This window comes from Aromatoleum diolicum (assembly GCF_012910955.1).
Classification (GTDB): domain Bacteria; phylum Pseudomonadota; class Gammaproteobacteria; order Burkholderiales; family Rhodocyclaceae; genus Aromatoleum; species Aromatoleum diolicum.
On record NZ_WTVQ01000006.1, the window covers coordinates 1 to 169,803 of the forward strand.

Annotated in this window: 140 protein-coding genes and 2 pseudogenes; 60 read left to right on the forward strand and 82 right to left on the reverse strand. The window is 61.0% G+C overall.

Going from position 1 to position 169,803, the window contains the following annotated elements; all coding sequences use genetic code 11:
* Positions 1 to 128, reverse strand: a pseudogene (locus GPA25_RS04995) (electron transfer flavoprotein subunit beta/FixA family protein); the annotation flags it as partial.
* A 168-nt stretch (positions 129 to 296) separates the two neighbouring features.
* Between GPA25_RS04995 and GPA25_RS05000 the strand changes: the two are divergent.
* Complete coding sequence (locus GPA25_RS05000; RefSeq protein WP_169259264.1) at positions 297 to 905, forward strand: TetR/AcrR family transcriptional regulator; 609 nt, start codon at positions 297 to 299, stop codon at positions 903 to 905.
* A gap of 133 nt (positions 906 to 1,038) precedes the next feature.
* On the opposite strand, the gene GPA25_RS05005 is transcribed toward GPA25_RS05000, so the two are convergent.
* The 7 genes from GPA25_RS05005 to ppx form a co-directional block, all read right to left on the reverse strand.
* The gene (locus tag GPA25_RS05005; protein WP_169259265.1) at positions 1,039 to 1,803 is read right to left on the reverse strand and encodes a TatD family hydrolase; all 765 of its coding nucleotides are present in this window, start codon (positions 1,801 to 1,803) and stop codon (positions 1,039 to 1,041) included.
* A 45-nt stretch (positions 1,804 to 1,848) separates the two neighbouring features.
* A complete protein-coding gene (locus tag GPA25_RS05010) occupies positions 1,849 to 2,643 on the reverse strand; it encodes an enoyl-CoA hydratase (protein WP_169259266.1) in 795 nt (264 codons plus the stop codon).
* A 128-nt stretch (positions 2,644 to 2,771) separates the two neighbouring features.
* Positions 2,772 to 3,422 (reverse strand): ABC-type transport auxiliary lipoprotein family protein, encoded by a 651-nt coding sequence (locus GPA25_RS05015; protein ID WP_169259267.1) that lies wholly within the window; start codon positions 3,420 to 3,422, stop codon positions 2,772 to 2,774.
* Between the two features lie 27 nt (positions 3,423 to 3,449).
* Positions 3,450 to 4,412: an MlaD family protein gene (locus tag GPA25_RS05020; RefSeq protein ID WP_169259268.1), complete on the reverse strand. Its 963-nt coding sequence runs from the start codon at positions 4,410 to 4,412 to the stop codon at positions 3,450 to 3,452.
* Positions 4,412 to 5,191 carry an ABC transporter ATP-binding protein gene (locus tag GPA25_RS05025; RefSeq protein ID WP_169259269.1) on the reverse strand — a complete coding sequence of 260 codons (780 nt, stop codon included), beginning with the start codon at positions 5,189 to 5,191 and terminating at the stop codon, positions 4,412 to 4,414. Before GPA25_RS05025 ends, GPA25_RS05020 begins: the two co-directional genes overlap by 1 nt.
* Positions 5,188 to 6,312 carry an MlaE family ABC transporter permease gene (locus GPA25_RS05030; protein WP_169259270.1) on the reverse strand — a complete coding sequence of 375 codons (1,125 nt, stop codon included), beginning with the start codon at positions 6,310 to 6,312 and terminating at the stop codon, positions 5,188 to 5,190. Before GPA25_RS05030 ends, GPA25_RS05025 begins: the two co-directional genes overlap by 4 nt.
* 8 nt (positions 6,313 to 6,320) lie before the next feature.
* Positions 6,321 to 7,838, reverse strand: coding sequence for an exopolyphosphatase (gene ppx / locus GPA25_RS05035; RefSeq protein WP_169259271.1), 1,518 nt, complete (start codon positions 7,836 to 7,838; stop codon positions 6,321 to 6,323).
* A 194-nt stretch (positions 7,839 to 8,032) separates the two neighbouring features.
* Here ppx and ppk1 point away from each other — a divergent pair, with 194 nt between their 5' ends.
* Positions 8,033 to 10,114 carry a polyphosphate kinase 1 gene (gene ppk1 / locus GPA25_RS05040; protein ID WP_169259272.1) on the forward strand — a complete coding sequence of 694 codons (2,082 nt, stop codon included), beginning with the start codon at positions 8,033 to 8,035 and terminating at the stop codon, positions 10,112 to 10,114.
* A gap of 108 nt (positions 10,115 to 10,222) precedes the next feature.
* Here ppk1 and GPA25_RS05045 read toward each other — a convergent pair whose 3' ends face one another.
* Complete coding sequence (locus tag GPA25_RS05045; RefSeq protein WP_169259273.1) at positions 10,223 to 13,402, reverse strand: EAL domain-containing protein; 3,180 nt, start codon at positions 13,400 to 13,402, stop codon at positions 10,223 to 10,225.
* A gap of 70 nt (positions 13,403 to 13,472) precedes the next feature.
* A complete protein-coding gene (locus GPA25_RS05050) occupies positions 13,473 to 15,674 on the reverse strand; it encodes a RelA/SpoT family protein (protein WP_169259274.1) in 2,202 nt (733 codons plus the stop codon).
* A 93-nt stretch (positions 15,675 to 15,767) separates the two neighbouring features.
* On the opposite strand from GPA25_RS05050, the gene GPA25_RS05055 reads away from it, so the two are divergent.
* The 4 genes from GPA25_RS05055 to GPA25_RS05070 all read left to right on the forward strand — a co-directional run bounded on the left by GPA25_RS05055 (position 15,768) and on the right by GPA25_RS05070 (position 18,653).
* Complete coding sequence (locus tag GPA25_RS05055) at positions 15,768 to 16,661, forward strand: DMT family transporter (protein ID WP_169259275.1); 894 nt, start codon at positions 15,768 to 15,770, stop codon at positions 16,659 to 16,661.
* Positions 16,662 to 16,683: 22 nt separating this feature from the next.
* The gene (locus tag GPA25_RS05060) at positions 16,684 to 17,523 is read left to right on the forward strand and encodes a M90 family metallopeptidase (protein ID WP_169259276.1); all 840 of its coding nucleotides are present in this window, start codon (positions 16,684 to 16,686) and stop codon (positions 17,521 to 17,523) included.
* A complete protein-coding gene (locus tag GPA25_RS05065; protein WP_169259277.1) occupies positions 17,520 to 17,984 on the forward strand; it encodes a flavodoxin family protein in 465 nt (154 codons plus the stop codon). The genes GPA25_RS05060 and GPA25_RS05065 overlap by 4 nt, the downstream gene beginning before the upstream one ends.
* Positions 17,985 to 18,212: 228 nt before the next feature.
* Positions 18,213 to 18,653, forward strand: a complete 441-nt coding sequence (locus GPA25_RS05070) for a host attachment protein (protein WP_169259278.1) — start codon at positions 18,213 to 18,215, stop codon at positions 18,651 to 18,653.
* A gap of 123 nt (positions 18,654 to 18,776) precedes the next feature.
* Here GPA25_RS05070 and GPA25_RS05075 read toward each other — a convergent pair whose 3' ends face one another.
* From GPA25_RS05075 to ipdC, 5 genes are all read right to left on the reverse strand, one after another.
* Entirely contained in the window at positions 18,777 to 19,262 is a 486-nt protein-coding gene (locus tag GPA25_RS05075) for an aminoacyl-tRNA deacylase (RefSeq protein ID WP_169259279.1), read from the reverse strand.
* A gap of 170 nt (positions 19,263 to 19,432) precedes the next feature.
* Entirely contained in the window at positions 19,433 to 20,002 is a 570-nt protein-coding gene (gene thpR, locus GPA25_RS05080) for an RNA 2',3'-cyclic phosphodiesterase (RefSeq protein WP_169259280.1), read from the reverse strand.
* Positions 19,986 to 20,483, reverse strand: coding sequence for a 2-C-methyl-D-erythritol 2,4-cyclodiphosphate synthase (ispF, locus tag GPA25_RS05085; protein ID WP_169259281.1), 498 nt, complete (start codon positions 20,481 to 20,483; stop codon positions 19,986 to 19,988). The genes thpR and ispF overlap by 17 nt, the downstream gene beginning before the upstream one ends.
* A gap of 1 nt (position 20,484) precedes the next feature.
* A complete protein-coding gene (ispD, locus tag GPA25_RS05090) occupies positions 20,485 to 21,186 on the reverse strand; it encodes a 2-C-methyl-D-erythritol 4-phosphate cytidylyltransferase (RefSeq protein ID WP_211162958.1) in 702 nt (233 codons plus the stop codon).
* A 67-nt stretch (positions 21,187 to 21,253) separates the two neighbouring features.
* Positions 21,254 to 22,873, reverse strand: a complete 1,620-nt coding sequence (gene ipdC / locus GPA25_RS05095) for an indolepyruvate/phenylpyruvate decarboxylase (protein WP_169259282.1) — start codon at positions 22,871 to 22,873, stop codon at positions 21,254 to 21,256.
* A 189-nt stretch (positions 22,874 to 23,062) separates the two neighbouring features.
* On the opposite strand from ipdC, the gene GPA25_RS05100 reads away from it, so the two are divergent.
* The 9 genes from GPA25_RS05100 (at position 23,063) to GPA25_RS05140 (ending at position 34,993) form a co-directional block, all read left to right on the forward strand.
* A complete protein-coding gene (locus GPA25_RS05100; RefSeq protein ID WP_169259283.1) occupies positions 23,063 to 24,334 on the forward strand; it encodes an MgtC/SapB family protein in 1,272 nt (423 codons plus the stop codon).
* Between the two features lie 57 nt (positions 24,335 to 24,391).
* Complete coding sequence (amrB, locus tag GPA25_RS05105) at positions 24,392 to 25,219, forward strand: AmmeMemoRadiSam system protein B (protein ID WP_169259284.1); 828 nt, start codon at positions 24,392 to 24,394, stop codon at positions 25,217 to 25,219.
* Positions 25,197 to 25,754, forward strand: a complete 558-nt coding sequence (gene amrA / locus GPA25_RS05110; RefSeq protein ID WP_169259285.1) for an AmmeMemoRadiSam system protein A — start codon at positions 25,197 to 25,199, stop codon at positions 25,752 to 25,754. The genes amrB and amrA overlap by 23 nt, the downstream gene beginning before the upstream one ends.
* 1 nt (position 25,755) lies before the next feature.
* Complete coding sequence (gene amrS, locus GPA25_RS05115; protein ID WP_169259286.1) at positions 25,756 to 26,871, forward strand: AmmeMemoRadiSam system radical SAM enzyme; 1,116 nt, start codon at positions 25,756 to 25,758, stop codon at positions 26,869 to 26,871.
* The gene (locus GPA25_RS05120; RefSeq protein WP_169259287.1) at positions 26,868 to 27,605 is read left to right on the forward strand and encodes an alpha/beta fold hydrolase; all 738 of its coding nucleotides are present in this window, start codon (positions 26,868 to 26,870) and stop codon (positions 27,603 to 27,605) included. The genes amrS and GPA25_RS05120 overlap by 4 nt, the downstream gene beginning before the upstream one ends.
* Before the next feature lie 45 nt (positions 27,606 to 27,650).
* Positions 27,651 to 31,130 carry a transcription-repair coupling factor gene (gene mfd, locus GPA25_RS05125; protein ID WP_169259288.1) on the forward strand — a complete coding sequence of 1,160 codons (3,480 nt, stop codon included), beginning with the start codon at positions 27,651 to 27,653 and terminating at the stop codon, positions 31,128 to 31,130.
* A gap of 312 nt (positions 31,131 to 31,442) precedes the next feature.
* Positions 31,443 to 33,104, forward strand: coding sequence for an ExeA family protein (locus GPA25_RS05130; protein ID WP_169259289.1), 1,662 nt, complete (start codon positions 31,443 to 31,445; stop codon positions 33,102 to 33,104).
* 1 nt (position 33,105) lies between these two features.
* Positions 33,106 to 34,044 carry a general secretion pathway protein GspB gene (locus GPA25_RS05135; protein ID WP_169259290.1) on the forward strand — a complete coding sequence of 313 codons (939 nt, stop codon included), beginning with the start codon at positions 33,106 to 33,108 and terminating at the stop codon, positions 34,042 to 34,044.
* Between the two features lie 19 nt (positions 34,045 to 34,063).
* Positions 34,064 to 34,993, forward strand: coding sequence for a sodium:calcium antiporter (locus GPA25_RS05140; RefSeq protein WP_169259291.1), 930 nt, complete (start codon positions 34,064 to 34,066; stop codon positions 34,991 to 34,993).
* A gap of 213 nt (positions 34,994 to 35,206) precedes the next feature.
* Here GPA25_RS05140 and GPA25_RS05145 read toward each other — a convergent pair whose 3' ends face one another.
* The 4 genes from GPA25_RS05145 to GPA25_RS05160 all read right to left on the reverse strand — a co-directional run bounded on the left by GPA25_RS05145 (position 35,207) and on the right by GPA25_RS05160 (position 39,142).
* Positions 35,207 to 36,274 carry a sulfate/molybdate ABC transporter ATP-binding protein gene (locus GPA25_RS05145; protein ID WP_169259292.1) on the reverse strand — a complete coding sequence of 356 codons (1,068 nt, stop codon included), beginning with the start codon at positions 36,272 to 36,274 and terminating at the stop codon, positions 35,207 to 35,209.
* Positions 36,271 to 37,167, reverse strand: coding sequence for a sulfate ABC transporter permease subunit CysW (gene cysW, locus GPA25_RS05150; protein ID WP_169259293.1), 897 nt, complete (start codon positions 37,165 to 37,167; stop codon positions 36,271 to 36,273). The genes GPA25_RS05145 and cysW overlap by 4 nt, the downstream gene beginning before the upstream one ends.
* Positions 37,164 to 38,063 (reverse strand): sulfate ABC transporter permease subunit CysT, encoded by a 900-nt coding sequence (cysT, locus tag GPA25_RS05155; protein WP_169259294.1) that lies wholly within the window; start codon positions 38,061 to 38,063, stop codon positions 37,164 to 37,166. The genes cysW and cysT overlap by 4 nt, the downstream gene beginning before the upstream one ends.
* A gap of 83 nt (positions 38,064 to 38,146) precedes the next feature.
* Complete coding sequence (locus GPA25_RS05160; RefSeq protein ID WP_169259295.1) at positions 38,147 to 39,142, reverse strand: sulfate ABC transporter substrate-binding protein; 996 nt, start codon at positions 39,140 to 39,142, stop codon at positions 38,147 to 38,149.
* A gap of 250 nt (positions 39,143 to 39,392) precedes the next feature.
* On the opposite strand from GPA25_RS05160, the gene GPA25_RS05165 reads away from it, so the two are divergent.
* The 3 genes from GPA25_RS05165 to GPA25_RS05175 are packed head-to-tail and all read left to right on the forward strand — an operon-like array spanning position 39,393 to position 40,804.
* Complete coding sequence (locus tag GPA25_RS05165; protein WP_169259296.1) at positions 39,393 to 39,689, forward strand: DUF1330 domain-containing protein; 297 nt, start codon at positions 39,393 to 39,395, stop codon at positions 39,687 to 39,689.
* Between the two features lie 27 nt (positions 39,690 to 39,716).
* The gene (locus tag GPA25_RS05170; protein ID WP_169259297.1) at positions 39,717 to 40,157 is read left to right on the forward strand and encodes a disulfide bond formation protein B; all 441 of its coding nucleotides are present in this window, start codon (positions 39,717 to 39,719) and stop codon (positions 40,155 to 40,157) included.
* Positions 40,154 to 40,804 carry a DsbA family protein gene (locus GPA25_RS05175; protein ID WP_169259298.1) on the forward strand — a complete coding sequence of 217 codons (651 nt, stop codon included), beginning with the start codon at positions 40,154 to 40,156 and terminating at the stop codon, positions 40,802 to 40,804. Before GPA25_RS05170 ends, GPA25_RS05175 begins: the two co-directional genes overlap by 4 nt.
* Positions 40,805 to 40,896: 92 nt before the next feature.
* Here the strand turns inward: GPA25_RS05175 and GPA25_RS05180 are convergent, their stop codons facing one another.
* The 4 genes from GPA25_RS05180 to GPA25_RS05195 form a co-directional block, all read right to left on the reverse strand.
* Positions 40,897 to 41,574, reverse strand: a complete 678-nt coding sequence (locus GPA25_RS05180; protein ID WP_169259299.1) for a YceI family protein — start codon at positions 41,572 to 41,574, stop codon at positions 40,897 to 40,899.
* Positions 41,575 to 41,643: 69 nt separating this feature from the next.
* Positions 41,644 to 42,507: an MCP four helix bundle domain-containing protein gene (locus GPA25_RS05185; protein ID WP_169259300.1), complete on the reverse strand. Its 864-nt coding sequence runs from the start codon at positions 42,505 to 42,507 to the stop codon at positions 41,644 to 41,646.
* Positions 42,508 to 42,516: 9 nt separating this feature from the next.
* Complete coding sequence (locus GPA25_RS05190; protein WP_169259301.1) at positions 42,517 to 42,759, reverse strand: DUF8082 domain-containing protein; 243 nt, start codon at positions 42,757 to 42,759, stop codon at positions 42,517 to 42,519.
* 875 nt (positions 42,760 to 43,634) lie between these two features.
* Positions 43,635 to 44,555 carry a LysR family transcriptional regulator gene (locus GPA25_RS05195; RefSeq protein WP_169259302.1) on the reverse strand — a complete coding sequence of 307 codons (921 nt, stop codon included), beginning with the start codon at positions 44,553 to 44,555 and terminating at the stop codon, positions 43,635 to 43,637.
* A 103-nt stretch (positions 44,556 to 44,658) separates the two neighbouring features.
* Between GPA25_RS05195 and GPA25_RS05200 the strand changes: the two genes are divergently transcribed.
* Both GPA25_RS05200 and GPA25_RS05205 read left to right on the forward strand, forming a co-directional pair.
* A complete protein-coding gene (locus GPA25_RS05200) occupies positions 44,659 to 45,285 on the forward strand; it encodes an NADPH-dependent F420 reductase (protein WP_211162959.1) in 627 nt (208 codons plus the stop codon).
* Between the two features lie 335 nt (positions 45,286 to 45,620).
* Positions 45,621 to 45,806: a tautomerase family protein gene (locus GPA25_RS05205; RefSeq protein ID WP_169259303.1), complete on the forward strand. Its 186-nt coding sequence runs from the start codon at positions 45,621 to 45,623 to the stop codon at positions 45,804 to 45,806.
* Positions 45,807 to 45,983: 177 nt separating this feature from the next.
* On the opposite strand, the gene GPA25_RS05210 is transcribed toward GPA25_RS05205, so the two are convergent.
* The gene (locus GPA25_RS05210; protein WP_169259304.1) at positions 45,984 to 46,913 is read right to left on the reverse strand and encodes a LysR family transcriptional regulator; all 930 of its coding nucleotides are present in this window, start codon (positions 46,911 to 46,913) and stop codon (positions 45,984 to 45,986) included.
* A 115-nt stretch (positions 46,914 to 47,028) separates the two neighbouring features.
* Between GPA25_RS05210 and GPA25_RS05215 the strand changes: the two genes are divergently transcribed.
* From GPA25_RS05215 to GPA25_RS05280, 14 genes are all read left to right on the forward strand, one after another.
* On the forward strand, positions 47,029 to 48,015 hold the full coding sequence (locus GPA25_RS05215) for a 2Fe-2S iron-sulfur cluster-binding protein (protein WP_169259305.1): 987 nt from the start codon (positions 47,029 to 47,031) through the stop codon (positions 48,013 to 48,015).
* Between the two features lie 76 nt (positions 48,016 to 48,091).
* Positions 48,092 to 49,354, forward strand: a complete 1,263-nt coding sequence (locus GPA25_RS05220; RefSeq protein ID WP_169259306.1) for an aromatic ring-hydroxylating dioxygenase subunit alpha — start codon at positions 48,092 to 48,094, stop codon at positions 49,352 to 49,354.
* Positions 49,355 to 49,356: 2 nt separating this feature from the next.
* Entirely contained in the window at positions 49,357 to 49,845 is a 489-nt protein-coding gene (locus GPA25_RS05225) for an aromatic-ring-hydroxylating dioxygenase subunit beta (protein ID WP_169259307.1), read from the forward strand.
* Between the two features lie 11 nt (positions 49,846 to 49,856).
* Positions 49,857 to 50,171 carry a non-heme iron oxygenase ferredoxin subunit gene (locus GPA25_RS05230; RefSeq protein WP_169259308.1) on the forward strand — a complete coding sequence of 105 codons (315 nt, stop codon included), beginning with the start codon at positions 49,857 to 49,859 and terminating at the stop codon, positions 50,169 to 50,171.
* Positions 50,172 to 50,220: 49 nt separating this feature from the next.
* Positions 50,221 to 51,390 carry an ABC transporter substrate-binding protein gene (locus GPA25_RS05235; protein WP_169259309.1) on the forward strand — a complete coding sequence of 390 codons (1,170 nt, stop codon included), beginning with the start codon at positions 50,221 to 50,223 and terminating at the stop codon, positions 51,388 to 51,390.
* 5 nt (positions 51,391 to 51,395) lie between these two features.
* On the forward strand, positions 51,396 to 52,316 hold the full coding sequence (locus GPA25_RS05240; protein WP_169259310.1) for a branched-chain amino acid ABC transporter permease: 921 nt from the start codon (positions 51,396 to 51,398) through the stop codon (positions 52,314 to 52,316).
* 3 nt (positions 52,317 to 52,319) lie between these two features.
* Complete coding sequence (locus tag GPA25_RS05245; RefSeq protein ID WP_169259311.1) at positions 52,320 to 53,324, forward strand: branched-chain amino acid ABC transporter permease; 1,005 nt, start codon at positions 52,320 to 52,322, stop codon at positions 53,322 to 53,324.
* Positions 53,321 to 54,076: an ABC transporter ATP-binding protein gene (locus GPA25_RS05250; protein ID WP_169259312.1), complete on the forward strand. Its 756-nt coding sequence runs from the start codon at positions 53,321 to 53,323 to the stop codon at positions 54,074 to 54,076. Before GPA25_RS05245 ends, GPA25_RS05250 begins: the two co-directional genes overlap by 4 nt.
* Positions 54,073 to 54,786, forward strand: coding sequence for an ABC transporter ATP-binding protein (locus GPA25_RS05255; protein WP_169259313.1), 714 nt, complete (start codon positions 54,073 to 54,075; stop codon positions 54,784 to 54,786). The genes GPA25_RS05250 and GPA25_RS05255 overlap by 4 nt, the downstream gene beginning before the upstream one ends.
* A 125-nt stretch (positions 54,787 to 54,911) precedes the next feature.
* Positions 54,912 to 55,511, forward strand: coding sequence for a hemerythrin domain-containing protein (locus GPA25_RS05260; protein WP_169259314.1), 600 nt, complete (start codon positions 54,912 to 54,914; stop codon positions 55,509 to 55,511).
* Between the two features lie 61 nt (positions 55,512 to 55,572).
* Positions 55,573 to 56,613, forward strand: a complete 1,041-nt coding sequence (locus GPA25_RS05265; protein WP_169259315.1) for a cupin domain-containing protein — start codon at positions 55,573 to 55,575, stop codon at positions 56,611 to 56,613.
* 43 nt (positions 56,614 to 56,656) lie between these two features.
* On the forward strand, positions 56,657 to 57,367 hold the full coding sequence (locus GPA25_RS05270) for a fumarylacetoacetate hydrolase family protein (RefSeq protein WP_169259316.1): 711 nt from the start codon (positions 56,657 to 56,659) through the stop codon (positions 57,365 to 57,367).
* A 67-nt stretch (positions 57,368 to 57,434) separates the two neighbouring features.
* Complete coding sequence (maiA, locus tag GPA25_RS05275) at positions 57,435 to 58,070, forward strand: maleylacetoacetate isomerase (RefSeq protein WP_169259317.1); 636 nt, start codon at positions 57,435 to 57,437, stop codon at positions 58,068 to 58,070.
* A gap of 127 nt (positions 58,071 to 58,197) precedes the next feature.
* Positions 58,198 to 59,367 carry an MBL fold metallo-hydrolase gene (locus GPA25_RS05280; RefSeq protein WP_169259318.1) on the forward strand — a complete coding sequence of 390 codons (1,170 nt, stop codon included), beginning with the start codon at positions 58,198 to 58,200 and terminating at the stop codon, positions 59,365 to 59,367.
* 752 nt (positions 59,368 to 60,119) lie between these two features.
* Here the strand turns inward: GPA25_RS05280 and GPA25_RS05285 are convergent.
* A complete protein-coding gene (locus tag GPA25_RS05285; RefSeq protein ID WP_169259319.1) occupies positions 60,120 to 61,070 on the reverse strand; it encodes a LysR substrate-binding domain-containing protein in 951 nt (316 codons plus the stop codon).
* A gap of 98 nt (positions 61,071 to 61,168) precedes the next feature.
* Here GPA25_RS05285 and GPA25_RS05290 point away from each other — a divergent pair, with 98 nt between their 5' ends.
* Complete coding sequence (locus GPA25_RS05290) at positions 61,169 to 61,717, forward strand: antibiotic biosynthesis monooxygenase (RefSeq protein ID WP_246265393.1); 549 nt, start codon at positions 61,169 to 61,171, stop codon at positions 61,715 to 61,717.
* A gap of 203 nt (positions 61,718 to 61,920) precedes the next feature.
* On the opposite strand, the gene GPA25_RS05295 is transcribed toward GPA25_RS05290, so the two are convergent.
* The 3 genes from GPA25_RS05295 to GPA25_RS05305 form a co-directional block, all read right to left on the reverse strand.
* On the reverse strand, positions 61,921 to 63,297 hold the full coding sequence (locus GPA25_RS05295) for an MFS transporter (RefSeq protein WP_169259321.1): 1,377 nt from the start codon (positions 63,295 to 63,297) through the stop codon (positions 61,921 to 61,923).
* A 177-nt stretch (positions 63,298 to 63,474) separates the two neighbouring features.
* The gene (locus GPA25_RS05300; RefSeq protein ID WP_169259322.1) at positions 63,475 to 65,133 is read right to left on the reverse strand and encodes a (2,3-dihydroxybenzoyl)adenylate synthase; all 1,659 of its coding nucleotides are present in this window, start codon (positions 65,131 to 65,133) and stop codon (positions 63,475 to 63,477) included.
* A gap of 140 nt (positions 65,134 to 65,273) precedes the next feature.
* Positions 65,274 to 66,185 carry a LysR family transcriptional regulator gene (locus GPA25_RS05305; protein ID WP_343034841.1) on the reverse strand — a complete coding sequence of 304 codons (912 nt, stop codon included), beginning with the start codon at positions 66,183 to 66,185 and terminating at the stop codon, positions 65,274 to 65,276.
* Between the two features lie 252 nt (positions 66,186 to 66,437).
* On the opposite strand from GPA25_RS05305, the gene had (GPA25_RS05310) reads away from it, so the two are divergent.
* The 9 genes from had (GPA25_RS05310) (at position 66,438) to GPA25_RS24365 (ending at position 75,117) form a co-directional block, all read left to right on the forward strand.
* Positions 66,438 to 67,475 carry a 6-hydroxycyclohex-1-ene-1-carbonyl-CoA dehydrogenase gene (gene had / locus GPA25_RS05310; protein ID WP_246265364.1) on the forward strand — a complete coding sequence of 346 codons (1,038 nt, stop codon included), beginning with the start codon at positions 66,438 to 66,440 and terminating at the stop codon, positions 67,473 to 67,475.
* Positions 67,476 to 67,485: 10 nt separating this feature from the next.
* Positions 67,486 to 69,453: an NAD(P)/FAD-dependent oxidoreductase gene (locus GPA25_RS05315; protein WP_169259324.1), complete on the forward strand. Its 1,968-nt coding sequence runs from the start codon at positions 67,486 to 67,488 to the stop codon at positions 69,451 to 69,453.
* On the forward strand, positions 69,450 to 69,857 hold the full coding sequence (locus tag GPA25_RS05320; RefSeq protein WP_169259325.1) for a hypothetical protein: 408 nt from the start codon (positions 69,450 to 69,452) through the stop codon (positions 69,855 to 69,857). Before GPA25_RS05315 ends, GPA25_RS05320 begins: the two co-directional genes overlap by 4 nt.
* Before the next feature lie 233 nt (positions 69,858 to 70,090).
* Positions 70,091 to 71,221 (forward strand): 6-oxocyclohex-1-ene-1-carbonyl-CoA hydratase, encoded by a 1,131-nt coding sequence (gene oah / locus GPA25_RS05325; RefSeq protein WP_169259326.1) that lies wholly within the window; start codon positions 70,091 to 70,093, stop codon positions 71,219 to 71,221.
* Between the two features lie 26 nt (positions 71,222 to 71,247).
* The gene (had, locus tag GPA25_RS05330) at positions 71,248 to 72,315 is read left to right on the forward strand and encodes a 6-hydroxycyclohex-1-ene-1-carbonyl-CoA dehydrogenase (RefSeq protein WP_169259327.1); all 1,068 of its coding nucleotides are present in this window, start codon (positions 71,248 to 71,250) and stop codon (positions 72,313 to 72,315) included.
* Between the two features lie 94 nt (positions 72,316 to 72,409).
* Positions 72,410 to 72,802, forward strand: coding sequence for a RidA family protein (locus GPA25_RS05335; RefSeq protein ID WP_169259328.1), 393 nt, complete (start codon positions 72,410 to 72,412; stop codon positions 72,800 to 72,802).
* Positions 72,803 to 72,837: 35 nt separating this feature from the next.
* On the forward strand, positions 72,838 to 73,224 hold the full coding sequence (locus tag GPA25_RS05340; RefSeq protein ID WP_169259329.1) for a hypothetical protein: 387 nt from the start codon (positions 72,838 to 72,840) through the stop codon (positions 73,222 to 73,224).
* 141 nt (positions 73,225 to 73,365) lie between these two features.
* Entirely contained in the window at positions 73,366 to 74,661 is a 1,296-nt protein-coding gene (locus GPA25_RS05345) for a porin (protein ID WP_169259330.1), read from the forward strand.
* A 237-nt stretch (positions 74,662 to 74,898) separates the two neighbouring features.
* Positions 74,899 to 75,117 (forward strand): helix-turn-helix domain-containing protein, encoded by a 219-nt coding sequence (locus tag GPA25_RS24365; RefSeq protein WP_169259331.1) that lies wholly within the window; start codon positions 74,899 to 74,901, stop codon positions 75,115 to 75,117.
* A gap of 70 nt (positions 75,118 to 75,187) precedes the next feature.
* On the opposite strand, the gene GPA25_RS05355 is transcribed toward GPA25_RS24365, so the two are convergent.
* From GPA25_RS05355 to GPA25_RS05480, 26 genes are all read right to left on the reverse strand, one after another.
* Complete coding sequence (locus GPA25_RS05355) at positions 75,188 to 75,997, reverse strand: ABC transporter permease (protein ID WP_169259332.1); 810 nt, start codon at positions 75,995 to 75,997, stop codon at positions 75,188 to 75,190.
* Positions 75,998 to 76,018: 21 nt separating this feature from the next.
* Complete coding sequence (locus GPA25_RS05360) at positions 76,019 to 77,188, reverse strand: ABC transporter substrate-binding protein (protein WP_169259394.1); 1,170 nt, start codon at positions 77,186 to 77,188, stop codon at positions 76,019 to 76,021.
* A gap of 45 nt (positions 77,189 to 77,233) precedes the next feature.
* Entirely contained in the window at positions 77,234 to 78,211 is a 978-nt protein-coding gene (locus GPA25_RS05365) for a PQQ-dependent catabolism-associated beta-propeller protein (protein WP_169259333.1), read from the reverse strand.
* A gap of 38 nt (positions 78,212 to 78,249) precedes the next feature.
* Complete coding sequence (locus tag GPA25_RS05370) at positions 78,250 to 79,065, reverse strand: ABC transporter ATP-binding protein (protein WP_169259334.1); 816 nt, start codon at positions 79,063 to 79,065, stop codon at positions 78,250 to 78,252.
* A 4-nt stretch (positions 79,066 to 79,069) separates the two neighbouring features.
* The gene (locus tag GPA25_RS05375; protein ID WP_169259335.1) at positions 79,070 to 79,831 is read right to left on the reverse strand and encodes an ABC transporter ATP-binding protein; all 762 of its coding nucleotides are present in this window, start codon (positions 79,829 to 79,831) and stop codon (positions 79,070 to 79,072) included.
* A gap of 3 nt (positions 79,832 to 79,834) precedes the next feature.
* A complete protein-coding gene (locus GPA25_RS05380) occupies positions 79,835 to 80,620 on the reverse strand; it encodes an ABC transporter permease (protein ID WP_246265366.1) in 786 nt (261 codons plus the stop codon).
* A 35-nt stretch (positions 80,621 to 80,655) separates the two neighbouring features.
* Positions 80,656 to 81,639, reverse strand: a complete 984-nt coding sequence (locus GPA25_RS05385) for an ABC transporter substrate-binding protein (RefSeq protein ID WP_169259337.1) — start codon at positions 81,637 to 81,639, stop codon at positions 80,656 to 80,658.
* A 258-nt stretch (positions 81,640 to 81,897) separates the two neighbouring features.
* A complete protein-coding gene (locus GPA25_RS05390) occupies positions 81,898 to 83,004 on the reverse strand; it encodes a porin (protein WP_169259338.1) in 1,107 nt (368 codons plus the stop codon).
* 743 nt (positions 83,005 to 83,747) lie between these two features.
* A complete protein-coding gene (locus tag GPA25_RS05395; protein ID WP_169259339.1) occupies positions 83,748 to 84,527 on the reverse strand; it encodes a thiazole synthase in 780 nt (259 codons plus the stop codon).
* A gap of 17 nt (positions 84,528 to 84,544) precedes the next feature.
* On the reverse strand, positions 84,545 to 84,778 hold the full coding sequence (gene thiS, locus GPA25_RS05400) for a sulfur carrier protein ThiS (protein ID WP_343034842.1): 234 nt from the start codon (positions 84,776 to 84,778) through the stop codon (positions 84,545 to 84,547).
* A 12-nt stretch (positions 84,779 to 84,790) separates the two neighbouring features.
* Positions 84,791 to 86,707, reverse strand: a complete 1,917-nt coding sequence (gene thiC, locus GPA25_RS05405; protein WP_169259340.1) for a phosphomethylpyrimidine synthase ThiC — start codon at positions 86,705 to 86,707, stop codon at positions 84,791 to 84,793.
* Positions 86,708 to 87,002: 295 nt separating this feature from the next.
* Positions 87,003 to 88,439: an NAD-dependent succinate-semialdehyde dehydrogenase gene (locus GPA25_RS05410; RefSeq protein ID WP_169259341.1), complete on the reverse strand. Its 1,437-nt coding sequence runs from the start codon at positions 88,437 to 88,439 to the stop codon at positions 87,003 to 87,005.
* 199 nt (positions 88,440 to 88,638) lie between these two features.
* On the reverse strand, positions 88,639 to 90,219 hold the full coding sequence (locus tag GPA25_RS05415) for a GMC family oxidoreductase (RefSeq protein WP_169259342.1): 1,581 nt from the start codon (positions 90,217 to 90,219) through the stop codon (positions 88,639 to 88,641).
* A gap of 49 nt (positions 90,220 to 90,268) precedes the next feature.
* The gene (locus GPA25_RS05420) at positions 90,269 to 90,856 is read right to left on the reverse strand and encodes a gluconate 2-dehydrogenase subunit 3 family protein (RefSeq protein WP_246265370.1); all 588 of its coding nucleotides are present in this window, start codon (positions 90,854 to 90,856) and stop codon (positions 90,269 to 90,271) included.
* 301 nt (positions 90,857 to 91,157) lie between these two features.
* Entirely contained in the window at positions 91,158 to 92,927 is a 1,770-nt protein-coding gene (locus tag GPA25_RS05425; RefSeq protein WP_169259343.1) for a thiamine pyrophosphate-binding protein, read from the reverse strand.
* A 285-nt stretch (positions 92,928 to 93,212) separates the two neighbouring features.
* Positions 93,213 to 94,442: a bifunctional 3,4-dihydroxy-2-butanone-4-phosphate synthase/GTP cyclohydrolase II gene (gene ribBA, locus GPA25_RS05430; protein ID WP_169259344.1), complete on the reverse strand. Its 1,230-nt coding sequence runs from the start codon at positions 94,440 to 94,442 to the stop codon at positions 93,213 to 93,215.
* Positions 94,420 to 95,121 (reverse strand): GTP cyclohydrolase II, encoded by a 702-nt coding sequence (gene ribA / locus GPA25_RS05435; RefSeq protein ID WP_343034843.1) that lies wholly within the window; start codon positions 95,119 to 95,121, stop codon positions 94,420 to 94,422. The genes ribBA and ribA overlap by 23 nt, the downstream gene beginning before the upstream one ends.
* Positions 95,122 to 95,203: 82 nt before the next feature.
* Complete coding sequence (locus tag GPA25_RS05440; RefSeq protein WP_169259345.1) at positions 95,204 to 96,847, reverse strand: electron transfer flavoprotein-ubiquinone oxidoreductase; 1,644 nt, start codon at positions 96,845 to 96,847, stop codon at positions 95,204 to 95,206.
* A gap of 54 nt (positions 96,848 to 96,901) precedes the next feature.
* The gene (locus tag GPA25_RS05445; protein ID WP_169259346.1) at positions 96,902 to 97,846 is read right to left on the reverse strand and encodes an electron transfer flavoprotein subunit alpha/FixB family protein; all 945 of its coding nucleotides are present in this window, start codon (positions 97,844 to 97,846) and stop codon (positions 96,902 to 96,904) included.
* A complete protein-coding gene (locus GPA25_RS05450) occupies positions 97,846 to 98,595 on the reverse strand; it encodes an electron transfer flavoprotein subunit beta/FixA family protein (protein ID WP_169259347.1) in 750 nt (249 codons plus the stop codon). The genes GPA25_RS05445 and GPA25_RS05450 overlap by 1 nt, the downstream gene beginning before the upstream one ends.
* Before the next feature lie 32 nt (positions 98,596 to 98,627).
* Complete coding sequence (locus tag GPA25_RS05455; RefSeq protein ID WP_169259348.1) at positions 98,628 to 99,854, reverse strand: CaiB/BaiF CoA transferase family protein; 1,227 nt, start codon at positions 99,852 to 99,854, stop codon at positions 98,628 to 98,630.
* An 83-nt stretch (positions 99,855 to 99,937) separates the two neighbouring features.
* Complete coding sequence (locus tag GPA25_RS05460; protein ID WP_246265388.1) at positions 99,938 to 100,501, reverse strand: YbhB/YbcL family Raf kinase inhibitor-like protein; 564 nt, start codon at positions 100,499 to 100,501, stop codon at positions 99,938 to 99,940.
* Positions 100,502 to 100,795: 294 nt separating this feature from the next.
* Positions 100,796 to 101,407: a glutathione S-transferase gene (locus GPA25_RS05465; RefSeq protein ID WP_169259349.1), complete on the reverse strand. Its 612-nt coding sequence runs from the start codon at positions 101,405 to 101,407 to the stop codon at positions 100,796 to 100,798.
* Between the two features lie 123 nt (positions 101,408 to 101,530).
* A complete protein-coding gene (locus tag GPA25_RS05470) occupies positions 101,531 to 101,830 on the reverse strand; it encodes an antibiotic biosynthesis monooxygenase family protein (protein WP_169259350.1) in 300 nt (99 codons plus the stop codon).
* A 190-nt stretch (positions 101,831 to 102,020) separates the two neighbouring features.
* A complete protein-coding gene (locus tag GPA25_RS05475; protein WP_169259351.1) occupies positions 102,021 to 103,598 on the reverse strand; it encodes a GMC family oxidoreductase in 1,578 nt (525 codons plus the stop codon).
* A 38-nt stretch (positions 103,599 to 103,636) separates the two neighbouring features.
* Entirely contained in the window at positions 103,637 to 104,212 is a 576-nt protein-coding gene (locus GPA25_RS05480) for a gluconate 2-dehydrogenase subunit 3 family protein (protein ID WP_169259352.1), read from the reverse strand.
* Between the two features lie 733 nt (positions 104,213 to 104,945).
* On the opposite strand from GPA25_RS05480, the gene GPA25_RS05485 reads away from it, so the two are divergent.
* The 5 genes from GPA25_RS05485 to GPA25_RS05505 all read left to right on the forward strand — a co-directional run bounded on the left by GPA25_RS05485 (position 104,946) and on the right by GPA25_RS05505 (position 111,219).
* Positions 104,946 to 105,866, forward strand: a complete 921-nt coding sequence (locus GPA25_RS05485; RefSeq protein ID WP_169259353.1) for a helix-turn-helix transcriptional regulator — start codon at positions 104,946 to 104,948, stop codon at positions 105,864 to 105,866.
* A 239-nt stretch (positions 105,867 to 106,105) separates the two neighbouring features.
* Positions 106,106 to 107,446 carry a sensor histidine kinase gene (locus tag GPA25_RS05490; protein WP_169259354.1) on the forward strand — a complete coding sequence of 447 codons (1,341 nt, stop codon included), beginning with the start codon at positions 106,106 to 106,108 and terminating at the stop codon, positions 107,444 to 107,446.
* Positions 107,443 to 108,105: a response regulator gene (locus GPA25_RS05495; RefSeq protein WP_169259355.1), complete on the forward strand. Its 663-nt coding sequence runs from the start codon at positions 107,443 to 107,445 to the stop codon at positions 108,103 to 108,105. Before GPA25_RS05490 ends, GPA25_RS05495 begins: the two co-directional genes overlap by 4 nt.
* Before the next feature lie 199 nt (positions 108,106 to 108,304).
* On the forward strand, positions 108,305 to 108,910 hold the full coding sequence (locus tag GPA25_RS05500; RefSeq protein ID WP_169259356.1) for an EAL and HDOD domain-containing protein: 606 nt from the start codon (positions 108,305 to 108,307) through the stop codon (positions 108,908 to 108,910).
* Positions 108,911 to 108,924: 14 nt separating this feature from the next.
* Positions 108,925 to 111,219: a 4Fe-4S binding protein gene (locus GPA25_RS05505; RefSeq protein WP_169259357.1), complete on the forward strand. Its 2,295-nt coding sequence runs from the start codon at positions 108,925 to 108,927 to the stop codon at positions 111,217 to 111,219.
* Here GPA25_RS05505 and GPA25_RS05510 read toward each other — a convergent pair.
* From GPA25_RS05510 to GPA25_RS05520, 3 genes are all read right to left on the reverse strand, one after another.
* Positions 111,168 to 113,162, reverse strand: coding sequence for a sigma-54-dependent Fis family transcriptional regulator (locus GPA25_RS05510; protein WP_211162961.1), 1,995 nt, complete (start codon positions 113,160 to 113,162; stop codon positions 111,168 to 111,170). The genes GPA25_RS05505 and GPA25_RS05510 overlap by 52 nt on opposite strands.
* A gap of 165 nt (positions 113,163 to 113,327) precedes the next feature.
* Entirely contained in the window at positions 113,328 to 114,494 is a 1,167-nt protein-coding gene (locus tag GPA25_RS05515; protein ID WP_246265389.1) for an acyl-CoA dehydrogenase family protein, read from the reverse strand.
* 12 nt (positions 114,495 to 114,506) lie between these two features.
* Complete coding sequence (locus GPA25_RS05520) at positions 114,507 to 115,319, reverse strand: IclR family transcriptional regulator (protein WP_343034844.1); 813 nt, start codon at positions 115,317 to 115,319, stop codon at positions 114,507 to 114,509.
* Between the two features lie 280 nt (positions 115,320 to 115,599).
* On the opposite strand from GPA25_RS05520, the gene GPA25_RS05525 reads away from it, so the two are divergent.
* The 4 genes from GPA25_RS05525 (at position 115,600) to GPA25_RS05540 (ending at position 120,453) form a co-directional block, all read left to right on the forward strand.
* On the forward strand, positions 115,600 to 116,382 hold the full coding sequence (locus GPA25_RS05525) for an enoyl-CoA hydratase (protein ID WP_169259359.1): 783 nt from the start codon (positions 115,600 to 115,602) through the stop codon (positions 116,380 to 116,382).
* A gap of 2 nt (positions 116,383 to 116,384) precedes the next feature.
* Positions 116,385 to 117,905: a 3-hydroxyacyl-CoA dehydrogenase gene (locus GPA25_RS05530; protein WP_169259360.1), complete on the forward strand. Its 1,521-nt coding sequence runs from the start codon at positions 116,385 to 116,387 to the stop codon at positions 117,903 to 117,905.
* Between the two features lie 18 nt (positions 117,906 to 117,923).
* Positions 117,924 to 119,126 carry a 3-oxoadipyl-CoA thiolase gene (locus GPA25_RS05535; RefSeq protein WP_169259361.1) on the forward strand — a complete coding sequence of 401 codons (1,203 nt, stop codon included), beginning with the start codon at positions 117,924 to 117,926 and terminating at the stop codon, positions 119,124 to 119,126.
* Between the two features lie 229 nt (positions 119,127 to 119,355).
* Positions 119,356 to 120,453 (forward strand): alkene reductase, encoded by a 1,098-nt coding sequence (locus GPA25_RS05540; protein WP_169259362.1) that lies wholly within the window; start codon positions 119,356 to 119,358, stop codon positions 120,451 to 120,453.
* 52 nt (positions 120,454 to 120,505) lie between these two features.
* On the opposite strand, the gene GPA25_RS24370 is transcribed toward GPA25_RS05540, so the two are convergent.
* From GPA25_RS24370 to GPA25_RS05570, 5 genes and pseudogenes are all read right to left on the reverse strand, one after another.
* Positions 120,506 to 120,598 carry a hypothetical protein gene (locus GPA25_RS24370; protein WP_169259401.1) on the reverse strand — a complete coding sequence of 31 codons (93 nt, stop codon included), beginning with the start codon at positions 120,596 to 120,598 and terminating at the stop codon, positions 120,506 to 120,508.
* 172 nt (positions 120,599 to 120,770) lie between these two features.
* Positions 120,771 to 121,289, reverse strand: a pseudogene (locus GPA25_RS23945) (DUF1097 domain-containing protein).
* 53 nt (positions 121,290 to 121,342) lie between these two features.
* Entirely contained in the window at positions 121,343 to 122,653 is a 1,311-nt protein-coding gene (locus GPA25_RS05560) for a transporter substrate-binding domain-containing protein (RefSeq protein WP_169259365.1), read from the reverse strand.
* A gap of 42 nt (positions 122,654 to 122,695) precedes the next feature.
* Complete coding sequence (locus tag GPA25_RS05565) at positions 122,696 to 124,408, reverse strand: PQQ-dependent dehydrogenase, methanol/ethanol family (RefSeq protein ID WP_169259366.1); 1,713 nt, start codon at positions 124,406 to 124,408, stop codon at positions 122,696 to 122,698.
* A gap of 176 nt (positions 124,409 to 124,584) precedes the next feature.
* Positions 124,585 to 126,339 carry an aldehyde ferredoxin oxidoreductase N-terminal domain-containing protein gene (locus GPA25_RS05570; protein ID WP_246265391.1) on the reverse strand — a complete coding sequence of 585 codons (1,755 nt, stop codon included), beginning with the start codon at positions 126,337 to 126,339 and terminating at the stop codon, positions 124,585 to 124,587.
* Positions 126,340 to 126,642: 303 nt separating this feature from the next.
* On the opposite strand from GPA25_RS05570, the gene GPA25_RS05575 reads away from it, so the two are divergent.
* On the forward strand, positions 126,643 to 127,014 hold the full coding sequence (locus tag GPA25_RS05575; protein ID WP_169259368.1) for an integration host factor subunit alpha: 372 nt from the start codon (positions 126,643 to 126,645) through the stop codon (positions 127,012 to 127,014).
* Between the two features lie 1,020 nt (positions 127,015 to 128,034).
* Complete coding sequence (locus GPA25_RS05580) at positions 128,035 to 129,834, forward strand: putative bifunctional diguanylate cyclase/phosphodiesterase (RefSeq protein WP_169259369.1); 1,800 nt, start codon at positions 128,035 to 128,037, stop codon at positions 129,832 to 129,834.
* 133 nt (positions 129,835 to 129,967) lie between these two features.
* On the opposite strand, the gene GPA25_RS05585 is transcribed toward GPA25_RS05580, so the two are convergent.
* The 18 genes from GPA25_RS05585 to GPA25_RS05670 form a co-directional block, all read right to left on the reverse strand.
* Positions 129,968 to 131,491 carry an NYN domain-containing protein gene (locus tag GPA25_RS05585; protein ID WP_169259370.1) on the reverse strand — a complete coding sequence of 508 codons (1,524 nt, stop codon included), beginning with the start codon at positions 131,489 to 131,491 and terminating at the stop codon, positions 129,968 to 129,970.
* Positions 131,492 to 131,635: 144 nt separating this feature from the next.
* Positions 131,636 to 133,696, reverse strand: a complete 2,061-nt coding sequence (locus tag GPA25_RS05590) for a DEAD/DEAH box helicase (protein WP_343034845.1) — start codon at positions 133,694 to 133,696, stop codon at positions 131,636 to 131,638.
* 27 nt (positions 133,697 to 133,723) lie between these two features.
* Positions 133,724 to 135,034, reverse strand: coding sequence for a BREX system ATP-binding protein BrxD (brxD, locus tag GPA25_RS05595; protein WP_169259371.1), 1,311 nt, complete (start codon positions 135,032 to 135,034; stop codon positions 133,724 to 133,726).
* 138 nt (positions 135,035 to 135,172) lie between these two features.
* Entirely contained in the window at positions 135,173 to 136,825 is a 1,653-nt protein-coding gene (locus tag GPA25_RS05600; RefSeq protein WP_169259372.1) for a hypothetical protein, read from the reverse strand.
* 4 nt (positions 136,826 to 136,829) lie between these two features.
* Positions 136,830 to 137,318 carry a hypothetical protein gene (locus GPA25_RS05605; protein ID WP_169259373.1) on the reverse strand — a complete coding sequence of 163 codons (489 nt, stop codon included), beginning with the start codon at positions 137,316 to 137,318 and terminating at the stop codon, positions 136,830 to 136,832.
* The gene (locus GPA25_RS05610; RefSeq protein ID WP_169259374.1) at positions 137,311 to 137,802 is read right to left on the reverse strand and encodes a hypothetical protein; all 492 of its coding nucleotides are present in this window, start codon (positions 137,800 to 137,802) and stop codon (positions 137,311 to 137,313) included. The genes GPA25_RS05605 and GPA25_RS05610 overlap by 8 nt, the downstream gene beginning before the upstream one ends.
* 120 nt (positions 137,803 to 137,922) lie before the next feature.
* On the reverse strand, positions 137,923 to 140,634 hold the full coding sequence (gene pglZ, locus GPA25_RS05615; protein WP_211162962.1) for a BREX-2 system phosphatase PglZ: 2,712 nt from the start codon (positions 140,632 to 140,634) through the stop codon (positions 137,923 to 137,925).
* Positions 140,631 to 144,329: a BREX-2 system ATPase PglY family protein gene (locus GPA25_RS05620; RefSeq protein ID WP_169259375.1), complete on the reverse strand. Its 3,699-nt coding sequence runs from the start codon at positions 144,327 to 144,329 to the stop codon at positions 140,631 to 140,633. Before GPA25_RS05620 ends, pglZ begins: the two co-directional genes overlap by 4 nt.
* Positions 144,330 to 144,378: 49 nt before the next feature.
* On the reverse strand, positions 144,379 to 148,005 hold the full coding sequence (gene pglX / locus GPA25_RS05625; RefSeq protein ID WP_169259376.1) for a BREX-2 system adenine-specific DNA-methyltransferase PglX: 3,627 nt from the start codon (positions 148,003 to 148,005) through the stop codon (positions 144,379 to 144,381).
* A gap of 32 nt (positions 148,006 to 148,037) precedes the next feature.
* Positions 148,038 to 152,261, reverse strand: a complete 4,224-nt coding sequence (gene pglW / locus GPA25_RS05630; protein ID WP_169259377.1) for a BREX system serine/threonine kinase PglW — start codon at positions 152,259 to 152,261, stop codon at positions 148,038 to 148,040.
* The gene (locus GPA25_RS05635; RefSeq protein ID WP_343034846.1) at positions 152,262 to 152,507 is read right to left on the reverse strand and encodes a helix-turn-helix domain-containing protein; all 246 of its coding nucleotides are present in this window, start codon (positions 152,505 to 152,507) and stop codon (positions 152,262 to 152,264) included.
* A 387-nt stretch (positions 152,508 to 152,894) separates the two neighbouring features.
* Positions 152,895 to 155,183, reverse strand: a complete 2,289-nt coding sequence (locus tag GPA25_RS05640; RefSeq protein ID WP_169259378.1) for an SNF2-related protein — start codon at positions 155,181 to 155,183, stop codon at positions 152,895 to 152,897.
* Positions 155,184 to 155,294: 111 nt separating this feature from the next.
* Positions 155,295 to 156,260, reverse strand: coding sequence for a hypothetical protein (locus GPA25_RS23825; protein ID WP_211162963.1), 966 nt, complete (start codon positions 156,258 to 156,260; stop codon positions 155,295 to 155,297).
* A gap of 258 nt (positions 156,261 to 156,518) precedes the next feature.
* Positions 156,519 to 156,854: a hypothetical protein gene (locus GPA25_RS05650; protein ID WP_169259379.1), complete on the reverse strand. Its 336-nt coding sequence runs from the start codon at positions 156,852 to 156,854 to the stop codon at positions 156,519 to 156,521.
* A 101-nt stretch (positions 156,855 to 156,955) separates the two neighbouring features.
* A complete protein-coding gene (locus GPA25_RS05655; RefSeq protein ID WP_169259380.1) occupies positions 156,956 to 157,594 on the reverse strand; it encodes a hypothetical protein in 639 nt (212 codons plus the stop codon).
* A gap of 190 nt (positions 157,595 to 157,784) precedes the next feature.
* Positions 157,785 to 158,888 (reverse strand): DUF6094 domain-containing protein, encoded by a 1,104-nt coding sequence (locus GPA25_RS05660; RefSeq protein WP_169259381.1) that lies wholly within the window; start codon positions 158,886 to 158,888, stop codon positions 157,785 to 157,787.
* A gap of 502 nt (positions 158,889 to 159,390) precedes the next feature.
* Complete coding sequence (locus GPA25_RS05665; protein WP_169259382.1) at positions 159,391 to 160,050, reverse strand: DUF3275 family protein; 660 nt, start codon at positions 160,048 to 160,050, stop codon at positions 159,391 to 159,393.
* Between the two features lie 329 nt (positions 160,051 to 160,379).
* Positions 160,380 to 160,859 carry a DUF3577 domain-containing protein gene (locus GPA25_RS05670; RefSeq protein ID WP_169259383.1) on the reverse strand — a complete coding sequence of 160 codons (480 nt, stop codon included), beginning with the start codon at positions 160,857 to 160,859 and terminating at the stop codon, positions 160,380 to 160,382.
* A gap of 1,299 nt (positions 160,860 to 162,158) precedes the next feature.
* Here GPA25_RS05670 and GPA25_RS05675 point away from each other — a divergent pair.
* From GPA25_RS05675 to GPA25_RS05690, 4 genes are all read left to right on the forward strand, one after another.
* Positions 162,159 to 162,995 carry a replication protein RepA gene (locus GPA25_RS05675; RefSeq protein ID WP_169259384.1) on the forward strand — a complete coding sequence of 279 codons (837 nt, stop codon included), beginning with the start codon at positions 162,159 to 162,161 and terminating at the stop codon, positions 162,993 to 162,995.
* An 839-nt stretch (positions 162,996 to 163,834) separates the two neighbouring features.
* On the forward strand, positions 163,835 to 164,233 hold the full coding sequence (locus GPA25_RS05680; RefSeq protein WP_169259385.1) for a hypothetical protein: 399 nt from the start codon (positions 163,835 to 163,837) through the stop codon (positions 164,231 to 164,233).
* Positions 164,234 to 164,343: 110 nt separating this feature from the next.
* Positions 164,344 to 165,246, forward strand: a complete 903-nt coding sequence (locus GPA25_RS05685; protein WP_169259386.1) for a DUF72 domain-containing protein — start codon at positions 164,344 to 164,346, stop codon at positions 165,244 to 165,246.
* 133 nt (positions 165,247 to 165,379) lie between these two features.
* Positions 165,380 to 165,853: an H-NS histone family protein gene (locus GPA25_RS05690; RefSeq protein WP_169259387.1), complete on the forward strand. Its 474-nt coding sequence runs from the start codon at positions 165,380 to 165,382 to the stop codon at positions 165,851 to 165,853.
* A 170-nt stretch (positions 165,854 to 166,023) separates the two neighbouring features.
* Here GPA25_RS05690 and GPA25_RS05695 read toward each other — a convergent pair whose 3' ends face one another.
* Positions 166,024 to 166,926, reverse strand: coding sequence for a LysR substrate-binding domain-containing protein (locus GPA25_RS05695; protein WP_169259388.1), 903 nt, complete (start codon positions 166,924 to 166,926; stop codon positions 166,024 to 166,026).
* Between the two features lie 103 nt (positions 166,927 to 167,029).
* On the opposite strand from GPA25_RS05695, the gene GPA25_RS05700 reads away from it, so the two are divergent.
* Entirely contained in the window at positions 167,030 to 167,905 is an 876-nt protein-coding gene (locus GPA25_RS05700) for a DMT family transporter (RefSeq protein WP_169259389.1), read from the forward strand.
* A 243-nt stretch (positions 167,906 to 168,148) separates the two neighbouring features.
* Here GPA25_RS05700 and ltrA read toward each other — a convergent pair whose 3' ends face one another.
* Entirely contained in the window at positions 168,149 to 169,474 is a 1,326-nt protein-coding gene (ltrA, locus tag GPA25_RS05705; RefSeq protein ID WP_169259390.1) for a group II intron reverse transcriptase/maturase, read from the reverse strand.
* Positions 169,475 to 169,803: the final 329 nt, after the last annotated feature.

The following is a 169,803-nucleotide window of genomic DNA, read 5'->3' on the forward strand; positions in this document are numbered from 1 at the left end:
ACTGCAATCTCGTCGAAGGGGTTCATCGACATCTTCACGTTCGCAATATCAACGCCCGTGCCGTCGCCCTTCACTCGCACCTTGACGTTGTAATCGACTACGCGTTTGACGGGTACCAGGATCTTCAATGCCGCGCTCCTTTGTATGTATGGTCGTTGGTCGTTTTGGAATCGGGATTATGTCACCGCCACAAAACGAATGACACCTTGACCGCCGACCGAAAAAGTCGTTCCATACGCTCCGGTATGGGTGACATACGGTAGCGTATGGCCCTTCTTTAGTCAATACTGCACCGTATGGAAACTACCTCGATAAAACCACGGGTTCAACTCGACCGCAATGCCTGGGTGGCTGCCGCAACAGACGTGCTCGCGGAAGACGGCATTGCCGGTCTGCGCGTCGAAGTGCTGGCAAAGCGTCTCAAGGTCACGAAGGGCAGTTTTTACTGGCACTTTCAGGACCGCCGCGACCTGTTGATGGCAGTCCTGCAGGTATGGAAGGACGGGCGCATTCGGGACATTGTCAAACAAACGCGCGCCCAGCCCGGTCATGAGCTTGAGCAGATCTATCACGTGATCGACGTCTACAGCACCAGCCGCAGCCGCCGCGGCGCGCAGATCGAACTGGCGGTGCGGGACTGGGCTCGGCGGGACGCCGATGCTGCCGCGATCGTCGCGGAAGTCGATGACATACGCTTGCGTTCGGCACGAGAACTGTTCCTGGCCTGCGGTGTGCCGATGGAAGAAGCGTCGAGCCGCTGCATGTTGCTCTACGCGTACGTGTTCGGCATCTCGTTGATGATTTATGACAAGTTCGACAGCGACGTGGCGCGCCTGAAGCGGGATATCGCGGACCTGATCGCACACTCGGCAAGTATGGCGCCTCGGCAGGCACGCAAAGCCTAGCGTCCGTCGCTGAAATAAGCGAGAAACGCTGCGGCAGTGCCGTGTGTGGCGCCGTTCGTGATCTCGTCGCCTTGATTTGTCTCGGTCGTGCGGCGCCGCGGTGTCCAGCGCTGCAGTTTCCTCATGAGTTCCGCTAGTGGTGGGTGCCCAGCACGCTGTTCGCGTTGTCTCCGGTTGCCGCGACGACTTCCACCAGCGAGATTCCGCGAAGCTCGGCGAGAATCTCGGCAAAGCGGGCCAGATTCTCAGGTTCATTGCGTCCGCGCTGCGCCCACGCGGGAGGAATGTCCGGGGCATCCGTTTCGAGGACAATCGCTGCGAGTGGCAAGGTGGCGGCAAGTTCGCGGATGCGTCGCGAACCGTCGAAGGTCATCGCCCCGCCGAAGCCAAGTTTGAAGCCGAGGGCGATGAAGGTTTCCGCTTGCTGGCGGCTGCCGTTGAACGCGTGGGCGATCCCGCCGGGGACTTCGATGCGGCGCAGGTGCTTGAGGATGGTGTCGACCGCACGGCGGACGTGGAGGATCACCGGAAGGTTGAAACGGCGCGCGAGCTTGAGTTGTGCGACGAAAAACGCCTCCTGGCGTGCGGCGTCGGCGTCGGGAACGAAGAAGTCGAGACCGATTTCGCCAACAGCGATGGCGTCACCATTGGCGAGCCGGTCTTCGAGGATCCCGAGGTCGTCCGGCGCCGCGTTGGCGACGTACAGCGGATGAATCCCGTAGGCGTGGCGGATGTCGGGGTGGGCAACCGCGAGAGCTGCGACGCGGTCGAAATTGGCGACTTCGACCGCGGGGACGACGAAGCACCCTACCCCGGCGGCGCGCGCTGCGGCGAGCACAGCCTCACGGTCGGCATCAAATTCCGCGGCGTCGAGGTGGATATGGGTGTCGACGAGCATGCCCGAGATGCGCCAGTGTTTGTCAGGCGTCCTGATTGTCTTGCGTCAGCGTCCGCGCCATTCCGGTTTGCGCTTGGTAATGAACGCGTCGATGCCTTCGGCGGCATCTTCGCTCATCATGTTGCAGGCCATGGTCTCCGCAGCCATCTGGTAGGCGGCGTCCATCCCCATCTCGAGCTGCCGGTAGAACATCTGCTTGCCCATCTGGACGGCGAGCGGCGATTTGGCACAGATCGAAGCAGCAAGTCTGGCGATTTCGGCATCGAGGTTTTCGAGCGCAACGACGCGATTCACCAGGCCACGGCGCTGCGCCTCGGTTGCGTCGATGAAATCGCCGGTGACGAGCATCTCGAAAGCTTCCTTGCGCCCCATGTTGCGCGAAAGTCCGACGCTGGGAGTGGCACAGAACAGGCCCACATTGATGCCGGATACCGCAAAGCGGGCGACATCGGATGCGACCGCGAGATCGCACATCGACACGAGTTGGCAGCCCGCGGCGGTGGCGATGCCGTGGACGCGCGCGATGACCGGCTGAGGCAATTCGGTGAGTTTCATCATGAACTTGCCGCACAGGCGGAACAGATCCTGCTGAAACTGCAGCGTGTGGTTGCCACGCATCTCCTTGAGATCGTGGCCGGCGCAGAACGCCTTGCCCTCGCCCGCCAGCACTACGACACGCACGCTGGTGTCCTTCGCGATCGCGTCGATTTCGGCGATCAGGGATTCGAGCATCGCGCGCGACAGGGAATTGAATTGCGACGGGCGGTTGAGCGTCAGGTAAGCGACGCCGGTTTCATCACGCCGCAGCAGCATCGGGGCGTTGTCGGGTAATGCGCTCATTGTCCTGCCTCCAATTTGATTTTATTGGAACGAATATTCGCGATTGTGCACGATCGGCCGAACGTCACTTCGAGCGTGGCATTCACCGATGTACTTGCGGTCAGCGTTCGGAACGGGCTTTGCATCAGTCATCGTATGCACGTCCGGGCAACGCTGGGGTTTTGTCGGAGTGCGGGCTCGAGACTCGTGAGCCATACCGCGAGTTCGTGCGCGAGTCGAACACTTGCGCGTTGGTGCGCACTAACGCCGCCCTTTGCGTCAAGGCTGCTTGCCGTTTCGCGGATCGAAAGTAGCTGTCGTGCGACGGCTGAATCACCACGCGCCGGCAGCAGCTCGACGCGTGCGACGATGCTGGCGTAACTGGATTGTGGCGTGTCGAATACTTGCGTGAACTCATCGAGTTCGACGCGCAAACGACACCCATTGCCCGGTGTGATGGCACCCGTGGTCGGTGCGGCAAGTGTTGTGGTGAAGGCGCGACGGAGGCTGCGTTCGAGCATTTCCGCCGGTGGTGACGCCCAGCGGCTTTCGGCAAATGCCTGACGTTGCGCCGGTTGCTGATAATCGATGCGATACTGCATCGCGGAGTTCGATAGCCAGGATGGAGCGCGCACTTCGATGCTGGTGGGCAGAATTGCCGGCGTCCCGGTCACGGGTTCGCTGATACCCAGATCGTACAGCGCGGGGCTGACGTCGCCTTTAACGCCAAGATTGCCGCAGGCGCCGAGCGTGACCGCCATGCCTGCGCACAGAAGCCAGTTCCAGCGTTTGTGGTTCATGCAATGTTCTCCGAGTACAGCATCCGCTTACGGCCGTGGTGCGTCAAAACCGGACTCACCGGGACCCGGTGGTGTTGGGGTGCGACCGAGCAGCAACATTTGCGGCGAAGCGTCAACCTCGTCGATGAGGTGTCCCATGCGTTGCGAGGTCGTCGTGAGCTCCTTCAGCAGACCATTCAATTGTGGCAGGGTATCGTCGAGCACGCGGTCGCCAGCAGCTGTCGTGGTCGTATCGAGGCGCTCGGCGATGCCGTGCAAGCGTGTCATCAGGCTGCGGAGTTCGGTAACAGCTGGAGCGGCATCGGCGCTGGCGTGTTCAAGGTTGGCGAGAGTTTCGGAAAAGCGTTTGAGGTTTTCGGGAGCCAGTACGGCACGAATGGACGCGAGCGTCGCAGGCGCATCCGCGAAGGTCCTGTCGGCGCCCGCTGCCGCCGATTCCAGCCGTTGCAGGGTGTTCGACAAGCGTTGAATGTTTTCGTCGTTGAAGAAGCCGGTGATGCGGTCGGAGACGAGTTTTAGCCGTCGCATGGTATCGAGGGTGGTGTCGGTGAGTTGCTCCATCAATCCGGGCTGGAGCGTCAGGCGCGGCAAATCGCCGCCCTCGCCGCCCTCGCCGCCGTCGCTCGCCAGTGGCTCGGGGTTCTCGCCACGATCGTCGAGTTGCACGTAGGCAAGGCCAGTCACGCCTTGATAGGCAAGGGTCGCGCGCGTGCCGCGTGTGAGGGGAATGTCGCTGCGCATGCGAATCTGGACGAGGACCTTGCGCGGATCTGCCGGGTCGATGCGGATGTCCGAAACCTTGCCTGCCGGGATGCCGCGATAGCGCACTTGGGCTTCGATGTTCAGTCCCGTAACGCTGCCGTGGGATTCGAGCAGGTAGCTGCGCTGCGCCTCGCGTCCGTCCGAAAACCACCACAGCGAGCCGAGCAGCATGGCGCCGAGGATCAGTGCGAACAGACCGGCCGCCAGCGCGTGAGCGCGATTTTCCATCAGTGGTCTCCTCCGCTGCGCGCAAGCGCCCGACGGCCATGAGGGCCACGGAAAAAGCGGTCGATGAACGGGTGGTCGACTTCCATCGTTTCCTCCAGCGAGGCGTAACTGACGATGCGCCGGTCAGCGAGCACGGCGATCTTGGTCGCGAGTGCGGCGAGGGTGTCGACATCGTGCGTTACCAGCACAACCGTGAGCCCCAGCTGATTCTGCAGCGAGCGCACCAATTCGACGAAGGCCGCGCTGCGGTCGGGGTCGAGCCCTGCGGTAGGCTCGTCGAGCAACAGCAACTCGGGTTCCAGGGCGAGTGCCCGGGCGAGCGCCACGCGCTTGATCATGCCCCCCGACAATTCTGCCGGCATCAGCAGTGCAGTAGCGGGCTCCAGTTCAACCATTGCGAGTTTGAGCGCGACCAGGTTGTGGATCTCGTCCTTGCTTGCGATACGCAATTCTCGCAGCGGAAAGCCGATATTTTCCGCGACATTCAGGGCCGAAAACAGCGCACCGTGCTGAAAAAGTACACCGAAGCGCCGACGTCGCGTGCGTTGCTCATTGATGCTGCCGGAAAACAGCGGTGCGCCAAAGATCGACACATCTCCGGCGGCCGGACGTGTGAGGCCGATGATGTGGCGCAACAGCGTGGTCTTGCCGGTTCCCGACCCTCCGACCAGCGCAACGACTTCTCCGCGTGTAACCGAAAGATCGATGCCGTCGTGTACGACGTTGGCGCCAAAACGGGTGACGATGCCTCGCATATCGATCACCGGCCTACCGTTCATCGCGGCACTCCAATCGAACGTGTGGCGATCGCAAAGACGGCATCCACGAGAATCACGATGGTGATGGACGATACGACAGAGGCAGTAGTGTTGGCCGACAGACTCTCCGTATTGGGGCGCACACGCAGTCCGAAGTGGCTGGCGACCAGTGCGATCAACAAACCGAATACCGCGCCTTTTGCGAAACCGATGTACAGGTTGCTGACTGGGACGACTTGCGGCAGGCGGTCGATGAAAAAGGCCATGCCGAGGTCGAGTTGCATCCACGCAGACACCATCCCGCCGAGCAGCGCCACACCGGACGTCCACAGCACCAACAGGGGCATCGCCAGTGTCAGGGCGATGACCTTGGGCAGCACCAGGCGTAGCGTGCGCGAAATGCCCATCGCCGAGAGCGCGTCGAGTTCTTCCGTCACGCGCATGACACCGAGCTGGGCGGTCATCGCCGAGCCGGAGCGCCCCGCCACCAGCACCGAAACGAGCACCGGGCCGAGTTCGCGCACGATGCCGAGCCCGAGAATATTGACGATGTAGATGTCTGCCCCGAACGCCCTGAGCTGCAGCGCCGAAAGGTAGGACAGTACGATGCCGATCAGAAAGCCGACCAGCGCAGCAACCGGTGTTGCCTTGAGACCCACCTTGTACACATTGGCGGAAATCTCCTTGAGCGGCCAGTCGCGAGGGTGCTGCAGCAGATACGCGACGTCGAGGCACAATTGACCCATGAGCCGGATGAAATCGAGTGCATGGTCGCGAAAGGAAAGCATGGCGCGACCCAGCACGATGATCGCGTCGACTGCGGTAAATGGGGGCGCTGCTGGCAGCGGTTCGACTGCACTGTCGGCGACGCGAGCGATGATCTGACGCAGTTCGTCCGCGACACTTATCGCCGCCGGCCAGCGCTGGCCCCACGCATGCCACAGCAATGTGGCGCCAAAACTGTCGAGGCGGGCAACGTCGTCAAGCAGCCAGCGTGCATCGGTCGGGGCGCCCCCCAATTCCGCTCTCAGGGTGGCCAGGCGCGGCGCGAGCGCCCGCAGTGTCCAGTCGCCCTGCAGCCGAAAGGAATGCGACGCGCCGGGTTCGGTTGCAATTTCCGTCTTGATTGCCGGGCTGCGCATCGCGTGACTTAGGCGACCAGCGCGCGACCCGCGTGTGTATGCAACACCAGGCTACGGCCGACCGAAAGCCATTGACGCTGTTCCTCTTCAATTGCCGCTGCGGTAAGCGGGAGCTTTTGCAGCCAGCCGTCGCGCGCAGTCACGACGAAGCCGCGTCCATTGCGGCCGATGTCGATTGGAGGAACACCTCGCCCGTCGCGCGCCCGGTGAATGATCACGGCCAGACGCAGGCACACAATCAACAACCAGTCGGGGTTATCCGGGTCGAGTGCCGAAACGCGGTCCAGTTTGCCGCGGTGAGCCAGCACGATGCGCGCTAGCCGCCCCTGATCCATGCGCGAGAAGCCCGGCATGTCAGCGTTGCCAAGGATGTAGGCGCTGTGTTTGTGATAACTCGAGTGCGCGACTGAAATGCCGATTTCGTGCAGCATCGCCGCCCAGCGCAAAAAACGGAGGTCCGGATGCAGCGGCGTACCCGTGGTGACTTGAGCGCTTTCTGGAACGAGGCCGGCAAACAGATGAGCAGCAGTGTTCGCGACTTCACCGGCTTGTTTGTAATCGACACCGTAACGGCTGACGAAGGCCGACACGGTGGCGTCGCGCAGGTCGTGATGGTGGTAGCGCCCCAAAAGGTCGTAGAGCACCCCCAGTCGCAATGCCCCTTCGGAAAACACCATGCGTTCAAGTCCGAATTCCTTGAACACGGCGGACATGATCGCGAAGCCTCCAAGAAGGACCGGCAGGCGATCGCCCTTGAGACCCGCCAGGTCCACGCGATCGAGACTGCCCGCGCGCAGCAGGATGCCCTTGAGGCGCTCGAGGCCGTCGCGGGTGATGCCGCCGTCGGAGAGCCCGTTCTGTTCGAGGATTTCCACCATTGCCTTGGCGGACCCGCTCGAGCCAACGGCAACTTCCCAGCCCGCCTCGCGGTAGGAGTGGGCGATGGCCTGCAACTCGCGACAGGCGGCCATTTCGGCCTCCTTGAGACCGCGCTTGTCGATGCGGCCGTCGGGAAAGTACTGCAGGCTGTAACTGACACAACCCATGTAGAGCGATTCAAGCAGGATCGGCTCGAAGCTCTTGCCGATGATGAATTCGGTCGAGCCGCCACCGATATCCACCACCAGTTGCTGGCGATGGGGGTCGGGCAAGGTGTGGGCAACGCCCACATAGATCAGGCGCGCTTCTTCGCGGCCGGCGATGACTTCGATCGGCACCCCGAGCGCAGCTTCTGCGCGCACAAGGAATTCTGCGGAGTTCTTGGCGACCCGCAGGGTATTGGTTGCCACGGCCCGTACGGAATCCCCTTCGAAACCGCGCAAACGCTCGTTGAATCGCTGCAGTGCGATGAGGCCGCGTTGCTGGGCGGCGACGTCGAGCATCTTGTTTGCCGACAGGCCGGCGGCGAGCCGCACGGCTTCCTTCAGTCCGTCGAGCGGATAGATCTGGTCGTTGACGATCCTGCCCACCTGAAGCCGGAAACTATTGGAACCAAGATCGATCGCAGCGATGAGCTCTTGCATCATGGTGTCGGCGCCGCGCTTGCGGAGATCAATGTGGAGTGCATTCTACCACCCGACCCGGATGGCCGAAGAGCCAGCAAAAATTTTGCCCAAATATTGCACCTGCAAAGTGAGTGCGGCGCCTATCCATGTCATCCATTCACAACACAAATGTCACATAATCTCGCCAGACAACCCTGCTGCCAGACCAATATCCGATGAACAGGCTTTCCCGTCACCAGCAGTTTCCCACCGATCATTTCATAAACCGCGAATTGTCGCTGTTGCAGTTTCAGCGCCGGGTTCTCGCCCAGGCAGCTGACAGGAATGTGCCGTTGCTGGAGCGTCTGCGCTTTTTGTGCATTGTCTCCAGCAATCTAGACGAGTTTTTCGAGATCCGTGTTTCCGGGATCAAGGAGCAGATTCGCCTTGGCAGCCGCAGTGCCGGCAATGACGGCCTGAAGCCGATCGAACTGCTCGATCGCGTCAGCCTCGAAGTGCACACGCTGATTGCGGAACAATATGAGCTGCTGAACGAAGACATCCTGCCGGCACTGGAGGCCGAGGGTATCGCGTTTCTGCGCCGTAGCTTATGGAGCGATGCGCAGCGCGCGTGGGTGCGCGACTACTTCATGCGCGAGGTAATGCCGGTGTTGACGCCGATCGGTCTGGATCAGGCGCATCCGTTTCCGCGCGTGCTCAACAAGAGCCTCAATTTTGCAGTGGAACTGGACGGCCTGGATGCGTTCGGGCGTGACTCGGGCGCGGCCATCGTGCAGGCGCCGCGCGCCCTGCCCCGCGTAATCCGTCTGCCGGCCGAGATCTGCGAGCGCGAATACAGCTTCGTGTTTCTGTCGTCGATCCTCCACGCCCACGTCGGCGAATTGTTCTCCGGCATGCATGTGCTTGGCTGTTACCAGTTCCGCGTGACGCGCAATTCGGATTTGTTCGTCGACGAGGAAGAGGTCAAGGATCTGCGCGCGTCACTCAAGGGCGAGTTGCAGCACCGTCATTTTGGCGACGCGGTGCGCCTGGAAGTTGCGGACAACTGCTCGGAAGACATGGCGAATTTCCTGCTGCAGCATTTCCGCCTTAGCCAGAAGGATCTCTATCGCACGCCCGGCATCGTCAATCTGGTGCGCCTGATGCAGGTGCCGGATTGGGTGGTGCGTCCCGACCTCAATTACCCGCCGTTTCTGCCCGGCTTGCCCAAGACACTCGAAAAGCGCGTCGAGATCTTCGATGCGATCCGCAGGCAGGACATCCTGCTGCACCATCCGTTCCAGAGCTTCAGCCCGGTAATCGACCTGCTGCGCGCTGCCGCGGATGACCCGCAGGTTCTGGCGATCAAGATGACCGTCTATCGCACCGGCACCGACTCTGTGCTGATGGAGCATCTCGCACGTGCTGCCCAGAAGGGCAAGGAAGTAACTGTCGTGCTGGAACTGATGGCGCGCTTCGACGAGGAAGCGAACATCAGTTGGGCCAACAAGCTGGAAGATGTCGGTGCGCATGTTGTTTATGGCGTTTTCGGATACAAGACGCATGCCAAGCTGCTGATGCTGGTGCGGCGAGAGGAAGGGGGACTGCGTCGCTACGTGCACATGGGCACCGGCAACTACCATCCGCGCACCACGCGCTTCTATACTGATTTCGGTCTGCTCACGTGCGATGAGGATGTCGGCCAGGACGTGGCCGAGGTATTCAAGCAGCTCACGGGGCTCGGCCAGGCGAGCACGCTCAAGCATCTGTGGCAGGCGCCATTTTCATTGCAGCCAAATGTAGTGGCCGCGATCAATCGGGAAGCCGAAATCGCACGCACCGGCGGACGCGGGCAGATCATGGCAAAGATGAATGCGCTGCTCGAACCTGAAACGATCGAGGCGCTGTATGCCGCATCGCAGGCCGGCGTGGAGATCGAGCTCATCGTGCGCGGACCGTGCGCGCTTCGCCCCGGAGTGCCGGGTCTGTCGGAAAACATCCGGGTACGTTCGGTGATTGGACGCTTTCTGGAGCACCACCGCATTTTCTACTTCCGTGCCAACGGCGAGGACAACGTTTACCTGTCGAGCGCCGACTGGATGGATCGCAATTTCTTCGGGCGCATCGAGATCGCCTTTCCGGTCCTCGACCAGCGGCTGAAACGGCGCGTCATCAAGGAAGGCCTGCGCGCCTACCTCGGTGATAACTGCCAAGCGTGGGAGATGCTGGAAGACGGACGCTATCGTCGCAAGTCGCCGCGTGGTGTGCATCGTTCGGCGCAGACGATCCTGCTTGCCGAGTTGGCGGCCGGCCGTTGATCGAGTCCTGGCGGGCTGGGAAACCGGCAGCGCTGTGCCGGCCACGCCGTTCGCCACGCACATTCCTGTCAGCGCGTTCGTGACCGAAACCGCCTCTGCTGAAACCGTTCAGACGCTCAGAGCGCTGATCGTTATCCAGCGGGCAATCCAGTCCTCCGCAGGCTCGGGGCGACCAAACAGATAGCCCTGATGGATGACCTCGCCACGACTGTTCAGGAAGGCTGCCTGCTCTTCGGTTTCCACCCCCTCCGCGACCACTTTGAGTTGCAGGTGTCGCGCCACCGCGAGGATGGTCTCGATCAGCGCGGCATCACTGGGGTCATGGGGCGCGTCCTGAACGAAGGTCTTGTCGATCTTGAGTTCATCAATGGGTAGACGCTTGAGGTAGGCGAGCGACGAATAACCCGTACCGAAGTCATCGATAGAGAAATGAACGCCGATCTTCGACAATTCGTTCATTTTGGCAACAATGTCGCTGACGTTGTCGATGATCAGCCCTTCGGTAATCTCCAGCGTCAGCTGCGATGGCGGTGTCCCGCTCTTGTCCAGCAGATCCCGCAGCCAAGCGACGAAATTTTTCTGGCGGAAATGACGGGGACTGAGGTTCACCGACAATGTGAGCGGGAGCCCGGCGCAGGTCGCTGCGGCAATCAGCCTGCACGCCTCCGTCATCACCCAGACACCGAGCTCGACGATCAGGTCCGATTCCTCGGCGACGGGAATGAAGGCGCCCGGCGGTATCAGGCCACGGGCCGGATGTTGCCAGCGCACCAGAGCTTCGGCTCCGACCCGTTCGCCCAGGGCATTGAACTGCGGTTGCAAGTACAGGCGCAACTCGTGATTTTGCACCGCGACCCGTAGTTCGCGCTCGATGCGGAAACTCTCCGCCGCGGAGTCGCCCATGCTTGCCTCGAAGAAGGCCGGCTGGTTCCCGCCGCCGTCTTTGGCACGGTGGAGTGCGGTGTTTGCTCGCCGCAAAATTTCGCTTGGCGTGTCGTCATCACCCTCGGGAAACAGCGCAATACCGATGCTCGCGGTGACGCGGATGGTTTCCCCTTCTGTCTGGAACGGGGCGTTCAGTGCTGTCTGGATTTTTTCGGCGACATGCAGGGCGTGTCGGCTCGCCGCCTCCGGGGTGCGGTCGACAACGGACAGCAAGATGGCAAATTCGTCCGCCGCCATTCGCGCAACGGTGTCGCCATCGCGAACCAATTCCTGCAAGCGTGCGCCAACCGCCTTGAGCAATTGATCGCCGACCAGACTGCCTTGTGCGTCATTAACGACCTTGAAGCGATCGATATTGAACAGCAGCAGGGCGTCGCGATAGCCGTGATGTTGCCGCGACGCGAGAACCTGTGACAGACGGTCGATCAGCAGGCTGCGATTGGGGAGGTCGGTCAGGGCATCATAAAAGGCAAGATGATGAATGCGCGCGGCGGCTTGCTTGCGTTCGGTGATGTCCTGCTGGATCGCGAGGAAGTGGCTAATGGTTCCGTCGGCCTCGCGCACCGGAGCAATCGTCGAATATTCCACCAAATCGCTGCCATCCTTGCGCCGATTAACGATTTCTCCTTGCCAGATTTCCCCCTTGCGTAGCGTGCTCCACATGTCCCGGAAGGTAGATGCTGCCGTTTTTCCCGACTTGAAGAGGCTCGGGTCGCGCCCGAGAACCTCTTCACGTGCATAGCCGGTGTTACGTACCAGAGATGCGTTCGCGTACTCGATGCGACCCTGTGTATCGGTGATGAAGATGCTTTCGGGACTTTGTTCGACGGCGAGCGTGAGTTTACGCACCTCTTCTTCCGCCAGCTTGCGTGCGGTGACATCCTGAACAGTGCCGATCGCCGCGAGCGGCTTGCCATCCTGACCAAAGCTAAGATCGGCGCGCTCCTGCAGCCAAATGATCTTGCCACCGGTCAGGATTCGGTGCGTGATGTTGTAGGCCGCGCCTTGCTCCGCTGCTTGCCACGCCTTCTCGACCGAGGGACGGTCGTCGGGATGAACGAGCGCGAGGAAATCCCCGAGTTCGAGCCGTGTCCCTGGCGGCACCCCGAACAGCCGGTAGGTTTCATCTGACCATGTCAGACTGCCATTCACCATGTTCAGGTGCCAGCTGCCGATTTGTGCCACGGATTGTGCCCGCGCGAGATTCGCCGCGAGTTGCTCGCTTTCCCGCTGCGCAAGTGAAAGCCGGCGGTTGGTAATCGCCAGGCGGATGGCGGAGTACACGACGACAGCGAAACCTGCAACGAGCAGCGCGATGGCGAAATGCTTCCAGCGCTCCCAGACGTCGTGAAGCGTGAAATCAGGGGGCTTGTCGTACGGGGGCAGGCGCTGCTGGCGCAGCAGTTCGTCGATGGGGCGGTAATCGCCCGGGATGGTGAAGCCGGATATACCGAGGGCGGTGGCGATTTCACCATCGTGCGGCAGGGCAAGCAGTGCTGCGGTCACGCGACGGGCCAGATCGTGCGGCACATGCGGCATTGCGGCGACCGGCCACTCCGGGTAAAGCCGGGTGCTGACGGGAAAGGGAAAACCTGGCTGCGTTTTGGCTCCGATCAGTTTGACTTGTGAGGCATCCAGTTTTTCCTGCCTGATCAGGGCTTCGATCACGCCGGAACGCACGAAACCGACGTCCGCACGGCCGTCCAGCACCGCAGCCACCGCAAGGTCCTGCGGCTGACCGGTTTCCAGAATCCTGGCATCACCGGGCAAGTCGATTCCTGCCTGCGAGAGTTCGAATGCCTGCATCTGATAAGCGCCGAGGGCACTTCGGCTGGCGGTCGCAATCAGCGTATCGCGCAGGTCACGAACAGTGTTGAGGTCCTTGCGTTCGCTTCTGGTAAAGATCACTCCGCCGAATGCACCGACCGCCACGCCCTCCTCCTTGTTCACAAGCGTGGCCAGCGGCGAGGAAAGACCGTGCCCGTAGGTCATCTGAACATAATGGGCCGGATTGGTAAGAACGAAATCGACTTCCCCCCGCTCAAGTGCTGCGCTGAGCCCGTCCGTGTGGTGCACCTGCAGTTCGAAGCTGGCCCCATCTACCGCATGATTGAGGTAATCGATTAACGTGTTCCAGCGCTCCCGGGTTTCCTGGAGCGCGCGAAAGGAAAGTACCGCAAGCTGCGTCGGCTTGTCCGCGGACGGATCGCTGATGCGCGTGGGTTGCCGGCTTTCCGCATGCGCAATGCCGGAAGCAGACGCGAGCATGCAGGCCATGATGACGAGCAATACCCACGCGTGCAGTGCGCGCCAGATTGCGCGCACCCCGGTATCGATCGGCATTGCGTATCGCGTCATCGTCTGGTTGGGCGACAAGGCTGGCAAAGACTCGCCGCTTGCTCGGTCTCCCTCACTACTTGCGCTGGACGTCGATGACGTCGCTTACCTCACGGATCAGCGTGATGGCACGCTGCACCTGCGCGACGCCACCGACCTCCATCGTGAAGCGCATGAAGGCCGTGCCCTTTTTCGTGAGCGTATTGACTGCAATGACATTGAGCTTTTCGCGCGACAGGACCTCCGATATGTCGCGCAACAAACCCTGTCTGTCGATCGCCTGCACCGCGATATCTACCGGAAAGACCGATTCGCGGTTGTTGTAGGCCTTCTCGCCCCATTCGGCCTGGATCACGCGTTCGGGGTGGCTTTTTACCAGTCGCTGGAAATCCGGACAGTCGACGCGGTGGATAGACACACCGCGGCCGCGCGTGACGAAACCTTCGATCGCATCCGGGGGGGCCGGTTTGCAGCAGCGCCCGAGCGAGGTCATCAACTTGCCGACGCCGACGATCAGTACCTTGTCGTTGGACTGGCCCGCATGGGCACGCCCGACGACGAACTCGGGTTCAGCAGCGGGAGCCTCCGGGGTGTCCGCCTCGCGCAGCACCATTTGCACGGCGCGCGAGCCGACTTCGCCGCGCCCGGCCGCGAGGAACATGGACTCCGCATTCTTGAAACCGAGTTTGGCAGCCAGTTCTTCGATGTTCGCGCGTGAATGGCCTTCGCGCTGCATCTCGCGGGTGACGACGCTGCGTCCGCGCGCCAGCAGTTCTTCTTCTTCGCGCTGGCTGAAGTACTGCTTGATCTTGTTGCGCGCGCGGCTAGTGGCGACGTAGCCCTGAATCGGGTTGAGCCAGTCGCGCGAAGGGCCGCCCTCTTTCGCCGCGGTGATCTCGACGGTTTGTCCGTTTTCCAGTTGCGTGTTGAGCGGAACGAGATGACCGTCGACTTTTGCCCCGCGGCAGTGGTGACCGACGTCGGTGTGCAGGCGGTAGGCGAAATCGATCGGTGTCGCGCCGCGCGGCAAATCGACCACCTTGCCCTGCGGTGTGAGCACGTAGATGGCGTCGTCGAGCGAGGCACGCTTGAACTTTTCCACCCAGTCGGCCGAATCAGCGACTTCGTCACGCCAGGATAGCAGGCTGCGCAGCAGTGCGATCTTCTCGTCGTAGTCGCCGCCGTGGCCCTTGCCTTCCTTGTAACGCCAGTGCGCCGCGACACCGAGTTCGGCATGCTTGTGCATGTCGTGCGTACGGATCTGCACTTCGAGTGCACGGCCGTCGCCGGCCAGTACCGCGGTATGCAAGGACTGATAATTGTTGCCCTTGGGATTGCTGATGTAGTCGTCGAATTCCTGCCCGATGGGCTGCCACATCTGATTCACGATGCCCAGCACCGTGTAGCAATCACGTACTTCGCCGACCAACACGCGCAGCGCACGGATGTCGTACACCTGCGAGAAATCCAGCCGCTTGGCGCGCATCTTGTTGTAGATGCTGTAGATGTGTTTGGGCCGGCCGTAGACCTCGGCCTTGATGCCGACCGCGGCGATCTCGCGCTGCAGGCGTTCGATTGCCGACTGGATGAATTCCTCGCGCTCGACGCGGCGTTCGTCGAGCATCTTGGCGATGCGCTTGTAGGTCTCGGGTTCGAGGAAGCGGAAGGAGAGGTCTTCCAGTTCCCACTTGAGCTGCCATACGCCGAGCCGGTTGGCGAGCGGTGCGTAAATGTCGAGACTTTCCCGCGCGACATCGACACGCACGTCGACCTTGTGTTCGGTGAAGTAGCGCAGGGTCTGGGTGCGCGAGGCGAGTCGCAGCAGCACGACGCGGATATCCTCGACCATCGCCAGCAGCATCTTGCGCAGCACTTCGGTCTGGGCGCGGATCTCGGGAGCGGTGGCCTTGGCCGTCATGCGCGTGAGCAGACGCAGGCCATTGAGTCTGCGCAGGCCATCGACCAGTCGCGCGACCGGTTCGCCGAAGCTCGCCGTGACCTTGTCGATCGCGTCCTCGACGTATTCGCCGACGGCGAACAGGATCGCGGCCACACGCGTTTCGGCATCCAGGCGCAAGGACGCGGCGATCAGCGCCATGCCGATTGCGTGCGTCCAGACGGATTCGCCGGTACCCAGCACGTGACCTTCGTAGATGCCCTCGGCCAGTTCGACGGCGTTCTTGATTAGCGCGCGCTCGTCCTCGCCCAGCCCATCGGCGAGCAATTCGATCGGAGCCGCGGCGTCCTTTTGGGAGATGGCATGCGTAACGGAGACCATGTTTGCATTATCCCATATCGCGTGCGATCCACCCCGGCTGCGTACGATCCTTCCTTGTGCGATCATCCCCGGCCCGACAGCTTGTGCCCGGCAATGAAAAAAACCTTTGCAAATCCCTACGTGTTGCTCACCCTGACGGTGTTGTTCTGGTCGGGCAACATGGTCATCGGGCGCGGCCTGCGCGAGGCCGTCCCCCCGATGGCGCTGGCGTTCTGGCGCTGGATGATTGCATTCCTGCTAGTGCTGCCGTTCGCCCTGCCCCATCTGCGGAGTCAATGGCCGCTGCTCAAGAAGAACTGGGTGGCCATGGTGGCACTGGGGATACTCGGAGTCGGCTGCTACAACACCTTCGCGTATATCGCGCTGCAATACACTACGGCGACGAGCGCAACGCTGCTCAATTCCTTTACGCCGATTGCGACGATCGCGCTCGCCGTGGCGTTTCTTGGAAAGCGCCTCGGGAGACTGGAGTCGATCGGTATCGCGCTGTCCCTCGTCGGCGTCGTGACGATCGTCAGTCAGGGCAGTCTTTCGACACTGCTTGGGCTGACTCTCAACCACGGAGACTTGTGGATGTTGCTCGCCATCCTCAGCTGGGGTCTGTACACCGTCGGCTTGCAGTGGCGGCCGCAAGGTGTCGATCCGATGCTGATGCTGGCGGCGTTTACGCTTATCGGCCTGATGCCCCTGATACCCGCCTATATTTGGGAGATCGGCAGCGGCCGAAGCATCGACCTGACGCCGACTTCATTCCTTGCGATCATTTATACGGGCGTATTTCCCGGATTTCTCGGCTATGTCTTCTACAATGCCGCGGTGGCGACGGTGGGGCCGAGCCGGGGATCGCAGTTCATTCATCTGATGCCGGTGTTCACGACGATCCTGGCGGTAATCTTTCTTGGCGAGCGGCCGCAGTGGTATCACTTCGCCGGTATCGCGCTGGTATTCGCCGGCATCGTACTGGCGACGCGCAAGCCCGGACACTAGACCGACGCATTGAGCGCGTGACATGTTCGAGTTTCTCCGAAAATGGCGACACACCCGCCGCCTTGCCGCAGTGCAGGTGCCGGAAGCCATGTGGGTGCGAGTCGAAGCGCGGCTGCGGTTTCTTGATTACCTGACGACGGCACACCGGGCGCAGCTGCGCGAGTTGGCGCGGGCATTCATCGCGGAGAAACAGTTCCATGGCGCGCAGGGCTTGGTACTGAACGACCAAATCATCCTTGCGATCGCACTGCAGGCTTGCCTGCCGGTGCTGCGAGTCGGGCTCGGCGCATACCGGGGTTGGGTCGGCGTAGTGGTTTATCCGGGAGACTTCGTCATCCCGCGGCAAGAGATGGATGCTGCCGGAGTCGTACATGAATACGACGACGAAGTGCTTGGTGAGGCCTGGGAGGGCGGACCGGTGCTGGTTTCGTGGTACGGCCAAGGCGACGCGCCGGACGGGGTTAACGTGGTGATCCACGAGTTCGCGCACAAGCTGGACATGCTGAACGGGACCGTCGACGGACTGCCGATTCTCCCCGCCGACATGTCTCGCAAGGTTTGGGCAGAGGCTTTTTCCGACGCGTACGAGCGCTTCTGTGACCAGGTCGATTCTGGTCGGGACACCGCGCTTGATCCCTATGCGGCGGAACATCCGGGGGAATTCTTCGCGGTCGCCTCGGAAGCCTTTTTCGAGACCCCCTGCATGCTGCAGCGCGAGTTTCCTGCGATCTACGAACAGTTGAGCATGTTCTACCGTGCCGATCCGGCTACGGGTGAGCGCCGCTTGCGCAATAGGTGCCCCGGTAGTGGCAACGTCGATACAGCTGCGGGCCAACAAGGCTCCGCGGCGGAATCGCCATGAGTGAACGTAGGCGCCTGCTCGTGGTGTATCACACCCAGTCGGGCAATACGGGGCAACTGGCCGAGGCGGTCGTGCGCGGCGCGCGCCGGGTCGACGAAACCGAAACTGTCGTCAAGCGCGCTTTTGATGCCGGCGTTGAGGATCTGCTCGCTTGCGATGCGCTGCTGCTCGGAACTCCGGAAAACTTCGGATATATGTCTGGTGCGCTGAAGGACTTCTTCGACCGTACCTACTACCCTTGCGAAGGCAAGCTGATCGCCCTGCCCTACGCCGTTTTCGTCAGCGCGGGCAACGACGGGACCGGCGCGGTGCGCGAAATTGGCCGCATTGCCTTGGGCTATGGCTGGAAAGAGGTGGCCGAGCCGTTGATCGTGCGAAAGGCCATCACCGGGGAAGCGCTCGAGCAATGCGAGGAACTGGGCGAGGCGATGGCCAGCGGCGTGGCACTAAGAATTTTCTGATCTGACCGTCCCGCCCCGGATTACCGGATGGAAATTCCATCGGGGTTTTCAGGCGTATGCCGAGTGGGGTGTTTTCCCACTGAATTCGCAGCCTGAAAGGTTCTCGTGGGAGCGGTGAAAAGTCGCGGGAGGAATTCGATTGCGATTCCGGAAGGCAGGGTCTAAGCTGGGATGGCTGCCCCATTTCGCGCGTGCAGCTCGTTCGACTCACTTCCCGGAGGACGATTCATGGCAATTACCTGGATTCTGGTTGCTAATGCCAGCCTGGCCAAGCTCTACGCAAATCTCGGCCCGAACAAGGGACTGACGCTGGTGAAGGAACTGATCCACCCCGAAAGTCGACAAAAGAATTCCGAACTCGTCACCGACCGTGCCGGTAGCATGGCCTCGGCAGGCAACGGATCCGGATCGAAACAGTCTCAAACCGAGCCGAAAGTCCACGAAGCGAAGGTGTTTGCCCAGGAGATCGCGCAAGAGTTGTATCACGGGCGTGCCACCAATGCGTTCGGGCGGGCAATCGTGTTTGCACCGCCCGCGTTCATGGGCATGCTCAATTCGGTGCTGGACAACCCAACCGCCCAGTTGATTACCGACCGCTTTGAAAAGGACTATACGAAGGAACCCGAGCCGGTGCTGCGAGAGCGCCTGGCGTCGTGCCTGTTTGTCTGAGTTTTTCTGATTTTTCAAGCGTCTCTCTTCAGGAGACGATGGGACCGCAGAGCGCGGCCCCGAAGAGCCGCGGGGCGCTTGGCGCCCCGCTTTTTTTCTGCAGCCTGAAGATCAAAACCACCCTCAATGCCGCCAATAGTGCTCGCTGAAGTGCATCTGGCGAGCGCTTTCCATCTCCATCATCGTCATGAAGTCCGCGCGGCTCATCTGGATCAGCTTCTCGTGGTCGCCAGCCTCGAAATAAATTTCTTCCTGATCGACAAGACTGTCGTCCACCACCATGCGCAAGCCGTATGCAGCGCCAATCGGCGGCACCGCTCCGGGTTCACAATCTGCGAACAAGCCGGCGAGTTCATCTTCGGTCGCAAGACGCAGGCTGCGATTCATCGCCTTGCTGAGCCAGCCGAGTTGCACGTGCTGGGTTGACGGCAGGACTGCCATCAGGAAACCGTCGTCGTCTTCCAGCACGACCGATTTCGCGAGGCAATTGGCGGGTACGCGCGCAAGATGCGCGGTCTCCATGCTGTTGTGGGAGTGTGGGTGGGTGAGCACGTCATAGCGCAGACCATGCTCGGTCATGTATTCCTGGACTCTGGACGCGATTGCCATAGTAGTTCTCCTAGGATTCAGGATCCGGGCAATTGGACTTGTTGTCGCCCTAGAACGGGATTCATCTGATCCCACCAGCTCCCTGCAGCGCCCCTCGTTATCGCTGACATTTCATTCTAGAACGTTGCGCCCCCCCTTGCCGGCAGCGCGCGTTACGACCGACGTCCCGGTCAGTCCTTGAGTGGGGAGTCGGCCGTCCAGACCTTGAGCAACTTGTAATGGGCGCCGTCTTCGCGCCGGTCCGACTCGACCAGGGCAAACCCGCCGACCTGCCAGTCAATGGGCGGATCGATTTCGTCGGACGCCAAGTCGGCTCGCGCGTTTCGCAGCAGAGTCACATGCGCTGCAAACTTTCGCTGCTCCACTGGAAAACCCGCTTCGACCAGCACGACGTTCAGCCGCGCAACCAGATCGGCAAGCGCCTCGGGAACCTCCCGGGCTCCGGCCCAGACGATCCGGTTGTGGCGCCAGGTCGCGATGCGATCCATCTTGAGCACGAACGCCGCGGCGGGAATCCGGTCACCGGCCGTAATCAGATCCACCACCCGCTCGCGCGGAATATCACCGATGAAAGCCAGCGTCAGATGAAAGGTATCGCGGCGCATGCGCCGTCCGTTGCAGCTTGCGTGCGTATGGGCCGCGAGATCATCGAGGCGGCGTGCAGTTCCGGCATCGGGCCACAGCGCGAAGAACACTCGCGCGGGCTTCGTGCGGTCCGGCGTGTCAGTCGCTGTCCGCATCGCGCACGAGCAGCGCCACCACCTGCGCCGCGATGCCTTCGCCACGGCCGGTGAAGCCGAGCTTCTCGGTCGTCTTGCCCTTGATGTTGATCGCGGACGCGTCCACTCCCAGGTCGGCAGCGATGTTCGCGACCATCGCCGGGGCATGCGGCAGGATCTTCGGTGCGCGACAGATCACCGTCGCATCGACGTTCACGACTGCGAATCCGGCAGCGCGCACCGCTGCGAAAGCCACGCGCAACAGCTCCCGGCTGTCGGCGCCGGCGTGCTGCGGATCCGTGTCGGGAAACAGGCGGCCGATGTCACCCAGCCCTGCCGCGCCGAGCAGCGCGTCGGTCAATGCGTGCAGCAGCACATCGGCGTCGGAATGGCCTAGCAATCCACGCTCGTGCGGGATCGTCACGCCGCCGATGATCAGCGGTCGGCCGGGCACCAAGGCGTGCACATCGAAACCCTGGCCGATGCGAAACGGAACTTTCATGTCAGCTTTCCCTGTTGTTGAGGATCCATTCGGCCAGATGCAGGTCCAGCGGATACGTGACTTTGAGGTTGGTGGCGTCGCCCTCGATCAGCCGGGGACGGAGTCCGGCGGCCTCGATGGCGCTGGCTTCGTCGGTGACGTCGGTGGCGGCTTCCAGCGCGCGCCGCAGCATCACGTAGCGAAACATCTGCGGCGTCTGCGCCTGCCACAGACTGTCGCGCGGCACGGTCGCCACCACGTGATGATGGGCGTCGGCCCGCTTCAGGGTGTCCGCGACGGGCACCGCGAGCAGGCCGCCGACTTCGTCATGGGCGAGGCCGCGGATCAGCTTTTCGATGTGCCAGCGCGCCAGGCACGGGCGCGCCGCATCGTGCACCAGCACCCAGTCGGACTGTTCGGCCTCGTTGGCGATTGCACGCAACCCGCCGAGCACACTGTCGGCCCGCGTCGCCCCGCCGCAGAACAACGGCACCAGCTTCGGACCGAGCGCGGACCAGTCGTGGCGCTTCCATTCGGCGTCGCCAACGGAGAGTACGACGAAGACCTTGTCGATTTCCGGGGTCGCGCACAGCACTTCGAGCGAGTGCCGGATCAGGGGTGCGCCGAGCAGCGGGAGGTATTGTTTCGGCTGAACAGCGCCCATGCGGCTGCCGCTGCCGGCGGCCGGGACGATGGCGAAATGGCGGGGATGGAAGTTCTGCATGGCGCGGATTCTAACCGCGCCATGCAGTTTTCGGAGCCGTCGCGGTGTGGGCCAGTCGCGGCGCGGACTACTTCTGCGACAGACGTTTGACGCCGGCAACGAAGCGCGACAGGGTGTCGGACAGCACGCCGCGCGGAATCATGGCTTCAATCAGCTGAAAATGGCCGCGCGTTGCCACCGCGGTTTCGAGTGCGTTTTTCAGCTCCGCACGGGTGCGCACGCGCACGCCCTCGCCTCCCATGCCCTGTGCCATTGTTGCGAAACCCCAGTCGTCCAGATTATTGAAGGCAGACTCGGGCTGGAAGGTGCGCAGCATCTCCCACGACGCATTGTTGAACAGGATCACGATCGGATCCCAGCCATTGCGACGGCAGTTGCCAAGCTCCCAGCCGGTCATCTGGAAGGCTCCGTCGCCCACCAGAATCAGCGGCCGCCGACCCGACGCGGCTTGCAGGCCGAGCCCCGCGGGCACGCCAAAGCCCATTGTCGCGTAGTAGCCGGGCGCGACCAGTTCTGTTTGCTCGATGTCCATTGCGGTAAACAGGCAGTCGCCCATATCCGCCGCGATCGGCATGCGTCCGTGCGTGTCCATCAAATCGTTGATCGCAAGCGCAATGTCGTTGGGGGTGATCGGCTGCTCGTCGGCCTGCAGGCCGCGTGCGTAGTGCGGGCGCTCGAACTGCACCGCGGGCGCGGTGTCGTGCAGTCGCGCGAGCAAGGCATCGACCAGCGCCTCGAGCGGAATGTCGGGGTACGTGTGATGACCCAGCGTGACGCGCTGATCCAGAGCCTGGATGGTCTTGCGCAGATCGATCTGCTGCGACGATACGCCGAAATTGGTGTCGGAAATGATGACGCCGAGCAGCAGCAGTGCGTCCGAACGCTCGACCAGGTCCGTGACTTCCGGACGCCCGGCAACCCCGAGATAGGTGCCGACCAGCGGCGCGTCGGTGCCCGACATCAGACCGCGCCCCAGCAGGCTCGTCACAACTGGGGTTCCGAGACGTTTCGCGAGTTCGGCGATGCGCGCTTCGAGCCCGAAGCGGCGCACTTCCACGCCGACCATCAGTACCGGCTCACTGGCCCCGCGGATGCGTGCGAGCACTTCGTCGGCGCAAGCCTCGAGCGCTTCATGATCGGTCGGCGCGGAACGCTGTGCGACCACCGCTTCGCAGGGCACGTTCACCATGTCGCGCGGCAGTTCGATGTACACGGGGCGCGACTCGCGCAGACAGCTTGCGAGCACGCGGGCAATCTCTGCCGGGGCGCTACGCGCATCGGTCAGTCGTGCCTGATCGCAAGTGATCTCGCGGTAGATGGCGAATTGCGAATCCAGCGTCTTGGCCTGATGGTGCAGCAGCAGGCCCGAACGCGATTCACCGGCGCCGGGGGCTCCGGAGATGACCACGACCGGCGATTTTTCCGCAAATGCGCCGGCAATCGGATTGACCATGTTGAGGGCCCCGGCACCATAAGTGACCACCGCCACCCCGAGCGCGCTCCGGAAACGCGCTGCGGCGTCAGCTGCGAAACCGACCGCGGGTTCATGGCTCAGGGTATGCAGTGGCAGGATCGCCGATTCCTCGATGACCTTGAAGAAAGGCAGCGCAAAATCGCCGGGAATGCCGAAAATTTCGCGTGCCCCATGGTCGCGCAGCGCAGTGAGCAGAACTTGGGAGAGGTTCATGGCAACTTGCTCCGGATGGCGATTGAGATCAAAAGAATACGCGCTCGGAAATGGCGGATGCGATCGATTTTGATCCGCTTCCGGAAAATTCATGCCATTCCGGGGGTGATCCGCTAGGGATTTGCGCGAATCCGATGTCCCCCTGTCCCGGAGATGGAATAGAGTGCGAAACAGGAGGAGCCACGAAACATGCCCTTCGCAAAACCCTTCGATGCTGCACAAATAGAGGCTTTTCTGATCGCCATCGGCATCGGCCTGCTGATAGGGCTGGAGCGCGAACGGGTCGCCTCGGCACGTGCCGGGGTGCGTACCTTCGGGCTGGTGGCGTTGCTCGGGGCGATTGCAGGAATGCTCGGCGAGCATTTCGCCAGCGTTGTGCCGTTTGCGCTCGGCATGGCGATTGTCGGCGCGATGATCATCGCCGCCTATCTCCGCCACCCCGACCCAGTGGATCCGGGCACCACCTCCGTCGCTGCCCTACTCGTGTGTTACTGCCTGGGCGTCGCGGTATGGCTCGGCCATGCAATGATCGCCGTAATGCTGAGCGTCGCCACGACGATCCTGCTCTACTTCAAGACGGAGCTGCGCGGCATCGCCACTCGGCTCGAGGCGAAGGAATGGGTATCGATTTTCCAGTTCAGCATCCTCTCGCTGGTCATCCTGCCGATCCTGCCGGACGAGACTTTCGACCCGTACGACGCGCTCAATCCACGCCAGGTGTGGTGGATGGTGGTGCTGATTTCAGGTTTGAGTCTCACTGGCTACGCCACGTTGAGACTCGTCGGCACGCGTTACGGCGCAGCCTTTGTCGGTATCGCCGGCGGCCTGGCGTCGAGCACTGCAACGACGCTGATCTATGCGCGCAGCAGCCGGCTCAATCCGCACCCTGCGCCGATGGCGGCGCTGGTGATCGTACTCGCGAATCTGGTAATGATCGTGCGCGTTGCAGTGATTGCTGCGGTGGTAGCTCCGGGCCTGCTCCCCGACCTGCTGATCGTGATCGTCCCTGCCCTGCTGGTGGGCGTCGCCAGTCTGCTGTGGTACTGGCGAGCACAGACGGTAAGCGACACCCTGCTCCCGGAGACGCGCAACCCCACCGAGCTGCGCGCGGCGATCGGCTTCGGCATCGCTTATGCGGCGGTGCTGTTCATATCCGCGTGGCTGTCCGAGATCGCCGGAACGCAAGGCATCTATGTGCTCGCCCTGGTGTCCGGCCTGACCGACGTGGACGCCATTGCCGTGTCGAGCATGCGGCTGTTCTCGCTGGGAAAACTCCCGCTCGACGGGGCAGTGATTGCAGTCGGTCTGGCGATGATCGCAAATCTCGCGTTCAAGACCAGTGTCGCCGTGGTGGTCGGAGGCCGTCCCCTCGGGGTCCGGATTTTAGGCGGAATGGTTGCGGTTGCGGGCGGACTCGCATGCGGTATCGGTTGGCACGCACTGTCCGCCGGAAGCCTATAATCGAAATGCCGGACGCGGGCCGTTCGGTGCTCCGCCACCATATTCGAAAGGGATTCCATGGCTACTGCTTCGATTCGCCCGGCGGCGGTCGCCGGGTATTTCTACCCCGACGACGCCCGGGTGCTTCAGGCCCAGATCGGTGAGATGCTTTCGACGGCCGTTCCGTTGGAAGCGGTGTCCTTGCCGAAGGCACTGATCGTACCGCATGCCGGTTACGTTTATTCCGGACCGGTCGCCGCTTCGGCCTACGCCACTGCATCCGGGTTGCGCGACGTCGTGCGTCGGGTTGTACTGCTCGGGCCGGCGCACCGGATGCACGTCGAGGCATTTGCACTGCCTGCGGCACAATTTTTCTCCACCCCCCTTGGCTCGATTCCGATCAGCCGCAAGGACTGGCTTGCCCTGCAGGCTCGCGCCGACGTTGTCGTGGACGATCGGCCGCATGCCCTCGAACACAGTCTTGAAGTACAGCTGCCGTTCCTGCAGACCATTCTCGACGCATTCGAACTCGTGCCCTTACTGGTTGGCGACGCCAGCCCTGCCCAGGTCGCGGAAGTCCTTGACCAGCTGTGGGGGGGACCGGAAACGCTTATCGTCATCAGCTCCGACCTGTCGCATTACCACCCCTATGCGCAGGCCTGCTGCACCGACCGCAGTTCGGTTGAACAGATACTCAAGCTGCGCCCCGGTCTGGATCACGAGCAGGCCTGCGGTGCGACGCCGATCAATGGACTGATCCGCACGGCCACCCAACACGGGCTCGAGCCGCACTTGCTCGACCTGCGCAATTCCGGCGACACCGCGGGCGACCGCTCGCGCGTCGTCGGCTACACCAGCATTGCGTTCTGCGAGTCCGCGCGACATGCCGCTACCGCCCGACACTGAACTCGGCGACATCCTGCTCTCCCGCGCGCGTCAGGCGATCGCGCACGAACTTGGCGCCGAGAGTGGCGCTCCGGGTGACGATCCGCGACTGAGCGAGCGCGGGGCGACCTTCGTCACACTCAAGCGCGATGGCGAGTTGCGTGGCTGTATCGGGAGCGTGCGTGCGCAACGAACGCTGGGCGAAGATGTCCTATTAAATGCGGTGGCTGCGGCGACCCGCGATCCGCGTTTTCCGCCACTCACGCGTGACGAACTTGGCAAGGTAAGCGTCGAGGTCTCTCTCTTGTCGACGCCCGAATTTCTCGAGTTCGCCGGCGAAGACGAGTTGCTACGCCAGTTGCGCCCCGGCATTGACGGTTTGCTACTGTTCGCCGGTTGCCGCAATGCCACCTTTCTGCCCCAGGTGTGGGACCAATTGCCCGAGCCGCGGAAGTTTCTCGCTGCGCTCAAGCAGAAGGCCGGACTTGCGCCCGACCGCCCGGCCAGCAACCTGATGGTGGCAACATATACCGTGCGCAAGTGGAAGGAGCCGTAACATGAACTACCCTGCGCGCTACTGGCACACGCTCGACGACGGTCGCATCCAGTGCGACCTGTGCCCTCGCTACTGCCGGCTGCACCCCGAGCAGCGCGGCGCGTGCTTCGTGCGTATGCGCGAAGGCGACGGCATGGTGCTTACCACTTATGGACGCAGTTCCGGGTTCTGCATCGATCCCATCGAGAAGAAACCGCTCAACCATTTCTACCCGGGTACCAGCGTTTTCTCGTTCGGCACTGCCGGCTGCAATCTTGCGTGCAAATTCTGCCAGAACTGGGACATCTCCAAGTCACGGGACATGGACAGCCTGATGGATGCGGCCACGCCCGACGAGATCGTTCGCACGGCGGCCGAGTGGGGCTGCACGAGCATCGCCTTCACCTACAATGATCCGGTGATCTTCGCTGAGTACGCCATAGACGTCGCGAAGGCGGCACACCAGCAGGGGCTCAAGACCGTTGCGGTGACCGCCGGCTACATCACGGAACTCGCACGCGGCGAATTCTACGAGCACATGGATGCCGCCAACGTCGACCTGAAAGGCTTCACCGACGACTTCTACGTGCATCAGTGCGGCGCACATCTGCAACCGGTGCTCGACACGCTAAGCTGGCTGGTGCACAAGACGAACGTCTGGGTGGAGATCACTACCCTGCTGATTCCCGGACTCAACGACTCCGAGGAGGAGTTGCGCTCCCTATCCACGTGGGTTGCGAAGGAACTGGGCACTGAGGTACCGCTCCATTTCAGCGCGTTCCACCCGGATTTCAAGCTGATGGACATTCCCCCGACGCCCCCCACGACCCTTTCGCGCGCGCGTGGGATTGCACTGGCTGAAGGGCTCAAATACGTGTACACGGGCAACGTGCACGATACCGACGGCGGTTCCACACGCTGCAGCGGTTGCGGCAAAGTCGTCATCAAGCGTGACTGGTACGAGATTCTCGATTACACACTGGACGACAATGGCGCCTGTCTAGCGTGCGGCACCCGGCTCGCCGGACGGTTCGGGCATTTCGATTCGCCGTTCGGTTCGCGCCGCATTCCGGTGGCAATTCACCGTCAGTCGCCATCCCATAAGAAAACCGCCGCGATCAGGCCAGACCAATCGTGAAATTGCGCACGACCGACATCAGCATACCCTACGAACACATCTGGCTTGCGGGCGAGCTGGTGCATGCACCGGACGTGCGCGGGCTGGCCGTGATCCTGCGCCCGGCAGGCGGCGCCTTCACGCAGTCGCGCGAACTGCGCGTGGCGGGCATACTCCATGAGGCAGGGTTCGCAACTCTGCTGATCAATCTGCTGACGACCTACGAAGAGTCGCGTGACCCTGATGCGCGCTTCAATGTGCCACAAATGGCCAACCGCGTGCTTGCCATCGCAGAATGGGTCAGCCATCAGCCGCCACTTACGGGCCTCGGCGTCGGCCTGATCGCGTCAGATACTGCCAGCGGCGCGGCAGTACGTGCGGCATGGAAGGCTCCCGAGCGCTTCGCCGCCATCGTCTGCCGCGCCGGTCGACCAGATCTTGCTGGCCTGACCCCGCTCAACGCGCTAGCGACGCCGATCCGCATGATTGTCGGCGAAGACGATCCGCAGGCCGGCATGATCCTGCAGGCCTACGAACACATTCGCAGCACGCGCGACTGGCACACCCTCGCTGGCGTTGGCAGCATGTTCAGCGAGCCGGGCCAGCTCGAGCGCTTTGCCCAACTTGCCAGCGACTGGCTCGTGGAGAAACTGCCGCCCGCAACGCCGATCGAGTTTCGCCTGCCGGGGGCCGCGATGCCCACCGCCAACCCCGAACTCGCGCCAGACCAACCGGCCGAGCCTCATCCCCTATAATCGGCCCCTCCCCATTCGCCTGTTAGCGGCCGAGCCGCCTGCCCGATGTCCCGACCGCAAGACACCCAGCTGTCCGCCTTATTGCCCGAGCTCGCCGCGCTCGCCATCCCGAAGCCCGGGGTGCGGCTCGATCTCCCGCCCCTTTCCGGGTCGTCCGACGCCCTGGCTGTCGCACAGTTCGCGTCGCGTGGCCGCTGTCTGCTGCTGGTCACCGCGAACCCGCTCGACGCGCAGCGCCTGCAGGACGAGATCGCGTGGCTCGCGCCGAACCTCCGCACGCACCTGCTGCCGGATTGGGAAACCCTGCCCTACGAAAGCTTTTCGCCGCACCAGGACCTCATCTCCGAACGCTTGTCGACGCTCTATGCCGTCAGCCGCGGCGAAGCCGACGTGGTGCTGGTCCCAGCCTCTACCGCGCTGTACCGCATGGCGCCGCCGGCCTTCCTCGCCGCCTACACCTTCTTCCTGAAACAGGGTGCGAAGCTCGACGTCGACCAGCTGCGCAAGCAAATGGCGGTGGCCGGTTACACGCACGTCACACAGGTCGTCAGCCCCGGCGAATTCTCGGTGCGCGGCGGCCTCGTCGATCTGTATCCGATGGGCGCCGCGCTGCCCTACCGCATCGACCTCTTCGACGATGAAGTCGAAAGCATCAAGACCTTCGACCCGGATACCCAGCGCACCGTTTACCCGGTACCCGAGATCCGCATGCTGCCGGCACGCGAATTTCCGATGGACGACGCCGGCCGCACGCGCTTTCGCAGCCGCTTCCGTGAGACCTTCGAAGGCGACCCCTCGCGCGTGTCGCTATACAAGGATGTCTCCAACGGCATCGCCCCGGCGGGCATCGAGTACTTCCTGCCGCTGTTCTTCGACGACACCGCGACGCTGTTCGACTACCTCCCGTCCGACGCCGCCGTCGTGCTGCATCGCGACGTACCCGCCGCGATCGAAGAATTCTGGCGCGACACGCGCTCGCGCCATGATTTCCTCAAAGGCGACTGCACGCGTCCGGTGCTGCCGCCCGAGGTGCTCTTTCTCGGCCAGGAAAACTTCTTCAGCGCGCTGAAGAATCGCCCGCGCATCGAGATTGCGGTTCCCGCCGCCGGCTCAGCCCCGGACGCGCCGCGTGCCGCCTTGCCACTACCCGACGTTTCGGTCGAGCGCAAAGCCACCGACCCGCTGCACCGCCTCAAGGCGTTCCTCGACAGCGACTGGGCACGCGCCGGCGGGCGCGTACTGGTACTCGCCGATGCGCCCGGCCGGCGTGAAACGATGTCCGAATTTTTCGCCGAATATGGCCTCAAGCCTGCGGCGAGTGCCGATTTTGCCGCTTTCCTCGCTTCGGGCGAAACGCTCGCACTCGGTGTCGGCCCGATCATCAGCGGCTTCCTGCTGCCGGACGCGAAGGTCGCGATCGTCACCGAATCCGAGCTCTATGCCGCCACCGCCCGTACCCGCGGCCGCCGCGATACACGCAAGGCGGCGACGATGGAGGGCTGGCTGCGCGACCTGTCCGAGCTCAAGCCTGGCGATCCCGTCGTGCACGTGTCGCACGGCATCGGCCGCTACCTCGGCCTGATCCATATGGATCTCGGCGAAGGTGCGACCGAATTCCTGCACCTCGAATACGCCAATGGCGACAAGCTCTATGTGCCCGTCGCCCAGTTGCACGTCATCACGCGCTACGCCGGTGCCGACCCGGACGCGGTCGAGCTGCACCGGCTCGGCTCGGGCCAGTGGGAAAAGGCCAAGAAGAAGGCGGCGATGCAGGTGCGCGACACGGCCGCCGAACTCCTCGCGCTGTATGCGCAACGCGCTGCCCGCCCCGGCCATCGCTTCGACTTCAAGCAGCACGACCTCGATGCCTTCGCCGAAGGCTTCGGATTCGAAACCACGCCCGACCAGCAGGGCGCGATCGACGCGGTCATTGCCGACATGCAATCCGGCCGCCCGATGGACAGGCTGGTGTGCGGCGATGTCGGTTTCGGCAAGACGGAGGTCGCATTGCGCGCCGCCTTCGTCGCCGTCGCCGACGGCAAACAGGTTGTCGTGCTCACCCCGACGACGCTCCTCGCCGAACAGCATTACCAGACCTTCGCCGACCGTTTCGCCGATTTCCCCATCCGCATCGCCGAACTGTCACGCTTCAAGAGCGCCAAGGAGCAGACGGAAGCGCTGAAACAGCTCGCCGAAGGCAAGGTGGACATCATCATCGGCACGCACCGCCTGTTGCAGAAAGACGTGGAGTTCAAGCGCCTCGGGCTCGTCATCATCGACGAGGAGCACCGTTTCGGCGTGCGCCAGAAAGAGATGCTGAAGCAGTTGCGCAGCGAGATCGACATCCTGACCCTGACCGCGACACCGATTCCGCGCACGCTCGGCCTCGCGCTCGAAGGCCTGCGCGAATTTTCGGTGATCGCCACCGCGCCGCAGAAGCGCCTCGCGATCAAGACCTTCGTGCACCGCCACAGCAAGGGCATCATCCGCGAGGCGGTGCTGCGCGAATTCAAGCGCGGCGGGCAGGTGTACTTCCTGCACAACGAGGTCGACACGATCGAGAACGTGCGCGACGAGCTCGCCGAACTGCTGCCCGAAGCGCGCACCGTCATCGGCCACGGCCAGCTTCCGGAACGCGAACTCGAACGCGTGATGCGCGACTTCACCCATCAGCGCGCCAACCTGCTGCTGTGCACCACGATCATCGAAACCGGCATCGACATCCCGACTGCCAACACCATCATCATCAACCGCGCCGACCGCTTCGGCCTCGCCCAGCTGCACCAGCTGCGTGGCCGCGTCGGCCGCAGCCACCACCAGGCGTACGCCTACCTGCTCACCGACGCGCACGCGAAGCCGACCGCGCTGGCACAGAAGCGCCTCGAAGCGATCACGATGATGGAAGACCTCGGCTCCGGCTTCTACCTCGCAATGCACGACCTGGAGATCCGCGGCGCCGGCGAAGTGCTCGGTGAAAACCAGTCGGGCGAAATCCAGCAGGTCGGCTTCAGCCTATATACCGAAATGCTCAAGCGTGCGGTGCGCGACTTGCAGGCCGGCAAGGAACCCGACCTCACCCAGCCGCTGGAAGTCGTCTCCGAAATCAACCTGCACACACCCGCGCTGCTCCCCAACGACTACTGCCCCGACGTGCAGGAACGCCTGACCCTCTACAAGCGCCTCGCCAACTGTGAATCCGACGACGAACTGCGCAGCCTTCAGGAAGAACTCATCGACCGCTTCGGCGAACTCCCGGCCCAGACCCAGGCCCTGATCGAATCCCACCGCCTGCGCCTGCTCGTCAAACCCTACGGCGTCGCCAAGCTTGATGCCAGCGACGCGCAGATCAGCGTCCAGTTCGGCCCCAATGCGCCGATCGACCCGGTCAAGGTGATCTTCCTGATGCAGAAGGACCGCAATACCAAGATGTCCGGTCCCGACCGACTGATCCGTAAGGCGAGCCTGCCGAATCTGAAACAGCGCGTGCAAGGGGTGAAGGAGCTGCTGGAGGCGGTGAGGGCCTGAGCCGCGGCCCGGCAGATGTTCAGTTGGCGGTCCGGATTCCAGCCGCTGCCCGGGTGGCTCGCGAGCGGATGAGCTTTCACAGTCGTCATCATCACCTCGTCAGACGGAGGGTCCCTATGCAGTCAGGCTCCGAAGAACAAGAATCTCGCGATCCCCGCTGGGGCCCCCGCGCACGGCTATCCGAAGCAAGCGCCAACGGGTTTGCGAATCGGCGGGGGGAATGTGACACTAGCGTAGCGCGCCGCGCCAGTGGGCGCGCCCGGGATCTCCTGCAATCACGCCCGGCCGGTCAGACACCGACGAGACGCATGCATGTATAACGAGTATTTCGGGTTTTCGGAAGCGCCCTTCTCGATAGCGCCCGATCCGCGCTATCTCTTCATGAGCGAACGTCATCGCGAAGCGCTCGCTCACCTGCTCTACGGGCTCAGGGTCGACGGCGGCTTCGTGCTCCTCACCGGAGAGGTCGGGACCGGCAAGACGACCATTTGCCGCTGCTTGCTGGAACAGGTGCCGGACGACTGTGACATCGCCTTCATCCTCAATCCCAAGCTCGACACGGTGGAACTCCTCGCGACGCTGTGCGACGAGCTGCACGTGCCGGTGCCCTTTGGCGAGCGCTCGATCAAGGTCCTGGTCGACCTGATCAACCGACATCTCCTCGCCGCCAACGCGCGCGGGCGCAAGACCGTGCTCATCGTGGACGAGGCGCAGAACCTGTCCAACGAGGTACTCGAGCAGTTGCGCCTGCTGACCAATCTCGAGACCAACCAGCGCAAGCTGTTACAGATCATTCTGCTCGGTCAGCCGGAACTGCGCGAGCGACTCGCACAGCCCGCGATGCGTCAGCTTGCCCAACGCATCGTCGCCCGCTATCACCTGGAACCGCTGTCGCGGCCGGATGTTGCGGCCTACATCAACCACCGCCTGTCAGTGGCGGGTGCTCGCCAGCCGCTCTTCCCGGGCCCGGTGATCGAGCGCGTATACCGTCTGAGCGGAGGAACGCCGCGCCTCATCAACGTGATCTGCGACCGCGCCTTGCTCGGGGCCTATGCTGAAGGAAAAGCGGCGGTCGCCCCCGCCATCTTGAACAAGGCGGCACACGAGGTGCTCGGCGCCCCGGCTGGCTCACCGGCGCAGCGGACCGCTGCACGTCGTGTCATTTCCGCCTGCGCGCTTGCCGTAATCCTGGCCGGAGGCGGCGCAGCGGCCTGGCGACAGCACCTTGCCGCTCCCGCCGAGGCGCCCGTCCCCCAGGTCGCGATTGCGGCTGTTCCGGTGGCGAGCGCCGCCACCGAGGCCGTGCAGCGCGTTGCCAGGGAGCCGGCGGAGTTGCCGGTCGCACCGGAAGACGAAATTCTCCGGCCCGAAGCAAGCGAGTACTGGCTGCACGAGATGGTGGCGGTGCGCGCCCTCTTTGCGCGCTGGAGTCTCGACGTGCCACCGGTGGGAATCGACGGGGCATGCCGCCTCGCCGCCGACCACAACCTGGCCTGCCTGCGCCGGGTGGGGAATCTGGAGGCGCTGCGGGCCATGAACGCACCTGCAATCCTCGACATGCGCCAACCCGGCGGGCCGGATTTCTTCGCGACGCTCGTCGCGCTCGATTCCGATCGGGCGCGTCTCGTCTTTGCGGGCCGGACGCGCGACGTTTCGCTCGAAAATCTGCAACGGCAGTGGCGTGGCAACTACACCCTGTTGTGGCGCGTGCCTCACGGCTGGTATCGCACGGTAGGTCCAGGTGCGCGGGGCAAGGACGTGGCCTGGGTGGTGCGCCAACTCGGCCACTGGGAGGGACTCGCGGCTTCCGAGCCGGCGGGCAACACCTACAACGCCGATGTCGAACAGCGCGTGCGCGCCTTTCAGCGCAGCAACGGGCTGCCCGAGGACGGCGTGCTCGGCCCCATGACCCTGGTGCGCCTCGCGGCCCTGGCCGACAGCGAGGCGCCCGTTCTGGCGCCGCAGGCGAAATAACATGTCATATATCCTCGAAGCGCTGCAGAAATCCGAACACGCCCGGCAACAGGGCAAGGTGCCGGACCTGAGCACCGTTCCCGTGACCACGATGGGCATGCACGGTGAGACGACTTCCGGGCGCCTGCGCTATGTGCTGGCGGCCTTTGCCATTACTCTCATTGCCGCGATACTCGGCTGGTGGCGTCCGTGGCAGGAGCGTCCAGCCCCGCAATCGGGCTTTGCGCAACAGGCGACGGCGGTCCAACGACCCGCAACGGCAGACCAAGCGCCCGTTGCGCAAGACCAGATGGCGGCGCCCTTGCCGCCGGCACTGCAGCCCGGCGAGCCACCGCAACCGGCCCGGGCCGCGGTGCAACCAGCGGCCCCCGCGCCTGTGAGCATCGAACCGATCGTCCCATCGTCTCCGCCGGCCAATCCGGGACCTCCGCGTGTAACCCGCGCGACACAGACGCTCGCTCCGGATGCGCCCGCCAGTCCGGCTGCTCACCCGCCCGCGTCGGTGACGCCCGCGCCTGTCGTTGCCGAGAATCCGCGTCCCGCTGCGTCCCCCGGCGCCCCCATGCGCACGGTGCAAACTCCGGCGGAGCCGCGCCGCGCGGCGAACCCGCAAAGGGCACCCGATGCCAGGTCGGTACCCGCGGCGCCGTCCATCCCCACCGCGGCAGCGCCTGCGAAGCCGACCTCGGCGCCGGTGCCCACGCGGGCGCCGACAGAGCGCATTCTGAGCGTCCACGAATTGCCGGCTGCGGTCCGCAGTGGCCTGCCGCGGCTCAGCGTATCGGGATATTCGTATTCGGACGAACCGGGCAAGCGGATTGCCGTCATCAACGATCGCCTGCTACAGGAAGGCGAAGAGGCCGAACCCGGCGTGACGCTGACGGCGATCGCCGGTGACGGCGTGGTGCTCGAATTCCACGGCTACCGCTTCCGGCCGTAGTTTGTCGAGCGGTCGCGCGGTGAACGATTACCTGAGTCTGCTCCTCGGAATAGCCTCCGCTGGCGTCGGTGGCGAGCTGTTTGTGCGGGGTGCGGTTGGACTCGCTCACTGGGCGCGGATTTCACCCGGCATCATCGGCGCAACGGTAGCCGCCTTTGCGACATCGAGCCCGGAACTGTCCGTGTCGGTCAATTCGGCACTGGTCGGGAGTCCCAAGATCGCCCTCGGGGACGCCCTCGGCAGCAACGTTGTGAATATTGCGCTGATCCTTGCGCTCGCGCTGGTCATTTCCGGCATTCAGAGCCCGCGAGACAGCATCAAGCGGGATTTTCCAGTTGCCTTGCTGGTGCCAGTGGTCACGGGTGTGCTGTTTCTGGATGGCATACTCTCGAGTGCCGACGGAGCCTTAATGCTGAGCCTGTTCCTCGCATGGCTCGCGGCAGCAGTAGTCGAGGCACGAAAACAGCGAAGCTCCGCCGAGAACGTCCTCGGTGTGCGTCATCATTGGGTGGCGCTGATGTCCGGTGTTGTCGGTCTCGTTTTCCTTGTCGCGGCAGGAGATCTGATCGTCGCGGGAGCAAGGGGGATTGCGATCTCGTTCGGGATCGACGAATTCATCATTGGCGCAACGATCGTCGCAGTTGGTACGTCCGCTCCGGAGCTTGCGACGACCGTCATCGCGAAGCTTCGCGGGCACGACGAAGTCGCTCTGGGCACCATCCTCGGCAGCAATATCTTCAATGGTCTGCTCATCATCGGGATCGCAGCCACGATTCACCCAATCGTGGTCAGTTGGCGCGAGGTTACGGTGACGCTCGTGTTCGGGCTGCTGGCCCTTGCGGTCAGCTGGCCCCCTCGCAGCGGATTCATCGAGCGGCGGCGTGGCATATTGCTGCTGGCACTCTATGCCGTCTATCTTGCCTCGATCCTCCAGGGGCAAGCAGCCTAACGCCGTGCGGAAAGGATTTCGCCATGGATCAGGACGAGAAAGTGATTTTTGCTGAACTCGATCGGGAGAGTTTTCCGGCCATTCGTCGCGACGCTCACGGCCCGGTTCGACGGCATCCAATATGGTTCGCAGTGCGACGACTGGATCTGGACCGAATGCGGCGGGATGAAGATCGAGATCTACTCGAGTCCGACATCGACGAGAAGGACGTGATCAGAACAGAAAGGGCTGCTTGTCGGCCGGTTTTGCGGTGTCTGCCGCAAAGATTTTCGCCTGGCGCGGCTTGATCCAGACCGTCTTGCCAAGCGGCAGATCGAGGGTCGTGGCGCGTTCGCGGGTCAGTTCGACTTCGATCATCTCCGCCTCGTGTTCCAGTTCGACGCGAACCAGCGGACCGATGCGATGCACGTGGCGGACGACGGCGGTCATGCCGCCGGGCAGCGGCGCGAGATCGAGCTCGATGTCGTGCGGGCGGACGAAGGCGATCGAGCCTGCTTCGGTATTCTCCCCTTCCCGCTCCACCTCGGCCCAGCTGCCATGCACGCGGCTGTGGAAGACGTTCACATTGCCGAGGAACTGGTACACGAAGGGCGAAGCCGGGCTCGAGTAGACCTCGTCAGGCGAGCCGATCTGTTCGATGTGGCCACGGTTCATCACGACGACGCGGTCGGCGACTTCCAGCGCCTCTTCCTGGTCGTGCGTGACGAACACCGACGAGATGTGCATCTCGTCGTGAAGCCGCCGCAGCCAGCGGCGCAGTTCCTTGCGCACCTTGGTGTCGAGCGCACCGAAGGGCTCGTCGAGCAGCAGCACCTTGGGCTCGACCGCGAGCGCGCGCGCGAGTGCGATGCGCTGGCGCTGGCCGCCGGATAGCTGTGACGGGTAGCGCTGTGCGAGCCAGTCGAGCTGCACCAGTTTCAGTAGTCCCATGACGCGCTCGCGGATCTCGGCCTCGCTCGGACGCTCCTTTCGGGGACGCACGCGCAGGCCGAAGGCGACGTTCTCGAACACCGACATGTGGCGGAACAGTGCGTAGTGCTGAAACACGAAGCCGACCTGGCGCTCGCGCGCATGCACATGGGTCGCCTCCTCGCCACCGAACAGCACGTTGCCGGCGTCCGGCGTTTCCATGCCGGCGATGATACGCAGCAGCGTGGTCTTGCCGCAGCCGGACGGTCCAAGCAGCGCGACCAGCTCGCCGGTCGGAATGTCGAGGGACAGATTGTCGAGCGCGACGAAGTTGCCGAAGCGCTTGCTGATGTTGCGGATTTCGATGCTCATGGGCGTTCCGTGGCGACAGACGGGGGCAATTCGGTTTTTTCGGGGGGCAGATCGGCCGTCAGCATTTCGGTTTCCTTGCGCATGCGCCATTCGACGATGGTCTTGACGACGAGCGTGACGAGGCCAAGCAGCGCAAGGACGGTCGCGGCCGCAAAGGCGCCGATCTGGTTGTATTCGTTGTAGAGGATCTCGACGTGCAGCGGCAGCGTGTTCGTTTCGCCGCGAATGTGGCCCGACACGACGCTGACCGCGCCGAATTCGCCCATTGCGCGCGCGTTCGCGAGGATCAGGCCATACATCAGGCCCCACTTGATGTTCGGCAGGGTGACGCGGAAGAACATCTGCCAGCCCGATGCGCCGAGCGACACCGCGGCCTCCTCCTCGTCGCGGCCCTGCGCCTGCATCAGCGGGATCAATTCACGCGCGACGAAAGGGAAAGTCACGAATAGCGTCGCGAGCACCATGCCTGGCAGCGCGAAGATGATCTTGATGTCGTTCGCGACCAGCCACTGACCGAAGAAGCCCTGTGCACCGAACAGGATGATGAAGATCAGGCCGGCGACGACCGGTGAGACCGCGAACGGCAGGTCGATCAGCGTCGTCAGCAGGCTCTTGCCGCGAAATTCGAACTTCGCGATCGCCCAGGCGGCGGCAACCCCGAACGCGATGTTGAACGGCAGCACCACGGCGGCAATCGTCAGGGTCAACAACATCGCGGAGTGCGCCTCGCCGTCCTGCAGCGCTTCCCAGTAAGCCTGTGCACCGTGGGCGAAGGCTTCCCAGAACACTGCGATCAGCGGCAGGACGAGGAACAGGAACAGAAAGCCGAGTGCGACGCCGGTCAGCAACAGGCGGACCCAGCGCGGCTCGGCTGTGGCGCGACGCGTGTTCATGGCCGGGCCTCCGCGAGGGCGCCGGGCGCGAGCGCTTCGGCCGGCGCGTCGCCCTCACTGCTCTTAGAATGCCGGTTCGCCGCCCACCACTGCAGCAGGTTGATCACCAGCAGCATCACGAAAGAGATCAGCAGCATGACGACTGCGAGCGCCGTCGCGCCGAGGATGTCGTACTGCTCGAGCTTGGAGATGATCAGCAAAGGCGTGATTTCCGAAATTAGCGGCATGTTGCCAGCGATGAAGATCACCGAGCCGAATTCGCCGATCGCACGCGAGAACGCCAGCGTGAAACCGGTGAGCCAAGCGGGAAAAATGCCCGGCAGCAGCACGCGCGTGAAGGTCTGCCAGCGGGTCGCGCCAAGGGATGCAGCGGCCTCCTCGACTTCCGCCTCGATGTCCTCGATGACGGGCTGCAGTGTGCGCACGACGAAGGGCAGCGTGACGAAGATCAGCGCGACGACGATACCCAGCGGCGTGAAGGCGACCTTGATGCCGAATTTCGCCAGATGCTGGCCGATCCAGCCGTTTTCCGCGTAGAGCGTGGCGAGCGTGATGCCGGCGACCGCCGTGGGCAATGCAAAGGGCAGGTCGACCAGCGCATCGACGAAGCGCTTGCCCGGGAACGGATAGCGCACCAGCACCCACGCGACGATCAAGCCGAACAGGGCATTCACGGCCGCCGCAGCAAGGGACGCACCGAAGGTCACGCGGTACGACGCCAGCGCCCGCTCGGCGGTCGCGATACCCCAGAAGTCACTCCACGACAGCTTGCCGGTCATCAGGATCATCCCGCCCAGCGGGATCAAGACCAGCAGGGTCAGGTAGGTCAGCGTATAGCCCAGTCCGAGACGGAAGCCGGGCAGCACTCCGTCGCGCTTGGCAGGGGCAGGAAACATGTCGGGAGATCAGCCGTAAAACGGAAAAGTCGAAAAGCGAACGGCCCGCGAGGCGGGCCGCTTCAGCCTAAAAGTCGCGTATTTTACTTCTGAACGTAGATCTGGTCGAAACTGCCGCCGTCCTTGAAGTGTGCCGCCGAGGCCTTGCTCCAGCCGCCAAACACTTCATCAACGGTGAAGGTCTTGATCGGGGGGAACTGCGCGGCGTATTTCTTCAGGACTTCGGCATTGCGCGGACGCAGGTAATTGGCCGCTGCATTCTCCTGCCCTTCCTTCGACCACAGGTATTCCAGATAGGCCTGCGCGACCTTGCGCGTGCCCTTCTTGTCGACAACCTTCTCCACTACGGCGACCGGGAATTCGGCGAGAATCGACAGGCTCGGGTAGACCACTTCGAACTCGCCACGTCCGAATTCCTTGGCGATCAGCTCGGCTTCCGACTCGAAAGTGACGAGCACGTCGCCGATCTTGCGCTGCATGAAGGTCGTCGTCGCATCGCGCCCGCCGGAACCGAACAGTGGCGCGTTCTTCAAAAGCTGGCCGACGAATTCCTGCGCCGTCTTGTCGTTGCCGCCGGGCTGCTTGAGCGCATAGCCCCACGCAGCGAGATACGAGTAGCGGCCGTTGCCGGTGTTCTTCGGATGCGGGATGATCAATTGCACGCCGGGCTTGGCGATATCGTTCCAGTCCTTGATTGCCTTCGGATTGCCCTTGCGCACGATGAACACCATCGTCGAGGTGTAGGGCGAGGCGCTGTCCGGGAAGCGCTTGGTGTAGTCAGTCGCGACGAGGCCTTTCTCGGCGAGGAAGTCGACGTCGGTGGCCTGGTTCATGGTCACCACATCCGCTTCGAGGCCGTCCGCCACCGCCCGCGCCTGCTTCGACGAACCGCCATGCGACTGACGGAGCTCCACGGTCTCGCCGGTCTTTTCCTTCCAGTGCTTCTGGAACAGCGGGTTGAAGTCCTTGTAAACGTCGCGCGCGACGTCATAAGAAACGTTGAGCAGATTCGACTGCGCGTGCCCGCTCGTCGCAAAAGCGAGTCCGGCGGCAAGCAACAGACTGGTGAGTTTGTTCATGGCGGCGCTCCGATAGCGGACTGTTAATTGAGAGGGGCTCGACGATAGCCGATGTCGGTTTCCCGGACAACGTACAAGAGTTAATTTCCATATAACGAAACATGCGAACCACACTCCCTACCCCAACCGGCCCCTATGACTCGGATATAATCGCGCGCTCTTGCGCAACTGGACGGCCTCGGTATCTGTGTCACTGTGGCTCTGTTCCCTATCGGCTTTGCAACGAAACACTCTCCCGACCAGGACATCGATGACGCCGAAAAATCCTGCCTACGCCATTGGCCATATCACCATCAAGGATGCCGAAAAGTGGGCCGAATACTGCTTGCGCGTACCCGGTACGCTCAGTGGATGGGGCGGGGAGCTGGTATTTCGCGGTAGCCGTGTCGCCGTACTGGGTGGCGAGCACGCGCACACGGACACCGTGGTGGTGCGTTTCCCCGATGTCGATGCGGTGAACGGCTGGTTCAACTCGGCAGAGTACCAGGCACTGATCCCGTTACGCGAACAGGCGGCTGATGTGGTCCTGATTGCTTATGAGAGCTGATTTACGCCAGATCGGAGCCCGGACGGCATGAGCACGCAGGCGAACCCCTTGCCCACAGCCGGCTGGACGCCGGTTTTTCTGTGCTGGCTGATTGCCGCCGGTTCGATGCTGGGAGCCCTGTTCCTTGGCGAAGTCATGGGCCTGCCGCCCTGCGTGCTGTGCTGGTGGCAGCGCATTGCGATGTTCCCATTGGTGCTGATCTTGCCCGCAGGCATGTTTCCGCTGGACCGTAAGGTCCTGCGCTATGCCCTGCCCTTGGCGCTTGTCGGCTGGTTGGTCGCACTCTTCCATTTGCTGCTGGTGGCGGGTGTGATTCCCGAAAGGATCCAGCCGTGCTCGCGTGGTGTTTCGTGCAAGGAGGTTCAGATCGAATGGTTTGGCTTCGTCACGATCCCAATGCTTTCGCTGTTGGCCTTTTCCCTGATTATTGGTTTGCTGCTTCTCGCTAAACACAGGATGTCGAAATGAATCAGAAGTATCTGTTCGGTTTTGCCGCGGCGCTGTTGATGATGGTGTTCGTGATCGCGACACTGGTGCATAACACCGAGAAAGGCGAGCGGCTTGACGACATGGTGACGCAGAACCGCTCGGCGCTGGTACGCGACCACTCGCCGACGCTCGGTGCCGCAGATGCGCGCGTGCACATCGTCGAGTTCCTCGATCCCGCCTGCGAGACCTGTCGCAGCTTCTACCCATTCGTCAAACAGATGATGGCCGCTGCGCCGGGACGGATCCGCGTGATCGTCCGCTACGCACCGTTCCACGACGGCTCCGACCAACTCGTGAAAATGCTCGAAGCGGCAAGGATGCAGGGGAAATTCTGGGAAACGCTGGAGGCGATGTTCGCGTCGCAACCGAACTGGGCGGCCCACCACAATCCGCAACCGGATCTGGTCTGGAACTATCTCGATGGGGTCGGGCTGGATATGGCGAAGCTGAAGGCGGATATGGCCAGTTCGGCCGTCGAAGCTGCGGTGCGTCAGGACCTGGAGGATGCACGCGCACTCAACGTGACCAAGACCCCGGAATTTTTCGTCAATGGCCGCCCGATGCCGAGCTTCGGCTATGAGCAGTTACAGAATCTGGTTCAGGACGAGTTGAAGGCCGCGTATTGAAGGAGTGGCGAATCTCCGCACAGGCAATTCGATAGGTAGGCAAGACGGGCGCGAACCGAGCGTCCGTCCTGCTTTCAGGCGCTGATACCCGCTTACTGCTGCTGCAGGATGCCCTCGATCGACAACGCGATCTCGACGGTGTCGCCGACGATGCGCGGCAGACCGTAGTTCATCCCGAAATCGCTGCGGTTGATCGTTACGTTGCCCTCGAATCCTGCACGCGTATCGCCGCGTGGCCCCTTGCCGGCGCCGGTCACTTTCAGCGCGAAGTCGACCGGCTTGGTTACCCCATGAATCGTCAGATTGCCCGATAGCACGCCTTCGCCGCGGTTGTTCCAGCGCACGCGCGTCGATTCGAAGCTCATGTTCGGGAACTGGGCAGCGTCGAAGAAGTCGGCGCTCTTGAGGTGATCTTCCAGCTTCTGGTGTTTGGCGTTGATGCTCGACACCGGAATGGTGGCATTGACCAGGCTATCGCCCGGTTTTTGCCCCACGACGAAACCACCCTTGATGTCGTCGAAACGCCCCATGAAGCGGCTTACACCCAAGTGCGAAATGAAGAAATACGCGTGCGAGTGTGCGACGTCGATAACGTAATTGCCGGGAGTCAGGGCGTTGACCGTCGCCTTAGCGGTACGCGGCGCGGGCTTGGCTGCAACCGTTGCAGCCGGAGCGGTCGCCACTGCGGCAGTCTGCTGGGCATGGGCAGGCAGGGCCAGGGCAGCGCCAAGGCTCAGTGCGATAAGTAACGGACGAATATTTGAAAGCATCGGATTTTCCTGCTTGTGAGGTTTCGATTGGGTAAGACGGGATTCGGGTTAGAACGCTGCGTGCGGTGCTTAGCGGGAACGCGCCTTGAGGCGAACGATCATGGCTTCCATCGTGACGCGCATCCGTTCCAGCGACGCAGCGAGCTTCTCAAAATCCTGTACGCCGCCGGCGTCGAACTTCTTGCCGAGATCGCCGAGACTCATCTTGTCGGCCGATTCGACCAGCGACAGCAACGGACGGGTAATCGAACCCGGAATAGTGAACAGCAGTGCGCTGGCAAGCAGCAGGCCGGCGAGTGCAAAGCCGGCATTCACGTAATCGACGACGTCGAAGTTGCTGCGAATGCGCCGATAGGCTTCGGCGGATTCGTCGGCGCGCGCACGCGCCATGCGGGTGGCGCCCTTGATCAGGCCGGCATCGAAGCGTTCGACGACGGGGCGTAGTTCCTCGTTGGTGCGCACGGCCTTGTTGTAGGTCTGCGTGCTGCCGCCGGCCGCGTCCTGATCAAGCATCGAGACGTCGTAGCTGAAGCCTTCAACCACACGGGTGAATTCCTTCTGGTACTCGTCGAGCGCAGCCTTCCAGCGGACGAACTCGGCGCTGTCGGTCGGCTGGTAGATGCCTTTGCTGTTCGCGACCATCGCCTCGAGCTGCGCTTCGATACGGCTGTGCGTGGCGGTCCAGTCCTTGAGGACTGTGTTGCGCCCTTCGACGTCGCCGACGTAGATGAGATATTCCTTCTCCTGGCGGCGCAACTGCTGTGCCGCTGCGAGCAGATCGGTAATCTCGGTGGTCGCGACGAAATTTCGGTTTACCGCCGTATCGACCAGCCCCTGGGTCCGTGAGCCATAGAAGAAACTTGCACCGCCTTGCAGCAGGATGAAGGCGAGCAGCACGGAAAAGCCGAGGATGAGCTTGTTGCGGATGGACATGGGTGCGGTTCAGTGGTTCGAAGTTGAAAGGAGTTCGTTGGCGAGCTGCTGGATGATGGCCTCCCGGTCGACTGTTTCGGGGAGCTCACGCTGCAGGCGGGCCAGAAAGGACATGAGCTGACGCGGCGCCATTTCCACCTCATCGAGTGCGAGGTCGAATATCACGTCATCGACGATGATTTCGGCCAGCACGCCGATTTCACGCGCGAGGCGTGCGATGGTCTTCTCTTTCCAGGACTGGCTTACGGACATCTAATGGATCGACCTTGTGGCACCAGTGCGATGCGTTGTGACAAACTGCCGCGCACATGGCACGAATTTGATTACGTAACGGCATGTTACATGTAGCCATGTAAGGCTCGCAACCGCAGCGTCATGGCTATATTTGTGGTGGTTATGCCGGGATTCATCCGCCTGATATCCACCGAAAGTCCGGATGTTGGTTGGGAGTCACACAAAAGAGTCGGTTAAAATGGCGGGTTTTCGTCCCGGCAACAGGCATGACTCCGCAAGCACTCGAAAGCCACACGCCAATGATGCAGCAGCGTAAATCCTTTCTGGCAAGGAGATGCAAGGCAAACGTTTACTGAAGTTACGTCAAAAGCTACGCCGACATTCAAGGCGTCGGTACGTCGCCAGGACCTACCGGCGTGAGATGCTGCCCCCTCATCTTGCTCGGAGAGGACGATGTCGCCCCCGAGGACGGGGCGTTGACCAAGACGTGTCGTCAGCGCGTAAGACTGACAGGCCAGATTTCCGACGCAGTCAACGCGATCGCCGATCACTTTCTCGAAGTGCGGATCAGGGCCACGTTCGCCGAACGAGAGGACCGACAGCCTGCCAGCGAAGTCACCAACACTTCTTCGCCCATCCCGGGCATTTGCTCTTACGGCTGTTGGCGCCGGTCAAGAATTGACCAGATAGATGACCGTGTGTCGGCCAAGCACTGATCGTCAGCATCGGATGGAGCGCGTTGAACTTACAGCAAAAGTATGGAACCGGGCTGATCAATTCCCATTCGGTACACTTTGCCAATTCCTGACCGGCGCCAACACGAAGACGCCCTTCGCTTGTCCGCATTGAGGTTGCGGAGGCATTTGCACAATCCAGTCCGCATTATTCGATGCTTACATCGGTAGCGCCGGTACGATTGCGGATTGAGCGTCGGAACCAAATGTCGTTACGACGAAGTCAAGAAAGCTGCGAAGTTTTGGACCCATGCGGCGATCAGGTGCGTAGAGTACTTGCAGCGGTCTTGTCGGCACAGGGTAGTCAGGCAATAGTTCTATCAGACGGCCCGCTGCCAGATCCTCGCGAACAAGTTCGCAGGGTTGGAGCAGCAGGCCCATCCCTGCACGCGCGGCAGCCATCAACGACTCTCCGCTGTCTACCATCAACCGACCGGAGACAGGCACCGTGATTGGCCCCTCCGGACCCTGAAAGGTCCAATGTGTCCGCAATTCGGAATGCAAGAATCCAAGGCAATCATGCCGGACCAAGTCTTCCGGATGAGTGATTGCTCCTCTCTTCGCCAGGTAAGAAGGTGCAGCGCACAGCCTCAAGCGATACGGAGCCAGCGGGCGTGCGATTAGTCCGCTATCGGCGAGTTCGCCGATACGGACCACTGCATCGAACCCTTCGTCGATGAGATCCACGTAGCGGTTCGACAGGGACAATTCGACAGACACTTCCGGATAGCGCCCCAGGTATTCAGGCAGGTGTTTCGACAAGGCATGGATGCCGAATGTGACGGGAGCGTTAATGCGCAAACGCCCTCGAGGCGTAACGAGTGTTGCGGTTGCCTGCCCTTCCGCCGACTCGACGTCAGCCAGAATATTCTTAACCTGTTCGTAATAGGTTGCACCGACATCCGTGAGGTGCTGGCGCCGCGTCGTGCGATTGAGCAGACGCACGCCCAAATGCTGCTCCAGGGATTGGACATGCCTGCCGACCAGTTGTGAGGACATCTGCAGCGCTTCACCGGCGGCCGAAAACGATCCTGCTTCGACGGCCTTGGCGAACACGCTCATGCTCAGTAATTTGTCCATTACAAACATTCCGTTTCAAGTGATAGCCAATTTTGCCCATTTATCAATTATGGTTTCAAGTCTTAAAGTGAACGCACTGACTCACTCAACACGGAGAAACCAAATGAAAGTCGCAATCATCGGTACGGGCAACATGGGTGCAGGTCTGGCTTCGGCATTGGCGGGCGCAGGTCACGAGGTCGCAATCGGTGCCCGCGACCCAGCCAAGGCCGCTGCACTAGCCACCAGGATCGCTCATAACGCCGTCGGTGGCGGAATCGAAGCCGCAGCGAAACTCGCCGACGTAATCGTTCTGGCCCTGCCGTTCGGGGCCGTGGCCGAAGCCCTTAAGGCCGCAGGAGATCTGACCGGCAAGGTACTCGTCGATATTTCCAACCCGATCAGCGCAGACTACAAAAGTCTCGTGATTGGTCACACCACCTCGGCCGCCGAAGAGATCCAGGCGCTTGCACCGCAAACGAAGGTCGTCAAGGCTTTCAACACGATTTTCGCTCAACTACTGGCGCCCGAAGCTCGCCAGGGGAAGATGCTGCAAGTGTTCGTCGCCGGTGACGATGCAGCCGCCAAAGATGTCGTCTGCACGCTGGCCAAGTCGGTCGGCTTCGAGCCGGTGGAGGCAGGGCCGCTATCGAATAGCCGTTTCATTGAGCCGATCGGCGAGATGAACATCCATTTCGGCTACTTCCTTGGCAAGGGTCCGGCCGTTGCCCCCGCATGGGTTGCTGTTTAAGCGTTCTGCGTCCCACCCTGAGCGTCTTCGAATAGGCGTTATATCGACTTCATCGGCACGCATGGCAACCGCAAGGCCCTATTGGTCGATGACCTCATCTCAATCTACTCGCACGAAGACTGGTCGGAACCGAAGGTGACGGAACGCCACACGGTCAACGCCTCCTCGTCCTTCGTCAATTCTGGAAATTTGCCAACCAATTCATCAAGAACGATACGGAATACCAAGCCAAAGTGCTGTTCGATCACGCCACATATGGCTGACAGTTCACTGCCGACCTACAACTGTTTTTGGATTAGTGAACCTCCCCCCAACTCTCTCACAAGGAGATCATCATGCCCGTAGTACGTGTTAGCTGGTTCGAAGGAAAGGACCTACCCACTAAACAAGCGCTTGCCGCCGAAATCACCGAAAGCATCGTCAAGAACACTGGAACGGATCCGAAATATATCTACGTGATCTTCGAGGATATTGCTCCGTCCGACTGGGCGGGGGCCGGGAAACTCTTCGGCGGCGATTAGACTTTTGTTGCAAGGGATGCGCAGCGGTCAGACCCGGCTCGCAAGCATCCCTGCTCCCATACAACACAGCGTAGCCGGACAACACAGCGTAGCCGGACGGACGAACCGGCTCATTCGCACACAATTTCGGCGAGCACCTCCCTTATGAATCGAGGAAAGTGGACTTCCTGCCGAAGTCTAGTGCAACGCGTCGTTGCCCGCCGCGCTCTCGCTGAAGTGATCGAAAATCAGCTGCCTGAGCCATCTGTTTGCCGGATCCCGGTGATACCGCGCATGCCAGAAGAGTTTGATGGCAATTTCGGGCAGGCTGGCCGGATGCGGAACAGCGACGAGATCGAACGGCTCGACGCAGCGCATGGCCAAGCGCTCTGGGACAGTGGCAATAAGGTTGGTCGAGTGCAGGATGTGCCCGACCGCGACAAAGTGCGGCACCGCCAGACGGACGTTGCGACGCACGCCAGCACGATCGAGCATGGTGTCGACCTCGCCGTGCCCTGTCCCGGCCGCAACGACCAAGACGTGCTCCAGCGACTGGAACAATTCGAGGGTCATTGGCTGGTTGGCGGCGGGATGACCGCGCCGGAACATGCATACATAGCGCTGCTTGAACAGCCGCTGCTGGAAGAATCCCGCCTGTAATTGTGGGATTAGTCCGATCGCCAGATCGACTTTCCCTGCCTCCATGTCCTCCTTGAGACTGGCCGCGGTATTTCGGACAGTACTAATCCGGACCTTCGGTGCAAGCTGTGTAACGAGTTCCATCAAATGGGGCAAGAAGTAGATCTCGCCAATATCGGTAATCGCCAGCGTAAACGTTCTTGTGCTCGTGGCTAGTTCGTACGTCGCGTTCTGGTTCAAGGCGCTATGGAGGGTCCCCAGTGCATAAGCGACCGGCTCGGCTAGTTGTAGCGCGAAGGGCGTGGGCTCCATGCCACGCGCAGTACGGAGAAAGAGTTCGTCCTTGAGCAGCGTGCGCAGGCGCTTCAGCGCATTGCTCACCGCTGGCTGCGTGATGCCCAAAGTTTCCGCAACGGTTGAGACCCGCCCGTCTATAAGTAGCTGATTGAAGACGACCAAGAGATTCAGGTCGATGTCCCGAAGCTGCATGCGCCCCTCGCAATATTCACGATAGTGATGGAGCAAATCATACTTGCTTTATCGACTTATAAGACAGCCTTCTCCATGATCCGCCCAACGCTACAGTTTGCTTTGGACACAGATTATGGAACTTCTCGTACAACCCACGAACCGCCGCCTGTCCTTCGACTCAGGCGCCAACCTTCTCGAGGTTCTCCGCGAGAACGGCGTTCCCGTGTCCTACAGCTGCATGTCTGGGCGCTGCGGGACCTGCCGCTGCCGGATCATCGACGGGAACATCGTTGATTCGGGACCGGAAGCCGGGCGGCCGAATCTCATCGGCGAACGTCACGTGCTCGCTTGCCAGTCGGTCCTCACCGACAACTGTGCCATCGAGATCCTCGAGGCGGACGAGATCGTTATTCACCCCGCACGCATCATCAAGGGAACGGTTGTTGCCGTCGATTCGCCCACCCACGATATCCGCCGCTTGCGGATTCGTCTCGCCAAACCCCTCGAATTCTCCCCAGGACAGTACGCGACACTGCAGTTCAGCCCCGAGCATGTGCGCCCCTATTCGTTGGCAGGGCTGCCACAGGACGACGAGATGGAGTTCCACATCCGCAAGGTCCCCGGAGGGCGCGTCACCGAGTACGTCTTCGATCACGTCCAGGAAGGGACCACCGTCAAGCTGAGCGGCCCGCTCGGCACCGCCTACCTGCGCCGCGCCCATCCGGGGCCGATGCTCTGCATCGGCGGCGGGACCGGACTCGCCCCGGTGCTGTCCATCGTGCGCGGTGCGCTCGAGTCCAGGATGTCCAACCCGATCCAGCTCTACTTCGGCGTACGCAGCCCGCAGGATCTTTACGACGCCGAGCGCCTCGAGGCGCTGGCCGCCCGACACCCGAACCTGACCGTGCACATCGTCATCGCCACCGGCAACACCGAGCCCGGACAACGGCGCGGTCTTGTGACGGATGCGATCGAACAGGACCATCCGAACCTGACCGGCTGGCGTGCCTACCTGTGCGGCGCGCCCGTGATGGTCGAAGCGTTGAGCTTGCTGGTCGCGCGCCTGGGCATGAATCCGGCCCATGTGCATGCCGATGCCTTCTATCCGAGCGGAACCTAGCCCCTGCCCCGCCCGCGCCGCGCGACATCGACGCAGCGGATTACCCCTGCATACCCATAACCACGGAGACACGAACATGACCGGCAATGCCACGGTATTTCCCAAAGATCCCACCTGGGAGGGCGAAGGATCGAGCCGCATCCCGTTCTGGGCCTACACCCGCGACGACCTGTACCAGCAGGAACTGGAGCGCTTCTTCTACTCCGGTCACTGGTGCTATGTCGGGCTCGAGGCGGAGATCCCCAATCCCGGCGATTTCCGTCGCACCGTCATCGGCGAGCGCTCGGTGATCATGGTCCGCGACACGAACGGCGCGATCAACGTCGTGGAAAACGTCTGTGCCCATCGCGGCATGCGCTTCTGCCGCGAGCGCCACGGCAACCGCAAGGACTTCTTCTGCCCATACCACCAGTGGAACTACAGCCTTGAGGGCGACCTGCAAGGCGTGCCGTTCCGGCGCGGAGTCAAGCAGGAAGGCAAGATCAATGGCGGCATGCCGCCCGAATTCAAGCTGGAAGAGCATGGCCTGACAAAGCTGAAGGTGGCCACGCGTGGCGGCGTGGTCTTTGCGTCCTTCGATCACGATGTCGAGCCCCTGGAAGAATTCCTCGGCCCGACCATCCTGCAGTACTTCGACCGCGTCTTCAACGGACGCAAACTCAAGGTGCTCGGCTATCGCCGCCAGCGCATCCCCGGCAACTGGAAGCTCATGCAGGAGAACATCAAGGATCCGTATCACCCGGGCCTGCTCCACACCTGGTTCTCCACCTTCGGTCTGTGGCGCGCGGACAACAAGTCGCAGCTGCGGATGGACGAGCACTTCCGCCACGCCGCGATGATTTCGACCCGCGGTCAGGGCGGCAAGAACGACGAGGTCGTGAGCGGCGTGGACAGTTTCAAGGATCAAATGAAGGTGAACGATCCGCGCCTGCTCGACATCGTTCCTGAGCCTTGGTGGAACGGTCCCACGGCCGTGATGACCACCGTGTTCCCCAGCGTGATCCTCCAGCAGCAGGTCAATAGCGTCTCGACCCGCCACATCCAGCCCAACGGGCATGGCTCCTTCGACTTCGTGTGGACGCACTTCGGATTTGATGACGACAGCGAAGAGATGACACAGCGACGCCTGATCCAGGCCAACCTCTTCGGCCCCGCCGGTTTTGTCTCCGCCGACGATGGCGAAGTCATCGAATGGTCTCAGGAGGGATTCGAGCAGAAGCCCGCCCACCGCACCGTGGTGGAGATGGGCGGCTACGACATCGGCGACTCCGAGCACATGGTGACCGAAACCCTGATCCGGGGCATGTACGCCTACTGGCGCAAAGTGATGGGGCAATGAACATGACAATCGACTTTCAGACCTACTTCGAGCTTCTGAACCTCTACAGCGACTACGCGATGGCGGTCGATTCGGCCGACTGGGAGAAGTGGCCGGACTTCTTCGTCGAGGACGGCACCTACCGCCTGCAGCCGCGCGAGAACTTCGAACAGGGCCTGCCCCTGTGCCTGCTGGCGCTGGAGAGCCGCGCGATGATCAAGGACCGGGTCTACGGGGTGAAGGAAACCATGTACCACGACCCCTACTACCAGCGTCACATCGTCGGCACGCCGCGGGTGATTTCGGTGGAAGGCGGACGCGATGCGGACACGATCCACAGCGAGGCCAACTACGTCGTGGTGCGCACCAAGTACGACGGTGAATCGACGGTGTTCAACAGCGGCTATTACCGCGACGTGATCGTGCGCACGCCGGAGGGTCTGAAGCTCCAGTCACGCCTCTGCATCTATGACACGGAAATGATCCCGAACTCGATCATCTACCCCATCTGAGGAACCCGGAAATGCTGCTGAACTGGATTGATGCCGTCGCACGCGATGCGGTGCCCGCCGGCGACGTAGTCGGCGTCGCGGTGGCCGGCAAGGACATCGCCCTCTATGAGGTGGAGGGCGAAGTTTTCGCCACCTCGAACGTCTGCACCCACGGCCACGCGAGGATGAGCGACGGCTTCCTGGACGGTCGCGAGATCGAATGCCCGCTGCACCAAGGGAAATTCGACGTGTGCACCGGCAAGGCCCTCTGCGCCCCCCTTACGGAAAACATACCGACATACCCGGTGAAGATCGAGAACGGGCGCATCTACGTCGCGCTCGACTAAAAAAACGATCCCCGCCCCCATCCCCAAGCATTTCGAGAGAGAGAGACACATGAACACGCGAAACAGATGGACCTTGTCGGCACTGGCGCTCGTCGCTGCCGCCGGCGTCGCGCACGCGGACGTCAAGATCGGCTTTTCCGCCCCCCTTTCCGGCCCGGTGGCCGCAGTGGGCCAAGACCAGTACGACGGCTTCATGCTGGCACTGGAGGCGCGCGGCGGCAAGCTGGGCGGCCAACCAGCACAGGTACTCCGCGAGGACGATCAGCTCAAGCCCGAGCTGGGCAACCAGATCGCGCGCAAGTTCGTGGACCGCGACAAGGTAGACGCCATCGTCGGGTTGGGGTTCTCGAACGTGCTCATGGCGAGCCTGCCACGCATCGTCGAATCCGGCACGGTCGCCATCGCCACCAACGCGGGGCCGTCCGTGCTCGCCGGCAAGGGCTGCGTCCCCAACGTCTTCTCGGTGGCCTGGCAGAACGACGGCTCGGCCGAGGCGATGGGCAAGTACGCTCAGGACACGGGCTACAAGCGAGTCTACCTGATGGCGCCCAACTACCAGGCGGGCAAGGACTACATCGGCGGCTTCAAACGATTCTACAAGGGCGAGGTGGTCGACGAGGTCTATACGCAGGTCAATCAGCCGGACTACTCCGCGGAGATCGCCCAATTGCAGGCCGCCGCACCGGACGCAGTGTTCGTGTTCTACCCCGGCGGGATGGGCGTCAATTTCGTCAAGCAGTTCAGCCAGGCAGGGCTGAGCAAGAAGCTCCCGCTTCTGTCGGCCTTTACCGTCGACGGTACGACGCTTCCTTCCTTGCGCGACGCGGCGGTCGGTACCGTGTCCGGGGCCGTGTGGGACGTTGCGCTCACCACGCAGGGCAACCGCGAGTTTATCGACAGCTTCACGACGAAGTACGGCCGCGCGCCTAGCGCCTATGCCGCCGTCGGCTACGACGCGGCGAACCTGCTGGACATCGCGGTCCGCAAAGTGGGCGGCAATACGAGCGACAAGGCCGCCTTCGCCGCCGCGGTCAGGACCGCCGGCTCCGAGCTCCAGTCGCTGCGCGGCCCGTTCCGATTCAATCACAACAACCTCCCCATCCAGAACTACTACGCCTTCCAGACCGTGAGCGAGGGCGGCCGCATCACCGCCAAACTTATGGGAACGCCGCTCCCCGAGCATCAGGACGCTTACGCGGCCCAGTGCAAGCCGAGGTAATCGTCATGACCTTCTCGCTCTTGCTCGCGCAGTTGCTTAACGGGCTGCAATACGGCGTCCTGCTGTTCCTGCTTGCGGCAGGGCTCACCCTGGTCTTCGGCATCATGAGCTTCGTCAACCTCGCGCACGGTTCGCTCTACATGCTGGGCGCCTATGCCGTGGCGGTGGTAACGGGCGCGACCGGGTCCTTCGCCCTGGGTGCACTCGCGGCACTCGCGACCGGAACCGTGGTGGGCATGCTGCTCGAATCGGTGGCAGTTTCGCGGCTGTACCGGCGCGACCACCTCGACCACGTGCTCGCCACTTTCGGTCTGGTGCTGTTCTTCAACGAGGTGACGCGCATGATCTGGGGACCGCAACCGCTCTTCGTGGCGCTGCCCGAGGGCCTGTCGGGGACGATCGAGATCTTCGGCTTCACCTATCCCGCGTACCGCTTTCTCATCATCGCAGTGGGACTGGCGGTGGCAGTGGGCAGCAGCTGGCTGATCCACCGGACCCGGGTCGGAATGCTGGTGCGCGCGGGTTCGGTGAATCCGCAGATGGTGGGCGCCCTGGGGGTAAACATCCGGCTTCTCAACGCGATGCTGTTCGCGCTCGGCGCGGCGCTCGCCGCGCTCGCCGGCGCCATGGCAGCCCCGATCCTCTCGGTCCAGAGTGGCATGGGCGAGCCGGTGCTGATCACTACCCTGGTGGTCATCGTCATCGGTGGCATCGGCTCGGTGAGCGGCGCGTTCTACGCGGCGATCATCGTCGGCCTGACCGACACGCTCGGGCGCACCTATCTGCCGCTGCTGATGCGCGAGTTCGCGAGCCGCGACATCGCGAACGCGGCAGGCCCCGCGCTGGCTTCGATGCTCGTCTACCTCCTCATGGCGGTGGTCCTCGCCGTCCGTCCGCAGGGACTCTTTCCCGCACACAAGGGGTAAATCATGAGAATGTCCTTACGAACCGGCGACCTGGTGCCGGTGGTCCTGCTCGCCGGTCTCGCGCTGCTGCCCTTTGCCGCAGCGGCCGCCGACGAGCCCTTCTTCACCACCTTCTTTGCCCGCGTGCTGATCTACGCGATCGCGGCCACGGCGCTGAACGTGGCGCTGGGTCTGGGCGGACTGGTGAGCCTTGGCCACGCGCTGTTCCTTGGGCTTGGCATGTACAGCGTGGCGTTGCCTGCCCACTTCGGCATTGCCAACGGATGGGTGCATCTTGCGGCGTGCGTCGCGTCGTGCGGCGTGGTGGGACTCCTGACCGGCTACGTGAGCCTGCGCACCTCCGGCATCGCCTTCATCATGATCACGCTGGCATTTGCGCAGATGGGGTACTTCCTGGTGGTCAGCCTGAAGCAGTTCGGCGGCGACGACGGCATGGCGATTTCCGCTGCGAGTGAGTTCTTCGGCTTCAGCCTGAGCTCCGGCAACGCCGTGTATGGCGTCGCCTTCTGTCTCCTCGTGGCCCTCACGGTATGGATCGCCCGGCTGCGTTCAGCGCCCTTCGGCGTGACCTTGCGTGCCGGACGGCAGAACGCGCGCCGAGTGGCCTCCGTCGGCCTCGCGCTCTCGCGCTACCAGCTCACCGCCTATGTGCTGTCAGCGGTGCTGTGCGGGCTCGCCGGGATGCTGCTCGCCAACCTTAACGCCTATGCGTCGCCGAGCAGCATGTCCTGGATGGTCTCCGGCGAGCTCATCGTGATGGTGGTCCTCGGCGGCATGGGCTCGGTGTTCGGACCCTTCCTCGGCGCGGTCGCCTTCCTTGGCATCGAAGAAGTGCTGAAAGCCTTCACGGAGCACTGGATGGCGTTGTTCGGCCTCCTGATCCTGGGCGTCGCCCTGCTGGGCAAGGCGGGCATCGCCGGCCTGCTCGCCCGTCCAATTCGTTCCAACAGTCCCGCGGGCAGGGGCGCGAAGGCGCCGCTGCTGGCGGAATCGGGAGTCCGGCCATGAGCGCCCTGCTGCAGACCGAAAAACTCACCAAGCGCTACGGCGCGCTGGTGGTCACCGACGACGTGTCGCTGGAAGTGCAGGCGGGGGAGTTGCACGCCATCATCGGCCCCAACGGTGCGGGCAAGACGACCTTGATCAACCAGCTCTCCGGAGAGCTGGCGCCGAACAGCGGCAGCGTGCGCTTCGCCGGCAAGGACGTGACCGCGACGGGCATCGACGGACGCGCGCGCCAGGGCCTGTTGCGCTCCTACCAGATCACTTCGGTGTTCGACGAGTTCACGGTCCGCGAGAACGCGACCCTCGCAGCACTCGGAACGCAACGGCACGCCTTCTCCTTCTGGACGAGCCTGCTCGGCGACAAGGAGGCGCTCGCCGCGGCCGACGAGGGCATCGCCGCCGCCGGCCTTGCCGCCCTCGCCGACAGCCCGGCGTCCGATCTGGGGTATGGCGAGCGACGCCAACTGGAGCTCGCGATGGCCCTGGCGGCGCGGCCCCGCTTTCTGCTGCTCGACGAGCCGATGGCCGGCATGAGCGTGCAGGAGTCGGCCGCCGTCGTGACGCTCCTCCAGTCGCTCAAGCGCAAGTACACGATCCTGCTGGTGGAGCACGACATGAACGCAGTGTTCGCCCTCGCCGACCGGATCAGCGTGCTGGTCTACGGGAAGCTGCTGGTCACCGGCACTCCGGAGGAAATCCGCAACAACGCTGAAGTTCGGGCGATCTATCTGGGCGAAGAAGAGGTGGTCGCATGAACGCGCTGCTCAAGGTCGACGGCCTGCGAGCCGGCTACGGACAGGCCCAGGTCCTCTTCGGGATCGATTTCTCGGTGGGCGAAGGCGAGGTGGTCACGCTGCTCGGGCGCAACGGCATGGGGCGCTCCACGGCCATCAAGTGCCTCTTCGGATTGCTGGAAGTGACCAATGGATCCATCGAGTTTGCCGGCGAACGGATCGGCGGCCTGCCTTCTTACCAGATCGCCAAACGCGGGCTCGGCCTGGTCCCCGAAGGGCGACAGATCTTCCCCAACCTGACGATCGAGGAAAACCTCGTCGCCACCGCGCGAGCCCGGAGCAACCATGCATTGAAGCCCTGGACGCTCGACCGGGTCTATGGCTTCTTCCCCCGCCTGCGCGAACGCCGCGCCAATCTCGGCTCACAGCTCTCGGGTGGCGAACAGCAGATGCTCGCGATCGGCCGGGCACTCCTCACCAATCCGCGACTCATGGTGCTCGACGAGGCGACCGAAGGACTCGCCCCGCTGATCCGAGCGGAGATCTGGCACGCGCTCGGCGAACTCAAGGCGGAGGGGCTGTCCCTCATCGTCATCGACAAGAACCTCAGGCCGCTGCTCGATCTCGCCGATCGTCATTTCGTCATCGAGAAGGGGCAGGTGGTGTGGTCCGGCGACTCGTCCGCGCTGCGCGCAGATCCGCGGGTCGTACATGAGTACCTCGGCGTATGACGGTTGCGCCATCGACAACAAGAAATACAACCGTTCGCCCTGAGCCCGTCGAAGGGCGCTGCCAGGGCTTCGACAAGCTCAGCCCGAACGATAACTGGCTGCCGGGTTAATAACGAGGTGATTGCATGAACGATCCGAGATCCATCGCAACCGGCATCATCCGCGCCGAACATCGCGCGCTGGCTGCCGTCATCAACAATATCAAGTCGATCGTCACCGAAATCCGCGACGGACGGATGTCGGCGGACTTCCGCCTGCTGTGGTCGATGATCTACTACATCGACGCCTTCCCGGAGCGCCTCCACCATCCCAAGGAGGATGCGTGGCTGTTCGCCCGCATCCAGGAGCGAACGCGGGCTGCCGACAGCCTGATCGAAACGCTCCTCCAGCAGCACTCGGCGGGCGAAGCGGAGCTGGATTTGTTGCGCAAGGCCCTCGGCAACTACGAGGCCGGTGTGGCGGGAGCGCTGGAGGCCCTCGACCTCACCGTCCAGCGCTACGCCGAATTCACCTGGAAGCACATGGCCATGGAGGAACGAGAGCTCCTGCCCATCGGCGAAGACTGCCTCACGGAAGACGACTGGGCCGATATCGCGCATGCCTTCCAGGAGAACTGCGACCCGCTCGCAGGCAAGCAAGAGGGCGCGCATTTTCTGACGCTCTTCCGCCACATCGTCGAGCGGACACCCGCGCCCATGGGCCTGGGCACGCGACAAGCGCCCTGAGCTCTCCGTCGCATCGCCCGACAAACCAATTTCCGATACCCCCGACACAGGAATTAACGCCATGCACACTCTCGGCACCCTGGAAGAACTGCCCCTCGACTACCGCGAAGCACTTGCCGCGCAGAACCTCGTCCCGCTGTGGCCCAGTCTCCGCTCGGTCCTGCCGCCGGGCAAACCTGCCCTTCGCACGCGACCGACCCACTGGTCCTATGCGGCGCTGCGTTCCTTGCTGCTGCAAGCCGGTGAGCTCACCCCGATCGAACGTGCCGAGCGCCGCGTACTGGTGCTGGCCAATCCCGGCCATGGGCTGGAGAAGATGCAGGCGAGCTCGAGCATCTATCTCGGCATGCAGCTCCTGCTGCCCGGCGAGTGGGCGCCGGCACACCGCCACACGCCTAACGCAGTGCGCATGATCGTCGAAGGCGAAGGGGCGTACACCACGGTCGATGGCGAGAAATGCCCGATGAGCCGGGGTGATCTGATCCTCACCCCCACCGGCCTGTGGCATGAACACGGCCACGACGGCACCGAACCGGTCATCTGGCTCGACGTGCTGGACCTGCCGCTCGTGTATTACACCGAGACTTCGTACGCCGTCGAAGGCAAGGTCCAGGAGGTCACCACCACCCGGATGGAACGCCAATACGCACGTGGCGGCCTCGTGCCGTCGCCGGTATTCGCCCGCCAGAGTGCGCGCAGCTATCCGATGCTGCGCTACCCCTGGGCCGAAGCGCGTGTGGCGCTGCTCAATCTGGCCAAGACCCAGCCGGGGATCGACGCCGTGCAGGTCGCCTACGTCAACCCGGAAACTGGCGCCGATTGCCAGAACATCCTGGGCTACTCCGCGCTGATGCTGCGTCCGGGCGAAACTCTGCGCCTGCCCGCGCGCTCGCCGGCCACGGTCTTCCACCTGATCGAGGGCGCCACCACCGTGGACATCGGCGACAACGCCTTCACCCTCGCTCCCGCCGACACGTGCTGCGCCCCTGGCTACACCCCGGTAATGCTGGCGAACCGCTCAGGAAGCGAGCCGGCCTTCCTCTTCGTCGCCGACGAAACGCCACTGCACAAGAAGCTGGGTGTCTTTGAGACCCGCAACTAAGTCGGAATCGATTCCGCCCTCCCCTCATCAAGAGAGAATAAACATGAGCCAAACCCGATATCTATGGAATCCGGCCCCGGTGTACTCCCTGCCGGTGCGCGGCAGCGACGCCCGGCTGCCGGTGAAGCGCATCTTCTGCGTCGGTCGCAACTACCACGCCCATGCATTGGAAATGGACCGACCGGTGGACAAGGCCACGATGCGCCCCTTCTACTTCCTGAAGGACGCCTCCACCCTGGTCGAATCGGGCGCCACCGTGCCCTATCCGACCGGCACCACCAACTATCACTATGAGATGGAGCTGGTAGTGGCGATCGGCAAGGCGGGTTTTCGGGTGGCAGAGGCCGATGCACACGAGCTCATCTACGGCTATGCGGCCGGGCTCGACATGACCCGCCGTGACTTGCAACTGGTGGCGCGCGAACAGGGTCGGCCGTGGGACCTGGGCAAGAACTTCGAGAAGTCCGCGGTGTGCACCGAGATCATTCCCGTCGCGGAATTAGGCGTACTCGAAGCCGGCGCGATCAGCCTGTCCGTCAATGGCGACATCAAGCAGAGCTCCGACCTTTCGCTACTGATCTGGAACATCCGGGAGATCATCGCCGACTTGTCGAAGTTCTATCACCTCGAACCCGGCGACCTCATCTACACCGGTACGCCCGAGGGCGTGGGCGCAGTGAAGCCCGGCAACCGGATCACCGGTCACGTCGATCGCGTCGGCGATATTGCATTGACCATCGGCGACGCGGAATGATCGTTATGGCTGCAGCCTGCGTCGGCCATCAACCAGCGCAGGCCCTCGTACCAAGGAAGCCCAGACCATGAAGCTCTACAACTTCTTTCGCAGCGGCACTTCGCACCGCCTGCGTATCGCGCTGAACCTGAAGAGCATCGACTACGAGTACGTGCCGGTCGACCTCCGCACCGAGGAGCATCTCGGTGCCGCCTTCAGGGCGGTCAATCCGCAGGCGCTGGTTCCGGCGCTCGCCGACGGCGATCTGACGCTGATCCAGTCTCCGGCGATCATCGAGTGGCTCGAAGAGCGCTACCCCACCCCGGCGCTGCTGCCCGCGACCGCCGAAAAGCGCGCCCACGTGCGCGCACTAGCGGCGATCGTAGGCTGCGACATCCACCCAATTAACAACCGCCGCATCCTCGAGTACCTCAGGAAGGCGTTGGGCTGCGACGAGGCGGCGGTGCTGGCGTGGTGCGGCAACTGGATCAAGGCCGGATTCGATGCGCTGGAAGCGCAGCTCGCGGCTGACAAGTCGCGCAGTTCGTTCTGCTTCGGCAATGCGCCGACGCTCGCCGACGTGTACCTGATCCCACAGGTCGAGAGCGCACGCCGCTTCAACGTGGATCTGGCGCCCTATCCCCACATCGTCGCGATCGACCGCGCCTGTGGCGAGCTGGACGCCTTCCGCCGTGCGGCACCGTCATTGCAGCCTGACGCTTGAGCTGCGTCTGGAAAAAGTGCTTTCGGGAAGAGGACTCCCCCCTGACTCGGAATGGCGCACGGATTACCAGCGTGATTCACAAATACAACACTACGTACGCTTCAACCACCTAAGAAGGAGAGTAAAAGTGACCCTGAAAAAAATATACTCCGCCGTCCTTGCCACGGGTGCCATCTGCTTCGCATTCTCCGCAAATGCCGCAGCTGCCACTGAAGCTCAAAAAGCCCCAACCTCACACGGAAGCGGCACCGAACTCGTTATATTGGGCTCGGCTGCCGGCAGGACCTCCTGGGGAGGACACAGTGCCGGCGGGATGTCCGCGGCCATTGCTGTCGGAAAAGATCGCTATATCGTCGACTTCGGCCGCGGCTGGCATGAGCGCTACTATGAGGCGGGGCTGGGCACATCAGCCGCGCCGACCGGTTTCGGTGGATTGGAGAATCTGCGAGCGGGCTTCATTACACACCTCCACGCGGACCACGTGATCGACTATCCACGACTGTTGCTCTTCGGTGCGACCGAGGGGCTGCGGAAAAGAAAGGCGCCAATCCAGATCTTTGGGCCGGGCAACAGGGGCGGCTTACCACCTACGTCGGGAAAGCTGACCGATTCCGTGGATACGATTAACCCCGAGAATCCGACACCTGGTACCGCCGAACTGACCGAGTATCTGTATCGCGCATTCGCCACCGACCTGAATGACAACATTCACGACAGTGGCATGCCCAATCCGAACGCGTACATCAAGGTCAACGACATCCAGATACCGCCGGCTATCGGCGCCAGCAAGACAAACACGTCCCCACGCATGGCACCTATCAACGTGTATCAGGACGAAAACGTGAAGGTGACCGCGACGCTGGTCAGCCATCCGCCGATGTATCCGAGCTTTGCCTTCAGGTTCGACACAGCTGATGGCTCGGTCGTTTTCTCGGGGGACACGAACAGGAGCGAGAATCTCATCGAACTGGCTAAGGGCGCCGACGTGCTGGTGCATGAGGTAATCAGCACGCACTGGGCGGAGAACCTGTTCCCGACGCCACGGACAGCTGCTCAGGAGGCGAAACTCGATCACCTCATCAAGTCGCACACTCCGATCTCAGAAGTCGGCCCAATAGCCCATGAGGCCGGCGTGAAACTCTTGGTCCTGTCACATCTGGCACCTCCCTCAATTCCGGACGAGGAGTGGTTAAGGGCGGTCAAGACATTCGCTGGACGCACAGCGATCGGCAATCCTTTGTTCCGCATCAAATTGCCGCTGCAAGGAGCAGACGCATCACAAAGTCGCAAAAAGTGATGAGTTTACACAGCGCTCACGAGTACGTCTGACATAGCTCGTGAGTCTGCATTCGGTGACTGCTTGAGGCTCTGATCCGTGCCAGACAGAACAGGCAAATATGGACAGAGCCGACATCAGCAACGGAAAGCCTATGCCAGCAGCGGTTTCGTGGATCCCTTTTCAGCGCAAGTTCGGACCGGTTGCCGTACATCGACCAAAAAAGTGCGCGATCGGAGATTAACCGGTACTCAAAAACCGTTTAACTAGCACCGTCCGATATTCCCTTTGCACTGTTTTCCGTGCCCTCCTGGCTCGGGTATATCGACAACAGCTCAAGAGCAACATACGGCGTCTCGGGTGGCGGCGCGGGCGTCGCCCCACTGTCGGCAGTTCGCAATTAGGCGCCGTGGTCGGGGTCCGTTATCACTTCTGATTTCTGATGTAGTAGTTCGCAGGATTTAACGACTGCAGGCAGAGCAAATGGCGAAGGGTATCGTCATGGTTGAAACCAGAAAACGGGGCACCATGACGAACCTATTCCGCCCGATCTTGCCTACTCGCCACTCGGTCGGCGGGGAGATTTAGGCTTGGCATGTCTGTGTAACGGCAGGCATCAGTTGATCGATCAGCGGTTGATCGATGCGCACGTGGTGGGTGGCAGAAGCGGTCAAAAACCCGTAAGTCAGCAGTTCCCCAATGACGACAACTGTCTGCAATTTGCATTGCGATCGAAGACAGGACTGAATTCGTCTGGGCTGAGGCATGATTGATCATGCACTTCGCAGCGCGTCAGCGACGACGCTGCGCTCCCGGATAACCGCCGGCAATTGCTCCAAAAAATAGTCCAGAACACTCCTGACCGAGGGCAAGATCCCGCGGGGACTCGGATAGGCAAGACAAAGCGCATTGGGCGTAGCGGACCACCCTGGCAAAACATGCTCGAGCAAGCCGGACGCTATGCTCGCAGCAACAATGGGTTCCGGCAGCAAGGCGATGCCTATTCCGCTGATGGCCGTTTCGAACTGCAACCGGAGGTCGTTCGTCTGCAACCTCGGGAGGTGATTCAATACGCACGCCTCACCGCTTGGGCCGGTCAATTCCCATCGCACACGGCCATCCCGAACGTCGGCCGACCGTCCCAAGGTAGCGAACCGAGTTAGTTCCTCAAGGCTGGCCGGTCTTCCTGCGCGATCGAGAAAATGCGGACTGGCGACCAGTATTCTCCGGGCGCTGCCAAGGTGCTTCAGCACTACTCCCGACATTCCACTTGCGTCAGGACGGGCGAGGAGCGCAAGGTCGAATCGCTCCTCGATCAGATCTACCTCGCGGTCCGTCGGCTCAATGACAAGATTCACCTTGGGGTGGGACGCGAGGTATCCCGGCAAGATCGGCGCAAGATAGGTCTGCGCCAGAATCAGTGGACAGCTCATCCTGACGTTACCGACCGGCTCCCCGCGCAGGTTGGCAACGCTCTCATACGCAGCCTCTGCTTCCTCGACTGTTGCTTGGCACCGCTCGTAAAACCGCGCACCAGCTTCGGTTAGACCAATGCTTCGAGTCGATCGCTGTAACAGCCGGACCCCAAGCCTCTTCTCCAGGCCTGCAACGCGCCGACTCAGTCGCGTCTTCTCGATACCCGTCTCCCGTGACGCTGCAGAAAAGCCGCGATTGCGAACCACCGCGACAAAGTAGAACAAATCATTCAGATCGTGGGCATGCATTGTTGCACCAGTGCACTAGTGATAAGCAAATTTGCCATCTTATGATTGATTGCCATCACGCTTACAATCAATCAACAACTATTTCGAGGGTCAGCGTGATGGAAAAAAATGTGCCTGTATCGCGAGTGGTCCGTCGGAAGGCAAAGCTTGGGCACGAAAAGGCTTACGAGGCCTTGCTCAAGAGCATGGTGGAAGCGTCGAGCCACTTTCCGGGCTATCTGTCTGCGACGGTTATCCCGCCGCACACCCACGCAGATCAAGGCGAGTACCAGATCGTCCAGCGCTTTGCGACGCCGGAAGATCTTGCCCGATGGGACGAGTCCGACGAACGCGCAATGTGGCACGAGCGCATACGGCCCGTAGCAGAGAGCGCTCCAGCCTATCGTCTAGTTCCCGGTCTGAAGGTCTGGTTCTCGTCGCAATTGCCCCATGCAACGACTGCTCCACCCCGCTGGAAAATGACCACGGTGAACTGGCTGGGAATATTTCCAACCGTAGCTATTTGCCTTGGATTGATTTCACCGTTCCTTGCGACATGGCCATTTCTTGCAAGGACGGCTCTGATTACCGCGATGGTGGCAGCATTGATGTCGTATGCGATCATGCCACGCCTTTCTAGATGGATGGGTTGGTGGCTAAAAAGGTGACCCTACCCCGCAAGATTCCTATCCTGCGCCCCCGTTGAACAGCGAAGTTACACTACATATTCGGGGCGACCGAGCGGATGTATCCACGAACACGGGGCGCATGGAAATGCGGCTTTGCCACGCGTGGAACGGAGAAATCAGAAAGCCGGCGGCAAGCCGGCTTTCTGCTGGAACGCCAAATACTATTTGCGGCAGACGACGGCTCACGCCCGTGCTGGGGATTCCTCAATGTGCGGACCAATTGCCTCTTCGGGTATCACGAGATAGGGTTGCTCAGAGGCAGAACGCTCGTGATTGATCATTGAGATAGCGACCGCTGCAATGACGGCAGGAATGGCAATTGCAGTGAAGTTCATCTCCAGCGGCAGCGCCATATTTACCAAGACTCCGATAAGAATCGGCGCCAGGATCGCGCCACCACGACCAACCGCGAGCGCCCATCCCAGGCCGGTGGAGCGAACCGCCATCGGATAGAACTGTCCAGCGTACGCATTCGTCACGATCTGGGTACCGATCGTCGAGGCGCCGGCCAAGCCAACCGTCAAGAACAGAACCTCCGTCGGCAACCGCTGCCCGAGCATGACGATCGAGATCGCTGCAAGCAGATACATGGCGATCAAGACATGCTTGATATTGAAGCGGTCGGCCAGCCAGCCTCCGCCCACTGCCCCGATCATCGCGCCAAAGTTCAGCACCAACACGAAGGTCAAGGCAGAGCCGAGGCTATAGCCTGCATTCGCCATCAACTTGGTTAGCCAGGTACTCAGCGCGTAGACCATGAACAGGGACATGAACATGGCCACCCAAAACATAACCGTACTGCGGCCGCGCCCTTCGGAGAACAGATGATGAATTGGCGCATTGTCCGATTTATCCACATCCGGCAGCGTAAAGCGGTCGGTACTCGCCGGAAGGTAGCCCGGATCGAATCGCGCTACGATGGACTTCAGCTCCTCATGCCTGCCCTGCTTCAAGAGGAAAGACATCGACTCCGGGAGCGACCGGAAAATAAAAGGGATGAGCACCACCGGCGCCGCGGCCACAAAGTAAACCGACTGCCAGCCCAGGCTCTGCATGATGCTCTTGCCCAGTAACGCCGCCAGCATTCCGCCAACCGCATAGCCGCTGAACATCAGCGTAACCAGCGTGGCGCGCATACGCCGCGGAGCGTATTCGGTCATTTCGGCAACAACATTAGGCATCACGCCACCGATCCCAAGCCCCGCCAGGAAGCGCATAGCACTGAACGTCATCGGGTCGGAGGCCAGGCCGGCTGCTGCCGTGAAGACGCTGAACAGGACGATGCTGATCGAAATCGCCCACCGGCGGCCGATTCGGTCGGCAAGCGTCCCCAGCACGATTGCACCAAACATCATGCCGAACAACGCAGAGCTTGCCATGAAGCCGGCCTGCGTCGGATTGACACCCAAGTCCTTCATGATCGATGGCATCGTGACACCGGCCACCGCCAGATCGTAACCGTCGAACACGATAATCAGTGCACACCAAAAAAGTATCAGGCCGTGAAAGCGATTGAATTTGGCCTGGTCGGCTATTACGTGAGCGTTGAGCTGACGCATTTATGTCTCCTCCATCAATGGATGTGCTGCAGGGCTAACGTGGGCGAGCCAATGCAACCCGCCTGCGGGTTCAGCCCACTAGGTAGTTAATGCTGAATAGGTAAGATTGAACGCTTCCGGCCGCCTCGGCACGCGAGCCAGGCAACTTCCCCGGCACTCCGCCGATCTCGTCGGGTGTCAGTCGACCAAACTCGCACTTTCCGCAGCAACCTTTGCTGCGATCGTCTCGCGGAGTTCGCGCTTCAATATCTTCCCGACCGGGCTTACGGGAAATGCGGCAACAACTTCAAGTCGCTCGGGCAACTTGAAACTGGCGATTTTCTTGGCGCGCAGAAAATCAATCAGTTCGTCGAAGGCTAACGGGACTCCAGACTTGGTACGCACAAAGGCGCAGGCCTTCTCTCCAAAGGTCTCGTCAGGCATAGCCACCAGCGACACCTGAAACACTTTGGGGTGTTGCAGGATCAAATTCTCAATCTCTTCGCAGCTGATCTTTTCGCCGCCGCGGTTGATGAAGTCCTTCTTGCGCCCTTCCGCAAAAACGTATCGACCCTCCTTCCGAACAATGTCTCCCATGAGATAAAAGCCATCCGCAGTAAATGCGGTCCGGTTCACCTCAGGCGCATTGAAGTAACTTCGGATGGTGTAAGGTCCACGCGTCGCGAGTTCGCCGGGCATGCCGTCAGGCACCTCTTCTCCGAATTCATCGAGCACCTTGAGTTCGTCATCCTCGCATACTGGCGCGCCCGAACTCTCCAGCACCGCGCGTTCCGGATCATCGATACGCGTCATGTTGATAAGCCCCTCGGCCGTACCGTAGACCTCCTGCGGAAAGCATTTCAGACGCTGAAGAACGCGCTTGCGCAACTCTGGCGCCAAACGGGCGCCGCCGTTCTGCACCACCTTGAGCGACGTCAGGTCGTATTTCTCCGCCGCATCTGAATTCAGCCAGTTGCTAATCAGAGGCACCACGGACGCAATCACGCTTACGCGTTCTCGTTCGACCAACTCGAACACCTCGTCCGCATCGCCTGAAGAGGCAAGCACTACGGTGCCTCCATGGTAGAAGACACCGAGGATGCCCGGAGAGGCGAGGTTGTAGTTGTGGCCCAGAGGCAATATCGCCATGAAAACGGTATTCTCATCGAACCCCGCAGCCTGTCCACACAGACGTGCGTTCAGGATGTAGTCATCATGAGATCGCGGAATCAGTTTGGAGAGAGACGTAGTTCCTCCGGAAAGGAGCATGGTCGCAACGTCGGCCGGATCAACGTGAATTCGTTGCAGAGTGGCTGAGATGCGCTCCGGGCTGAGTTCCTCCTCGATCATTTGACTGAGCGAGTGCTGTCCTTCCGCGGGTTCTCCAACGACCAGCACCGACTTCAGACTGGGACATTCGGCGAGAAGGGTTTGCGCCATCGGCCGATAGTCAAATCGATTGACCACATCCTGAATCACGTACGCCACCGCGCCGGACGCGTCGATAAAGTGACGCACTTCAGTCTCGCGGTGCGCACGCAAGGCCATTACGGGAATTGCGCCGATTCGGGTAAGTGCTAGATAGGCGTAAACGAACTCCGGAATATTGGGCAATTGGAGAACAACGCGATCGTGCTGCCTTAACCCTGCCTCGACCAGGCGACAAGCCAAACGCTCGACTGTTTCTCCCAACTGCCGATATGTAATGCGCTGGTTGCCTGCCACCAACGCCACCTTCTCTGGATACCGCCCGATGGTTCGCTTAACCATCTCGGCGATCCCGATGTTTTCCCAGTAGCCCTTAGCGCGATAACGTCGCGCTGATTCTTCCGACCACGGCGTATACCCGGAAAGCATAATTATTTGTCTCCTCGATGCGCGGCAAAACCGGTTGGTTTCGTCCAGCCCGCACCGTAAGACGCTCTCCAGTGTGACTCAATGCATGAGGCCTATTCCTCCTATTACTGCCGTGAATATCTCGTCAGGATTCGGCGGGATTATTCGCTGAATGTCTCGCAAATCAAAGTGCGCAACCACTGATTTCCCGCCTCGCGGTGGTATTTGGCATGCCAGAAGAGATTGATCTGGATCTCGGGCAGGCTGAGCGGATGTGGCACATAGCGCAGCGGAAACGACGAGGCCAACCGCAACGCTATTCTTTCCGGAACAGTGGCAACGAGATCGGTCTCTTCCAGGATGTAGGGAAGCGCCACGAAGTGCGGTACCCGCAGTCGCACGTTGCGTCGGATCGCGGAGCGCTCGATCAGGTCATCGGCCTTTCCGTGTCCCGTGCCTGCGGAAACCACCACTACGTGCTCGGCAGCGGCGAATTCCTCAACGCCGAAAGGAACACCGTCAAAAGGGTGTCCGACACGAAACAAACAGCAATATCCCTGGCGAAAAAGCCGGCGTTGATAGAAGTCGGTCTTGAGATCGGGCAGCAGTCCAATCGCCAGATCCACCTTTCCGTCCTCCATATCCTCCTTAAGGGTCACCCTGTTGTTTCGCACGGTACTGATCGTCACTCCAGGTGCCACCTTGCTGATAGCCCGCATCAGGGACGGCACGAAGTAGATCTCTCCCACGTCAGTCATGGCAATGACAAAGCGCCGGGAACTGGCAAGGGGATCGAAAGTGGAACGCTGGTTCACGGTTTGCTGGATCAGTGCCAGGGCTTCCCCTATCGGCTCGGCCAACTCCTCCGCGTAAGGCGTTGGCTGCATGCCACCTCCCGTGCGGTAGAACAGATCGTCCCCCAGGAGTTTCCGCAAGCGGTTGAGCGCGCTGCTGACGCCAGGTTGCGACAGGTCAAGAGCTTCAGCGGCTGTGGTGACGCGTCGATCACGTAACAACTGCAAAAAAACCACCAACAGGTTTAGGTCGAGATCCTTCAGTTCGATTCCACGCACTATTGTCTCCAGTAATACGGCTTATTCACCGCTTTATGTTTTGTAATTCTGTTGGCAATGCAATGATGCGTCACAGAAGCATTCAGGTCCAGCATAAACAAATAAATATTATTAAAAAACAATAAGTAAGCGAACACCAAAGGACAGAAAGCCGTTGAGCGCATCTAGCACCAAGGCGTCTGATGCCGACAGTACTCACGCATTTTGATAAGGAGGCCTCCGTTGTTGCCGACACACATTGACACGTGGCAGATGACCACCCCCGGCCATCTCGAGCGCACGCAAGTTCCCATGCCCGAGCTCGCGTCCGGTGACGCGGTCGTAAAGATCGCAGGCTGCGGCGTTTGCCATACCGATCTGTCGTACTTCTACATGGGCGTACCAACCATCCAGGAACCGCCCCTCTCGCTCGGCCATGAGATTAGCGGCGTCGTGGTCGGAGGCGCCCCCGCCATGATCGGCAAGGAAGTCGTGGTCCCGGCGGTAATTCCCTGCGGCGAATGCGAACTTTGTCTAAGCGGACGAGGCAATCGCTGCCTGTCGCAACGCATGCCGGGTTACTCCATGGGAATTTACGGCGGGTTCTCGAGCCACATCGTGGTTCCAGCGAAATATCTCTGTGTCGTCGAAGGCCGCGGCGACATTCCCCTGGAGCATCTTTCGGTGGTTGCAGATGCCGTCACCACGCCGTATCAGGCTGCACTGCGCGCACGACTGCAGCCGGGCGACCGGGTAATTGTGATCGGTGCGGCCGGCGGGGTCGGCTCGTTCATGACGCAGGTCGCCAAGGGCATGGGCTGCGCAGCGGTTGTCGGAATCGACATCAATGCTGCAAAGCTGCAGATGATGAAGAGCTACGGCGCGGACTTCACCATCAACCCGAGGGGTGTCACCCCAAAAGACATAAAGGGATTGCTCAACGATTACTGCAAGGAACAGGGCCTGCCGTCGGCGCACGGCTGGAAGATTTTCGAAGTCACGGGAACCAAGGCGGGCCAGGAACTCGCGTTAGCACTTCTCTCCTTCACCGGCACCCTGGTCGTGGTCGGCTATGGCACCGAAAAGACCACGTACATGCTCTCGCGCCTGATGGCGTTCGACGCAGAGATCATCGGCACGTGGGGCTGCCCACCCGAGAAATATCCCAACGTACTCAAAATGTGCCTGGATGGACGCATCGCACTTGCGCCATTCGTCGAAGAGCGCCCAATGAGCGAAATCACTCACGTATTCGAACAGGCGCATCACGGCGAACTCAGCAAACGCGTCATTCTGACACCCGACTTCTAGGAGGAGACATATGAAACCCGGTGAACAAGAACTACCGTACCTATTTCAGCAAGGTCAATTCGGTCGATTCAAAATCAAGAATCGCATCAAATATGGCGCGTGCTGCGTCTCCAACTACAACACGCGCGACGGCTTTATAACCGAGCGGGAATTGGCGCGAGTCAAAGTGATCGCCAATACCGGCTGCGGCATCATCACGAATCAGGGGGCGTATCCCGATCCATTGGGAGAAGGCAAGGCGTACTTCCGGCAGGTGGCCATTTACGACGACAAGTTCCTGCCCCAGTTCGAGAAGATCGCCGGCTACATCAAGGAACAGGGGGCCATGGCGATCCAGCAGATCCTGCATGCCGGTCGCTACGGCGGTATCGACCTGGGCTATTGCGTTCAGCCCTCGGATGTGCCCCAGACGCTGCCGCACTTCCGGCCGCCAAAGATCATGACCAAAGAGGAGATTCGCGACTGCGTGCGCCAGCACGCCGACGCAGCGAAACGCTGCATCCGCGCAGGCTTCGACGGCACCGAAATCACCAGCTTCATGGGATATCTGCTGGCCAACTTCAACTCGCGCTTCACCAACCAGCGCACCGATGAATACGGCGGCTCCATCGAGAACCGCGGCCGCTTCATGCGCGAGCTGATCGACGGCATCAAGCAGGCGACCCCGGACAATCCGTTGATCGTGCGTCTCAACGGTGCCGAACTCATGGACAAGTGGGGCGGCAACAGCGAAGACGAATGTTTCGAGCTGATGCAGCAAGCAGTGGACTGCGGCGTCGACATGATCTCTGTGACCGTCGGCTGGCAGGAGGCGCCGGAATCCTCGATCGGCCGTGACATCCCGCCGGGGCATTGGAACTACCTCTCCGAGCGTGCGAAAAAGTTGTTCCCGAACACGCTGATCACATTCGGCAACCGCCTGCCCGACCCGCGCATGGCCAATGAGTGCATCCGCGACGGGGTTTTCGACTTCTGGGAAGTCTGTCGGCCGCTTCTCGCGGACCCTGAAATGATCCACAAGGCCGCCGAAGGCCGACTGGATGAGGTTCGCCGTTGTGTCGGCTCACTCAACTGCTTGTCGCGCCTGTTTCGCGATCTGCCATACACGTGCACCATGAATCCGGCGCTGGGGCATGAAGTCGAGCCCGAGTACCACGTCACCGCCGCGACCGTGAAGAAGAAGATCATGGTGATCGGCTCGGGCCCGGCCGGCATGGAGTGCGCGATCACCGCGGCCAAGCGCGGGCACGAGGTCACCGTGTTCGAGAAAGCCGATCGCATCGGCGGCAATCTCTACGCCTATGCCAACAACGATCTGGCGCGCCCCGATGACCTGCACTCGATCATCCGCCACTATGAGGCGGTCGCGAAACGTGTCGGGGTCCAGATCCGGCTCAACACCGAGGTCCACGCCAAGTTCATGCGCAGCGTCCTGCATCAATACGACGTTTGCGTGGTCGCCGCGGGCGCCGTCACCGATCGTGATGCCGTCCGTACGGTCGATGGCCACGAGCTGATGGTCGATGCACTGGACGTCGCTCACGGGCGGGCGACAACGGGCCAGCGTGTCGTGGTAATCGGCGGGGGCAAGATCGGGCTGACCGTGGGTGAGTTCCTGCGCAAAAACGGCACCGAGGTCACGGTCGTCGAACAGGAAAAACGCATCGCCGGCGACATCAAACCGTCATTCAAATGGCGCCACGCGTCCTGGGTGGATGAACTGGGCATCCGCTGCCTGACGAGCAGCCGACCAACACGCATTACGCCGGATGGGGTGAGCGTCGTCAACGACAAGGGCGAAGAGACATTCATTCCCGCGGATACAGTGCTCTTCGCCGCAGCGCGCAAACCGGCTCACGCGCTGCTCCATGAGTTCGAGTGGATGATCGACGAATTGCATGGCATTGGCGACGCGGTCATTCCGCGAGGACTGGAGCAGGCGATCCAGGAAGGCTTCCGGCTGGGTGTGCGGATATGAGTACCGCGGCGCTTCCTGACCCTCAAGGGTGGCGGGCCGCCGCGGCGGCCCGGATCGAACTGTTCCAGACGCTGGATGCCGGTTGCCGCATCGGTTTCATCGCCCGCTCGTCCCCCGCGCAGATGCTTGTCTGGGAGGCCAGCGCAAGTGGCACCGATGTTCAGGTTGCGCCGTTCCCCGGCTACGCCAATTCGGGACTGGACCTCCTGCTCGCCGCCAATGACGATGCAATCGGTGCCATTGTCGAAGCGGCCCGGGGCCCCTTGTTCGACGTCCTTCGTGCCGGAATCCGCTCCGGCTCGGTCGTGTGCTACATGCTGCGCCGGCGCTGCGACCTTGAAGCCCGGGGTTATGACGAACTGCTTGAAGCCCTTGGCTTCGCCTTCATGGGGGCCTGCCGATGATCTTCACCAATCCAAGAGGCGCCCCAGAGCTCGCGTGCGATCACTGTGGCTGCCGCTGGGTCGACCGCGTCAAGGGCACTTGCTACGAGTGCGGCGCGCCCGTGCCCGCCGAGGCGCAGGCCGAATTTGTGCGCGCCTTGGCGGCATTTAGTGCCGGTCGGCAGCAGCTGCGTGAAAGAGACGAACGAGTGAGTGACCGAAGCCGCGCTGGCGAACCGATGGAGTCATGACACATGCCCCTCAAATACCTTCGCAGGGACAACGAGCTCAAGGATCACCGTCTGCTGGATGACCGACATTTCGGTACATCCGCCCCCTCCGTGCTTTACCAGAAGAAGCCGATCAAGGACGCAGCCGGCACACCTATCGATGGACTGTATTCGGCCTGGGTATCCATAAACAATCCCGACCGCTTCAATGCCTGCACGACGGAAATGCTCAAGGGGGTTATTGCCGGTTTTCAACAGGCCTCCGCAGATCGCTCGGTGGTGGCGGTCGTGTTCACGGGTGTTGGCGAAAAGGCCTTCTTTACCGGCGGCAATGTTGGGGATTTCGCGGCCTACTACTCCCGCCGCCCGCAGGAGTACGGCATGTATATGGACCTCTTCAACACCATGGTCGACAACGTGCTCAACTGCCAGAAGCCGGTGATTTGCCGAGTGAATGGGGCCCGTGTCGCGGGTGGCCAAGAGGTCGGTCTCGCCTGCGATCTCACCGTCACGTCCGATCTTGCAGTCTTCGGACAGGCGAGCCCGCGCCACGGTTCTGCCCCGCTGGGCGGAACGACCGATTTCTTGCCGTGGTTCCTGTCGATCGAAGACGCTACCTACAACTGCGTTTCGTGTGAAACCTGGAGCGCCTACAAGATGAAGGCGAAGAACCTAGTCACCAAGGTCGTACCGGTGCTCAGGAACGACGGACAATGGGTGAGGAATCCGCTGGTCCGCACCGATACCTACATCCACGACGGCGAGTTCGTCTACGGCGAACCGGTGCCGCCTGATGAGTTGAAGTCAGCAAAAGAATTGCTCGTCCGCTGCACGACCGACTTCTCCAGGCTCGATGCCGCGGTCGATGAATTGCTCTGGAAGTTCACCAATTTATTTCCGCATTGCCTGATGAAGTCGATCGATGGCATCCGCGCCAAGAAAAAATTCTTCTGGGACCAGATGAAAACCGTCAACCGCCACTGGCTCGCGGCGAACATGAACAGCGACGCGTGGTTAGGGTTCAGCGCGATGGACTCCAAGAAAATCACCGGCACCGACACCATCGACTTCATCAAGTACCGCCAGCTCGTCGCTCAGGGCGCAGTGTTCGACGACGCCTTTGCAGCACAGGTGTTGAGGCCCCCTAAAGCTTGAGAGCTTTCATCGACAGGACCAGCCGAATGATCCCGACGCACATCGATACATGGCAGATGACCCGCCCCGGGGAACTGCTTCGCACTCAAATTCCGATGCCCGAGCTTCGACCGGGCGATGCCGTGGTCAAGATCAGCGGCTGCGGAGTCTGCCACACCGATCTGTCCTACTTCTACCTGGGTGTGCCGACCATCCAGGAGCCGCCCCTCTCATTGGGCCATGAGATCAGCGGTATTGTGATCGGTGGCGAACCATCCATGATCGGCAAGGAAGTGGTCGTTCCAGCCGTGATTCCTTGCGGAGAATGCGAGCTTTGTTCAAGCGGCCGCAGCAACCGTTGTCTGTCGCAGCAGATGCCCGGCTACTCGATGGGGATCTACGGAGGGTTCTCGAGCCATATCGTTGTCCCGGCGAAGTTCTTGTGCCCAGCCGATAACCGTGGAGATATTCCGCTGTCGCACCTTTGCGCAGTGGCGGATGCCGTAACCACCCCGTATCAGGCGGCCCTACGTGCCAGATTGCAGCCAGGCGACCTGGCGATCGTCATCGGTGCAACGGGCGGGATTGGTTCGTTCATGACACAGGTGGCCAAAGCAATGGGGTGTCGTGCGGTGATCGCCATCGGCCGCAACGAAGAGAAGTTGGCGAAGATTCGAAAATACGGTGCGGATTTCACGATCAATCTCAGTGGTTTGAGCCCCAGGGACGTCAAAGACCAGCTCAGACAATTCTGCAACGATAACGGACTGTGCTCGACGCACGGGTGGAAGATCTTCGAAGCCACCGGCACGAAGGACGGACAGGATCTGGCCTTGTCGCTGCTGTCCTATACGGGCACGCTGGTGGTGCTCGGCTACGGCACGGACAAGACGACCTACATGTTGTCCCGCCTGATGGCGTTCGATGCCGAAATCATCGGCACGTGGGGCTGCCCTCCGGAAAAGTACCCGGAAGTACTCGAAATGTGCATTGACGGACGGGTTTCGCTGGAACCCTTCGTCGAAGAACGACCGATGAGCGAAATCGCTCAAGTCTTCGAGCAGGCGCATCGCGGAGACCTTAGAAGGCGAGTCATTCTTACTCCAGACTTCTAGGCCATGGGGTCGCGGTCGGTGGCCAGAAGTCCCCCTCTGCACTTGTTCTCGCCCTTGTCGGCTGATGACCATGGCACAAGCAAAGGAGAGAGTCATGCAATTTCTGCAGCCGCCCGGCTGGCAACGCCCCAAGGGCTATTCGAACGGGATCGTCGCCAACGGCCGGATGGTTTTCGTGGCGGGGCAAGTCGGATGGGATGAACGGGAGCAGTTCCGCACCGATGACCTCGTCGGCCAAGTGCGCCAGGCGCTCACTAACGTTGTCGCGATTCTAGCCGAGGCCCACGCGCACCCGACCAACATCGTTCGCATGAACTGGTACCTCGCCGACGGCGCGGAATACAACGCACGGCTAACCGAGATTGGTGCGGTCTATCGAGAGCTGATCGGCCGACACTTCCCCGCGATGACTGCAGTGCAGGTCGCTGGGTTCGTGGAAAAGGGCGCGAAGGTCGAGATCGAAGTTACTGCGGTTCTGCCCGCGTGACTTCGTAGTGTGAACCAGAGGAGGACGGCAGGGCGATGAACGATCGCATTCTCGACTGCACTGCGTGGAAGGCGATGCTCGACCGCGAGGGGCTAAGCGCAGCGGAGGCATCGATCGGGGTGTTGACGAAGGACGATTTCGCTGCACGTCGCGGCAGTTTGCTCGTCTGGCGGGGAACCGACGACGGCGCAAGCGTTTCGCTGCGCGCCTATTCTGGAACGTTCGATCCAGACCTTGCGATATTGCTCGTCATCGAACTCGAAGCGCTGCACGAACTTGTCGCAAACGGGCTTGTACGGGCTCCCCAGTTGGCGCGCAGTGGACGGCTGCATCCCTACATGTTGATGTCACTCGACAACTTAGAGGATGCAGGCCTGTCCGATCTAGTCGAGGCTTTTGGGCTCGTGTTTCCCCGGCACTAAACCGAGTTTCGTCGGCGACCATCGGGATCCAGCCGCGGTCGCACATTGGCACTCAATCCGACCTGGCCGGAGGCCCTTCTATGCCTGCAATTTGGGATTTAACACCACTGCGTCGCTAGCGCAGAACTTTGAGGAGACAACATGAAGGCAACAATGATTGATCGAAACATGTCGTGGGTAAAAAAGGGGATCGGCGCTGTACTAATTGCCCAAGCATTTACGACCACTCCACTGCTTGCTGCGACTTCGGATGATGAGATTCGAGAGTTGCGGGCAATGATCGAAAAGCTGCAGAAGAAACTCGAAGGAATCGAGGAGTCCCAGAAAAAATCCACGACACCGGCTACCGCGCCGGCAGCGGCAGGAAATCTCTTGCCGCAAGGGCTCACCATCTATGGCGCGCTCGATAGCGGCGTCGAGCATGTTACCAATGTAGGCATGTCGAAAGAGAATGTCAGCCGGATCCCCTCCACCACCGGGACCGGTCCTAGCGTGATTGGCCTCGACTTCAAGCGGAACGTGACCGCATCCATCTCGGCAGTCGGAAAGGCCGAAATGGGCCTCTTGCTTGATACCGGTTCCTCCGGACAAGGGGGGCGACTGTTTGGCAGGCAACTCTTCGTGGGATTGGACACGCCCGTTGGGAGCCTGACGTTTGGCCGTCAGTATTCGATGCTGTTCTATAGCCTACACGGCTCCGACATCCTTGGGCCTAACATCTATGGCCTTGCGTCCATCGACGCATACATTCCCAATGCCCGCGCCGACAATGCGGTCGTGTGGCGCGCAAAATTCGACAAGCTCTCGCTCGGTGCGCACTACTCCTTCGGGCGCGACACGGTCAATAACACCGTCCCAGCATCGGGCTCATGTGCTGGTGAAGATGCGACCGATACCAATCGCTGCCGCAGTTGGTCTGCCATGGCCAAATACGATCAGCCGAAGTACGGGTTCGCGATTGCAATCGACCAACTGCATGGAGGAACCGGCGCCCAGGCAAGCTTCCTGAACGGAGCGCCCCCGATCGCCATGATCTCGGCCAGTGACAAGGACCGTCGGGTGACGGCGAACGGTTACGTGCGCTTTGGGGCGCTGAAATTGGGAGCCGGCCGACTGTCGCGCAAGGTCGATACTGCGACAACCAACGTCAAGCAGGATACGACGTGGCTGGAAGGTGAATACGCCATCACACCGCAATGGATCGTCGATGGCGGCATCTTCCATGTTTCGAACGAAGATCAGGATCGCAAGGCCAACCTGTACTCGATCCGCGGCACTTACAAGTTTGATGATCAATTGAGTACCTATCTGACGCTTGGGTATATCGACAACAGCTCCAAGGCAGCATACGGCGTCTCGGGTGGCGGAGCGGGCGTCGCCCCCATTGCCGGGAGCTCGCAGTTGGGCGCCATGGCCGGGGTCCGTTATCGATTCTGATTTCTGATGTAGTAGCTTGCACGATTTAACGACTGCAGGCTGAGCGAATGTCGACGGGTATCGTCATGGTTGAAACCAGAAAAGGGGGCGCCATGACGAACCAACACAAATCGATTGCGCCACGCTGGTTTTACTGAACGGACCCAAATCGAAGAACGAACAATGTAGCTACCGGAACTGTCCGGAGAATCGGGCTCCTTCCATGGCCAGGACGGTACGGAAAGCAGTTCAAAGGGAATGTCGGTCGTTGCTAGGGAACTGCTTCGACGTCAGGCACTGACACTGCGCCGCGCGACGGTGCTGACTTGGACCAAGATTGCCAAGGTGTGCGGCGTGTCGATCTCGACGGTGATGAAATGGTCACGGTGGTTAGCCGGCCAAGGTAAAGAGACCTTCGTGCCGAGAGGTCGCGGAAGCATGCACGGTTCGGGGCGTACGCTTACCTTTTCGCAATAGCTGAAGCTGCGCGAGACGATCCTCGAGAGTGTCTCTATTCCACTTCGTGCGACTACCATTCGATTGGCTGCTAGGCCACGGGTCCAGTACGCTTCAACATCCCCCGCTGCGGGTCATACCCGTGGACGGCAACCATGAAGAAGGCAATCAACGACACGACGACGATCCCGGTCGAAGCGGCGGCAAATTGACCATAAAGTGCGAAGCGGATCGCCTCCACCGCATGGGTGAAGGGGTTCCAACGGGCGATCTGGAAGACAATGGTGGCACCGGACTCCTCGAGCTTCCACAGCGGATACAGTGCCGGCGAGATGAAGAACATCGGGAAGATGACAAAATTCATCGTCCCGGCGAAGTTTTCGAGCTGCCGAACCTGGACCGACAGCAGCAGGCCGAGCGCGCCGAGCATCATGCCGGCAAGCACGATTACCGGCAGCGCATACAGCCATCCGGACCAGGGAACCGCGACGCCAAACAGCACCGCAACCACCAGGAAGACATAAGTCTGCAGCACGGAGAGCAGCGTTCCGGCAAGCAGCTTGGCAAACAGCAAGTACGCGCGCGGCAACGGCGCGGTGAGCAGCAGCCGCATCATGCCCATTTCTCGGTCATACACCATTGCGAGCGAGGACTGCATGCCGTTGAAGAGGAGCACCATTCCCAGCAGCCCGGGTACGATATATTCCTGGTAGGGGATGTAAGACTCGTACGGCGGGATGATCGAAACACCAAACACGTTCTGGAAGCCGGCAGCAAAGACCACGAGCCACAGCAACGGACGCACGAGCGCAGAAGCGAAGCGACCACCTTGGCGGACGAACTTGACCACTTCACGACCGGTGATGGCCTGCAGCGCAAGCCAGGCATGGGGCAGTCTCATCGAAGTTCCTGAAGTCAGATCTCAGAGGGCGCAGCTACTGTCGCGCCGGTCGAAACCGAGCGTGTCCATGTTGTTCGTTGGATGCAAGAAGCCATCTATTGGTGCGCGCTCAAACACAGCGTTGTGGGTCGCAAGCAGGATCGGCTGGCGTAGTTGATTGTCCCAAGGGCGGAAGCCGAGTCGATTGCCTTTGAAGCCATCAATCGTGACGTCCCCCTCCTTGAGGTACTTCACGACCGCCGGGAAGTCGGCGTTTTGCGTGCGCACGACACTCTCGACAACCGACTTCACGGCGATCCACGCCGCCCAGTCGGAATCGGCCATCCGCCGCCCGGCCTGCTTCTCCATGCGTGAGTTGAGCTGTGGCGCGCCATTACGTTCCCAGGCCCAGTGCCACGCTACGGCCACGAGGCCATCGGCTCCGGCGACCGGACGGGGACGCACGGTACGGTACGGGACGCTGCGCGCGAACTCGCCATCACTGTCGGCGACGAAGACCACGTCATGGTCACTCCCGGCGGTGAGCAGTGCGACGTTACCCTGGTCGCGCTGGCGCGGATCGTTGCTTAGCACGAAGGGCTTCTTCTCGACGATCTTCACGCCGAAGCGCTTGGCCGAGCGCTCGAAGGCTTCGGCGATCAAGTGATCGTCCGGCAGTGGGCCTTCGAGCATCAACACTGAGCGCCATTTGCGCGACACAAGGTACTGCACGAGTGCGTCGGCAGTCATCGCGTGGTTCGGTAAAGTGTGCAGCAGGTTGGGTTGGCATTGCGTCTGGCGCAGGGCGTCGTCCGCGGCCGAGACGTTGAAGAGCAACAAATCGCGGCTGCGAACGGCGCGCGCGAGTTCAGCGACGACCGCCGCCGGGGCGTCGACGAGGAAGTAGCGCACGCCCTGGCCATGGAGGCGCTCGACGGCCGCGATCAGCGGCTTCGCGTCGGCGCCGGTGACGCGTTCAAGCGTGAAGTCGACGCCCACCGCCTTGCCTACGAACTGCGCCTCGCGGATCGCCACTTCCGCGCCGGCGTGAGGACGCCCGAGCGGCTGGGCAAGAGCCCGGCGCGCGAGACGAGTCTCCTCGTAGCGCGGATCGCCGTCGATTTCGAGGTGCACGATGCGGACGGTCCCCGCCCCTGCTGCGGCGGCAGGAAGCAACGCGGCCAATCCGCCGAGAACGGCCAACAGCCGCATGACACGCCCGAGCGGATGGCGGAGCGAAATTTCCACGATGCATCCTTAATCGTCGATCACGACCGAATGCGGTACGCGCCCGACATGGACCGAGCGCAACACCTTGCGGCTTCGCGTGTCGATGATGGAGAGGTCGTCCGAGAGACCATTGACGACATAGAGCTGACTTTCATCACGATTGAGCGCCACCCCCCAGGCGCGCTTGCCGACGAGGAGGTAGTCCTGCACTTCGCGACTCGCGACGTCGACGACGGCGACATGGTTCGCGCGCCCGAGCGTCACATAGGCGGTCTTGCCATCGCGAGTCATCGTGATGCCGACCGGCGTCACGTCGTCTGGACGGAAGCCCTTCGGCTTGAAATCGACGTTGCCCTTCACGGCGTTGCGCCCGGCATCGATGATCGAGACGCGTGCGCCCATCTCGTTGCTGACCCACACTTCGCTGCCGTCCGGCGTGATCGCGAAGCGCCGCGGGCGGTTGCCGACAATAACGTTGGCAACGATATTGTTGGTTGCCGTATCGACGACGTGCACCATGTTGGCGACTTCGGAGGTAACGTAAACGCGTTTGCCGTCGGGGCTCACGCGCACGCCTTCCGGCTCCTCGCCGACTTCGACGCGGGCGACTGCCTTGCTCGACGCAACGTCGATCACGGAGAGCTGGGCCCCCTCCTCGTTCGACACGTATAGGCGTTTGCCATCGGCGGACAGATCGAACATCTCGGGATCCTCGCCCACCGGAATGCTGCGCGTGACCTTGAGGTGCGCGATGTCGATGACGTCCACTCGATTATTCTTGCTCGAGACGACATAGAGCAGCATCCGGTCCGGACTGAGACGCATGTCGCGCGGCCGGTGGCCAGTCGGAATGGTTTTCACGACCCGCCAGGTCTTGCCGTCAAGTACAGTCACGGCGTTGTCGTTCTCGCTGCTGACAAAAACGTAGCCGGTGTCCTTCGCGCCGGCGGCGCCTGCAGCAAGGGCCAGCACGAATGCGGCGGTCGTCATCTTGGTACGAGTCATGGGGGGGCTCCGATATTTCTTCTTCGGTTCACGGCGTTTCAACCCTGACTGCCGCCGGTGAGTTTCAGGAAAGCCTCGGCGAGCGTCGGCGCACCTGTGGATCGCACGAGCGCGTCGGGGTGCCCCTCGGCGAGGATGCGTCCGTGGTGCAGCACAATCACCCGGTCGGCGGCCTCCGCCTCGTCGACGAGATGGGTCGCCCACAGCACAGCGACACCGCGGTCACGCAGGGCGAGCACTTCATCGAGCAGCTGTCGGCGCGACGCAGGATCGAGCCCGACGGTCGCCTCGTCCATCAGCAGCACTGCCGGCTCATGGACGAGCGCGCGAGCAAGCTCTACCTTGCGCCGGTTGCCGCCACTCAATGCACGGACTGGGTCCTTAGCCCGGTCGGCAAGCCCGACGCGGCGCAGGTTTTCGTCGATGCGCTCGCGCGCGCGACGACCGCCGATTCCATGCAGCCGTGCATGGAATCCGAGGTTGGTGAAGACGCTCAGATCGAGGTCGACCGTCGTCTGCTGGAAGACGACGCCGATGCCGGCGAGAGCCCGCGCCGGATCACGCCGGATGTCATGGCCACAAACCCGGATTCGTCCGGTATCGGCATTGAAAAGACCCGTCAGCAACTGGAACAAAGTGCTCTTGCCGGCCCCGTTCGGCCCAAGCAGCGCAACGAATTCGCCGGACTGAACGGCCAGACTCACTCCGCACAACGCTTCGCGCATGCCATACGACTTGCGTACATCGTCAAGGTGCAGCAAAGCATTGACGGGCGAAGCGGCGCCAGAAACGTCGCGGTCGTCCCCGGTGCCCCGCTGCGCCGTCCCCGGCGTCGCATCGATCGCTTCAGACATCCGCCTATTGCTCCTTCCCCGCCCCGCCGTCCGCGAGGCCCGCAAGGATCTCGGGATGCTCCGCCAGCAGGCGAGCATATAGTTGTGCGACGTTCGAGTCTTCGGGCGAGCGCGGACGCGGCAGATCGACCGGCAACTCCAGCACGACATGCCCGGGCGCGGGAGACAGGAAACACACACGGTCGGCTAGCGACAGCGCTTCGCGCAGGTCGTGCGTGACGAAGAGCACGGTGCTACGACAACGCTGCCACAATTCGACGAGCATTCCACGCAAGCGGTTGGCGGTGGGTACGTCGAGCGACACGAACGGTTCATCCATCAGTAGCACCGCCGGTTCGATCACGAAGGCACGCGCCAGTGCGACGCGACGCTGCATCCCGCCGGAAAGCCGGCCAGGATAAGCATGCATCACGTCGCCCAGCTCCATGGCGCGCAGCAGATTGATCGCCCGTTCCCGCGCTTCTGGCGACTGCCCGCCGACGAGAAGGACGTTGTCGAGCACGGTGAGCCAGGGCATCAGGCGCGGATCCTGGAACATGAAACCTGTTTCGTGCGACGCGCCGGGTGCCCCGATCCGCATACGTCCATCCACGTCGTGATCCAGGCCACCGACGGCATTGAGCAGCGTGCTCTTGCCGCAGCCTGAGGGCCCGACAACGCAGACGAACTCACCGGGCGCGGCACACAGCTCGAGCCCTGCCAGCGCGACATGAGGACGCCCGCCGCGGTCTGCGTAGGATTTGCGATTGATCGTGACTTCAAGCATGTGTCAGCTCCGCCACCGGGTCAGGCGCCGCTCCAGCGGGCGCAGTCCCACCGCTTCGACAATGAGCACCACTGCCGCAAAGGTCAGCGTATAAGCCAGGATGCCGGTGATATCGAACAGCTGGAAGAACATGTTGAGCTGGAAGCCGATGCCGTCGCTGCGGCCAAGCAGTTCCACGACGAGTACGATTTTCCAGATCAACGACAGCCCCGAACGGGCCGAGGCGAACAGCCAAGGGTAGAGCTGCGGCAGATACACGCGCGTGAAGGTAAGGCCGCGCGGCAGCCGATACGCCTGCGCGACCTGCATAAGGCCGCGGTCGATCGCGCGCGCGCCTTCGCGCACGGTCACGACCACGGTCGGAATCTTGTTAAGCGCGACGGCGACAATCGCCGCGGCGTCATTCAGGCCGAACCACACGTAGCACAGGATGATCGTGACAAGCGCCGGAATGTTAAGGCCAAGCACCAGCCAGCCGTCCAGCAACAAGTCGGCCTGACGCCAACGCCCCATGGCGATACCGATTGCGGTGCCGACCACCATGGCCAGCAGGAAGCTGACAGCGACCCGCGCCAGAGTGATCCCCAGGTGGAGCGGCAGCAGGCCCGACAGCATTTCGTCGAGCATGCGCCGAAACACGACCACTGGCGCCGGCAGCGTCGTGCTGTCGAACAACATGGCAGCGACGTGCCACATCAGGAGAAAACCGCCGAGCGATGCAAGGCGCACCCAGCCATCAGCGCCGACATCGGGCATGCTGAGCCGAGGTGCCTTTCGCAGCTTGCTCATCAGCAGCACGCCAGCCTCATCGGCCGCCCCCCTCATCACCGGCCACCGGCGTGCCAGAAGGTCCCGGCCGGCAGCGCCGTCGCCGAACCGACCAGTTCTGCCCCGCCCTCGTCGGCAAGGATTCGGAAGACGCTGCTGGCCGTGCGTTCGGCACGAACGGAGTCGGTAGTCGGGATGCCGGCGCGGAAGCCCTGCTTCAGCGCCGCGAAGGTCGCGTCATCCTCGGCCTGCGTCAGGCTCCGGATCTCCTCCCATATCGAGTCGGATTCCTGCATCGCCTGCTTCGCGCTCGCCGATGCGCGGAGGAAGGCTTCAAGCGCCGGGTTGCGACTAGCCCAGTCCTCACGGAACACCCAGCCGACCATCGGTAATTCACCTTCGACGCCCAGCCCCTTAAGAATCTGGTCGAGGCTTAGCAGCTCGCGCATCCCCGCAGCCCGCAGCCGCGCGGAAAAATGCCAGAAATTGAGGACGGCCGGCAGTTCGCCCTTCAGCATCAGTGCGTTCAAGAGCGGTGGTGCGCCGAAGTCAGGCTTCACGAAGCGGGCCGCATCTTCACCGACCGTCTTGCGGGAATAGGCGCGCAACAGCAGCCAACTCTTGTCAAGCGCCCCGCCAGCGACACCCATCCGCTGGCCGCGCAGATCCGCCAGCGAGCGGATGCCACTGTCGGGCCGCACCATCACCGATCCGATCGCACGCGAATACGGCACGAACACAAACTTTCGTCCCTCGGCACGCTGCCGAGCAACCCAGATCCAGTCATTGACGATTACATCGACCGCACCGCCATGCAACGCGACATTGCTGGCATCCTTTAACGCAAGCGGCACCAGTTCGACCCGTACCCCCTCGCGCTCGGCTAGCCTTAGCCGCTTCATGGCCTCCAGTTCCCAGCTGACGGTGCCGTACTGCAACACCCCGATCCGGATCGTCGGGAGTTCGACACCGAGAGATGGTCTTCCGGTCGCCATCAAGAACAGCGCTACAAACAAGTGCAGTGCCAAACTTCGCAGCATTGGCTGCCCCCGAGCAATTTGTTGTCGCCTATGCGGTACAGGATGCTCTGATCACAGCAAGCCCTAGATCGCTACTGGCAGCTTGCCCAACCCACACCCAGCACCTCGATCTGCTTGATCAGAACCTCGCTACCACCGCGGCCCCTACACACGACGTCACCCACCATATCTTCAGGATCGACGACTAGACCTTCGGCGCGAGAACAAAAAACGGGGGCACACGCCCCCTGAACTCAATGGTTCTTCAATCGAATCGAATCAGAAGTTATAGCGGATGCCAGCATTAAGGACGTAAGTCTTGGCATCTTGCACAATGGTGCCGTTACCGAGCAGCGAAACCACTGCATCCGCATTCTCCTTCGCGTTAATGAAAGCCGCCTGCGCATACAGCGTCGTGCTCTTGTCCCAGGCATATTCATTCGAGACTACCCAGGTGCCTGCCTTGTTGCCGGAAATCTCATTGTCCTTTCCACGATAGTAGGACAGATTGACGCTATTCCGTTCCGTCACCTTCCAATCGAAGCCCGCACCGGTCACCTTGTAATCATTCGCTTTTTCACCGAATGCATCATAAACCGCGCTGTTCATGTGATTGAGCTTCAAGACGAATTGGCCAACCGGCACGCCAACACCGATAGACGATTTCACGATACCTTTATCGCCGTTATCCCGTCGATTCTCCCGCTCGTAACTGCCGGACAGCGTTAGAGGTCCGGCGTAGGTAGCACCGATGGAGAACGTACTATCGGCATCGACATCACCCGCCTTCCCACCAAGTGCATACATCGCCGACAAGTTCGTCTTGCCAAGATCAACGCTGTACGAAATCGAGTTACTCGCAAAGGCACTCAGGAAAGTATTGCCAGTATTACCGGATGCCAGCCACGAGTTCATTCCCGACAGTGATTCACGAAGGCCTCGCGGATCCGTCGCTGCATATGCCAGGATGGCCGGGGTGAACTGGCGCCCGACAAGCACCTTGCCGAAATTTCCCTGAACTCCGACATAGGTCTCACGAACGAAACCGGAAATACCAAATCCCTCGGTGTCACCTGTATTCGACTTGATGTGCTCTTCGAGCTTGAACATCCCCTTGATCCCGTTGCCAAGATCCTTCACACCGGTGAGCCCCCACTTACTCGGGGAAATGCCGCCAGTGTGGAACTTCGTAAGCCGCCCGGCGCTGTCGGGGCCCGGCGCCGGACCAGATTCGTCAGAGGTAGACTTGCTCTGCGACCAGATCCCGATATCGAGCGTGCCATACAGTGTGACGGACGCACCACCGATATTCACACTGAGTCCTTCCGCGTAGGCCACCTGAGCAATCGGAAAGAGTGCAGCAACTACCACCAACGATTTCTTCATGAGTGTCTCCGTATTATTTTTCAACAAATGGATCATCAGACCGATCCGCCTGCTCCATTTCTTGCCTGATAGCACCTTGGTGATATGTGCTACGGCATCGGCCTTGCTAGGCGTATGGGCAGGGCATTTATCTGAACATCCTCTTGCCGTAATTATCTGGAGCGCACAGACTCAAAACCATTGCCAAAAATATTCTGAGTGATCATGGAGCCGCCGGAGTTATCCTTCCGTCTGAATAACTTTTGATATTTCCTCGATTTCCAGCGGAAGATGCGTCTCTTGACTTATTGACGCATGAACATTCGAACCGGCATAGCGCACTTGCAGATGACATCGCGACCGCCGTCGATGCGCTTCTGCGTGCAATCGATAGGCCTATTTTTTGTTGTTCGAGGAAATTCGAGCTCGTCGACACTCTGCGTCCGGTTCCGAAATTTCGACCGTCTGGCGCGAATCAAAGAACGAGATGACGTTTGCGAGAGCCAGAGCGAGGGGGAGCGAGGGGATCATTCCAAAGACAGGTGGTCGCGAGTGAATGCTTGAAATCTGACCACACCCGGTTCAAATTTCATCCATTCACCGCTCCTCTACTTCAATCCGGTTCAGTAATTAGCGAGTGGTTGCGCGCTGCGAAAGCAGAAATATGCCTTTCGATCAATCCCCGGCATGATGTTCGCTTCGCTCGGGCCGTATCGGAATCCCTTATTCCATACTCCGACCGACCAACCTGAGCGATCACCCTGCTATTCGATCAATCCATTGGAGGGTGACGACGGATCAGCCGAATAAAGCTTTCTGGGCATCCGGCCGGCCAAAAATGCCTCCCGCCCTGCCGCAACGCCCTTGCACATGGCGCTAGCCATGAGAACCGGGTCCTTAGCGTGCGCGATGGCGGTGTTCATGAGAACCCCGTCACACCCCAATTCCATGGCGATGGCAGCGTCCGAAGCAGTGCCAACGCCGGCATCGACGATAACAGGGACTTTTGACTGGTCGATGATCAACCGCAGATTCCATGGATTCAGGATACCCATGCCCGAGCCGATCAGCGAGGCCAGGGGCATGATGGCGCTGCAACCGATATCCTCCAGCATCCGCGCCTGGATGGGATCGTCCGAGCAGTAGACCATGACGTTGAAGCCCTCGCCCACCAAGATCTTCGCAGCCTTGAGGGTTTCCGGCATGTTCGGGAAAAGGGTCTTGGGGTCGCCCAGGACCTCCAGTTTGCATAGCGAGTGATCGTCCAGGAGCTCTCGCGCCAATCGCAGGGTACGTACGGCATCCTCAGCGGAATAGCACCCGGCCGTGTTCGGCAAGATTGTGAACCTCGAGGGCGGCAAAGCATCCAGCAGGTTGGGCTGGCTGGGATCCTGACCAATGTTGGTCCTGCGTATCGCGACCGTGACGATCTCGGCTCCCGAAGCGTCAATCGCCGCACGGGTCTCGGCGAAATCCCTGTACTTCCCGGTTCCCACCAGCAAACGGGAGTTGTATGTCCGACCTGCAATCGTAAACTTGTCCATCGAGGTTTCTCTCCCTATCAGCCGCCGCCCACGGCAACGACGATTTCGAAGTTGTCCCCAACACGGATCCATGTGGACGAATGCTGGCTCTTGGGGACAACATTGCCATTGAGTTCAACTGCAATGCGTTTCCCTGCGTACCCAAGCTGCGCAAGCAGATCAACCACTGAAAGTGTGCCGATCAGTGGCTGGGGCTTTCCATGAAAAATGAATATTGAGGGCAACTGAACGCCGGCTTGTGCATTACCCACCTGTTCGTCTCCTCAAACGCTCCTGTAGATCTCGGCACCCGCCTTCACGAACTCGACCGCCTTCACTTCCATGCCCTTGGCGAGCGCCTCTTCTTCCTTGAGGCCTTCCTTCGCGGCGTAGTCGCGCACGTCTTGCGTGATCTTCATCGAGCAGAAGTGCGGGCCGCACATCGAGCAGAAGTGCGCGACCTTGGCGGATTCCTTCGGCAGCGTCTCGTCGTGGAATTCCTTGGCCTTGTCGGGGTCGAGGCCGAGGTTGAACTGGTCTTCCCAGCGGAACTCGAAGCGTGCCTTCGACAGCGCGTTGTCGCGGATCTGCGCGCCGGGGTGGCCCTTGGCGAGGTCGGCGGCGTGGGCGGCGAGCTTGTAGGTGATGATGCCTTCCTTGACGTCCTGCTTGTTCGGCAGACCGAGGTGCTCCTTCGGCGTGACGTAGCACAGCATCGCGGTGCCGTACCAGCCGATCTGCGCGGCGCCGATGCCGCTGGTGATGTGGTCGTAGCCCGGGGCGATGTCGGTGGTCAGCGGTCCGAGCGTGTAGAACGGCGCTTCCTTGCAGTGCTCGAGCTGGAGATCCATGTTCTCCTTGATGAGGTGCATCGGCACGTGGCCCGGACCTTCGATGATGGTCTGCACGTCGTGCTTCCACGCGATGTCGGTGAGCTCGCCGAGCGTCTTCAGCTCACCCAGCTGCGCTTCGTCGTTGGCGTCGTAGATCGAGCCGGGGCGCAGGCCGTCGCCGAGCGAGAAGGCCACGTCGTAGGCCTTCATGATGTCGCAGATGTCCTCGAAATGCGTGTACAGGAAGCTTTCCTTGTGATGCGCGAGGCACCACTTGGCCATGATCGAGCCGCCGCGCGAGACGATGCCGGTCATGCGGTTGGCGGTCAGCGGCACGTAGCGCAGCAACACGCCGGCGTGGATGGTGAAGTAATCGACGCCCTGTTCGGCCTGCTCGATCAGCGTGTCGCGGAAGATCTCCCAGGTGAGTTCCTCGGCCTTGCCGTCGACTTTTTCCAGCGCCTGGTAGATCGGCACCGTGCCGATCGGCACCGGGCTGTTGCGCAGGATCCACTCGCGCGTCTCGTGGATGTTCTTGCCCGTCGACAGATCCATCACCGTGTCGCCGCCCCAGCGGATCGACCAGGTCATCTTGTCGACTTCTTCCGAGATCGACGAGCCGAGCGCGGAGTTGCCGATGTTGGCGTTGATCTTCACGAGGAAGTTGCGGCCGATGATCATCGGCTCGCTTTCCGGGTGGTTGATGTTGTTGGGGATGACGGCGCGGCCGCGCGCGACTTCGCTGCGCACGAATTCCGGGGTGATCTCTTCCGGGATGCTGGCGCCGAAGTGCTGGCCGGGGTGCTGGCGGGTCAGCAGCTTGGCCATCTTCTCGCCGGTGGGGCCGGTGGCGCGCAGCGATTCGACGTAGGCGCGGCGGTTCATGTTCTCGCGGATGGCGATGAATTCCATCTCCGGCGTGATGATGCCGCGGCGCGCGTAGTGCATCTGCGAGACGTTGGCGCCGGCCTTGGCGCGGCGCGGGTGGCGGTGCAGGCCGGGGAAGCGCAGTTCGTCCAGCGCCGCATCGGCGGCGCGGGCGCGGCCGAATTCCGAGCTCAGGTCGGCGAGCACCTCGGTGTCGTTGCGCTCCTCGATCCACTGCTGGCGCATGGCCGGCAGGCCGGAACGGATGTCGATCTTGGCGGCCGGGTCGGAATAGGGGCCGGAGCAGTCGTAGACGAAGATCGGCGGGTTCTTCTCGCCGCCGAAGGCGGTGGGGGTGTCAGCCTGCGAGATTTCACGCATCGGCACGCGGATGTCGGGCGTCGAGCCTTCGACGTAGATCTTGCGCGAGTTCGGCAGCGGGGCGATCGCGGCTTCGTCCACATGGGCTTTTGCGGCGATGAATTTTTCGGTGGCGTTCATGGGCTCTCTGTCGGGGCGGTTTTTTATCGGTGTGTTTGTGCGCCAGTCAGGCGCCGATCGGGGAAGGCCACCAGCAGCATGCTGCCGGCCACGACGCGACCCGAAGACTCTCAGATCCTGCGATCATTGCTGCAGTGGGGTCCGCTAGGTCACTTCCATGTCAGTTCCGAATCCTGCGAGATCGAGTACAGGATCGTTTGCAATACATCCGCCCAATGCTAGTGGCAGGTATTGCACTGGCATTGAGCGGTTTGTGATTTGATCGGCTCAGATAGACGAGTCAAGAACTTGGCGCTCAGACATTGGCAATCGACACCGCTCTCGTGTTGAGGTACGCCTCGAGCGCTTCCGGTCCACCTTCAGTGCCATAACCGGAGTCTTTCAGCCCGCCGAACGGCATTTCGGCCGAAGCCTGGGCAGGCTGGTTTATCCACAGCATGCCGACTTCGACGCGCTGGGAAAGTTGGTGTGCGCTCTTCAGAGAACGGGTAAAGGCGTAGCCCGCCAAGCCGAACGAAAGCCTGTTGGCTTCAGTGATCGCCTCGTCGAGCGTTTTGAAGCGGCGCACTGCGGCGATCGGGCCGAAGGGCTCTTCATTGAACACCTTGGCTTCAAGTGGCACATCGGCCAATACGGTCGGGAGAAAGAAATTGCCATCGCCCGGAAGGCGCTGGCCGCCTGCGGCTACGGTAACACCGCGTTGCAATGCGTCCTCCATGAGGTCCGTCATCGCATTGACCCGCCGTGAATTGACCAAGGGCCCCATCTGCGTCCCCTCGGCAAGGCCGTCGCCCACCTTTAGGCCCTGAGCAAACTTCGCGAGATCGGCGACAAACTGATCATGGATGTCTTCGTGCACCAAGAAACGGGTAGGCGCTATGCAGATCTGGCCTGCATTGCGGAACTTGGCGCTACCTGCCGCTCGAACCGCAAGCTCCAGGTCCGCATCGTCGCAAATGATGACCGGCGCGTGTCCGCCTAGCTCCATCGTCACGCGCTTCATGTGCTGGCCAGCCAGCGCAGCAAGCTGCTTGCCGACCATGGTAGAACCGGTAAACGTAACCTTGCGAATGATCGGATGCGGAATCAGATATCCAGAGATCTCCGCCGGATTCCCATATACGAGCCCGACGACGCCCGCGGGGACACCTGCATCAACGAAGGCGCGAATCAGCTCCGCCGGCGCCGCCGGGGTCTCCTCGGCTGCCTTGACGAGAATCGAGCAGCCGGTTGCCAGCGCGGCGGAAACCTTTCGAACGACCTGATTGATTGGGAAATTCCACGGAGTGAAGGCCGCAACGGGCCCGACCGGGTCCTTAAGTACCATCTGACGCGTCGCGAGATTGCGCGACGGTACGATACGACCGTAAACGCGCATCCCTTCATCGGCGAACCATTCGATGATATCCGCCGCGGCCAACGTCTCGAGCCGTGCCTCGACTAACGGCTTCCCCTGCTCCTGGGTCAGTACGCTGGCGATGCGGTCGCAGCGCTCACGCATCAGCGCAGCCGCGCCGCGCATGATTTTCTGCCGCTCGAGCGCCGGCGCGTCGCGCCAGACCTCGAAGCCCTTTTGAGCTGCTTCGAGCGCACGATCGAGGTCCGCCGTACTGGCGTGCGCAACGCGCCCGATTTCTGCCCCGGAAGCGGGATTGTGGACGGGTTGCGTACGGCCGTCGGCAGCATCCTGCCATTGACCCGCGATGAGAAGCTGGGTGTTGGGGTAATTCATCCGTGCCTCCTGGCAATAAATCCCTTGGGTTTTCCCACGCTACGGATTGCACCCGCAAAACCGAGGGGGCTAAGCGCGAGGAGTGCCAGAGCCATCCTCCCAATACAAGGACGTCCGACACTCCCGGCACTCGGATCGGGTTTCTCTTATCACGCCCCGTGCACAAGCACGGGGCGGCAACCTCTGTACGCCGTGGCGTTTACAGTTGTTTACGCTTCATCTGATCTACGATGTACTCGGCCTGCCGAATCGCGAGGGCCACAATGGTCAATGTCGGATTGGCGACCGCGCTCGATGCAAATTGGCTGCCATCCGAAATGAAAAGATTCTTGACGTCATGGGCCTGGCCCCACTTGTTGACCACCCCGTCACTCGCCTTGGCACTCATGCGGTTTGTGCCCAAGTTATGCGCGGCTGGCCACACGGGAACTTCGACGATCCGGTTGGATCCCAATGCATCGTTCATCTTGCGCCACTGCCCAAGGGCGTGCTTTACGATGAGTGCATCGTTGGCATGATCCGAATTTGCAACAATGGGAACGGGCAGTCCATGTTGATCCTTCTCGGTCGGATGAAGAGTGACACCGTTCTGCTCCATCGGCATTTGCTCACCACAGATCCAAACCCCGGACATGTGGTCGTATTTATCCAATACCGAAGTCATCTCCCTGCCCCACCCATTGGGCGTTCTGAGGAAGGCTGCTGCAAACGGCAGCCCCTGCGACAGTACGATCAGGTTGTACCCGGCAACGAAGCCGCGCGAAGGATCATGCTTTTGCTCGTCCATCACGATCGCTGCGACAGCTGTTCCGCGATGCATCTTGACTGGCTTCTGGTGGATCGCGAACGCAGCAGCCGTCGCATGGGCCATGTAGTTGCGCCCCACCTGTCCGGAGGAGTTCGCCAGGCCATCGGTAAACTTGGATGACGCCGAATTGAGCAGCAACCGCGGAGATTCGATCGAGTTGCCGGCCACGCAGACAATGCGCGCCTTTTGCAAGTGTTTGGTGCCGTTCTTGTCCGCGTACAGGACACCGTTCACCTTGCCCGATTTGTCGTGCTGAATTTGCAGGACCATGGCCTCAGGCCGGAGTTCAACGCGCCCCGTGGCGATCGCTCGCGGGATTTCGGTATATAGCGTCGACCACTTGGCACCGATCTTGCACCCTTGCACGCAGAAGCCAATCTGCTGACATCCCGGCCTGCCGTCATAGGGACGGGAGTTGATCGCCATGCGATGCACGACGTTCTTGTACCCAATCTTTCGCGCACCGGCCTCGGCAACCAACGTGTTGTTCGATTTTGGAAGCTCCGGCATCCCACTCGCTGGGGCACCTGAAACGCCCATTTTCTTTTCGGCTAACTCATAGTAGGGAACCATGTCCTCATACGAGAGCGGCCAATCGATCAGATTGGCATCGAGAACACGGCCGTAGGTCGTCAGGGGCTTGAATTCATGGGGCTGGAATCGCAACGACACCCCAGTCCAGTGCACCGTCGAGCCTCCGACGGTCTTGCAGATCCACGCAGGCAGGTTTGGCGCCGTGCGGTGAGGGCTCCAGGTGCCCGCAGTGACCCGCTTGTCGAGCCAGGATAGCTTCGAGAACATCGCCCACTCGTCGTTCTCGATGTCTTCGAGCGTAAACTGCTTTCCCGCTTCGAGAATGACGATCTTGTTGACACCCTTTTGCGCCAGTTCGTTGGCAAGCGTTCCGCCGCCAGCGCCCGATCCTACGATCACGACGACTTCACTATCGTTCAGGTCAAATGTTGCAGCCATGGTCTCCGTTCCTTTGTCTTGTGGTTGGCCACCCGCGGGCCTGCCATCTCTACAGCCAGTCGATGTCGTTGAAACCGCGCTCCAGATAGCCGCCTTTCTCCCATGAGGAGCCTTCGTAGCCGAAGAGCGGCCAGACCTCCTTGTTGTTGTAGAGCCCGAATATCAGATCGCCACGCACCTTCTGGAAAAATGCCGACTGTTCGATTTCGTAGAGAAGTACGACGCGTTCGCCCTCGCCGGGAACATCCGCATACGCCTTGCCGTAGCGACGGATTGCTTCAGCATTGAGCTGCGCGACACCGGAATCGAGCATAGATTTGAGCTGAGCATCCTGAGCCACCTTCTGGTCATAGGACGCGATCGCTGCTGCGTAGAACTTGTCGGGCACCTTGTCATGCGGAAAGATGTCTCGCGCCATCTTCACGAGCGTCTTGCCTACAGATTCACTCAGTCTTTCAAATTTCTGCGCGTAAGCCTGCTCGGCAGGCGCCATCAGACCGACGGCAGGCAGGACCGCGACACCCACGGCCGCCAGCCCGCTCCCCTTCAGGAACGCGCGCCGGCCCAGTTGCTCCTTGGAAGTAACGCTCAGCGATGCGGCGTCCGAACTCAAGGCCTTTTCTTTCAGTTGATCCATGAATTCCACCCTATGATCTTGAACACACAAAAATCAGTGAACGACCCACGTTCTGCGATCCGCCCCACGTAACCACCTCGGAACATCTTTCTGGCTCGCATATCGGCACGCCGGAACAGGGAAAAACGCAGCCGCGACGTCACCGCTTTGGCGATTACCAGTTGTCCTCGTCAAAGCGGTGCCGGCTTGAGGCTCTTCGCCTCGAAGCCCTCGAATCAGCTCGCTCGAAACCACCGTCGATCAATGCACAGGCGCCATTGATTGACGGTGGATCGGCGATCGAAACGACCTGACTTGTCGTTTACGATTTCAGGTGCAGGAGGTTCTCACCGGGGTACATCGAACCCCCGGTGTCGACCGGAATCTCGCGCCCCTTGAGCAGCAGATTCGGGCCAACCCCCCCGACCGGATCGCTTGCCAAGCCTTGCGTCTTGCTCACCGGAATTTCGATGAGCGCCGGCTTGCCCGAGTCGATTGCACGCTGAAGCGCTCCGGCAATGTCGCCCGTCTCGCGGACCGACTCACCATAGGCACCAAATGCCTTGGCGATCCCGACCCAATCCGGGTTCATGAACTCCGTCCAGTTGTTCTGGCCGAACTGATGGTTCATCAGTGTCCAGTTCGCACCGTAGGATTCGTTCGTGAACACCATGGTGATGACGGGAAGCTTGTGCTCGACTGCAACGCGGAACTCGTTGAAGTGGTAGTACAGCGCACCATCGCCGGTCCCGAGGAAGACCCTGCTGTTGGGTTCGGCAAGTTGCGCGCCGAGTGCCATCGGGAAACCGCATCCGAGAATCCCCTCGGCCATCGAGGTCACCAGGCGGCGCGGTCTCTGGAGAATGGCACCACCAAACATCGGCAGAGTGTGGTTGCCGATGTCGGTTACGATGATGTCCTCCGGGCGCTGCACCTTGCGCACTTCCGCCATCGCACGGAACATGCTGGCCGGCATGCCGTCGCCACTCTCCTGCTCGCGAACCCACCCATCCCACGCCGCACGGAACTCGGTGGCCTGACGGAAGTTTTCGCGCTCTTGGTACCGAACCGCCTTGAAGCCCGAGGTACCCGGCAGAACTTCGATCAACTGCTCCATGAACGTCTTCGCATCGGCGACGACTGACAGCAGCGGGAAGTAGAACGTGCCGAGCACAGCCGGATCGGTATCGACGTGCACGAACTTCGGCATCTTCGTGATGTAGCCTTGGGCAATACCCCAGTCGGACAGACGCGAACCGAGTACGAGCACGAAGTCGGCAGCCGCCATCATGTCGTTCGCGCTCTTCCACCCGCAGAAACCTGCCGAACCCATCGCCAGCGCGTGGGTCTCGGGGAACACACCTGCACCCGTAGAGGTCGTGACGACCGGCACACCCACCATTTCTGCGAGTTTCAGCAGCGCTTCGCTACCGCCGCTACGAGCGACACCACCACCTGCGAGAATCACCGGATTCTTTGCTGCCACGAGCTGCGCCGCTGCCTCGCGAACATCTTCGTTCGGAGCATGCAGCACACTCTTGGCCCGCGTCGCTCCGCGGGGCACCAGTGCTTTGTCGTCAATCTGATCCGCAGTCAGATCAAACGGGATATCCACATAAGCGGGGCCCGCGGGATGCCCCTCGGCGACGCGGAATGCCTCGTGAATGGCCTCGCCGACCTTGTCAAGCCGTTCAACGCGCTGGGTCGAACGTGCAATCGGAGTGAAGCTCTGCCAAGGCACCTGCTGCGCCGCCTCTGACCGTCCAGCGAGACGCCCGTCACTATTCAGACCAATATGCACGGCCGGAATGCGCCCAGTGCGGGCCTCCTGCATTGCAGCATGAAGCAGCAGGTTGCCTACGCAATGCCACGCGCCAACAGCGGCGGAGCGGTCCTTGACGTAGTTGTACCCGTTAACCATCCAAGCGCCACCCAGCTCGGTAGCCGGATTGATGACTCGCTTGCCGAGATGCGACTTACTAAATGCATCCGCCACAAAGTGGCTTGTATGCCCAATAAAGCCGACCACCTGCTCCGTGCCGTACTCTTCAAGGGCTTCGACGATGAGATCCGCACCACGTTTGATCGCCATTCATATTCTCCTGTTAGGAATGCGCCGTTCTGAACCACGTTTGCCGGAAGGGTTGACGCCGCAACTCCCGCAACCGGAACGGCTCAATTGTCGTAATTCGAGAAGGAAGCGGCCATGGCGAGGAGTTCGAAGACTTATCAATTCGTCGGCTAGGTGAAACCGAGGTATCGAAGCGGTTACCGGCCCCTTGGGGCACGCGACGCACCAGGCGCGCGCGGCTGGCCAGTACCTGACTGCCGGGGGCACGGCATGCGGGCTCGCAAGCCGCGGGCATGCCGTGAACGACTATGCCACTGCGCGTACGCCCGGCTTTGGGAGTACCCGGTCGCCAGAAAGCGAAGGCACGAGACCCTGTTGTCCGATTGGCTCAGGACTCTCGTAACCCATGACTTGGAGATCAAACCCCGACATGTTCGGCATCGTGCGGGGATGAGCCATCAGGCGAAGGCGCCGAACTCCGAGATCCTTCAGTATTTGTGCGCCGATACCAAAGTCACGCAATTCGGATGAAGACCACGCTGCCATGTTCCGCGTAGCCGAATTACTCATGCTTTCCGCGACTACCGAGGAGCCCGCCGCCCAATTCAGGAGGACGAGAACCCCACGCCCCTCGCGCGAGATGCGAGCCAGAGACTCGTGAAAGTTCCATGAGTGACGACGATCGTTGATGTCCAGGAGGTCGATCGGCGAAGTGGGCTCATGGACTCGCGCGAGGACCTCATTTCCATCGTCGATATCCCCTCGGATCAGCGCCATGTGCTGAGTCTTAGCAATCGAGTCGTTGTAGACCACTAGCTTGCAGGGGCCATACGGAGTCTCGATGTCACGTTCCGAGAGCCTGGTCACCAGCGATTCGCTCCTGCTGCGGTAATGGATCAGATCGACAATAGTGCCGACCTTAAGGCCGTGTTTGACGGCGAACTCCGTCAAGTCGGGCAGCCTCGCCATCGTTCCGTCATCGTTGAGGATTTCGCAGATTACCGAAGCAGGCGTGAGTCCCGCCAAACGTGCCAAGTCACAACCGGCCTCGGTATGGCCGGCACGCGCCAGCACGCCGCCGGGATGGGCGCGCAGAGGAAACACATGCCCGGGCTGGACAATTGAATCGGGTGTCACATTCGCGCTCACCGCGACCTGCACCGTGCGGGCCCGATCAGGAGCGGAGATCCCGGTCGTCACGCCGGAAGCCGCCTCGATCGAGACGGTGAAGTTCGTGTGATGGGGCGATTTGTTCGAATCCACCATCATTGGAAGGCCCAATGTGCGACACCGCTCCTCGGTTAGCGTCAGGCAGATGAGGCCTCTACCGAAGCGCGCCATGAAGTTGATGGCCTCGGGGGTTACATGCTCGGCCGCTATCAGGAGATCGCCTTCATTTTCACGATCGGCCTCATCCACGATGATGACCATCCGACCGGCCGCCAACTCTTCAATGACTTCCTCGACTGAACTGATCTGGAAACCGGAATGGTTGTCGCTGGCGTGTTCGCCTTCATTCAATTGAGTGTGCGGCATTTTCCGTCTCCCGAATATACCTTTTCGGCCCAACCGGGGCCTGGTGTCCGTCCAACAGGTGACCAAGGCGCTTCGCCTTGGTCGAGAGGTAGGCACGATTGTCAGGCGTGGCCCTTACAACAAGCGGTATGCGCTCGACGACCTCAAATCCGAAATTTTCGAGCGCCGCCACCTTTCGGGGGTTGTTGGTCATCACGCGCAATTTGGTTACGCCGAAATGCTCCAACATCTCCTTGCAGACTGCATAGTCGCGGCCATCCGCCAGAAAACCGAGACGCTCGTTCGCGTCGACCGTGTCCGCTCCGTGATCCTGCAGAGCGTAGGCGCGCAGCTTGTTGAACAACCCGATGCCTCGCCCCTCCTGGCGCAGATATAGCAAGATGCCGCGCCCCTCTCGCGCAATCGACGCAAGAGCGGTTCGAAGCTGAGCGCCGCAGTCGCAGCGTTGGCTGAACAGGGCATCGCCGGTTAGGCACTCGGAGTGGACACGAACGAGCGCTGGAGCACTGCGATCGATCTCGCCAAACGTCAGTGCCAAGTGCTCCTTACCATCGGCCGAAAAACCGTGGAGCGTGAACTCGCCCCACTCCGTGGGAAGTCGGGTCTGAACGACATGCTGGACGATTGGGCCCTGGCAGATCGGCTGGTCCATTGCGGACAGATTAGAATTTTTCTGCACTGCAACTCCTACGCGAGCCCTACGCTCGATAACACTAACGGTTCGGGACATCACCCACTCGGACAACGCCGCACCACGTGCCTTACATGTTCGGATATACGGGCCCCTCACCGCCCTGCGGGACCACCCAGTTGATGTTCTGGTTGGGATCCTTGATATCGCAGGTCTTGCAATGGACACAGTTCTGCGCATTGATCTGGAGTCGCGGCTGGCCTCCCTCGCGACCGACGATCTCATAGACACCTGCCGGGCAGAAGCGCTGTTCTGGCGCATCGTACGTGGGCAAATTGACTTCAATGGGGAGATCGGCGTCCTTCAGTCGGAGATGACAGGGCTGATCCTCCTCATGGTTCGTATTGGAGAGAAAGACCGACCCCAGACGATCAAAGGTGATTACGCCGTCGGGCTTTGGATATTCGATCGGCTGGCATGCAGCAGCAGGACTCAGCTTCTCATGGTCGGGCGACCGATGATGCAGCGTCCAGGGAGCCACACCATTGAAAACGAGCTGATCCAAGCCGAAGAGGAGCGCCCCTAGCTTCAGACCCTTCGCCATGAAAGGCTTGAAGTTCCGTGCTTTATACAGTTCGTCGTACAGCCAACTATTCTCGAACTTACTTCGGTACGCGGTCAGCTCATCGCGCTCACGACCCGCTATCAGCGCTTCAAAACAAGCTTCCGCGGCGAGCGACCCCGTCTTGATCGCGCAATGTGACCCCTTGATTCGCGCGGCATTCAGGAAACCCGCGTCGTCGCCGACCAAGACACCACCGGGAAAGGTCAACTTGGGCAGCGACTGCACGCCACCTGCTACCAAGGCCCTGGCACCGTAGGAAATCCGCTTGCCGCCCTCGAGGAACTTGCGGATTTGCGGATGAGTCTTGAACCGCTGGAACTCCTCGTACGGCGACAGGTACGGATTCTCGTAACCAAGGCCGACCACAAACCCGACAGTCACTTGGTTGTTTTCCAAGTGGTAAAGAAAGCCTCCCCCGTAGGTGTCGGCTTGCATCGGCCAGCCACCACTATGGACGACCAGGCCCAGTTGATGCACGTCGGGATCGATTTCCCATAGTTCCTTCAGCCCGATAGCATAGGTCTGGGGGTCGGCGTCCGCGTCGAGCCTGTATCGTTTGATTAGCTGCTTTCCGAGATGCCCGCGGCAACCCTCTGCAAGGATTGTGTACTTCGCATGCAATTCCAGGCCCGGCTGGAAATTCGGCCCGTCGGAACCGTCGCGCAGGCGCCCCATGTCGCCGGTTACAACTCCCATCACGGCGCCGTTCTCGTCGAACAGGACCTCGGCACCCGCGAACCCGGGATAGATTTCTACGCCTAAAGCTTCAGCCTGCGTCCCCAACCAGCGACAGACGCTACCAAGTGAAATGACGTAGTTGCCCTCATTATGGAAACAACCCGGCAGCAGCGCATTCGGCACCTTGAAGGCACCGGATTCCGACAGGATGAAGAAGCGATCCTCGGACACGGGGGCGTTGAGGGGGGCACCGTCGTCCTTCCAGTTCGGCAGCAGTTCGGACAGGGCACGTGGATCCATCACGGCACCCGAGAGTATGTGAGCGCCGATCTCGGCGCCCTTGTCTATCAGGCACACCGAAATGTCCCGACCTGCTTCGTTCGCAAGCTGTTTCAGCCGTATCGCCGAAGCCAACCCAGCGGGTCCGCCTCCGACGATGACGACATCGAACTCCATCGATTCACGCTGCATAGCAACTCGTCCGACAATTGACTGGCCCAGCGCGCCCCCTATCGGCGACGCCCTTCATTTCAGTGCAGCGGTCAGTTGCGGTACGACTTCAAACAGATCGCCAACCAGCCCGAAATCGGCCACCTGAAAGATCGGGGCATCCGGATCCTTGTTGATGGCGACAATGATCTTTGAGTCCTTCATGCCAGCGAGATGCTGGATGGCTCCGGACACGCCAATCGCGATATAGAGCTGCGGGGCCACGATCTTGCCTGTTTGGCCGACCTGATAGTCGTTCGGCACGAAACCCGCATCCACTGCGGCGCGCGAGGCCCCAAGGGCTGCACCAAGCTTGTCGGCCAACGGTTCAAGCAGTTTGTGATAGTTCTCGCCATTACCCAACCCGCGCCCACCTGAAACGATGACCCGTGCGGCAATGAGCTCAGGACGGAGCGATTTGGAAACTTCCCGGCCGACCAACTTCGACTGGCCAAGGTCGGGACCCGCCGTGATGCTCTCGACAACTGCATAGCCCTCCTCTCCAGCTGCATCGAATGCCGTAGTACGGACGGTGATCACCTTTACCGCATCGATCGATCTAACGGTAACCAGCACGTTGCCTGCGTAGATTGGCCGCACGAAGGTATCAGCCGACTCCACCGCCACGATATCGGAGATCTGTGCCACATCGAGCAGCGCCGCAATGCGCGGCATGAGGTTCTTGCCTGCACCGGTCGCTGGCGCTAGCACATAGTCATATGCACCCCCTTCCGCTTTCACAAGGGGGACGATGAGTGCAGCCAAATTTTCCGCCGTCTGGTCCGCATAGTGCGGCGCATCGGCAAAGATAACCTTGACGACGCCCGCCAGCTTGGCCGCGGCCTGGGCGGCTTGAGCGCAATTCATGCCCGCCACCAAAACATGGATATCCCCACCGATCCGAGCGGCGGCGGCAACCGTATTGCGGGTCGCCGATCTCAGAGAATCGTTATCGTGCTCGGCTATGACCAGGATTGCCATCAAATTACCTTTGCATCATTCTTGAGTTTATGGACCAGTTCGGCCACATCCGCGACCCGGACGCCCGCACTGCGTTTCGGCGGAAAAGCGTATTTAACTGGAACATGACGCGGGGAAATGTCGGCACCCAAGCTTCCCGCCGCAATAGTTTCCAGTGGCTTCTTTTTGGCTTTCATGATGTTGGGCAGCGACGGATAGCGCGGTTCGTTGAGGCGAAGGTCGGCCGTGATAACGACGGGCAGTCCGCACTCGAGAGTTTCCAGCCCCCCATCGACCTCCCGCGTTACGGCCGCCCTTCCGTCCGCAATCGTGATCTTCGATGCGAAGGTTGCTTGGGGCGATCCGAGAAGTCCGGCGAGCATCTGGCCCGTCTGATTTGCGTCGTCATCGATCGCCTGTTTACCGAGAATGACGAGCTCGGGCGCCTCGCGCTCGACGATGGCGCGCAGGAGCTTGGCGACAGACAGCGGCTCGAGTTGGACGTCGGTCTCCACCAGAATCGCTCTATCAGCGCCGATCGCCATTGCGTGCCGTAGCGTCTCCTGGCACGCGGACACGCCGCAGGTGACTGCTATGACTTCGGTCGCCAGATTCGATTCCCTAAGACGTACCGCCTCTTCAACGGCGACTTCGTCAAAAGGATTCATCGACATCTTCATATTCGCAAGATCGATGCCGCTTCCGTCGCTCTTCAGACGGACCTTGACGTTCGGGTCAATGACCCGCTTGACCGGTACAAGTATCTTCATTGATTGGTTCTGCGTAGTACTTTTTCGGCAATTCAACGGCCAACGACAGCCGCATCCTTGAGTTCCTCGATGCGTTCGGCACTAACCCCGAGCAACGAGCTGAGCACTTCGGTACTGTTCTCGCCAAGCATCGGCGGCGCTTTCAGATACTCCACTGGCGTACGCGAAAGCCGTATCGGACTCGCCACCAGAGGAACCTCCCCCGCCAGACGATGGGGAATCCGAATCTGCATGCCCCGATGAACGACCTGCGGGTCGGCAAACACGTCCTTCACTCCGTTAATGGGTCCGCAGGGAACGCCGCATTGTTCGAACAGCGCAATCCACTCGGCGGTGGTACGCGTAAGCACGACCTCGTTGAGCAGCGGAATCAGATGCTGACGATTGGCGACACGCGTCGCATTGGTCCGGAAACGTTGATCCTCCGCCCATTCCGGATGGCCGACAGCCAAACAGAACTTCGAGAACTGACCATCGTTACCGACCGCCAGAATCATGTAACCGTCCTTGGTCTTGAGATCCTGATACGGGACGACATTTGGATGCCCGTTGCCCATGCGGACGGGCTCCTTCCCCGTCGTTAGGAAATTCATTGCCTGATTGGCCAAACACGCTACCTGTACGTCCAAGAGTGCGAGGTCGATTTGCTGCCCAAGACCTGATTGCTCGCGCTCGGCGAGTGCCGCAAGGATGGAGATTGTCGCGTAGAGACCAGTCGTAATGTCTGCGAGTGACAGTCCTGCCTTTTGCGGCCCAGCGCCGGGCTCGCCATCCGGACGCCCCGTGACACTCATCAGTCCCCCCATACCTTGGATCAGAAAATCGTACCCGGGACGTTGTGCGTAAGGACCATCCTGGCCAAAGCCAGTAATCGAGCAATAGATAAGGCGCGGATTAATCTTGGAGAGCGTTTCATAATCAAGGCCGTAGCGTTTCAGCGTCCCGACCTTGAAGTTCTCGATAAAGACATCCGATGTGGCTGCCAGGTGGTATATCAGCTCCTGACCTTCAGAACGCGAGATATCAATCGCAACGGACTTCTTGTTCCGGTTGCAACTGCTGTAATAGGCAGACTCGGTTGTGTCGTCTCCGTCCTGATTCTTGACGAACGGCGGACCAAAGCTCCGCGTATCATCCCCCGTATCCGGGCGTTCAATCTTGATTACGTCGGCACCGAGATCGGCAAGTATCTGGGTGGCGAGTGGCCCTGCCAGAATTCGCGACAGATCCAGAACCCTGACATGTGAAAGCGCCGCCATGGTTTCTCCTTTAAGCATTATTGGGTGGAACTTGTTTCATTGGGGTATGCGACGCTGTCCTGATGGAGCAACCGAAGCCGGGACTACTTACGCACAGATTTCGCGACAAAACTCGCCTTCGCCAAACTGTTCAAGTTCAGCATGTAGCCGACCATTGCCGCCGGTGTGTCTTCACCGAGTTCGATCCTCTCCGTTTTGAGGGCAAACACGGTGAACGTGAACCGATGCGGCTTATCGCCCTGCGGCGGACATGGCCCCCCCCAGCCTGGTTTGCCGAAATCGGTTCGGCTTTGCACGGACCCCTTCGGCAACCTCCCTGCTGACGGGTCACCCGCGCCTTGGGGCAGCGATGTCGTATCAGGCGGCAAATTGAATACCACCCAGTGCCACCATCCACTCCCGGTTGGTGCGTCCGGGTCGTACACGGTCACAGCAAAGCTCTTCGTACCCTTGGGTGCGTTCTTCCATGTCAGAGCGGGCGAGACGTTGCCGCCCTCGCATCCGAACCCATTGAGCACGTACTCTTTGGAGATTTCCTGATTGGCTTTGATGTCTGGGCTTTCAATCGAGAATCCAGCTGCGAGAGCCAGCGTGGGAACAAACAGCAAAGTTGATAAGAGGGTTTTACTCATTTCTTCGATCTCCATTGGTATGAGTTCGTACTGGTCGGGAATCAGCTGAGGAAGCGCCCGCAACATAGGGCATACGTGAGAAAGTCTTTAGATCGGGGCCTGATGTGCAAGCACGTGTGAATTCAAACGGCACTTCCTTCCCTCGCGCCAACCCGGTTGCAACCTCCTCAAGCGTCGTCTGCCGCGTGTTGCGGAATCGCGCCTACTTGCCGACGACGTTGATGATTCAAAAATGCACGTACACCGATACGCTACACGGAAGCAGAAACACTCAATTTTCGGTAGAGATCCCTCCCGGAAATTTCTGCCTCAAGCGTGCAGGACCGTGGACAGAACCGACTCGCGCTCGCTTTGTGCTGCATACCACGAAGCGAGCGCAGGACGTGCACTGCGCCAGTCGTATGACGTAAAGCGGAAATCGAGGTAGCCGAGCGCGCAGATCGTACTCACACCACCAATGGTGAGGTCGCCATCCAACGCTTTGATCTCACGGGCAATCGCATCCAATGCGAAATCGATTTTCGCCTGCTGTCCATCGATCCACTTGTCCCATCGCAACAGTTCAGGTCGCATCGCAGTCTCATAACGCAGCAATACTGCGGCATCCAAAAGACCATCCGCCAACGCCTGTTGCCTTAACGCAGTCCAGCGGGCTTCTCCCATCGCCGGCACCAACTTCCGCTCTTCATGAAGACTGTCGAGATATTCACAGATAACGGGAGAATCATAGAGAGCAACTCCATCATCTCGCAGCAATACCGGGATCTTCCCAAGCGGATTCCTGCCACTCACATCCGGGTTCACCGATATTGGCATCACCGTTACATTGACTTCCTCGACTTGGCCGGCGACTCCCAATTCGCGAACAAAAATTCTTACCTTCCGTGCGAAGGGCGACATCGGTGACATCAGCAACTTCATAACACGACTCCTTTCCCGATGGCCGCCGGCTAATCGCGGCCCCTAACCTTCTTACAGTACGAGTTGATCACTGCGACGAATTCAATCTCACAATACATCCGTCGATTCCAGCAGCGCCTTCAATCACCCCGACGACCGTTGGTAACGCAACTCACAGACCTTAATGTCGTAACTTGAAAAGAAAGATCGCCCGAATTCCTTTGCCGCAAGATGCAAAGGATGCTCGGACCACGCACGATGCGACACTTCATCACGAAATTCGACGATGAAGCACGCCTCGCCATCGTCGGCCAGATACTGCTTCATCGAAATGAACCCATCCAGATCGGGCAGAAGCGGGGCAAGACGATTAAACCATTCGCTATATTGCATTTGCATCGAATGATCGGCGCTACCCTTGGCGCGAAACACGGTCACATACACGTTCTTCTCCTTTGAATTATCGCTCGCAGATCATTCTCTGGCATTTGGACGGACGGCAAACTCTCGCCAGCAGAAATCAAACTGACGCTCGCAATGGCACGTCAGAATGGCGCGCGGGTCTCGGTTCGGCCACGAAACCATCACATTCTCAGTGTGTTGTTTGAAACCGAGAGGCTCGCAGACTCAATGATTAGATCTCGCCCTTCTTCATCTGGTCGGCAATATATTCGGCCTGACGAATTGCAAGGGAGACAATGGTCAGTGTCGGGTTCGCAGCCGCGCTTGAGGTAAACTGGCTACCATCAGAGATAAACAGGTTCTTGACATCATGGGCCTGGCCCCATTTATTGACCACGCCGTCCTGCGCCTTAGCGCTCATTCGGTTGGTCCCCATGTTATGACTCGAGGACCACGTGGGCATTTCCAGGGTGCGATGGGCTCCGAGCGCCTCGTTGATCTTTCTCCACTGGACAGCGCCGTGGCGGCGCAGCATTGCGTCATTGTCATGGTCCGAGTTGGAGACGATGGGCACCGGCAGCCCGTATTGATCCTTCTCTGTCGCATGCAGGTAGACGCGATTGCCCTCTGACGCCAACTGCTCGCCGCACGTCCATACACCAGTCATGTGGTCATAGGCCTCGGCCGCAGAGCTCAACTCTCGTCCCCAACCAGCGGGAGGCCGGAGGAACGCAACGGTGAACGGCAAGCCCAGTTGCAACACTTCGAAGTAGTACCCGCCGTAGAAACCTCGGGACGGATCATTCTTTGCCTCGTCGCCGATAATCGCAGCGACGGCGTTACTGCGATGCATATTTACGGGCTTCTCGTGAACCGAAAGCAAGCCCTGGGTAGCATGCGCCATATAGTTCTTGCCCACCTGGCCCGACGAGTTCGCAAGGCCGTTCGGGAAAATGCTGCTAGCCGAATTGAGCAGCAATCGCGGAGACTCGATGGAGTTTGCAGCCACGGCAACCAGCCTCGCTTTCTGCAGGTGCTTGTTGCCATTTTTGTCCGCGTATAGCACGCCACTGACCTTTCCCGACTTGTCGTGCTGGACCTGCAACACCATGGACTCGGGACGCAACTCGACTCGCCCGGTCTTGAGCGCGCGCGGAATTTCCGTGTACGCCGTCGACCATTTCGCCCCAATCTTGCAGCCCTGCATGCAGAAGCCAATCACCTGACACGCCGGACGGCCATCGTATGCCTGTGAGTTGATGGCCATCGGGTGCGTAAAGTCCTTGTAGCCGATCTTCTTCGCACCCGCGATTGCGACCTTCGCGAGATTGGACTCTGGCAGTTGCGGCATTCCCCCTGCCACACCAGAAACGCCCATCTTCTGCACCGCGCGATCATAATAGGGCGCCAGATCCTCGTAGGAAATCGGCCAGTCCAACACGTTCGCGCCCGGAATATCCCCGTAAGTCGTCCTGGTTTTGAACTCATACGGCTTGAAGCGCAGAGACACACCTGCCCAGTGCATCGTGGAACCACCCACGCCTTTCACGATCCAGGCCGGAAGATTGGGGCCGGTATCGGTCACCGACCATGCACCGCGCGCGACGCGCTTGTCCAGCCAGCTCAGCTTCAGGAACATGGCGAATTCGTCGTTCTCGATATCATCGAACGTGAACTGCTTTCCTGCCTCAAGAACAACGATCTTATTAACACCCTTCTGGGCAAGCTCATTCGCCAGGGTGCCACCACCAGCGCCCGAGCCAATAATAACAACGACTTCTTCGTCGTTCAGATCAAAAATTGCAGCCATGATGTTTATTTCCTATGCGCAGGTAATCGGGCACGAATTCAGAGCCAGTCGATGTTGTTGAATCCACGCTCGATGTAGCCGCCTTTCTCCCATGAAGAGCCTTCGTAACCGAATTGCGACCAAACTTCCTTGTTGTTATAGATCCCGTACAGCAGATCTCCGCGCAATTTCTGAAAGAACGCCGACTGCTCAATGTCATACAAAATAACCACTCGATCACCTTCCGATAAAATCTCCGCGTATGTCTTTCCAAACCGCTTCATGGAACGGCGATTCAGATCGTTCACGCCATCGGATAGAAGCTTCTTGAAAGCAGCATCCGTCGCCGCTTTCTGGTCGTATGGATTGACGACGGCTGCATAATATTTATCGTGGAGCTTTTCATGCGGAAAGATGTCGCGAGCCATTCGCATCAATGTCTTTCCAAGGTCTTGACCAAGATTGGAAAAGCTTGCGCTCAGAGTTGGCTGTGGCGGCGACGTTGCCGCCAGCCCTGCTGCGGGAACCACGGCCAGCCCGATAGCAGCCCCACCCCCATGCTTCAGGAAGGCGCGCCTACTCAAGCCGGTCGTACCCTCTGCCCTAATTGTCTGATTTTCGCTGAGGCGTTCCACAGTTCGCTCCACGTATGGTTAGTAATGATCCCGACGATCAATGCGTATCGGTAATCAGACTCGTCTCCTAGACTGGAACTTATTCTGCAGCGAGCCCTGTAAGCGAAACCATGGCGGACGGTATGCTCGCTTAGCGCAAAGTCTGATTGCGCGAACAGCGATAGTGCGAATCATCGATCTGGCGTCTCCCCTTGATGCGGGCATGCGTCAATTCAGAGGGCCAGGAGGCACGCGAGCGGGATTTCATTGCCCCCATGGTCCGTCGCTGCTCGGCGGCTGAGTCAATGCGCATACGCCAATACCGCGCACAAAGCTCGACTGTGGCACGGCTCACAATGGATTCATGCAGCACTCCAAGACGGCCAAGGCTCAATGTGCGCGTGCACATAAGCATCTCTTGCAGCCCACGCCTCGACCACTCCGAATCGGAGAATTCGTCCCCTGCACATCCCTTCACGACTAGGTTGAAGTACGAAGTCAGTGGTAACAATCCATCGGGCGGTGGCCAGTCGCTCGATCACCTGGGTGATACACGGGCGGGCATGGATGACGCAGGTGTAACCATGCGTTAACAGAGCGACGTTACACGTGTTACATCGAAGGTAACAGTTGAATAATCCTTAAGCCATTGTTTGCACGAAACAATTAATGATGGCACGGAATGTGAGTGTCAGTCTTCGGCAGTCCAAAGAAACGACACGAGACTGCGACACATAACGAAGAGGAGACACAGATGTCGAACGGATTGCGGGTTCTTCACGGCGAGTTTGGCCGGGCGATGCTCATCACACTCGAGAGCTCGATCACGCTCCAGGCCTATCGCACATGCCAATTTCTCTTCCGGGTTGATGGTCCCGACATGGAGGTATCGGTGCGAGACGGGAGGCATCGGTTGAGCGACGACAACGTGATAATGCTCAATGCATGGGCAGCACACTCGCTTGAGATTGAGGAAGACGCTCCGCCCGTCACCCTGCTGGTCCTGCATATAGAGCCGACTTGGTTGAGGCAACTGGGCCGCCAGTTCGCAGCCTGCATGCATCCGAAGTTCTTTTCGACACCCAGTGGCGTCATTCCGGCGTCAGCACGCATGCTCGTGGATGAGCTTGTCGACATGATCGCCTATGAGCCGACACCTAGCAGTACCCAACTTGAGCAGCTGGCGGTGGCGCTAACGACCGCACTCGCTGCTGAGTACTCCGAGCCGAAGCGGCTTTCCAACTTCGAGACCTTGGGTGGAGTCGGCTGCGACGCACGGATCCGAAAAGTGCTGTCGGTCATGCGCGAATCTGTAGGCGAACCGATTGTAGTCGAGGAGCTTGCAAAGCTCGCTCGCATGTCGCGCCCTCATTTCTTCCACTTATTCAAGCAGGAAACGCAACTAACACCAATGGCATACGCCAATATGATGCGCTTGGATACGGCTATTAAGGAGATCTCGGAAACCTCGGATTCGCTACTCGAGATTTCCCTCCGCCTGGGGTTCGAGTCGCAAGGCAATTTCACTCGGTTCTTCAGGATGCATCTGGGCGTGTCGCCCAGTCAGTACCGGCGAAGCGTCACGGTCATCGCGCCAGAGCAGCCTATCCGGGAGGCCGTCGCCAGCAGCAACAGGCGTTTTGGCGAATACTCGAGAGTTGGCGCTCTGGCGTGACTGCAGAGCACTAAGGAGCCCCGCGCTCTCGTAGAGCATCGAACGCCGATGGAAGGTGGTCCCGGAGCGACCTCCCGAAAGAGGCTCCGACATCATTCAGATTCCTGATGCAGGGATGACGTAGGGTTTGTGGACCGAGGTGCGTAGGGAATGTGACTCGTGTGGAGCGCCATCCCAAGCCAGCCCGCGATACACGTCCGCCATCAGGTTTCAAGCATTCGCGGAGGGAGAGTTGAAAAATGAGTCTGCGTCTGCGCGTCATTCTTCTAATGAACTCACTCCTACTCGTCTTCGTAGGGGCGCTTAGTGTCGTCTCCCTGGACATCCTGAAATCCGCGGTTCGCGAGGAAGTGCGGGCTGCAACCAAGGTGGCGACACAAACCTTGACGGCAGCGGCAAAGATGCAAGATGGCGAGATTTCTCGTCTGAAGCCCTTTCTAGAATCGTTGGGGCGCTTACGGGCAAACGATCTGGTACTCATTGACGCCAACGGGCAGGAGTTGTATCGCGCGCCGCCATCCGAGTACAAGAAAGACCGTTACGCCCCTGACTGGTTCACCCGCATGATCGACGCCAGTCCCGAAGCGGTGACGCTCCCTCTACGAGGCGGCACCTTGCAGATCATCCCTGACAGCTCGCGCGCCACTGTCGATGCCTGGGATGATGCCTGCAACCTGCTTGCGCTAATCCTCACCTTCTTTCTCGGTGTGCATTGGCTCGTGCAATGGCTTATCAGCCGCACGCTGCAGCCGATGCATCACATTCTCATTGGATTGAGCGAAATTGAACGCGCCAACTTCTCCGCACGTCTCCCTCACTTTGCTTTGCCGGAGTTTTCGCAATTAAGCGAGACCTTCAACCGCCTCGCAGCCAATCTGGCTTCGACCTTGAACGAAAACCGCCGACTAGAGCTAGATCAGCACGTCGCTGCGCTCCTGCGGCAGCGCCTGGAAGAAGAGCGACGCAGTCTTGCCCGCGAGATGCACGACGAACTTGGGCAATGCATAACAGCGATCCGGACCATCGCAGTCTCGATCTCCCATCGCGCGCAGTCCGCATCGCCAGATATTCACGGCAGAGCGCGTACGATTGCGTCAGTCGCGGCGGGAATGTATGACATGGTGCACCACATGATTTCGCGGCTCCGCGAAGCCGAGCCTGCCGAACCTGATCAAGTACCGCCGCTACGAGCTTTGGTCGACGCATGGAAAGTGCGGAACCCGGGCATCAACGTTAATTGGAACAGCGGCCCCATCGGACTCGAATCGATGGGTCACGATCTGAGCTTGGCAGTATTCCGCGTGGTGCAGGAGTCACTCACAAATGTCGCGCGCCACTCCGGTGCAACTCAGGTCGACATCACCCTGCAATGCGACGTTCGAAAGGGACTTGAGGTCGTGGTCCGGGACAATGGACGCGGACTCACGGGTGATGCAAATGCCAAGACCGGGGGCTTTGGTTTGCTAGGAATGCGCGAACGAGTGGAATCGCTTTGCGGAACGTTTTGCCTCGACAGCGCGCCCGGCCATGGGGTATGCGTCATGGCCCAGTTGCCCATCGCAAGGAGTAGCCTAGATTGAAAACCATTCAGGTCCTACTCGCAGACGATCATGCGGTTGTCCGCATGGGGTTCCGCCTGCTCCTGGAAACCACCGACGACATCCGCGTGGTCGCCGAGGCATCGAGCGGAGAGGAGGCTTGCCGCATCATCGCCGCGCAGCAGCCGGATGTCGTAGTCATGGACGTCTCAATGCCGGGCATCGGAGGAATCCAGGCAACCAAACGCCTCATCGAGCGTCATCCAAACCTGCGCATCCTGATGCTCTCGGCACATATGGATAGCGTCCATCCGAGACTCGCACTGAAAGCCGGCGCAAGGGGATATATGACGAAACGAAGCGCGGCGGAGGCATTGGTGAGTGCTATTCGCCAGGTCGCCCAAGGCTGCATTTACCTTGAACCAAACATCGCCCACGAACTGGCACTGCAACAAATCAATGGAGCCAATGATCCAGTGGAGATGCTCACCCTAAGGGAATTCGAAGTATTCAAGCAGTTGGCAAGTGGCAGATCAGTACGGCAGGTGGCGGACAGTTTCTTCCTGAGCCAAAGCACTGTCGGAACCCATCTCTACAACATCAAACAGAAGCTTGGCGCGGGAAACAGCGCTGAACTTGCCATGTTTGCGGTGCGCTCCGGCATTGTCGATATCGGCGCAGTTAATCCTATCCCAGGATAATTTCTGATTCCTTGTGATCTTTTTATTGACGTACGGCCATGTCCAGCATTTCTAAAGGCGTCGATTATGAAGTCCAGTGCTCAAGGAAGTCTTCCTCTCTCCTCCGGGTGGCCTCCCCCCCCGTTAACGCCGAGTTTCGGATGAATACCATCCAAGACTCGGCATTTTTTTCGCCAGAATTCGTAGCAGGAGCCTTCTGATGGCGCAGGAGAGTTCGATCACCATAATCGCGCGGCAACCAATCGTCGATCGTAGATTGCACGTGGTTGCTTACGAATTATTGTTCCGCTCGCACGCTGGCTGTAACACGATTGACAATATCGATTCGGCATCCGCTACCGTAGTCGTTCGGGATGCTCTTCGAAACGTCGGCATGAGTACCATAGTTGGTGATTGCACAGCCTTCATTAATGTGGATGGACCGACACTACTCAGCCCGGCCATCGAGGCCTTGCCGCCAGAACGGGTAGTGTTCGAACTGCTAGAGACCATTGAGGTTGACGAGTCGATCTTAAAGCGTTGCCGCGAACTAAAGAGACGGGGCTATCGCCTAGCCCTTGACGACTTCGTCAGTTACGACGAAGCCTATGAACCGCTGCTGGAGATCGTGGACATCGTCAAACTCGACGTTCTGCAGCTTAGCGCCGAGTGTTTGTCGCGACTGGTGAGGCACTTACGCTCGTGGCCGCCAAAGCTGCTCGCGGAAAAAGTCGAGACGCCACAAGGCGCCAGGACCTGCTTTGACCTAGGCTTTAGTTTCTTTCAGGGGTTCTATTTCGGTCGGCCGGCAGCGATGCAAGTGTGATGAGGGGTCGGTGCATGACATTGCTCGCCCGCCAAATAACTTTGTTTGCGGGCTGGCTTCTGACGCTCTCCATGCCCGCCGTAGCCGGTGAGTTGACTATCTCCCAACTCGAGAGCCGCTTTCCCCCGCCCCTTCATGTTCAGCAGCAGCTGGCCGATTTGCCGGCATGGCCACTCACGAGCGACGTTCAGCCCGGAGAGGGCACGATAGGGTACGTCTTCGAATCGATCGACCTTGCGCCACTGCCCGGTTTCGCAGGGACCCCTATCAATCTTCTGGTCTCGCTGGATCGAACCGGCAACTTCATGAATGTCGAGGTTCTCAACCAACGCGAACCAATCTTTCTCGACGTTCTGGACCGCCAACTCTTGCGTGAGTTTGTCGGCCAGTACGCAGGAAAGAGCGTTAAGCGGGAGATCGTTGTCGCCGCGAACCAATCCACTAACCCACTTCGGAATTCTGCTAACCGCATCGAGCTGGACGGGATCACCCGCGCCACCACCTCCGTTCGCATCCTGAATCAGACGGCCCTTGCGTCCGCACTCGCAGTCGCGCGCGCCAAGTTAGGGTTCACGGATTTCGGCCAACGTGCACCGGCTCAGCCACGCATCGACGTATTTGAGCGCCGTGATTTCACAGAACTGCTAGCACGCGGCATGATCGCCCGACTGCGCGTCAGCAACGAAGAAACGGAAAGAATATTCACGGAGACCGACGGGGTCGGTGCGGACCCGGATGGTCTCGCCCACCCGAGCGCCCCGTTTGTTGACCTCTACGTTGCCTACCTCAATGCACCGACAATCGGACGCTCCCTTCTGGGGGACGATGCCTATGAAAAGTTGATGCACAAGCTACCGGAGGGGCGACAGGCACTGTGGGTCGCCACCGCAGGCCGGTATTCCATGATCGATGATGATTTCGTCCCCGCCGGCATACCACAGCGTCTTTCCCTGACCCAGGACGGATTGCCCGTGGAACTGCGCGACCTAGTATTCGATCTGCCCACGCTGATCGGGGCGCCGGAATTCAACGCTTCACGCATCTTCAGCGTGTATGCCGGGGCTGGTCTGGACCCCGGCCGCACCATGGAACTGACGCTTACCCTGACGCGTGTCACGAAGAAGGGGCTCATCCTGCCGCGGATCATTCAGCAACCGGTGACGCTCAAATACCGCCCACCCAAAACGCTGTTTGAATACCCGGCCGAGCCTTTGCCAGAATGGCTACAAGCATGGAACGCCCGATGGGTCGATCTCGTGATCATTTCTGTCGCGTTCCTGGTGCTGAGTCTCGTGTTGTGGCGCCCACGCTGGGTAGCTTCACGAGCCGAACGATTGAACTCCTTCCGCGTTGTGTTCCTCAGCTTTACCCTGATTTACATCGGCTGGTACGCACAAGGACAGCTTTCCGTTGTGCAAATTACCGGGATACTGAGATCTTTGATGTCGGGACAGGGACTCGGCAGCCTCCTCTATGATCCGGTGTCGGTTCTTCTTATCGCCATCGCAATGGTAACCCTGTTGATTTGGGGACGCGGCACGTTTTGTGGCTGGCTGTGCCCCTTCGGAGTCCTGCAGGAGGCGGTTAGCGCACTATCCCGGCGCCTGCGCCTCCCTCGTCTGCATCTACCCACTCCCCTTGTCCACCGGCTCCAGCGTGTTCGATATGCGGTCCTTGCTGTCTTGGCTGTATGCGCGGTGGCAACTCCAAGCGCCGCAGAATCATTGGCCGAAGTCGAACCGTTCAAGACGGCCATTACCGTCGGCTTCGACCGCAGCTGGCCCTTCGTCGCCTATGCGGTACTCCTGTTGATTGCCGGGGTCTTCTATTTCAAATTCTTCTGCAAGTTCATCTGCCCTCTCGGAGCCGCACTGAGCCTCGGTGGGAGGCTGCAAATTCTTTCGTGGATACCACGCCGCGAAGTATGCGGCCGCCCTTGTCAAACCTGTCGCACTCGTTGCGCGTACGATGCGATCAAGGCGGACGGAGCGGTCAGCTATGATGATTGCTTCCACTGCTTGGATTGCGTCGGCATTTACCACGACATCGAACGCTGCGCGCCGATACTGCTGTATCGGAGGAAAGGTTTAGTCATGACGCCTGCCGGCGTACGCAAAGGGGGCAAGACGCTGCGCAGTATCGATGAGCTTCCGGGAAAACTCCGCGCTAGCGTGATTTCCCAAACTTCGGCGGCCCAGCCATGCAGACGATTCATAGATGGCGTGCTCGTGCGAACACGTGCACGCCATCTATCGAATCAATGGGTCTCGTTGGGAGGCACGATGCCGAATCGCTTCATCTGGCGATAGATGGTCACGCGGGACACGCCCAGCTCAGCTGCAGTCGCTGTGATGTTCCACTTGTGCCTCCTGAGCAGCCGGAGCAGCTCCTCGCCTTTCGGCTCGGCAGGTGTCTCGGTCGGCAACGCTGCCGTGCGGCCCGGCCAAGGGGATTCTTCGAGCTGCACGGCGGGGATACGCGGGAGCACAAGTTCGCGAGGCAAGTCCTGCACCCGGATCTCACCATCTTCGGAGAGCGCCAACGCATAGCGCAACGCATTGCGCAGCTCGCGGATGTTACCCGGCCAGGAATAACGGGTTAGTGCCTCCAGCGCGGCCGAGGAGATGGAAGCGGCTCCCCCCTGCGCTTCGGATTCAGCGCGGAGCAAGCGCTCGATGATGAAGCCGATATCTTTGCGCTCGCGCAAGGATGGCAAGTACAGCGTGGCCCCGCCAAGCCGATAGTACAGATCCTCGCGGAATTTGCCGTCCGCAATCATCGTGCGCAGATCCCGGTGCGAGGCGGCAATCACGGTGAGCTCCACGCGCACCGGCTTCTCCGCGCCGATCGGCATCACTTCGCTCTCCGACAGCACCCGCAGCAGCCGCGTCTGCAAGTGCAGCGGCATGTCGCCGATCTCATCGAGGAACAGCGTGCCACCATCCGATTGTTGGATCAGCCCCTTCATGCCTTTGCTGCGCCCGCCCGTAAAGGATCCCGGGGCATAGCCGAAGAGTTCGCTTTCGATCAGCGACTCGGGGATCGCCGCGCAGTTGAGCGCTACGAAGGGCTTGCGTGCCCGCGTGCTGGACTTGTGCAGTGCCCGGGCAAATATCTCCTTCCCCGAGCCGGTCTCGCCCTGGATCAGAATATTGACCTTGCGATTGACCAGACGCTTGGCTTGCTCGAGCGTGCGCTGCATTACCGGATCATCACCAGCCAGCGAATCGAGCGCCGCGTGATCTTCGGCCCCGAGTTGGCTGGGAAGCCACTTCTCCTGGAAGATCACCCGCAGATCCTTCTGCCGTCGTGGCAGCCTCACCGACAGGTAGTACAGATTCTGCCCATCCGCGGTCATCACCGAGTTATCGGAGCCCACCCCGCGCGCCGCGCGCCAGATGTCGTCCATGGTGCATTCGAACACCTCGGGCACTGCGCGACCGATGATCCAGTCGCTTGGCTGCCCCGCGCTCGCCAACTCGCGACGAACCGTGGTGTTTGCCCCCACGATCACCCCCTCGTCGTTGAAGGCAAGCATCATCTCGCCACTCACCTCGGCAAACGCCCAAGTGCGGCACAGTCGCAGGATCCATTGGTCCCCGAAGCGAAGAATGAAGTTCGCGTCCTCGATCGCCCTCGCGTGCAGGGCCGTCAGCTGCAGCGCCAGGTACTGGCTGTCCTTGCTGCGCGGCGAGTTCATGGCGGTGATGTTCAGCACCGCGAGCAAATCCCCGCGGGGATCGAAAATGGGGGCTGCCGTGCACGACAAACCGATGTGCTTGACGTTGAAGTGATCCTCCTGATGGCAGATTAGGGGGGTTCGCTCCGCAATGACCGCACCGATGCCGTTGGTGCCCGCGTGATTCTCCTTCCAGTCGGCACCCACATATACGCCGGCCGCCTTGAGCTCCGCATCCCCGCCCGCATTGGCGATGTAGTCCACCGTGACCCCTTCGCCATCAGACAACAGCAGCACATAACCGAGCGACGCCACCTGCTTGTACAGCTGCTCCATCCCCGAGCGCGCCACGCGCAGAAATTCGTCGATGCGCTCCTTGTGCTCTCTCAGTTGCGAGGACGTGATGATTTGCGCAGGCTCCGGACGTGCAGGATCCAAACCATAGCTCGACGCACAACGCATCCACGAGCGCCGTATGGCTTCGTCCGGCTCCGCCATCCTCGACGGATGACCGCGCCCACTGATCACATTGTTGACTCGCTCAATGTGCCGAGACTGGCCTTCTATGACCACACAAACCTCCTCCTCGAATACGCCGACGCATCGTTATCTATTCATGGCTTGGCGCCGGGCGTAATGATTTGAGCTTCTTATTGACCTGCGAGCTCTTGCCGCTAACTATACATCTACCCCCTCAGGCAGGGAGGACTGCTTTACCAATAGAAGACGAGCAAGATATCACCGTGCGCTATTGGCCGCATCCCGGATCATGTTCCGGGCAATCACCAGTTGCTGGATCTGTGTCGTCCCTTCGTAGATGCGGAACAGACGCACATCGCGGTAAAAACGCTCCACTGCGTAATCCGATACGTAGCCTGCTCCCCCATGGATTTGAACGGCACGGTCGGCCACTCGGCCGCACATCTCCGACGCAAACAACTTGCAGCATGAGGCTTCGGTCGAAATGTCCTGCTTCTCGTCACGACGGCGAGCCGCATCAAGGATCATGGAACGAGCCGCGTAGATTTCCGCCCTGCTGTCCGCAAGCATGGCCTGGATCAGCTGAAACTCGGCGATAGGTTTTCCGAACTGCTCCCGCTCCATGGCATAGCGCAGCGCATCATTTAGCATCCGCTCCGCGGCTCCAACACAGATTGCCGAAATATGCAGGCGACCCTTATCGAGGACTTTCATCGCCGTTCTGAATCCCATTCCCTCCTGCCCGCCGATGATATTGCTAGCGGGCACCCTGCAGTCGTCAAAAATCACGTCGCAGGTGTGCGCGCCCTTCTGACCCATCTTCTTGTCTATCTTGCCGAGAGTAATCCCCGGGGTTCCCTTCTCAACAATAAATGCCGAAATTCCCCCCGCACCCTTGATTTCGGGGTTGGTGCGAGCCATCACTGTAAACACCCCAGCCTCAGGTGCATTGGTGATAAAGCGTTTCGTGCCATTGAGGACGTAGAAATCGCCGTCGCGGACGGCGGACGTCTTCAGTGAGGCGGCGTCGGAGCCTGCCCCCGGCTCAGTGAGTGCAAAGGAGGCGATCAGCTCACCAGATGCCAACTTCGGCAAGTAATACTGTTTTTGCTCGTCAGTGCCATCGACAATCAGCCCCTGCGAGCCGATACCGTTGTTGGTTCCGATCAGGGAGCGGAATGCGGGCGATGCCTTCGCGATTTCAAAGGCAATAAGAACCTCTTCTTCCATCGTCAGGCCTAGCCCGTCATACTGCTCCGGAATGCATAAACCAAATAATCCAAGCTGGCGCATTTCCTCAACGATTTCGTCTGGAATCCTATCGGATTCTGCAACGTTCTCCTCTACTGGAATCAGCCGCTCGCTCACAAAGCGAGAGACAGTATCGAGGAGGAGGTTAAGAGTTTCCTGGTCCCGAATCATCATTCTTCCATGTTGTTATGGCCGCCCCATGAGGTTGCCAATGCGTTTCACAAGACTAACCAATCGCGGTCCGATCTCGTTCTCGAGCTTTTCCCGCGTAAGGATGTAAGCCGGGCCGCCACAGTTGAATGCCGTAATGCTGTCATCCAGACCTGCAATCGCCACGCCGACACCAACAATTTCCGGATTCCACTCGCCGAGCGACAGACAGAATCCACGGTCCTCGTAATCCCTCAAACCCTGTTCGATACCTGCCTTGATGCGGGGCCACTGCGCTTCGTCGCGAATACGAATCTGGTCAAGCAGGAAATTGCGATCGGGTTCAGGTATGGCTGCGAGATAAGCACGCCCGATCGACGTCGTCGCAAGCGGCAAGCGGGCCCCTACTCCGTGCTGCAATGCAATTGGCGCGCTACTGCGTACGGTTTCCACATAAACCATACTCAATCGATCACGGACTCCGATCGATACGGACGCCCTGGAAAACTCTGCCAACTCCTGCATGAATGGCCGGGCCACCCGGCGCACGTCCAAGTTCGACAGCATGGCGTAACCGAGAGAAAGCACTCCGGAACCCAAGCAATATCGCCCATGCTCCTCCGAGAAATCGAGGTACCCCAACTTGGTGAGCGTTCCCGCCAATCGGGAGACCGTCGGTTTGGGAATCCCCGTCCGCCGAGCCAACTCCGTTACACCTAGGTAACGCTCACCAGGCCCGAAACACCGCAGCAATTCGAGACCTCGCGCCAACGCAGTAACGAACTGGCGGTCCTTCTCAAGCGGTTCTTCGTCAAAACGCTCAATGTCGTTGCTGTACAGAACGCTCACGTTACCTTCCTTGAAATCGTCCGTTGCTCGAACTGCGACTCTATCGAGCCACTTGAATCCTAGCATGCGTCTTTAATCGACGCAATTTTTTGAACCATCGGTTCGCATAGCGAACCAAAACAAAATCCATGTCCGCGCCATCAAAACTAGCAAGCGCCGCATGGATAGTGCCTTATGGCAAAACTAAGAGCGTTTTCGCGATTTCTACATCGCTTTACAGATCTCAACATCCTGTGATTCACTCATTGCGCACTCAATTTATGTGAACCATTGTTCCGCTATGCAAACCACCACTGATCCTGTAGTCGTCACGAGACCCACCGAAAGAATCGCCATCGTTCAGCTGAACCGTCCGGACGCCCGGAATGCACTGAACCAAGAGTCCCGCATGCTCCTGGCCAGGCACTTTGAAGCGCTTGGCCGGGACCTGGACATACGATGCGTGATTATCACCGGCGGAAATAAGGTGTTTGCGGCGGGAGCCGATCTCAAAGAGATTGCCGACGCGTCGGCCATCGAGATGCATCAGCGCCAAGTGCATCGCCTCTGGAAAGCCATTTCGGACTGTCCGAAGCCCGTCATCGCAGCCGTCAACGGCTACGCCCTGGGGGGTGGATGCGAACTGGCCATGCATGCCGACATCATCGTCGCCGGTCGAAGCGCTCAGTTCGGTCAGCCGGAGATCCGGGTCGGCATCATGCCTGGGGCGGGCGGCACCCAGCGCCTTACCCGTGCGATCGGGAAATTCAGGGCGATGAAGCTTCTGCTCACTGGTCAACCCATCTCCGGCGACGAAGCCTATGCGATGGGGCTGGCAAGTGAGGTTGTGGAAGACGCAAAGGTCCAGGACAGGGCCATGGAGCTCGCCCAAATGATTGCCGATATGCCGCCACTGGCCGCTACTCAGATCAAGGAGACCGTCCTTGCAGGCCAGGACGCTTCGCTTGAAACGGGATTGATGCTGGAACGGAAGGCCTTTCATCTGCTATTCGCGAGCCGCGATCAGAAGGAAGGCATGGCTGCCTTTTTCGATAAACGTACCCCTACCTATCTTGGACAGTGACCATGTCTACGGAACAGCACACGACTGAAGTAATCGGTATCGTCGGTACCGGCCTGATGGGTCGTGGTATCGCACAAATCGCTGCACAGGGTGGCATTGAGGTCATCCTCTATGACATTCGGCCCGGTGGCGCCGAGGAAGCTCGGGCGGCAGTTGTCTCGACATTCGAAATGCTTGCCTCCAAAGGCAAGCTCACGTCGGAACGAGCCGAGGCCGCCGCCGCGCGTCTGAGCGTTGCCGTAGAGTTGACCGAGCTTAAATCGTGCTCGATCGTCGTCGAGGCCGTTGTTGAAAAACTCGAGGTCAAGGGTGAGCTGTTCCGCCAGCTGGAAGCTGTAGTTTCCGAACAGTGCATCCTCGCCACCAACACCTCGTCACTGTCGGTCACGGCAATCGCTGCGAAGTGTGCGCGACCGGCGCGTGTCGCTGGATTTCACTTCTTCAGTCCCGTACCGCTGATGAAGGTAGTAGAGGTGATCGCTGGACCACTGACCCAACAGGTGGTCGTGGACCGCTTGATCGGCATCGCCAATCGCATGGGTCACACGCCTGTCCGCGCCAGTGACACGCCTGGGTTCATCGTCAACCACGCAGGCCGAGGATACGTAACCGAGGCCTTGCGTCTGCTCGGCGAAAGTATCGCTCCACACGCCGAAATCGACCGCATCCTTCGCTTGGGAGCCGGCTTTCGCATGGGTCCCTTCGAGCTTCTCGATCTCACGGGATTAGATGTTTCCCAGCCGGCGATGGAGGCGATATATGAGCAGTTCTACCAGGAACCGCGTTTTCGCCCGTCTCCAATTGCTCGACAACGCCTCGCAGCAGGCTTGCTGGGACGCAAGACGCAACGCGGCTTCTACCGATACGAAAACGGCCAAAAAGAGGAAACCTCCACGCCAGCAGTCCCTCCTCGCGAGGATTTTCCAGTCTGGCTCGATGCGGGACAGTCAAGGGAGAATCCGGCGGTTGCGGAGTTGCTGAAAAAACTCGGGGCATCGCTCGACAACGGAGAACGCCCAGGCGACACGTCTCTTTGCCTCGTCCTGCCCATCGGTCGCGACGTGACTACGTGTGCCGCCGCGGCAGATCTGGATCCGACAAGAACCGTCGGACTGGACCCGCTGTTCCTGACCGGCTGCCGCACCCTCATGACCAATCCACTCACTTCGAACAAATACCGAGATGCGGCACACGCACTTCTGGCTTCCGACAGTGTTCCGGTCGCAGTAATTCATGACAGCGCAGGTTTCGTGTCGCAAAGGGTAATCGCGACCATCGTCAATATTGGCTGCGACATCGCGCAGCAGGGTATCGCCACGCCTGAAGACATCGACCGCTCAGTAACCCTCGGTCTTGGATACCCCTTTGGTCCACTTGCAATGGGGGACCGTCTCGGCGCGCAGCTCGTTCTGCGGATCCTCGACGAAATGCACGACTTCTATGGGGATCCCCGCTATCGCCCGAGTCCATGGCTAAAGCGCAGGGCGCTCCTTGACGTATCGCTACTGACCCCGGACAACTGAAATTACCAAGGAACTTCCATGCTCGACGCTTACCTTTACACCGGCCTGCGTACTCCGTTCGGCCGCCAAGCCGGAGCCCTTGCCCCGGTTCGGTCGGACGACCTGCTTGCGGGCGTCATTCGAAAGCTATTGGCCGATTCACCCTTTACAGCCGATCAGATCGAGGACGTTGTGGTCGGTTGCGCCTGCCAGGCGGGTGAGGACAGCCGTAATATCGCGCGTCACGCAGCATTGCTGGCCGGACTACCAGCCAACATCCCGGGCATTACGGTAAATCGCCTCTGCTCCAGCGGCCTGGCCGCCGTCCTTGACGCCGCACGCGCCGTAACCTGCGGAGAAGGCGATCTGTACATCGCCGGTGGCGCTGAGAGCATGAGCCGCGCACCCTTTGTCGTTGCAAAGAGCGAAAGCGCCTACGGACGCGATTTCAAGGTCTTTGATTCGGCCATCGGCGCACGATTCCCAAACCCGGAGATCACACGAATTTATGGCGGCGACACCATGCCAGAAACGGCCGACAATGTCGCGCGTGACCTCGGCCTCACCCGGGAGGAATGCGATCGCTTTGCTGCGGCGTCCCAAGCCCGCTTTGCTGCAGCGCAGGCAAGCGGCTTCCTGTCCGGCGAGATCACACCGGTCGAAGTTGTAACCGGCCGCAAGACGCCCCCGCGAGTGGTGCAGGTTGATGAACATCCGCGTCCGGAAACGACCGCCGAGTCGCTGGGTCGCCTGAAGGCACTTCATCACGAGGGGGCAACCACCGCCGGAAATTCTTCGGGAATCAATGACGGCGCCGTCGCGATGTTCATCGGCAACAAGGCAGTCGGGGAAAAGGCGGGAATCAAGCCCTCCGCCCGCATTCTGGCCGGTGCAGCCGTCGGCGTTGAGCCGCGCGTCATGGGCATCGGCCCGGCCTATGCCATTCCGAAAGCCCTCGAACGCGCCGGACTCAGCCTCGCCGACATGGACGTGATCGAGATCAACGAGGCATTCGCGGCCCAAGTGTTGGGGTGCCTCAAACTCATGAACGTCTCCTTTGACGACCCTCGGGTCAATCCGAATGGAGGAGCGATCGCGGTGGGTCATCCACTAGGCGCATCGGGCGCCCGCCTTTTGCTCACCGCCGCTCGCGAACTGGAGCGTCGCCAGGGCCGCTATGCGGTCGTAAGTCTTTGCATCGGCGTCGGGCAAGGCTTGGCCGCGGTCATTGAGCGCTTGTGACATATCGTTGAGATCGCCCATCGCTAAGGATGTCCATCTCTTTGAGCGTTTCATTTCAGCAGTGGTTGCCGCGGGATTGGGATCTTCTACGCCCAGTGCCGCGCCTGAGCGTCGGCGACCAAGATTCAATAGCTCGTGCCAACTGCCGTCTGCGTCCTTTTCCGTGCGACGGCCAGTTGCTGCCACGATTGTCAGTGTGACCCGCCCTATTTGAAAACGGAGAATCCCTTTGACATCTCTTTTTGACTCTATAAAAGTCGGCGATATCGAGCTATCCAACCGCATCGTCATGGCGCCGCTGACGCGCAACCGGGCGATCAATGATCACTGCGCCGGGCCCCTCATGGTCGAGTACTACCGGCAGCGAGCCACCGCTGGCCTGATCATTAGCGAAGCCACCCAGATCAGTGCAATGTCCCAGGGGTACATCGATACTCCGGGAATCCACACTCCTGGACAGGTGGAAGCCTGGCGTAAGGTGACAGATGCGGTCCACGCCGAAGGAGGCAAGATCGTCGCCCAGCTCTGGCACGTGGGACGCATCGCCCACTCGTCCCTCCTGCCCGGCGGCGCTCAACCTGTCTCGTCGACCTGCCGCCGCTCGAATGCCCAGACATTCACTCGCGACGGATTTGTGGAGACGTCGACGCCCCGCGCCCTTCGAGACGACGAACTGCCCGGACTTGTCTCGGAGTATCGTCATGCCGCACGCTGTGCGATGGAGGCAGGTTTCGACGGGGTGGAAGTTCACGCTGCCAACACGTACCTGCTAGACCAATTCTTGCGCGACAGCATCAACGACCGCACAGGTCCCTATGGCGGTTCGATTCCCAACCGGGTCCGTCTGCTAGTAGAAGTGATGAACGCCGTCACCGAGGAAATTGGTGGGGGGCGGACGGGTGTACGCCTCAGTCCGATGACCACTTTCGGCAATACGGCCCCCCTCGACAGCGACCCACAAGCCCTTTACGAGTATGTGGTCGCACAAATGGACACTCTGGGTCTCGCCTTTATTCATATCGTCGAGGGAGAAACCGCAGGGGCTCGCCATCCGGCTGACACCAAGCGGTTCGACTACGATACCCTGCACCGCCGCTTTCGCGGCGCCTGGATGGTCAATAACGGCTACACACGAGCCGAAGCCTTGGAAGCCATCGGCGCTGGCCACGCAGACCTGATAGCCTTCGGCCGCCCGTTCATCGGCAATCCGGACCTCGTCCGCCGTTTGCGCGAGGATGCGCCCGTGAACGAAGTTCGTTTCGACAAACTCTATGGCGGCGGCGCGGACGGATACATTGATTATCCGATGCTTAACGGGCATCCATGACGAGGGCCCGTTAAGCAGCCCTCGAAATCGTGGATCGCATACGGCCTCGCACTCAGTTTTCGGTGGGAGGCACGATGCCGAATCGCTTCATCTGGCGATAGATGGTCAAGCGGGACACGCCCAGTTCAGCTGCAGTCGCTGTGATGTTCCACTTGTGCCTCCTGAGCTGCCCCTAGCCTTTCAGCTCGGCGGGTGTCGCGGTCGGCACCCTTTGTCGAAACTGCGGCAGAAGTGGTTGCACGATGCCTGAATTCGTCAGGATTACGTCGGCCGGCACAACCTAAATGCGGTGATGCGGGCCGACGTAACGAGCACCATCAAGCCTTCTGCTTCGGCATCAGAATCCCCGCGAGCCCACTGTGGGCAACCCCAAGTAATGCACCGACTATCGAGGAAAGCGTCACCACGATCAGCACATTGTCCAAACTGGACGAGGTCATGGCGATCGGATCGAACTTGCCCGGAGTCTGCACAAGAAACGCGAAACTCGACGCGAAGCCATAGAATGTGGCCGGAACCACACTGAGAAGATCCAACTTTGACGCCAAGATGATGATCGGCGTCGCGATCGCGATCAGACCCCCTGCAGCGATTGGAATCGACAGACCGGTAATGCCAGTTGCGATGGGGTATGCCACTAGCTATGCAATCAGTGCACCAAAGACGGTACAGGCCACGCTCTTCTTGAGCGCGGCGCTGTCACCACCTGCCTGACTAAAACTCGCCCAGCCGATGAACGCGGCCCACAAGAGTAGCCCCGGAAACTCCAGAAACAACCACGAGGCGAGTGACGCGACGACGCTGCCCGCAAGCGCGAACGCATACAGTTGAGGCATGATTCACTCCTTTGTGAAGGCCATCTTGGCCAGATCTTGATCTGCCGGAGTAATCACTCCGCGGCTGCGCTCTTGACATATGCACGGATGCGTTCGATTTCGGCCTCTGTCATGACCTTCTCCCATGCAGGCATCACAGTCCCCGGACGGCCCTTCTTCACGGTAGCAATGAAGTCAGCGTCACTTCCCTCAAAATTCCTCAAATCCGGAAAGATTCCCCCTGAGATCACGTTTCTTCCGTGACACTTGCCGCAGGCTCGGTGGTATAGATTGAATCCGCTTTCACTCTTCTCTGCGCTTTGTTCGACAGCATTTTGCTTCATCGGCGGCTCGCTCACTCCCTGGGCGCCTTGCGCCTCCTGCTCCTCAGCCGGGGGCCAACCCGAGGCCTTTCCGACGCCTCCAACAGTTCGAATGAACGGTGATTGTGCCCCCCGGATAGTCGCACGTGTGGCTTGGTCGCCTCGCCAGACGGTCCGGGTAAGCGATGGTTGCGAGCCATCCAGTGCGGCACCTGCCTGATTTCGGCTAGCCCTGACAGTCCGCCTGATCTCCGCTCCAACACTCGAATTGAGCGTGGGCACACCGTATGCCTTCAGAATCTCATCGCGTTTCCCCGACTGGATCAGCGCACTGATGGCAGCATTGACCGCATCCAGGAAGGCCGGATCGTCCTTGTTCACCCCCACTGCAAGCGAAAACGTTAATTCCGGGCGCGTTTCAGTCAAAATCCGAACCTGCGCCGCTGGGTTCTGCTTCGCCAACCAGCCGGCCATCGGAGCCCAGACCAAACCGGCTGGAATTTCATCCCTCGCCACAGCATTAAAGACCTCGGCCTGTTTGGAAAAGAGCACACGGTCATAGCCGAGGTCAAACACGACAAAGTCCGAAACGGTGTGCAGCCCCACACCAATGGGTTGCCCTTTTAGATCCTCCAACCGGTTTTCCTTACGTCCCTTTCCGATCACGATGGCAAAGCCACTGATGAGATAGGATTGAGAAAGCGCAAGGCGCGGCCCCGCACCGTCCAATCGCTTATCGGTCGGGATGCCCACGATGAAATCACATCGTCCTTCATATAGTTCACGAAAGACCTTCCCCATGCGTTCCATGGCAAACCAGTTGTATTGCAGTTTCGCGCCAAGGCTCTTGGCAATCTCCGAAGCAACCTCCATGTCATATCCAGGAGGATCGAGCTTCGAATTGGAAAGAGGTAGGTTGTTCGGATCAGCGCAAACGGTCGTAACCCCGGTTGACCTGATGCGTTCGAGAGCGGTCGCACCGACCTGGGTTGCCGACACCGTCAGCAGCAGTGCGGTGAGCGAATTCGCCACCAAACGTCGAACAAAGAATTTGTATGCCATGACTCGTATGGAGAGGGGGTGAGCCCCCCTCTCCCTCCATCTTTAGTTTTGCAGCGAGAATACCCAGAGCGTCGCACCGCGATTGATCTTCTTCAGGCTATCTGGCACCGCCTTCCCAGCCCACAGGGGGAAGGAACCACCAAGACCCGAAACCACGGCGACGTACTGCTTGCCGTCGACCGCATAGGAAACAGGCGCGCCAATGATTGAAGAAGACGCGGGGAAGCTCCACAGCTCCTTACCGGTCGCTGCATCGAGGGCATTGAATTTGCCTTCGAAAGTGCCGAAGAAGATCACGTTGCCAGCGGTGGACAAAACGCTGGCCCCAAGCAGCGGTGTCGGGTTGGTCCAACGCCATGCGATCTTGTTCGCCGCCAGATCGACGCCCACCATCTCACCCTTGCCCGGCCCTTCGTGCTCACCACCGATACCGAGGTACATCACGCCCCGGCGGTAGCTCGCCTCTTCGGCCGTCCACTTGTAGCAAAGGTCATTCATCGGGATGAAGGCCATGCTGCTCTGAGGATTCACGGCCATATGCGCCAGACCCTTCGCACCGAAATAAGTCGGACACACGAGCGTGGGCTTACCCGGGGCATATCGCTTCTCCGGGTCGATATTGGATCGGCCTGTCACCGGATCGACTGTTCCCCAATTTACCTTATCGTAAAATTTGAGGGCCGACTGAAACTTTCCGTCGGTACGATCCAGTGTATACAAGTAACCATTTTTGTTGGCCTGCACTAACGCTTTGACCGGTTTGCCGCTCCGCTTCAGGTCTACAAGTATCCCTTCTGCCATGGCGTCATAATCGAACGCGTCGGCCGACGTGAACTGGAAGTCCCACTTCTTCTTCCCGGTATCCGGATCAAGCGCCAGCATCGAATTTGCGCCGCGGTTATCGCCCGGACGCATCGCCCAGTTCCAAGGTGCTGGGTTTCCCGTGCCCCAATAGGTCGTATTGGTCTCGGGGTCATAGGTGGCGGTAAGCCAAGCGGCAGCACCTCCATACTTCCAGGAGTCATTGCCCCAAGTCTCGTTACCAGGCTCACCCGGCTTGGGAACGGTATAGGTCTTCCACACCGATTCGCCAGTCTTCCAGTCGTAGGCCTCGATGAAGCCCTCGACACCGTACTCGCCGCCGGCGACACCAACCATCACCTTGCCCTTGGCAACCAATGGGGCCATCGTCATGCTGTAACCGGCCGTGTAATCGGCAACAGTTTTATCCCACACGACCTTGCCCGTTTTTGCATCGAGGGCCACCAGGTGGGCATCCAGAGTTGTGAAATACACCCTGTCCTCGTAGATCGACACTCCCTTGTTGATCAGGCCACAGCACGTGAATTGACCAATATCAGCGGGGAGCTTCAGGTTGTGGCGCCAGAGCCGCTCACCTGTTTTCGCATCCACAGCTTCGATCCATTGGTTCGAGACTGACAACACCATGATGCCGCTATTCACTATCGGCGTGAGTTGCTGGCCTTCAAGCGAACCCAGCGAATACGCATACTCGAGCTTCAGGTTCTTGACGTTCTTGCTATTGATCTCTTTGAGCGGACTGAAACGTGTGCCGTTATAGTCTCGGCCGTAGCTGAGCCAGTCGTTAGGATCCTTGGCCGCATTGACCAGCCGCTGCTCGGTCACATTCCTCCAATCTGCGGCAAACGCGGATCCCGGCATCACTGCATACGCCGTGGACAATACAAGGGCCAATGTCAGTTTATTGAACGACTTGCCCGTTTTTTTTTGCATTTTTGTCTCCTAATTTAGTCAACCGTGGTGTCGCTCTTTCCGACACATTCATCATTTTTCAGCCACGCGCGCCGCTCAACGGCTATTCGAATCTCGTGTATTTCTTGTATCCCTCCTTTATTGCCGCTATATATATGTCATACATAAGCACCTATCGACGGGCTTCAGAGACGCTTTTATCCGGCAGATCGGTCTACTCCCAGGAGTTGTCGATTTCGTCTTTGCCCCCCCGCACGCTCGAGTACAACGCGGCGATGCAAGCTGGCCACCATTTCCTCAATTGAATGCGCTTCATTCGCACTGAAATCCTCCCACCCAGTTGCGTGCGCCACCGCCTGTGCGGAAAAGCTCATCGCCCCATCGACGCCCCGACATGCTGACAAACACACGCCAAGGCAGTTGGCCCATAGGTGTTGGCTATGCGGTCGGGGCGTCGAACGAATGCCGGTCACTGAGTCCTTGGACGCCATACGGTGGGCAGGACGGAGCCCCAGGTCGCCCCACTCTCCGCCGCTCCCCTTCTGAAGCAGCACAGCATTGGATTTCGGGCAGTCCGGTTTTGGGGGCTCTCTCTCCGGGCCGACCCGGCCACCTACTTCAGTTGTGCCGCAGTCAGTGGATTCCGCGCACAAATTACGAGCGGCAAAAGAGATCCGGGCGATTTCGGTCAAACTCTTCCGCAGCACCTCACCACCAAAACCGTAGCCCTCCACGATCTGATCAAGCAGCTCCCTCAATGAATCAACGCTACCGGAGGCCAGTTCGAATCCATTGGTATCGTCGAGAGTGACAATGCCGCTATCGAACAATTGGAAGGCTCTAGCCATCACGGTGCTGGCAAGCGCGGAATCGATTCCTAAGGCATGGAAATAGTCAATAACGGCAATAGCAGCAGACGGATCCGTGATTCCGAGTATCTCCGCAACGTCACCCACGCTTTCGTAGCAACCACAGATGCTCGCGCTGGCCCGGGCAAACTCGCCCTCATTGACGTGGCAGTCATACGCGCATACGGTCCCGCAGTTGAAGCACCCCTTCGGCACCACGGTCCAAGAATCAGCAGCCGCCGTCGCCAATTGATCGCGAAACGCAACAGCTAAGCTCGCCTTGGCCAACTGTCGCCCCATGAGGACCTGAGACTCACTTTCGGGCACATGCCCGAGCAGTTCGGTCGCGCGGTCGATAGCCGAACCGAACGAATCACTCTCCGTTGATACAGAGCGCGACCAGACCAGTGTGACATCGTCGAATTTGACCGGGCTCGCAAGGGGCACCGGCCGCGATCCGTAAACAGCAATCGCTTTGAGCCGCTTTGAACCCATGACAGCACCGACGCCACCAATGTGCACGCCGTGATTGCGGTCGTTGCGGATACTCGCCCCGGGCAGCATCGCCTCACCTGCCGGTCCGATGCACGCAACGCTGAACTTCGAGTGTTCGAACAAGGAGCGTTTGATCAACCGTTCGGTATCCCGTGTATCAAGCCCCCAGAAAGCACTTGCGTCGCGGATCGCAACCTTTTCGTCTTCAATTGAGAGAAACACCGGCTCTCGCGCTCTACCCGTTACGACTAAGCCGTCGTATCCTGCATGCTTTAGGTAGGCAGCCCAATACCCTCCGGCAGACCCGGCCGCTGCGCCGCCGGGAGAGTTATGGTCGAGCGCCACGACAGTAACGTTCGACGAACTTGGCGCGGACGTTCCGGCAAGAGGCCCCGCCAACATGATCAGAGGAGAATCGGTGTCGGTCGCCTTCATTCCAGGCCGGATTTCATCCAACAGCAGCCGCATGCCGAGCCCGACTCCCCCGATGTACTTCCTCAGCACCGCCTCCTCCGCAAGCGGAGTCACGGAGCACAGACCACTGGTCAGATCCACTCGCAGAAGCCGATTGCAATATCCGCCTATCGTTTCGGAGTATCGCCTTGACATATTTCTCGCATCCCTGCCGTCGCATAGTAGTCAGGACTCCTGCGGATTATTCGTCGCGAGCTATGAGCAGCGCCATATCGCGAAGCATGCTCATCACTCCGCCCGAATGAATACTTATCGCTGAGTCTGACTAAGGGAACGGGCCAACGACGACACGGCACGAGGCCGCCCTTCGTTGCCCAGTGGTCAGTTGCTTTACCTCGCTGTGGGAAAAGTGCTATATCAGCCCGAGTTCGAGACAGTGGCGCTTTAGGCGACAGCCGCCCAACCGCTGCGGTCAGGCTAGGATAAGAAGACAAAAATATGGCGCTAACAAAAGCAGAAATCGTCCAAGCGGTTGTCGACAACGTCGGACTGAACAAACGGGAAGCCTTGGAGATGGTCGAGGCTTTTTTCGAGGAAATCTGCGCTTCGCTCGAGGCTGGCGAGGACGTCAAGCTGTCGGGCTTCGGCGGATTTCAACTGCGCGAGAAGCCCGAGCGTCCGGGCCGCAACCCGAAGACCGGTGAAACGGCACGGGTGACCGCGCGCCGCGTCGTGACGTTTCACCCGAGCCAGAAACTCAAGTTGAAGGTCAGTGAGTTTGCGAACACGAGTCAGGAACCGCGCCAAGCCGACAAATCGGTCGGAGGCCCTTTCGGCGTTCAGCGCTGGCGAGTAACGGAGCCCGCGTGAGCGGCCGGATTGGGCGGTGGCAGGCTGGCCAACCCGGGGCTTCGTCGCACGCCCCATTTGGCTGCCAACCGTCACATGATTACGCGAATCACTTACCCTTCCCTGTTTCAGTGCCAGTCTAAATTGTCCGGCCGGTCACCCTGTTCCCCGGCAAATCGAAGCCCGTTGTGGAGTACGTCAAGCTTGGAAAGCCCCTTGGTATGAGCCACAATATGTAGAGACGTCGTGGTTTCACCTTCTCTTCGAAGCCGCAAGACCAGTCAGCCCCTGCAACTGGTACGGCCTCCGGCCTGGGGTTCTCGTATTCCATCCACCGATCGGGAAGATCTTGACGACGGCGCTCGTGAGCCCCCGGACGGAGGTGACTCGCATCGAGTCATGAGCGGCGACTGGGCGCCCCTCACCTGGTGAATTCCACAGAACCTTAGGCAATGTGCATTAGAAACCGACGTTCGCGGCCGCTGTCGCCCTTGGGACTGCAGAGCTGCTGTTGCGCCGAAGCATAGGCCCTACTCACGGCGCCTTCTCATTCACCGACAGTAACTCGCTGCTTTCGCAGCAAGCGGCAAGGCTCTTGCCGACGTACCCTCCAAAGGGTACATTTCTTCCAGCAAAAGGCACAGTTTCCGACTTGTGCGCGCAGCGACGGCCTGATGCGTTGCGTCCTCGCCCCCCGCGTCGTCGTCTTTGCTCATCGTTGAGCCACGCACTGCGCCGCTCAACCTCATTGCTCCCGGCACTCTGCTCCTCCGCATCGCAAATCCATGCGTTCGTCGTGGACGTTGCTCCGCCGAATTCGCGTTTCAGAACCCCGAAAACGTTGCTCGCCTTGTCGGCGCCTCACCGCTTCGACGCATGAACCGGGTTACTCGCCGCCCGTCGTGTGCGTCCTCCTCGTTGCCCCTGCTCGCGCGTAGCTCAAGGCTGCGTTGCGGCTTCGGCCCTTCGGCGCCAAGAAATTCCTGAACGGCAAGGGCAATAGGCCATAAGCAGGCGAGAAAAACACGATGGAGAAACATCATGCATACGACATCCAACCTTCCCCTCGAGAACGCCGACCACCGAGACGCCCCAACCGCCGGGCTGCTCGAGGGTGACCAATGTACCGAGGCGGACAGACTCCCCGAGGAACGGACGAAACCACGTGTGCTCGTCGTCCGCGACAAGGAACGCATTCGCTCGGGGCTGCGCGACGCACTTGAACGGAATGGCTTCGTCATTGACGAGGCCGACAGCGGAGCTTCGGCAATCGCGCGCATCACGCGCACCCGCCCCGACCTTCTGCTACTCGACGCGGCTACTAGCGGGACCGACGGCTTCGCGACCTGCATGCAGCTTAAGGTATTGCCGCAATGCGAGGACCTGCCGGTGCTGATGATTACGTCGCCCGACGCCCAGCAGATCGCGTACGCCTTTGCGGTCGGCGCAAGCGACTGCATTACAGAACCACTACACGCGAACGTCTTGGCGCACCGCATGCGCCACACCCTCGATCTTAGCCGCGCCGAACGCTACGTGCGCTACCTCACCTACACTGACAGCCTCACCGGCCTGCCAAACCGCACTGCCTTTCAAGAGAAGTTGCAGGCGCAGCTTGACCCCACACAGGGCGACACGCGGATGTTCGCGCTGCTATTCCTCGACCTCGACCGCTTCAAGTTCGTCAATGACACGCTCGGACACGAAATCGGCGATCGCCTTCTAAAGATTGCCAGCCGCCGGCTCGCCCGTAGCGCCGGGGCCTACGTCGCGCGCCTCGGCGGGGACGAATTCGCCGTGCTGCTCGAAGATTTGAGCTCGGTGGCTGTCGCCGCGTCGGTCACGCAGGCAATCACGACCGAGCTCACAAAGCCCTATCTGATCGACGGCCACGACCTCTTCGTCACGACAAGCATTGGGATCGCTTTCTACCCGTACGACGGCCCCGACGTCGGTACCCTGCTCCGCCATGCCGAGAGCGCGATGTATCGCGCAAAACGCACAAACCACAGGTTCATGTTCTATGAAGGCGCAATGGAGTCGAGAGCCCGGGAGCACCTGCAGCTCGAAAACGATCTGCGCCATGCCGTCGAGCGCGGCGAGCTCGTGCTCCATTACCAGCCAGAGCGCGACGCGGCGACCGGCCGAATGGTCGCCGCCGAAGCATTGGTGCGGTGGCAGCACCCAGTGCGCGGGCTGATCGGTCCGAATGAATTCATCCCGCTCGCTGAGGAAATCGGTCTCATCGGACCGATCGGCGCCTGGGTTCTCGACACGGCGTGCGCGCAGCTGAAGATCTGGCGCGAGGCCGGCCATTACTTGCGGGTCGCGGTCAATTTTTCCGCTGAGCAGTTGCAGGATCGCAGCATAGCCGCAGCGGTCGAACACGTGCTCCACCGCTGCCGCCTTCGACCCGACGACCTCGTCATCGAAATCACCGAAAGCGTGTGGTTGGACCATCAGACCAACGCGATCGATAACCTCGACCGCCTCAAGCGCCTCGGCGTGCACGTCGCGATCGATGATTTCGGCACCGGTTACTCTTCGCTCAGCTACCTGAAGCGCATGCCCGTGGACATCCTCAAGGTCGACCGCAGCTTCGTCACCGACCTCGCCGATACCGGCCCGGCCCCCGCTATCGTCCGCGGCATCATCTCCCTCGCCCACAAGCTGGAACTTGAGGTCATCGTCGAAGGCGTCGAGACCGCGATCCAGTACGATCTGGTACGCAAGATGGGCTGCGACGTCGTGCAGGGCTACCTGCTCGGCAAAACGTTATCGCCGACAGCATTTTCGGACGCGTATTTCGGCAAAGCGTCGTGCGAAGGATCGACCCCCTGACGGCAACAGCACCACTCCGGTCAGGCGTTCTCTCGTCGATTGGCCCGAAGTGGGCGGCGAATCGCATGTCTGGTGGCCGGCCCACTGCCAACGGTCATGCCCCCTTTTGTCCGACAGCAGGCAGGTGTTGCAGTTACATTTGGCCGCTGAACCAGCGTGTGATCGCGCCCTCCATCGTTTTGTCGAGGACCATCTGCTCGCGCAGGCACAACGAACGGACGTTATTGGCGGTCTTGAGGCTCAGGCTCTTGGCATCGTCCTCGCCTTTGCCGAACGTGTGCCCACGCATCAGCAGGCCGCGGAGGACCCAGTTGACGTCGAGTCGGCTGCCGCCGTGGCCCCCTTCCCTGAGGCGATCGCGCACGCGTTTCCCGGTTTCCTTTAAGTCGAAAGGGTGTTCCCGTACGTCCTGTTCAATGATGCGAAACAAGCCTCGATAGTCCTTGGGGCTCAGAAGCGGCACGCTGGAAACTTCGTGGATCTGGCAGGCGATTGGGAGAAGGTCCTGGTCGTCGGTCCATTGTGCCGCATTCCCGTTAATGGGCTTGATGCTGCGGCCTGAGCTGGCAGCATGGCGGTGCGGATCGCGCAGGACGCCTCCGCTGGATGCCCAATCGAATTCCAGTGGCGTCAGATCGAGTGCCTCAACAAACTTGCGGAACGTGCCTTTCCCGTTCCAGTCCGCGGCGATCGTGCCGTGCTGAGTGGTGACGAGGCTCGCCAGCCGGCTGCATGGAATCGAGCTGGATGATCTCGCGACCTCTTGCCGGATAAGATCGACGATGTCGTGGAGTTCTTTGTCCGGTGACCTTGATGGCGCAACGGTGGAAACTGCGGGTGGCGAATGGCGGCGCGGATCATAAATGGTTCCGCCTCCGCTTGTCGTAATCTTGAGTGGTGCGAGACTCCATGACTCCAAGAGTCCACGGAAACTGCCGTAGCCGGCCCATGTCGACGCGTCCATGTCGCCCACCGACGATAAAATTCGTGCGGCTAGCTTCGCCAGCGGCACCGGGGCCGAGGACTCCGCCACGGCTTGTTCAACGAGGCGGCGCGCGGAATTCGCCAACTCCGGGTCGTCTGGTTCCTTCGATGGGGAAGACGCAGCGCTTTCCGGTTTGGGGACTTCTTCCTCGTCCTTGAACCCAAGTGCGCTGCGAACAAAATCATCTTGGTCGATTAGCAAATCGGCCGAGGCACGGTAGGCTGCAGAAGGGAAGCCGATCGCAAGCACTGTTGTGCGCCTATCCCACCGGCGTAGCTTGCGCAGTACGGGGGTGAAATCGGCATCCGCAGAGAACACGATAAATTCGTCATAGCGAGTTTCGTGTTGAAGCAGGTCGATGATGTCTAGCACCATGTGGATGTCGGTGCTGGTCTTACCCTCGCCCGTCAGCGCCGGGCAATCGATGATTTCAAAACCGGCCAAGTTGAAGGATGGGCGGAACCGCTGGTAGGCCTGCGGATTCAGGTAGCAACGCCGTACCAAGACGCGCCTTCGAGCGTCCTCGGGAACATGATCGGGCAACTCCAGGGATTGCACGACCCAGTTCATCCACTCGAGCGGCTGACGGGCAAAGCGGTCTGCGATGGCCTGATCGAGTTTGCGCAGGCCGGAATAGACATTGTCGAAATCGACGAAGAGAGCGCTTTTCAAGATTTTCCTTTGTCCGTAATCCACCGAATCAGTTCACGCGGCAATTTCCGCTTTCCAGTGCAGATGAAATGGCGGTTACGACTCCATGCGTACGGAATTATAACCGCCCATCCTTCTCCACATAACGATCTGGCACGGCGCCGACTATCCCGGCACGAGTAGTTGTAGATTCACTTCATCCATCGATCGGCCCACAACCACTGCGGCCACCAGGTCAGAGCAAAGACAAGCAGCGAATTTCAACTCAGTGCGCTGCGCCAGGCTCGCGGCAAACGCGGCCATGGCCGAATGCTCGACCGGACGCTGAAGCAGTATTGGTACGGAGAGGCCCGGGCTTGTCTCCACCCACAGATCATCCACCCGCGTGCTTCCGATCTCACCGAGGCGGAGCGCCAATGCACTGTTGACCGCTCCGCCGGCAAAGGTCCACCAGCGATGCCGCCCCGATGGCAGATGCTCAAGCAGGAGCGATCCTTGGCGCTCGGGCGCGGTGATCAAATCGCGGACTTCGTCGAGCTGGCGAGTGCCCCGCTTCGACAGCCCCAGTTCCACGTCGCCCTCCTGCAACAACACCCGACGCATGGCCTGACAGACCTCGAAACCCAACCAGCGCGACGTTCCGAGCCAGCGCGACTTGCCCTTCTCGTCCGTCGGCTCCAACCACACCGTGCGCTTGGACCAATCGACTGAAATCACTTTCCAGCTTCGGCCGCCAAGCAGGAGGATGGTCGGACCATCCTTCTGCTGTTGAACAGCCATCGGGTCGATGTAACCCAGCTCGGTGGCGCCGTGTCGCGCTGCGAGCACCATCGGGCTCGCGAACGCGGATAGCAGGTCAAGGAAATGGCCGCGCCCGAACAGCTTCTCGCCTTCGGGGCCCATCGAGGCGAGGCCACTGCTCACGAACAGGATGCCCTTGGCGGCCATAAATTCGAACACGGTCACCACAGTCTCCGGATCGAGATCAGGAAACTGTGTTCGTGCCACGGCCACAACATCCTTGGCTGGCAGGCCGGGGCGCTCCAGCACGAGCGCCATCATCTGCTGCGCCACCATGTGCCACGGCAGCGGCGGCGGCCTGATGTGCTCGACATACTTTTGGCGCCACAGCGTGGTGATGGCGCAGGCGAGTAGAAAGGCCTCGTCGGTCGTTGTCAGGAACAGGCAATTTCGGCGGCTGCCTGTTCGCCGGCCGGTGCGCCCCATGCGCTGCAGGAACGACGACACCGTGCTCGGCGAATCAATTTGGATCACGTAGTCGAGGTCGCCAACATCGATACCCAGCTCCAGCGTACTGGTAGCGACGATCACGCAGTCCTGCTCTTCGGCGAATGCGGTCTCGGCAAGCTTTCGCTCGGACGCGCTCAAGGACGAATGCGACACGAAGGTCCGGGTGTTCAGGCTGCGCAACGCCACTCCCAGTTCCTCAACCTTCGAGCGACTGTCGCAGAAGACCAGGCGCTTCGAGCCACGGTGCAGCCGCGAGATCACCGTCGCGGCATTCGCCATCGAGCCAACATGATCGATCGTGACATCAGCATCCGTACTGACCGACGAAGAGCCGACGATCTGGCGCTCGCCCGATCCCGCAAACCAATCCAGCAGTTCATCCGGATTGCCTACCGTCGCCGACAACCCGATCCTCTGGATCGGCTGCTTGGCGTACGCCTCGATTCGCTTGACCACGGCACGCAGGTGCCACCCGCGGTCATCTCCCGCAAACGCATGCAATTCATCGACGATAACGGCGCGGACGTTGCCGAACCACGACGGGCGGTCCACCTTCGTCGAAATCAGCATCCCTTCCAGGGACTCCGGTGTGGTCAGCAGGATGTCCGGCGCCGAGCGCTTGGCCCGCGCCTTGGCACCTTGCCCGACATCACCGTGCCACACCTGTACTGTCCTCCCGACGAAGCCGGCATAGCGGGACAGCCTTGACTCAAGGTTGTTGAGCAGCGCTTTGATCGGGCACACGTACAGAACGCTCGGCCCCGGCCACTCCTCGGTCGCCATGCGCGACAGGACGGGGATGATTGCCGCCTCGGTCTTGCCGCCGGCCGTCGGCGCGAGGATGAGGCAATGTTTTCCTTCGAGGATCGGCGCTACCGCATCGGCCTGTGTCGAGCGAAGGCCGGACCACCCCATCGAATTGACGATGTGGTACTGCAACGCCCCGTGCAGGCGCTCGAAGGCTTCTGCGCTCACTCACTACCGCCCAGAGGGTCTAGTCGCTTACAGCTCAATGTCATCGACCGAGCCCACGCCGACTGACGCACGTTCCTGCGCGGTCATCTCGCTCTCCGAGATCGTCAGCGCATAGTGTTTTCGGGGGTCGAAGTCTTCGAACTGGTCGACGCGATCCATCACGTCGGCGACCAGCTTCTTCAGGAACAACCTGGGCGAGACGCCGACCTTGCCGCCCAGGTTCCCGGTGACAGCCTTGGCCAGAGACTCGACATAGGCGTCGTCAACCAAAGCGCGGACCCGGTCGCCGGCAACGGCACCGTCGGCGAAGATGTCCCGAACCTTGCGTCCAACTTCGAGCAGCGAATCGTGGCCGAAGGCCGGCAGGCGCACCTGCACCGCCCGTGGGTTGTCGAACCGTGAGTCTGTGCCGAAATCGACATGCAGTCGTTGTGCCAGCGGTGCGAGGCGCTGAACGCCTTGAGCCCCCTCATAGAAGGCCTGCGTACCGGTGATCAACAGATATAGGCCTGGAAAATGGCCGGCGTCGATTTCGTCGATCCACTGGCGCAGCGCGTTCAGTCCCCGCTCGCGCGTGTCGGCACGCATGCGTTGCAGGGTCTCGACTTCATCCAAGACCAGCAGCAGACCGCCGTACCCTGAGTCGCGCAGCATGGTCAGCAGCCCAGACAGGAAGTTGGTGGCGCCGAAGTGATCGATATCACCCTTGACCCCAGCCGAGCGACGGATCGATGCCGCGACATTCGGCTGGCCGCTGAGCCAAGCCATCAGCCCATCCGCGGTGGCGTTGTCGTTCGCCTGAAGCGCGCGGCGGTAGGCGCGAAGCGTGGCCGAGAAGGCCGGCGCGACCTTGGTCACGCTGGCCAGCCTTGCCTCCATTAACGCTTCGGTCTTGGCGAGCAAGGTCACTTCGTCCGTCGGGTCCAGGCTGGTATCTTCCAGCACGTCGCGCTCCAGCGCGTAGAACCAGCCATCGACGATGCCACGGAACGCGCCTTCTCCGCTGTCCGCCGTGGCGATGCGCTCGACAAGCCGCCGGTACACCGTTTCCAGGCGATGCAGCGGTGTCTCGGTTTCGGAGATCTGCACTTCGCTGGTCGCCAGGCCGCGCGCCCGAGCCCGCTCCTGCAGCCAACGCCCGAAGAAGGTCTTGCCCGAGCCGTATTCACCACGGATAGCCTTGAACGCACCGCGACCGGCTGCTACGGCGCCCAACTCGTCGTCGAGCGTTCCCTGTAGCCGGCCATAACCCACGGCCAGCGCATCCAGGCCAGCCTTGGGCACCGTGCCGCGCCTCAAGGCCTCGATGACTTCGGCTCTGCGCTGCGGACTGATCACTTATAAACCCTCACGGTGCAATTAGGGGTGATCAACTGAGTTGAACAGCGAGAGCCCGCAGCCAATAACGCGAACACTTGTCTATCTCCCCGGATGATCGTCGCTAATGACATGCATTTGCATATCCAGAGACATTTTTCACTTTGACGCCGACGTTGCCTCGCTTTTCGCGTGGGACCGTATAAGACGTAAGGCAAAATTTGCAGCATTGCGTGTAACTCTCATCTGAACGTCGCGCTTCGCCTCAGGATTCGGCTGAGGCTCACCGTTATCAGCAACGGATTTCATCAGGATGCATGGAAGATCACCGGAGCCGCTATAAAACCCCGCAGCTTCCATATCGAAAGCCTCAATGTCCGGAAAGTTAGCTTCTATATGCTTGACCAGCGCGGAGGATGGATCTTCGATCTTGACACTTGCACTTCCCATCCCCTTATTTACAATGACTTTATATGGAAGTTCCTCACCCCCAGAGGCGACTAACTGGGCCAGTTTCAAAATTCCATTTACAACACGATCTCCATGAGGCCGAAACTTGACTCCTTCAGTCGTTAACCTCTGGTGATCAAACAAGGTGACCTCGTTAGGTATTACGACGGCCCCGATATCAAGGCGCCGCGCTGGTATGCCCATGCACATACCTATCATCAAAGTCACCGAGGGTTGAAGCGATGCTTGGAGCCGCATCACGTGCTTGACCGCCTCAACCTCTCCTTGGAACGGCATCGCCGAAAGAAACAAAGTCGCACCAAAAGCAGGGTCTCGATACTGCAAGACATAGTCTGACTTTGCTGCATCTATAGGTTCTGGCGTCGACTTGCCGAGGGTCTCGTCCAACTCGGCCCGAACTGCCCTTAGTTCGCTGTCAGCCGCGACGATAAGTAACGCCGAATACGATCGTCGATCACTCACTCTTTTGCTCCCAATTGACACCGGTGGTATTGATGCGTGGCTTACTGCTACCCGCCAGTTCGGGTCGGCAGAGAACTTGATCAAATCAACGGGACCACAGTTTAAGAACTCTGCTAACCGACCAGACGCCAGCAGAAACCGATGCAAGCTGCCGAAAGACAGGCTTACCGCAGATGAAGTAGCATTCAACGTGCTGGCGAGCAGGTTTAACTTAACCAGTATCCCTGCCTCCAACTCCGATGTGTAGCTTGAGAAATACGCCTCGTTTATGACGTTTCGCACCCTTGACCGCACGACATCTAGATCCTCTGGAATATCCAAGATCTCGAAAACGTACTCGGGAATAAAGGCCTGCCCTGCCAACTCCTGCGGCACGCGATCAAGACGTCTCTCAATATTCAATATCGGGGTGTTAGTCGCGTCACGCAAACGACGCTGCAATATGCCCGAACCGACAATATGCGCCCAATCCGAATTGATATCCTTAGTTGCGCTACGTTCTCGCTGCAAGTACGCGAGGCTCCCAGTGTCACGCCATGCGGCATAGCTCATGTGCTGCAAGCTGTCAGACCGGTACATTGCGGTATCGGAATGTTCGAGAACGAATTGCTTCAAACTCGGTGAACTTCCTACGAGTCGAATAAACCCCAAATTGCATAGCTCATCTAGTTCGCCAATTATGTGTTGGCACAATGGCGACTCAAAATACGATGCTGCTGGAACATATACATGTTCCGCTGCCGAAACAGCAATTCGAGTCGCTAATCGCATTTCTGCAAAGAACTGCGGCGTTTCAACAGCTCGCCCCTTTTCTTCGATGAAGTGAATATCGAAAAAATGCAAGAAGAGGGCCTTAAGCAATGGTGGCGGAGCTTCCATATGCTTAGTCGAGCAATCTCAACTGGGCATTTTCAACCATGCAGTCACTACGGAAATCAGCAATTAGCTTATCCAAGTTTCCTTTAAGTGGAATACCTCGCCACGCCGACAATTCTTCGCAATACGCCTCAGGCATGCTTTGATATAGATATATCTTCTTAGACTGCGCAAAAGCAACTGCAATCTCAGCAAAGGTGTTTGGTCCGATATAGTCAGGGATCCCATGTAAATCTTGGTTAATAGCGAAGACGCAATATGTCCTTGGATCGCGAATTTTTCGCAAATATGCAAAGGATACGCGTCGCTTGAAGGATTCAAAATCGAAGAGAGAAAGTTGCTGGACAGCGCCCCCCTCTGCCTCAGGAACAATAGTATTGATCCCCAAGACGTTTAGATACTCAGCGAGCGACAAAATTTTTTCATAAACGCCCATACTGCCAATGAGAACGATTCGGCGATTCGTCGTGAGATTGGAAACCAGCCCTTTACTCATTCCGAAAATCTCCGTCGATCAGCTCTCGCTCCATTACGCAGCAGGCTGCGTCTCCACTATCAAATGCCCACTTCGGAACCCATTCTGGATTGGCGATATTTGAGATGAATTCTTCCAATGGCATGATTACCCTTGGAGGAATTTCGACTGGCAAATCATCTGGATGTTCACTGAAATATATTGGTCTCTGAGCCTGTACAAGCCGACCAATTTCGTAACAAGTTGTCTTACCCACATAACCTCCCGGCGCAACAACATATGTCACGTCCGCGCGGAAAATTCTGTGAAGAGCGACCAATTGAATCTGAGCATTGGTTCGGTTGACGTCATCCTGCCTAAATCGGACGAACTCGTCCCCATGATTCACTATCACGTCACCTTGGGGCGATGTGACCATTAGACCCGCCACGCGCAAATCTGCACATGCTTTCTGGATTGGATCGTTGTGGCGACGAAAACTGCCGATGATTGCTACTGATCGCACCCGTGCCTCCCCGGTCGCTCTTGCTTCTGTGCCCGCCGTCTAAATTGTCTCCGCATCGTCGTCAATTTATGGCCGAAATTACTGGCAATCGTCACCATGACTTGGCATCTCATCGCACCGTCACAGAAACTGCCGCGCTAGCAGCTCACGGTTCAACTCCACCGTACCCGCCGTCTCGTCGAGGACCAGTACCGCCGCTTGGTCGACGTTGAGCACGCGCTTGGCTGCGTTGACGAAGCCGCTGATACGCATTGCGGGCATGCTCAAGCGCTGTGCAAGCGCCGCTTTGGAAAGCTTCCCGCCGCGAGCCGCCAACGCCTCCAGCAAGGAGCGCACGTCGGCATCGGCAGGCGCCACGCGCGCCGCCAGTGCCTTTTGCGCCGTGTAGGCAGGCGACGCCTGGAGGGCGTCGATCCAGTGCACTCCGGGCACGGGCGCCGCGACGGGCAGCGTTCCGCCGAACAGATCGGTCTGCGGTGTAGGTGCAGTCAGCGGTTTCGCTTTCGGCGGCTTCTTGGGAAGCATCGGCGTTTCAGCGGCCTCTGCCGGCGATGCGACCTCCAGCGGCGCCCACCAGTCCGGCTGCGGCGCTGCCGCGACCTGCCAGCCCTTCAGCGCCATATTCCGCGGCGTAAACACGCTCAGCGGTACGACAACCTCCTGCGCCGACACGCCGCCGTGATAGCCGTTTTTCTTGGCCCCGTGTCGCACGCCCTCCGACCACGCGCAAACTACCGCGTTGCCAGACGCCGTTTTCACTCGGCCGCCCTCGAAGACCAGTTCGCTCCCGTCCGACGTGCCCGATGGCAGTCGCCAGCGGTCACCCTCCCCCTGGCCACACTGCACCGTGCCGTCGTCGATCACATGTCCATGGTCGGCGGTGACGATCACCACACGTCGTGCCCGGCGTGCTTCGCTCAGCAACGGCCCGAGCAGGCGCAGGTCGTCAATCGTCCAGCGCACCTGAATCTGGTTCGAGCCACTGAGGTGGTCATCCACGGCGTTGTAGACCACGGCCACGACCTGCTGCTGCATCGATGCGATCGCATCACGAACCGTCGATGACAGACCTTCAGCGTCAGCGATATCACCTTTGTGGAATACGATCGGCGCCGTGCCTGCACGTGAAACGCCAACAAGTGCTGGATGTGTCGCGAATGCTGTCTTCTCCTGCGCCGCTGCGCCGACCACCAAGCGGCCCGACAACAGGCTGGTGCGGCTCACTTCGGTGATCGTCGGCAGCGCCGCGATACCGACCGCAAGCGACGGCGTTGGACCGGCAACGTGCTCGTCCCAGCCCAGGGCCTCAAGGTCCTCGCAAAGCTCCCGGAAGATGCTGTAACTCAGGCCGTCCGCCACCAGCAACAGGACCGGTGCCTGCTGCGCCAGCGGAGCAAGCAAGCGCTCGACAATCGCCTCCACCGGCATGTACGCGGCCTCCGCCCGGGGCTCGCGGTTCCAGACCTGCAACGCTTGGGCGAAGGTTTGATTGAATGCATCGGCCTTCTTGCGCGCCGCGTCGCGCAGGGCGACGAAGGCCGAAGAAAGACCTGGCAAGTCGTCGCCGCCGATCAGCTTGAATCGTGCCCAATCGACGAAGGCTCCTTCGCGGGCATACAGTTGCGCGAGCTCAGCGAACCCTGTTGCCTGACGTCCGCCTCGCCCCTTGCTCTGGGGTCGGTCGGCCATCATCCATCGACACAGACGAACCGCCATCTTCACCCGAAGCATGCGCGTGCTTGCCGGGTCGGCATGCGCATGGCGCGCCACCGAATCGGCCGCCCGTTCGATGGCCTGAAGCTGTGCCGTCGATGGCTCGGCGATGAATGCCTTGAGCGCCTCCGCGAGCAGCCCGAGCCGTTGCTCCAGGCCGAGCGGAAGTACATCGCTCAGGTGGGCGTAGGCATCGACATGGAGCTCGCGCAGCAGCAACTCGGCGCGTTCGATCACCTCGTGACGCAGGGCTGGCGTCAAGGACTTCAGACAATTCGCTGCGTCGTTGGCCCAAAGACGTCCCTCGCCGATGCCGATTCGCTTGTCGCCCATGAAGCGTTCGAGGCGTATCGCAGCAGCGGCCAGGTCGTGCACGCCTTCGCCCTGAGCCGACAACACCACGCTGCACACCAATCCGAGCGGGACGGTGTCCTGCGTGTTGCCGGCCGTCACGCAGCGCATCACAAGCGTGCCCACCGCCCCTGCCGAGTCGCCAAGCCAGGCCGCGATCTGCAGTCTGGCTGGATCGGGCAGATCGCCAAAGAGCCTGGCCGAGTCGGCGCCCAGAGACCAGTTCAACAGCATCGCGGCGTCCGGCTTCGATGCGTCCAGGCTCAAGCAACGGCCGAGAATGTGGCGCCAAGCCGTGTCCATGTCGAGGAAGCCGTTGGGCACGGGCGGATAGGCGCCCATGCTCGCCCGCTCAACGAGCAATTGGGCCATCCAGCGGAAGCGGCTGAGTCGCGCATCGATCTCGCGCGCCTTGAAGAGTTGCTGGACCATGCCCCAGGCGTCAGGCTGAAACACCTGAGCCCGAGCCAGCCGCGCCACGACGTCGCCGCCCAAGTCGCGCGCGGACAGCGGCGTCAGCAGGATGAGCCCCGGACTCGCCTGCTCGTCAGACACATCCTCCAGCGCCGACAGCGCCTCGCGGGCCATCAACGGACTTTCGCACCAGCGCAGCCGGAACGGTCGGCCCGACAGGTTGATGGCATCCGGCCATGCCGCCTGGGCCCTGGCCTGAATGGCTATGACCTTGGCGTCGCTGGCGCGGTCCAGCACCGCGAGCGCCTGCGCCTCGATCTGCGGCAAGGACAAAGGCCCGGCGGCAACGGTCACTTGCTGCTCCCCGGCTTCTCGAGCCGCCACGAGATTGACAGGCGCAGGTCCGTGTCCTTGTCGAGTTGGGCGTGCAGATCATCGAGCAGCGCCAACGCCTGAGTGCTTTCAAGATCAGCCGCAGCGGATTCCTGGACGATCACCGGCGGCTTGGGCGCCGGCCGGCCGGGTGAAACCGGCGTCGGCTCTGTCGGGGGCAGCGGCGGCGTCACCGGCCCGGGAGGCGTCGGTGGCGGTGGCGGCGCCACGGTCAGCAAGCGCACGGCCTTGATGCGCTGGTCATCGAGCGCCGCCTTCAGCCCAATCGCATGCTCATCGGCAGCCAGCGTCTCGCACACCTTGGCGACGATCGCCCGCGCCGCGGCTTGCCGCTCGTCGGTCAGCGCCTTCATCGCCTCGAAGATGTCCCAGGCTCCGTTGCGAACCGCTTCATCCAGTTCGCGTGCCTTGACCAGCGTCTGGCGCATGGCGACCTCGGAGGACTCGATCGTCGCGCCGGCAAGGGTCGTGACGACCGCCGCGCCTTCGGCACTCAACAGCCCGGCTAGCAAGGCCAGCGCCGAACGTGCCGTTTGCAGACGATGATTGTCGCCGGCAGCCGGGAACAAGGCCGACTTTTCGTTCAGCGTCTTGACCAGGCTGCCTATCGGGTCCCGCGCCTCACGCGCCTTGGCCTGAACTTCCTCGACCAGCTTGGCGACGTTGCCGGCGTTACGCGATGTAGGAATCGTCAACCCGAACAGCGCGGCGGCACGTTTGCAGGCGGCCTCCCAGTCGCCGGGTTCGGGCAGCGTCTGCTCGCGCAGTTCCAGGTCGTCTGGCATCTGGTCGATGCTTGGCATGTAGGGGGCATTGCCGCGCACGAAGCTGCGGTTGGTCTGGCCGGCGAAGCTGAGGATGATCAGGTTCTGCGCTTCGGCCGGCAGCCCCATCGCCAGCGGTTGGTCCATCCACTTGCGCAGATTGGCGACCGTGATCGGGGCTCCCTCTTTGGCCTGCTCGCGGAGGAAGTGCGAGCGCCAATGGTCCCCGAGCACGAAGTGGGTTTCGCCGGTCTTGCCCAGCTGCACCGGGTCGGCGATCGAGCGGATCAGTTGTCGCACTACACGATCCCCGACCGGGGCGCGGCCGTCGGCGGTGCCGATGGCACGCTCCAGTTCCGGCCAGACCTTCTTCACCGCGACAGGCTTAACCTCGGCGTCGAAGACCGGATGCGCCGGAAATTGGTGCCTGAAGAGCTGGTCGAGCAAGGCTTCGAACGCCGATTTCAGGTTCGCCCCTACGGGCGGCAGAGGTGTCAGCGTCTGGTCCAGCGAACGGAACTGATCTTCGGGCGCCATCGGGTTCACCACGGCGTCGCGCGAGTCGCCGGCGATGCCGTAGGCCACCTCCAGGTACTGCCGAACCCGCTGCTGCAACTGGTCACGCTGGTTGCGCAGCAGCGCCTGTGCCGGCCCGCGATCGACCAGCGCCAGGTGGGCAGCCAGTTCGTTGAAGCGCTCCCCGGTCAGGATGTAGTCCAGCACCACCAGACGTCCCAGGTCATGCTGCGCCTTGGCGCTGAAGAACGACGGCATCCACACCAACGTCTGTGTGTCGTCGCCGCGATAGTCGGCCAGACGGGCAAGGTCGTCTGCCGGGGTGAACCTCGGGTCGTCGAACGGGAAGTCAATGACCACCGTCCAGGTGCCCGGGCGCCCGCGCAGCTTTTCGTCCGACATCTCGCGGACGTTCTCGAACAGCACCTCGACCTCGCGCTTCGTCCCACGCCACAGCACCGGGTAGGTGGCGAACAGGTCATTGGTGTCGGTGACGCCGAGTTGCTCGAACAGCATCTCGCGCACACGGCGCCGCCGGTTGCCGGGGTTGTCGCTGGAGGCGGCCGGCCCGCGCACGATGGGCTCGATATCGACGCCGGTGACCTGGATCGAGATCAGGGAGTTGGTGTCGTCGGTGACCTTGATCTCGCCGATGTCGGCTGCCCACTCCTTGCACTTGCGCAGTACGTCCTGGGTCTCGCGACCAGGGATAGGCGAGCGGATCGTGCCATGGTTCAGTGCGGCCAGACGTTGCGCCGTCAGGGCTTTCAACGAATCGACTTCGGGCACCAGCGCGCTCAGCAGCAGCGTCTTGATCAGCCGCGCATCGTTGCGCAGCGCCCGGGCCTTGGCCGGGTCGGCATCGCCGATGCGGATGTTCTCCCAGGTCACGCCATGCTGCCGCTCCAGATGCGGCAGCAGCTTCTGCTTGTAGAGCCGCTTGGCGTTGTCGAAGTGAATGCGCATCGCCTCCGAGAAGGGCTCATCGCCGTCGGCGATCACGTCGAACAAGTCGCCGACCGGAATGATTTGGCCCAGTTCCAGGTCGTCACGCCGATCCACCAGGAGCTGCAGCATCAGCTTCAAGGCCGTGCGCTCGCGCTGCAAGGCCGCCGATACAGCGATCAGGGTCTGCACCAGCGCAGGGCTGAACGGGTAGACCTTGCGGAACATCTCCTTGTCGGCGGTCTCCGTCAGCAGCGTATTCCAGACCTCGGGCCTGACCTTCTGGAATTCATCGAAGGCGTTGCCCAGCGTCTGCCGCGCCGCTTCGGAAGTTGGTCGGAGGACCCGCTTCTCGGCGATCGCTGGCAGGTTGCGGTCTTCCAGCGTGATGCGATGGAAGCGTGCCTCCCAGTGGCGCAGCACGTCGCTGAACTGCAATTGCAGCGAGCCGGCGAGGTTCTCGCCCACCAGTTCGCGCAGGTCGCGCTGTCGCGCGACAAAGCTGACCAAGGGAATCGGGCGGTCGGCGTTGCCGGCCTCGACTAGTTTGACGAGCTTGGTGCCCTCGCTGCTGACAAAGCTCACATCGGCTGCCCGGCTGGCCAGCCACAGGATCAGCTCGTCGAGGAACAGGATCACCGCGTCGTAGCCGAGCGCCTTGGCGTGGCGGCTCATGATGCTGAGGCCATCGTCGAGTGGCACGAAGGCCTCGCCGCGGCTCTCGGCCACGTCGGCGATGGCCGTGAAGTAGCGGCTGATCAGGTCACCGACCAGGCGCACACGGTCGTCGCCGCTCGGCGGCTCCAGCATCGCGGCTTCGAAGCTCGCGGCGTCCCAGCCACCGCTCAGGTCACCCCAGCCGCTGTCGTCGCCGCCGCCGGCGTCCGAGCCTTCGTTCAGGTCACGGAAGAAGGCCTCATCGCCGATGCGATTGCGCATACGCACCGCATCCTCGAACAGGCGCTCCGAAAGATAGAAACCCGGGATCGGCGCATCCGGATGCCGCTTGCGCACGAACTCGGCGTAGCCGCCGAGGATCGCCGACTCCATACTGCGCGCGCCGATCATGTGATACGGCACGAGCAGGAATTTGCGGTCCTGCGTCCAACCGTTGTGCTGGGCGACGACGTTGGCCAGCTCGGGCATCGACCGCGCCGACACATTGTTGTCGAGCAGCAGGTTGAGAACTGCCATGAAGTGGCTCTTGCCGGAGCCGAAACTGCCATGCAGATACGCCGCCTTGCTGGTGCCCCCCTGGACCGACTGCTTGATGAAGGTCAGCGCGTCGTTGAAGCAGGCGTTGAGTTGCGTCGTCACGACGTAGTCGCGCAGCGTCGCTTCGGCATGCGCCACGCCGTCGGCCAGCTTCAGGACGAAGTCGCCCTGATGCACCTGCTCCGGGATCGCAATCAGTTCTCTGATCAGTGTCATGGTTGTTGTCTTCCCTGAGTCTGGCGTCTGGCCTGATACGTCGTTTCGTTCATGCTGATTTCTTGCGTCCGCGCTTGGCAGCGCTTGCTGCCGGCTTCCAGGCGCGCAGGTCGTCGAGCGTGAATTGCAGCGCCCGTGCTTCGTCGGTCACGAAGCTTTCGTAGTAGTCGCCCATGCGCGCGCCGAAATCGGGGTTCATGTCGTTGTGCCATTGCTTGAGCCAGGGCACCAGTTCGAGCAAACCTGCGAGCACGGGTTGTAGCCGCTCACGGCTCCATCCTTCTCGTTCCTTCATGTCGATGAAGTAGCTGGCCAAGGCCGTGGCTTGCTGCAGGTGGTCCCAGCCAGCCCAGGCGATGGTGAGGCTACCGTCGGCGCCGCGTTCGCAGCCGGGGTAGCTGATCCAACGCTCTTTGGGTACGTCTAGGGCACCACGCTGGCGCCAGTAATCAGTCTTTCGGAAGTCCTTCCCTTGGTATCTTGGCGGCACCAATGCCTTGCCGACTTTCTCACCCGCATCCTCGCGGCGCTGCACATCCCAAGTACCCTCCCATTGGGCGCGCTTTCGCATGCCGCTGTCGGTGTAGCGCAGCACTGGCAGGAAGGGCACCGCCTCACTGGAAACCAGTTCAAACACGACTTGGCTAGGATCGAAGTCCACATGTCCTGCGAAGAGTGCTGATATTTGCATGAATTGGGGATCATGCCTGGCGGAGTCGGCCACGCGGCGAATAGAACTTAGCTGTGCCGGCTGATCGGCGCTTGCGGTCCAGTACCGTGGCGACTCCAGCCGGTCCAACAACCAGTCGCGCAGCGCGGCGCGTTCCAATGCCTCCCACGAGGACAAGTTCCAGCGGCGCTTGTATTCAGGGCGTTCAATCAGGCCGATGTTGCGATCGCTCTCGATCAGTACGAGGCGGCGCTGCACAACGCGGCGATAGTCCTCGGGCCAGCGACTCGGGAGTTCAGTGACTGGCGTCGAGCCGTGGCGTTCGAACCATGTGGTCTGCTCGACCCCAGCCGCGACGCGACGAGCAAGCGCGATCTCGAAGGCACGCTCACCCAGCGCCACTTCGGGTGGCGCACTGTGCTCGAAATCGGACGCATCGCTGGCGGCAGGCAGCAATCCATAGAGACGGTAGCAGCGCCAATCAAGCTCTTCCTGAATGGCAATCATCTGGCGGCGGATCTCGCATGCGTGCGCACGAGCGGAGTCCAAGCTGGTTTGTGTCGGAAGAACCTGCGTTCCGGCGTCGTCGGCCGCCAGTAGCGCTGCTGGTAGTGATGCAGCGAACCGGCGTGAATCGGTATCGAGGCGAGCGGAAAGGTCAGTTGGGTAGCTTGCGGCGAGCGGGAAATCCGTAAGCCCTGTACTTGTGAACTCGAAAAAGTCCTCGAACGCATCAGTTCGCTGGCGAGCACCATGCTGATCAACTGTGCTCCCTTTGTTGTGGAATATTTGCTTCATCCAGAAGCAGGCCACGGAAGAGTTAAGTAATCCGAGCAGTCCCAAGTGCTCGTCCTCGCTGGTTCCGGCTGGCAACTTGATCACCGGCGCCGTCCGGTTGAAGATCTTGCCGCCACGGTCGAGGACGAAGTGGTTGTGGGTGGCCACGAAGGCGAACGTGATGGTCAGCGGGGTTGCAAACCGGTTTTTGAAGAACATCGAGTACTCAAACCACTCAAGGCCGCGTTCGAGTTGCGATTTCCCATACGCCACTCTGCGGGAGAGCCCGGTCTTGTAGGGCCAAAGAGCCCGTTCGGTTGCACGAGCGCAGGTGGCTTCAAACCCTGGCGTTCCGTAGGGCCAGAGTGCAACAGTGGCCGAGTCGATGGACCAATCGCGCACGCACTCTCCGGATACTGCCGGTTTCGTATGGCTCGGGTCGATTCCCGAGCGACGGAGAGTTGACTCACCAAGTAGGTACGCATCGTCCTCTCGCGTAACGACTCCAAAACCAAGGTCGGCGCCAAGATCCTTAAGGCGACCGCTTGCTGGCTCGTCGAGTTGCTCTCGCAGTTCGGAGGCACCACCCCCGCCAATGCTCCATGGGTGTTTGCCAAAAGTCGCACGCCCCGTGTCGCTCACGCTGACGAACTCGCTCTCCGACCCCGCCCGGTCGATCTGCCCGACGATAGCCGACCACACCAGCCCCTGTGCCGGGTCGCCTGGAGTGCTGGGTTCGCCCTTGATGCCCATCACTGTTCGTACGCCGTCGCCCACCGGCGCACGGTGCCGGCCAAACAGGATGACCGTTGGCGTGCCATGACCAGGAATGTAGGCGCCCGAGGTGTCAACCACGTGGCTCAGGTCCAGACGCGGCAGCACCTGCTCGATCAGCTTGCTGCCGAACTCGCGTTTCATGAACGAGTTGGCGGTGATCAGGCCGACGAAGCCGGCGCTCTGGCCATCGCGCCCCGTCAGTGCCAGTTCGAAGAAGCGTTCCGTGAACGGTGCGCCGAGCGAATACTGGCGGTGGCAGCTGGCGTACTGCTTGCGATAGGCTGTACTCAGCGCGGCGTCCTTGACGACGATATAGGGCGGGTTTCCGACCACCGCGTGATATTGCCGACCCAGGATGGCCTGTACCTCAGCCAGATCTTCACTGGCGTAGGCGTGTGCGAGACCGGTTTCAGCGAAGTGCTCGGCGCTCTGAAACATGTCGTCTGTGGCGGTCAATCCAAAGCGCTTACCGTGCAGCAGGCTGTCGCCAATGGCGACATGAATCCTGAAGTCCAGCGCCTCGGCCATACGGTGCACATCGCTGGCCTGCAATGCAGCCAACAGCAGGCGGAAACGCGAAATCGCCACCGCGAACGGATTCAGGTCAACGCCTGCGACTGCGTCCAACGCTTTCTGTGCGATGTCGCGCCGATTGCGCCCAGGTTCGTTGCTCGACCACTCTTCGACCAGGCGATGAAATCCTCCAAGCAGGAAGTGCCCCGACCCGCAGGTGGGATCGATCATCCGCACTTCGCGATAGCCGAACTCCCGAATGGCCGGCGTCAAAGTCCGGTCGAGAATGAATTCCTCGACGAACTCGGGCGTCTGCAGCAGCGCATAGCGCTTGCGCGTGGCCTCGCTCAGGTCCTGGTAGAGGTCACCAAGGAAGCGCGTGTTCCAGGTCGGGTCGGTAAAGTCGCGAATCAGTGCCCCGGAATCGGCGGCAACCTCCTGCCAGAACTGCATCACCGCCATCGCCGCGTCACCGCTGACGCCCAGACGAAATACCGGGTTGTGCGCTTCGTCGAAAAAGGTGTGGAGGCCCGGCAAGGCACCGGCCTCCTGAAAACACTCGATCAGGTAGTCGCGATCGTTCTCGTGCGGGTGCTCGCGAAAGTAGGCGTCGTGCCGGTCGCGCGCCAAGGCCAGCCGGCCTGATTGCGGCGTGCCGCTGATCCACGGCCGATCCACCAGCCCGTTGTCTTCGATGAAGCGCAGGAAGACGCAGCTCAGCAGCCAATGCACGCCGGCCTGGGTGATGACCTGCTCGGCCCAGGATTCGAAGGTCTCTGCCGTGCGCTCGGCATCTCGCGCGGCCTGCCACTCGGCCTGCAATTGGGCGCGCAGTTCCGGCACCTCGCTCGCCGGGCTGAGGGCGCGTTCGCGCAGGTCGTCTTCCAGCCGCTTGAGCAGGCGGGTCAGGTCAGCGAGCAGGACTTTGGCAGCTATCATCGGTGGGTTTCATTCGTGCGCATTTTCTGCGTTCAAGCCGCTGAGGCGGCGCGGTGCAGGTTCTTGGCCCAGGCGACGGGAACGTTCGCCCACTGGGTGGAGGTGATGACTGGTACCGGTACGTCGTCGACGGTGGGCAGACCGGTCGCCGCCATCGGCAGCAGCATCCACAGGCTGGCCAGCTTGCCCGGCCGGCCGACTTCGTCACGCAGGTCGTCGATCAGCGGCATCAGGCCGTAGCGGGCGATCAGGCCGGAATTGACCAGCAGCACCGGGGCGGTGGCTTCGAGCAGCGCCTGCTTCACTTGCGGCAGCGCCTTGTGCACCAGGCGCATCAGCCGGCTCCAGTCGGTGCTGGTCGGTGCGGCTCCGTCGGCCATCAGCACGACATTCCAGTTGACCTTCATCGCCGCCGCCTGCTGGCGCAATGCCTTGAGCATCAGCGTGTCGAAGCTCACGCGCTGGCGACCGAAGCGGCGGAGCAACTCGGCTTCGACATGGTGCGCGAGACGCGGCTCGACGGTCAGAACGAGAAAGCCGCCGGCTTTGTGGGCGTAGGCGAGACGATCTTCCAGCTTCTGCGCCTCGATCGCCGGGGCGGAGGCTTCGTCGGTGCCCCTGTCATGGACTGGCAAGCCGCACTCGACGGCGGTGCCTGCGCGGGAGTATTGGGTGGTGCTGCCGGCCGACGGGCCAAGCGCTTGCGTCGAGGGCACGTAGCCCGGGCCGGCCGGGGCATCATCACGCCAGACCAAAAGCGCGCCTACGTCGGCCAGTAGCGTGTCGAGCAGCGGGCGTCGCGGCAGGGGCTGCGCTTCAGGGTAGCGACCGGCCACCCGGTCTTGCACATCCTTCAGCTTGAGGAAACGAACTCCCATCAGCGCGCCGAGCGATTGGCGCAGCGCCAGCGAGGCGGCCATGCCGCGCGGATAGATCTCCTGCCGGCTGGACAGCGCCGCCCGCTGCGAGGAGGCGGTGGCCAGGCGCAGCAGGCGCGGGGCCGAGAGCGCCGGATTGGCCTCCGGGGCGGGCACCGACTCCAGCGTTTCGAGGGCTCGCTGCGGCGTCAGCAAGGGTTCGGCTTGCGCGCAGGCGTCGGCCGAAGAGCCGAGCCGACGGGCGTATTCGGCCAGCTCGGCCGAAACGGCGATCAGCGGCAAGGGACGGTGTTCGAATTCCTGAAAACGCAGGCGCTCCAGATGAGCTTCGGCCTCGCAGCAGGCGCGGACCACGGCGGTCGCGAGGCGCATGCGCTCGGCATCATCTTGAGATGCGCAGCCGCGCATGGCGAGCAATGCCGACGCCAGCTCGGGCACCGTCATCACTCCGCCCTGGGTGGAGAGCAGGCTTTCGAAGTGATTGCGCAATTCGGTGAGCTGCGGAGTCTTCAGCCAACGCTCGCGGGCTTTCAGCAAGGCGGTGGAAACGTCGTTGCGGTCGATGGAAAGCGCTTTGGCGGCAACGCCCAGCGGCGTCCATAACGTCGAGCCTTCGGCCTCTTCCAGGCCGAGGTAGATCGCCAGCGCGGTTTCTTCGGGACGGTCGTCGCCGGCCGGCCGGCGTGGCAGCAACTGCGCCGCCAACTCGTTGACGCTGATGGCGCCGGCGGATGCAGAATCGTCGTCGGCCTCATGCAGCGTCGGGCGGCCTTGCACGAGGTCGGGCCGGATGGCGGCCAGGGCTTTGGCCTTGAGGCGGATTTCCTTGCGGATGCGATCGCCGACGCCGCGCAAGTAGCGGAATCGCACGCGATCGACGGCCAGCAGTTCCCGCGCGTTGTGGATCGCCATCGCTTCGAGCACGTTCTGCGCTTCGACGCTGTAGCCGAGTTCGGCCATATTGGTGCTGGCGGTGGCCAGACGGGCGACGGCTTCGAACGGGTCGGCAGACTGCTGGCTCGCCGCTGCACCGGCCTCAAAGATCCGGCGCCAGTCGCGCAGCATCTCTTCGGCGTTGTCGAAGCGCTTGAGGGGGTTGCGGTTTAGCGCTTTGGCGAAGAAGACGGTGAAACCGTCGCGCAGCAAGGGGTCGAAGCGCTCGGTGGCCAGCGTGGCTTCGCAATCGAGCATCGAAGGCTGCGTCTTGCCGTCGCCCCAGCGCGGCGTTATGCCCGTGACCATTTCGTGCAACGTGACGGCGAGCGCAAAACGCTCGGCTTGCAGATCCCAGCGCACAGGTTTGCGCAGCGATAGGAAGGGATCGAGATAGGGGTGCGTGCCAGCTGAGATGTTTTCGGCCGAGCTACGGGTGAGCGAGAAATCGAACAGCACCAGTTGCAGCTTGCCGCGGGTGCCGGCCTGCGACATGCCGATGTTGTCGGGCTTGATGTCGCGGTGGGCGACGCCTTGCTGATCGAGGTAGTCGACCGCCTGGATCAGTTCCTCGCCGAAGCGTTGCAGGAGGTCGAGCGAAAGACGGGCTTCTTCGCGGATACGGTCGGCCAGGGTTTTTTCGCCCGCCTTGCGCATGAGCAGTGCCGTCCGACCGTTGACGGTGAGCGTGCGCTGCCACTCGACGATGTTCGGGTGACGGAGTTTCGACAGCGCATCGCCCTCGCCGGTGAGGCGGTCATTTAGGCTGGCGTCGAGCGCGACCTTCAGGACCATCTCTTCGCTGCTGCCATCCTCTCGGACCAGAAGCACATCCGCCGACGAGCCTCGTCCCATTTTGCGGATGACCGTGAAGCCACCTTCGATGCGCTCGTCGGGTCGTGCTTCGGCCGGGTCGACGGTGGCTTCAGGTTCAGGGGTCGTGAGCTCATCGACCACCATGTCGAGGTCCTGCAGGAACTCGTCGATGGTGCCGTAGCGGCCCATCACATCGGGGTTGGTGCTGTACTGAATGAGGTCTTGCAGTTGTTTTCCGCAGCCATCCAGCACGTCAGATAGACGCAGGCCTTGCCCAATGCGAAGCTTCTCGGCTAGTTCCAAAACCGAGCCTGCTGGCGGTCGGCCGGAGAACACGTGATAGGTGATGGCGCCAAGCGAGAACACGTCCAGGCTTGGGCCGTGCTGCGTCTCGGCCTGCGAGGTTTCAGGCGCCAGGTAAACGAGGCCCGGGTCTTCGACATATTCCTCGACGTGCATGGTGCCGCCGACTGTGCGGCGCGCCGGATCGACGGTATCGCTGTTCTGCGTGCCTTCCCGTGCGCCCGTCTGCCAGTTCATGATGCGCGGTCGCGGCGTTGAGCCGGCAACGTCCTGAACCAGCACGCTTTGCGGACACAAGGCCCGGTGGTACAGACGCTTCTGGTGGGCGTACTTGAGGGTCTCGGCCAGGTCGCGCACGATCTGCAGGCGCTGATCCACGTTCAGCAGTTGGCCCATCTCGCGCAGCAGGAAGTCGAGCCGGATCGCCTTGGGGTCGTGATCGAAGATGAGCGCAGGGCCGAGTTCGGTGTCCTGGTAGTCCTTGACCTTGACGATACCGGGGTGGTCGATGCCTTCGAGGATCTGAAACTCGCGCTGCGCCTGGCGGACCAGCGACTTGCGGGCGTCGGCGGTGGCAGCAGCGGCGACGGTGTAGATGCGAACACGCCGACGCACCGCGTCCATCGCCGTGTGCGTGCCTTCCCAGTCCTGATAGGACGCTCCCTCGGACAACAACGCGCCGAGTTGGTAGTCGCCGACCTTGCGATGCTTGTTCGAAGGCCGGATACCGGCCTCTGCCATCGCCCGGGCCAGCACACGAGCATGCTGATGATCGACGTGGCTGGGCCGGATGTCGCGGACGCTGCCGATGCCGTTGTTGAGCGCCCCGATGATGCCGGGGTCGGCCTCGCTGCTCGGCTGGCCGCGCAGGTACGTGCCAGACCGCGCCGTGCCGGCAAGCTTGCAGCTAAGACCGGTGGCTGACAGAAAAATCAGCGGTTCGATGAAAGGCAAGCGGACCTTCGCCTTGAACACCGCGGATTGCCGCCGCAACAGGCTGGCGAGCCGCTTTGACTTGCGGTTGGCCAGGATGAGCGGGTTATCGTATGCCCGTTCGCGGCCATCGGTGACCCACACCCAGGTGTGCGCGTCTCCTGTGACGACACCGGGGCGACTCTTGATTTCGACGAGGAAAAGGCCTGCCGGCGTGAGGATCAGCGCATCGACCTCATTGACCTTACCTTCCTCATCAATGAACTCGAAGTTGGTCCACGCGTGCCAAGGCTCGCGATCGGGAAGGTGGTTTCGAAGCCAATCAAGGGCCTCGCGTTCCCAAGCGAACTGAGACGGGGAAACAGTCTGCCAGCGGCTGAGGCTCATGGGCATTTAGGTCGCTCCCGCAACAGGCGCGTCGTTGTCTTGCGGCGATTCGTCCGGAACGATTTCCAGCAGGTCCCCCAGCCCGCACCCAAGCACCGTACAGATTCGCTCCAAGGCGGTGAGATCAACCCTGGTCGCCCGATCACGCGTCAGCGCGGCGACTGTGCTTCGATTGACATGTGCCAATCGCGCCAACTCGGCCGTTTTCAACTGGTGGTGACGCATAAGCTCGACGAGATGAGAATGGACCATGGAAGCTCGATTAAACGCGGGGTGCTGCGCAGCATAGCATATTTTATTGCATCACAATGATATGGCCATACATACTTGAGCGGGGGTTGGAGTAGGAATCAGCCCCTTCGCCCTTCCGCTGCTTGGTTGTTGCCGGTTGAACAGCCGAAAATCGAGGCGAGTGTCGTAAAGAGGCTGTTTATCGGGCTGAGTCGCCATCATTGCCTGCCTCCGAAGCCTGCGCTTTGACGAGCCAGTCGGTCAGCAAGGCTTGCGCCGCTTCCGGGAGACGCACGCCCTACTCTGCGCGGCTTACCAATCACAGACTGAGAAATCCGGAACGTGAAGCGTGAAACGCTGCGGGGGCAGCGTGAGCTGCCCCTCGCAGTGATGCCCAAAATGGCGCGGTCAGGCGATCAACTTCTTCGCCAGCGCGACCTCGATGCTGTCGCCCGACTGATTGAGGACGTCCAGTCCGGTGTCGGGCATCTCGCCCGACGTCGATTGCGCGACCGCGATCTTCTGGGCCATGAGGGCAAGGCAGGCCATCTGCGCGGTGTCGGCGTACCCGAAGAAATGCACATCCACCGGATGCGTCTGCCCGATGCGCCAGGAGCGTCGTGAGGCCTGTTGAAGGGTGTAGACGTTGTAGCCAGACTGCATGTAGGCGATCGTCGGAAATTCCAGCAGATCCAGGCCGGTCTTGACCAGTTCAGGGTTGGTGATGAGCACGTCGATGCCGCGCTCAACCTGATCGGCAACCCAGTCTTCGCGCTTCGCCGCATCCACGCTCGCGCGCAAGACGGCCACTTTGAAGCCCTGCAGCTCGAGTTGGGCGCGGAGCCGCATCGTCGTGTCTCGCGTCCCGGTGTATATGGAATACACGAGCATTTTGCGGCCCCTGCCCTTCTCCTGCCGACACAGGTTGATCAGCGCCCGCTCCTTCGGGCTCACCTCGCCATCGCCGAAAATGGCTCGCTGGAATGCAAGTTGTTCCCGGGTTCGAGGATGCCTCACCAGCTCGTCCCGGAAACAACAATCAGGCCACGCCAGCAGCACCTGCAGGACCACGCCCAACAAGGTTGCATCGCCACAGCGCAGCGCCTGCACCAGCTCGGCCCGGAGCACGCCCGCGAGCTTCGTATACGCCTCGCATTGTGCATCAGTCATGTCGACGGACTCGAAAACCTCCCGATACGCCGGCAACACATTTCCGCCGATGTCCTTCAGCTTCAGGAACACCGTGCACGGCAGGACGTAGCGCATGATGCCTTTCGGCCCGAAACCCGGCGCCTTCGCAGTACGATGGCTGATGGTCTTGCCCTTGGCGGTGCGGTGGGCATGCGCCCCCACTTCGCGGTAGATGTCCTTCACCACACCGTGATCACGCATGAAAGCCATCGCAGCAGGCCCCAGACTGCCCCGGACGTTGGCGCGGTAACCGTCATCGATCATCGCCCGCGGATTCAGGCGCCACAGCAGGTAGAAGAGATCGTCCGCGTAGCCGCCCATGAGCGTCCCCGTCAACAGCAAGATCTTTGTGCACTTGCTGGCCAGAACGGCCATGGCCTGGCCCTGCGCGCTGCCGGCGTTCTTGTACTCGTGCCCTTCGTCCACCACTAGGAAGCCGAAGTAGCCTTGCGGCAGGTAGCGTTTGATGAACTCGGTCGCCTGATAGTCGCCCTGCCCGAAGCTGAACTCCATCGCGGCCATCGCGCGCTCCATCCGCGAGGCCTGCCGGTCGGAGAACACCAGATCGCCCTCCTCGTCCATCAAGTTGATGAACTCGTAGAGGTTGTCCGCCAGCATGGCGCCGAGCATCTCTTCACCGAATCGGCTCACGAGACGCTCGGCGGTCTTCGCGCCGATAGTCGGGAGTTGCTGGAGCGCATCGACCACCAGCTCGCGCTGCGTCCGCTGTGGCTTGCCCTTTCGGGTCAGGGTCCATAAACGGGCGCCGCACCGGCTGCAGGCGCAGCGATTTTCATCGAGTACCTGTCGCGCGCGGGGCACCGACAAGGGTATATCGGTGCCGTCCTCAGCCTTGTTGGTCAGCCACTCCCCGCAGTCGGGGCAGCTCGCGTAGGCGTCGAGATGGCGTGCGCCGAACTCGTCGTGATAGACCGTCTTGCGGACGACGAACGCCGGCCGCCAGTGAAAGCCCATGCGCATGCGCACGCGCCCCAGCACGAAGAATTCCGGCACCGTGGGCCGCGCGCGCATGGCACGCAAGGCGAGCAGCTTCTGCAGGGTGTCGGGCCCGTTGAGGATCCACACGCGGGCGTCCGGGGTCGTCGTCTTGATCTCCCTGCGCCACTTGTAGACCAGGTGAGGCGGCGAGAGGACGAGAGTACGGTGGTAGCCGGCGTCGTGCATCAACGCAGCGGCGGCGATCGCCATGATCGTCTTCCCGGTGCCCATCTCGGCGTTGAGGACGGCGGCGGGCTCGCTGGCGTCGAGCAGGAGGCAGGTCAGGGCCTGAACCGCTTCGCGCTGGGCCGGAAACGGCCGGCGAGCGAGCCGATCCATCAGCGCATCCCGATGAGGATCGGGCTTGCCGTCGTAGATCGGCGGGTTTTGGCGACGGACCGCCTCGAGGAGGCTGTCTCCGAATTCGTCGACGAAATCGGACAGCGCGAGGTTTGCGGGCTCCGGGGGTGCGACGGGCGGAGCGAGTTGTACTTGGGCAAGGTGCATGATGGTCTCCTGGAAAGCGGCGGAGACCGAACCCCGCGGGTTCGTGTCCCCGCAGGGGTTGATGACATGGCGTTGGAATCGCCGATGCAGTGCCGACCGGGAAGCGCTCGATCAGTACTCTTCGGGCAGGAGCAGCGTCGTGACACTCCGGTCCGCTTCGGTGATGATCCACAGCGTGTTTTCGCCATAACCGGCGCAAGGTCGCGCCGGATCGATCGGATAGGCCGCGAGGATGCGCCCGTCGCCCGAACTCACCGCTTCGTCATTGAGCTGTCGGTCGAGACTCACACCCCAGTCACCACGGGTATAAGCTGCAAGACACCGGTTGATCAGCCTCGGGCACATATCGATGAGGCTTTCGACGCCCGGCGTCATGACCACCCTGCCGAGTTCAAACAAAGGGCCCTCTGCAGCCCGCTTGGGCGGCAAGTCGTTGGCGATCGCTGCTACACGCAACGCGGCATCGGTCGGCAACGCATCGGGGTTGAGCGAGAGTGCGCCTTCGCTCACGCCTATCGACACGATGTCCTCGAACCGGTCGCCGAGGCTCACACGGATGCCGCCAAGCTTTCCGATGGGAGGGAACTTGAATGTGCTCAGGGGGGTGCAGATGCGCGCTCCCAGACCGTCCAGCAATGGCTCCTGCCAGTGGTCAAGGAGCGGCAAAGGGCTGAGCGCCTTGACGAGCGTCCATAGGCGCGAACGAGACATCTCGACGCCATCGCTCAGCAGCCAGGCCGTGCGCCCGGCCCGGTCAGGCTGGACCAGGATCGGATCGTAGAGCCAGGTATGGGTGAGCGTGCCGAAAAGGTTGCGATCCGGAAACCGGCCGGTCAGCTTCTGGATCCGGTCCAGATCGGGGACGTAGGCCGTGTGACGTTGGTCGGACTCCACAATCGTGAAGCAGGCCTGTCCGCCAGTCAGCAGGCCGCCCTGGTCGCGCGGCACCGAGAATGCCGACATAAACTGGAGCACCGACGTGTCACGCCCATACAGCGAGAGCAGCAGGAGCTCGGACTGCTCGCCGCGGATGCAAGCATCCGCGAACAGGTCCGAGAAAGACTCGATCGAGAACATGATGGAGACCTCCATGACAGGGAGCCGATTGCCGGATGGCGGTCGGCTCGGGTTGAAAGGAACGTGTGAATAGATCAAGAGAACCCCAGGCCCAAGGCCGTACCTGTTTCAGGGGCTGACAGGTCGAGATAGGCCGACTCCACGGAGTCGGCGTCCATCAACCGGCAATTCCATTCGCGTGAATCGCTTTTTCCAGTGTCGCTGTGGCAGGCACTCGAAAAAGGCCCCGCGCCGATGGCGCAGGGCTCGCAGGATCTTTCAATTCGAAGACAGTGCTTCGTGCAGGGCCGGCAGCCAGACACGGCCGTTGTAGCTGATATAGGCAACCTGCTGATCGCAACCGTCGAGCACCTGGCCACCTGCCCAGTTACCGGAACCGAGCGCGTGCTGGTCGATAAACGCTCGCACTCGCCGGCGTGCATCCAGGAGAGAAGTGACCCGTGCAAAACGGTTGGGGATCTCCAGCAGCGGTTGGCCAGGATCCTGTCCAAGATCCGGATTGCCACGTGTGAAAAGTGCCACCCGCAAGGCTTGAATGCGCAGCAGCGTAGATTCGTCGGCTTCGCGGTCGAATTTCATCTGTCGGATGATCATGATGAGACTCCCGTCAGGCCCGTCGGGACGCCCCTACGGGGCGGAACCCGATGGGGTGGTTGAAAGATGAGGCGCGCTGATGCTGGCGCCGCGAGGGGCGCTCAGGTGCCGATGCGTCGCACTGGCACCAGGACGAGCTGCTCGCCGGCGCCAAGCGCCGACTTCAGGGTCGAGTCGGTCGGGATATGGACCGAACGGGCGCTGGCGTCGAAGAACGGCGACTGCCCGGTCAGCCGGTCGGAGAGCAGTGTCGCCAGCTCGGTGAGGGCGTCATGCACTGAATCTTCAGGAAAGGAGCGTCGCGCGACATCCGTGTGATCGGCGCCTTCCACCATCCGGTCGGCGAGGTAGGTCAGGAGCGCGGCCGACATCGGAAAGAGGGCTTCCTGCCAATCGACGTCGCCGTCGGCTCCTACCGGAATCTCCATCTGATCGGCACTCGCCTCGGGGAGCAGCTCGCACAACCGGTTCAAGGCGCTCGCGAGCGCCTGATTAAAGGCGGTTCGCACGCGCTGAATGATTGCCCAGAAGGCGGCCGGCTCATCCCTCGCGTGGCAGGCCAGTGCCCAAATCACCTCCGTGGTGGCGAGGCCGGCCGCGTGACACATCAATCTGGTACGCAGAAAGTCGGTGCAGTGGGCTCTCCACTCAGCCTCGTTCTGCGCATGGCGCGGTTGGGTTCGGGCCAAGGCAGGCACATCGACCTCGCGCACGAGCACCCACATAAGATCGTGATCCATGACATTCTCCTAAAATGATGTATAGCTACGCGGTCAACCGAAAGAGATCGCCCGAAAGGCGGTCTCCTTCGGGCTGCGTTGCTGAGGATGGTTGGGCGCCGATGAGCGCCGATAAGCGCCGGATGAGCGCCGGATGAGCGATGGCGGAAGCGCTCCGCCGCAGCGTGAAGCCGGGCCGTGCGCCCCGCTGCTATTGGATGGTGACGACGGACCCCAGGCTGGATCCCGGCGTGAAGTCGATACCCCGTATTACGGGCACGAAGCGGTCGGTCAGGATGACGGTCTCGTTCGCGGTGCCATCCGGGTTCTCGCTGAGTTCCACGGTGCGCACCTTGTCCTTGTAGGTATCGCCCTTGATGAGGAGGATGCGTCCGCGCGCGGAAGTCACCACGCCTTGCGCCTGGCCTGCCGCCAGTGCGAGGGCGAGATGCCAGCGCCCCATCGCTCTCAGCGGCGGCCGGTGTTCCGCGTTGCCGCCACCGAAATGGATGCCGAACTGGGGCCACAGACTGTGCGCGTAGAGGCGTTGCACCTCGGCGGCGAGCTGAGCCGCGTCGATCCGCACGGCGTGGAAACGAAAGACCTCCCCCGTCGTCACTTCGGGAACGAGATAGGGCTCCTCGGGCCACGTTTCCGGTAACACCCGATCGAGGAAATCGCCCTTGCCCCCCGCTCGCAACATGGAGGCGATCGCCGGCTCGGGTCGAGGCGACCGTCGCCGCACGCCGAATACGACACACTGCTTGAACTGCTGTTCGGGCGCCATGAAGAAGCGGACGCGGTCGAAGTTCCGGGCGATCAAGCTCGCGAACTCGTCATCGAAAACGTGGTACGGCACGATCAGGACCAGGATGCCGCAGTAGGCTAGGGTTGGGATCGACCTGCGGAAGAAAATCTTTTCCAGACGTTCGGCCTTCGCCCTATCGCCCGTGTGGGCCCGGTCGGCAACGGCGTCACCGTAGGGTGGATTGAGGAACAGCAACCCCATCGTACGCGGGCTGACGACGACGTCCTGGATGTCGCTGTGGATCGCGACATCGAGCAAGGACTTGGCATACCAGGCGCGATCGGCGTCGAACTCAACGCCGAGAGCCTGGACCGCGGCGCCGCACTCGACCAGCGTGCCCTTGAGCGCGTGCAAGGCACATCCCTCGCCACAGCAGGGATCGAAGATGCGCAGATCGTCCCCGGCGATATCCAGGGCGCCGATGATGCGCCCCAAGGTCGCTTCGTCGGTGGGGAAGTAACCGTTCTTGATGAAGTTGCGCGCCAGGCGCGGGAAGATCAGGGCCATGATGCCTCCGTGAGGGAATCGCGGTGCATCGGGCGCTACGGGCCGACGACGACCCGCGGGGGTGAGAAGTGGTATCCCGGAGCGAACGCTCCTGCCTGTTGCAGGGACTGACAGGCTGCCGGGCGGATTGCACCGGCAACAGACAGCGTATGAACGAACTCCCAGAGACGGCCTGCACCCAGGCGGCCTGTGGGAACCCGCTGGTTCCGCTTCGGACGGGAGTTTGGACGATGCCTTCGTCACACCGGCCGGCTCCGTCGCCAGCGGCGTGGGAGCACGAGGTGCACCGGTGCGAGACACCCCAATGGAAGGCCAGGGTGCCGATGAGAAAGGCGCGCGGGTCGAGTCGCCCACGCAAATGCCGCAACACATCGGGCGTGTTGCTGCCCAGCTATCAATGACGCCCTGACGGGCTTTCCGAATCAGCGCCGGGTGCTGCGGCATTGATTCGGAAAGCCCGCGAACGGGCGATTGTTCCATCGGCCGCCATGGCCGACGCACGTCACATATCGGACTTCGTGGCCAGGTATGCCTGGTACCGGTCCGACTCCTCCGGATACCACGTCTGCTCCTCGGGAATGAATCCGTAATGGAGACCGGACTTCAGGCGGTTCCGTTGTTCCCGGAAGCGCCGGCGGTCGTCGATCGCGGGGTCGAGCTTCACCGGCCGGCGCGACGTCACCAATGCATGGAGTTCCTCGCCGAACAAGGCCCCGTCAGACGAATCGTCGGGAGCCGGGCATGGGATCGCTTCGGACTCGTCAGGTGATGAATCGGCAGGCGTCCTGCTCGGACTCGCGTCCTGCTTTTCGGCGACCGGTGCGCGCTCGGGCGCGGCCGCAGAGGAATCGTGAGTGGACTCGTCGGCTGGATCGGGCTCAGTCGTCGAGTCCGGAAGCGAGCTTTCCGTTCCGGCATGGATCTGCAGGTCGGCCAGGCGCGCCCGGATTTCCACCACCAGTCGGCCATTCGCGTTATAGGACCACGAGAAAATGCGCTGGATGGTGTAGTGGCCGGTATAGACGCCCTCCTCGAACTGATCGAGAACGGGATCCTTGACGCGGAACTCGCCAATGTCGGTGAGCAGGTCGCCCACACAGAATGGCCCGTTGGCGCCGTTGATGCGCTTGATGCAAAGGGAGCCCTCGACGGTCACGCTCATGGTTTCAACCTCCGTAGGATGGATCGGAGGCCTGCCCCGTCGGGGAGGCGCCCCGATGGGTGACAACTTCATAGAAGACGGATGTGGTCAGCCTGCCGGAAAAGGACCGCCAACTTTCGTCGGCGGGTCCGGTTTCAAGGAAGCACTGGTTTTCCGGGCCAGAGCGGGGGCGCTGACAGGCAAACCCATGTGAGAAAACCCCGGGCCGAAGGCCGTACCTGTTTCAGGGGCTGACAGATCGCGCTGCACACGTTTTTGCCGAAACGTGCAAAACGGTGGAAAGTCGGAAAGGCTCTCGAAGTGTGAACGGGCGCATCCAGGATGACGCGTCACCCGTCGGTACCGTTGCGTGATTCAACTTGCTGCGGTGGACGCTCGAATCTCGTCTCCCCATCCACTTTGACGTGACTCAGCAGGAAGAGACGGCCCTTGATGATGGCACGCGCCTCCTGGGTCACTTGGCCGGTGGTCTTGTCCTTGACCTCGGCCGTGTACGAATGCGGGTAGATGTCCCCGACCTTGAACGCGACGAAAACCTTGCGGCCCGCATCGACGTCCTGTTGCAACGACTGCACCAGATCGACGCAGGCGTCGTCGGTGACACGCACGTCGAAATAGCTATAGCTGGGATCCGTCGTGTCCCCGTGCAACGCGTTGATCGCGCAGGCGAGAAACGGCTTGCCTTGACGACCTCCGCCTTTGCGCGGATTCACCCAGCGAATGCGGGACAAGTATCCGCATCCCTGCGTGTGCAGATCAAAATACTCCTTGTCGGGAGCAGCGGTATTGGAGTGTGCTTGGTCGGACATGATGATCTCCAAACAAGAAATCGGGAGATCTCACGCCCGACATCGGGAAGAGAGATCTTCCCGATCGGGTGGGTGACGCTGACGAAGCCCCGAGCCCGAAGGCCGTTCCGGTTACAGGGGCTGACCGGACACTGCGCAGCCACTTGGCTGAACACTATGAATATTTTTACGCCCTGCGAGCGCAACCGTCAAGGCTTGGTTGATCGCCCATGGTCATGCCTCTGCCCCATGCGGGGCCTTCCGGGAAACCAGCGTTGCCACGTGGCGGCACAATCGAAGTAGCCGCGGCGATCTCGCCCAAGGCATTGATCGGATTGAAGGCGCGCCATCGAGCTGGATCGCAATCGCAGCTTGAATTTTGCGTCGCGATCGACGATATTTCGCAGGTGGATCGGTCACGTTCGTACAACTCGCCTGGGTAAAGGGTTACCAGGAGTTCTGGGCGATTTTTGTTTTTCTCCTTGGGTGAACCTAATCGCCCTTCATGCTCGCATACCGATGGCGAGCCTGCTTGCAACTGAGCCAAGAAGCACTTCACGAAGCATTCGTGATGCGCCCCGTCTCGCTACACGGTATTCAGTCCGGCTGTGCTGAGCAGTCCAGACTACGACTACCACGAGCGACGATCTCGACTTCCTTGCGCCGGACTTCCGTGACCCGCGTTTACGGCCGGAGGCCATTCAGCGTCCCGACGAACGCGTGCGACCAGTGCCCGTGAATGGCGTCCGACGGGCACAGGGTGACGAGCGCGTCACGTCGCGGGTCACTGCCTCCTCTTTCGCTTCTGCGTTTGCGACAATCCACGACGAATATGGATGGGTGGAGATCGTGGAACGCACCGGTTCGCGGCGAAAAATCCGGTGGATTGAGCATCGGCCGGTGCCATCGGAAGCACGACGTCCCGACGAGTTGGATGCGGAACTGCTTACCGTCTGGGAGGACTGGGTCGACGGCGACACGTTAAAGGCGACCTCCGGTCGGAAGGCGGAACCCATGCCAAGCAGCCGAATAAGCCTTCTGGTGAGCGTACAGAAATTCTTGGGAGAACGGGCAACCTGAAGGGTCACGAAAGGCGCCGGGCCGAGAGGTCAACGTAAGCGACGCCCGAAGTCACGGCCCCACGAACGAGGGAGTTGGGAGCGACAGGAGCACCGAGAAGCCATGTCCACAACAAAGCCGAAAAATCTGACTTTTGATTTTCGTTCGGGACAACCCCTTCCGGCATGGGTGCGCGAAGTAATCGACACGCATCTGGCCATCGAGGCCGAGGACGCCAAAGGCGCCGGATCCCTGGGTTTCATGGCCCGCGCCCTGATCATCGCGACGATGCCGTACAAGGATCCCAAGACGGAGGTCTTCAAGCGTCAGAACGGGGACTTTCGTCTGCGGATCATCGCCGGTTACGAAGGAGGCATTCCCTACGGCATCTATCCCCGTTTGCTGATGTCGTGGGTATCGACCGAGGCCGTGCGCAAGCAAACGCCGGTGATCCAGTTGGGCGATTGCTTGCGCGCCTTCCTGCACGACGTCATGGATTTGCGCAGCACCGGCGGCGGCCCACGCGGGAGCGGTAGCCGCGTCGCCGAGCAGATGAAGCGACTCTTTGGCTCGCTCATTACGGCGCACTACACCGGCACCCAACAGCAACGGGGATTCCTGCTACGGAACGTCCTCATCGCCGACGAATTGCAGTTGGACGACGCGGTGTTGACCGGACTGTGGACGCCACAGCAGGCTCACGAAGCCGGCCGATGGCAATCGCAAGTGCGGCTTAGCAACGGGTTCTTTGAGGAATGCATCAACAACCCCGTGCCGATCGATCTCCGCGCCTACAAGGCGTTGCGCGGCTCGCCGCTGGCGATGGACATCTACACCTGGCTTACCTACCGTATGAGCTACACACAGCGACGCAGCCGTCCGATTCGCTGGGAACCGCTGATGTTGCAGTTCGGCTCCGATTACGGCACTGAAACCGCGCAAGCCGTGCGCGACTTCAAGAAGGCATTTCTCAAGGCGTTGAAGCTCGTACTTGTCGTCTATCCGCAGGCCTGTGTGGAGGTTCGCGATGCTGGGGTCGTGTTGCTGCCCTCTCGCCCCCACGTATTGCCGCAGCAGATCCAGCGCGACCTCTTTTGACGCGCTGAAGAACTCCCGCCGCCCGAACTACCCGTTGCACGCCAGCCGAGAATGGCCCGGCACGCGTCGCTGCGCGCTGCCGTCGCCGCGATCCGTTCCGCGCTGACCAACTCCCGACCAAGTGCGCTGAAGAACTCCCGGGCCGTCCTCCCGGGCAGTGGAAAACCCTGTAGATAACCCAAGTTATCCACGCTGAACAACTCCCGCACGGTTTTCCCCTTAACAACAGGCAGTTAAACCCGTTTCGCGGACTTATCCACGCTGAACAACTCCCGGCAGCGTGCGCTGAACAACTCCCGCCGCTGACTCACCCATCGCCCGGAAACCCGCGCCAGTACTGCCTTTGCGGCGATCGCCCGGGAGCTCCCCTGTAGTTATATTTGTTTACCTATATTTATTCCTGTATGAGCTCGGCCTTCCGGTGGAAAAGAGCGCCGGCATGGCCGCAACGCCAGCAGCCATTCACCCCCAGCACGATCGAAGAGCTCGGCCCGGGCGGTGGCAACCGGGACGTCCTTCCCGGCAACAAGCGCCGCGTAGTCTGCAGAGAAAAGCCCCGACCTCGATAACCGGGTGCCATCGAAGCGCGGCATCCGAACGCCGCCACCCGCGCCGACCTCGAGGCCAAACTCGCCGACGCGCTTGCCTCCGCCAACGATCTCGCCACGGAGAACGAGCGTCAGGCCCGGCGCGTCGACGTCCTGGAAGACACCTCGGAGGTCCTCCGGGCCGAGAAGGCAACGCTCACCGGAAAGGTCGCGCAGCTCGCGGCCGACCTCGATGTCACCCGCGACGAAGCGGCTCAGGAGCGTCGGACCGCCGAGGCCACCCGGACCGACTTGGCGAAGGCCACTCTGCGCCTCGAAGCGATTCCGGCGCTGGAGAAGGACATCGAACGTCTTCGGAATGCCATCGATGCCGAGCGCACAGCGCGCACGGATGCCGAGCGCGCGGCGGCGACAAGCGACGCGAAGGCCGCGGGGCTCGCCGACCGACTGGCAGATGCCCACGAACGCCACAGGCAAGCCGTGGCAAGCCTCGAAGGCCAGCTTCAGGAGCAGAAGCGGCGATCGATGAATCTCGAAACCGAGTTGTCGACGACACGGAAGGAAGCCCGCGCGCTGGCTACCAAACTCGCCGAGGTCACTGGCGAATTGGAGGCGTCACGGGCTCGGAGCGCGCACCAGCGGGACGCCGACGTGAACGCCCCTCCGACAGCCGCAACCCGCGACTCCTGATCGTCCCGTGGCCCACCGGCGCCTGTCGGTCAGTGCATCACCCACGCAGGGACGCTAACCGTCTTGGCCTGTGCACGCTACCCTGAAAAACATGCGACCAGGAGAGCGGCATGACAGGCACCATCCTCATCGGAACGGCCTCATGGACCGACAAGGCTCTCATCGAGTCCGGACTCTTCTACCCCGACGACGTGAAAACCCCTGCGGGCCGTCTCCATTACTACGCCACCCAGTTTCCGGTCGTGGAGGTGGACAGCTCCTATTACGCCCTGCCTTCGGTGAGAAACGCCTTGCAGTGGGCAGAGCGAACACCTCCCGACTTCACCTTTGACGTAAAGGCGTTTCGCCTTTTCACACAACACCAGACCGATCCGCAGGCATTACCGAAGGACATCCGGGATGCCCTGGGACCAGTGCAGAAAGCGAACGTGTATTACAAGGACGTACCGCCCGAGCTCAAGGACGAGTTATGGACTCGGTTTGCAATGGCGATGGAGCCGTTACGTGCTGCCCAAAAGCTCGGGGTGGTGCTATTCCAGTTCCCACCTTGGTTCGTGCCCTCCAGGGCGGCTTTCGATCACATCCTGGAATGTGCTGAACGGCTCCGGGGATTTCAACTGGCGGTGGAGTTCCGGAACCGGACATGGTTTGAGGGCGATCGGGCGGCCCGGGTGATGGCGTTTGAACGGGAACACCGGTTGGCACACGTCGTCGTCGATGAGCCCCAAGGCTTTGCCAGCAGTGTCCCGGCACTGTGGGAGGTGACGTGCCCGCACGTGGCGATTGTCCGGTTTCATGGGAGGAACACCGACACCTGGGACAAGAAGGGACTGAGCTCGTCCGGGGAACGGTTCAACTACCTCTATGGGCCTGCGGAGTTGACGGAGTTGGCTGAGAAGGTCCGAGGGCTGGGGAGGACGGCCAAGTCCGTGCATGCAGTCTTCAACAACAACTTCGGTGACTATGCGCAACGGAACGCGGCCCAGTTCAGGCAGATGATCCAGGGGCTATGACGGGGCCCAGACTGATAGCAGGACACCTTCGACAACGGCGATCGCCGAGTCGTCCAACGCGGGGCTTCAAAGCTCCTTATACTTCGCACCGTATACGTCGCTTCCTGCAGCTATCTATGGTGAACTCCCCTCTATGCCGGTGAATCTCAGCAACTACTCTCTTACCCAACTCAAACAGCTTCGCGCGCGAATCGAAAAGGAGATCGCAAGACAGCAATCGACCGGAAAGGACGCCTTGCTGAAGAAGCTCAAGAGGATGGCTCGCGAGCACGGCTTGTCACTGGAAGACGTGTTGGGCGGCTCTCCCGACTCGGAAAAGCCGAAGGCCAACGACGCAAGACGCCCGGCGGCCCCCAAAACTCCTGTTGCAGTGAAATATCGTCATCCCTCTAAAATGGATCTCGCTTGGTCAGGGCGTGGCAGGAAACCTCGCTGGGTAGAGGCATGGCTGGCTCACGGCGGCGCTCTCGACGCCCTCGCCACTGCAGCAGCCAAATTCGACAAGAAGCAGCAGCGTGTGGCAAAGGCAGCCGCCGATTCAGTCACCCCAACACCTACGGTTGCCCCTGTAGCTGCCGCGGAAGCAGAGGTAGCGCCGGCGAACTAACGCCTTGGCCCGCGGCTGTCGCTCCCCTTGCCCGACCACGCGTGACGGGGGCTGTGAATCGCCCCGCCTCACCGACGTTTTTTCGGCCAATGCTGTCGGCCAGCCCGCGTGAATTGAGCGGCGGCAGTGTTGCGAAAAACGGCCGCACGCCTCGGTGCTTGGCAGGTCTCTTACCCGGCCCGTGCCTCTTCCCGCACCCAGTCGCACACTGCCGCCACCGCCGGCCGCACTTCGGCGCCAGGTAGGCGCAGCAAGTGATACTGGTAAGGCCCCTTCACCGACAGGCCGTTAAACAACACCCGCAGGCGTCCACCCGTGATCGCGTCGCCCAATATGTGTTCGCCCGCCAGCGCCACACCCTGCCCGGCGATTGCCGCTTCCAGGGTGAGATAGGTATGCGAGAAGAGGTGCCCCGCGAGGCGGCGCGGCGGCTTGACGCCCACCGCCTCGAACCACTTGGGCCAGTCCACCTCGTCGGGGAGCGCGTCAATCATCTCGTCATGGAGCAGGGGTAGGCGGAAGAGGTCGGCCGGCGTGGCGAGATTCGGGTGAGCCTCAAGGAAGCGGGGGCTGGCGACGGCGACGAAATTCTCGATCAGCAGCTCTTCCGATGCCAGTCCGGGATACGGCCCCCGTCCCAGGCGAATCGCCACATCCGCCTCACCGTGAAACAGATCGACGTGTTTCACGGAGGCCAGCACACGCACCTCTATATCCGGATGGCGGACCGCCAGCCGTGGCAGGCGCGGCATGAGCCAGCGAGTCACCAGCGAGGGCATGGCCGTCACGGTCACCACCCGGTCATCGCGGCGGACCAGCAATTGCCGGGTCGCAGCGGATAGTTGCTCGAACGTGTCTGCCACCGCCGCCGCATAGGCGGAGCCTGCCGGCGTGGGCACGACCCCGCGGGCGTGACGTTCGAAAAGCCGCATGTCCAGCCATTCTTCGAGCTGCTTCACCTGATGGGCCACTGCGTTGGGAGTCAGCGCAAGTTCGTCGGCGGCGCGGGCGAAACCGCCGGTGCGCACCGCAGCCTCGAACGCGCGCAGACAGGCGAGCGGAGGGAGTTTCATCCTGAGCCTCAATAATTTTGCGCCTCAAGCGCAAAACTATCGGTTTGCGGCGGGAAAGACAACTCGCATAGGCTGTGCAACGTAATCACGTCAGGATTCGATCATGCCGCTCTCCGGTTTTTTTCTGATCATTAGCTCCGCTGCCGGCTTCGGCAGCATTGCACTATTTGCCCATCTCGCCCACGCGGACGGTGTCAGCACCACCACGCTGATTTTCCTGCGCTTCGCCCTGGGTGCCGCAATGCTGGGGGCGTGGATCTTCATCAACCGCATTCCGCTTCCGCGAGGCCGCGCCCTTGCCGGTTACAGCCTGATCGGCGGTGGCCTGTACGCGGCGGCGGCCGCTGCCTATTTCGCGGCACTTCAACACGCGAGCAGCGGTCTGGTGTCCCTGCTGCTGTATACCAACCCGATTTGCGTCGCAGTCATCTCGGCCATCGCCGGCTTCGATCGCCTCGGCCGTATCGAGATCGGCGCCCTGCTCCTGGCCGCCGTCGGACTCACCCTTACCCTGGCCGGCGACCACAGCGGCCAACCGATCGGGATCGCCCTTGGCCTGTTGGGGGGTGTCGTCTATGCGCTGTATATCGTCACCGGCAGTCGCCTGCCGGCGCAGACCTCGCCGCTCGCCGGTGCGTTCGTGGTGCTCGCCTCCGGCGCACTGGTGCACGGCAGTATCGCCGCCGTCACGGGTTTCGACTGGCCGGATACCTCCCGCGGGTGGCTCGCGGCAATCGGCATCGGAATCTTCGGTTCGGCGTTCGCCATCGGCGCCTTCCTCGCCGGATTGCGCCAGATCGGGCCAACCCGGGCGTCGGTTCTGTCCACGGTCGAACCGCTCGTCACCGTCACGCTCGGCGCGGTCTTCCTCGGGGAACGCTGGCAGGCACAACAACTATTCGGCGGACTGGTCATCCTCCTCGCCGCCACGCTCATCGCTACCGCGAGCGGACGCCGCGCGACCCAGGAGATCGCGTAAGGGCCTGCGCCTCCCCTGCCCGGCCCTACACCCCTCCCCCTGCCGCGTGGTAGCGGAACCACAAGAGACATTCTACGTTTCGGTGCCCGGCGGCAGGTTTCTGAACGGAGCAGCCCCCCCCGAGCGGAGGCTGAATGAGAGCTCATCGGCCGAGGATAGGGGTAGGGAACGGCGATCGCCGTCCCCTCCCTCCGAACCCGGTGTGCAGTTTTCCCGCGACGGGCTCTCCAGTCAGTTGTTTCCTCATCGGGATTGGCGCGCCGATCGATGGACTTCGGACATCGTGAACAGCCCAAGGTCGGCGAAGAAAGCATTTGGCCATTGTTTGTGATCGCGTAGGCATCGACCTTGGCCCGGTCGGTGCTTTTGCCGGCGCAGCATCGCCCGCAATCGACGGCGAACAAAGCCGTCGATTGACGAGAAGGTGAACCGATGGGCATGTTTGAAGTAGCCGTACCAGCCTTTCAGAGTCGGATTGAGCGACGCAATCACGCATTCGACGGAATGTCCGCCGTTACGCTTCGTCTTGGCGCGGATCCTATCGCGCAACGACATCAGACTTTTCTTGCGCACCCAACGCTGCCCTGCTTCAAACCGGTAACCCAGAAACTCGAACCCTTGTCCTTCCACTCGGCAATCCCCGACATGGGTCTTGTCCGGATGAAGCGTCAATCCGTTCGCACTCACCCAAGCATGCATGCGAGCCAGCGCAGATTCCGCTTCCTCCCGACTGCGACACAACACCACGGCGTCATCCGCGTACCGCACCATCACCGACCCGGCTTCACGCATTTCAACGTCAAGCTCGTGAAGGTAGACGTTGGCGAGCAAGGGGCTAATCACCGCCCCCTGCGGACTGCCAGAGGTCGGCGTCCACCGCTTCATGTCTTCCATGATGTCTTGCTTGAGAAAGCGCTGAACGAGCTCCAGCAACCGACCGTCTGCAATCCGGTTTCCCACTTTCGTGAGAAGGGATGCATGTGGAATCGTGTCAAAGTAGCTTTGCAGGTCCGCGTCCACCACCCAGAAGTGTCCCGCTTTCAAATGCCGGTCCACTTCACGCAGCGCATCTTTGCAGCCCAACCCCTGCCGGAAGCCGAAGCTTCTCGACTCGAATTCGTGCTCAAAGATCGGCTCGATCACCAGCTTCAGCGCAGCCTGAACCACGCGGTCTTTGACAGCTGGTATACCGAGCGGGCGCTGCCCCTTGCCTTTGGGGATATACACACGTCTTACCGGCTGCGGACGATAGCTCCCCTCCCGCAGCGCTCGCGCCAGTTCGGCCAGATAGCAGTCCCGTGCTTGCGCGAATCGCTCCACGCTCATCCGGTCCACTCCCGCCGCCCCAGCGTTTCGTTCGACCTGTGCCCATCCCAGCCCCAACGTTTCAAGGCGCGATACTTTGTCGATCAGACTATGCCATTTGCCTCCCTTAACTCCGATTTGTAGAGCAGCCAACATAGCTTCCGTCCAGATTGGAGCGGGCGCGAATTTCCGCTGCACGCAGCTTCCCAGCGCGCTTGCATCTCGTCTAGTCGTTTCCGACACTGGTGATGCTTCGACTCTCATCTCTGCCTCTTTCCGGCCTTTCGCTATCAACTTTCCTGCCCCACTTCCCTGATGCGCCTTTTGCTCTGACGCACTTCTCCACGGCCCAACCCACTGCTCCGTGTTCGGTACTATTGGGACTCTGACTCCTGCCGGCGTTCACCTCGCCAACAGGTCTCCCCGCTTGCTACGTGCCACTTTCCCATCGTTCCGTCCTCAACCATGAATCGCACCGGGTTCCGTGGAGGCCGGTTGGTTTAAGTCAGGCCGCGATGGCGGCCTGACGGGCGAGTTGCCCGTAGTAGTTTGCCTCAGCTTCTGCGGGCGGGATATACCCGATGGGTTCGAGC

What these genes read in the sequence shown, in the direction of transcription:
- GPA25_RS05000 (WP_169259264.1), top strand. Translation starts at nt 297, where the DNA reads ATGGAAACTACCTCGATAAAACCACGGGTTCAACTCGACCGCAATGCC.
- GPA25_RS05005 (WP_169259265.1), bottom strand. Translation starts at nt 1,803, where the DNA reads ATGCTCGTCGACACCCATATCCACCTCGACGCCGCGGAATTTGATGCC.
- GPA25_RS05010 (WP_169259266.1), bottom strand. Translation starts at nt 2,643, where the DNA reads ATGAGCGCATTACCCGACAACGCCCCGATGCTGCTGCGGCGTGATGAA.
- GPA25_RS05015 (WP_169259267.1), bottom strand. Translation starts at nt 3,422, where the DNA reads ATGAACCACAAACGCTGGAACTGGCTTCTGTGCGCAGGCATGGCGGTC.
- GPA25_RS05020 (WP_169259268.1), bottom strand. Translation starts at nt 4,412, where the DNA reads ATGGAAAATCGCGCTCACGCGCTGGCGGCCGGTCTGTTCGCACTGATC.
- GPA25_RS05025 (WP_169259269.1), bottom strand. Translation starts at nt 5,191, where the DNA reads ATGAACGGTAGGCCGGTGATCGATATGCGAGGCATCGTCACCCGTTTT.
- GPA25_RS05030 (WP_169259270.1), bottom strand. Translation starts at nt 6,312, where the DNA reads ATGCGCAGCCCGGCAATCAAGACGGAAATTGCAACCGAACCCGGCGCG.
- ppx (WP_169259271.1), bottom strand. Translation starts at nt 7,838, where the DNA reads ATGATGCAAGAGCTCATCGCTGCGATCGATCTTGGTTCCAATAGTTTC.
- ppk1 (WP_169259272.1), top strand. Translation starts at nt 8,033, where the DNA reads ATGAACAGGCTTTCCCGTCACCAGCAGTTTCCCACCGATCATTTCATA.
- GPA25_RS05045 (WP_169259273.1), bottom strand. Translation starts at nt 13,402, where the DNA reads ATGCCGATCGATACCGGGGTGCGCGCAATCTGGCGCGCACTGCACGCG.
- GPA25_RS05050 (WP_169259274.1), bottom strand. Translation starts at nt 15,674, where the DNA reads ATGGTCTCCGTTACGCATGCCATCTCCCAAAAGGACGCCGCGGCTCCG.
- GPA25_RS05055 (WP_169259275.1), top strand. Translation starts at nt 15,768, where the DNA reads ATGAAAAAAACCTTTGCAAATCCCTACGTGTTGCTCACCCTGACGGTG.
- GPA25_RS05060 (WP_169259276.1), top strand. Translation starts at nt 16,684, where the DNA reads ATGTTCGAGTTTCTCCGAAAATGGCGACACACCCGCCGCCTTGCCGCA.
- GPA25_RS05065 (WP_169259277.1), top strand. Translation starts at nt 17,520, where the DNA reads ATGAGTGAACGTAGGCGCCTGCTCGTGGTGTATCACACCCAGTCGGGC.
- GPA25_RS05070 (WP_169259278.1), top strand. Translation starts at nt 18,213, where the DNA reads ATGGCAATTACCTGGATTCTGGTTGCTAATGCCAGCCTGGCCAAGCTC.
- GPA25_RS05075 (WP_169259279.1), bottom strand. Translation starts at nt 19,262, where the DNA reads ATGGCAATCGCGTCCAGAGTCCAGGAATACATGACCGAGCATGGTCTG.
- thpR (WP_169259280.1), bottom strand. Translation starts at nt 20,002, where the DNA reads ATGCGGACAGCGACTGACACGCCGGACCGCACGAAGCCCGCGCGAGTG.
- ispF (WP_169259281.1), bottom strand. Translation starts at nt 20,483, where the DNA reads ATGAAAGTTCCGTTTCGCATCGGCCAGGGTTTCGATGTGCACGCCTTG.
- ispD (WP_211162958.1), bottom strand. Translation starts at nt 21,186, where the DNA reads ATGCAGAACTTCCATCCCCGCCATTTCGCCATCGTCCCGGCCGCCGGC.
- ipdC (WP_169259282.1), bottom strand. Translation starts at nt 22,873, where the DNA reads ATGAACCTCTCCCAAGTTCTGCTCACTGCGCTGCGCGACCATGGGGCA.
- GPA25_RS05100 (WP_169259283.1), top strand. Translation starts at nt 23,063, where the DNA reads ATGCCCTTCGCAAAACCCTTCGATGCTGCACAAATAGAGGCTTTTCTG.
- amrB (WP_169259284.1), top strand. Translation starts at nt 24,392, where the DNA reads ATGGCTACTGCTTCGATTCGCCCGGCGGCGGTCGCCGGGTATTTCTAC.
- amrA (WP_169259285.1), top strand. Translation starts at nt 25,197, where the DNA reads ATGCCGCTACCGCCCGACACTGAACTCGGCGACATCCTGCTCTCCCGC.
- amrS (WP_169259286.1), top strand. Translation starts at nt 25,756, where the DNA reads ATGAACTACCCTGCGCGCTACTGGCACACGCTCGACGACGGTCGCATC.
- mfd (WP_169259288.1), top strand. Translation starts at nt 27,651, where the DNA reads ATGTCCCGACCGCAAGACACCCAGCTGTCCGCCTTATTGCCCGAGCTC.
- GPA25_RS05130 (WP_169259289.1), top strand. Translation starts at nt 31,443, where the DNA reads ATGTATAACGAGTATTTCGGGTTTTCGGAAGCGCCCTTCTCGATAGCG.
- GPA25_RS05135 (WP_169259290.1), top strand. Translation starts at nt 33,106, where the DNA reads ATGTCATATATCCTCGAAGCGCTGCAGAAATCCGAACACGCCCGGCAA.
- GPA25_RS05145 (WP_169259292.1), bottom strand. Translation starts at nt 36,274, where the DNA reads ATGAGCATCGAAATCCGCAACATCAGCAAGCGCTTCGGCAACTTCGTC.
- cysW (WP_169259293.1), bottom strand. Translation starts at nt 37,167, where the DNA reads ATGAACACGCGTCGCGCCACAGCCGAGCCGCGCTGGGTCCGCCTGTTG.
- cysT (WP_169259294.1), bottom strand. Translation starts at nt 38,063, where the DNA reads ATGTTTCCTGCCCCTGCCAAGCGCGACGGAGTGCTGCCCGGCTTCCGT.
- GPA25_RS05160 (WP_169259295.1), bottom strand. Translation starts at nt 39,142, where the DNA reads ATGAACAAACTCACCAGTCTGTTGCTTGCCGCCGGACTCGCTTTTGCG.
- GPA25_RS05165 (WP_169259296.1), top strand. Translation starts at nt 39,393, where the DNA reads ATGACGCCGAAAAATCCTGCCTACGCCATTGGCCATATCACCATCAAG.
- GPA25_RS05170 (WP_169259297.1), top strand. Translation starts at nt 39,717, where the DNA reads ATGAGCACGCAGGCGAACCCCTTGCCCACAGCCGGCTGGACGCCGGTT.
- GPA25_RS05175 (WP_169259298.1), top strand. Translation starts at nt 40,154, where the DNA reads ATGAATCAGAAGTATCTGTTCGGTTTTGCCGCGGCGCTGTTGATGATG.
- GPA25_RS05180 (WP_169259299.1), bottom strand. Translation starts at nt 41,574, where the DNA reads ATGCTTTCAAATATTCGTCCGTTACTTATCGCACTGAGCCTTGGCGCT.
- GPA25_RS05185 (WP_169259300.1), bottom strand. Translation starts at nt 42,507, where the DNA reads ATGTCCATCCGCAACAAGCTCATCCTCGGCTTTTCCGTGCTGCTCGCC.
- GPA25_RS05190 (WP_169259301.1), bottom strand. Translation starts at nt 42,759, where the DNA reads ATGTCCGTAAGCCAGTCCTGGAAAGAGAAGACCATCGCACGCCTCGCG.
- GPA25_RS05195 (WP_169259302.1), bottom strand. Translation starts at nt 44,555, where the DNA reads ATGGACAAATTACTGAGCATGAGCGTGTTCGCCAAGGCCGTCGAAGCA.
- GPA25_RS05200 (WP_211162959.1), top strand. Translation starts at nt 44,659, where the DNA reads ATGAAAGTCGCAATCATCGGTACGGGCAACATGGGTGCAGGTCTGGCT.
- GPA25_RS05205 (WP_169259303.1), top strand. Translation starts at nt 45,621, where the DNA reads ATGCCCGTAGTACGTGTTAGCTGGTTCGAAGGAAAGGACCTACCCACT.
- GPA25_RS05210 (WP_169259304.1), bottom strand. Translation starts at nt 46,913, where the DNA reads ATGCAGCTTCGGGACATCGACCTGAATCTCTTGGTCGTCTTCAATCAG.
- GPA25_RS05215 (WP_169259305.1), top strand. Translation starts at nt 47,029, where the DNA reads ATGGAACTTCTCGTACAACCCACGAACCGCCGCCTGTCCTTCGACTCA.
- GPA25_RS05220 (WP_169259306.1), top strand. Translation starts at nt 48,092, where the DNA reads ATGACCGGCAATGCCACGGTATTTCCCAAAGATCCCACCTGGGAGGGC.
- GPA25_RS05225 (WP_169259307.1), top strand. Translation starts at nt 49,357, where the DNA reads ATGACAATCGACTTTCAGACCTACTTCGAGCTTCTGAACCTCTACAGC.
- GPA25_RS05230 (WP_169259308.1), top strand. Translation starts at nt 49,857, where the DNA reads ATGCTGCTGAACTGGATTGATGCCGTCGCACGCGATGCGGTGCCCGCC.
- GPA25_RS05235 (WP_169259309.1), top strand. Translation starts at nt 50,221, where the DNA reads ATGAACACGCGAAACAGATGGACCTTGTCGGCACTGGCGCTCGTCGCT.
- GPA25_RS05240 (WP_169259310.1), top strand. Translation starts at nt 51,396, where the DNA reads ATGACCTTCTCGCTCTTGCTCGCGCAGTTGCTTAACGGGCTGCAATAC.
- GPA25_RS05245 (WP_169259311.1), top strand. Translation starts at nt 52,320, where the DNA reads ATGAGAATGTCCTTACGAACCGGCGACCTGGTGCCGGTGGTCCTGCTC.
- GPA25_RS05250 (WP_169259312.1), top strand. Translation starts at nt 53,321, where the DNA reads ATGAGCGCCCTGCTGCAGACCGAAAAACTCACCAAGCGCTACGGCGCG.
- GPA25_RS05255 (WP_169259313.1), top strand. Translation starts at nt 54,073, where the DNA reads ATGAACGCGCTGCTCAAGGTCGACGGCCTGCGAGCCGGCTACGGACAG.
- GPA25_RS05260 (WP_169259314.1), top strand. Translation starts at nt 54,912, where the DNA reads ATGAACGATCCGAGATCCATCGCAACCGGCATCATCCGCGCCGAACAT.
- GPA25_RS05265 (WP_169259315.1), top strand. Translation starts at nt 55,573, where the DNA reads ATGCACACTCTCGGCACCCTGGAAGAACTGCCCCTCGACTACCGCGAA.
- GPA25_RS05270 (WP_169259316.1), top strand. Translation starts at nt 56,657, where the DNA reads ATGAGCCAAACCCGATATCTATGGAATCCGGCCCCGGTGTACTCCCTG.
- maiA (WP_169259317.1), top strand. Translation starts at nt 57,435, where the DNA reads ATGAAGCTCTACAACTTCTTTCGCAGCGGCACTTCGCACCGCCTGCGT.
- GPA25_RS05285 (WP_169259319.1), bottom strand. Translation starts at nt 61,070, where the DNA reads ATGCATGCCCACGATCTGAATGATTTGTTCTACTTTGTCGCGGTGGTT.
- GPA25_RS05290 (WP_246265393.1), top strand. Translation starts at nt 61,169, where the DNA reads ATGGAAAAAAATGTGCCTGTATCGCGAGTGGTCCGTCGGAAGGCAAAG.
- GPA25_RS05295 (WP_169259321.1), bottom strand. Translation starts at nt 63,297, where the DNA reads ATGCGTCAGCTCAACGCTCACGTAATAGCCGACCAGGCCAAATTCAAT.
- GPA25_RS05300 (WP_169259322.1), bottom strand. Translation starts at nt 65,133, where the DNA reads ATGCTTTCCGGGTATACGCCGTGGTCGGAAGAATCAGCGCGACGTTAT.
- had (WP_246265364.1), top strand. Translation starts at nt 66,438, where the DNA reads ATGACCACCCCCGGCCATCTCGAGCGCACGCAAGTTCCCATGCCCGAG.
- GPA25_RS05315 (WP_169259324.1), top strand. Translation starts at nt 67,486, where the DNA reads ATGAAACCCGGTGAACAAGAACTACCGTACCTATTTCAGCAAGGTCAA.
- GPA25_RS05320 (WP_169259325.1), top strand. Translation starts at nt 69,450, where the DNA reads ATGAGTACCGCGGCGCTTCCTGACCCTCAAGGGTGGCGGGCCGCCGCG.
- oah (WP_169259326.1), top strand. Translation starts at nt 70,091, where the DNA reads ATGCCCCTCAAATACCTTCGCAGGGACAACGAGCTCAAGGATCACCGT.
- had (WP_169259327.1), top strand. Translation starts at nt 71,248, where the DNA reads ATGATCCCGACGCACATCGATACATGGCAGATGACCCGCCCCGGGGAA.
- GPA25_RS05335 (WP_169259328.1), top strand. Translation starts at nt 72,410, where the DNA reads ATGCAATTTCTGCAGCCGCCCGGCTGGCAACGCCCCAAGGGCTATTCG.
- GPA25_RS05340 (WP_169259329.1), top strand. Translation starts at nt 72,838, where the DNA reads ATGAACGATCGCATTCTCGACTGCACTGCGTGGAAGGCGATGCTCGAC.
- GPA25_RS05345 (WP_169259330.1), top strand. Translation starts at nt 73,366, where the DNA reads ATGAAGGCAACAATGATTGATCGAAACATGTCGTGGGTAAAAAAGGGG.
- GPA25_RS24365 (WP_169259331.1), top strand. Translation starts at nt 74,899, where the DNA reads ATGTCGGTCGTTGCTAGGGAACTGCTTCGACGTCAGGCACTGACACTG.
- GPA25_RS05355 (WP_169259332.1), bottom strand. Translation starts at nt 75,997, where the DNA reads ATGAGACTGCCCCATGCCTGGCTTGCGCTGCAGGCCATCACCGGTCGT.
- GPA25_RS05360 (WP_169259394.1), bottom strand. Translation starts at nt 77,188, where the DNA reads ATGCGGCTGTTGGCCGTTCTCGGCGGATTGGCCGCGTTGCTTCCTGCC.
- GPA25_RS05365 (WP_169259333.1), bottom strand. Translation starts at nt 78,211, where the DNA reads ATGACTCGTACCAAGATGACGACCGCCGCATTCGTGCTGGCCCTTGCT.
- GPA25_RS05370 (WP_169259334.1), bottom strand. Translation starts at nt 79,065, where the DNA reads ATGTCTGAAGCGATCGATGCGACGCCGGGGACGGCGCAGCGGGGCACC.
- GPA25_RS05375 (WP_169259335.1), bottom strand. Translation starts at nt 79,831, where the DNA reads ATGCTTGAAGTCACGATCAATCGCAAATCCTACGCAGACCGCGGCGGG.
- GPA25_RS05380 (WP_246265366.1), bottom strand. Translation starts at nt 80,620, where the DNA reads ATGAGCAAGCTGCGAAAGGCACCTCGGCTCAGCATGCCCGATGTCGGC.
- GPA25_RS05385 (WP_169259337.1), bottom strand. Translation starts at nt 81,639, where the DNA reads ATGCTGCGAAGTTTGGCACTGCACTTGTTTGTAGCGCTGTTCTTGATG.
- GPA25_RS05390 (WP_169259338.1), bottom strand. Translation starts at nt 83,004, where the DNA reads ATGAAGAAATCGTTGGTGGTAGTTGCTGCACTCTTTCCGATTGCTCAG.
- GPA25_RS05395 (WP_169259339.1), bottom strand. Translation starts at nt 84,527, where the DNA reads ATGGACAAGTTTACGATTGCAGGTCGGACATACAACTCCCGTTTGCTG.
- thiC (WP_169259340.1), bottom strand. Translation starts at nt 86,707, where the DNA reads ATGAACGCCACCGAAAAATTCATCGCCGCAAAAGCCCATGTGGACGAA.
- GPA25_RS05410 (WP_169259341.1), bottom strand. Translation starts at nt 88,439, where the DNA reads ATGAATTACCCCAACACCCAGCTTCTCATCGCGGGTCAATGGCAGGAT.
- GPA25_RS05415 (WP_169259342.1), bottom strand. Translation starts at nt 90,219, where the DNA reads ATGGCTGCAACATTTGACCTGAACGATAGTGAAGTCGTCGTGATCGTA.
- GPA25_RS05420 (WP_246265370.1), bottom strand. Translation starts at nt 90,856, where the DNA reads ATGGATCAACTGAAAGAAAAGGCCTTGAGTTCGGACGCCGCATCGCTG.
- GPA25_RS05425 (WP_169259343.1), bottom strand. Translation starts at nt 92,927, where the DNA reads ATGGCGATCAAACGTGGTGCGGATCTCATCGTCGAAGCCCTTGAAGAG.
- ribBA (WP_169259344.1), bottom strand. Translation starts at nt 94,442, where the DNA reads ATGCCGCACACTCAATTGAATGAAGGCGAACACGCCAGCGACAACCAT.
- GPA25_RS05440 (WP_169259345.1), bottom strand. Translation starts at nt 96,847, where the DNA reads ATGCAGCGTGAATCGATGGAGTTCGATGTCGTCATCGTCGGAGGCGGA.
- GPA25_RS05445 (WP_169259346.1), bottom strand. Translation starts at nt 97,846, where the DNA reads ATGGCAATCCTGGTCATAGCCGAGCACGATAACGATTCTCTGAGATCG.
- GPA25_RS05450 (WP_169259347.1), bottom strand. Translation starts at nt 98,595, where the DNA reads ATGAAGATACTTGTACCGGTCAAGCGGGTCATTGACCCGAACGTCAAG.
- GPA25_RS05455 (WP_169259348.1), bottom strand. Translation starts at nt 99,854, where the DNA reads ATGGCGGCGCTTTCACATGTCAGGGTTCTGGATCTGTCGCGAATTCTG.
- GPA25_RS05460 (WP_246265388.1), bottom strand. Translation starts at nt 100,501, where the DNA reads ATGGAGATCGAAGAAATGAGTAAAACCCTCTTATCAACTTTGCTGTTT.
- GPA25_RS05465 (WP_169259349.1), bottom strand. Translation starts at nt 101,407, where the DNA reads ATGAAGTTGCTGATGTCACCGATGTCGCCCTTCGCACGGAAGGTAAGA.
- GPA25_RS05475 (WP_169259351.1), bottom strand. Translation starts at nt 103,598, where the DNA reads ATGGCTGCAATTTTTGATCTGAACGACGAAGAAGTCGTTGTTATTATT.
- GPA25_RS05485 (WP_169259353.1), top strand. Translation starts at nt 104,946, where the DNA reads ATGTCGAACGGATTGCGGGTTCTTCACGGCGAGTTTGGCCGGGCGATG.
- GPA25_RS05490 (WP_169259354.1), top strand. Translation starts at nt 106,106, where the DNA reads ATGAGTCTGCGTCTGCGCGTCATTCTTCTAATGAACTCACTCCTACTC.
- GPA25_RS05500 (WP_169259356.1), top strand. Translation starts at nt 108,305, where the DNA reads ATGGCGCAGGAGAGTTCGATCACCATAATCGCGCGGCAACCAATCGTC.
- GPA25_RS05505 (WP_169259357.1), top strand. Translation starts at nt 108,925, where the DNA reads ATGACATTGCTCGCCCGCCAAATAACTTTGTTTGCGGGCTGGCTTCTG.
- GPA25_RS05515 (WP_246265389.1), bottom strand. Translation starts at nt 114,494, where the DNA reads ATGATGATTCGGGACCAGGAAACTCTTAACCTCCTCCTCGATACTGTC.
- GPA25_RS05525 (WP_169259359.1), top strand. Translation starts at nt 115,600, where the DNA reads ATGCAAACCACCACTGATCCTGTAGTCGTCACGAGACCCACCGAAAGA.
- GPA25_RS05530 (WP_169259360.1), top strand. Translation starts at nt 116,385, where the DNA reads ATGTCTACGGAACAGCACACGACTGAAGTAATCGGTATCGTCGGTACC.
- GPA25_RS05535 (WP_169259361.1), top strand. Translation starts at nt 117,924, where the DNA reads ATGCTCGACGCTTACCTTTACACCGGCCTGCGTACTCCGTTCGGCCGC.
- GPA25_RS05560 (WP_169259365.1), bottom strand. Translation starts at nt 122,653, where the DNA reads ATGGCATACAAATTCTTTGTTCGACGTTTGGTGGCGAATTCGCTCACC.
- GPA25_RS05565 (WP_169259366.1), bottom strand. Translation starts at nt 124,408, where the DNA reads ATGCAAAAAAAAACGGGCAAGTCGTTCAATAAACTGACATTGGCCCTT.
- GPA25_RS05570 (WP_246265391.1), bottom strand. Translation starts at nt 126,339, where the DNA reads ATGTCAAGGCGATACTCCGAAACGATAGGCGGATATTGCAATCGGCTT.
- GPA25_RS05575 (WP_169259368.1), top strand. Translation starts at nt 126,643, where the DNA reads ATGGCGCTAACAAAAGCAGAAATCGTCCAAGCGGTTGTCGACAACGTC.
- GPA25_RS05580 (WP_169259369.1), top strand. Translation starts at nt 128,035, where the DNA reads ATGCATACGACATCCAACCTTCCCCTCGAGAACGCCGACCACCGAGAC.
- GPA25_RS05600 (WP_169259372.1), bottom strand. Translation starts at nt 136,825, where the DNA reads ATGGAAGCTCCGCCACCATTGCTTAAGGCCCTCTTCTTGCATTTTTTC.
- GPA25_RS05605 (WP_169259373.1), bottom strand. Translation starts at nt 137,318, where the DNA reads ATGAGTAAAGGGCTGGTTTCCAATCTCACGACGAATCGCCGAATCGTT.
- GPA25_RS05620 (WP_169259375.1), bottom strand. Translation starts at nt 144,329, where the DNA reads ATGACACTGATCAGAGAACTGATTGCGATCCCGGAGCAGGTGCATCAG.
- pglX (WP_169259376.1), bottom strand. Translation starts at nt 148,005, where the DNA reads ATGATAGCTGCCAAAGTCCTGCTCGCTGACCTGACCCGCCTGCTCAAG.
- pglW (WP_169259377.1), bottom strand. Translation starts at nt 152,261, where the DNA reads ATGCCCATGAGCCTCAGCCGCTGGCAGACTGTTTCCCCGTCTCAGTTC.
- GPA25_RS05635 (WP_343034846.1), bottom strand. Translation starts at nt 152,507, where the DNA reads ATGGTCCATTCTCATCTCGTCGAGCTTATGCGTCACCACCAGTTGAAA.
- GPA25_RS05640 (WP_169259378.1), bottom strand. Translation starts at nt 155,183, where the DNA reads ATGCACCTTGCCCAAGTACAACTCGCTCCGCCCGTCGCACCCCCGGAG.
- GPA25_RS23825 (WP_211162963.1), bottom strand. Translation starts at nt 156,260, where the DNA reads ATGTTCTCGATCGAGTCTTTCTCGGACCTGTTCGCGGATGCTTGCATC.
- GPA25_RS05650 (WP_169259379.1), bottom strand. Translation starts at nt 156,854, where the DNA reads ATGATCATCCGACAGATGAAATTCGACCGCGAAGCCGACGAATCTACG.
- GPA25_RS05655 (WP_169259380.1), bottom strand. Translation starts at nt 157,594, where the DNA reads ATGGATCACGATCTTATGTGGGTGCTCGTGCGCGAGGTCGATGTGCCT.
- GPA25_RS05660 (WP_169259381.1), bottom strand. Translation starts at nt 158,888, where the DNA reads ATGGCCCTGATCTTCCCGCGCCTGGCGCGCAACTTCATCAAGAACGGT.
- GPA25_RS05665 (WP_169259382.1), bottom strand. Translation starts at nt 160,050, where the DNA reads ATGAGCGTGACCGTCGAGGGCTCCCTTTGCATCAAGCGCATCAACGGC.
- GPA25_RS05670 (WP_169259383.1), bottom strand. Translation starts at nt 160,859, where the DNA reads ATGTCCGACCAAGCACACTCCAATACCGCTGCTCCCGACAAGGAGTAT.
- GPA25_RS05675 (WP_169259384.1), top strand. Translation starts at nt 162,159, where the DNA reads ATGGCCCGCGCCCTGATCATCGCGACGATGCCGTACAAGGATCCCAAG.
- GPA25_RS05685 (WP_169259386.1), top strand. Translation starts at nt 164,344, where the DNA reads ATGACAGGCACCATCCTCATCGGAACGGCCTCATGGACCGACAAGGCT.
- GPA25_RS05690 (WP_169259387.1), top strand. Translation starts at nt 165,380, where the DNA reads ATGCCGGTGAATCTCAGCAACTACTCTCTTACCCAACTCAAACAGCTT.
- GPA25_RS05695 (WP_169259388.1), bottom strand. Translation starts at nt 166,926, where the DNA reads ATGAAACTCCCTCCGCTCGCCTGTCTGCGCGCGTTCGAGGCTGCGGTG.
- GPA25_RS05700 (WP_169259389.1), top strand. Translation starts at nt 167,030, where the DNA reads ATGCCGCTCTCCGGTTTTTTTCTGATCATTAGCTCCGCTGCCGGCTTC.
- ltrA (WP_169259390.1), bottom strand. Translation starts at nt 169,474, where the DNA reads ATGAGAGTCGAAGCATCACCAGTGTCGGAAACGACTAGACGAGATGCA.